Origin of the sequence: Streptomyces solicamelliae, assembly GCF_045348655.1 — a bacterium.
GTDB classification, from domain to species: Bacteria; Actinomycetota; Actinomycetes; order Streptomycetales; family Streptomycetaceae; genus Streptomyces; species Streptomyces solicamelliae.
Genome location: NZ_CP160404.1, coordinates 4,030,001 through 4,254,371, shown reverse-complemented (window position 1 = coordinate 4,254,371; position 224,371 = coordinate 4,030,001). Strand labels below are relative to the sequence as shown.

The following is a 224,371-nucleotide window of genomic DNA, read 5'->3' as shown; positions in this document are numbered from 1 at the left end:
GTCGCCGGGCCCGAAGAGCAGCGCCTCGGCGCCGGGAGCGACGTCGTCGTCGTCGAGATCCACGACGAACTGGTCCATGGCGACCCGGCCCGCGACGGTGCGGACCTTGCCGCCGACGAGGACGGGACCGCGGCCGGAGGCGTGCCGGGGGACGCCGTCGGCGTAGCCGAGGGGGACGAGGCCGAGGGTGGTCTCGCGCTCGGTCGTGTAGTGGTGCCCGTACGAGACGCCGTGCCCGGCGGGCGCGTGCTTGACGAGGGCGACGGAGGCGGCGAGGGACATCACCGGCCGGAGCCCGAAGTCGGCGGGGGTGCCCAGCTCGGGGCTGGGCGAGACGCCGTACATGGCGATGCCGGGCCGCACGAGGTCGAAGTGGGACTCGGGGAGGGTGAGCGTGGCGGGCGAGTTGGCGATGTGCCGCACCTCGGGGGTGACGCCGGCCTTCTCGGCGTGCTCCAGCATGGAACGGAAGAGGTCCAGTTGGGCGGCGATGGACGGGTGACCGGGCTCGTCCGCGCAGGCGAAGTGCGACCAGAGGCCGGTGACGCGCAGCAGCCCCTCCTCCTGCGCGCGCAGGGCCTCGCCGACGAGCTGGGGCCAGTCGGCGGGCTGGCAGCCGTTGCGCCCGAGGCCGGTGTCGGCCTTGAGCTGCACGCGGGCGGGCCGCCCGAGACGGCGCGCGGCGTCGACGACCTCCCGGAGCGCCCACATCCCGCTCACCGACATGTCGAGGTCCGCCTCGATGCCCTGGTCCCAGGGGTCGCCCGGCGTCCAGAGCCAGCACATGACGCGCGCGTCCGTGATCCCGGCGGCGCGCAGCGCGAGCGCCTCGTGCGGGGTGGCGGTGCCGAGCCAGGTGGCGCCTGCCTCGAGCGCGGCCCGCGCGCAGGGCACGGCCCCGTGCCCGTACGCGTCCGCCTTGACGACGCCCATGACCTGGACGTGGGGCGCGACGCGGGCGCGCAGCGTGCGCACGTTGGCACGCAGCGCCCCGAGATCGATCTCGGCGCGGGCTCGGCGGGGCGGCGGCGGTGTCTGGCTCATCGCGCCCAGTCTCTCAGGTGTCCCGCCCGGGACACTCGCAGCGGCGTGTAGTGGAGGTCACGTCGAGGTCAGATGGGCGAGGGCGCCGTCGGGGACGGGGTAGGGCCGCTCGTCGGGCAGCAGTTTCCGCGCCGCGTCGAGATCCCCGCTCCGTACGAGCTCGTGCACGTCGTGGGCGCGCTCGGTCACGTCCGTGATGGAGACGATCCACTCGTCGGCGTACCGGCCCGCCGCCTCGCCGGAGAGCCCGAGCTGGAGGGACCGGTACGGGAGGGCCTGGAGGTGCAGGTCCCGCTCGGGGTCCCACTGCACGCGCGTGGGAGCGCGGCGCAGCTCGCGCTGCCAGGAGGCGCGGTCGGGGTGCAGCCCGCGGACGTAGTGCGACAGGGAGGCGTGCTCCAGCGCCCAGGCGAACCCCTCACGGCTGATCTCGACGGCGAGGACGGTCTCCTGGCCCTCCTTCTTCCCCCAGCCGCAGCGGTACATCATCCACAGGAACGAGGGCTTGATCCACGTCATGCGGTCCCGCTTCCAGACGGCGGGAAACCGCCCGTCGCGGGCAGCGGGCAGGCCGATCTCGGGCCGGTAGGCCTGGTAGACGGTGACGGTGGAGTCGGTGAATCGGGCGCGGATGCGGTGCTTGGGCTCTGACACGGGTTCAGCGTGGCCCAGCGGGGCGGGACGCCGCGAGGCATTTTCGGCCGGGCCGCGGCGGCCCGCGCGAGGGCCCCCTACTCCGCCCCCACCACGTTCCCCCACGCCCGCGGCAGTCCGTCCGCCACGTCGCCCGCCGAGACCGGGGTGGTGCCGCCCGAGGTCAGGCGGGCCGAGAGGCCGTGGAGGTAGGCGGCGGACGACGCGGCGTCGCGGGGGCGCAGGCCCGCGGCCAGGAGGGAGCCGGACAGGCCGGACAGGACGTCGCCGCTGCCGGCCGTCGCGAGCCACGACGTGCCCGTGGGGTTCACGCGCACCGGCAGGGCGCCCTCCGCGTCGGCCACCAGCGTCGTCGAGCCCTTCAGCAGGACCGTCGCGCCGAACCGCGCCGCCAGCTCCCGCACCGCCCAGAGCCGCCGCGCCTCCACCTCGCCGCGCTCCACGCCCAGCAGCGCCGCCGCCTCGCCCGCGTGCGGGGTCAGCAGGGTGGGGGCGGGCCGGCGCCGGACCGCCTCCGGGGACAGCTCGCGCAGGCCGTCCGCGTCCACCAGGACCGGCACGTCCGACGCCAGGACCTCCGGTACGCCCGGGCCCTCGCCCAGCCCCGGGCCCACGACCCACGCCTGCACCCGCCCGGCCTTCGACGGCGGTCCGTCGTGCACCAGCGTCTCCGGGAAGCGCGCGATCACCGCGTTTGAGGCGGGCCCCACGTACCGCACCGCCCCCGCCCCGCCCCGCAGCGCGCCGGCCACCGCCAGCACCGCCGCGCCCGGGTAGCGGGCGGAGCCCGCGACGACGCCGACCACGCCCCGCCGGTACTTGTCGCTCTCCGCCCCCGGCCGCGGCAGCAGCCACGCCACGTCCTCGTGCTGCAGCGCCTCCATGTCCGGCACGGAGGGGAGTGTGGCGTCAAGGCCGATGTCGACCAGCCGCACCGCCCCCGCGTACTCCCGCGCCGGATCCACCAGCAGCCCCGGCTTGTACGTACCGAACGTCACCGTCGCGTCCGCCCGCAGCGCCTCCCCGGTGACCTCGCCGGTGTCCGCCGACACCCCGCTCGGCAGGTCGACTGCGACCACCACCGCGTCGGAGCCGCGCGCCGCCCGCGCGACCGGCACCGCGTCGGGCCGCAGCCCGCCCTGCCCGCCGATGCCGGTGATCCCGTCCAGGACCAGGTCCGCGACCGCCAGCGCCTCGAACGGGTCGTCGCTCACCCGCCCCCCGGCCGCCCGCAGCGCCGCCAGCCCCGCCTCGTGGACCCGCGCGCCGAGCAGCACCGCGGTGACCCCCGCGCCGCGCCGCGCCAGGCGGGCCCCCGCGTACAGCGTGTCGCCGCCGTTGTCGCCGCTGCCGACGAGCAGCACGACGCGCGCGCCGTAGACCCGCCCCTTGCCCAACAGCGAGCAGCACGCGGCCGCCAGCCCCGCCGCCGCGCGCTGCATCAGCGCGCCCTCCGGCAGCCGCGCCATCAGTTCGGCCTCCGCGGCCCGTACGGTCTCCACCCGGTGAGCGATGCGCATGGCATCAACCCTCCGCGATCACCACCGCCGACGCCACCCCGGCGTCGTGACTGAGCGACACGTGCCAGTTCTTGACGCCGAGTTCGGCGGCCCGCGCCGCGACCGTCCCGCGCACCCGCAGCCGCGGCTGCCCGCTCTCCTCGACGTACACCTCGGCGTCCGTCCAGTGCAGCCCCGCCGGCGCGCCGAGCGCCTTCGCGACCGCCTCCTTCGCGGCGAACCGCACCGCGAGGGAGGCCGTACCGCGCCGCTCCCCGCTGTCCAGATACAGCTCCCGCTGGACGAACAGCCGTTGCAGCAGCCCCGGCGTCCGCTCCAGCGACGCGCCGAACCGATCGATCTCGGCCACGTCGATCCCCACCCCGATGATCATCCGACTACGACTCCCACTCACTCCACCGTCACGGACTTCGCCAGATTCCGCGGCTGGTCCACCTCGTTGCCCCGCGCCGTCGCCAGCTCGCAGGCGAAGACCTGCAGCGGCACCGTCGCGACCAACGGCTGCAGCAGCGTAGGCGTCTCGGGGATGCGGATCAGATGGTCGGCGTACGGGACGACCGTCTCGTCGCCCTCCTCCGCGATCACGATCGTCCGTGCCCCCCTGGCCCGGATCTCCTGGATGTTCGACACGATCTTGTCGTGCAGCACCGACCGCCCGCGCGGCGACGGCGCGACGACGACCACCGGCAGATCCTGCTCGATCAGCGCGATCGGCCCGTGCTTCAGCTCGCCCGCCGCGAAGCCCTCCGCGTGCATGTACGCGAGCTCCTTCAGCTTCAGCGCGCCCTCCAGGGCCACCGGGTAGCCCACGTGCCGGCCGAGGAAGAGCACCGTGTTCTTGTCGGCGAGCGTCCGGGCCAGCGCCCGTACCGGCTCCATCGTCTCCAGGACCCGCTCGACCTTCTCCGCGCTGCGCGCCAGCTCCCGGATCACCGCGTGGATCTCGTCGCCCCACTTGGTACCGCGCACCTGCCCGAGGTACAGCGCGACCAGGTAGCAGGCGACGAGCTGCGTCAGGAACGCCTTCGTCGAGGCGACCGCGACCTCCGGCCCGGCGTGCGTGTACAGCACGGCGTCGGACTCGCGGGGGATCGTGGACCCGTTGGTGTTGCAGATGGCGAGCACCTTCGCGCCCTGTTCGCGGGCGTGCCGGAGCGCCATCAGCGTGTCCATGGTCTCGCCGGACTGCGAGATCGCCACGACGAGCGTCCGGGCGCCGAGGATCGGGTCCCGGTAGCGGAACTCGCTGGCCAGCTCCACCTCGCAGGGGATCCGGGTCCAGTGCTCGATGGCGTACTTGGCGATCAGCCCGGCGTGGAACGCCGTACCGCAGGCGACGATGACGACCTTGTCGGTCTCGCGCAGTTCGGCGTCGGGGATCCGCAGCTCGTCGAGGCTGAGGGCCCCGGCCGCGTCGATCCGGCCGAGGAGGGTGTCGGCGACCGCCTTCGGCTGCTCGGCGATCTCCTTGAGCATGAAGTAGTCGTAGCCGCCCTTCTCGGCGGCGGAGGCGTCCCAGTCGACGTGGTACGCGCGGACCTCGGCGGGGGCCCCGTCGAAGTCGGTGACGGTCACGCCCTCACGGCTGAGCTCCACGACCTGGTCCTGGCCGAGCTCGATCGCGGACCGGGTGTGCGCGATGAACGCGGCGACGTCGGAGGCGAGGAAGTACTCCCCCTCGCCGACCCCGACGACGAGCGGCGAGTTGCGCCGCGCCCCCACGACCACATCCGGCTGGTCGGCATGCACCGCGACGAGCGTGAACGCCCCGTCGAGCCGCCGGCACACCAGCCGCATGGCCTCGGCGAGGTCACCGCAGGAGGAGAAGGTCTCGGCGAGCAGATGCGAGACGACTTCCGTGTCGGTCTCGGAGGCGAGCGCATGCCCGCGCTCGGCCAACTCGGCCCTGAGCTGGGCGAAGTTCTCGATGATCCCGTTGTGGACGACGGCGACGCGGCCCGCGTTGTCGAGGTGCGGGTGCGCGTTCGCGTCGGTCGGGCCGCCGTGGGTGGCCCAGCGGGTGTGTCCGATGCCGGTGGGGCCGCTGGGCAGCGGCCGGTCCTTGAGTTCCTTCTCCAGATTGACGAGCTTGCCCGCCTTCTTGGCCGCGGCGAGCCCGCCGTCGGCGAGCACCGCGACCCCGGCCGAGTCGTATCCGCGGTACTCGAGCCGCTTGAGCCCCGCGATGACCACATCAAGCGCCGACTGCCCGCCGACGTACCCCACGATTCCGCACATAGCGGCAGCCTACGACCGACCCGGCCGGTGTGGGCGGCTCAGCGCTCCCACCAGTCGCGGTCGGGCAGCACGGCCCACACGTCCGGCGGACCCGTGACGGCCCTGGGCCCGTCGAGACGCAGCCCGGCGAAGGCGCAGGCGTAGGCGGGCGCGTGGTGGCGGTAGAGGTACGCCGCAAGGACGTCCTCGGGGCTGCTGTCCACGTCGGGCCCGCCGCCCGGGTGCAGGTCGGACCCCTCGTACCGCCCGTCCCGGACGATGCTGCCCTGGTCGCCGCTCTTGGGGTTGCAGTAGACCCCGTAGCCGTACGTCCCGGCGGTGAGCCGGACGAGGGCGCGCGGCGTCTGGGGCATGTAGCCCCACGGCTGGGTGACGACGCACCCGCCGGGGACGGTGGTGACGCCGACGTACGACAGGGTCTCGTCGAAGTCGTACTCGTACGCGAACTCGCCCGGTTCCTCGGGCAGTTCCGTCGGGGTCGCCTCCAGCCGGCGTACGGCCTCGTCGGCGTCGATCCCGGCCACGCAGGCGAGTCCGAGCCCCTCGGTCCAGAGGTCGCCGAGCGCGGCGACGAGCCGCCGCCCCTCGGTGGCGGTGGCGGCTTCGGCGGGGGTGAGCCCGGGCTCGGTCGCCGGCCTGGCGAACAGCCCGGGCGTCGGGCCGGCGAGGCTCAGCCGCCCGGGCGACCACCCGGCGAGCTGGGGCCGCCAGGGGTCGGCCCCGACGGCGGCGAGGGCACGGGCGTTGTCGGCGCGCCCGGCGAAGACGGCCTCCCAGAGCGCGGTCACGCCGTTCTCGGCCCCGTCCACGTCGGCGACCCGCACGGCGAGTTCGGCGACGACCTCGGGCGCTCCGAGGAGCGCGGCACGGTGCAACGCGCGCAGCCCGTCCCGCCACTCCTCCGGATCAGCCCCTTCGGCGAGCAGCCGCCGGACGAGGTCGAGGTCCTTCCACCCCTCCCAGCCGAGGCCGCCCCACCCGTGCTCCCGCCCGCTCACCGCACTCAGCCGAGCTTCTTGACCTGGGCGTCGACGACGTTCTTCGGGGTCTCGGGGAGCGCGCCGGAGAGGTTGATGGTGGAGAAGTTGGCGAGGGTGTTCGCCTTGCGCACGACCACGACGCCGTACACGGCCTTGTCGCCGCCGACCTCGGTGGTCACGGTGAGGCCGAGGTTCTCGTCCCCGCCCGAGGCGTCACTCTTCCCCGGCGCCACGGAGCTGATCTTGACCTTCTGGCCGCCCTGGGTCGCCGTGAAGCCCCCGGCGCACTTCTCGCCGGCGGTGCGCAGCGAGGCGAACGCCTCCTCGGCGCCCTTGCCGTCGTACGACCCGAGGGTGACGGCCGTGACGGGCTGGGTGAGCGCCTTCATCGCGTTCTCGGCGGGCGAGGCGTTCGGGTCCTTCTCCGGAAGGGCGATGACCTTGACCTTCGCGGTCGCCCCGGGCTTGCCGGTGGCGATGAAGGCGATGGCGTCGGCGACCGGCTTGCACTCGGCCTTGTCCGTGGTCACGGACTCGGGCGGCAGGTTCTCGGCCGCGGTGGCCTTCTTGAGCAGGTGGCCCGGCAGCTCGGCCTGCGTGACCAGCAGCTTCTCCAGCTCGGCGGCGGACAACGCCTTGGCGTCGGGCGCGGCGGGCGTGGCCGGTGCGGACTCCTTGCCCTTGTCGGCCCCCTTCCCCTCCCCACCACAAGCGGCGAGCAGCAGCGCGAGGGAGCCCACGGAGGCGGCGACGGCGGTACGACGGATGACGGAGGCGCGCATGAACCAGCTTTCTTCTTCACAGAACGACGCGCCCACGATGGCCGAAACCCGACCGACGATCAAGAAAATTACGACTTCACCACGATCGCTCCCCCAACTCCCCAGCCACGACGGCCACCAGGCCCCTTCGGCCGCCGCGGCAAACTCCTCTGGCGCGAACCGGCCCCACCCGCGAGGTCGTACGGGGCCGACTACGCTGACGCACCGTGAACGCACCCTTCGCAGCCCGGCCCATCGGCACCAGGCGGCTGGACCTGCTGCCGCTGCAGGTGGAGCACGCCGAGGAGATGGCCGAGGTGCTGTCCGACCCTGCTCTGCACACCTTCATCGGCGGCACCCCGGACACCCCACAAGCCCTGCGCTCACGCTACGAGCGCATGACGGCAGGCTCCCCCGATCCCGCCGTCTCCTGGCTGAACTGGGTGATCCGCCTCCGCGACGAGTCCCGCCTGACCGGCACCGTCCAGGCGACGATCCACCCTTCCGACCCCGGTCACACCGCCGAGATCGCCTGGGTCGTCGGCACCCCGTGGCAAGGCAAGGGCATCGCCACCGAAGCCGCCCGAGCCCTCGTCGACTGGCTCACCGAAAGGCCCGTCCACACCGTCATCGCCCACATCCACCCCGACCACCGAGCCTCGGCCACCGTCGCCACCACCGCCGGCCTCACGCCCACGGACACGCGGCACGACGGCGAGATCCGCTGGCACCTCGCCATCGACTGACGCCCCGCCAGGACGTTCGGCTCACGCTTCCGGAGCGTCGGTCGGTGCGGGCTCCGGCTTCGTGTGGAGGACGTCTCGGGCCTGTTCCGCCGCGCGGATGATGCTCTCGGCGACGAAGTCGAGGAAGCGGGCGATGTTCTCGAGGCGGGCGGCCGCGGGGGTGTCCGGGCCCAGGACCGTCACGCCCTGGCGGGCGACCTCCACCAGTTGGAGGTTCGAGCGGGCGCTGGCCAGCATCGACTGGTACCAGACGTCCGCGTCGACCAGGTAGCGGTCGCGGCGGCGTTCGTCGCGCTCGCGGCGGATCAGGTCCTGGCTCTCCAGGAACGCCACGGCCTTCGAGACGGACGCCGGGCTGACCTGGAGGCGCTGGACGAGTTCGGACGCGGTGAGGCTGCCCGCGTCGCTCGTGAGAATGCAGCCCAGCACCTGCGCCGGCATCTTCGTCATGCCCGAGCCCATCAGCACGGTGATGAAGTGCTCCTCGTACGCGCGCACCTCCTCCGGGTCGCGCCCGTACGGCTCCCGCGCCGTCGCCTCGCGGCTCCGCGGCGCGGGCTGCCGGCGGCGCTGCGCGCGGTGGCCCGTGGCGCGCTGCGCCAGGTCCGCGCGGTACGAGGCGGGGCCGCCGTTGCGCATGACCTCGCGCGTGACGGTCGACGTCGGGCGGTCCAGTCGCCGCGCGATCTCCGCGTACGCCAGACCGTCGGCCAGCCCCGACGCGATCTGCCGGCGCTCCTGCTCGCTGAGCCTGCCTCCTGGCATCCCGGCCTCCCCTTCCTGTTCGTGTACGGCCCCACCATAGCGTTCAGCCGCATTTCATTGCAACGGGCCTGGTTTCACGCGTTGCGTTCAACCGCAGAGTCATTGCATTGATTTCCCTCCCTCTACCTGCAGTTACCGGGTTCCAGTGCAATCCAGCTGTTGCCTCTTTCGTGAACGCAACGTAGCTTTTCCATCGTCAGAAACAACGCGGCACGGCAACCGGCCAGCCGACCAGCCCAGGAGCACACCATGCAGAAGTTCGACACCCCCTCCCCGATCTCCGTCGTCCTCGCCGTCCCCGCCGGACACCTGCGCTTCATCGCCGCCGACCGCACCGACACCACCGTCGAGGTCCTGCCCGAGAACGCCTCCAAGAGCCGGGACGCCAAGGCCGCCGAGCAGGTCGAGGTCGGTTACGCCGACGGCGTTCTGCGGATCTCGATGCCCGAGCCCAAGAACAAGCTGCTCGGCCACTCCGGCGCCGTCGAGATCACCGTCCAGCTGCCCGCCGGGTCCCGCGTCGAGGCCAAGGCCGCGGCGGCCGAGTTCCGCGGCGTCGGGCGGCTCGGGGACGTGGCCTTCGAGGGCGGGCACCGCTCCGTCAAGCTCGACGAGGCCGCGAGCGCCCGGCTCGCCGCGCACGACGGCGACGTCGTCGTCGGCCGACTCACCGGGCCCGCCGAACTCAGCACCCAGCGCGGCAACGTCACCGTCACCGAGGCCCACCGCGGCGACGTCACCCTCAGCACCCAGCAGGGCGACATCGCCGTCGGCGCCGCCCGCGGCGTCTCCGCCGCCCTCGACGCCGGCACCACCTACGGCCGGATCCACAACAGCCTCGCCAACGACGGCGACGCCGGCCTCCGCATCCGCGCCACCACCTCCTACGGCGACATCACCGCCCGCAGCCTCTGATCCCACACCCAAGGGGGGTACCGCTCATGAACACGCTCGCCATCTCCGCGCAGGGACTGCGCAAGTCCTACGGCGACAAGACCGTCCTCGACGGCGTCGACCTCGCCGTCCCGGAAGGGACGATCTTCGCCCTGCTCGGACCGAACGGGGCCGGCAAGACCACCGCCGTCAAGATCCTCTCCACGCTCGTCTCGGCCGGCCCGGACAGCGGCCCGATCCGTGTCGGCGGGCACGACCTCGCCACGCACCCCCAGGCCGTACGGCGCTCCATCGGCGTCACCGGGCAGTTCTCCGCCGTCGACGGGCTGATCACCGGCGAGGAGAACATGCTGCTCATGGCCGACCTGCACCACCTGTCCAAGCGCGAGGGGCGCCGCGTCGCCGCCGAGCTGCTCGAACGGTTCGACCTCACCGAGGCCGCCGGCAAGCCCGCGTCGACCTACTCCGGCGGCATGAAGCGCCGCCTCGACATCGCGATGACGCTGGTCGGCGACCCGCGGATCATCTTCCTCGACGAGCCGACCACCGGTCTCGACCCGCGCTCCCGCCACACCATGTGGCAGATCATCCGGGAGCTCGTCACCGGGGGCGTCACCGTCTTCCTCACCACCCAGTACCTGGAGGAGGCCGACGAGCTGGCCGACCGCATCGCTGTGCTCCACGGCGGAAAGATCGCGGCGGAGGGCACCGCAGAGGAGCTGAAGCGGCTCGTCCCCGGCGGGCACGTACGGCTCCGGTTCACCGACCCCGACGCGTACCGCGGCGCCGCCTCCGCCCTGACCGAGGCGGCCCGGGACGACGAGGGCCTCGTCCTGCAGCAGCCCAGCGACGGCAGTCAGCGCGCCCTGCGCGAGCTCCTCGACCGACTGCAGACCGCCGGCGTCGAGGCGGACGAGCTGACCGTGCACACGCCCGACCTCGACGACGTGTTCTTCGCCCTCACCAGCACCGTTCCCAGCCAGTCCGCGAGCCCGTCCAAGGAGGCCCTGCGATGAGTTCCCTGTCCCTCGCCGTGCGCGACTCGTCCACCATGCTGCGCCGCAACCTCCTGCACGCCCGGCGCTACCCGTCGCTCACGCTGAACCTGCTGCTCACGCCGATCATGCTGCTCCTGCTGTTCGTCTACATCTTCGGCGACACCATGAGCGCGGGCATCGGCGGCGGCGGGGCCGACCGCGCCGAGTACATCGCGTACCTCGTGCCCGGCCTGCTGCTCATGACGATCGGCAGCACCACCATCGGGACCGCCGTCTCCGTCTCCAACGACATGACCGAGGGCATCATCGCCCGCTTCCGCACCATGGCGATCCACCGCGGCTCGGTGCTCGTCGGGCACGTCGTCGGCAGCGTGCTGCAGTCCGTCGCCAGCGTGCTCCTCGTCGGCGCCGTCGGCGTGGCCATCGGCTTCCGGTCCCACGACGCCTCCGCCCTGGAATGGCTCGCCGCGTTCGGACTCCTCGTCCTCTTCGCCACGGCGCTCACCTGGATCGCCGTCGGCATGGGCCTGGTCAGCCCGAACGCGGAGGCCGCCAGCAACAACGCGATGCCGCTGATCTTCCTGCCGCTGATCTCCAGCACCTTCGTCCCGGTCGACGCGATGCCGGGCTGGTTCCAGCCGATCGCCGCGTACCAGCCCTTCACGCCGGCCATCGAGACCCTGCGGGGCCTGCTGCTGGGCCGCGAGATCGGCCACAACGGCTGGCTCGCCGTCGCCTGGTGCATCGGTCTCGCGGTCCTCGGCTACGTCTGGTCGACCAGGAGGTTCAACGACGATCCGAAGTGACCGCCATGACGAGAAGCGACGACAGGACCCCAGCGGGCCGCGCCCACAGCGCGGCCCGCTGCGCCACGTGACCCACCCCACCCCCCACTCCTCCCCCGCACCCCCGACAATGGCGGGGTGATCACAACGTCGACGCAGGGGTCGAACGGCAAGGGCAACGGCAACGGCGCCGGGGCTGCCAAGCCGCGCTCCGAGGCCACCCCGTACGTGGACCTGACCCGGACCGAATGGAGCGCGCTGCGGGACAAGACCCCACTGCCGCTGACCGCCGACGAGGTCGAGCGGCTGCAGGGTCTCGGCGACGTCATCGACCTGGACGAGGTCCGCGACATCTACCTGCCGCTGTCCCGGCTGCTCAACCTGTACGTCCAGGCCACCAGCGGACTGCGCGGCGCGCTGAACACCTTCCTCGGCGAGCGGGCCGAACAGCGCGGTACGCCCTTCGTCATAGGGGTCGCCGGTTCCGTGGCCGTCGGCAAGTCCACCGTGGCCCGTCTCCTCGAGGCCCTGCTCGCCCGCTGGCCCGAGCACCCGCGCGTCGAGCGGATCACCACCGACGGCTTCCTGTACCCGATGGAGGAGCTGAAGGCGCGCGGCCTGATGTCCCGCAAGGGCTTCCCCGAGTCGTACGACCGGCGGGCGCTCACCCGGTTCGTCGCCGACATCAAGGCCGGCAAGGACGAGGTCACCGCGCCCGTCTACTCGCACCTCATCTACGACCGGGTGCCCGGCGAGCAGCTCGTCGTACGCAGGCCCGACATCCTCATCGTCGAGGGCCTGAACGTGCTCCAGCCCGCCCTGCCCGGCAAGGACGGCCGCACCCGCGTCGGCCTCGCGGACTACTTCGACTTCTCGGTGTACGTGGACGCCCGCGCCGAGGACATCGAGGGGTGGTACCTCAACCGGTTCCGCAAGCTGCGCCAGACCGCGTTCCAGGACCCGTCCTCGTACTTCCGCCGCTGGACGCAGGTCTCCGAGGAGGAGGCCCTGGACTACGCGCGCACGATGTGGCGGACCGTCAACAAGGTGAACCTGCTGGAGAACGTGGCCCCCACCCGCGGCCGCGCGACTCTCGTCCTGCGCAAGGGACCTGATCACAAGGTGCAGCGGTTGAGCCTCCGCAAGCTCTAGCCTCCGTAAGCTCTGAGGATGCTGCATCTCAGGCTGATCGTCCCGCCCGACCGGACCGAGGCGGCGGTCCGGCTCATCGAGCGGACCGTGGGCACCACCCACCTCGTCGTGCTGCCGGGCGCCGCCCGCGACCCCGCCGGGGATCTGGTGCTGTGCGACGTGGCCCGCGAGGCGGGTGACGAACTCCTGCACGGGATACGGGAACTGAGGATCGACGAGGACGGCTCCATCGCCGTCGAGAACATCGACTTCTCGCTGTCGAAGCGCGCCGACGCGGCCGAGGAGGAGGCGCCGGGCGAGGCAGCGGACGCGGTCATCTGGGAGCAGCTCACCGAGGCGACCCACGAGGAGTCCACCCTCACCATCACCTACGCCGCGTTCATGATCCTGGCGACGATGATCGCGGCCTGCGGTGTGGTGCTCGACAACGCGGTGCTGATCGTGGGCGCGATGGCCGTCGGACCGGAGTTCGGTCCGCTCGCGGGCGTCTGCACCGCCGTCGTGCAGCGTCACGCCAAGCTGGCGGTGCGCTCGCTGTCCGCGCTCCTCATCGGCTTCGCCGCGGCGATCGTCGCGACGACCGTGTTCAGCCTCGGCATGGACGCCCTCGACCTGTTCAGCGTGGAGCAGTTGGACGCCGACCGGCCCAACACCAGCTTCATCTGGCAGCCCGACCCGTTCTCGTTCGTGGTCGCGGTACTGGCCGGCATCGCCGGCGTCCTGTCGCTGACCTCGTCGAAGTCGGGGGCGCTGGTGGGCGTGGCGATCTCGGTGACGACGGTGCCCGCGGGCGCGAACGCCGCCGTGGCGCTCAGCTACGGGCAGTTCAGTCAGATGTGGGGCTCCGTCGAGCAGTTGATGCTCAATCTGTTCGGCATCATGCTCGCGGGTGTGCTCACCCTGTACGCGCAGAAGCTCCTGTGGCGCACCCAGCGCGGACACTGGGTGCGCCCCACGAAGCGCTGACGGACGGGGACCGAAGGACCCGGACTAGCCGAGCGCGGACTTCACCACGTCCGCCAGCCGGCCGGCCACCGAGCGGGCCTGCTCGATGTCCGCGGCCTCGACCATGACCCGGACCAGCGGCTCGGTACCGGACGGGCGCAGCAGGACGCGGCCGGTGGTGCCCAGCTCGCGCTCGGCGTCGGCGACCGCGCTCGCCAGCTCGGCGGAGGTCTTCACGCGGGACTTGTCGACGTCCGGCACGTTGACGAGGACCTGCGGCAGCCGCTCCATCACGCCGGCCAGCTCGGCCAGCGATCGGCCGGTGGCGGCGATCCGGGCCGCCAGCATCAGACCGGTCAGGGTGCCGTCGCCGGTGGTGGCGTGGTCGAGGACGATGACGTGGCCGGACTGCTCGCCACCGAGGGCGTAGCCGTGCTCCTTCATCGACTCCAGGACGTACCGGTCTCCGACGGCGGTCTGGACGAGGGACAGGCCCTCGCGCTCCATCGCCAGCTTGAAGCCCAGGTTGGACATGACGGTCGCGACGACGGTGTCGCCGCGCAGGGTGCCCGCCTCGCGCATCGCGAGCGCGAGCACCGCGAGGATCTGGTCGCCGTCGACCTCGTTGCCCTCGGCGTCCACGGCGAGGCAGCGGTCGGCGTCGCCGTCGTGGGCGATGCCGAGGTGCGCGCCGTGCTCGACGACGGCGGCCTTGAGCAGACCGAGGTGGGTGGAGCCGCAGCCGTCGTTGATGTTGAGGCCGTCGGGCTCCGCGCCGATGGTGACGATCTGGGCGCCGGCCCGGGCGAAGGCCTCGGGCGAGACGCGGGCGGCGGCGCCGTGCGCCTCGTCCAGGACGATCTTCAGCCCGTCGAGGCGGTTCGGGAGGACGGCGATGAGGTGGGCGACGTACTTGTCGAAGCCCTCGTCGTAGTCGCGGACCCGGCCGACGCCGGCGCCGGTCGGACGGTCCCACGGGGCGCCGGTGCGGTGCTCCTCGTAGACAGTCTCGATCCGGTCCTCCAGCTCGTCGGCGAGCTTGTGGCCGCCGCGGGCGAAGAACTTGATGCCGTTGTCGGGCATGGCGTTGTGGCTGGCGGACAGCATGACGCCGAGGTCGGCGCCGAGCGCTCCGGTGAGATACGCCACGGCGGGCGTGGGCAGCACGCCGACGCGCAGCACGTCGACGCCCGCGCTCGCGAGACCGGCCACGACGGCGGCCTCCAGGAACTCTCCCGACGCGCGCGGGTCACGGCCGACCACGGCCGTCGGCCGATGGCCCTCGAAGGTGCCCGCTTCGGCGAGCACATGTGCCGCCGCGACCGACAGGCCGAGCGCCAGCTCCGCCGTCAGATCCGCGTTGGCCACACCGCGCACGCCGTCCGTGCCGAAGAGTCGTCCCACAGCTGTCCTCCGAAAATGCTCCGTCAGTGCAATCCCCTGAGCGTCCGTGTCCGTTGTACGGCCGAATCCGCCCAAAGTGAAGAAAAGACGTACGCCCCGGCAGCACGGGAGTGCCGCCGGGGCGTACGTACAAGCAGTCCGAGCAGGCGATATTAGCGCTTGCTGTACTGCGGGGCCTTGCGGGCCTTCTTGAGACCGGCCTTCTTCCGCTCGACCGCACGGTCGTCGCGGGAGAGGAAGCCGGCCTTCTTCAGCGGGCCGCGGTTGTTGTCCACGTCGGCCTCGTTGAGGGCGCGGGCCACGCCGAGGCGCAGGGCGCCGGCCTGGCCGGAGACGCCGCCACCCGAGATGCGGGCGATGACGTCGTAGCGGTTGTCGAGCTCGAGCACCTTGAAGGGCTCGTTGACTTCCTGCTGGTGGACCTTGTTCGGGAAGTAGTCCTCGAGCGTACGCCCGTTGATCTTCCACTTGCCGGTGCCCGGGACGATCCGGACGCGGGCGATGGCGTTCTTGCGACGGCCCAGGCCGGCGGCCGGCTGCGGGTCGCCGAAGCGCGACGCGAGGGACTCGGAGGTGTAGTCACCCTCGACAACCTCGGTCTCGGTGGTGTACTCCTCGACGCCCTCGAACTCGTCGACAGGGGTCTCAGGGGTGGTCTCGGCCACGATGCTCCTCAGATTTCTTTCGTTCTTAGGGGGTGGCCGGAACTACTGCGCGACCTGGGTGATCTCGAACGGGACCGGCTGCTGGGCAGCGTGCGGGTGGTTCTCGCCCGCGTAGACCTTCAGCTTCGAGAGCATCTGACGGCCCAGGGTGTTCTTCGGGAGCATGCCCTTGACGGCCTTCTCGACGGCCTTCTCGGGGTTCTTCGACAGCAGCTCGTCGTAACGGACGGAGCGCAGACCACCCGGGAAGCCGGAGTGGCGGTACGCCAGCTTCTGGGTCCGCTTGTTGCCGGACAGGTGCACCTTGTCGGCGTTGATGATGACGACGAAGTCGCCCATGTCCATGTGGGGCGCGTAGACGGGCTTGTGCTTGCCTCGCAGGAGGTTCGCAGCCGTCGTCGCCAGGCGGCCCAGGACGATGTCCTGCGCGTCGATGATGTGCCACTGGCGAGTGACATCGCCGGGCTTGGGGCTGTACGTACGCACTTCGTAGCCTTCGCTTCTTCAGTGGATGGAGTCCAGACACACCTGAAGCGATCATGCAGCTGGGGCCTGCACTGCCGGGTCACCGCCCGTATGCGAGCCACTGGTAACTGCTCCAGGGAACTTGCGTAAGGGCCCTTCGCGTGAGAACGACGAAGCCAATACGCATAACAAACGGCAACAGTACCCGCGCCACCCCGGACGGGTCAAAACGCGCCGCCCCTACCGAGCCCGCTCCACCCGCCGCTCGTCCCACACCGGCTCGGTCGTCTCCCGGACGACCCCGTCCGAGCCGAAGACCAGGAACCGGTCGAAGCTCTTCGCGAACCAGCGGTCGTGCGTCACCGCCAGAACCGTCCCCTCGTACGCCTCCAGCCCGTCCTGCAACGCCTCCGCCGACTCCAGGTCCAGGTTGTCCGTCGGCTCGTCCAGCAGCAGCGCCGTCGTACCGGCCAGCTCGAGCAGCAGGATCTGGAAGCGGGCCTGCTGGCCGCCGGAGAGCTTGTCGAAGGGCTGGTCGCCCTGCTGCTCCAGCTCGTAGCGGCGCAGGACCGACATCGCGCCGCCGCGGTCCTTGGCGTGCTCCGTCCACAGGGTGTCGACCAGCGACCGGCCGAAGAGCTCCGGGTGGGCGTGGGTCTGCGCGAAGTGGCCGGGGACGACGCGGGCGCCCAGCTTCCACGTACCCGTGTGGGCGACGCTCTCGTCGCCCGCGAGCAGCCGCAGGAAGTGGGACTTGCCTGAGCCGTTCGAGCCGAGGACCGCGACCCGCTCGCCGTAGAAGATCTCCAGCGAGAACGGCTTCATCAGGCCGGTGAGCTCCAGGTTCTCGGCCGTGACGGCCCGCACGCCGGTCCGGCCGCCGCGCAGCCGCATCCGGATGTCCTGCTCCCGCGGCGGCTCCGGCGGCGGGCCGGCCTCCTCGAACTTCCGCAGCCGGGTCTGCGCGGCCGCGTACCGCGACGCCATCTCATGGCTGACCGCGGCCGCCTGCCGCAGGTTGACCACCAGCTTCTTCAGCTGGGCGTGCTTCTCCTCCCAGCGCCGCTTCAGCTCCTCGAAGCGGGCGAACCGCTCCCGCCGCGCCTCGTGGAAGGTGGCGAAGCCGCCGCCGTGCACCCACACGTCGGAGCCGGCCGGGCCGGGCTCCACCGCGATGATCTTCTGCGCGGCGGTGGCGAGCAGCTCACGGTCGTGGGAGATGAAGAGGACCGTCTTACGGGTCTCCTTCAGCCGCTCCTCCAGCCACCGCTTGCCCGGCACGTCCAGGTAGTTGTCCGGCTCGTCGAGCAGCAGCACCTCGTCCTGACCGCGCAGCAGCGACTCCAGGACCAGCCGCTTCTGCTCGCCGCCGCTGAGCGTGCGGACCTGCCGGAACTGGGCCTTGTCGTACGGCACGCCCAGCGCGGCCATCGTGCACATGTCCCAGACGGTCTCGGCCTCGTACCCCTGCACCTCCGCCCAGTCGCTTAGCGCCTGCGCGTACGTCATCTGCGCGGCCTCGTCGTCGACGGTCATGATCAGGTGCTCGGCAGCGTCGACGGCCCGCGCGGCCTCGCGGATCCGCGGCGGCGCGACGGAGACCAGCAGGTCGCGCACGGTGGACTCGTCCCGCACCGAGCCGACGAACTGCGGCATCACACCGAGCCCGCCGCTGACGGTGACCGAGCCGCCGTGCGGCTGGAGCTCCCCGGAGATCAGCCGCAGCAGCGTGGTCTTGCCGGCGCCGTTCGCCCCGACCAGCGCGACGACCGCGCCCTCCCCGACCCGGAAGGAGGCGTCGCCGAGCAGCACCCTCCCGTCGGGCAGGTAGTACTCCAGATGCGCGGCCTCGACATGTCCCATGAGGGGCATTGTCACCGGCGGACCGGCCGTGGCCCAACCGGTTTAGGATGCGCGGCATGAGCTTTGGGGGACCGCAGTGGCCGCAGCAGCCGCAGCACGGCCAGCAGCAGGGTCAGCAGCCGTACGGCGGACAGCCGCAATTCGGCGCGCAGCAGCCGTTCGGGGGCGGCTCCGGCGGACAGACACCCGACTGGGGCGCCCTCGCCGACGCCTCGGCCGCCCGGGCCCGCCGCAAGCGCTGGCTGATGATCGGCGGCGGCGCACTGGCCACCCTGGTGGTCGGCGCCATCGTCGCCACGGCCATCGTGACCGGCGGCGGTGAGCCGGAGACCACCGGAAAGAACGGCGGCCCGGTGCCATCGCTCTCCCCCACGGACGATCCCGAGCCGCAGCCGTCGTTCTCCTCGATCGCGCCGCCGCCCCCGCCGAACCCGAAGGACTTCATCTCCAACGAGTCCAAGGACAAGGCGCCGATCAGCCCGGAGTCCCTGTTCCCCGGCAAGAAGCTCACGATGAGCGGCCGGGCGTACGCGAAGGGCCCCACGTCCTCCACCACGAACTGCGCCTCCGTCGGCCAGGGCGGACTGGGCGAGGTGCTGAAGCGGAACGGCTGCGACCGCGTGATCCGGGCGACGTACACCAAGGACGGCGTCGCGATCACCGTCGGCGTCGCGATCTTCTCCACCGAGGCGGAGGCCCTGAAGGCCAAGGCCCAGGCCAAGGGCGGTATCGCCCCGCTCGCGGGCGGCGGCGTCAAGGAGTTCTGCCGCGCCACCGTCTGCCTGCGCCGCGCGAACGCGGTCGGCCGCTACGCCTACTTCACCCAGGCCGGCTTCGCCGACGGCAAGAAGGTCACCACGAAGGACACCCCGATCTTCAAGGCCAGCGACGACCTGGGCAACTTCGTCTTCAACCAGATCTACGCCCGCGGCCGCATGCAGGCCTCAGCAGCAGCCACCGCCCCCGCCGGGCAGTGACCGCTTGTTCCTGGCCTCCCGGTTCCGGGCGGCCAGGAGCTCGTCCGCCGGGTAGCCGACCTCTTCGAGGGTGAGCCCGTGCGGGCGGACGACATGCACCGCGGAGTCCCGCACGCCGGCCGCGAGGACCTTGCCCGGCCAGTCCGCCGGCCGGTGGCCGTCGCCGACGAAGAGCAGCGCGCCGACGAGCGAGCGGACCATGTTGTGGCAGAAGGCGTCGGCCTTGACCGTGGCCTCCAGGATCCCGCCGGGGCGGCGCTCCCAGCGCAGCTCCTGCAGGGTGCGGATGGTGGTCGCGCCCTCGCGCTTCTTGCAGTACGCGGCGAAGTCGTGCTCGCCGATCAGCGCGGCGGCGGCCTCGTTCATGGCGTCCATGTCCAGCGGCCAGTCGTGCCACAGGACGTGCCCGCGCAGCAGCGGGTCGACGCCGCCGGGGTTGTCGGTGACGCGGTAGGCGTAGCGGCGCCAGATGGCCGAGAAACGCGCGTTGAAGCCGCTGGGGGCCTCGGCGACCCTCCAGATCCGTACGTCGTGCGAGAGGCGGCCGGCGAGCCGCCGCAGCAGCTTCTCGCGGTGCTCCTGCCACAGCTCGACGGGCAGGTCGACGTGGGCGACCTGGCCGCGCGCGTGCACGCCGGCGTCCGTGCGGCCGGCGACGGTCAGCTCGTACGTCTCCTTCGACCGGGTGACGGTCCGCAGGGCGTCCTCGATCTCGCCCTGGACGGTCCGCTGCCCGCGGGCCTGCTTGGCCCAGCCGGAGAAGTCCCTGCCGTCGTACGAAAGGTCGAGCCGTACGCGGACGAACCCGGGCTGCACGTCGTCGCTCACGCGGTGTTTCCTCTCAAAGCCTGTGCACAGAGCCGGTACATGCGGAACGGGCCCGCTCCCCGAGGGGTGCGGGCCCGCCCACGAGATCGTTCAGAACGCTCAGGCGTCCTTGGCGTCCTCGGTGGTCTCCTCGGCCTTGGCGGCCTCGTCGGCCTCCTTGACGGCGCGCTTGGCAGCGGCCTCGGCCTCGGCGACGGTCGCCTTCTTGGCGATCTCGCCCTCGACCAGCTCGATCACAGCCATCGGGGCGTTGTCGCCACGACGGTTGCCGATCTTGGTGATGCGGGTGTAGCCACCCGGGCGCTCGGAGTAGCGCGGGGCGATCTCGGTGAAGAGCGTGTGGACGACGCCCTTGTCCGTGATCGACTGCAGCACCAGGCGACGGTTGTGGATGTCGCCCTTCTTCGCCTTGGTGATCAGGCGCTCGGCGACCGGACGCAGGCGGCGGGCCTTGGCCTCGGTCGTGGTGATGCGGCCGTGCTCGAAGAGCGACTTCGCCAGGTTGGCGAGGAGCAGCTTCTCGTGCGCGGCGGAGCCGCCCAGACGGGCACCCTTGGCGGGACGCGGCATGGTGTTTCTCCTTGAGATCTGCCCCGGCCGTATCAGGTACCGGGGTCAGGGCCCCGCAGGCGGATGCCTGCGGGCAGCTATCAGTACTGCTCGGTCTCGACGAAGCCGGCGTCGGCGTCGTCGTCCGCACCGAACGCGTCGGCGGCGGCGGTCGGGTCGAACCCGGGCGGGCTGTCCTTCAGGGCCAGGCCCATGCCGGCCAGCTTCGCCTTGACCTCGTCGATCGACTTCGCACCGAAGTTGCGGATGTCGAGCAGGTCCGCCTCCGAGCGGGCGACGAGCTCACCCACGGAGTGGATGCCCTCGCGCTTGAGGCAGTTGTACGAACGAACGGTGAGCTCGAGCTCCTCGATCGGCAGCGCGAGGTCGGCGGCCAGGGCGGCGTCCGTGGGGGACGGGCCCATGTCGATGCCCTCGGCGTCGATGTTGAGCTCGCGCGCCAGACCGAACAGCTCGACCAGGGTCTTGCCGGCGGACGCCATGGCGTCGCGCGGGCGCATGGCCTGCTTGGTCTCGACGTCGACGATCAGCTTGTCGAAGTCGGTGCGCTGCTCGACACGGGTCGCCTCGACCTTGTAGGTGACCTTGAGCACCGGCGAGTAGATCGAGTCGACCGGGATGCGGCCGATCTCCTGGCCGACCTGCTTGTTCTGCACGGCGGAGACGTAGCCGCGACCGCGCTCGACGGTCAGCTCCATCTCCAGCTTGCCCTTGCCGTTGAGCGTGGCGAGGACGAGGTCGGGGTTGTGCACCTCGACACCGGCCGGGGGCGCGATGTCGGCGGCGGTGACCAGACCCGGGCCCTGCTTGCGCAGGTACATCACGACCGGCTCGTCGTGCTCCGAGGAGACGACCAGCTGCTTGATGTTCAGGATGAGGTCGGTGACGTCCTCCTTGACGCCCGGCACGGTGGTGAACTCGTGCAGCACGCCGTCGATCCGGATGGACGTGACAGCGGCGCCCGGGATCGAGGAGAGGAGGGTACGGCGGAGGCTGTTGCCGAGGGTGTAGCCGAAGCCCGGCTCCAGCGGCTCGATGACGAACCGCGAGCGGTACTCGTCGACAACCTCTTCGGTCAGCGAGGGACGCTGAGCGATCAGCATGTCTGTGATTCCTTCGTTTGTGGACGCCCACTATTTGACGTCCGACTCACCGGGCGGCAGCCCGATACAGGTACTGCAAGGGTACGGGCGGCACGGCCCAAAAGGGACCGTACCGCCCGAACACTCAAAGACGCACAGGCGTCGCTGCGTCAGACGCGGCGGCGCTTCGGCGGGCGGCAGCCGTTGTGCGGGGTGGGGGTGACGTCCTGGATCGAACCCACCTCGAGGCCGGTGGCCTGGAGGGAGCGGATCGCGGTCTCACGGCCGGAGCCGGGACCCTTGACGAAGACGTCGACCTTGCGCATGCCGTGCTCCTGCGCGCGACGCGCGGCCGACTCGGCGGCCATCTGCGCGGCGAACGGGGTGGACTTGCGCGAGCCCTTGAAGCCGACGTGGCCGGCGGAGGCCCAGGAGATCACGTTGCCGGACGGGTCCGTGATCGAGACGATCGTGTTGTTGAACGTGCTCTTGATGTGCGCGTGGCCGTGAGCGACGTTCTTCTTTTCCTTGCGGCGCACCTTCTTGACGGCGCCCTGACGTCCCTTGGGGGGCATCTCTTACTCCTACGGGAGGTGGTCGGTCCTACAGCGAAGACCGTGGACAGTCGTCCGCTGTGGACTACTTCTTGCCCGGCTTCTTCTTACCGGCGATGGCGCGACGCGGGCCCTTGCGGGTACGAGCGTTCGTGCTGGTGCGCTGACCGCGGACGGGCAGGCCACGGCGGTGACGCAGACCCTGGTAGCAGCCGATCTCGACCTTGCGGCGGATGTCGGCGGCGATCTCACGGCGGAGGTCACCCTCGGTCTGGAGGTTGGCGTCCACGTACTCGCGGATCTTGACGAGGTCTTCCTCGGCAAGGTCGCGGACACGGGTGGACGGGTTCACGCCGGTGGAGGCGAGGATCTCCTCGGACCGGGTGCGCCCGATACCGAAGACGTAGGTGAGTGCGACCACCACACGCTTGTCACGCGGGATGTCAACACCGGAAACGCGTGCCATTCAATGGCTCCTGTGTTCTCGGGGGTCTGCCGCAGAACCGGTCCCGACCGCCGTACGAGGTACGAATCGGGTCCCCGGCCCCCGCCGGAGGTGTCGCCGACCCTGTCGGGCTGGGCGGGTTCTGCGTATGTACGAATTGCTATGCGTCGCGCGAAGAACTGCGAGATGCAGGTCGGTCGGCGTGCGTCAGCCCTGGCGCTGCTTGTGGCGCAGGTTGTCGCAGATGACCATGACCCGGCCGTGGCGGCGGATCACCTTGCACTTGTCGCAGATCTTCTTGACGCTCGGCTTGACCTTCATGGGATGTGAGGTTCTCCGGGTCAGTGCCACCCCCCGCGCGGAGGCGGGGTGCGAGCAAGATCTACTTGTAGCGGTAGACGATCCGGCCACGCGTCAGGTCGTACGGAGACAGCTCCACGACGACCCGGTCGTCCGGGAGGATTCGGATGTAGTGCATCCGCATCTTGCCGGAGATGTGCGCGAGGACCTTGTGACCGTTCTGGAGCTCCACCTTGAACATGGCGTTCGGCAGGGACTCGATCACGGTGCCCTCGATTTCGATGGCACCTTGCTTCTTGGCCACGCTTCGCCCTTCGAATCGGCTACCTTGATCGACTCTCGCCTTCGTATGCGGACACACGGGTACACGAGAGCCGACGCATCAGTCTACGTCAGGCCCCTGGAAAAGACGAATCCGTTCAGTCTGCCCAACGCCGGAGATCGTTACGCGTTCGGGTCTCCCGGCCCTCAGGCCCTGGGGGAAGGGTCCGGGGCGGCCGTGACGCCCAGTTCCGCCAGCTTCGCCTTGCCGCCGTCGACGGCGGTGAGGACCAGGGGGCCCTCCTCCGTGAGGGCGACCGAGTGCTCCCAGTGGGAGGACCAGGTGCCGTCCGTGGTGATGACCGTCCAGTCGTCGGCGAGGACCTCGGTGCGCGGGGTGCCGAGGGAGACCATCGGCTCGATCGCCAGGCAGAAGCCGGGGACCAGCTTCGGGCCCTTGCCGCGCTTGCGGGAGACGTAGTTCAGCAGGTGCGGGTCCATGTGCATCTCGGTGCCGATGCCGTGGCCGCCGTAGTCCTCGATGATCCCGTACCGGCCGAGGCTGTGGTCGCCGACGGCCGGCCGCGGCTGACGCTTGATGTACGTCTCGATCGCCCTCGAGATGTCGACCAGCCGGTTGCCGAGCTTCATCGCCGCGATGCCGGCCCACATCGACTCCTCGGTCACCCGGGAGAGCTCGACCAGCTCCGGCGCGTGACCGGTGCCGACGAACGCGGTGTACGCGGCGTCGCCGTGCCAGCCGTCGACGATCGCGCCGCAGTCGATGGAGATGATGTCGCCGTCCTTGAGGACGGTCTTCTCGTCCGGGATGCCGTGGACCACGACCTCGTTCACCGAGGTGCAGATGGTCGCGGGGAAGCCGCCGTACCCGAGGAAGTTCGACTTCGCGCCGTGGTCCGCGATCACCTTGCGGGCGACCTCGTCCAGGTCCTTCGTCGTCGCCCCCGGCACGGCCGCCTCACGGGTCGCCGCGTGGATGGCCGCGACGACCAGCCCCGCCTCACGCATCTTCGCGATCTGCTCGGGGGTCTTGATCTGCACCATCGTGGCCGGGGCCTTTCCTTCTACGTGTACACGGGACAGAACAACGATACGGCCGTGGCGTCCCCGAAGGGTGCCACGGCCGTATCGAACGAGACGGGGTTACTTCTTGAGCGCGGCCATGGCCTTCGCCGTGACCTCGTCCACCTTGCCGAGCGCCGAGATCGTCACGACCAGGTTCTGCGCCCGGTAGTAGTCGATGATCGGCTCGGTCTGGGTGTGGTAGACCTCCAGCCGCTTGCGGACGGTCTCCTCGGAGTCGTCCGGGCGCTGGTAGAGCTCGCCGCCGCAGGCGTCGCAGACGCCCTCGGTCTTCGGCGCGTTGTACTGCACGTGGAACACGTGCGAAGAGTCGTTGCGGCAGATGCGGCGACCCGCGATCCGCTTCACGACCTCGTCCTCGGGGACCTCCAGGTCCAGGACCGCGTCCAGCTGCATGTCCTCGGCCTTCAGCACGACGTCCAGCGCCTCGGCCTGGGCCACGTTGCGCGGGAAGCCGTCGAGCAGGAAGCCGTTGACGGCGTCCGGCTGAGCCATGCGGTCCTTGGCCATCCCGATGGTGACCTCGTCGGGCACCAGGTCGCCGGCGTCCATGTACGCCTTGGCCTTGAGACCCAGCTCCGTGCCCTGCGAGATGTTGGCGCGGAACAGATCGCCGGTGGAGATGTGCGGGATGTCCAGGTTCTTGGCAAGGAACGCGGCCTGCGTTCCCTTGCCGGCCCCGGGCGGTCCGACGAGGACGATTCGCATCAGCGGAGGAACCCTTCGTAATTGCGCTGCTGGAGCTGGCTCTCGATCTGCTTCACGGTCTCCAGCCCGACACCCACGATGATGAGGATGCTCGTCCCGCCGAACGGGAAGTTGGCATTGGCGCCACCGAAGCCTGCCAACGCCATCGTCGGCACAAGAGCGATCAGACCCAGATACAGCGAGCCCGGCCAAGTGATCCGGTTGAGCACGTAGCTCAGATACTCAGCAGTAGGTCGACCAGCCCGGATACCCGGGATGAAGCCACCATACTTCTTCATGTTGTCGGCGACTTCCTCGGGGTTGAACGAGATCGCCACATAGAAGAACGCGAAGAACACGATCAGAACGAAGTACGTCGCGATGTAGTAGGGGTGGTCACCCTTGACGAAGTGCGCTTCGATCCAGGTTTTCCAGCCTGCCGTCGAGCTCGAGAACTGAGCGATCAAGGCCGGGATGTAGAGCAGCGACGAGGCGAAGATGACAGGAATCACACCTGCCTGGTTCACCTTGAGAGGGATGTAAGTGGACGTTCCGCCGTAGGACCTGCGGCCGATCATCCGCTTCGCGTACTGCACCGGAATGCGGCGCTGGGCCTGCTCGACGAAGACCACGAGCGCGACCATCGCGAATCCGACGAGGATCACGGTGCCGAATTCGATCCAGCCGTCGGCCAGGTCGCCCTCGACCTTGATCTTCCACAGCGCGGCGGGGAAGCCGGCGGCGATCGAGATGAACATCAGGATCGACATGCCGTTGCCGATGCCGCGGTCGGTGATGAGCTCGCCCAGCCACATGACGAGGGCGGTGCCCGCGGTCATGGTGATGACCATTGTCACAGTGACGAAGATCGACTGGTCCGGGACGACCTGCCCGGCGACCGTGCAGCCACTGAAGAGGGCGCCGGTGCGGGCCGTCGCGACCAGGCCGGTGCCCTGGAGGATCGCCAGCGCGACCGTCAGGTAACGCGTGTACTGCGTGATCTTCGCCGTGCCGGACTGACCCTCCTTTTTGAGGGCCTCGAGGCGCGGGATGACGACGGTCAGCAGCTGCAGGATGATGCTCGCCGTGATGTACGGCATGATGCCGAGCGCGAAGATGGTGATCTGCAGCAGCGCGCCGCCGCTGAACATGTTCACCAGGCCGAACAGGCTGTTGTTGCCCTGGCTCGCCTCGTCCACGCACTGCTGGACCGAGGTGTAGTCGACGCCGGGCACGGGGATGTGTGCTCCGAGTCGGTACAGCACGATGATGCCGAGCGTGAAGAGCAGCTTCTTGCGCAGGTCGGGCGTCTTGAACGCCCGGGCGAACGCGGTGAGCACGGTGCCTCCTGCGACCCCCGCGTGAGAGCGCGTGAGGTGACGGTTTGTAAGTGAGCGGGGTACTGAACACGGCAGCCGTACGCGGGTGAGCGCAGACTGCCGGGCAACCTAACAGCCGCTACCATACCCGCCCCCACAGCCAGCGGGAAACGTCTCCCGGGCACGTCAACGGCGGTTCAGCCAAGGGCAAACGCGTCCGCTGGGGGTATGCGCGTTTCGTCGGGTCCGCAGCCGTACGGCCGGACCGAGGAACACTCGGACGAGTGACCCCCGGGACAGACGTGAAAAAGCCCGGCCGGCTCCCCCGAGGGGGAACCGGCCGGGCTTCAGTGCCGGCGCACCGGAGCTCAGACGAGCTCGGTGACCGTACCGCCGGCAGCGGTGATCTTCTCCTTGGCGGAGCCGGAGACGGCGTCGACCGTCACCTGCAGCGCCACGGAGATCTCGCCCTGGCCCAGGACCTTGACGAGGCTGTTCTTGCGCACCGCGCCCTTGGCGACCAGGTCGGCCACCGTGACCTCTCCACCCTCGGGGTAGAGAGCGCCGAGCTTGTCCAGGTTCACGACCTGGTACTCGGTGCGGAACGGGTTCTTGAAGCCCTTGAGCTTCGGGAGGCGCATGTGGAGGGGCATCTGCCCACCCTCGAAGCGCTCCGGAACCTGGTAACGGGCCTTGGTGCCCTTGGTACCACGACCGGCCGTCTTACCCTTCGACGCCTCACCACGACCGACACGGGTCTTGGCGGTCTTGGCGCCCGGGGCGGGACGGAGGTTGTGGACCTTCAGCGGGTTCTGCTCCGCCATGTCAGTCGACCTCCTCGACCGTCACGAGGTGGCGGACGGTGTGCACCATTCCGCGGAACTCGGGGCGGTCCTCCTTGACGACCACGTCGTTCAGGCGCTTGAGCCCGAGCGAACGCAGGGTGTCGCGGTGGTTCTGCTTGCTGCCGATGTACGACTTCGTCTGCGTGATCTTGAGGCGGGCCATTACGCACCCGCTCCCGCACGCGCACGAAGCAGAGCCGCGGGGGCGACGTCCTCGAGCGGCAGACCACGGCGAGCCGCGATCTCCTCGGGACGCTGCAGGCCCTTCAGGGCCTCCACGGTCGCGTGCACGATGTTGATCGCGTTGTCGGAGCCGAGCGACTTCGACAGGATGTCGTGAACGCCGGCGCACTCGAGCACGGCGCGCACCGGGCCACCGGCGATAACACCGGTACCGGGGGAAGCCGGCTTGAGCAGGACGACGCCCGCGGCCTTCTCGCCCTGGATCGGGTGCGGGATGGTGCCCTGGATACGGGGGACCTTGAAGAAGTGCTTCTTGGCCTCCTCAACACCCTTGGCGATGGCGGCCGGCACCTCCTTGGCCTTGCCGTAACCGACACCCACGGTGCCGTCACCGTCGCCCACCACGACCAGCGCGGTGAAGCTGAAGCGACGACCACCCTTGACAACCTTGGCGACGCGGTTGATCGCGACTACGCGCTCAACGTACGCGGTCTTCTCGGCGGCAGCGGCGCCACCGTCGCGACCCTTCCGGTCCCGCCGCTCGCCGCCACCGGCACCGCTGCCGCGGCGCTGGGGTCCAGCCATTGGATTACCTCTCTCTGTTACGTCCGTTAGTCCCGGAACCGGGGCTTAGAACTTCAGCCCGGCTTCGCGGGCGGCGTCAGCCAGAGCGGCAATGCGCCCGGCGTACCTGTTGCCACCACGGTCGAACACGACGGCCTCGACGCCGGCGGCCTTGGCGCGCTCAGCGACCAGGGCACCGACCTGCTTGGCCTGCGCGGACTTGTCACCCTCGCCACCACGGACCGACGCGTCCAGGTGCGACGCCGACGCCAGGGTGTGACCCTTGAGGTCGTCGATGACCTGAGCGGTGATACCGCGGTTGGAACGCGTCACGACGAGGCGCGGACGCTCCGCCGTACCCGACACGTTCTTGCGGATGCGCAGGTGACGGCGCGCCTTGGCAGCGCGCTTGTAAGCGTCGCCCTTGGCGATCTTGACACCGTATGCCATGGCTTACTTACCAGCCTTTCCGACCTTGCGGCGGATGACTTCGCCCTCGTACTTGACGCCCTTGGCCTTGTACGGGTCGGGCTTCCGCAGCTTGCGGATGTTCGCGGCGACCTCGCCGACCTTCTGCTTGTCGATGCCCTCGACCGAGAACCTGGTCGGCGACTCGACCTTGAAGGAGATGCCCTCGGGCGCCTCCACCAGGATCGGGTGGCTGTAACCGAGCTGGAACTCCAGGTTGGAGCCCTTCGCGGCGACGCGGTAACCGACACCGCTGATCTCGAGCTTCTTCACGTAACCCGTGGTCACGCCGGTGATCATGTTGGCCACCAGCGTGCGGGACAGGCCGTGCAGGGCCTTGTTCTGACGCTCATCGTTCGGACGGGTGACGTTGAGAACGCCCTCCTCGCCCTTGACGATCTCGATCGGCGCGGCGACGGTGTGGGTCAGGGATCCCTTGGAACCCTTGACCGTGACCGTGCGGCCCTCGATGGTGACGTCCACGCCGGCGGGAACCGTGATGGGGAGCTTGCCGATACGCGACATTGGCTTTTCCTCCGTTCCCGACTACCAGACGTAGGCGAGGACTTCCCCACCCACGCCCTTCTTCTGCGCCTGCTGGCCGGTCAGGAGGCCGTGCGACGTGGAGATGATCGCCACGCCGAGACCGCCGAGAACCTTCGGCAGGTTCGTGGACTTCGCGTAAACCCGGAGGCCCGGCTTCGAGATCCGCTTGATGCCCGCGATGGAGCGCTCACGGTTCGGACCGAACTTCAGGTCGATGACGAGGTTCTTGCCGACCTCGGCGTCCTCGACCTTCCAGCCGGTGATGAAGCCCTCCTGCTGGAGGATTTCCGCGATGTTCGACTTGATCTTGCTGTGCGGCATCGTCACGGAGTCGTGGTACGCCGAGTTCGCGTTACGCAGACGCGTGAGCATGTCTGCGATCGGATCAGTCATGGTCATGAATTGGCCTTCGGCCTCTCTCGCCGGGGTTTCCTGGTGCACCATCCCTCTCCCCGATCCGAGACGGGGCGGGTGCGGTGCGGTGGACCTACGGCGTAGTAAGTCGTACGGGCGGCGGACGCCCAACCCCACAAGCCTACGACATGTGGGGAAGGGCCTCCGCCAGCCCAGTGCTTACCGAGAGACTCCGGTCATCCCTGAAAACAGGGATTACCAGGAGCTCTTGGTCACGCCCGGCAGCTCGCCACGGTGAGCCATCTCACGAAGGCACACGCGGCAGAGGCCGAACTTGCGGTACACGGAGTGGGGGCGGCCGCAGCGCTGGCAGCGGGTGTACGCACGCACACCGAACTTGGGCTTGCGGGCAGCCTTCGCGATGAGAGCCTTCTTCGCCATCTCGCTTACGCCTCCTTGAACGGGAAGCCGAGGTGACGCAGAAGGGCACGGCCCTCTTCGTCGTTGGTCGCCGTGGTGACCACGGTGATGTCCATACCCCGGACGCGGTCGATCTTGTCCTGGTCGATCTCGTGGAACATGACCTGCTCCGTGAGACCGAAGGTGTAGTTGCCACGGCCGTCGAACTGCTTGGGGGACAGGCCGCGGAAGTCGCGGATGCGCGGCAGCGCGAGCGACAGGGTGCGGTCCAGGAACTCCCACATGCGGTCGCCACGGAGCGTGACGTGGGCACCGATCGGCTGGCCCTCACGCAGCTTGAACTGCGCGATGGACTTGCGGGCCTTGGTGACGGCCGGCTTCTGACCGGTGATGGTGGTCAGGTCGCGGATGGCGCCGTCGATCAGCTTCGAGTCACGGGCGGCGTCGCCGACACCCATGTTGACCACGATCTTGACGAGGCCGGGAACCTGCATGACGTTCTCGTACTTGAACTCGTCACGCAGCTTGCCCGCGATCTCCTCGCGGTACTTCGTCTTGAGACGCGGAGTGGTGGTGGTAGCCATCAGATGTCCTCACCCGTCCGCTTGGCAACGCGGATCTTGTTGCCCTCGTCGTCGAAGCGGTAGCCGACACGCGTGACGACCTTCTTGCCGTCCTTCTCCACGACCAGCTGGACGTTGGAGACGTGGATCGGCGCCTCGGTGGTCACGATGCCGCCGGCCTGCGAGGGGCCGGCCTTCGTGTGCTTCTTGACCCGGTTGACACCCTCGACCAGGACGCGGTCCTCGCGGGGGAAGGCCGCGATGACCTTGCCCTGCTTGCCCTTGTCCTTGCCGGTGATGACCTGAACCAGGTCGCCCTTCTTGATCTTCATGCTTACAGCACCTCCGGCGCGAGCGAGATGATCTTCATGAACTTCTTCTCGCGCAGCTCACGGCCGACCGGGCCGAAGATGCGGGTGCCGCGAGGGTCGCCGTCGTTCTTCAGAATGACAGCGGCGTTCTCGTCAAAGCGGATGTACGAGCCGTCCTGGCGGCGGCGCTCCTTGACGGTGCGAACGATGACCGCCTTGACGACGTCACCCTTCTTCACGTTGCCACCGGGGATCGCGTCCTTGACGGTGGCGACGATGACGTCACCGATGCCCGCGTAGCGGCGGCCCGAACCACCGAGAACACGGATGCAAAGGATCTCCTTGGCACCAGTGTTGTCGGCGACGCGAAGCCGCGACTCCTGCTGGATCACGTCTATCTCCTGATTGTCTGCCGGTTCCCGGCCGGGACTTCACGAGGAAGCCCCGACCGAGCCTGGCGGAACTGTTCCTAGGGGGTCCCCCTAGGAGGGATTACTTGGCCTTCTCGAGGATCTCGACGACGCGCCAGCGCTTCGTCGCGGACAGCGGCCGGGTCTCCATGAGGAGGACGCGGTCGCCGACGCCCGCAGCGTTCTGCTCGTCGTGCGCCTTGAGCTTGTTCGTACGGCGGATGACCTTGCCGTACAGCGCGTGCTTCACGCGGTCCTCGACAGCGACGACGACGGTCTTGTCCATCTTGTCGCTGACGACCAGACCCTCACGGGTCTTGCGGAAACCGCGCTCGGTCTTGTTCTCAGTCACGTTGCTCTCGCTCATCAGGCGTTCTCCACCGTCTCGATGCCGAGCTCGCGCTCACGCATCAGGGTGTAGATCCGGGCGATGTCCTTACGGACCGCCTTCAGACGGCCGTGGTTCTCGAGCTGACCGGTCGCCGCCTGGAAGCGGAGGTTGAACAGCTCTTCCTTGGCCTCGCGGAGCTTCGCAACAAGCTCCTCGTTGCCCAGCTCGCGCAGCTCGGACGCCTTGGTACCGGCCGACATCACGCTTCACCTGCCTCGCGCTTGACGATCCGGCACTTCATCGGCAGCTTGTGGGCCGCGCGAGTCAGAGCCTCACGTGCGATCTTCTCGTTCGGGAAGGACAGCTCGAACATCACCCGACCGGGCTTGACGTTCGCGATCCACCACTCCGGGGAACCCTTACCGGAACCCATGCGGGTCTCGGCCGGCTTCTTGGTGAGGGGGCGGTCCGGGTAGATGTTGATCCAGACCTTGCCGCCACGCTTGATGTGGCGGGTCATCGCGATACGAGCGGCCTCGATCTGGCGGTTCGTCACGTAGGCCGGGGTGAGGGCCTGAATGCCGTACTCGCCGAACGCAACCTGCGTGCCACCCTTGGACATACCGCTGCGCTTCGGGTGGTGCTGCTTGCGGTGCTTGACCCTACGGGGGATCAGCATTTCGGTCAGGCCTCCGTTCCGGTGCTCTCAGCAGCCGGAGCGGCGGGAGCGTCGGCCTTGGGGGCCTCGGCAGCCTGAGCCTGCTGCGGCTTGCGACCGCGACCGCCACGCTCGCCACCGCGGCCACCACGGGCCGGGCGGTCAGCGCCGCCACGGGCCGGGCGGTTGCCGGCGCGGGCAGCGGCGTTCTCGGCGCGGACCTCGGCGATGTTCTTGACGTCGCCCTTGTAGATCCAGACCTTCACGCCGATACGGCCGAAGGTCGTCTTGGCCTCGAAGAAGCCGTACTCGACGTTCGCGCGCAGCGTGTGCAGCGGCACACGACCCTCGCGGTAGAACTCCGAGCGGGACATCTCGGCGCCGCCGAGACGGCCACCACACTGGATCTTGATGCCCTTGGCGCCGGCCTTCATGGCGGACTGCATGCTCTTGCGCATGGCCCGACGGAAGGAGACGCGGGAGGACAGCTGCTCGGCCACGGCCTGGGCCACGAGCTGAGCGTCGACCTCGGGGTTCTTGACCTCGAGGATGTTCAGCTGGACCTGCTTGCCGGTCAGCTTCTCCAGCTGGCCACGGATCTTGTCGGCCTCGGCGCCGCGGCGGCCGATGACGATGCCCGGGCGAGCGGTGTGGATGTCCACGCGGACACGGTCACGGGTGCGCTCGATCTCAACCTTCGAGATGCCGGCGCGCTCCATGCCGGACGTCAGCATCCGACGGATGGCGACGTCTTCCTTGACGTAGTCCTTGTACAGCTTGTCGGCGTACCAGCGCGACTTGAAGTCGGTGGTGATGCCGAGCCGGAACCCGTGCGGGTTTACCTTCTGGCCCATTACCGGGTTCCTTCCTTGCTGCTGACGACCACGGTGATGTGGCTGGTCCGCTTGCGGATCCGGTAGGCACGGCCCTGGGCGCGCGGACGGAACCGCTTCAGGGTCGGGCCCTCGTCGACGTACGCCTCGCTGATGAACAGCGAGGAGGCGTCCGTGTGGTCGTAGTTGTGCGCGGCGTTGGCGATGGCGCTGTCGAGCACCTTGCCGACCGGCACAGAGGCTGCCTGCGGAGCGAATCGCAGAACAGCCTGAGCCTCCGTGGCGTCCATGCCACGGATCAGGTCCACCACGCGGCGGGCCTTCATGGGCGTGACGCGGATGTACCGCGCCTGGGCCCTGGCTTCCATGGTTGTCCCTCTCAGTTACTTACGTGTCTGAATGCGATCCGCTACTAGCGGCGCTTCGACTTCCGGTCTTCCTTGACGTGACCCCGGAAGGTGCGCGTCGGCGAGAACTCGCCGAGCTTGTGGCCGACCATCGACTCGGTGACGAACACCGGGATGTGGGTCTTGCCGTTGTGCACCGCGAGCGTGTGGCCGAGCATGGCCGGCACGATCATGGAGCGACGGGACCAGGTCTTGATGACGTTCTTGGTGCCGGCTTCGTTCTGGGCGTCCACCTTCTTGATGAGGTGGTCGTCGACGAAGGGCCCCTTCTTGAGACTGCGCGGCATCTAAACCCGCTCCTAGCGCTTCTTGTTCGTCTTGCGGCGGCGGACGATGTACTTGTTCGAAGCCTTCTTCGGCGAACGAGTACGACCCTCCTTCTGACCCCACGGGGAGACCGGGTGACGACCACCGGAGGTCTTGCCCTCACCACCACCGTGCGGGTGGTCAACCGGGTTCATCGCCACACCGCGAACGGTCGGGCGGACGCCCAGCCAGCGCTTGCGGCCGGCCTTGCCCCAGTTGATGTTCGACTGCTCGGCGTTGCCGACCTCGCCGATCGTGGCGCGGCAGCGGGCGTCGACGAGACGGATCTCGCCGGACGGCATGCGGAGGTGGGCCATGGTGCCCTCCTTCGCCAGCAGCTGCACGGAGGCACCCGCGGAGCGGGCGAACTTGGCGCCACCGCCGGGACGGAGCTCGATCGCGTGGATCGTGGTACCGACCGGGATGTTGCGGAGGGCCAGGTTGTTGCCGGGCTTGATGTCGGCGCCGGGGCCGTTCTCGACCCGGTCGCCCTGCGAGAGGCCGCGCGGGGCGATGATGTAGCGCTTCTCGCCGTCTGCGTAGTGCAGGAGCGCGATGCGCGCGGTGCGGTTGGGGTCGTACTCGATGTGAGCGACCTTGGCCGGCACGCCGTCCTTGTCGTGACGACGGAAGTCGATCACGCGGTAGGCGCGCTTGTGGCCACCGCCCTGGTGACGGACGGTCACACGACCGGTGTTGTTACGGCCGCCCTTGCTGTGCAGGGGGCGGACCAGCGACTTCTCCGGCGTGGACCGCGTGATCTCGACGAAGTCGGCGACGGAGGAGCCACGGCGGCCCGGCGTCGTCGGCTTGTACTTGCGGATACCCATTTCTCAGTCCTCGTCCGATATCGGACGACTCGACCGCCGTCAGGCGGTCGGGCCGCCGAAGATGTCGATTCGGTTGCCCTCAGCAAGGGTCACGATGGCGCGCTTGGTGTTGGCACGCTTGCCGAAACCGGTGCGGGTGCGCTTGCGCTTGCCCTGGCGGTTGATCGTGTTGACCCCGGTGACCTTGACCGAGAAGACCGCCTCGACGGCCTGCTTGATCTGGGTCTTGTTGGCGCCGGGCGCGACGATGAACGTGTACTTGTTCTCGTCGAGCAGCGCGTAGCTCTTCTCGGAGACAACCGGCTTGACGAGGACGTCGCGCGGGTCCGTGAAGGTCTTGCTGGTGATCGTGGCCTCGGACATCAGGCCTCGCTCCCTTCGGTCTCAACGGCCTTGGGGCCAGACACGAAGGACTCGAGGGCGGCCTGGGTGAAGACCACGTCGTCGGATCGCATCACGTCGTACGTGTTCAGCTGGCCCGGCTCCAGGATGTGCACCTGGGGCAGGTTGCGGGCGGACAGCCACGCGGCCTCGTCCGAACGCTCGGCGACCAGGAGCAGGTTCTTGCGCTCCGAGATCTTGCCGAACAGCGTCTTGGCGGCCTTGGTGGAGATGCCACCCTCGACCACGCCGGTGACGACGTGGATGCGGGAGTGGATCGCCCGGTCGGAGAGGGCGCCACGCAGGGCGGCGGCCTTCATCTTCTTGGGGGTGCGCTGCGAGTAGTCACGCGGCACGGGACCGTGCACGACGCCACCACCGGCGAACTGGGGGGCGCGGGTCGAACCCTGGCGGGCGCGGCCGGTGCCCTTCTGGCGGTACGGCTTCCGGCCACCACCGCGGACCTCGCCACGCGTCTTGACCTTGTGCGTGCCCTGACGGGCAGCGGCCAGCTGCGCGACGACGACCTGGTGGATCAGCGGGATGCTGACCTTGGCGCCGAAGATCTCGGCCGGGAGCTCGAAGGTCCCGGTCTTGTCGCCGGAGGGCGACAGAATGTCAATGGTGCTCATATCCTCAGGCCCCCTTGGCCGCGGTGCGGACCAGGACGAGGCCGCCGTTCGGACCAGGAACCGCGCCCTTGATGAGCAGCAGGCCCTTCTCCGCGTCAACGGCGTGAACGGTCAGGTTCTGGGTGGTCACGCGCTCGTTGCCCATGCGGCCGGCCATGCGCATGCCCTTGAAGACGCGGCCCGGGGTGGCGCAGCCACCGATCGAACCCGGCTTGCGGTGCACGCGGTGGGCACCGTGGGAGGCCTTGCCACCACGGAAGTTGTGGCGCTTCATGACACCGGCGAAGCCCTTGCCCTTGCTCTTGCCGGTCACGTCGACCTTGATGCCGGCCTCGAACACCTCAGCGGTGATCTCCTGGCCGAGGGTGTACTCGCTGGCGTCAGCGGTACGGATCTCGACGAGGTGGCGGCGGGGGGTGACGTCGGCCTTCGCGAAGTGGCCCTTGAGGGGCTTGTTCACCTTGCGCGGGTCGATCTCGCCGAACGCGATCTGGACGGACTCGTAGCCGTCGACGTCGTTCGTACGGACCTGGGTGACGACGTTCGGACCGGCCTTGACGACGGTCACGGGAACAACACGGTTGTTCTCGTCCCAGACCTGCGTCATGCCGAGCTTCTCGCCCAGGATGCCCTTGATCTGCTTAGCCATTCTTCAGATCACCGGCCTTCAGAGCTTGATCTCGATGTCGACACCGGCCGGGAGGTCGAGTCGCATCAGGGAGTCAACGGTCTTCGGCGTCGGGTCGAGAATGTCGATCAGGCGCTTGTGCGTGCGCATCTCGAAGTGCTCGCGCGAGTCCTTGTACTTGTGCGGCGACTTGATGACGCAGTACACGTTCTTCTCAGTGGGCAGCGGCACCGGGCCCGCGACCGACGCACCAGTGCGGGTCACCGTCTCGACGATCTTCTTCGCCGAGGAGTCGATGACCTCGTGGTCGTAGGCCTTGAGCCGGATGCGGATCTTCTGTCCCGCCATGGCTACTCAGTAGTCCTTTGTCTCGTAACGCTCTGGAACCCGGGGGATCTGAAGACCCCGTCCTCCGACCCACGCGGTCGGGCGTGTCGCACTCCCTCTACGTAGAAATCCCTAAGGATTTCCCAACCAAGGGGGTACGGGCCCAGAAACCCGCGAAGCCGGGGGCGGACACCCACCGGGTGCCTGGTCGGCGCCCCGCTGACACTTCCCGGAAGATTCCCGTACGTCCGCTCCTGAACAGGAGCGACGAGTACTGTGGGACTCGCTTCCGGTCCTCCCGGCGGGAGGCGTGCAGCATCGGCACTCAACCGAGCAACCCCGACAGTCTGCCATACGCCCCCTGCGGGCCGCCAATCGGGGGCCCAAGACTGTACCCCACGTCACGTGCGGGTACGCATGGGGGCGCGCGGGCGCCCGCCGGGGCGGAAAACCGGGTGCCCGGGCGCGCCGGAGCGGATTTGCTGGGGCAGGTCAACGACCCCAGGAGGCGCCATGGCCCCGCTGATGACCCTGTCCGCGATCACCCTCGACTGCGCCGACCCCATGGCGTTGATGGCGTTCTACCAGCGGGCCACCGGGCTTCCGCCGCATCCGAAGTCGGACGGCGAGTTCGCCGGGCTCGGGGGGTTCGGGGAGTTGTTCGTCGGTTTCCAGCGGGTCGACGGGTACCGGCCGCCGACGTGGCCCGATCAGGTCGTCCCCCAGCAGCTGCACGTCTGCTGGGGCGTGGACGACCTGGACGCGGCGGAGGAGCGGCTGGTGGGGCTGGGGGCGGGGCGGCCCGGGCGGCAGCCGCAGCCGGAGCGGTGGCGGGTGCTGACGGACCCCGCGGGGCATCCGTTCTGCCTGGTGACCAAGGACTGAGCGGACCACGCTGGTGGTGAGGTGTTCGTCGTGCATACCAGTGACGAGATCTACCACCGGGTGCTGTGGGACCCGCGCTTCGATCCCGAGCGGTTCGTCATGGGGATCGCGGAGCGGGGGGCGCCGCCGAAGCGGGTCGCGCTGGAGGACTTCGTGCCCGGTGGGGAGATTCCCTGGCACCGGGTGGTGTTCTTCGAGGCCGACGGCCACGTCGTGTGGGACCGGGCCTCCGGCGTGGACCGGGTCGGGGAGGTCGTCGACGGGCTCGTCGGGCCCGAGCCCGGCGACGTGCTCGCCGTACCGGCCGGCCACCGGACCGCCGTCGCCTGGCTGCCGCCGGACCCGCTGTGGGCCCCCATCCAGCACATCCGCCGCGCCCACGACCGGCAGATCCGGCGCTGGCCGCCGCATGTGAACGTGCTGTTCGGCTTCGTGCCCGAGGGGGAGTTCCCGCGGGCGCTGCCGCTCGTCTCGGCGGCGCTCGCGGAGACCCCGCCGTTCACCGCCCGCCTGGCCGGCGTCCACTGGTTCGCGCACCGCGAGGGCACCACCGTCTGGCTGGACCCGGCTGCCGCCGGCCTCGAGCCCTGGGCCCGGCTCCGGGAGTCCCTGGAGCTGCGCTTCCCGCTGTGCGGCGGCCGTTCGCACGGCTTCACCCCGCACCTCTCGCTGGGCCGCAGCCCCGACCCGCACCCGCTGGTCCGCGAGGCCGAGGCGCTGCTCGCGCCGATGACCGCCCGGGTCACCGAGCTGGTCCTGCTGGCCCGCCGGGGCGACGAGCCGATGCGGGTACGGCACCGCGTGCACCTCGGCACGGGAGACGTACACCACGCCGCGGAACCACCGCCACCGGGCAACCCCGGACCGCCCCCGGCCGTCTAGTCAGTCGCGGCAGCGACATGACCATGACCTGCCCGCATTCACCGAGGTCATCAGTACGCAGTACGGGGGCAGGGGCACCGCCACGCGCCGCACCGCTGCGGGGGAAGCGGACGGAGCAGCCCAGTGCGCGCAGGCATACCCGAGCACATACCCGAGCCGGCGAGCACCCCCGAACCCGCTCCCGCTCCCGCCCCCGGACCCGCCCGCCTCCGGCGCCGCGGCGTGCTGGCCTCCGGAGCGGCTCTCGTGCTCGCCGGGCTCACCGCCTGTTCGGTGCCCGCGCCGCCGCGGCGCAAGGCCCCCGCCGCCGATCCCGCGCCCGGGCTCGCCATCGCCGGCTCGCGCCGGGCGCAGCTGATGCAGATCGCGGCGCACCCGGACGACGACCTGTACTTCATGAACCCCGACGCCCAGCGCCTGCTCGACGCGGGCGTCCCCACGGTCTGCGTGTACGTCTCCGCCGGCGAGCACGACGGGAAGAACCACGTGCCGGGGCAGGGCCGTACCCACACCCCCGCCGACCGTCCCGCCTACTCCTCCGCCCGCCACCAGGGGCTGCGCCAGTCGTACGCCGAGGCCATCGGGCTCGGGCGGTTCACGGCCTGGCAGAAGGACGTGGTCTCGCTCCGCGGCGGCCGCACCGCCGAGATCAACACGCTCGCCAACGGGGCCCGCCGGGTCGAGCTGATCTTCCTCAACCTGCCCATGCACACGCCCCGCCGCTGGATGGCGCTGCCCGCGCTGTGGAGCGACCGCGCGCTGGAGCTGCGGACCGTCCTCTCCGCCGACTCCCCCGTCGCCAAGTCCTCGACCTACGACTTCGACCAGCTCGTCGACGTCCTCGCCGGCCTGATGGAGACCTACCGGCCGACGGTGATCCACACCCTGGACCCGGACCCGGACATCCAGCACAGCGACGAGAAGAAGCGGAAGTTCGACAGCGAGCAGCCCGGCTACTCCGACCACGGCGACCACACCGCCGTCGCCTCCTTCAGCTGGGCCGCGATGATCCGCCGGGTCGCCGAGGCCGACGAGGCCGGCAGCCCGGTACCGGCCTTCGCCGCGACCGCGTTCCGCGGGTACTACAACCGGCACTGGCCCAAGAACCTCCCCACCCCGGTGCTCAGGGAGAAGGCCGCCCATCTCGTCCCGTACGGCGGCGACACCTCCTGGCAGTGCGGCAACCCCTCCGGCTGCGGCGACTACAGCGTCGGCGGCGACCGGCCGCTCAAGAACGTCAAGGGCTGGGTGCGGGCCACCCACCACCGCCACCCCGACGGGGGCCCCGTCGTCGTGACCGGCAAGGACGGCCGGCTCACCGCCTACGGCGTGCTCGGGCTGCGCGCGGTGCGGTGGCGCGAGACCGCACCGGGCAGCGGCCTGTTCGCCGAGCCGCAGGACCTCGGCGGCGGGCCGCTCGCGCCCGCACTGGGGTCGGCGACGCTGAAGGACGGCCGGCTGCTGCTGTTCGCGCTGCGGTTCTCCGCCCTCGGCGGCCACGGCGGCCCGAACCACCGCGAGCTCGTCGTCCTGGAGCAGCGCTCCCCCGGGGGCCCGTTCCTCGCCTGGAAGGGCCTGGACGGCCCGGAGCGCGGCGACGACCGCAGCCGCCGCGTCGGCGTCCCCGTCGCGGTCGCCGCGCCCGACGGCCGCGTCCACCTCTTCGTGCGCAACGCGGACAAGGGCGTGTCCACGCGGGTCCGCCGTACCGACGGCACCTGGGAGCGCTGGCGGGTCCTGCCCGGCGACGCGGAGGTCCAGGACGGGCTGCAGGCCCTGGCCGACGCGCGCGGCGCCGTCCATCTCTTCGCCGCGGGCCGCGACGCGATACGGCACTGGGTGGACGGCCGGGAGGAGAAGCCGCTGCCCGTGGCCGGCGACCCGGTGGCCGCCGTCGCGACGGCGGCCGCGGTGGACGTGTACTTCCGCGGCCCGGCCGCCGCGCAGCTGCTGAAGGCCCCGGCGGCCGGCGGCACGCCGCGTACCGCCTCGTTCGACGGGTACGGCACGGTGACCGCGGCCGCCGACGCCGGCGGGACCGTGCTGCTCGGGCGGGACCTGCGCGGCCGGCTCCAGCTGCGCCGCGGCGACGCGCTGCACACCCGTACCCAGGGCGTCGTCCCGGTCGGGAACGCCGCCCTGCGCCTGACCTCCCGCGGCGCGCTCGCGGTCGGCCTCGGGGCGGACGCCCACCCGTGGACCTGGCGGCCGGAGCACCCCACCACGGGCTGACCGCAGCCGGACAACGCGAAGGGCCCCGCACCTCTCGGTGCGGGGCCCTTGCGTGGAACTGGAGCTCAGCGAGCTACCAGGTCAGAACACGAATTACTTCGTGATCTTGACGACCTGGCCGGCGCCGACGGTCCGGCCACCCTCACGGATGGCGAACTTGAGGCCCTCCTCCATGGCGACGGGCTGGATCAGCTCGACGGACATGGTGGTGTTGTCGCCCGGCATGACCATCTCGGTGCCCTCGGGGAGGGTCACGACGCCGGTCACGTCCGTGGTACGGAAGTAGAACTGCGGGCGGTAGTTGTTGAAGAACGGGGTGTGACGGCCACCCTCGTCCTTCGACAGGATGTAGGCCTGGGCCTCGAAGTTGGTGTGCGGCGTGACCGAGCCCGGCTTGATGATGACCTGGCCGCGCTCGACGTCCTCGCGCTTGATGCCACGGAGGAGCAGACCGACGTTCTCACCGGCCTGGCCCTCGTCGAGCAGCTTGCGGAACATCTCGATGCCGGTGACCGTGGTGGTGGTCTTCTCGGTCTTGATGCCGATGATGTCGACGGTCTCGTTGACCTTCAGGACACCACGCTCGATACGGCCGGTGACGACCGTACCGCGACCGGTGATCGTGAAGACGTCCTCGATCGGCATGAGGAACGGCTTGTCGACGTCGCGCTCCGGCTGCGGGATCGACTCGTCGACGGCGTTCATCAGGTTGAGGACCGACTCGGCCCACTCCGGGTCGCCCTCGAGCGCCTTCAGAGCGGAGACCTTGACGACCGGAACGTCGTCGCCCGGGAACTCGTACTCGGAGAGGAGCTCACGGACCTCGAGCTCGACGAGCTCCAGGATCTCCTCGTCGTCCACCATGTCGGCCTTGTTCAGGGCGACGACGATGTACGGAACGCCGACCTGGCGGGCCAGGAGCACGTGCTCCTTGGTCTGCGGCATCGGGCCGTCGGTGGCGGCGACCACGAGGATGGCGCCGTCCATCTGCGCGGCACCGGTGATCATGTTCTTGATGTAGTCCGCGTGACCCGGGCAGTCGACGTGCGCGTAGTGACGCGACTCCGTCTGGTACTCGACGTGCGCGATGGAGATGGTGATACCGCGCTGGCGCTCCTCGGGAGCCTTGTCGATCTGGTCGAAGGCCGAGGCCTCGTTCAGGTCCGGGTACTTGTCGTGCAGCACCTTGGTAATGGCGGCCGTGAGGGTCGTCTTACCGTGGTCGATGTGACCGATGGTGCCGATGTTGACGTGCGGCTTAGTCCGCTCGAACTTCGCCTTCGCCACTGGGGTCCTCCTGGGGAGTGGTTCTGTACGCCTTACTCATCGGCGCCAGGTGATCTTTGCTGGGATGCCGGCCGCCGGGGTCCGGTGCTCCGGGTTCGGGGTCGTCACCCCGGCGGTCGGGTCAAGCCTAAAGCGTGGAACGCGGTGCGTTACTCGCCCTTGGCCTTCGCGATGATCTCCTCGGCGACGTTCCGCGGAACCTCGGCGTAGGAGTCGAACTGCATCGAGTAGCTTGCGCGACCCGAGGTCTTGCTGCGGAGGTCTCCGACGTAGCCGAACATCTCCGAGAGGGGCACGAGGCCCTTCACGATGCGAGCACCGTGACGCTCCTCCATGGCCTGGATCTGGCCACGGCGGGAGTTGATGTCGCCGATGACCTCACCCATGTAGTCCTCGGGCGTGGTGACCTCGACGGCCATCATCGGCTCGAGCAGCACGGGCGAAGCCTTGCGCGCGGCCTCCTTGAAGGCCTGCGAACCGGCGATCTTGAAGGCGAGCTCGGAGGAGTCGACCTCGTGGTACGCACCGTCGTGCAGGATCACGCGCACACCGGTCATCTCGTAACCGGCGAGGATGCCGAACTGCATGGCCTCCTGCGCACCGGCGTCGACCGAAGGGATGTACTCCTTCGGGATGCGACCACCGGTCACCTTGTTCACGAACTCGTACGAGGACTCGCCGCCCTCGATCGGCTCGATGCCGATCTGGACCTTGGCGAACTGACCCGTACCACCGGTCTGCTTCTTGTGCGTGAAGTCCACGCGCTCGACGGCCTTGCGGATCGTCTCGCGGTAGGCGACCTGCGGCTTGCCGACGTTGGCCTCGACCTTGAACTCACGGCGCATACGGTCGACCAGCACCTCGAGGTGCAGCTCGCCCATGCCACCGATGATGGTCTGGCCGGTCTCCTCGTCCGAGTGGACCTGGAAGGAGGGGTCCTCCTCCGCGAGACGCTGGATGGCGACACCCAGCTTCTCCTGGTCGCCCTTGGACTTCGGCTCGATGGCGACCTGGATGACCGGGGCCGGGAAGTCCATGGACTCCAGGATGACCGGGCTCTTGTCGTCACAGAGCGTCTCACCGGTGGTGGTCTGCTTGAGACCCATCACGGCGATGATGTCGCCGGCGCCCACCGAGTCGATCTCCTCACGCTTGTTCGCGTGCATGCGGTAGATCTTGCCGATGCGCTCCTTCTTGCCCTTCACGGAGTTCAGGACAGAAGAACCGGACTCGAGGCGGCCGGAGTACACGCGGACGAAGGTGAGCTTGCCCAGGTGCGGGTCGCTCATGATCTTGAACGCGAGGGCCGACAGCGGCTCGTCGTCGGACGGCTTGCGCTTCACGACGACCTCGGGGTCCTTCACGTCGTGGCCTTCGATGGCCTCGACGTCGAGGGGCGAGGGGAGGTAGCGCACGACCGCGTCGAGCAGGGGCTGGACGCCCTTGTTCTTGAACGCGGTGCCACAGAACACCGGGGTGACCGTGGTGTCCGAGGACTTGCCGGAAGCGATCGTGATGCGGCGCACGGCCGCGTACAGCTGCTCCTCGGTGGGCTCGACGCCCTCGAGGAAGAGCTCCATGATCTCTTCGTCGTTCTCGGCGACGGCCTCGACCAGCTTGCCGCGGTACTCCTCGGCGAGCTCGGCGTGGGAGGCCGGGATGTCGACGACGTCGTACATCTCGCCCTTGGTGGCCTCGGCGGACCAGACAAGAGCCTTCATGCGGACGAGGTCGACGACGCCCTGGAAGTCGGCCTCGGCACCGATCGGGAGCTGCATGACGATCGGCGTCGCACCCAGGCGGTCGCTGATCATGTCCACGCAGCGGAAGAACTCGGCACCGGTGCGGTCGAGCTTGTTGACGAAGCAGATACGCGGAACGCCGTAACGGTCCGCCTGACGCCAGACAGTCTCGGACTGGGGCTCGACGCCGGCCACGCCGTCGAACACGGTGACAGCACCGTCGAGCACGCGCAGCGAACGCTCCACCTCGACGGTGAAGTCGACGTGGCCCGGCGTGTCGATGATGTTGATCGTGTGATCGACGTCCTCGAGCGGCCAGTGACAGGTGGTGGCAGCAGAGGTGATCGTGATGCCACGCTCCTGCTCCTGCTCCATCCAGTCCATCGTGGCAGCGCCGTCGTGGACCTCACCGATCTTGTACGAGACGCCGGTGTAGAACAGGATCCGCTCGGTGGTGGTCGTCTTGCCCGCGTCGATGTGGGCCATGATGCCGATGTTGCGCACCTTGGCCAGGTCAAGCGAAGTGGTAGCCATAAGGCTTCAGTCTTCTCTCGGTCTCGATGTGGGTTGCGACTACCAGCGGTAGTGCGCGAAGGCCTTGTTGGACTCGGCCATCTTGTGCGTGTCCTCACGCTTCTTGACCGAAGCGCCGAGGCCGTTCGAGGCGTCGAGCAGCTCGTTCATGAGGCGCTCGGTCATGGTCTTCTCGCGACGGGCGCGGGAGTAGCCGACCAGCCAGCGCAGCGCGAGGGTGGAGGCGCGACCGGGCTTGACCTCGATCGGCACCTGGTAGGTGGCGCCACCGACACGGCGGGACTTGACCTCGAGAGACGGCTTGACGTTCTCGAGGGCGCGCTTCAGCGTGATGACCGGGTCCTGCCCGGTCTTGTCGCGAAGGCCTTCCATGGCGCCGTACACGATCCGCTCGGCAGTGGAACGCTTGCCGTTGAGCAGGATCTTGTTGATCAGCGAGGTGACAAGAGGAGAACCGTAGACCGGGTCGATGATGACCGGGCGCTTCGGGGCGGGGCCCTTACGAGGCATTCTTACTTCTCCTTCTTGGCGCCGTAGCGGCTGCGGGCCTGCTTGCGGTTCTTGACACCCTGGGTGTCGAGCGAGCCGCGGATGATCTTGTAACGAACACCCGGCAGGTCCTTCACACGGCCACCACGCACGAGCACGATGGAGTGCTCCTGCAGGTTGTGTCCCTCACCCGGGATGTAGGCCGTGACCTCGATACCCGAGGTCAGACGCACACGCGCGACCTTACGGAGGGCCGAGTTCGGCTTCTTCGGGGTGGTCGTGAACACACGCGTGCAGACGCCGCGGCGCTGAGGGGAACCCTCGAGGGCGGGCGTCTTGTTCTTCTCGACCTTGTCCTGCCGGCCCTTACGGACCAGCTGCTGGATCGTAGGCACTACTTCTCCGGTTTCTGTGTGCCGTCAGTAAAGCTAACCTGGAACGTTGCCGACCCACGCGGTCGGGTGTGTCGAACCCCGTAGCCCTTCACCGAAAGCGAAGGAGTCGTGGGTCGCGGTGACCTGTGAGAACTCCGTGCGGCTGTCGACACGCACAAGAGCCCAGGCACACCCCAGGCACAAGGTATGAGCGTACCTACCGTACGGACTTCGGTCAAAACAAATGCCGCAGGGCGGCCACCCCGAGTGGGGTGGCCGCCCTGCGGTTCGTGCGGGGGCCTTACTGGTTGTACGGACCGTAGTCGTAGTCCTCCAGCGGGACGGCCTGGCCGGAGCCGGTGCCGAACGGCGAGTAGTCGATGTCGTCGTAGCCGACGGCCGAGTACATCGCGGCCTTGGCCTCCTCGGTCGGCTCGACCCGGATGTTGCGGTAGCGGGACAGGCCCGTACCGGCCGGGATGAGCTTACCGATGATGACGTTCTCCTTGAGGCCGATGAGGCTGTCGGACTTGGCGTTGATCGCCGCATCCGTCAGGACTCGGGTCGTCTCCTGGAAGGAGGCGGCCGACAGCCAGGACTCCGTCGCCAGCGAGGCCTTGGTGATACCCATCAGCTGCGGACGGCCGGAGGCGGGGTGACCGCCCTCGGTGACCACACGACGGTTCTCGGTCTCGAACTTCGAGCGCTCGACGAGCTCGCCCGGCAGCAGCTCCGCGTCGCCGGACTCGATGATCGTCACGCGGCGCAGCATCTGCCGGATGATGATCTCGATGTGCTTGTCGTGGATCGACACGCCCTGCGAGTTGTAGACCTTCTGGACCTCGCCGACCAGGTGGACCTGGACGGCACGCTGGCCGAGGATGCGCAGCACGTCGTGCGGGTTGGTGGCACCCACGGTGAGCTTCTGGCCCACCTCGACGTGGTCGCCCTCGCCCACCAGCAGACGGGCACGCTTCGAGATCGGGAACGCCGTCTCGTCGCTGCCGTCGTCCGGGGTGACGACGATCTTCTTGGTCTTCTCGGTCTCCTCGATACGGACGCGGCCGGCCGCCTCCGAGATCGGGGCGACACCCTTGGGCTGACGGGCCTCGAAGAGCTCGACGACACGCGGCAGACCCTGGGTGATGTCGTCACCGGCCACACCACCGGTGTGGAAGGTACGCATCGTCAGCTGGGTACCGGGCTCACCGATGGACTGGGCGGCGATGATGCCGACCGCCTCACCGATGTCGACCAGCTTGCCGGTGGCCAGCGAGCGGCCGTAGCAGAAGGCACAGGTGCCGACGGCGGACTCACAGGTCAGGACCGAGCGGGTCTTGACCTCCTCGACGCCCGCGTTGACGAGGGCGTCGATGAGCACGTCACCGAGGTCGACGTTGGCCGGCGCGATGACCTTGCCGTCCACGACGACGTCCTCGGCCAGCATCCGCGCGTACACGGACGTCTCGACGTCGTCCGCCTTGCGGAGCACGCCCGCCTCGTCCTTGGCCGCGATCCGCAGCTTCAGACCGCGGTCGGTGCCACAGTCCTCCTCGCGGATGATCACGTCCTGCGAGACGTCCACCAGACGACGGGTCAGGTAACCCGAGTCGGCGGTACGCAGGGCGGTGTCGGCGAGACCCTTACGGGCACCGTGCGTCGAGATGAAGTACTCGAGCACGGAGAGGCCCTCGCGGAAGGACGCCTTGATGGGACGCGGGATCGTCTCGTTCTTGGCGTTCGACACCAGACCACGCATACCGGCGATCTGCCGCATCTGCATCATGTTTCCTCGGGCACCCGAGTCAACCATCATGAAGATGGGGTTCGTCTTGGGGAAGTTCTCGTTCATGGCCTCGGCAACCTCGTTGGTCGCCTTGGTCCAGATCGCGATGAGCTCCTGAGTGCGCTCTTCCTTGGTGATCAGACCGCGCTCGTACTGCTTCTGGACCTTCTCGTCCTGCGCCTCGTACCCGGCGACGATCTCCTTCTTCGCCTCGGGAACGACGACGTCGGAGATGGCCACGGTGACACCGGAACGGGTCGCCCAGTAGAAGCCCGCCGCCTTCAGGTTGTCGAGCGTCGCCGCCACGATGACCTTGGGGTAGCGCTCGGCGAGGTCGTTGACGATCTCGGAGAGCTGCTTCTTGCCGACGGAGTAGTCGACGAACGGGTAGTCCTCGGGCAGCAGCTCGTTGAAGAGCGCACGGCCGAGCGTGGTCTTCAGACGGAACGAGTCACCCTGCTGCCACTCCGGCTCGCCCTCCTCGGCGACCGGGGGAACCCAGCCGCGCGGCGGAACGGTGCCGATCGGGAAGCGGATGTCGATCTGCGACTGCAGCGACAGCTCGCCGGCGTCGAACGCCATGATCGCCTCGGCCGTGGAGCCGAACGCGCGGCCCTCGCCCTTGACGTCACGCAGCTCGCCGTCGGTGGTGAGGAAGAACAGACCGAGGACCATGTCCTGGGTCGGCATCGTCACCGGACGGCCGTCGGCGGGCTTGAGGATGTTGTTCGAGGACAGCATCAGGATGCGGGCCTCGGCCTGCGCCTCCGCGGAGAGCGGCAGGTGCACGGCCATCTGGTCACCGTCGAAGTCCGCGTTGAAGGCGGTGCAGACGAGCGGGTGGATCTGGATGGCCTTGCCCTCGACCAGCTGCGGCTCGAAGGCCTGGATGCCGAGGCGGTGCAGCGTGGGCGCACGGTTCAGCAGAACCGGGTGCTCGGCGATGACCTCTTCGAGGACGTCGTACACGACCGTGCGGCCGCGCTCGACCATCCGCTTGGCGCTCTTGATGTTCTGCGCGTGGTTCAGGTCGACCAGGCGCTTCATCACGAACGGCTTGAAGAGCTCCAGTGCCATGGCCTTCGGCAGACCGCACTGGTGCAGCTTCAGCTGCGGACCGACGACGATGACGGAACGCGCCGAGTAGTCGACACGCTTGCCGAGCAGGTTCTGACGGAATCGACCCTGCTTGCCCTTCAGCATGTCGCTGAGGGACTTCAGCGGACGGTTGCCGGGGCCCGTGACCGGGCGACCACGACGGCCGTTGTCGAAGAGGGCGTCGACCGCCTCCTGGAGCATCCGCTTCTCGTTGTTCACGATGATCTCGGGGGCACCGAGGTCGAGCAGACGCTTCAGACGGTTGTTGCGGTTGATCACACGGCGGTACAGGTCGTTCAGGTCGGAGGTCGCGAAGCGGCCACCGTCCAGCTGCACCATCGGACGCAGGTCCGGCGGGATGACCGGCACGCAGTCGAGAACCATGCCCTTGGGGCTGTTCGCGGTCTGCAGGAACGCGGAGACGACCTTGAGGCGCTTGAGCGCACGGGTCTTCTTCTGGCCCTTGCCGGTACGGATGATCTCGCGGAGGCGCTCGGCCTCCTCCTCCAGGTCGAAGGACTCCAGGCGCTTCTGCAGCGCCGCGGCGCCCATCGAGCCGTCGAAGTACGTGCCGAAGCGGTCACGCAGCTCGCGGTAGAGGAGCTCGTCGCCCTCGAGGTCCTGGACCTTGAGGTTCTTGAAGCGGTTCCACACCTCGTCGAGACGGTCGATCTCGCGCTGCGCACGGTCGCGCAGCTGCTTCATCTCACGCTCGGCGCCCTCGCGCACCTTGCGGCGCACGTCGGCCTTGGCACCCTCGGCCTCGAGCTCGGCCAGGTCGGTCTCGAGCTTCTTGGCGCGGGCCTCCAGGTCGGCGTCGCGACGGTTCTCGATCTGCTGACGCTCGACGGAGACGTGGGCCTCCAGGGACGGCAGGTCGCGGGTACGACGCTCCTCGTCCACGAACGTGATCATGTACGCGGCGAAGTAGATGACCTTCTCGAGGTCCTTCGGCGCGAGGTCGAGCAGGTAGCCCAGGCGCGACGGGACGCCCTTGAAGTACCAGATGTGGGTGACGGGAGCGGCCAGCTCGATGTGGCCCATCCGCTCACGGCGCACCTTGGCGCGGGTGACCTCGACGCCACACCGCTCACAGATGATGCCCTTGAAGCGGACGCGCTTGTACTTGCCGCAGTAGCACTCCCAGTCCCGGGTCGGGCCGAAGATCTTCTCGCAGAAGAGGCCGTCCTTCTCGGGCTTCAGGGTGCGGTAGTTGATGGTCTCCGGCTTCTTGACCTCGCCGTGGCTCCACTGGCGGATGTCGTCAGCGGTGGCCAGACCGATCCGGAGCTCGTCGAAGAAGTTGACGTCGAGCACTATGCGTCAATCCCTCTCAGGGTTGTAAGTCTTGGGGTCTGAAACGGGGGTCCTGGGGCCGGCGGGGGACTCAGCGGTGAGGCCGAGTCCCCGCACCGGACTCCCGTCAGACCTCTTCGACGCTGCTCGGCTCGCGCCGGGACAGGTCGATACCGAGCTCCTCCGCAGCGCGGAAGACGTCCTCGTCGGTGTCGCGCATCTCGATGGACATGCCGTCCGAGGACAGCACCTCCACGTTGAGGCACAGGGACTGCATCTCCTTGATGAGCACCTTGAAGGACTCGGGGATGCCGGGCTCAGGGATGTTCTCGCCCTTGACGATGGCCTCGTAGACCTTCACGCGGCCGGTGACGTCGTCGGACTTGATCGTCAGCAGCTCCTGGAGGGCGTACGCGGCGCCGTATGCCTCCAGCGCCCACACCTCCATCTCACCGAAGCGCTGACCACCGAACTGGGCCTTACCACCCAGCGGCTGCTGGGTGATCATCGAGTACGGACCGGTCGACCGGGCGTGCAGCTTGTCGTCGACCAGGTGGTGGAGCTTGAGGATGTACATGTACCCGACCGAGATCGGGTCCGGGAACGGCTCGCCGGAGCGGCCGTCGAACAGGCGCGCCTTGCCGGACGGGAGCACCATGCGCTCGCCGTCGCGGTTCGGGATGGTGTGCTGGAGCAGACCCGCGAGCTCGTCCTCACGCGCACCGTCGAACACCGGGGTGGCGACGTTGGTGCCGGGGGCGACCTGGTCGGCGCCGATCGCCTGGAGGCGCTGCGCCCACTCGTCCGCGAGGCCGGAGACGTCCCAGCCGCGGCTGGCGAGCCAGCCGAGGTGGATCTCCAGGACCTGTCCCGGGTTCATTCGGGACGGGACACCCAGCGGGTTGAGGATGATGTCGACCGGGGTGCCGTCCTCCAGGAACGGCATGTCCTCGATCGGCAGGATCTTGGAGATGACGCCCTTGTTGCCGTGACGGCCGGCGAGCTTGTCACCATCGGTGATCTTGCGCTTCTGGGCCACGTACACGCGGACCAGCTGGTTGACGCCCGGAGGAAGCTCGTCGCCCTCCTCGCGGTCGAAGACGCGGACGCCGATGACCTTGCCGGTCTCGCCGTGCGGGACCTTCAGCGAGGTGTCACGGACCTCACGGGCCTTCTCACCGAAGATCGCGCGGAGCAGACGCTCCTCCGGGGTCAGCTCGGTCTCACCCTTGGGCGTGACCTTGCCGACCAGGATGTCGCCGGCGACGACCTCGGCACCGATCCGGATGATGCCGCGCTCGTCGAGGTCGGCGAGGACCTCCTCGGAGACGTTCGGGATGTCCCGGGTGATCTCCTCGGGGCCGAGCTTGGTGTCACGGGCGTCGACCTCGTGCTCCTCGATGTGGATCGAGGAGAGGACATCGTCCTGCACGAGGCGCTGCGACAGGATGATCGCGTCCTCGTAGTTGTGGCCCTCCCACGGCATGAACGCCACGAGCAGGTTCTTGCCCAGCGCCATCTCGCCGTCCTCGGTCGCGGGACCGTCGGCGAGGACCTGGCCCTCGATCACCCGGTCGCCCTCGTCGACGACGACCTTCTGGTTGACCGAGGTGCCCTGGTTCGAGCGGGAGAACTTGTGCAGGCGGTACGTGTTGTACGTGCCGTCGTCGTTGGCGACCGTGATGTAGTCCGCGGACAGCTCCTGGACCACACCGGCCTTCTCGGCCTTGAGCACGTCGCCGGCGTCGGTGGCGCAGCGGTACTCCATGCCGGTGCCGACGAGCGGGGCCTCCGACTTAATCAGCGGAACGGCCTGACGCATCATGTTCGCGCCCATGAGGGCACGGTTGGCGTCGTCGTGCTCGAGGAACGGGATCATGGCGGTCGCGACCGACACCATCTGGCGCGGCGAGACGTCCATGTAGTCCACGTCGGTCGGCGGGACGTAGTCGACCTCGCCGCCACGACGGCGGACCAGCACGCGGGCCTCGGTGAACTGCAGCTCGTCGTTGAGCGCGGCGTTGGCCTGCGCGATGACGAAGCGGTCCTCCTCGTCGGCGGTCAGGTAGTCGACCTCGTCGGTGACCTGGCCCTCGACGACCTTGCGGTACGGCGTCTCGATGAAGCCGAACGCGTTGACCCGGCCGTACGAGGCCAGCGAACCGATCAGACCGATGTTCGGGCCTTCGGGGGTCTCGATCGGGCACATGCGTCCGTAGTGGGACGGGTGCACGTCTCGGACCTCGAAGCCGGCCCGCTCACGGGACAGACCACCCGGGCCGAGCGCGGACAGACGACGCTTGTGCGTCAGCCCGGACAGCGGGTTGTTCTGGTCCATGAACTGCGACAGCTGGCTGGTGCCGAAGAACTCCTTGATGGAGGCGACGACCGGCCGGATGTTGATCAGGGTCTGCGGCGTGATCGCCTCGACGTCCTGGGTGGTCATGCGCTCGCGCACGACGCGCTCCATACGGGCGAGACCCGTACGGACCTGGTTCTGGATCAGCTCGCCGACGTTGCGCAGACGACGGTTGCCGAAGTGGTCGATGTCGTCGGTCTCGACGACGATCTCGGTGCCGTTCTCGCCGACCGCCTCGGTCTCGCCGGCGTGCAGCTTGACCAGGTAGCGGATGGTGGCGATGACGTCGTCGGTGGTGAGGACGCCCGCGTCCAGCGGCTCGTCGGCGCCCAGCTTCTTGTTGACCTTGTAGCGGCCGACCTTGGCCAGGTCGTAGCGCTTGGGGTTGAAGTACAGGTTCTCGAGCAGCGTCTGCGCGGCCTCGCGCGTCGGGGGCTCGCCCGGACGCAGCTTGCGGTAGATGTCGAGCAGCGCGTCGTCCTGGCCCTGGGTGTGGTCCTTCTCCAGGGTGGCGCGCATGGACTCGTACTCGCCGAACTCCTGCAGGATCTGCTCGGTGGTCCAGCCGAGCGCCTTGAGCAGGACGGTGACGGACTGCTTGCGCTTGCGGTCGATACGCACGCCGACCATGTCGCGCTTGTCGATCTCCATCTCCAGCCAGGCACCCCGGGACGGGATGATCTTGGCGGAGAAGATGTCCTTGTCGGACGTCTTGTCGATGGAGGAGTCGAAGTACACGCCCGGCGAGCGGACGAGCTGCGAGACGACGACACGCTCGGTGCCGTTGATGACGAAGGTGCCCTTGTTGGTCATGAGCGGGAAGTCGCCCATGAAGACCGTCTGGGACTTGATCTCGCCGGTCTCGTTGTTGGTGAACTCGGCGGTGACGAAGAGCGGGGCGCCGTAGGTGAAGTCCCGGTCCTTGCACTCGTCGATCGAGTTCTTCGGCGGCTCGAAGCGGTGGTCGCGGAAGGTCAGCGACATCGACCCGGAGAAGTCCTCGATCGGCGAGATCTCCTCGAAGATCTCCTCCAGACCGGACTTCGTGGGGACGTCCTGTCCCGACTCAAGGGCTGCCTCGACGCGAGCCTTCCACGCCGCGTTGCCGAGCAGCCAGTCAAAGCTCTCGGTCTGCAGCGCGAGCAGGTTCGGAACCTCGAGGGGCTCCTTGATCTTTGCAAAGGAGATGCGCAGCGGGGCGGTGCTGGCACCGGTGTTCATATTGGTCGAGGCGTTGCGCGAGGCGGCCAAGAGGGGGTCCTTCCGAGGGCTCGGACTCACTGCGCGCGTACCGGTCCCAAGCAATGATCAGAGACAGAAACCCCAGGTCAGGGTTATTCCGGCCAGTGATTCTCTTGCGAGGTCATGCCCCTGGTGACGGGCAGGGGGCAGCTAACAGGCAGCGCAAAGGGACAGTGTAGCCACTTGGCCCACTGATGTCCAGGGCGAGTAATTCACGACCCTCGTTGTTCTCAACTCCGCGGTACCTCGCGCCCTGCGGCGCACCTCGATACTGCCCACTCGGTCGTCGATCCATGCCTCGGATACGGATCGTGCGACGACGCGTCCTGAGAATTGCGCGCCGGGTGCGGTTCGTCAAGGCCCCCGGCCTGCGGGGCGCACGGCGAAGATCACCATACTCTGCCCCGGACCCCGTACAGGACCGCCGCCACGCGCCCCCCGGGAACGCCGAAAGGCGACCACCCGCATGGGTGATCGCCCTTCAGTGCTCCCGCGTTACACGCGGCAGAGAGGAGTCAGCAGACTCGCAGAGGTCTTACTTGACCTCGACGGAGGCGCCGGCGCCCTTGAGGGCCTCGGCGGCCTTCTCCGCGGCGTCCTTCGCGACCTTCTCGAGGACCGGCTTCGGGGTGCCGTCGACGAGGTCCTTGGCCTCCTTCAGACCCAGGGAGGTCAGCTCACGCACGACCTTGATGACCTGGATCTTCTTGTCGCCGGCGCCGGTGAGGATGACGTCGAACTCGTCCTTCTCCTCAGCCTGCTCGACCGGGGCGCCCGGGGCACCCGGGGCGGCAACGGCGACGGCCGCGGCGGCGGTGACGTCGAACTTCTCCTCGAAGGCCTTCACGAACTCGGAGAGCTCGATGAGGGTCATCTCCTCGAACTGGGCGAGGAGGTCGTCCTGAGAGAGCTTCGCCATGATGGGCGATCCTTCCACTAATTCGGCAGGTGCCGGATGTACATAGAGGCGGGCGTATCGGCCCGCTACGACCCACGCACTAGGCGGCGCGGATCAATGCGCGAGCCGAATTACTCGGCACCGCCCTGCTCGGCCTGCTTGGCGCGCAGCGCGTCCACGGTGCGGACGAGCTTCGACGGCAGCGCCTGGAAGAGCTGAGCAGCCTGAGACTGCTTGCCCTTGAAGGCACCGGCCAGCTTGCTGAGCAGAACCTCGCGGGACTCGAGGTCCGCAAGCTTCTTGATGTCGTCGGCGGAGAGAGCCTTACCGTCAAGGACACCGGCCTTGATGATGAGGTTCGGGTTCTCCTTGGCGAAGTCACGCAGAGCCTTCGCCGACTCCACCGGGTCACCGGTGACGAAGGCGACCGCGGTCGGACCAGCGAAGTGCTCGTCCAGTGCGGTGATCCCGGCCTCGTTGGCCGCGATCTTGGTCAGCGTGTTCTTCACCACGGCGTACTGGGCGTTCTCACCGAGCGAACGGCGCAGCGTCTTGAGCTGCGCGACGGTGAGACCCCGGTACTCGGTCAGCACGGCGGCGTTGGAGCTCTGGAACGCGTCCTTGAGCTCGGCCACCGATGCAGCCTTGTTGGGCGTCGGCATAGCGCGTCGGCCTCCTTCCGGGTGATGAGGACCGCTCAGAAGGGGCTGAACAAAACAAAACGCCCCGGGCGCAGGCGCACGGGGCTCAGCTCGACCGAGTCGTACGAGGACGATCCGGGAACTCTTCCACGATCACCTGCGCGGGTCGTTCGCATCAATCAGCGAATCCTTCGGCCACCGCACCCTCACGGGCACAGCAACGACCAGCGGTCTTTGGCTTCTGGAAGACCATACGCGAACCGGTACGCGGCAAGCAAATCGGGCCCCGCTCCTCCGGAGAGGTGCGGGGCCCGAGGCGCTTCAGAGCCGGCCCAGGGGACCTTCAGAGGCTCAGACCGCGGCCGGGTCCTCCTCGACGAGGAGGTTGCGGGTGCGGTTGGAGTCCAGCGGGATGCCGGGGCCCATCGTCGTCGTCAGGGTCGCCTTCTTGATGTAGCGGCCCTTGGCGGCGGACGGCTTCAGACGGAGGATCTCCTCCAGAGCCGCGGCGTAGTTCTCGACCAGCTTCGTCTCGTCGAAGGAGACCTTGCCGATGATGAAGTGCAGGTTCGAGTGCTTGTCGACGCGGAACTCGATCTTGCCGCCCTTGATGTCGTTGACAGCCTTCGCGACATCGGGGGTGACGGTGCCGGTCTTCGGGTTCGGCATGAGACCACGCGGGCCGAGGACGCGGCCGAGGCGGCCGACCTTGCCCATGAGGTCCGGGGTGGCCACCACGGCGTCGAACTCGTTCAGGCGCTGGCCCTTGGAGATCTCGTCGATGAGCTCGTCGGAGCCGACGATGTCGGCGCCCGCGGCAACCGCGGCCTCGGCACGCTCACCGGTCGCGAAGACCAGGACCCGGGCGGTCTTGCCGGTGCCGTGCGGGAGGTTCACGGTGCCACGGACCATCTGGTCGGCCTTGCGCGGGTCGACACCCAGGCGGAAGGCGACCTCGACGGTGCCGTCGAACTTCGTGGTGGCGGTGTCCTTCGCGAGGCGGACGGCCTCGAGGGGAGCGTAGTTCCGCTCGCGGTCCACCTTGGCGTCCGCGGAGCGGAGAGCCTTGCTGCGCTTCACTGCTTCTCCTGTTGGTTCAGGTATGGAGTCGTGGTGCGGGCCGCGCCGGCCCTACCACTGAGGTCACGAGGGGGGTGATCAGCCCTCGACCGTGATGCCCATGGAGCGGGCGGTGCCGGCGATGATCTTCGACGCGGCGTCCAGGTCGTTGGCGTTCAGGTCGGGCAGCTTGACCGTGGCGATCTCGCGGACCTGGTCGGCCGTGAGCTTCGCGACCTTGGTCTTGTGCGGCTCGCCGGAGCCCTTGTCCACACCCGCGGCCTTGAGGATCAGCTTCGCGGCCGGCGGAGTCTTCGTGACGAAGGTGAAGGAACGGTCCTCGTAGACCGTGATCTCCACCGGCACGACCATGCCACGCTGCGACTCGGTCGCGGCGTTGTAGGCCTTGCAGAACTCCATGATGTTGACGCCGTGCTGGCCGAGCGCGGGGCCGACCGGCGGGGCCGGGTTGGCCGCACCGGCGTTGATCTGGAGCTTGATAAGCCCCGTGACCTTCTTCTTCTTGGGAGGCATAGCTCTCTCCGGGTCCTAGTGAGAGTTTTCAGCCGATCCATCCGGTCGTCCGGACGGAGGCATACCGCACAACGATAACGGGTATGGCTGCGCGGCCAAAAACCGAGCAGGTCAGAGCGGCTGTAGCAGCCACTCTGACCTGGTCGGAAACCTTTGGGGTCAGTTCTTCTGGATCTGGTCGAAGCTGAGCTCGACCGGGGTCTCGCGACCGAAGATCTCGACGAGGCCCTTGACCTTCTTCGAGTCGGCGTTGATCTCGTTGATCGTGGCCTGGAGGGTGGCGAAGGGGCCGTCGGTGACGGTGACCGAGTCGCCGACCTCGAAGTCCAGCACCTCGACCGTGACCTTGCGGGCCGGCGCCGGCTTGCCCTCGGCCTCGGCGGCCTCGCGGGCGGCCTTCTCCTCGGCCTCCGGGGCGAGCATCTTGACGATCTCGTCCAGGGTCAGCGGGTACGGGTCGTAGGCGTTGCCCACGAAGCCGGTGACGCCGGGGGTGTTACGGACGACGCCCCAGGACTCGTTCGTCAGGTCCATGCGGACGAGCACGTAGCCGGGCAGCTTGTTCTGCCGGACGTTCTTGCGCTCGCCGTTCTTGATCTGGACGATCTCTTCCTCGGGGACCTCGGCCTGGTAGATGAAGTCCTCGACGTTCAGCGAGACGGCACGCTGCTCCAGGTTGGCCTTCACGCGCTTCTCGTAGCCCGCGTAGGTGTGGATCACGTACCACTCGCCCGGCAGACCGCGGAGCTCGTCGCGCAGCGCCTGGACCGGGTCGACCGGAGCGGCCGGCTCCTCCTCGACGACCTCGACCTCGGCCTCGACGGCCTCCGTCTCGTCGGCGGCCTCTGCCTCGTCGGCGGACTCGTCGACCTCGTCCTCGTCGGTCTCGACCTCGCCGGCCTCGTCCTCGACGTGGACAGCGGTCTCCTCGGCGGCCTCGCCCGCAGCGGCGTCAGCAGCCTCGGCCTGGTCCTCGTCGGCGGCCTCGACGATGTCGAGCTCGTCCTCAACGTTCAGGTTCGGGTCAGACACGGTGGCTGCTTCTTCCTGCGATACAGATGGGGTGGAACATGCGAAAAGGGGCGCCGCGGGGGCGCCCTCCGCGGGAATCAGCCGAAGACGTACTTGACTGCTTCCTGGAAGCCCAAGTCAATCACGGTGACAAGGCCGATCATGACGACGACGAAGATGATGACCACCGTGGTGTAACTCGACAGCTGGCTGCGAGTGGGCCAGACGACCTTGCGCAGCTCCGCGATGATCTGGCGGTAGAAGACCGCGAGACGGCCCAGAGGGCCCTTCTTCCCGCGCTTGCCGCCCTTGCGCGGCTTCTTCTTCGAGTCCTGCGCCTCATCCTGGGCATCAGGCATGTCGATGGAGCCTACGGCGTCCGTCACGATCTCTCACCTGATTCCGGGTCGTGGCCGTGCCGCGCCCGGATGGAGCCGCACGGCGGTGCAATGAAGACGTACATGCGCACAGCACCTGGCGGTGTGTGTAGCAGGGCCGGAGGGACTTGAACCCCCAACCGCCGGTTTTGGAGACCGGTGCTCTACCAATTGAGCTACGACCCTTTGTGGTGTCCCCAACCTACCGCATCGTGAGACGTGGTCGGTGAGGGCCAACGAGCAGTGAGTGTACGTGTTCATGAGCGTCGCGTCGAACAGAAAGCACGTCGGGGCGCTGCCGAGCGCCGTGCGTGACCGGTAATGACCGATCCTGTCCGCCCCTCGAAACCTGTGTGCCCGGCCCGAAAGCAGTCTGGGACCATGGCCGCATGAGCGCTGCCACTTCTCCCACCGAGCGCCGGGTCTCCGCCCGAGTCGGCGCGATCTCCGAGTCCGCCACCCTCGCCGTCGACGCCAAGGCCAAGGCCCTCAAGGCCGCCGGCCGTCCGGTGATCGGCTTCGGCGCCGGTGAGCCCGACTTCCCGACCCCGGACTACATCGTCGAGGCGGCCGTCGAGGCCTGCAAGAACCCCAAGTACCACCGCTACACGCCCGCCGGCGGTCTGCCCGAGCTGAAGAAGGCGATCGCCGAGAAGACCCTGCGGGACTCCGGTCTCGAGGTCGACCCGGCCGAGGTGCTGGTGACCAACGGCGGCAAGCAGGCCATCTACGAGGCCTTCGCCGCGATCCTCGACCCGGGCGACGAGGTCATCGTCCCGGCGCCGTACTGGACCACCTACCCGGAGTCGATCCGGCTGGCCGGCGGCGTCCCGGTGGAGGTCGTGGCCGACGAGACCACGGGCTACCGGGTCTCCGTCGAGCAGCTGGAGGCGGCGCGCACCGAGAACACCAAGGTCCTCCTCTTCGTCTCGCCCTCCAACCCGACGGGCGCGGTGTACAGCGAGGAGGACGCGCGCGCGATCGGCGAGTGGGCCGCCGAGCACGGCCTGTGGGTGCTGACCGACGAGATCTACGAGCACCTGGTCTACGGCGACGCGACGTTCACCTCGCTGCCGAAGCTGGTCCCGGCGCTGCGCGACAAGTGCATCATCGTCAACGGCGTCGCCAAGACGTACGCGATGACCGGCTGGCGCGTCGGGTGGATCATCGGCCCGAAGGACGTGGTCAAGGCCGCGACCAACCTGCAGTCGCACGCCACGTCCAACGTGAGCAACGTGGCGCAGGTGGCCGCGCTGGCCGCCGTCTCCGGTGACCTGGACGCGGTCGCGGAGATGCGCAAGGCGTTCGACCGCCGCCGCCAGACGATCGTCAAGATGCTCAACGAGATCGACGGCGTGGTCTGCCCGACCCCCGAGGGCGCGTTCTACGCGTACCCGTCGGTGAAGGGCCTGCTGGGCAAGGAGATCCGCGGCAAGCGCCCGCAGGACTCCGTGGAGCTCGCGGCGCTGATCCTGGACGAGGTCGAGGTCGCGGTCGTCCCCGGTGAGGCCTTCGGCACCCCGGGCTACCTGCGGCTCTCGTACGCGCTGGGCGACGAGGACCTGGTCGAGGGCGTCTCCCGGATCCAGAAGCTGCTGGCGGAAGCGCGCGACTGACGCACCTCCGTGACGGGCCCCCGGCGAGACACCGCCGGGGGCCCGTTCTCACGTTCGGGCAAGGTCCCGATCGTGGAAAGGGACTCCCGTAGTCCATTCGAGTGGGGCAAGATCGGGCGATGGAGCACGTACGCGATCTCACGCTTCTGCCGAAGGCCCACCTGCATCTGCACTTCACCGGCTCGATGCGGCCCACGACGCTGATCGAGCTGGCCGACAAGTACGGAGTGCACCTCCCCGAGGCCCTGACCGGCGGCGAACCGCCGAAACTGCGCGCCACGGACGAGCGGGGCTGGTTCCGGTTCCAGCGGCTGTACGACATCGCCCGCTCCTGCCTGCGCGCCCCGGAGGACATCCAGCGCCTGGTCCGGGAGACCGCGCAGGAGGACGTCCGGGACGGCTCGGGCTGGCTGGAGATCCAGGTGGACCCCACCTCGTACGCCCCGAGGCTCGGCGGCCTGATCCCGGCGATGGAGATCATCCTCGACGCGGTGGAGACCGCCTCCCGCGACACCGGCCTCGGTATCAGGGTCCTGGTGGCCGCCAACCGTATGAAGCACCCGCTGGACGCCCGTACGCTCGCGCGGCTCGCGGTCCGCTACGCCGACCGGGGCGTGGTCGGCTTCGGCCTCTCGAACGACGAGCGGCGCGGGATGGCCCGCGACTTCGACCGGGCCTTCGCCATCGCCCGCGAGGGCGGCCTGCTGGCGGCGCCGCACGGCGGAGAGCTGACCGGCCCGGCGTCGGTCCGGGACTGCCTCGACGACCTGCACGCGGCGCGCATCGGCCACGGCGTCCGCGCCGCGGAGGACCCGCGGCTGCTGCGCCGCCTGGCCGAGCGGGGCGTGACCTGCGAGGTCTGCCCCGCGTCCAACGTGGCCCTCGGCGTGTACGAGAAGCACGAGGACGTCCCCCTGCGCACGCTGTACGAGGCCGGTGTCCCCATGGCCCTCGGCGCCGACGACCCGCTCCTCTTCGGCTCCCGCCTGGCCGCCCAGTACGAGATCGCGCGCCGGCACCACGGCTTCACGGACGCCGAACTGGCGGAGCTGGCACGGCAGTCGGTGCGGGGATCGGCGGTGCCGGAGGACGTCCGGCGGAAGCTGCTGTCCGGGATCGACGACTGGCTGGCCGCTCCGGCGGCCTGAGGCGGCCGTCAGCCCGCCGGGGCGATTCCGGCCATGAGGGTGCGGGCGAGACCGGCGGCGAACTCGTCGAGCGGGCGGGGCGGGCGGCCCTCGGGGGTCATCTCGTAGGCGAAGGCGCGGTGCACGCAGGCGCCCAGGAGCAGGGACGCGGCGGCGTGGGTGTCGGCGTCGGCGGCGATGCGGCCGTGCTGCTGCTCGGCGCGGAGGTAGGCGTCGAGCCCTTCGACGGGCTTGTGGGGGCCCTCGCCGAGCTCCCGCATGACCTCCTCGTGACGGCGCTTGAGCTGCGGCTCGGCGTAGAGGGAGGCGGCCATCGGGAAGGTCTGCTCGTAGAACAGTGCCGCGCTGCGGGCGATCTCGGTGAGGTTCTCCTCGACCGAGCGGCCGCCGGGGTCGGCGGCGAGGGTGTCGAGCAGCGAGCCGAGCCCGGGCAGCCGCTCGTCGAGCACCGTCACGAACAGCTCTTCCTTGCTGCTGAAGTACTTGTAGAGCGCGGCCTCGGAGCAGCCCGCGGCCTTCGCGATCTCCTTGGTGGTGGTGCGGGCGAGGCCGGCGGTCAGCATCAGGTGGCGGGCCGCGTCGACGATGCGGACGCGCGTCGGCTTCTGTTCCACGGAGGCTCCAGTCGGGTTCGCCGGTTGCGCGGACGGGTGAGCGGGTGGGTGAGTGGGTGCTCACCCACCTACTTGACGGGTGGGTGAGTGCCCACCCACCCTAGGGGGTGAGTGAATACTTACCCACCCCGAGGAGGGTGCGACATGAGGCTCACAGTCTTCGGCGCGACCGGCGGCATCGGCCGCGAGGTCGCCGGCCAGGCACTCGCCGCCGGTCATCAGGTGACGGCCGTGGTGCGGGACCCCGCGCGGTTCGCCCTCACCGGCGAACGCCTCGAGGTCGTCCGCGCGGACCTCTCCGACCCCGAGTCGCTGCGCCCCGCCGTCGCCGGCCGGGACGCGGTCCTCTCCGGCCTGGGCGCCCGCAACCGGGCGGACGCGGCCACGGGCGTCGCCGCGCGTCTCACGCGCTCGGTGCTCGCGGCGATGGAGGCGGAGGGAACCCGGCGGCTCCTCGTGGTCAGCGCCGCCCCGCTGGCCGCCACTCCCCCGGACGAGCCGCTGCTCGACCGGATCGCCGTCATGGCGGTCCGGGCCGCTCTGAAGGACGTCTACGCGGATCTGCGGGTGATGGAGGAGGAGCTCGCGCGCAGCGCGACGGACTGGACGTCCGTACGGCCGCCCAAGCTCGGCGACAAGCCGCTCACGGGCACGTACCGGACGGTCGTCGGCGCGAATCCGCGCTCGGGCCGCTCGATCGGCCGGGCGGACGTGGCCCACGCGATGCTCGCGATGGTGTCCGACCCGGCCACGGTGAAGCAGCCGGTGGGCGTGGCGTACTGAGCCGCGTACGGGCCGGCCGCGTACTGCGCCGCGTACCGCGCCGCCCCGGGATCAGGGGCCGTCAGAGCTCGACGCCGACCGTCACCGGCTCGTTGACCAGGGTGACGCCGAAGGCGGCGTGGACCCCGTCGACGACCTCGCGGGCGAGGGCGAGGAGATCCTCGGTGGTGGCCTCGCCGCGGTTGGTGAGGGCGAGGGTGTGCTTGGTGGAGATGCGGGCGGGGCCGCTGCCGTAGCCCTTGGTGAAGCCCGCCTTGTCGATCAGCCAGGCGGCGGAGGTCTTGGTGAAGGCGTCCCCGACGGGGAAGGCGGGCGCCTGGGCCTCGGCGCCGAGGCGCTCGGCGACGCGGCCGCGGAAGGCGTCGAACTCCTCGTTGGTGAGGATCGGGTTCGTGAAGAACGATCCGGCGGACCAGGTGTCGTGGTCCTCGGGGTCCAGCACCATGCCCTTGCTCGCCCTCAGCTTCAGGACGGTCTCCCGCGCGTGCGCCAGCGGCACCCGCTCGCCCATCCCGACGCCGAGGGCGCGGGCGGTCTGCTCGTACGCGATCGGCGCGGACATGCCGCCGGCGTCCTCCAGCTCGAAGCGGACGCGCAGCACGACGTAGTCGTCCGGGCGCTTCTTGAAGAGGCTGTGGCGGTAGGAGAAGTCGCACTGCTCGTTGGTGAGCGTGACGATCCCGTGGTCGACCATGTCGTACGCGACCACCTCGGTGATCACCGCCGCGACGTCCTGCCCGTACGCGCCGACGTTCTGGATCGGCGTCGCGCCGGCCGAGCCGGGGATGCCGGCCAGGCACTCGATGCCCGCCAGCCCCGCGTCGACCGTGCGGGAGACCGCGTCCGACCACACCTCGCCGGCCGCGAGCTCGAGCCGCGTCCCGTCGAGCTCGAAGCCCTTGGTGGCGATGCGCAGCACGGTGCCGTCGAAGCCCTTGTCCCCGATGACGAGGTTGGAGCCGCCGCCGACGATCAGCAACGGCTCGCGGGCCGGGATCTCGCGGATCGCGGCGATCACCTCGGCGTCGGTCGTCGCCGTGATGAGCCGCCGGGCCGGCCCACCGAGCCGGAAGGTGGTCAGGGGCGCGAGGGGGGCGTCGTGGAGTACGTGCACGCGCACAAGGGTACGGGGCGGCCGCGCGGGGCCCCGCTCCCCGGCCCGGAGACGCGTACGGCCCCGGGCCGCCCATGGGGCCCGGGGCCGTACCGCAAGTCCGCCCGGTGTCAGGCGGGTGTCCGCCGGTGTCAGGCGAGCCGGACCACCGCGCGGGACATGCCGAGAACCTTCTGGCCGGCCGACATCGCCGTCAGGTCGACGCGGACCAGGCCGTCGTCCAGCTTGGCCGCGACCTTCGCGCTGACCTCGATCAGCGCGCCGGTCCCGTCGTTCGGCACGACGACCGGCTTGGTGAAGCGGGTGCCGTAGTCGACGACCGCGCCCGGGTCGCCGACCCAGTCGGTCACGACGCGGATCGCCTCGGCCATGGTGAACATGCCGTGCGCGATGACGTCCGGCAGACCGACCTCGACCGCGAACTTCTCGTTCCAGTGGATCGGGTTGAAGTCCCCGGAGGCACCCGCGTACTGGACCAGCGTGGCGCGGGTCACAGGGAAGGACTGCGCCGGCAGCTCGGTACCGACCTCGACCTCGTCGTAAGCGATCTTCGCCGCCATCGTCAGCCCTCCTCGGCCGCGCGCGCCACGAGCTTGGTCCACGCCGTCACGACGTGCTCGCCGCTCTCGTCGTGGACCTCGCCGCGGATGTCCAGGATGTCGTTGCCCGCGAGGGACTTGATCGCCTCGATGGTGGAGACGACGGAGAGCCGGTCGCCGGCCCGGACCGGGCGGGCGTACGCGAACTTCTGGTCGCCGTGCACCACACGGCTGTAGTCGAGCCCGAGCTGCGGGTCCGCGACGACCTGTCCGGCCGCCTTGAACGTGATCGCGAACACAAAAGTCGGCGGGGCGATCACATCGGGGTGCCCGAGCTCTTTCGCGGCCTCCGGATCGGTGTACGCGGGATTCGCGTCGCCGACCGCCTCGGCGAACTCGCGGATCTTTTCCCGGCCGACCTCGTACGGCGCGGTGGGCGGATAGGTCCGCCCCACGAAGGACTGGTCGAGCGCCATGAACTCGTTCCCTCCTGGCTGCTGGTTTTCTGTCGCGGTGCCGACAAACGCCGCGAGGCCGCCCCCGGAAGTGGGGACGGCCTCGTGGTCGAGCCTGTTTAGCGCGTCTCGCGGTGCGCAGTGTGCGCGTTGCAGCGCGGGCAGTGCTTCTTCATCTCAAGACGGTCCGGGTTGTTGCGCCGGTTCTTCTTGGTGATGTAGTTCCGCTCCTTGCACTCCACGCAGGCCAGCGTGATCTTCGGGCGGACGTCGGTGGCAGCCACGTGAGTGCTCCTTGACGGACGGATGGACGGATGAACGCATAAAAGAGTAGCCGATCGAAGGACCGACCCCACAATCGGCTACCGTGTGTAGCGGTGACCGGACTTGAACCGGTGACACAGCGATTATGAGCCGCTTGCTCTACCGACTGAGCTACACCGCTTTGATGATCGGGATCCCACCCGAGGGTGGGGGACCTTCTCACCAGAGCCCCAATACGGAATCGAACCGTAGACCTTCTCCTTACCATGGAGACGCTCTGCCGACTGAGCTATTGGGGCGAGCGATGAAGACATTACACGCTCGGTACCCGTTCGCCCAAATCCGTTTCCCGCCCCCGCCCGGAGGGCAACGCGGCACCCCCTCACGGCCCCCTCACGCCCGCCTCATAGGCCACACGTGCGCTCGTCGGTACGACTATTGCGCTCCTCCTCCACGTCCGGCCGGACCGCCCCTAGGCTCGGGCCCACGCTGCGTCATCTTGATCTTGAGGAGCCTCGAGGAGCCCCATGTCAGCCGACAGCAAGCAGCCCCAGCCCCCGTCTCCCGACGACTGGGGCGCCGCCACCGCCGACACCACCTCGCTGCTGCTGTCGGGCGCCCGGCTCACCGACGGCCGGACCGTCGACGTACGGCTCGGGGGCGGCCGGATCGAGGCGGTCGGCACGGCCGGCAGCCTCACCGCCGCGGGCGCCCGGGTCGACCTCGCCGGTTACCTGCTGCTGCCCGCCCCCGCCGAACCGCACGCGCACTCCGACACGGCGCTCAGCGCGGACGTGCCGGGACCCGTCTCGTACGCCCCCGACGACGTGCAGCGGCGCGCCACGGAGGCGGCGCTGCTCCAGCTCGGGCACGGCGCGACGGCGCTGCGCGCGCACGTGCGGATCGGGGACGTGCACGGGCTCGGCCCCCTGGAGGCGGTGCTGCAGGCCCGTCGCTCGCTGCGCGGCCTGGCCGACCTGACGGCGGTGGCGGTGCCGCGGCTGCTGACGGGGGTGGCCGGGGCGGACGGGCTGGCGATGCTGCGGGACGCGCTGAAGATGGGCGCGGGCGTGGTGGGCGGCTGCCCGGACCTGGACCCGGACCCGACGGGGTACGTGGAGGCGGTCCTGGAGGTGGCGGCGGAGCACGGCGCGCCGGTGGACCTGCACACGGACGGTGACGATCCGGCACGGCTGGCCCGGCTGGCGGCGATGGCGGGCGGGCTGCGGGCCGGGGTGACGATCGGCCCGTGCGCGGGGCTCGGGCGGCTGCCGGCCGACGTGGCGCGGCGCACGGCGGACCGGCTGGCCGCGGCCGGGGTGACGGTGGTGGCGCTGCCGCAGGGCGGCTGCGCGGCCGCGGAGGCCCGCGGCACGGCGCCGGCGCGGCTGCTGCGCGCGGCGGGGGTGCGGCTGGCGGCGGGCGGCGGGGCGCTGCGGGACGTGGCGAACCCGGTGGGGCGCGGCGATCCGCTGGAGCCCGCGTACCTGCTGGCCTCGCAGGGCGGGCTGCGGCCCCAGGACGCGTACGACACGGTGAGCGCGGCGGCGCGGGCGGCGATGGGGCTGCCGGAGGTGCGGGTCGAGGCCGGCTTTCCTGCGGAGCTGCTGGCCGTACGCGGCGACCGCCTGTCGGGGGTCCTGTCCCTCGCCTACAGCCGCATCGTGATCCACCGGGGCCGGGTCGTGGCCCGCACGAGCGCGGTCCGCGAGTACTGCGACTCGGCGGCGGCCCTCGACCTGCCCCGCCAGGCCCGGCCGGACACGGGAAGCCCTCCGGGCGGGGGCGACGTACGGTCGTGAGTATGCGCATTGTCATCGCAGGAGGACACGGTCAGATCGCGCTGCGCCTGGAGCGGCTGCTCTCGGCTGGCGGACACGAGGTCGCGGGGATCATCCGCAAGCCGGAACAGGCGGACGACCTGCGCGAGGCGGGCGCCGAACCCGTCGTGCTGGACCTGGAGTCGGCGTCGGTGGAGATGGTCGCGGCGGCGCTGCAGGGCGCCGACGGAGCCGTCTTCGCGGCCGGCGCGGGCCCGGGCAGCGGCGCGGGCCGCAAGGACACGGTGGACCGCGGCGCGGCCGTCCTGTTCGCCGACGCGGCGGAACGCGCGGGCGTGCGCCGCCACATCGTCGTCTCCTCGATGGGCGCCGACCCGGACCACCAGGGCCAGGACGTCTTCGACGTCTACCAGCGTGCGAAGGGCGAGGCGGACGCGTACGTCACCTCGCGGGAGAACCTCGACTGGACCATCCTCCGCCCCGGCCTCCTCACCAACGACGCCGGCACGGGCGAGGTCCGCCTCGCCGCCCACACGGGCCGCGGCCCCGTCCCCCGCGACGACGTGGCCGCCGTCCTCGCCGAACTCCTCGAAACCCCCGCCACCGCCGGCCTCACCCTCGAACTCGTCTCCGGCTCCGTCCCGGTGGCGGTCGCGGTACGCGACGTGGCGGGCAACTGACGCCGCTTCGGCTCGTCGACCGCAACGCAAGAAGACCCCCGGTGCGAACACCGGGGGTCTCTCTCGCGTGGCGGCGCCAGGATTCGAACCTGGGTAGGCTAAGCCGACGGATTTACAGACTCCTCATGTTCGGGTCGCTTCACCACGGTTGACCTGCAGCAACGACAAAGCCGGACCTCACACGCCCGATGCTCGTCCACGCATCGTCCACAGGCGCGGTCCCTGCCCACTCCACACGACACACTGAGGCGTGTCGGCTGCGCCGACGGGCTGTAACACCCCGTGTTACAGCGGCCTGCAGCGGCGGACACCCCGGACTACCTGAGTGGAGCCTGTCCAAGAAGCCTGCGCTGGTAAGGAGCCTGACCGGACAGCCGGACAGGTGCGACACCAAGGTTCTCGTTGTCATTCGAGGATGAGACGATTGCTACGTTCCTCGCTCGACATGGGAATCAGATCTGGGCGATCCAGCACCAGAGAACGAAGAGCTCTTTTCGCGATTCGAATGGCGTCACGGCTCGCGGAAGCAACCTTGTCGGATCGTACATCGACACCGTGAACAATCTGACTTCGAAGCCTGTAGATGTCAGTAGCCCGCTTACGGAACTCCGAACGCTCTTCAAACCCCGCATAAAGCAATTTAGAGAGAGCCGCGCTGACGCGATAGGTGATCTCTCGATCTGCACCCAAGAGGGACTCCCAAACGATTACTGCATCGATCAACGCATCGAGATGATCCCTTCTCTCTGCGGATGCACGCAAGAGTCGTTGCGGCGCAATCCCCAATCGCCGAAAGTTGACGGAGCTCAGCCTAGCAATCCATTCCTGCCAATCAGCCATTTGCTCCCGAGAGACCGCGGTCGGCCTCAGCATGGCATAGCGGTCAGGGTTACTCGATTGCCAGCCTTCCCCTTGCCTCACAGGGACCACAAACTTGCTCCACCCGGGAATGACGACTGGCACATCCTCCCCCTCCCAGGAAAGCAGGAATGCCAGACGGGCAAGATTTACTCGCTCACTGAGAATATGCTGGCATCGCATATCCAACGAAGGAATGGAATCCTCCGATATATCTGCAACCGGAGCATACTTCGCGCTGCACTTCACTTCGGTTTCGAGAATTACGTCTCCGGAGTATCTGATGGTGACCGCATTCTCGTCGTCGCCCCCCTGAATCGTCCGATCGCCGCCGTCTCTGACCCGGGGTACCCGAGGCCGATCGGAGCCATGCGCGGATCGAAGGACGCCCCAAGGGAGCTCAAGGCGTACATCCACCGGTCCCACCACCCCGCTAAGCGAAGCAACTCCGATAGCGGTGAAGTGCCTACGCGAGTATCCACTTCGCGCTTCACGCAGCATCCACTTGACAGATTCCCTCAGACCAGTGAGGTCGGGCACGCAGTCTCGCAGTTTCGCCCTACTCCAGGCGGCATAGATGATGGAGGAAGGAACGGCAACCAGTTGTACTCCACCAGAGAAACCAATTCCCTGAGAAAGCTGGACCGCCTCAAGTAGGTCACTCGATGCATCGAAAGGTAGATCGGGATCCCGGCGAACCGCTTCAACAGCCGCCTCCTCCAAAGGAGTCTGCACTGGAGCAGCAAAGGGGAGAGAGATTTTCCCTTCCAGCAGGAAGGCTCCGTACATTTCCGCCGCGAGAGCGTTTAGAGCATCTAGGGTCACATCTCCACTGGAGGGGGCATTGTCACCCTCAGCAGCACCGATCAACCGCCTCATATGAGCTATCGGAGAAGTCTCTCCGTTTCGAGGCGCACAGAACATAGGGCCCCACCCAAAGAACACGCCATCCGCCGTGCCGAATGGAGCCTTTTCGGCAATTAGTTTAGCCATCTCCTCCTGCTCTGGAGACACCTCGGAAATGTCTCCTAGCAGCCACTCAACGAAGGGCTTTCCGAAAGCCTCAATCATTCCGCGGAGCTCTGCGCCTGCACCATTCGCACACTGATCCTCGGCCACATCGCGAACGATAGTGGCTCCGGGAGCGCGGGACACCCCCTTAAGGGCGTCCCGCGAAGAACGTGCTAGCCAACCACGCCTGGCCCTCGGTCATGCGAGGCTATGGAGGAGCACAGTACTCAGAGGGGAGAGGGAGTGTCGCAACAGGTCAGTCCCCGGGGGACGTTCCTGAAGATTGCGGACGCCCTGCGGGTGGACATCGAGTCCGATCCGGCGGCGACTGAGTTGCCGACCCTTGCCGAGGTCATGGAGCGGTTCGGGGTCTCGCGGGGGCTCGCGCTTCGAGCCTTTCGGGTTCTGCGTGATGCCGGGGTGGCCGAACCCGTGCCCGGGGGGCGGTGGCGTGTCGCCAGGAGCGGCGAGGGCGGCGGCCGGCGGTCGCTTGCGGAACGGATCTGCGAGGTGATGCTCGCGGATGAGAGCGTCGCTGTGGGGAAGCCCTTCCTGAGCGCTTCCAAGCTCGCCGAACGCCTCGGAGTCGCCCGCCCGACTGTGGCGAAGGCTCTGGCCGAGCTGGAGGCCGCCGGGCTGCTCTCGGAGAGCCGCCAGGGGAAGGCACGGACTGTACTCGCCCTGCCGGGCGGAGAGGAGCGTTCGTAGCGTGGCCACCACAGGATTGGCGGAGTGGGCCTACCCGCTCGCGGAGTCATTGCTCGCCGAGCCGCTGCCGCGGCGGTGGGCGCACTCGCTCGGCGTCGCCGAGCGAGCCCGGCTGCTCGCTCCGATCCTCGGCGAAGACGCCGAGCTGCTGGAGGCCGCGGCCGTCCTCCACGACATCGGGTACTCCCCGGACCTCGCCAAGACCGGCTTTCACCCCCTGGACGGCGCCCGGTACCTGCGAGATGTAGCCGACGCCGACGTACGCGTCATCCGGCTCGTCGGACACCACTCCTGTGCATGGATGGAGGCGGAAGCCCGAGGCCTGCGCGAGGAGTTGGAGAGCGAGTTCCCGCGGGAGGAACCGCACCTAGCCGACGCCCTCTGCTTCTGCGACATGAACACGACGCCGGACGGGACGCCCACGAATCCGGTGGACCGAGTCAACGAGATCGCGGGGCGGTACGGCGCGGACAGCCTGATCGGGATGTTCATCCGGCGGGCCGAGCCGGAGATCCTGGGCTGTACGGCCCGCGTCCTAGAGCGGCTCGCCGCGGTGAAGCGTCAGCCGATGTAGGGAGCCGTTCTGCCCCGGTCCATGGCGTGCTCGATGCGCATGCGCATGGTCGGGTGAACATCGAGTTCGGACAGGTCCGCTGGGGCAACCCAGCGGACCTGTGTCGTCTCACTGCTCGTACGGAGGTCGCCTCCGACCGGCCGCGCACGGAAGCAGATGGAGAACTGCTGCCTGGCCTCGCCGTCGTCGTACAGCATCACGTGCCCCGGGTCGGTGTAGATCCCCGCCATGTCGACGACTTCGGCCTTGATGCCGGTCTCTTCCCACACCTCGCGCACGACGGTGTCACTGATGGACTCGCCGACGTCGTGGCCGCCGCCGGGAAGGGCCCACCGGCCGTTGTCGGACCGCTGGATCATCAGCACCCGCCCGGCGTCGTCCTGGACGAACGCCACGACGGAAGGCACGACGGAGTTGGCCGGCGGTGCGGCAGGGTCGTGCAGGTAGTCGATGCGTCCCATGGTCAGGCTCCCGTCAGGTCGTGATCTATCACCTGGCGCGCGCCTCCCCAGGTCTGCTCGATGCTATTCGCGTACGTGTCGAAGAGGCCGCCGCCCGGCAGCCGCCGCAGGTGGAGGACCGGAGCCATGTACGCGCCGATGCCGTACACATGGGTGTTCACCAGCATCTCGTCATCAGCCCGGTACAGGCTGTTGTAGAGCGTCGCGTCGTGCAGCCGGAAGCCGATGTCCGGGTGGCTCGTAAAGAGCGGGCGGTAGTTCATCAGTGCGTTGCGGATCTTCCCGTCCATGACGCGGTGACCTTCGTCTATGCCGCGCTGCTTCACGGCCTCGCAGCCAGGGTCACCCAGGAGCACGCGCACCTGCGCGGCCCCCTGCACCTTCGCCTTGAGGATATCCAGGAAGACTGGGTCCTCCGAGAGCCACAGGCCGGCGTAGACGAGCACATCGAGGTGTCGCTCCGCCCGCTCGTACATGTCCCGCCAGAGGTTCGCGGGGACCATATGCCGGTGCGGGTAGACCGTGACGATCTCCGCCTTGCTCAGGTCGGCCGCGCTCTCCACCCCACGCGAGTCGACCCACAGCGTCGTCGCGTCGACCTTCAGGAAGGCTGCGGTCGCGTACTGGTGACGCCGGTACGGCACCTTCCCCTGCGTGATCCAGCGCTCCACCGTCTTCGGGTTGACCTCGATCGCCTCGGCAAGGTCGTGAATCGACTTGCCCTGAGCAAGCAGTGCCGACCGTAAGCGCTCGTTGGACATGTCCACCCCCGGTGGGACGTCTTGGGAGCTCTTGACGGTAGCCAGAAGTCCCCGAGCTGTCCACGGACGGGGTAACCAACGCCCCTCACCTGCACCGATTCTGATGGTGCGCCAAGAAGTCCCGGCGCAAAGCCAGGAGGGTCCGCCAGCACGCTTGACGGAACTCGATGCGGTACCTGTAATGGAGGTACCGCATCGAGTTCGCGGCCAGTCGGCTGCGGACTCGATCGGCCGGAGTGCCCGTGAGGGCTGTTCCGTCGCCCCGAGGGCCCCGTGAAACGGGCTCGAAGGAAGCGCCAGTTCTTTGACAACTGAATGGGGATCACGCCGCCTCTCCTCGGCCAAGTAGGCGGCCACGCGGTCTCCGCGTGATGAACAGCGCAACGCCTCGATGGTCGTAGGCCGGGTTCGACTCCTGGCCGGGGCACTGGCCCGTCCGGCACTCGCCGCACGGGCCCCTTGCTGGGCCGGTCGCCTCTCTCCAAAGACCGCGACGGTCCGGCTTCCCTTCGACACAGAAGAGAGCTCCCATGCAGCGCATGTACGTGGGCGGCCATCAGGCCGTCAGCAGCACCGATTTCGTGGAACTGGCCCTCGGAACGCCGGTTGAGCTGTGGCTCGGGGTGGAGGGCGAGACCGAGGAGGAGCGCGCGGCCCGTCTGGACGCGGCGCGCGACATCCTCGCGGACAACCCGAGCCTGCCGGATGACGTGTCGCGGGTCGCCGCTGAGGCGATCGAGGCGTACGCGCCGGAGCTGTTCAACGTCGTCCCGCTGGTCCGGCCGGCGGCCTCGCGGAACCGGCCCCGGAAGGGAGCCGCGGCGTGAGCGCCCCGGTAGCCGTCGAGCGGCCGACGGTGCCGCCGCTGACGCGTCCGGAGATGGGGCTCGCCGGGGTCGGTGCGCTCGCCGCGGCCGGTGTCGGCGCCCTCGGACTGATCTCCTCCTTTGACGCGGTCTCGGCCGCTGCGCTGCGGTGGGGGTTCGGTGAGCCGTGGATGCTGCCGGTCGGTATCGACGTGGCGATCCCGGTGTTCACCGTGGCCAACCTGCTACTGATCCGGATGGACATGGCCCTGGCCTGGGTCCGGTTCGTGCCCTGGGTTCTGACCCTGGTGACCTGCGGCCTGAACGTCGCTGCCGGACACGGAGTGTGGGCGAAGGTGGCGCACGGGACGATGCCGCTGCTGTGGGTGGTGTTCTCCGAGATCGGGGCGCACATCTACGCGGTGCGGATCGGGGCGGCGACGGGCCGGCGGATGGACAAGATCCGGGCGTCGCGGTGGCTGCTGGCGTTCCCGTCCACGTTCTCGCTGTGGCGGCGGATGACGCTGTGGGAGATCACCTCCTACGCCGACGCGCTCGCCCGCGAGAAGGAGCGCCAGCTCGCCCGCGCCGAGCTGCGCGAGACCTACGGGTGGCGGTGGCGGTCCAAGACCCCGCGCCGCGAACGCGTCCTGCTCCGGCTCGGCGAGCTCGCCGCCGAGGCTGCTGAGGACGCCGCGCCCGAGCCTTCGGCGCCACCCGTGCCGCCGAAGGAGTCGAGCGCGCCGGAGCCGCGCAAGCGGACCACGCGCCCGAGGAAGCCCGCAGCCAAGCCCGTACGCACAGCGGCGGAGCTGCTGGCCGCGGCACGGGAGCTCACCGCCGACTGGGCCGACGCAGCGATCAACGCGGAGGCGATCCGGACCGAGCTGCACTGCTCCGCGGCGAACTCCCGCACCCTGCGGGACGCGCTGCTCGCCGAGCGGGCTGACCGTCTGCCCCTGCACTCCATCGACGCGCACGCCGGCGCGACGGCCGAGGAGGTCGCGGCATGAACACGCTCTTAACCGCCCTCGCCGCCGCCGCGCCGCTCGCCGCGGGCTGGTCCGGGCACGTGCTGTGGCTGCGCAAGCGACTCCACACCGCCCGCCGCGACCCGCTCACCGGACTGCGGACCCGCGAAGGCTTCACCAGGCGCGCCACTGCACTGCTTCGCGACGATCGAGCGGTCGTGATCCTCGCGGACGTCGACCGGTTCAAGCAGATCAACGACCGCCACGGCCACGCCGCGGGCGACGCGCTGCTCAAGGCAACCGCCGAGCGTCTCGCGCACTACGTCGGCCGGCACGGTGTTGCCGGACGCCTCGGGGGCGATGAGTTCGCCGCCGTCGTCCTCGACACCCACGGCACCGTCGGCGACCTGCTCACGGTTCTCCACGGGGTGCTCGCCCGCCCCGCGGACCCCGCCGCCCCGGACATCCAGACCACGGTGTCCCTCGGCTGGGTTCGCGCGGCCGACCACCCCGGCGACGACCTGTCCGCGCTCCTGGGCCGCGCCGATGAGGCGATGTACGCGGCCAAGCAGGGCCGCGCGGGCATCAAGCGGGCTGGGCTGGGGCGGCTGTTCGCCACCGTGGCCGGCCGACGTTCCGGCCGCCGCGGCGCCCGCACCGACGCCCCGGCGATCGTGGCGGCCGCCTGATGTCCCCTGCGTTCGGCAAGTGCTTCGACCCGACCGGGGCGCAGTTCGGGATACCGACGTACCCGTGGCGCTACGCCCCCGACGGCTACGCCACCCGCCGCCAGCTCCGCGCCCGCGGACTGCGCCCCGGAGGGCAGCCGGTCGCCGCTCAGGTCATGCGCCGCAGCCGCGGCCGCAAGTCCGGCGTCCAGGTCGGCTACCTCTACCGCGTCGACCTCGCCAAGCCCGTCCGGCCGATGACCTCCCGCAAGTGGGGCGCGCTCGCCCTGGCGATGCTCGCCCGCCGTACCTGTCCGCAGTGCCGGATCACCTACGGCTACTGCATCCCGACCTCGCTCGGGATGTGCGTTCTCTGCGCCCACTCCGACGAACAGCGCGCCGCCTGAATCCAACCGCTACGGGCCCGACCGCTCACCTCTCACAGCGTCGGCCGGGCCCACCCTCCCTTGGAAGGACTGTCAGTGAAGCACCCCGATGACGAGAACGAACTCTTCAACCGACTCGAAGCCGACATGGCCGCCGACCGGTCGGCCGACGCCGGGGCCGACGTGGTCGACCTCGACAAGGCCCGATCTGCCCGGACCGAGTCGGCCGACCCGAGCGCCGACGGGTCGCCCGACGCGTCCGCCGACTCCCAGCCCCTCGCGTCGGGCAACCCGTTGACCGATGCGTCGGTCGACTCGGAGGCGGTCCGGGTCGATGTGATGGTGCCGACGCAGTCGGGTCCGGGTCTGCTGGACCGGATCAAGGGATCCAAGCGGCTGGACGTCATCCCGGTGTGGATGAAGTCGGGCGCGGAGTTCAAGGACGCGGCCGGTTGGATCGCCGGGCACGTCGGCCACACCGTCGCCTTCCACGCGGTGCGGGTGCCGTTCCTCTACGCGCCCAAGCTCGTGGTGCGCGCCCCGCGCGGCGTGGTGAACACCCTCGGCAAGGTCGGTCGCTGGGCCGTGGACGCGGAGGGCGAACCGTTGCGCCAGGCGGAGGCCCGCCGCGAGAACTCCGAGCTGTACCTCAAGCTGTCCAAGCAGCGGGACCGCCGGGTGCGGCTGCGGATGCTCCTCACGGCTGTGGGTGGGCTCGGCTCGCTGGTCGCCGTGCTCTACCTCGTCTACGGCGCCCAGCCGTTGACGCAGATCATCGCCGCCGCGGCGGCCGTGCTCGGGTTCGGCTGGGTCGGTGCGCCGGCGGATGCGCCGCTGTCGACTCGGGCGGTCATCAAGACCGAGGTGCAGAAGCTCACCAGCGACATCGTGGTCAAGGCCATGGCGTCGATCGGGATCGGGCAGATCGCCTCCGCGGTCGCCAAGGGGCAGGACGGCATCAAGTTCGCCGCCCCGATCACCCGCGAAGGGCCCGGCTGGCGGGCGGACATCGACCTCCCGCTCGGTGTCACCGTGGCCGACGTCGCCGACCGCCGCGCGCGGCTCGCGTCGGGTCTGCGTCGCCCGCTCGGGTGCGTGTGGCCGGACGCCGACCCGAACGAGCACGAGGGACGACTCATCCTGTGGGTCGGGGACCGGGACCTGTCCAAGACCGGCAACGTCAAGTGGCAGCTCGTAAACGCCGCGCGGCACGACATCTTCAAGCGGATCCCGTTCGGGATCGACCCGCGCGGCCGCGCCCAGTCGGTGCCGATGATCCAGCACAACGCGCTCATCGGCTCCCTGCCCGGCCAGGGCAAGACCAGCTCCGTGCGCGTGCTTGCCTGCGGGGCCGCGCTGGACCCGTCGGTGGAGCTGTGGCTGCACGAGAACAAGGGCACCGGTGACCTGGACTCCCTCGAATGCGTCTCGCACCGGTTCGTCTCCGGCATCGACGACGAGTCGGTGAAGTACGCGGCCGACTCCCTCGCGCTGCTGCGCGAGGAGGTCATGCGCAGGGCTGCGGCCATCAAGAAGCTGCCGCGTGACCTGTGCCCGGACAAGCGGGTCACCCGGCAGATCGCCGACAAGCGCTCACTGAAGTTGTGGCCGCTGCTCGCCGTCTTCGACGAGTGCCAGAACGTCTTCGCCCACCCCAAGTACGGCCGACAGGCCGGCGAGGATGCGGAGTTCATCATCAAGCTCGGACGGGCCCTGGGAGTCATGCTCGTTCTCGCCACGCAGCGGCCCGACAAGGACTCACTGCCCACGGGCATCTCCGGCAACGTGTCCATCCGGTTCTGCCTCAAAGTCGCAGGTCAGGTCGAGAACGACATGATCCTCGGCACCAGCTCGTACAAGAACGGTGTCCGCGCCACGCAGTTCCGACCCGAGATCGACGCCGGTAACGGCTACCTCAAGGGCGCCACCACCCTCCCCGTCGTGGTGCGAACCGCCTACCTGGACGACCCGGCCACCAACGCCATCGCCCAGCGCGCCCTCGCACTGCGCAAGGCCGAAGGCACCCTGTCCGGCCACGCGCTCGGAGAGGACACCGAGCAGGCCAAGGGCCCGTCCTACGACCTGCTCGCAGACATCGCCGCCGTCGTGCCCGAGAGCGAGGAGCGGGTGTGGAACGAGCGGATCGCGCTGCGGCTCGCGGAGCTGCGGCCGGAGGTCTACGGCGGCTGGAAGGGCGAGAACGTCACCTCCGCGCTCAAGCCGCACAGCATCAAGACCCGCGACGTCGCCGGAACTTCGGACGACGGAGCCCGCACCACCCGGCGCGGCATCGTCCGCGCCGACCTCACCAAGACGATTGCGGAGCGTGACAAGAACCGGGGCGCCGCATAGCCCTATCGGGCCGCTACCGGTAGCAGGGGCACCTGCTACCGGTAGCACCCCCGCTAGCGACCCAAAAGCGCTCTCATCAGCGATCTAGTGCATAGCACCCCACCTGCGAAAACCCTGGAAACCGCCCCGGGAGGGCTCTGATGACCCCCATCGCCCTTGCTATCGCCTGCCTGCTCGCCGTCACGCTTGGTTACGCGTCTCTGTGTGCGGCCAGCCCGTTCGGCACCTGCCGCAAGTGCACCGGGCTCGGCTTCGCCCTGAAGCACGACCGCAAGGGCAAGCCCAAGCGCGGCAAGACGTGCCGCCGCTGCAAGGGCAACGGCATCCGCATACGCGCCGGCCGCTGGCTCTACAACCGCGCCGCCCGCATCCACCGCGACGGCACCCGCTGACCCAACTCAGGAGCCCTGCCATGAACTTCGAGATTTCCGCCGTCCTCCTCTTCGCCGTCGCCTCCGCCTTCGCGGTCAAGACCAAGGCCGCCGGAGGCGCGGCCGCCACGGTGCTGTTCCTCTTCGGCTTCTTCGCCGCCGGGACCGGCGCGTACGAGCCCATCACGAACCTCGTGAAGTCCACCGCCACGTTCGTCTCCGACATCGCCGACTAGGAGGACCCGGCCATGAACGAACCCCTCATCCACCGCCACTGGCTCGCCCACGCGCTGCCCAAGGCCGCCCCGGCGGTCGCCACGTCCACGGTGCTGATCCTCGGCCGGATCTGGAACGCCAACGGCGCCGAGCACTCCATCGGCAACGCCGCCCTGATGACCGTCCTCGCCGCGGGCGCGGCGACGGCCGGCGCGTTCGCCTCCGCCGGACGCAACGGAGACGGAGTCCTCGCCGGAACCGCGTTCGCCGCCTCCGGCGGCCTCGCCCTCGCCGGGGTCGCCGGATACGCCGACGACCTCTCCCTCCCGCTGTTGCTCTGGGCGCTCGCCACTGCCATTGCCTACGGGCTCGCCGCCCGCTACTGGCGCACCGACCGCCGCGAGACGGTCGCCTACGCACGGCGCACTATCGAGCGCCGCGAGGACCACGCGCACACCGAGCGCCTTGAGGCGCTGAGGGCCCGGACCCAGGTCGAAGTGGCCCGCGAGACCAGCGCGTACGCCACCGCGCTCGCCGAGGCCATGACCGCCCGCGCGGCGCTCCCCGGCTTCGACCCCCACGTCCTCACCCGCGCCGGACTGCCCGAACTCCCCGCCATCGAGACCGCAAAGGAGAACTGACGTGGACATCGACCCGAACGAGATCGTCACCGTCGAAATGCGCTGGGACAACGGCGGATGGCTGCCGGAGACCTACAGCCGCGACATCACCCGCCGCCAGCTCGGCGAACTGCTCATCCAGATCGACGACATGGCCGCCGACGCCGAAGACGCCAAGGAGAACTGAATGTTCGAGATCCGCATCATCTGCGACCCCGCCGACACCGACCGCGTCACCGCCGCTCTCCGCAGCGTCTTCATGACCGGTGCCGTACGCAAGCACCCCACCCGCGACGGCCAGCGGACCCGGCTCTACGTGACCGCTGACCACCGCCCGCCGTCCGAGACCTGGCCGACGCCGGAGCGTGCGTATGCCAAGGCCCCGAGCATCGTCAGCGAGATCGGCTGGACCGCCAGCGAAGCCGTGGGCCGTCCCACCTTCGCGCTGCTCGGACGGGAGTTCTGGCTCCGAAAGGCCGCCGTCCTCGATCGCATCGCGCTGGACGACAACAACGCCAGCGTGCACACCGACGCCGACGAGATCGCCCTCACGGCCGCCCTCAGGCTCCTGGACATCGATCGCGACGGCGACGGCGACTACCACGGTGCCCCGTACTGGCCCGAGCACCCCAGGGCCCTCGCGGACCCCCGCGGCTACGTCCGCCAGGAATACGCCCACTGGATCACCCGGCAGTAGCTACGCCCGAGGCGGCCGCCTCTCTCCAAAGACCGCGGCCGCCTCGGCTCTCCGTCCCTTCGACAGAAACAGGAGAACACCAGCATGACAGCCTTGCCCGTAGATGGGCAGTACGCCCCCGTGGTGCCGCTGCACAGCGGCCCCGGCGGTGTGGAGAGCATGGCCCCGCACGACCGTGAGGCGGAACAGGCCGTCGTCGGCGCGCTCATGCTCGCCCCCAGCGTCATCGTGGACGTTAACGGCGCGATGGACCCGGGCGACCACTACGTGCCCGCACACGAGACGATCCACCGCGCGATCCTCGCCCTGCACGCCCAAGGGCAGCCCGTGGACCCGATCACCCTCGGGCACTATCTGGAGCAGACCGGAGAACTGACCCGGGCGGGTGGCCGGCCCTACCTCCACACCCTCATCCAGGCCGTACCGTCCGCGGCCAATGCCACCTACTACGCCGAGATCGTGCGTGACCTCGCCAGGCGCCGCCGGAGCATCGAGGTCGGTACGCGCATCGTCCAGGCGGGCATGTCGCCCGAGGCGACCGAGGACGACCTCCGCGACGCTCTCGCCCTCGGTGCCGGCACAGTCCCGGCCGCGTGGCCGGAGCCGATCCCGCTCGCCCGGCAGCCGAAGCTGCCGCCGTTCCCCGTCCACAAGCTTCCCGGCTGGGTCTCAGAATTCGTGGTCGCGGTCGCCGAAGAGACCCAGACCCCCGTGGATCTCGCGGGAGTCCTCGCTCTCTCCGTCCTCGCCACGGCGGCCGGCGGCCGGGCCGTTGTCCACGTCCGCGGCCGGTGGCGCGAGCCCACGAACCTGTTCGTCGTCGCCGCCCTCGGCCCGGCCAACCGGAAGTCCGCCGTCTTCGCCGCCATGACCGCACCGCTGTACGAGGCGGAGAACTCCCTCGTGGAGGGCTCGAACCTCACGATCGTGGAGGCAGAAGTCACCGCCCGCATGGCCCGCGAGGCAGCAGACAAGGCCGCCGCCCAGGCGGCCAAGGCCGAGGGACCCGAGCGGGACAACCTGGTGGCCGAGGCCATCGGCCTCGCCCAGACCGCCGAGTCCCTGACCGTGCCGCCGCGCCCCCGGCTCCTCGCCGACGACGCCACCCCCGAGACCGTCACCACGCTGCTCGCCGAGCAGGGCGGCAGGCTCGCGGTCATGTCCGCCGAGGGCGGCATCTTCGACATCATCGCCGGGCGCTACTCCGGCACGGCGAACATGGAGGTCTTCCTCAAGGGGCATGCCGGCGACCGGCTGCGCGTCGACCGCCGGAGCCGTCAGGAGTTCATCGAGGCCCCCGCGCTCACCATGGGGCTCGCCGTCCAGCCGAGCGTCCTGGAAGACATCGGCAAGAACCGCGGCTTCGACGGCCGCGGCCTGCTCGCCCGCTTCCTGTACTGCCTGCCCGAATCGCTGGTCGGCTTCCGGAAGATCAACCCAGACCCCGTCCCCGCCGCAGTCGCGGCGACGTACGAGCGCAACGTCTACGCCCTCACGCTCAAACTCGCGGACTGGACCGACCCCTTGGTGGTCCAGGTCGGCCCCGAAGCGGACGCCGCGCTGATGGCCTACGCCGAACGACTGGAGCCCCAGCTTCGGACCAAGGGCGGACGTCTCGGGCACATCGGGAAGTGGGCCGGGAAGCTTGTCGGAGCCACGGCCCGGATCGCCGGTCTGCTCCACCTCGCCGAGCACATCGACGGCGGCACCAACACCCCCATCACCGCAGCCACGATGAACGCCGCGATCGAACTGGCCGACTACTTCGCCGCCCACGCCCTGACCGTCTTCGACCTCATGGGCGCCGACGCCACGTTGGCGCGGGCACGCACTCTGCTGTCCGTCCTGGAGGACAACGGTTGGGAGAGCGTCAGCCGTCGCGACCTCTTCGCCAAGCTCTCTCGCTCCGAGTTCCCCACTATCGCCGAACTGGAGCCGGTCGCCGCCGTCCTGGAGGAACACGGCTACCTCCGCAGCGAGACCCCGCCCCGCACGGGCAAGCGGGGCCGCCCGCCGGCCCCCCCGGTACCTCATCCACCCCCGCGTGCGTGAGGCCAAGACGTGAGCGTGTACGCCCGCCCGCGCACGGGCCCCCCGCCGCGCAAACCGCAGAATCCGCAGAAAACCCCGTGCACACGTGCTCACCTGCGGAAACGGCCGGTCGGCCCGGCTGCCGCAAAAATCCGCGAAACCACCGCACAAATCCCGGCCCTGCCCCGGCAGGGCCGGGCCCCGGGCCCCGCCGCCTATTTCTGCGGCGATTCCCGCGATTTTTGCGGCAACCACCCCAGCACCCCCAATGCCGCAGGTCAGACCCCGGATTCGCAGGTTTCTGCGGATTCTGCGGTTTCTGCGGCACCCCGCCCCGGCGGCCGGTACGCCCCGGACACCCAAAGCCGGGCGCAGGCCGCCGGAGGGGCATCCAACTGTCCCAGCACCACTCCTGACCAGCACGAAAACTCCGGACAGTCCGCGCTCGAACTGTCCGAGCTGTCCGGCTCCGCATCGGACCAGAAGGAGGCCACCCGATGACGTCCCGCACCCGCCGCCGTCGGCCGCCGGCTGACGAGTGGCTGCCCCTGACCGACGTTCTCGACGAGATCGGCATCACCCGGGCCACTTGGTACCGCTGGCGGAACCGCGGCTACGGCCCCGAGGTGAAGCGCCTCCCCAACGGACACCTGCGCGTGCGCCGCAGCACCCTGGACAACTTTCTGAACGAGTTGGAGACCGCGTGACCGAGTGGAGCTACACCGTGCGGATCTGGAGCATCCGCAAGCGGCCGTACCGCAAGCCGTTCCAGCTCCGCTGGCAGGTGGGCACCCGACCCCACTCCGAGTCCTTCCTGACCCGCGGGCTCGCCGAGAGCCGGCGCGCCCAGTTCGTCACGGCCGCTCGTGAGGGTGAGCCGTGGGACGTCGACAGCGGGCTGCCGAAGTCGATGGTGCAGAGGGCGAAGGACATCACCTGGTACCAGCACGCCAGGAACTATGTGCAACTGAAGTGGGACCACTCCCCCGCCTCCACTCGCCGGAACCTCGCCGAGGCCATGGCCACAGTGACCCTCGCCCTGGTGAAGGACACCAAGGGCATGGCCGACCACAAGGCCGTGCGTCGCGCGCTCTACACCTGGGGCTTCAACGTGCACCGCTGGAAGGAGGAGCCGCCGGCCGACGTGGCCGCGCTGCTCGCCTGGGTGGAACGGAAGTCCGTGGCCACCTCGGCTCTCTCGGATCGGATGCTCGTACGGAGGGCTCTGGACGCGTGCTCGCGCCGCCTGGACGGCAAGACGTCGTCCGGGTCGGTCATCGCCCGGAAGCGTGCCATCTTCCACCAGGCCCTCGGCTTCGCCGTAGACGCCGAGCTGCTGGCGGAGAACCCTCTCCCCGCGGTGAAGTGGAAGGCACCCGAGCGCGTGGAGGAACAGGTGGACCCGGAGTGCGTACCGGACCCCCAGCGGGCCGCCGCGCTCCTGGCCGCCGTACGGAAGCAGGGCAGCCGCGGTAAGCACCTGGAAGCGTTCTTCGGGTGCATCTACTACTCGGCCGCTCGACCCGGCGAGCTCGTGGGGCTCCGTCTCCAGGACTGCGACCTTCCCCGCCGGGGCTGGGGCCTGCTCCGGCTCCGAGAGAGCCGAGCACGCTCCGGGAGCTCCTGGACGGACACTGGCGAGGCGCACGACCGGCGCGGCCTCAAGCACCGGACGCGGAAGACGGTCCGGTACGTGCCGATCCCGCCCGAGCTGGTGGCGATGCTCCGGTGGCACGTCACGCTGTACGGCACGCACGCGGACGGCCGGCTGTTCCGTACGGCTCGCGGCGGCATGGTGCAGGAGAGCGGCTACGGCGAAGTCTGGGCGCACGCCCGTGAGGACGCGCTGACGCCCTCCGAGCGGGCGACGAAGCTGGCCAAGCGGCCTTATGACCTTCGTCACGCGGCCGTCTCGACGTGGCTCAGCTCGGGTGTGGAGCCACAGCTCGTGGCGCAGCGCGCCGGCCACAGCACCGGGGTTCTCTTCCGGGTGTACGCGAAGTTCCTGAAGGGTGGGGATGAGGCGGCCAACGCCAAGATCTCCGCCCGGCTCAACCAGCACCACGCGGCCGGGTCCGGCTCCTCCTGAGTCACCCCTCCGGCCGTCCGTGCAGGTGAGCCCCGGACCGCCGTCCACGCTCCGTCCAGACACGCTGAGAGAGAGCGTGATCGAGCGAGACAGCGTGAGACAGTCCTGCCCTGCGCCACTTGCACAGCAGAACGGCCCCTGATCGCGTTTCCGCAGATCAGGGGCCGTTTCTATCGCGTGGCGGCGCCAGGATTCGAACCTGGGTAGGCTAAGCCGACGGATTTACAGTCCGCTCCCATTGGCCACTCGGGCACACCGCCATGGGATGTCGCCGGTCGGAGCCGCTTTTCGGCGGTGTTCCGTGGCAACGACGTAAACGATACCCGATGCCCGGGGGTGCTTCGCCACCGGATTGATCAGCGGTTCGGGGCGGGGCGGGTGGCTAGGCTTTGGGGTGTAACCACACGTACCCCCGCGCACGCGCGATGGCATCGACGCAAGGAGCCACACGTCATGGCCGACTCCAGTTTCGACATCGTCTCCAAGGTCGAGCGGCAGGAGGTCGACAACGCCCTCAACCAGACCGGCAAGGAGATCTCCCAGCGCTACGACTTCAAGGGGACCAACGCCTCGATCGAGTGGTCGGGCGAGAAGATCGTCATGCAGGCGAACGGCGAGGACCGGGTCAAGGCCATCCTCGACGTCTTCCAGTCCAAGCTGATCAAGCGGGGGATCTCGCTGAAGGCGCTGGAGACCGGCGAGCCGCAGCTGTCGGGCAAGGAGTACAAGATCTTCGCGACGATCCAGGAGGGCATCTCCCAGGACAACGCGAAGAAGGTCGCCAAGGTCATCCGCGACGAGGGCCCGAAGGGCGTCAAGGCGCAGGTGCAGGGCGACGAGCTGCGGGTCAGCTCGAAGAGCCGGGACGATCTGCAGACCGTGATCTCGCTGCTCAAGGGCAAGGACTTCGACTTCGCGCTGCAGTTCGTGAACTATCGGTAGGACGGCAGGTCCCGCGCTTCCGCGTCTGAAAACCGCCGGTTTCGTCGGTCTCGGCCGCACAGACTGGGTGCCTGGAGAGGAGGAGCCATGAGTGGTGTCGATGCTCTTTACGCTCGTGTCGACTCGCCCCTCGGGGTGCTGCTGCTCGTCGGGCGGGGCGGTGTCGACGGGCGGACCGTGCTCGACTCGGTGTCGCTGCCGGGGCAGAAGGGCGGCGCCGAGGTGCGGGACGGGTGGCGGCTCGCGCCGGAGGCGTTCACGGAGGTCGCCGGGCAGCTCGACGAGTACTTCGCCGGGCGGCGGACACGGTTCGACGTCCCGTTCGCGCAGAGCGGGACGGAGTTCCAACGGCGGGTCTGGAAGGCGCTGGAGGACATTCCGTACGGGACCACCGTCTCGTACGGGGACATCGCCCGGCAGGTCGGCTCCTCCGGGGCCGGCGTGCGGGCGGTCGGTACCGCGATCGGGCGCAATCCGCTGCTCGTCGTACGGCCCTGCCACCGGGTGATCGGCGCGGACGGGGCCCTGCGCGGGTACGCGGCCGGGCTGGAGCGCAAGGAGCGGCTGCTGGCGCTCGAAGGCGGCTCGCTCTAGCCGTGGACGGCCTCTTCCCGCGCGAGCGGGCCGTCGTCGCGCCCGGGGCCGTGCACGTGCCCGGGTGGCTTCCGGCCGCGCGACAGCGGGAGTTGGTCGCCGCCTGCCGGGAGTGGGGGCGGGGGCCCGTGCCGTATCGGCACATCGTGCTGCCGGGCGGCGGCGTGATGTCGGTGCAGTCGCTCGGGCTCGGGCGGCGCTGGGAGCCGTATCGGTACGGGCGGGATGTCGACGTCGAACTGCCCGACTGGCTCGTCGCGTTGGGGCGTCGTGCCGTTGCCGAGGCGTACGGGGAACATTCCGGTTACGCGCCTGACGCCGCCTTCGTGAACTACTACGACGCCGGCGCCGGTGCCTCCATGGGCATGCATCAGGACAAGGACGAGCGCACCGACGCGCCCGTCGTGTCGCTCAGTCTGGGCGACACCTGCGTGTTCCGCTTCGGGAACACCGAGACGCGCGGAAAGCCTTACACCGACGTGGAGTTGGTCTCCGGTGATCTGTTCGTCTTCGGCGGCGCGTCGAGGTTTGCGTACCACGGCGTGCCCAAGGTGCACGCCGGGACCGCGCCGCCCGGACTGGGGCTGCGCGGGCGGCTCAACATCACTCTGCGGGAGACGGGGATGTAAACCCCCGGACCCCTCCGGTCAGCGCCCGCGCGAGTGGCCGAAGAAGACGCGGTACGCGATCAGCAGCACCAGCGAGCCGCCGATGGCCGATATCCACGTCGCGCCGTCGTAGAAGTCCGCGTCGATCGGGCGGTCCAGGAAGCGGGCCGAGAGCCAGCCGCCGACGAACGCGCCGACGATGCCGATGACGGTCGTGCCGATGAGGCCGCCCGGGTCACGGCCGGGCATGAGGATCTTGGCGATGACGCCGGCGAGCAGGCCCAGGACGATCCAGCCGATGATGGTCATGACCTGAATGACGCCCCCGGCCCCGGCCGTGGTTGCCGAGGCCGTTGTCGGGTGTTCGTCAGAGGCCCGTACTCTGCCCCGCATGGCACAGGAACTGCGTCGCACGCTCGGGGTCTTCGACGCCGTCGTCATCGGGCTCGGGTCGATGGTCGGCGCGGGCATCTTCGTGGCGCTCGGCCCGGCGGCCGGGGCGGCCGGCTCGGCCCTGCTGCCCGCGCTCGCCGTCGCGGGCCTCGTCGCCTACTGCAACGCCATGGCCTCGGCGCGGCTCGCGGCGCGGTACCCGGCGTCGGGCGGCACGTACGTGTACGGGCGCGAGCGGCTGGGGCCGTTCTGGGGGTACCTGGCGGGCTGGGCGTTCGTCGTCGGCAAGACGGCCTCCTGCGCGGCGATGGCGCTGACGGTCGGCGCGTACGTCTGGCCGGAGCAGGCGCATGCGGTGGCCGTCGCGGCGGTGGTCGCGCTGACCGCCCTGAACTACACCGGCGTCCAGAAGTCCGCGCTGCTCACCCGGGCGATCGTGGCGGCGGTCCTCGCAGTCCTCGCGGCGGTCGTCGCCGTGTCCTTCGGGGCCGGGGACGCCGGACGGCTGGCGGTGGGCGCGGACGCCTCGGCGGGCGGCGTGCTCCAGGCGGCCGGGCTGCTGTTCTTCGCCTTCGCCGGGTACGCGCGGATCACGACCCTCGGCGAGGAGGTGCGCGACCCGGCGCGGACGATCCCGCGCGCGGTGCCGCTCGCGCTGGGCATCGCGCTGGTGGTGTACGCGGCGGTCGCCGCGGCCGTCCTCGCGGTCCTCGGGCCGGAGGGCCTGGCCGCCTCCGGGGCGCCGCTCTCGGACGCGGCACGGGCGGCGGGCGCGGACTGGCTGGTGCCGGTCGTCCGGGTGGGCGCGGCGGTCGCCGCGCTGGGCTCGCTGCTGGCGCTGATCCTCGGCGTGTCCCGTACGACCCTGGCGATGGCCCGCGACGGCCATCTGCCGGCCGTCCTGGCGGCCGTCCACCCCCGCTTCCAGGTGCCGCACCGGGCGGAACTGGCGGTGGGCGCGGTGGTGGCCGTGGTGGCGGCGACGGCGGACGTACGCGGCGCGATCGGCTTCTCGTCCTTCGGCGTGCTGCTCTACTACGGCATCGCCAACGCCTCGGCCTGGACCCTGGACGTCCGCGCCCGCTACCTGGCGGCCGTCGGCCTCGCCGGCTGCGCCGCTCTGGCCTTCTCCCTGCCCTGGACGTCGGTGGCGGCGGGATCGGCCGTGGTGGCGGCCGGGGCGGTCGCGTACGGGGTGACCGGGGGCCGCCGGCAGGAGCGCTGAGGCCCGGGGCGCCCCAGCAGGCCGGGGGCGGCCCAGCAGGCCGATCAGCCGGCCGCCGGTCCGCCGGTCAGCTCCAGCTGCCGCCGAAGGGCTCGTCCGTTCGCACGATCTCCTTGCCCAGCGGCAGCAGCGAGACCGGGATCAGCTTGAAGTTCGCGATGCCCAGCGGAATGCCGATGATCGTCAGGCAGAGCGCGATACCGGTCGTGATGTGGCCGAGCGTCAGCCACCAGCCCGCCAGGACCAGCCAGAGCACGTTGCCGACGCAGGACGGGGCACCCGCGCCGGGCTGCTCCACGACCCTGCGCCCGAAGGGCCACAGGGCGAAGAGGCCGATCCGGAAGGCCGCCACGCCGAAGGGGATGCCGATGATCGTGATGCAGAGCAGGAGGCCCGCCAGCAGGTAGGCGAGGAACATCCAGAAGCCGCAGAGCACGAGCCAGATGATGTTCAGGAGGGTCTTCATGAGCGGCGACCTGCCATCTCCTCGAGTCGGGCGATGCGCTCCGCCATCGGCGGATGCGTCGAGAACAGCCGGGAGAAGCCCTGGCCGGGGCGGAACGGGTTCGCGATCATCATGTGGCTGGCCGTCTCGATCCGCGGCTCGGGCGGCAGCGGCAGCTGCTTCGTGCCCGCCTCCAGCTTGCGCAGGGCGCTCGCCAGTGCCAGCGGATCGCCGGTGAGCTGGGCTCCCGCGGCGTCCGCCTCGTACTCCCGGGAGCGGCTGATCGCGAGCTGGATGACCGACGCGGCGACCGGCCCGAGGATCATCACCAGCAGCATGCCGAGCAGGCCGGGGCCCTCGTCGTCGTTCGAGCGGCCGACCGGGATGAGCCAGGCGAAGTTGACCAGGAACATGATCACGGAGGCGAGCGCGCCGGCCACGGACGAGATCAGGATGTCCCGGTTGTAGACATGGCTGAGCTCGTGGCCGATCACGCCGCGCAGCTCGCGCTCGTCGAGTATCTGCAGGATGCCCTCGGTGCAGCAGACCGCCGCGTTCCGCGGGTTCCGGCCGGTCGCGAAGGCGTTGGGGGCCTGGGTGGGCGAGATGTACAGCCGGGGCATCGGCTGCCGCGCCTGCGTGGAGAGGTCCCGCACCATCCGGTACAGGGCCGGGGCCTCGAACTCGCTGACCGGGCGGGCCCGCATGGCCCGCAGCGCCAGCTTGTCGCTGTTCCAGTACGCGTACGCGTTCGTGCCGAGGGCCACGACGACGGCGATGATCAGACCCGTACGGCCGAAGAGGCCGCCGATGACGATGATGAGGGCGGAGAGCCCTCCGAGGAGGACGGCGGTCCTCAGCCCGTTGTGCCGGCGGTGCACGGTACGCCCTCCAGGTGGTGCGGCAGGGGAACCCTTTGCTGGATGCGGATCCACTCTCCAGTGGACCCTCCCGTACTGGTCAACGCCAGGCGGGAGGTCCGGGTTCCCCGGGCCGTACGGGGCGCGGGCGGGGCGTCTGTGGGCCGAGCGGGTGACGGAGACCAGGGCCTGTCCGGCCCTGGTCCGCCGGTCGGGCCCTAGCGCTGGGCCGGGACCGGGGTCTTGTCCAGGTCGGCGCTCGCCGGCGCCGGGCCGACCGGCTCGACCACGCTGGTGCAGTGGGCGCAGCGGGTGGCGATCGCCCGGATCTCGCTGAAGCAGGACGGGCAGTCGCGCTTCTCGTGCTCGGCGACCTGCGCCTCCTCCTTCGCGAACCGCTCCTGGACCTTGGTCATGGGGACCACGATGCAGAAGTAGAGGACGGCGGCGGTGATCACGAAGGCGATGGCGGCGGAGATGGCCAGGCCGTACGGGAAGATCGTCTTGCCGATGGTGAACTTCGCCTCGCTGAAGTCGCCGACGGAGCCCGTGGCCAGACCGATGAGCGGGGTGATGAACGCCTTGCTGAAGCCGGTGACGACGGCCGTGAACGCCGAGCCGACGGCCAGACCGATGGCCATCGAGACGACGTTGCCGCGAAGTATGAAGTCCTTGAAACCGTTCAGCACGGCACTGCTCCTTGGTGCGTTTCCCTGTGGGGGGTGTGGGGGGTGTGGGGGTCAGAAGAGGCTGGTCGCCGCGAAGCGGAGCGCGAACTGGGGCCAGCCCGAGAGCACGACGCCCGCGACGGCAGCCAGCACGATCGCCGCGGTCACGGGGGCCGGGACCCGGTGCCGGACCGGCTCGCCCTCGGGCGCGCGGAACAGGACGGCCGTCCACCGGAGGTAGTAGTACAGGCCGATCACGACGTTCACGCCCATGACGACGGCCAGCCAGCCGAGGCCCGCGTCCACCGCCGCGGAGAACACCGTGACCTTGGCGAAGAGGCCGATGATACCGGGCGGCAGTCCGGCCAGATTGAGCAGGAAGAAGCCGAGGAGCAGCGCGGTGACCGGCCGGGTGGCGTACAGGCCGCGGTAGTCCGCGATGCGGTTCTGCGGGTGCGTACGCCCCACCAGGACGACCACCGCGAACGCGCCCAGGTTCACGACGGCGTACATCAGCGCGTACGCGACGGTCGCGCCGATCTGGTCGTCGCTGGAGTACGCGGCCGACGCGATCGGCACCAGCAGGTAGCCGGCCTGCGCGACGGACGACCAGGCGAGCAGCCGGACCGCGCTCCAGGGCCGGTCCGCGGCCTGGCGCACCGCGGCCACGTTGCCGACGGTCATGGTCAGGGCGGCCAGCACCGCCAGGGCCGGGCCCCACACGTCCGCGTACGTGGGGAACGCCACGACCGTCACCAGGATCAGGCCGGTGAAACCCACCGCCTTGCCGACGACGGAGAGGTACGCGGCGACCGGCAGCGGCGCGCCGACGTAGGTGTCCGGCACCCAGAAGTGGAACGGCACCGCGGCCGTCTTGAAGGCGAAGCCGACCAGGGTGAGCACGACGCCGGTCTGGGCGAGGACGTCCAGCTGCGCCGGGACGTCGTCGAGCAGGTGCGCCAGTTCGGTCAGGTGGAGGGTCCCGGTCGCGGCGTACACGAAGCTGACGCCGAGCAGGGTGACGGCGGTGGCGGTGACCGAGGAGAGGAAGAACTTCAGCGCCGCCTCGCTCGACATGCGGTCCCCGCGGCGCAGGCCGACCAGCGCGAACGCGGGCAGCGAGGCCACTTCGAGGGCGACGACGAGGGTGGCGAGGTCGCGGGAGGCGGGCAGCAGCGCCGCGCCGGCGGCCGAGGAGAGCAGCAGGAACCAGTACTCGCCGGCCGGCAGGCGCTCCTCGGTCTCGGTGAGGGAGAGCAGCGCGGTCAGCAGGGCGCCGCCGAGCACCAGGAGCTGGATGACCAGGGTGAAGCGGTCGGCGGTGTAGCTGCAGGCCTGGACGTCGGTGGTGAGACAGAAGGTCGAGCGGTCGCCCTTGCGCAGCGGGACCAGGAGGGCGATCGAGGCGACCAGGCCGGCGATCGCGGTCCAGCCGAGCAGCTGCTTGCGCCGCGGCGGCAGGAACAGGTCGGCGACGAGGACCACGAGGCCGACGACGGCGACGAGGGTGGGCGGCGCGATCGCGAGCCAGTCGACGGACTGGACGAGGCTCGCGTCGGCGGCGGTCACGCCGCTCGTGTCGGCTCCCGCGAGGGGGGTGAGGGTCACTGCTTGCCTCCGGCGAGGAGCTGCTGCACGGCCGGGTCGGTGAGGCCGAGGAGGACCGCGGGCCAGAGCCCGGCGACGACGGTGAGGACGGCGAGCGGGGTCCAGGCGGCGAACTCGTACCCCTGGACGTCGGCGAGCTCCGGTTCGCCCGCGGGCCGCGCGGCGCCCATGCAGACGCGGCGGACGACCATGAGCAGGTACGCGGCGGTGAGCAGGGTGCCGAAGCCGCCGATGGCCATGAACGTGAGGAACGCGGGGCGGCTGAGGCCCTCGGCGGGCTCGAACGCGCCGAACAGCGCCAGCATCTCGCCCCAGAAGCCGGCCAGTCCGGGCAGGCCGAGGGAGGCGACGGCGGCGAAGGCGAGCAGTCCGCCGAGGCGCGGGGCGCGGCCGTAGAGGGCGGCGCCGGTGGCTCCGGCGAGGGTGTCGAGGTCGGCGGTGCCGTACCGGTCCTTCACCGCGCCGACCAGGAAGAACAGCAGGCCGGTGATGAGGCCGTGGGCGATGTTGGCGAACAGCGCGCCGTTGACGCCGGTGGGCGTCATGGTGGCGATGCCGAGCAGCACGAAGCCCATGTGGCCGACGGACGAGTACGCGATGAGGCGCTTGAGGTCGCCCTTGTTGCCGGGGCGTGCGAGGGCGAGGCAGGCCAGCGAACCGTAGACGATGCCGGCGACGGCGAAGGCGGCGAGGTACGGGGCGAAGATCCGCATCCCGTCGGGGGCGACGGGGAGCAGGATCCGCACGAACCCGTACGTGCCCATCTTCAGCAGCACGCCGGCGAGGAGGACGGAGCCGACCGTCGGGGCGGCGGTGTGGGCGTCGGGGAGCCAGCTGTGCAGCGGCCACATCGGGGTCTTCACGGCGAGGCCGAGTCCGATCGCCAGAACGGCGATGACCTGCACGGCTGTGGTCAGTCCGCGGCCGTTGTCAGCGGCGAGTGCCACCATGTCGAACGTGCCCGCCTTCAGCCCGATGAGGAGCAGGCCGAGCAGCATGACCACGGAACCGAGCAGCGTGTAGAGGATGAACTTCCAGGCGGCGGCCTGCCGGCCCTCGCCGCCCCAGCGGGCGATCAGGAAGTACATCGGCACGAGCACCATCTCGAACGCCAGGAAGAACAGCACGAGATCGAGGACGGCGAAGGTCGCCAGCGTGCCGGACTCGAGGACGAGGAGCAGCGCGACGAAGCCCCTGGGGGACGGCCCCGCGGGCATCTTGAAGTAGCTGTACAGCGCGCAGAGGAACGTCAGCAGCGCCGTCATGACCAGAAGGGGGAGGGAGATGCCGTCGACACCCAGGTGGATCCGCACGTCGATCGCGGGGATCCACTTGATGTCCGTCGTGGCCTGCATCCTCGACGGCTGGTCGTGGTCGAAGCCGAGTGCCAGGACGACGGCGGCGATGAGGATCACGCCGGTGACCGTCACGCCGTGGCGGAGCACCGCCTGGTCCGGCGACTTCCCCCTCAGTCCGGGCGGGGCCGGCAGGAGGGCCGCGGCGGCGCCGATGAGCGGGCCGGCGACGATCAACGCCAGAAGGAACTGCATCACGGATGCGCTGATATCGATCACGGCTCGGCTCACGACCCCGCGTTGACGTTGGCAAGGACGACGGCGGCGACCGCCAGGACCACGGAACCGGCGAGCAGCACGCTCAGATAGGTCTGCACGTTGCCGGTCTGGGCCTTGCGGGCCAGCCACCCCAGGCCCTTCGTGCCGCTGCCGGCGCCGTTCACGTACGTGTCGACGACCTCGCGGTCGAGGAAGCGGACCAGGCCCGCGGCCGCGACGACGGGGCGGACGAACAGGCGGTCGTAGACGGCGTCGAGGTGGAAGCCGACGGCCGCGTGGCGGTGCAGCGGGCCGAGGAGCAGCCGGCCGGGGTCGGCGGGGTCCTCGGAGGGGTGCGGCAGGTGCAGCGCCTCCGCCTCGACCTGGCCGGCCTCCGCGTCGGGGTGGGCGACGGTCGGCGCGTACGCGGCGGGGGCCCCGGCCGGTACCGGCGGGTGGGTGCGCAGGGTGCGCCAGACCGCGTACGTGATCACCGCGCCCACGAGGGCGACGCCGGTGCCGAGGACGGCCGTGGTGACGGTCGGAGTGAGCGCGTTGCCGTCGAACCAGTCGTCGAGGTACGCGACGGTGAGCCCGAAGCCGAGGGAGGGCACGGCGAGCACCCACAGGACGGCGTTCATGGCGATCGGCTGGCGAGCGGGGGTCCCCCCTGCTCGAACGGAGTCGAGAGCTTGGGGGAGGTCCGGGGCCTCGGCGCTGCGGCCGTGGAAGGCGAGCAGCCAGAGGCGCATCGCGTACGCGGCGGTGCCGAGGGCGGTGAGGAGGGCGGCGATCAGGACGATCCAGCCGGCTCCGGCGGGGGCGACGGTGCGGTCGCCGAGCGCGGTGTGCTCGGCGGCGACCAGGACGGCCTCCTTGGAGAAGAAGCCGGCGAACGGCGGGATCGCGGCGAGCGCGAGGAGGGCGACGGTCATCGTCCAGTACGCGTCCGGGACCCGCTTGGCCAGGCCGGTCATGCGGGACATCGCGGCGAGCGAGTTGGTGCCCGCGGCGTGGATGACGACGCCGGCGGCGAGGAACAGCAGGGCCTTGAACGCGCCGTGCGAGAGGAGGTGGAACACGGCCGCGCCGCGGTCGCCGACGGCGAGCGCGCCCGCCATGTAGCCGAGCTGACCGATGGTCGAGTAGGCGAGGACGCGCTTGATGTCGTCCTGGGCGAGCGCGGCGAGCGCCGAACCGACCATCGTCACCGCGGCCATCACGGCGAGCACGGTCATCGCGGCGGCGGAGGCGGCGAAGACCGGGAGGAGCCGGGCCACGAAGTAGATACCGGCGGCGACCATCGTCGCGGCGTGGATGAGCGCCGAGACGGGGGTGGGGCCGGCCATGGCGTCGGGGAGCCAGGTGTGCAGCGGGAACTGCGCGGACTTCCCGGCGACGCCGGCGAGCAGCAGCAGCGCGATCAGGGTCGGGTGGTCGAGGCCGCCCGCGGCGACGGCGCCGAGGATCCCGGTGATCCGGAAGGTGCCGGCGTCGACGGCGAGCGCGAACAGACCGAACAGGAAGGGGACGTCGCCCAGCTTGGTGACCAGGAAGGCCTTCAGCGAGGCGGAGCGGGCCTCCGGGGTCTCCCAGTAGTGGCCGACCAGGAAGTACGAGCAGATGCCCATGATCTCCCAGCCGACCAGGAGGACCATCAGGTCGCCGGAGTAGACGACCAGCAGCATCGCGGAGGTGAAGAGCGAGACGAGCGCCGCGTACGAGGGGTAGCGCGGGTCGTGGCGCAGGTAGCCGGTCGAGTAGACCTGCACGCAGGACGCGACGACGCCGACGACGACGGCGACCAGGGCGGCGAAGCCGTCGATGTACAGGGCCAGGTCGATCGGTACCGAGCCGGTCGGGGTGAGTTCGGTGGCCGCCTGGACGGCCTTCCCGCCGCCCTGGCGGGCCGCGACCAGCACCGCGAGCACGGCGGCGCCGAGGGTCGGCAGGACGGCCAGCGGGCGGACGAGTCCGGGCACGGTCCGGCCGAGGAGCAGGCCGGCGAGCGAGCCGAGGAAGGGGAGGACGGGGACGAGGACGGCGAGGGTCGTGGTGGTCACGCGGTGGCCTCCGCCTTGTCGTCGCCGGCCGTGGGGGCCTGGGCCTGGTCGGGCTCCTTGGTGTCGCGCAGTCGGTCGACGTCCGAGGTGCCGCGGTTGCGGTACACCATCAGGACGATCGCGAGACCGATGCCGATCTCCGCGGCGGCGATGGCGATGGTGAACAGGGTCAGGGCCTGGCCGGCGTGCAGGGTGTCGCGGAGCCAGACGTCGAAGGCGACCAGGTTGAGGTTGACCGCGTTGAGCATCAGCTCGACGGACATCAGCACCAGGATCGCGTTGCGCCGGGCGAGGACGCCGTACAGGCCGACGGAGAAGAGGAGGGCGGCGAGGACGGCGGGATAGGCGAGGTGCATCAGCGCGCGTCCTCCTTGTCGCCCTTGCGGGACAGCACGATCGCGCCGACCAGGGCGGCGAGGAGCAGGACGGAGAGCGCCTCGAAGGGCAGCACCCAGTGGCGGAAGAGCATCTCGCCGGTCACCTTCGTGGAGCCGTGGACGGGTCCGTCCAGGTCGATCCAGGTGGTGCGGAAGGCGTCGACGACCACCCACACGAGGGCGGCCGCCGCGACGACGGCGACCGCGAGGGCGGCCGGGCGGTTGCCCGAATCGGCGTCCGGGGAGCGGCCGATGGGCGCCCTGGTGAGCATCAGCCCGAAGAGGAGGAGCACGACGACGGAGCCGACGTAGATCAGCACCTGCACCCAGGCGATGAACTCCGCGGTGAGCAGCAGGTACTCGACGGCGAGCCCGCCGAGGGCGACGACCAGCCAGAGGGCGGCGTGCACCAGTTGGCGGGTGGTGACGGTGACGACGGCCGCGCCGAGGGTGGCGAGTCCGACGAGGACGAAGGCGATCTCGACGCCGGTGGGCGAGAGGAAGCCGGGGTGGGCGGCGGCGAGGTTCACTGCGCGTCTCCCCCTTCTGCCGTACCGGAGTCCGCCCGCGCCGCGGCTTCCGCGGCGGCCTGCTTCTCGACGGCCTTGCGGGCGGCCGCGAGTTCCTTGGGCTCCTCCGCGCGCGGGTCGAGCGCGGGGGGCTCCGGGACGGTCCACATCCACTCGCGCAGCTTGTCGCGCTCGTGGGTGAGCTCGTGGATGTCGGTCTCCGCGTACTCGAACTCCGGCGACCAGAACAGCGCGTCGAAGGGGCAGACCTCGATGCAGATCCCGCAGTACATGCAGAGGGAGAAGTCGATGGCGAAGCGGTCGAGCACGTTGCGGCTGCGCTCGCGGCCGCCGGGGGCGGCGGCGGGGACCGTCTCCTTGTGGGAGTCGATGTAGATGCACCAGTCCGGGCACTCGCGGGCGCAGAGCATGCAGACCGTGCAGTTCTCCTCGAACAGCCCGATCACGCCGCGGCTGCGCGGCGGGAGTTCGGGCTGGACCTCCGGGTACTGCGCGGTGTGGGACCTGCGCGTCATGGTGCGGAGGGTGACGGCCAGGCCCTTGGCGAGGCCGGAGCCGGGGATGCGGGGACGGGAGGGCGGGAGAGACGCAGTCATGACTGGATCGCCACCTTCACGATGCCGGTGAGCGCGATCTGCGCGAGGGCGAGCGGGACGAGGGTCGTCCAGGCGAGCTTCTGCAGCTGGTCCTCGCGCAGCCGCGGGTACGAGACGCGGAGCCAGATCACGACGAAGGCGAGGACGGCGGTCTTGAGCAGCGTCCACAGCCAGCCGAGGCCCTCGCCGCCGAACGGGCTGTGCCAGCCGCCGAGGAACAGGACGGTGGTGAGGGCGCAGAGGACGACGATGCCGGCGTACTCGGCGAGCAGGAACAGCGCGAAGCGCAGTCCGGTGTACTCCGTGTACGCGCCGAAGATGATCTCGGAGTCGGCGACGGGCATGTCGAACGGCGGCCGCTGGAGTTCGGCGAGACCGGCGACGAAGAACACGAGCGCGCCGGTGATCTGCCAGGGCAGCCACCACCACTCGAAGGCGTCCAGGATGCCGGTCAGCGAGACCGTGCCGGCGGCCATCGCGACGGACGCGGCGGCGAGCAGCATCGGCAGCTCGTACGCGAGCAGCTGGGCGGCCGTGCGCAGGCCGCCGAGCAGCGAGAACTTGTTGGCGGAGGCCCAGCCGGCCATCAGGCTGCCGAGCACGCCGACGCCCATGACGGCGAGCACGAAGAAGACGCCCGCGTCGACGACCTGCCCGACCGCGTCACCGGGGCCGACCGGGATCGCGACCAGCACGAGGAGGTACGGCAGGAGAGCGACGGCCGGCGCGAGCTGGAAGATGCGGCGGTCGGCGTCGGCCGGGACCACGTCCTCCTTCTGCGCGAACTTCACCCCGTCGGCGACGAGCTGCGCCCAGCCGTGGAACCCGCCGGCGTACATGGGACCGAGCCGGCCCTGCATGTGCGCCATCACCTTGTGCTCGGTCTGCCCGACGACGAGCGGCAGGAGAAGGAAGGCGACGAAGACGGCGAGCAGCCGGAGGACGACGTCGAGTGCGTCATTCACGCGGAATCGCCTCCGGGGGGTGGGGTGGGGGACGGGGGGTCGTCGGGGTTGAGGGGCGGGTCGGCGGGGCCGGCGCCGTCGCTGGGGCCGGGGTCGGTGCCGCCGGTGACAGGTTCGGCGCCGGTGCCGTCCGCGGGCGCGGGGGCGTCGGCAGGCTTCGCGTCGGCGGTGGGCTCGGGGCCGGGCTCGGGGCCGGGCTCGGTGCCGCCGGTGACGGGTTGGGTGCCGGCGCCGTCCGCGGGCGCGGGGGCGTCGGCGGGCTTCGCGTCGGCGGTGGGCTCGGGGCCGGTGTCGGTGCCGCCGGTGGCGGGTTCGGTGCCGGCGCCGTCCGCAGGCGCGGGGGCGTCGGCAGGCTTCGCGTCGGCGGTGGGCTCGGGGCCGGTGTCGGTGCCGCCGGTGGCGGGTTGGGTGCCGGCGCCGTCTCCGGACGGCTCGTCCGCGGCGGGCTCGGGCTTCGGCTGGGCCTCGGCCTGCAGCTCAGGCTGGGCCCCGGCCTGCGGCTCCGGCTTGGCCTCTGCCTCGGGCTCCGGCTGGGCTTCGGGCTCCGACTCCGGCTCGTCGAAGGCCGGGCGGGCGTGGTGCCAGGGGGCGTCGGAGCTGCGGGGGCGGGGGGGGCGCTCGTCCGTGGCGGGGGCCTCGGCGGGGGTGTCCGCCTCCGCGCGCTGGCTCGCCGAGCCCGCGCTTGCCGTGCGGTTGCGGCGCGGGGGCGCGCCGGGGGCCTGGCTCGCCGATCCCTCCGCGGCCGTACGGGCGCGGCGCGGCGGACGCGCGACAGGGGTACCGGCCTCCGGCGTACCCGGCGCGGCCGCCTCGGGGGCCGCCTGGCTCGCCGATCCCTCCGCGGCCGTACGGGTACGGCGCGGCGGACGCGCGGCGGAGGCGCCCGCCTCGGTCGCGGGCTCGGGGGCCGCCTGGCCGGCCGAGCCCTCGCTCGCCGTGCGGGTACGGCGGACCGGGCGGTCGCCGGCCGCGGCCGCGCGGGCGCCGCGGGCCGGGCGTTCCGGGGCGGGCGGGAGCTGGCCCTTGAGCGGACCCCACTCGTTCGGGTCGGGGACGCCGGGCGGGAGCATCTGGCGCCGCTTCGGCCCTCCGTGCTCGGACTCCCCCGGCTCCTTCGCACCCGGCCACGCCTTCGCGACCCGCGCCGCGAGGACGAAGTCCTTGCGCAGCGGGTGGCCCTCAAAGGTCTCGGGGAGCAGCAGGTGCACCAGGTTGGGGTGGCCCGTGAAGGTCACGCCGAACATCTCGTACGTCTCGCGCTCGTGCCAGGCCGCCCCCGCGTACACGTCCACCGCGGTCGGCAGCGTCGCCGCGTCGTGCGGCACGGTCGTCCGCAGCAGGAGCCTGCGCACCCGGCCGCCCTCCAGGGCGGCGACGTGCGCGCAGACCCGGAAACCGGCGCCGGGCTCGTCGACGGCGCTCAGCCAGTCGAAGAACGTGCAGCCCAGCTCGTCCCGCGCGGTCGTCAGCGCGGCGATCCAGGCGTCGGCGGGGACGTCGACGGTCAACAGGTCGTACGCCCGCTCGGCCGTCGCCCCGGGGCCGAAGACGTCGGTGACGGTCTCCGGGAGGCCGTCGTACCGCTCCGGGTCGGCGCTCACGCGTCACCACCGCCCGGCTTCGGCGGGGCCACGAGGTCGCTGGTCAGCTGCGCCACGGACGGCGTGCTGTACCGCTCCCCCAGGCTCTCGCGGGCGATCTTCTCCTGGAGCTTGAGGATGCCCTGGAGCAGCGCCTCGGGCCGCGGCGGGCAGCCGGGCACGTACACGTCGACGGGGATGATCTGGTCGACGCCCTTGGTGACGGAGTACGAGTCCCAGTACGGGCCGCCGCAGTTCGAGCAGGCGCCGAACGAGATCACGTACTTCGGCTCCGGCATCTGCTCGTAGAGCCGCTTGACGGCCGGCGCCATCTTGTCCGTCACCGTGCCGGAGACGATCATCAGGTCGGCCTGGCGGGGGCCCGGCGCGAACGGGATCACACCGAGCCGGATGAAGTCGTGCCGGGCCATCGACGCGGCGATGAACTCGATCGCGCAGCAGGCCAGGCCGAAGTTGAACACCCAGAGGCTGTAGCGGCGGCCCCAGTTCAGGACCACCTTCATCGGCTCCGGCGCGAGGCGGGAGAGGACGCCGAGCCGCTTCGGCTCCGGCAGGTCCACGGGGGCGGGGCTCACGTCCATGTCAGGACCCCCTTCTTGTACGCGTAGAGCAGTCCCACGGCCAGGAAGCCGAGGAAGATGAACATCTCGACGAGCGTCGTCGCGCCGTATCCGTCCGCGGCGAACACCGTCGCCCAGGGGAACAGGAAGATCGAGTCCACGGCGAAGATCACATAGAGGAAGGCGTACACGTAGTAGCGGACCTGGGTGTGGGCCCAGCCCTCGCCGACGGGGTCGACGCCGCATTCGTACGTGAGCAGCTTCTCCGGCGTCGGTACGACCGGCCGCAGCAGTCGGCCCGCGCCGAAGGCGATCGCGACGAACAGCACGCCGATGACGGCGAGCAGTCCCACGACCGAGTAACCCTCGAAGTAGTCCGCCGCGGCAAGTCCGGTCGACGCGGTCGACACTGTCGTCGTCTCCGGCACGTCCGCCCCTCGCTCCCTGCCCGATCTGCCCGTTCGACGATCTGTACGCACGGGAGTCTAGGCCCTGATAAGGCCACGGTAAGCAGTCGTGCCGGATGCCGGACGCCGGTGATCCGTCGGGCCGGGACGCGGGCGCGGTGGGGCGGGTGGGGTTCGGGTGGGGTTTTCCCCAGGGAAGGTGTGCGAGGAACCCCATGGCATCGGGATCTGCGGCCCGGCAGGCTGTTCGACATGAGCACCCGTACTTCTGTCGAGACCGCCGGCGCCCCTGTTGACGCCGGCGTCCCGCCGCGCCCCGCGCGGATCGCCGCCGTGGACGGCGGCACCTGGCGCGAGGTCGCGCATCTGCTGGCGAACCTGCCGATGGCGCTGGCGGGTTTCGTGTACGTGGTGGTCACGGTCGTCCTGGGCATAGGCCTGTCGGTGACCGTGATCGGGCTGCCCTGGCTGGCCGTGGGCCTGGCGGGTGCGCGCGGGCTCGGCCGCTTCGAGCGGCGGCGGGCGCGGACGCTGCTCGGGGTGCGGGTCGACGAGCCGAGCCCGCTGCCGGCGAGCCGGGGCGGACTGTTCGGCTGGGCGTGGTCGCGGCTGAAGGACCCGGTGGCGTGGCGGACGGTGCTGTACGACTTCGTCCGGCTGCCGTGGGGGGTGCTGACGTTCGCCTTGACGCTGGTGTCGCTGCTGGTGCTGTGGCCGCTGCTGCCGCTGGTGACGCGCGGGCTGTCGAACGCGGACCGGGCGATGGTGCGCGGGCTGCTGTCCCCGTCGGACGAGCTGGAGCGGCGGATCGCCGAGCTGGAGTCGGACCGGGGGGTCGTCGTCGACACGGCGGCGGCGGACCTGCGCCGAATAGAACGCGACCTGCACGACGGGGCGCAGGCGCGGCTGGTCGCGCTGGCGATGGGGTTGGGGCTCGCGAAGGAGAAGCTCCTGGAGGACCCGGAGGCCGCCGCGGCGATGGTCGAGGAGGCGCACGGCGAGGTGAAGCTGGCGCTGCAGGAGCTGCGGGACCTGGCGCGCGGCATCCACCCGGCGGTGCTGACGGACCGGGGGCTGGACGCGGCGCTGTCGTCGGTCGCCGCGCGGTGCACGGTGCCGGTGACGGTGAACGTGGACCTGGCCGAGCGGCCGGCGGAGGCGATCGAGGGGATCGCGTACTTCACGGTCTCGGAGCTGCTGCAGAACGTCTCCAAGCACGCGGCGGCCCGCAGCGCCACGGTCGAGGTCTGGCGCACGGCGGACCGTCTGCTGCTCCAGGTCGGCGACGACGGCCGGGGCGGCGCCCGCCTGGACGCCGGTACGGGGCTCAAGGGCCTGGCCGAGCGTCTGAACGCCGTGGACGGTCTCTTCGTCGTCACCTCCCCGAAGGGCGAGGGCACCACGGTCACGGCGGAACTGCCGTGGCGCGCCAGGACGGCGACCGGCGCGAAGGACGCCAAGAGCGCGACGAGCGCGAAGAAGCAGTAGCGGGACGTGTCTCTCCGCCGTCGCTCCCCCTGGTGGGGTTAACCCCCCTCTCAAGAGGCCCACCGGCCTCATGGTCCGGGGGGCCGCGGGCCGGGAGGCTGGGGGTACGAGGTCGGAACCGGGAGAAACGGAAGCGAGAGATGGCTCTTCATCGCCTGCCCGCCGCGCTGCGGGCCCCGATCGAGGCACGGACCTGGCGCGAGTTCGGGTATCTGCTGCTCAGTCTGCCGCTGAGCGTCCTCGCCTTCGGGCTCTCGGTCACCACGCTCTCCCTGGGCGCAGGGCTGCTGATCACCTTCCTCGGCATCCCGGTCCTGGCCGGCGGGCTCGCCGTGTGCCGGGGGTTCGGGATGCTGGAGCGGGCCCGGGCGCGGTCGCTGCTGCGGTTCCATGTGCCGGACCCCGAGCCGGCGCGGGCCGCGGGCGGCGGGGCGATGGCGCGGATCGGGGCGGTGCTGAAGAGCGGCGCGTCCTGGCGGCACCTGCTGTACGGGATCGTGCACCTGCCGTGGGCGATCTTCGCGTTCACGGTCGCGGTGACCTTCTGGACGTACGGCTGGGCCGCGCTCACCTACCCGCTGTGGCGGTGGGCGCTCCCCGTCCACGTCGGGGTGAACGGCATCCAGCTCTACGGCGACGCCACGCACAGCGTCGTGCTGGACTCGTCCGCGGAGCTGGCCCTGACCAGCCTGGTCGGTCTGGCCCTGGTGCTGGTCACGCCCTGGATCCTGCGCGGCCTGACGTTCGTCGACCGGCTGATGGTCTCCGGGCTGCTCGGCCCGTCGCGGCTGGCCTCGCGGGTCTCGGAGCTGGAGACGGACCGCGGCGTGGTCGTCGACACCGCGGCGGCGGACCTGCGCCGAATAGAGCGCGACCTGCACGACGGGGCGCAGGCCCGGCTCGTCGCGCTCGCGATGGACCTGGGCGCGGCCAAGGAGAAGCTCGCCGACGATCCGCGAGGAGCGGCCCAGCTGGTCGAGGAGGCGCACGGCGAGGTGAAGACCGCGCTGCAGGAGCTGCGCGACCTCGCCCGGGGCATCCATCCGGCGGTCCTCACCGACCGGGGGCTGGACGCCGCGCTGTCCGCCGTGGCGGCCCGCTGCACCGTGCCCGTCTCCGTGGAGGTGGACCTGCCGTCCCGGCCGGCGGCGGCGATCGAGGGCATCGCGTACTTCACGGTGTCCGAGCTGCTGCAGAACGTGTCCAAGCACGCGCGGGCCCGGCGGGCCTGGGTGGACGTGTGGCGGACCGGCGACAAGCTGCTGCTGCAGGTGCGGGACGACGGGCGCGGCGGAGCGGAGCCGGGCGCGGGCGGCGGACTGCGGGGGCTGGCGGAGCGGCTGGACGCGGTCGACGGCATCCTCGCGGTGGACTCGCCGACCGGCGGCCCGACGACCGTGACCGCCGAGCTCCCCTGGCGCGCCTGAGCCGCGGCGGCGGGCGGACCTTCGGCCGGCCGGTCGCCCCGTCGACAAGAACGACGCGGGGCGGCCCGGGGAGGCACGCGGCCTGCGCGGGGCGGCGTGGGCTGAAACTGATCGATGACTGACCGACTCTGATCACTCTCGTCTCTGACTCCGGCGCAAGCTGCGATGCTGGATAGGCAACGCGCAACGACGCATCGAGCCAGAGAGCCATGGGGGGCGGCAGGTCGTGGAAGACAGGGTGCGGGTGGTCATCGCCGAGGACTCGGTGCTGCTGCGGGAGGGCCTGACCCGGTTGCTCACCGACCGGGGACACGAGGTCGTCGCGGGTGTCGGCGACGGGGAGGCGCTCGTGGAGACGGTGGCGAAACTCGCCGCCGAGGGAGCCGCCCCTGACGTGGTCGTCGCCGACGTACGGATGCCTCCCAGCCATACGGACGAGGGGGTCCGCGCGGCCGTCACGCTCCGGAAGGACCATCCGGGGATAGGCGTGCTCGTCCTGTCACAGTACGTGGAGGAGCGCTACGCCACCGAACTGCTGGCCGGTTCCAGTACCGGCGTCGGCTACCTGCTGAAGGACCGCGTCGCCGAGGTGCGGGAGTTCGTGGACGCCGTCGTCCGGGTCGCCCGGGGCGGCACCGCGCTGGACCCGGAGGTCGTCGCGCAGCTGCTCGGCCGGAGCCGCAAGCAGGACGTGCTCGCGGGTCTGACCCCGCGCGAGCGGGAAGTCCTGGGCCTCATGGCGGAAGGCCGGACGAACTCCGCGATCGCACGCCAGCTGGTGGTGAGCGACGGCGCGGTGGAGAAGCACGTCAGCAACATCTTCCTGAAGCTGGGGCTCTCCCCCAGCGACGGCGACCACCGTCGGGTTCTGGCCGTGCTGACCTATCTCGAATCATAGATTCCTGGAATCCTCAACATCTGACGGACTGTCAGCCCACTCCGGGCGACTCAGCGGCCGGAGACGGGCGGACAACGAAGAACCGCGCCCCTCATCGACGTAGGGTTGGCGTTGGGAGGACCGGTGATCCGGTCGCGACCAGCCGCCTCGAAGGAGGTCCAGTTCAGTGACCAGCCAGGTCAGTAGCCCGGCCGAGCAGGCCGACGAGGCCGAAGAGGCCAATGAGGCAGTCGTCGGGGAGCAGCGCAGCGCCCCGGCGACGAACGGCGCCGCGAAGGAAGTACGCCGTCTGGACCGAGTGATCATCCGCTTCGCGGGTGACTCCGGCGACGGTATGCAGCTCACGGGCGACCGGTTCACCTCGGAGACCGCGTCCTTCGGGAACGACCTCTCGACGCTGCCGAACTTCCCCGCCGAGATCCGGGCCCCCGCCGGGACCCTGCCCGGCGTCTCCTCGTTCCAGCTGCATTTCGCGGACCACGACATCCTCACCCCGGGCGACGCGCCGAACGTGCTGGTCGCGATGAACCCGGCCGCCCTGAAGGCCAACATCGGGGACGTGCCGCGGGGCGGCGAGATCATCGTCAACACGGACGAGTTCGCCAAGCGGGCCATGGCCAAGGTCGGCTACGAGACCTCCCCGCTGGAGGACGGCTCGCTGTCCGGCTACCGGGTCCACCCGGTGCCGCTGACGACGCTGACGATCGAGGCGCTGAAGGACTTCGGGCTCTCCCGCAAGGAGGCCGAGCGCAGCAAGAACATGTTCGCCCTCGGCCTGCTGTCCTGGATGTACCACCGGCCCACCGAGGGCACGGAGAACTTCCTGCGGGCCAAGTTCGCGAAGAAGCCGCAGATCGCCGAGGCGAACGTGGCCGCGTTCCGGGCCGGCTGGAACTTCGGCGAGACGACCGAGGACTTCGCGGTCAGCTACGAGGTGGCCCCGGCCACGAAGGCGTTCCCCACGGGCACGTACCGCAACATCTCCGGGAACCTGGCCCTGTCGTACGGCCTGATCGCCGCCTCCCGCCAGGCGGACCTGCCGCTGTACCTGGGCTCGTACCCGATCACCCCGGCCTCGGACATCCTGCACGAGCTGAGCAAGCACAAGAACTTCGGCGTGCGGACCTTCCAGGCCGAGGACGAGATCGCGGGCATCGGCGCCGCGCTCGGCGCGGCCTTCGGCGGGGCGCTCGGCGTCACCACCACCTCCGGGCCCGGTGTGGCGCTGAAGTCCGAGACGATCGGCCTGGCGGTCTCCCTGGAGCTTCCGCTGCTGATCGTGGACATCCAGCGCGGCGGCCCGTCCACGGGCCTGCCGACCAAGACCGAGCAGGCCGACCTGCTGCAGGCCATGTACGGCCGCAACGGCGAGGCGCCCGTCCCGGTCGTGGCCCCGAGGACCCCGGCCGACTGCTTCGACGCGGCCCTGGAGGCGGCCCGGATCGCGCTGACCTACCGGACGCCGGTCTTCCTGCTGTCCGACGGCTATCTGGCCAACGGCTCCGAGCCCTGGCGGATCCCCGACGTGGAGACGCTGCCCGACCTGCGCGTCCGCTTCGCCACCGGCCCGAACCACACCCTCGACGACGGCACCGAGGTCTTCTGGCCGTACAAGCGCGACCCGGAGACCCTGGCCCGCCCGTGGGCCCCGCCGGGCACACCCGGCCTGGAGCACCGGATCGGCGGCATCGAGAAGCAGGACGGCACGGGCAACATCTCGTACGACCCGGCCAACCACGAGTTCATGGTCCGCACCCGGCAGGCCAAGATCGACGGCATCGACGTCCCGGACATCGAGGTCGACGACCCGGACGGCGCGCAGACGCTGGTACTGGGCTGGGGCTCCACGTACGGGCCGATCACGGCCGCGGTACGCCGGCTGCGGCTCGCCGGCCACCCGATCGCGCAGGCGCACCTGCGCCACCTCAACCCCTTCCCGAAGAACCTCGGGGAGGTCCTGAAGCGATACGAGAAGGTCGTCGTCCCGGAGATGAACCTGGGACAGCTCGCCACCCTCGTCCGCGCGCGCTACCTCGTCGACGCGCGCAGCCACACCCAGGTGAACGGGATGCCGTTCAAGGCCGAGCAGCTCGCCGCGGCGCTCAAGGAGGTCATCGATGTCTGAGTCGCTCCTGAATCTGGTGCCGAAGGCCGAGGCCAAGCAGTCCATGAAGGACTTCAAGTCGGACCAGGAGGTCCGCTGGTGCCCGGGCTGCGGCGACTACGCGGTCCTCGCGGCCGTGCAGGGCTTCATGCCGGAGCTGGGGCTGGCGAAGGAGAACATCGTCTTCGTCTCCGGCATCGGCTGCTCGTCCCGCTTCCCGTACTACATGAACACCTACGGGATGCACTCCATCCACGGCCGCGCCCCGGCCATCGCGACCGGTCTGGCCACCTCGCGCCGCGACCTGTCGGTGTGGGTGGTGACCGGCGACGGCGACGCGCTGTCGATCGGCGGCAACCATCTGATCCACGCGCTGCGGCGCAATGTGAACCTGAAGATCCTGCTGTTCAACAACCGGATCTACGGGCTCACCAAGGGCCAGTACAGCCCGACCAGCGAGCTCGGCAAGATCACCAAGTCGACGCCGATGGGGTCGCTCGACGCGCCCTTCAACCCCGTGTCGCTGGCGCTCGGCGCGGAGGCGAGCTTCGTGGCCCGGACGGTCGACTCCGACCGCAAGCACCTCACCGAGGTACTGCGCCAGGCCGCCGACCACCCGGGCACGGCGCTGGTGGAGATCTACCAGAACTGCAACATCTTCAACGACGGCGCGTTCGAGGTCCTCAAGGACAAGGACCAGGCCCAGGAGGCGGTGATCCGTCTGGAGCACGGGCAGCCGGTCCGCTTCGGCACGGACGGCCACAAGGGCGTCGTCCGCGACCCGCGCACCGGTGACCTGAAGGTCGTCGAGGTGACCCCGGACAACGAGGCGGAGCTGCTGGTGCACGACGCGCACGCCGCGACGCCGACCACGGCCTTCGCGCTCAGCCGGCTCGCCGACCCGGACACGCTGCACCAGACGCCGATCGGGGTGTTCCGGTCGGTGGAGCGGCCGGTGTACGACACGCTGATGGCGGAGCAGCTGGACGAGGCCATCGAGCAGAACGGCAAGGGCGATCTGGGCACACTGCTGACCGGCAACGACACCTGGACGGTCGTGGGCTAGCCCGCGACCATCACGACGGGCGTCCTTCGCTTCCGGCGAGGGGCGCCCGTCGGCGCTTCCTCACGCCGTCGTCGCGCGCCTCGCGTCGTACGCGGTCCGCGCCGCCTCGACCGCCGGCAGCCGCTGCTCGGTCCAGCGGGCCAGCTCCCAGATCTGCCGGGCTGCCTCCTCGCCGAGCGCGGTGAGGCTGTAGTCGACCCGCGGCGGGATGACCGGCTTGGCGTCGCGGTGCACGAAGCCGTCCCGTTCCAGGGTCTGCAGGGTCTGCGTGAGCATCTTCTCGCTGACGCCGCCGACGTGCCGGCGCAGTTCGCTGAAGCGGTACGAGCGCTCGCGCAGCGCGATCAGGATCAGCACACCCCAGCGGCTGGTCACATGCTCCAGGACCAGCCGCTCGGGGCACAGGCCCCCGTCCGCGACGGTCAGCGGACTCCGGCGACGGTCCGACGCACCTGCCGACGTACTCACTGACGCACTCACGGACGTACTTGCGGACGTACTCACCGAGGGACTTACTTCCATACCTGTACCTTACTTCAAAGTGGGCACTTCCGAATGGTTAGTGTCATCCGTACGGTGAGTGGCAGACCCCCTCCCCCCACCGGATCTGGAGCACACCATGAGCATCGTCGTCACCGGAGCCACCGGACAGCTGGGCCGTCTCGTCGTCGACGAGCTGCTCGCCACCGTCCCCGCCGGCTCCGTCGCCGCGGTCGTCCGCGACAAGGGCAAGGCAGCCGACCTCGCCGAGCGCGGCGTCGAGCTGCGGATCGCCGACTACGACCGGCCGGAGACGCTGGCCGGGGCGTTCCGGGCGGGCGACCGGGTGCTGCTGATCTCCGGCAGCGACGTCGGCCGCCGCGTCCCGCAGCACGCCGCGGTGATCGACGCCGCCAAGGCCGCGGGCGTCGCCCAGCTCGCGTACACCGGCGTCCTCGGCGGGCCCGAGGCCGACTTCCGGCTCGCCGACGAGCACCAGGAGACCGAGCGGCTGATCCTCGGCTCCGGTCTGCCGTACACGCTGCTGCGCAACGGCTGGTACTCCGAGAACTACACCGCCAACCTCGCCCCCGTCCTCGCGCACGGCACGGTCGTCGGCAACGCCGCCGACGGCCGGATCGCCTCCGCCGCGCGCGCCGACTACGCCGCCGCCGCGGCCGCCGTACTGACCGGCCCGGCCGAGGAGCACCTGAACCGCGCGTACGAGCTGAGCGGCGACACGGCCTGGTCCCTGGAGGAGTACGCGGCCGAGGTCGCGCGCCGGACGGGCCGGGAGATCGCGTACCGGAACGTCCCCGCCGCCGCGCACCTGGAGATCCTCACCGGTGCCGGCGTCCCGGCGCTCTTCGCCGAGATCCTCGTGGACGTCGACGAGGCCATCGGGCGCGGCGCCCTGGCCGCGACCAGCGGCGATCTGTCCCGGCTGATCGGCCGGCCGACCACCCCGATCGGCGAGACGATCGCCGCCGCCCTGCCCTCCGCATGAAGTCATGACCGTATGGCGGTACGGACATGACAGCCTGCCCCTCGCGGCGCTACCGTTCATCAGAACGGCGTAACGCGAGGCAGGCGGGCAGGAGGTTCGGTGAAGACGGAGAACGAGGGTCGGGCAGGGCTCCTGTACGGGATCGGCGCCTACGGCATGTGGGGTCTGGTCCCGCTCTTCTGGCCGCTGCTCAAGCCGGCCGGGGCGATCGAGATCCTCGCCCACCGCATGGTCTGGTCACTGGCCGTCGTCGGCCTCGCGCTGCTCGTCCTGCGCCGCTGGGGCTGGGTGCGCGAGCTCCTCGCCGCGCCGAAGAAGCTGGGCCTGCTGGCCCTGGCCGCCACCGTCATCACCGTCAACTGGGGCCTGTACATCTGGGCGGTCAACTCCGGCCAGGTCGTCGAGGCATCCCTCGGATACTTCATCAACCCCCTGGTCACCATCGCCATGGGCGTGCTGCTCCTCAACGAGCGGCTGCGGCCCGCACAGTGGGCGGCCGTCGGCATCGGCTTCGCCGCGGTGCTCGTGCTCTCCGTCGGGTACGGGCGGCTGCCGTGGATCTCGCTGACCCTCGCGTTCTCGTTCGCGATCTACGGCCTGATCAAGAAGAAGGTCAACATCGGCGGCCTGGAGTCGCTGGCCGCCGAGACCGCGATCCAGTTCCTGCCCGCCCTCGCCTATCTGCTCTGGCTGGGCTCGACCGGCGGGACCGCCTTCGGCGCGCACGGCGGCGGCCACGCGGCGCTGCTCGCCGCGACCGGCATCGTCACCGCCGCCCCGCTGGTCTGCTTCGGCGCGGCCGCGATCCGGGTGCCCCTGTCGACGCTGGGGCTGCTGCAGTACCTCGCCCCGGTCTTCCAGTTCTCCCTCGGCGTCCTGTACTTCCACGAGGCCATGCCGCCCGAGCGGTGGGCCGGCTTCTCGCTGGTCTGGCTGGCGCTGACCCTGCTCACCTGGGACGCGCTGCGCACCGCGCGCAGGACGCGGGCGGAGGCCGCCCGGCTGGCCGCGGCGGCCGCGGAGACCGTCGCGGCGGAGGCGGAAGCGGAAGCGGCGGCCAAGGCACGTGCGGCACATCCGATGTGACCCGGACGTACGACGAAGGGGGCGGGCCCGCGGGCCCGCCCCCTTCGTCATGCGCCCGCGTCCCCCAGCAAGTCGTGCTCGCGGATCAGCCAGCAGATCGCCGTGAGCCGCAGGGTCGCGAAGTCGTGGCCGACCGGCTCGACCCAGTCGGCCTCCGAGAGCCAGTCGGTGAAGCCCAGCACGTAGTCGGAGAGATCCTCGCCGTGCAGCGAACGCCGCTCCGGGCTGTCGGTGGCCCGCCGCTGCGCGGGGACGAGAGCGTCGCACACGGCCGCCGCATGCTGGTCGATCGCCGCCACCAGCCCCGGCTCGAAGCCGAACTCCGCGAGGCGGGGCATGTAGGCGGCGGCGACGCCCACCAGCGGCGAGCCGGGCGTTTCGTTCATGCCTCCACATTAGGCGCGTACCGGCACGATCAGACCGTGAGCTTGGTCGCAGCCCCGGCAGGGTCCGCGCGCTCGGTCCGCGCCATCCGGGCCCGGACCCCCACCGCGCTGACCACGGCGCCGAGCGCGACCATCGCGACCGGGACGACGAGGGCCGCGCGGAAGCCGTCGAGGCCGCCACCGCTCATCCCGTACACCGCGGTGACCAAGGAGACGCCGACGGCGGAGCCGAACTGGGTGGCCGTGGTGAGCAGTCCGCTCGCCAGGCCCTGCTCCTCCTCGGCGACGCCGTCGGTGCCGGCGATGGTGAGCGGGCCGTAGGCAAGGGCGAAGGCGAGACCGCTGAGCAGGAGGGTGGGGAACATCGCCGCGTACGACCAGTCCGCGCCGACCGGCAGGAACAAGGCGTACGAGGCGATCGCGAGCACGAATCCGCCGAGGATCACCCGGGCGTTGCCGAAGCGGGCGACCAGGCGCGGGGTGAGCGTGGGGGCGAGGATCGCGTCGACGCCCATGACGAGCAGCGCGAACGCGGTCTGCGAGGAGGACCAGCCGCGCAGCTCCTGCAGGTAGAGCGTGGCGACGAACTGGAAGCCGAAGAACGCGCCGACGAAGAGCAGCGCGCCGAGGTCGGCGCGGATCACGGAGCCCTGGCGCAGCAGCCCGAGCCGGACGAGGGGGGCCGCGGCCCGCCGCTCCACGGCGACGAACACCCCGACGAGGAGGAGACCTGCCGCGAGCACCACGAGAGTCGACGGCAGGCCGTCGAGCCCGTGCTCGAAGCGGACGATGCCGTACGCGAGCAGCAGCATCGCCCCGGCGGCTATGAGCGCGCCGGGCAGGTCGAAGCCCTGACCTGTGCGGTCCGGGCGGGGCTCCTTCGGGATCAGCTTCAGTGCGGCGAGCAGCACCGCGGCGGCGAGCAGCACCGGCGCGAAGAACACCCAGCGCCAGCCGAGTTGGGTGAGCAGTCCGCCGATGACCAGGCCCAGCGAGAAGCCGCCCGCGGCGGTGCCGGCGAAGACCAGCAGCGCCTGGTTGCGCTGCGGTCCCTCCTCGTACGAGGTGGTGATGATCGACAGCGCGGCCGGGGTCATGAACGCGGCGGCGACGCCGGTCACGAACCGGGCGAGGATCAGCATCCAGCCCTCGGTCGCGAAGCCGCCGAGGCCGGAGAAGAGCAGGAAGACGGTCAGCCAGCCGAGGAACATCCGGCGGCGGCCGAGGAGGTCGGCGGCCCGGCCGCCGAGCAGGGTGAAGCCGGCGTAGCCGAGGACGTACGCGGACATCACCCAGGCCGCGGTGCCGGTCGACAGGCCGAGATCAGAACGGATGGCGGGGACGGCAACGGCGAGCATGGCGACGTCGATGCCTTCGAGGAAGATCGTCCCGCAGAGGACGAGGAGCAGGCTCCAGGCGCGTAAGGACACAGCTGTCTCCAGGGCAGGGGGCAGGAAGGGTCGGAAGGCAGGAAGTGGCAAGGGTGGTTACGCATGTGAGGGTCGGTTCCCTCTTGTAACCACCTGCATCCTGGGACAGGATCACGAGCTGTGGAAGAAGGCACTTCGAAGTCACCGAGTTACTGCGCAGTGACCCACACGGCCGCCGACGGCGGGGACGCCGACCCGTTCCAGTGGGACGTCCGGGAGGACTGCGAGGTACGGCAGATCCTCGACCGGATCGCCGACAAGTGGTCGCTGCTCGTCATCGCCCTGCTCGACCGCCGGAAGCTGCGCTTCTCCGAGCTGCGGCGGGAGATCGACGGCATCAGCCAGCGGATGCTGACCGTCACCCTGCGCCAGCTGGAGCGGGACGGCCTGGTGAAGCGGACCGTGCACCCGGAAGTGCCGCCGCGCGTCGAGTACGAGCTGACGCCGCTGGGAGGCACGCTGCACACGACGATCCGCTCCCTGGTGACCTGGACCGAGCGGCACCAGAACGAGATCGCGGCGGCGCGGGAGGAGTACGACGCGCGCGCGGCGGCGGAGACGGCCCTGCCGGCCGCGCGCTGACGCGAACCCCCGTCACGAACCTTCCGCTTGGGCGCGGGCCCGGTGCGCCCGCGCCTTGTGGCGGTTGCCGCACCGCTCCATCGAGCACCAGCGACGGCGGCCCGGGCGGGAGGTGTCGGCGAAGAGCAGCGCGCAGTCGTCCGCGCCGCAGACGCGGACGCGGTCGGCATAGGGCCCGGTGAACAGCTCCACCGCATCGCGCGCGACGGTCCCGAGCAGCGCCGAGCCGGTGGCCCCGGGGGCCCACACACGCGTCCCGTCCGGCGCGATCCGCGTGACGAGCGGGACGCGGGCGGCGGCCGCGTTGAGCACGTCGACGTCGCCGGCGGGCAGCGGCTCGCCCTGCGCCCGCGCGAGCGCGAGCCGCGAGAGCGCGTCCCGCGCCTCCCGTACGGCCACGAGCTCCTCCGGGGAGACGGTCACGTCGAGCCCCGGCGCGAGCCGGGAGTCGCGTACCCACTCCTGAAGCCCTTCGGGCCGGTCCAGGACCTCGTACTGCGCCGCCACGGGCCCGGGTCCGCCGGTGAGCAGCAGCTCCAGGCACAGCGCCCCGGCGTCGAAGCGGAACACCTGCCCGTCGCGGGGTCGCAGGGTCATGGCGTGTGCGGTTGCCGTCTCACTCACGTAACCACTATAAGTGGTTACCATGACGACTCTGCACTGGAAGCTAGTGATCGACGCGAACGACCCGCACGCCGAGGCCGAGTTCTGGGCCGGGACCCTGGGCTATCTGGTCGAGGACCACAGCGCGCTCATCGAGCGGCTGCTCTCCGTCGGCGCGGTCCCGCCCGAGGCGACGCTCACCCGCGCCGGCCGCCCCGCCTGGCGCGAACTCGCCGCCGTCCGGCATCCGGACGACCCGCACGAGCCCGAGTCCGGCACCGGTCTGGGCCGCCGCATCCTCTTCCAGGGCGTCCCGGAGAAGAAGAGCGGCAAGAACCGGCTCCACATCGACGTCCACACCGCCCCCGGCACCCGCGACACCGAAGTGGCCCGCCTGGAGGGCCTGGGCGCGACGGTACTCCGCGAGGTGGCGGAACAGGGCAGCGCATGGACGGTCATGGCGGACCCGGAGGGCAACGAGTTCTGCGTGCACTGAAGGCGCGCGCCGGGGGCGCACAGGGATGAGGCGGCCGTGCCCTGGGCGGGCACCGGTCGTTCACCCGGTCATGAACAAGATCGCCTCGGCCGCCGCACTCGCCCTCGCGGGCGCCGCCGCCCTCGCCTCCCCCGCCCACGCCGACAACGACAGCAACTTCGGCGGCGGCGTCAACGCCGCCAACAACTGGAACTTCACGGCCGCGGCCGTGTGCCTGCAGGAAGTCGCGGTGGAGCCCGTCCTGGGCGACTGGGTCGGGGACCACGTCAACAACTGCTCCAACGGGAACGTCATCGACCACTCGAAGTAGCCGGAACGGTCCTACGCGACCGGGCGGCGCACCTCGAACTGGAAGCAGCCGTACTCGACGGCCCGGACGTGCACGAGAACGACGTCCGGTTCGGCGAACGCCTCCGCGAGCGCCTTGTCGAAGCCCTCGCCCGGCTCCTGGGGAATCTCCAGGAGCCGGCCGCCGACGATCCGGCCGCCGGCGTCGTAGCGCCGCAGGGTGCGCAGCGCGCCGGACCGGTCGAAGGGGTACGAGTCGGGCCGGGCGGCCGGCCCGGCGCATCCCTCGGCGTGGACGAAGACCGGCCCCTGCTCGTCGTACGCCCCGGGCCGGGCCCCCGTCTCGGCGGCCCAGCGCCGCAGCGGGGCGTACGAGACGAGCGCGATCCGCTCCCCCGCCCGCGCACCGCGCAGGCAGCACCGCAGCGGGCTCCCGGCGGTTTCCTCGCCCGCCGCGAACGGCACACAGGGCCGCCCCGCGTCATCGGTACGGCGCAGCTCGGCGAGGGTGGCAGGCGGAATGGGCAGTGCGGTGTAGGTGGTCACCCGCCCAGCCTCACGGGCGGGCGCGGCCGGCACCGGCGGTATTCGGACGCCGCGTTCGCGCTGCTCGCCGGAGGCGCACGCAAGGGCCCCCGGGCCGGTCCGTAGCATCGGGCCCCATGGCCACCTTCGTGCATCTCACACCCGCCGCCAACAGCGCCCGAGTGCGGCGCGGCGGACTCCGGGCCCAGGGGCGGGGGGAGCGGCGGGGCGTGTTCCTGTTTCCCGTGCTGCCCTCGTACACGCTCACCCATCAGTGGCTGCGCGAACTGTCCCGCCGCCCCGGACCACGGCAACTCGTCGCCGTGCACGTGCGGTTGGCGGACTCCGAGACGGTGAGGGTGGGACGGTACAACGACCGCGAGCCGGTCACGGCGACCGCGGCCGACGCGGTGCGGCGGATCGCCGCGCTGGAGGACCCGCGGGGCTGGGAGGTGTTCCTGCCGCGGCCCGTCGCCGCGCGGGAGGTCCGGGCGATCCGGCCCGTCCGACAGGTCAACGGATGGCGGTACTTCCCCGACGCACACCGCGTCACCCCCTGCACCTGTTACGGCTGCCGGGTCCGCGGCGAGTACGGATCCCAGCGGCTGCGCCGCCGCCGGCCGCACCCGTTCGACGGTCCGCCACCCCCGCCCCGCGTGCTGCTCGCCCGCCTCGACGCCGCCGAGGCGCGCGGCGACGCGGCCGCGCTCCGCGAGGCGCTGAGCTGGTACGGCATGCGCCGCCGGGGACCGCTCCCCCGCCTCGCCACCCTCGCCGGCCACACCGACCCGGCCGTCCGCACCGCGCTCGTCGAGGCCGTGGCGTACTGGTCGACACCCGGAGTGCAGGAGCTGCTGCGACAGCTGACGGGCGATCCGCACCCGGACGTGCGCGAGGCGGTCGCCGACGCACTGGAGACCCTCGCCGACCTCGCCGCCGACGACGAGGACTCGGACGACGAGGACGACCGGGGTCAGTCCTGAGGTCCCTGCCCCCTGCCGCCCGAAGGGACCAACGGCCTGCCGCCCCGCCTCCCCCGTACGGCCGTCCGCTCACCGAACACCCCTGACCGGTTTCCGCTCTTGACGGTGAATCAAACTCTCGTCGAACATTCACCCGCACCACGCACAGCTCTCGCACGTTTCCGTTCCATCCCCGTTCGGAATCCGGAGCCCCCACATGAACCTCTCCGTTCCCAGACGTGTCGGCGCGCTCGCGGCGGTCGCCGCTCTCGCCGCCACCGCTCTCGCCGGAAGCACCGCGAACGCGGCGCCCACCCTCGCGGCGCCCGACATCCCCGTCGCCAACGTCAAGCAGCACCTCGCCGATCTGCAGTCGATCGCCGCCGCCAACGGCGGCAACCGGGCCCACGGGCGCACCGGTTACAAGGCGTCCATCGACTTCGTGAAGGCCAAGCTGGACGCGGCCGGGTACACGACCAGCATTCAGCAGTTCACGTACAACGGGTCCACCGGGTACAACCTCATCGCCGACTGGCCTGGCGGCGATCCCAATCAGGTTGTCATGGCCGGGTCACATCTGGACTCGGTGAGTTCCGGGGCCGGGATCAACGACAACGGTTCGGGTTCGGCTGCCGTTCTGGAGACCGCGCTCGCCGTGTCGCGGGCCGACCTCCAGCCCACCAAGCACCTGCGGTTCGGGTGGTGGGGGGCCGAGGAGCTCGGGCTCGTCGGGTCGAAGTACTACGTGAACCAGCTGCCGACCGCCGAGCGGGCGAAGGTGAGTGCCTATCTGAACTTCGACATGATCGGGTCGCCCAACCCGGGCTACTTCGTCTACGACGACGATCCGGTCATCGAGCAGACCTTCAAGGACTACTTCGCGGGGCTCGGTGTGCCGACCGAGATCGAGACCGAGGGCGACGGGCGCTCGGACCACGCCTCGTTCAAGAACGTCGGCATACCCGTCGGCGGTCTGTTCACCGGCGCCAGCCGGACCAAGACCAGCGCCCAGGTGCAGAAGTGGGGCGGGACGACCACCGCGTTCGACCGGTGCTACCACTCGTCCTGCGACACCACGTCCAACATCAACGACACCGCGCTGGACCGGAACAGTGACGCCGTCGCCCATGCGATCTGGACGCTGAGTGCCGGGTCCACGACGCCGCCCGGGCCGGTCTTCGAGAACACCGCCGACGTCACCGTCCCGGACAACGGGGCCGCGGTGACCTCGACGGTCAACGTCACCGGCATCACCGGCAACGCGCCGAGCACCCTCAAGGTGGACGTGGACATCGTCCACACCTGGATCGGCGACCTGGTCGTCGACCTGGTGGCCCCGGACGGCTCGGTCTACAACCTGCACAACCGGTCCGGCGGCAGCGCCGACAACATCAAGCAGACGTACACCGTCAACGCCTCCAGCGAGGTCGCGAACGGCGCGTGGAAGCTGCGGGTGCAGGACAAGGCCACGTACGACACCGGCTACATCAACGGCTTCAAGCTCACGTTCTGACAGAACTCCCGGGTGGGACGGAGACGCGCGGTCCTGTCCCACCCGGGGTCCCACCTACTTGGCCGCGTTCGCCGCCTTCACCAGGGCGTCCGGGGTGACCGCGCCCACGTACACCTTGCCGTCGTCGGTCATCAGGGCGTTGACCAGCTTGGTCTTGAAGACCGTGCCGGAGCCGAACTTCCCGCTCACCGGGTCGCCGAGCGAGTCCAGGAAGCCCTGGAACTCCTTCGGCGCGTCCTTGGTCTTCGGGGCCGGCTGACCGCTGTCGAAGGCCGCGACGGCCGTCCAGCCCTCGCCGATGACCTCCGGGCCCTTGCCGTTCTTGCCGGCCATGTCGCCGAACAGGCCCTTGGGGAGCTTGTCGGCCTGCGGCTCGTCCTTCTTCGACTCGCCTTCCGTCACCTTCGCGCCCTCGGGGACCTTGAAGGTGTCGGCGGCGGGCTTCGCGAAGTCCACCTTGGTGAAGCCCGCGTCCAGGACCGCCTTGCCGCCGGAGGTGGAGGCGAGGGTGAACTTCAGCGGCACGCCGTTCTGCGCGTCCACCGCGATCTTCACCGACTCGACGGTCGAGCCGCTCTGCTTCGGCTTGATCACCAGCTGGTACGCGTCGCGGCCGGCCACCCGGGCGGTGCCGTCGACGGTGATCGAGGTGGTCGTGCCGGCCGCCTTCAGGACCTCGTCCGCGAGTTCCTTGGGGGTGCCCGGAAGGTCTTCCTTCCGCTGCTTCTCGTGCGGGGTCGCGTCCTTCTCGTGGACCGCCTCGCCGGACGTGCTGTCGTAGGCCCACACGTCGGCGCCGTTGTGGATCAGGCTGTACTCGTCCTTGCCGTCCAGGACGGTCAGGCGCTGCTTCTCCGGGCCGTCGGCGGCCACCCTCAGGGTGTGCGTGCCGGAGGCCAGCTCGGTCAGCTTCTCGGTCGGATCGGTCGACGGGGTACCGGACTTGGCGTCCGAGCCGCCGATGCCGGCGAGGCCCGCGAAGGACGGCAGGCCCAGGTCGGTCTCGACCTTGACCGTGCCGGAGAGGGTCTGGGTCTCCGAGGCGGCGATCTTCTCGATGAGCTGCTGGGCGGTGATCTCGGGCAGCTCGGGGTCCCCGGACGCCGCCAGGGCCGGGACGAGCCCGATGGTCGCCGCGGCCACTCCGGCCACCGCGACCGGCACGAGGTAACGGCTCGCCTTACGAGTTGTTGCCATGGTCTGTCCTACCTCCGTGGTCGATGACTCCATCTGACCAAAACGGCGGCGCGGAATCGTCAGACTGCGGAAGCAACCTGGCGTACTGCTCCGGGATGACCCGACCCTGAGAGGCCCTAGCCCGCGCGGTGGACCACCGCATCGCAGAGCTCGGCGAGCGCCGACTTCGCGTACCCCTCGGGCAACGGCGACAGCATGGCGCGAGCCTCCTCGGCGAACCGGACGGTGTCCCGGCGGGCCTGCTCCAGCGACGGGTGGACCCGCAGCCGGCGGAGCAGCTCCGCGTGCCGGGCGTCGTCCGTGAGGTCGCCGTCGACCATGGCGACGAGCTCCAGGTCCTCCGGGCGGCCGTGGGCCGCGGCGGCGGCACGCAGGTGCAGCACCGGGAGCGTGGGGATGCCCTCGCGCAGGTCGGTGCCCGGGGTCTTGCCGGACTCGTGCGAGTCGGAGGCGATGTCGAGCACGTCGTCGGCGAGCTGGAAGGCGACGCCGAGCCGCTCGCCGTACTGGGTGAGGATGTCGATGACCCTCTCGTCCGCACCGGACTCTATGGCGCCGAGGCGGCAGGAGACCGCCACCAGCGAGCCGGTCTTGCCGCCGAGGACGTCGAGGTAGTGCTCGATCGGGTCGCGGCCGTCACGGGGGCCGGCGGTCTCCAGGATCTGGCCGGTCACCAGGCGTTCGAACGCCTCCGCCTGGATGCGGACGGCGTCGGGGCCGAGGTCCGCCAGGATGTGCGAGGCGCGGGCGAAGAGGAAGTCGCCCGTGAGGACGGCGACCGAGTTGTCCCAGCGGCTGTTGGCGCTGGGCACGCCGCGCCGCACGTCCGCCTCGTCCATGACGTCGTCGTGGTACAGCGTGGCCAGGTGGGTGAGCTCGACGACGACGGCGGCGGGGACGACGCCCGGCGCGTACGGGTCGCCGAACTGCGCCGCGAGCATCACGAGCAGCGGCCGGAAGCGCTTCCCGCCGGCCCTGACCAGGTGCTGCGCGGCCTCCGTGATGAACGGCACCTCGCTCTTGGTGGCTTCGAGGAGGCCGGCCTCCACCGCTGCCAATCCGGTCTGGACATCGGCCTCAAGAGCCTGGTCCCGCACGCTCAGCCCGAACGGCCCGACGACGGTCACGAGGGGGTCTCCTGTCTGCTGACGCCTGGTGTGGATCACACGGATTGTCGACGTGTCGCTGGATTCACTCAAGTCAGCGTATCCGGTCGCGTTTCGATCACCGTGAGCGCCTGCCCAGCACCGCCGGTATGTTCGTGATCGACTTAATCGACCAGGAGCGTCCCGCTATGACCGGAAGCATCAGCATCCGCCGCGACTTCCCGTACGAGACGGTCCACGACGACGTCCGCGTCCCCCTGCCGGACGGCACCCTGTTGTACGCACGCGTCTGGCGGCCGGTCACGGACGAGCCCGTCCCCGCCCTCCTGGAGTATCTCCCGTACCGGCTCACCGACTGGACGGCGCCCCGCGACGCGCAGCGGCATCCCTGGTACGCGGGACACGGCTACGCCTCCGTACGGGTCGACCTGCGCGGACACGGCAACAGCGAGGGTCTGCCCGGCGCGCCGCACGACGCGACCGAGCTGGCCGACGCCGTCGCGGTGGTGGAGTGGCTCGCCGGGCAGCCGTGGTGCACCGGCCGGGTCGGCATGTTCGGCGGCGCCTGGGGCGGCCTGGCCGCGCTCCGGGTCGCCGCGCTCGCCCCGGAGGCGCTGCGGGCCGTGGTCGCCGTCTGCGCCGGCGACGACCCCTACGAGGACGGCGTCCACTACAAGGGCGGCTCCGTGCTGGCCGCCGGGTTGCCCGCGCACTCCGCGGCCCTGCTGGCCTGCGTCTGCCGGCCGCCGGACCCGGTGTACGCGGGCGAGGGCTGGCGCGAGCTGTGGCTGCGCCGCCTGGAGGCGGTACGGCCCTGCGCGCACCTCTGGCTGGCCCACCAGACGCGCGACGACCACTGGCGGGCCGCGGCGGTCCGGGAGGACCTGGGCGACGTACGGGCGGCCGTGCTGGCCGTCGGCGGCACGCAGGACCCGTACCGCAACGCCGTGCTGCGGCTGGTGGAGGCGCTGCCGCAGGACCGGGTGCGCGGGATCCTCGGCCCCTGGTCGCACCAGTACCCGGACCGGGGGCTGCCGCCCGGCCCGTCGATCGGCTTCCTGCAGGAGACGCTGCGCTGGTGGGACCGGCATCTGAAGGGCATCACGGCATCCGATGGCGCCTCCGGCGCGGGCGACGTGATGGCGGAGCCCCTGCTGCGGTCCTGGATCACCTCCTCGCACCCGCCGGCCACGGTGTACGAGGAGCTGCCGGGGCGCTGGGCGGCGGACCCGTCGTGGCCGTCGCCGTACGTCGCGCCGGTCCGGTACGCGCTGGGCGGGGCGCCGGTGCCGGTGCGCTCGCCGCAGCACACCGGCCTGGACGCGGGGCGGCTGCTGCCGCGCGGCCAGGACGCCGATCTGCCGCCGGACCAGCGGGACGAGGACGCCGGCTCGGCCTGCTTCGACGTCCCGGTCCCGGCGGAGGGCCCCGCCCTGGAGATCCTGGGCCGGCCGCGGGCCGTGCTCGTGCTGCGTTGCGCCGCGCCGACCGGTCAGGTGGCCGTCCGGCTCTGCGACGTGGCCCCGGACGGGGCGTCGACCCTGGTCACCCGGGGCGTGCTCAACCTGGCCGCGCGGTCCGGGACCGACCGCACGGTGGAGGTGCGGCCCGGCGAGACCGTGGAGGCGGTGATCGACCTGGACGCCGCCGGGCACGCCTTCGCCCCCGGCCACCGGGTCCGGCTCGCGGTCTCCTCCGCGTACTGGCCCTGGATCTGGCCACAGCCGGACGCCGCGGGGTTCACCCTCGACCCGGCCGGCTCCTCGCTGACCCTGCCGGTCCGCTCGCACACCGGGGACGCGGTGGAGTTCGAGCCCCCGGAACACGCCGAACCGCTGGAGGTGGTGATCCCGGCGACCCTGGAGGAGGCCCGCCCGGAGCGCCTGGTGGTCCGCGACGTGGCGAAGGACGAGTGGCGTCTGGAGGCCGTACCGCCCGAGGCGGGCACCCGCGTGCACCCGGACGGTCTGGAGGTGACCGAGGAGGCCCTGGAGACCGCCGTGATCACCGCCGACGACCCGCTGTCCGCCCGCACCCGCTCCGACTGGACCGTCCGCCTCCACCGCCCCGACACCGCCTGGGACGTCCGCGTCACCACGCACTCGACCCTCACCTGCGACGCGGACACGTTCACCGCGACGGACGAGGTGATCTGCACGGAGGGCCGGGAGGTGGTCTTCCACCGCACCTGGGAGAAACGCATTCCGCGCACGGCGGGGTGAACGGCGAAGGGCCCGCATCCCCGAGGGAATGCGGGCCCCGCGTCACTCAGCCGGATCAGGCGTCCGAGCCGGCCTTGCGGCGGCGGACGACGACCATCGCGCCGACGCCGAGGGCGACGGCCGCCGCACCCGCCATGGCGATCTGCGGGACGACGTCGCTGGAGCCGGTCTTCGCCAGCGCACCGTTCGTGGTGCCGTTGGTCACCGGGGTGTTGGACGTGCCGCCCTGGGCGGTGTTGCCGTTCGGCTTGCCCGGCTTGCCCTTGGAGTCCTCGACCTTGCCGGGGTTGCTGCCCTTGGCGAGGATCTCGAACTCGTAGTAGTCCAGGTCGGGCGTGCCGCCGCAGGACTCGTCGTTGTTCCAGTAGTCACCGGCGACGAACGCGGCGCCCTGGCCGGCCGGGATCTTCGCGTCGACCTTCAGGCGGAGCTTGACGGTCAGCGAGGACTTGGCCTTCAGCGGGCCGACGTTGCCGATGCCGAACTCGGTCTCGGTCTCGTCGTCGGCGTCCTTCCAGTTCCCGCCGGAGTAGTACTCCAGGTCCAGGTACTTGTCGAGCTCCTTGAGGCCCTTGGTGTCGAAGGCGTGGACGAAGGCGTACGGGTACACCTCGTCCATCTTCTTGTCGGTGCCGTTGGTGACCTTCATGGTGAAGTTCACCGTGGTGCCGCCGACGACCTTGGTGGGCAGACCGTTCACGACGGTGGTGAACTTCGGCTCGGGGACGCACTCCTCGCCCTCGTCCTCACCGCCGTCCTCCTCGGCCTTGGCCTTCTCCAGCTCCGCCTTCGCGGCCTCGAGGGCCTTGAACGCGTCCTCCTTGGCCTTCTTGGCGAGGGACTCGGCACGGACCGCGTTGACGCGCTCGTCGTCGCGGGCGGTCTGCGCGTTCGCCAGCTTGGTGGCGGCGGCCGCGGCCTCGCCGGCGAGCTTCGCGGTGAGGGCCTTGGCCTCCTCCAGCGTCTTCTCGGCGGCGGTCCGGTCCTCGGCCGGCGCGTCGGCCGGGAGGGCGTCCAGCGCGGCCTGGGCCTCGGCCTGCTTGGTCTCGGCGTCCTTCAGGGCGGCGTTGGCCGTGTCGGCCGCCGTCTTCGCCTCGGCGGCGGCCTTGGCGAGGGCGGTGTCGTCCTTCAGGGCCGCCTCGCGGTCGGCGGTGGCCTTGGTGAGGGCGGCGACGGCGGCGTCGTACGCCTTCTGCGCCGCGGCGACGCGGCGCTCCAGCTCTTCGATGGTCGGCTTCTGCTGCTCCTGCTGCGTGGCGGCCGGCTTGGTGTCGGCGAACGCGGGAGCGGCGGAGAGCAGCACGACGGGGGTGGTGACGGCGGCGGCGACCGCCGTGGCGAGCATGCGGCGAATCTTCAAAATCGGAACCTTTTCCTGCTCGGGAAAGGACATACGGCGAAAAGCAGAGGTGTGGGGGTCGCGGTTCGCCGCTGCGGATGATCGGCACGCAGCGGCGACGCGTGATCGTGATGCTATGGCCCCGAGGTGACGTCGAGTCGGGGGTTTTCCGGGGCCCGCGGACCGTCCGGCGGCCGGACCGGGCAGCGAAGCGGAAGAACCCGGACAGTTGCCCACGATCACGCAGGTTTTTCTGTGACGCATGTCATGTTCCCGTCGGGCCGACGAACACGGCGTCCGGCTCATCGGACACTGCCGCCCCGCCCGGCCCTCGTCGTAACGTGTCCCCCACACCCGTGGAAAGCGAGGCAGGGACCGATGACCGAGCAGAGCCCGCTCGATCTGGCCGAGGGCGACCCCTTCGGCCCGCACAACCTTCCGTACGGCGTCTTCAGCACCGCCGACGAGCCCGGCCGGCGCCGGCTCGGCGTCCGCATCGGCGGCCATGTGCTCGACGCGGGGGCCGCGGCGCACGCCCTGGGCTCCCCGTACGCGACCCTGCTCGCGCAGCCGAGCCTCACCCCGCTGCTCGCCGCCGGCCGCACCGCCTGGCGCGACGTGCGCCGGGCGCTGACCGCGTGGGTCACCGTGCCCGCGCACCGCGCCGACATCGAGCCGCTGCTGCACCCGCTGGACGCGGTCACGATGCACCTGCCGTACGAGGTCGCCGACTACGTCGACTTCTACGCCAGCGAGCACCACGCCACGAACGTGGGCCACATGTTCCGGCCCGACGGCGACCCGCTCACGCCCAACTGGAAGCACCTGCCGATCGGGTACCACGGGCGCGCCGGCACCGTCGTGGTCTCCGGCACCGACGTCGTGCGCCCCTGCGGGCAGCGCAAGGCCCCGACCGACCCGGCACCGGTCTTCGGCCCCTCCGTCAAGCTGGACATCGAGGCCGAGGTCGGCTTCGTCGTCGGCGTCCCGTCCGAGCTGGGCACGCCGGTCGCGCTCGGCGACTTCCGGGAGCACGTCTTCGGGCTGAGCCTGCTCAACGACTGGTCGGCCCGCGACGTGCAGGCGTGGGAGTACGTGCCGCTCGGCCCGTTCCTCGGCAAGTCCTTCGCCACCTCTGTCTCCGCCTGGGTGACCCCTCTGGAGGCCCTGGACGCCGCCCGGACCGCCCCGCCGGCCCGCGACTTCCCCCTGCTGCCGTACCTGGACGACTCCGCGGAGGAGGAGCCCGGCGGCTACGACGTGCGGATCACCGTCACCATCAACGGCGAGGTGGTCTCCGAGCCGCCGTTCTCGACGATGTACTGGACGGCCGCCCAGCAGCTCGCCCACATGACGGTCAACGGCGCCTCGCTGCGCACCGGCGACCTGTACGGCTCGGGCACCGTCTCCGGGCCCGAGGTGCACCAGCGCGGCTCGCTCCTGGAGCTGACCTGGAACGGGCGGGACGCCATCGAGCTGCCCACCGGCAAGCGGACGTTCCTCGAGGACGGCGACGAGGTCACCCTGACCGCCTGGGCGCCCGGCCCGGACGGCACCAAGGTCGGCCTCGGCGAGGTCACCGGCCGGATCGCGCCCGCGCGCGAGGTCTGACGGCACGACGAAGGGCCCGGCCCCCGAGGGGGCCGGGCCCTTCGTCGTCCGTACGCCGGCTACCGGACGAACACGCCCGCCTGGCCGGCCAGGTCGAGGAAGTACTGCGGCGCGAGGCCGAGCACCAGCGTGACCGCCACGCCGACCCCGATCGTGGTCATCGTCAGCGGCGAGGGCACGGCGACCGTCGGGCCGTCCGCCTTCGGCTCGCTGAAGAACATCAGCACGATCACCCGGATGTAGAAGAACGCGGCGATCGCCGAGGACACCACGCCGACCACGACCAGCGCGCCCGCGCCGCCCTCCGCGGCCGCCTTGAACACCGCGAACTTGCCGGAGAACCCGGAGGTCAGCGGGATGCCGGCGAAGGCGAGCAGGAAGACCGCGAAGACCGCCGCGACCAGCGGCGAACGGCGGCCCAGACCGGCCCACTTGGACAGGTGGGTGGCCTCGCCGCCGGCGTCCCGGACCAGCGTGACGACCGCGAACGCGCCGATCGTCACGAAGGAGTAGGCCAGCAGGTAGAACAGCACCGACGAGACGCCCGCCGGGGTGGCCGCGATGACACCGGCCAGGATGAACCCGGCGTGCGCGATCGAGGAGTAGGCGAGCAGCCGCTTGATGTCGGTCTGGGTGATCGCGACGATCGCGCCGCCCAGCATCGTGACGATGGCGACGCCCCACATGACGGGTCGCCAGTCCCAGGTGAGACCGGGCAGCACGACGTACAGGACGCGCAGCATCGCGCCGAACGCGGCGACCTTGGTGGCCGCGGCCATGAAGCCGGTGACCGGGGTCGGCGCGCCCTGGTAGACGTCCGGGGTCCACATGTGGAACGGCACCGCGCCCACCTTGAACAGCAGGCCCGTCAGCACCATCGCGAAGCCGATGAGCAGCAGCGCGTCGTTGCCCATCGTGGTGGCGAGGGCCGGGTCGACGGAGCCGACGGTGCCGTCGACGACGTTCGCGATGGTGGCGTACGAGACGGAGCCCGCGTAGCCGTACAGCAGGGCGATGCCGAACAGCAGGAAGGCCGAGGAGAAGGCGCCGAGCAGGAAGTACTTCACCGCGGCCTCCTGCGACATCAGCCGCTTGCGGCGGGCGACGGCGCAGAGCAGGTACAGCGGCAGGGAGAAGACCTCCAGGGCGACGAACAGCGTCAGCAGGTCGTTGGCCGCCGGGAAGACCAGCATGCCGGAGACCGCGAACAGCACCAGCGGGAAGACCTCGGTGGTGGTGAACCCGGCCTTCACGGCCGCCTTCTCCTGGTCACTGCCGGGGACGGCGGCGGCCTCGGCGGCGAACGAGTCGACCCGGTGGCCGTGGTCGGCCGGGTCGAGCCGGCGCTCGGCGAAGGTGAACACCGCGACGATCGACGCCAGCAGGATCGTGCCCTGCAGGAACAGCGCCGGTCCGTCGACGGCGATCGCGCCCATGGCGGCGATGCCCGACTTCGTCGTGGCGTTGCCGGTGGCCGCGAGGCCGACGACCGCGGCGAAGGCGGACGCCAGGGCGACCACGCTCAGGAACACCTGGGTGTGGTAGCGGCCCCGGCGTGGCACGAACGCCTCGACGAGGATGCCGACGACCGCCGCGCCGACGACGATGAGGACGGGCGCGAGCTGCCCGTACTCGATCTCGGGGGACGGGATCCGGCCGATGGGCTCGGCCGCCGTCGTCCACAGGCTGTGGACAGCCGTTGTGCTCACTGGGCCGCCTCCACGTTCTGGACCGGCACCTCGGGGCGCGGGTCGGTCTGCTGCACGTCGGACATGGTGTGCTGGACCGCGGGGTTGACGATGTCGGTCAGCGGCTTCGGGAACACCCCGAGGAAGATCAGCAGGGCGATCAGCGGAGCGACCACCGCCAGCTCACGCACCCGCAGGTCGGGCATGGTCCGCACCTCCTCCTTCACCGGGCCCGTCATCGTCCGCTGGTACAGGACGAGGGTGTAGAGCGCGGCGAGGACGATGCCGGTGGTGGCGACGATGCCGGCCACCGGGTACCGGGCGAAGGTGCCGACCAGGACCAGGAACTCGCTGACGAACGGGGCGAGTCCGGGCAGCGACAGGGTGGCCAGACCGCCGATCAGGAAGGTGCCGGCGAGCACCGGGGCGACCTTCTGCACGCCGCCGTAGTCGGCGATGAGCCGGGAGCCGCGGCGCGAGATCAGGAAGCCGGCCACCAGCATCAGCGCGGCCGTCGAGATCCCGTGGTTGACCATGTACAGCGTCGCGCCGGACTGGCCCTGGCTGGTCATCGCGAAGATGCCCATGATGATGAAGCCGAAGTGGGAGATCGAGGCGTAGGCGACCAGGCGCTTGATGTCCCGCTGGCCGACCGCCACCAGGGCCCCGTACACGATGCTGATCAGCGCGAGCACGATGATCGCCGGGGTGGCCCACGTGCTGGCCTCGGGGAACAGGCCGAGGCAGAAGCGGAGCATCGCGAAGGTGCCGACCTTGTCGACCACCGCGGTGATGAGCACGGCGACCGGGGCGGTCGACTCCCCCATCGCGTTGGGCAGCCAGGTGTGCAGCGGCCACAGCGGCGCCTTCACCGCGAAGGCGAAGAAGAAGCCGAGGAACAGCAGCCGTTCGGTGTTGGTCGCCATCTCCAGCGAGCCCTCGGCACGGGCGGCGGCGATCTCGGTGAGCGAGAAGTTCCCCGCGACCACGTACAGCCCGATGACCGCGGCCAGCATGATCAGGCCGCCGACCAGGTTGTAGAGCAGGAACTTGACCGCCGCGTACGAGCGCTGGGCCGCCGCGTTCTCGTCCGTGCCGGTGTGGGCCCGGTCCCCGAAGCCGCCGATGAGGAAGTACATCGGGATGAGCATGGCCTCGAAGAGGATGTAGAAGAGGAAGACGTCGGTGGCCTCGAAGGAGAGGATCACCATCGCCTCGACGGCCAGGATCAGGGCGAAGAAGCCCTGCGTCGGCCGCCAGCGGCTGGACTTCCACGCGGCGGAGCCGCTATTCGATACAGCCAGGGGGTCGGCGTCGTGCCAGCCGGCCAGGATGACGAAGGGGATGAGCACGGCGGTGAGCAGGATCAGCGCCACGGCGATGCCGTCCACGCCGAGTTCGTAGCGGACTCCGAAGTCCTTGATCCAGGAGTACGACTCGACGAACTGGTACCGGTCGCCGCCGGGTTCGAAGTCGAAGGCCACGATCCCGGCGAGCACGAGGGTGACGAGCGAGACGATCAGCGCCAGCCACTTGGCTGCGGTGCGCCGGGCGGCGGGGACGGCGGCGGTGAGCACCGCGCCGGCCGCCGGCACCGCCGCCGTCGCCGTCAGGATCGGGAACCCCACATTGACCATTTCGGACATGGCCGTCACACCGCCCTCATCAGCAGGGTCGCGGCGATCAGCACCGCCGTACCTCCGAACATGGAGACCGCGTACGTCCGCGCATAGCCGTTCTGGAGCTTGCGCAGCCGGCCGGAGAGCCCGCCGACCGAGGCCGCGGTGCCGTTGACCACGCCGTCGACGAGGCTGTGGTCGACGTACACCAGGGACCGGGTCAGATGGGTGCCGCCGCGGACGAACACCACGTGGTTGAAGTCGTCCTGGAGCAGGTCGCGGCGGGCGGCCCGGGTGAGCAGCGAGCCGCGCGGCGCGGTGACCGGGACAGGCTTGCGGCCGTACTGGAGCCAGGCCAGGCCGACGCCGAGCAGCATCACCGCGATCGTGGCACCGGTGATGGCCGCGGCGCCGATCGGCGGGTGGCCGTGCTCGAAGCCGGTGACCGGCTCCAGCCAGGTGACGAACCGGTCGCCGATCCCGAAGATGCCGCCCGCGAACACGGACCCGAAGGCCAGCAGGATCATCGGCACCGTCATGGTCTTGGGCGACTCGTGCGGGTGCGGCAGCTCGCCCTTCTCGTCGGGCTGCCAGCGCTTCTCGCCGAAGAAGGTCATCAGCATCACGCGCGTCATGTAGAACGCGGTGATCGCCGCGCCGAGCAGGGCGCAGCCGCCGAGGATCCAGCCCTCGGTGCCGCCCTTGGCGAAGGCCGCCTCGATGATCTTGTCCTTGGAGAAGAAGCCGGACAGGCCCGGGAAGCCGATGATCGCGAGGTAGCCGAGGCCGAAGGTGGCGAAGGTGATCGGCATGTACTTCCGCAGACCGCCGTAACGGCGCATGTCCACCTCGTCGTTCATGCCGTGCATGACCGAGCCGGCCCCGAGGAACAGCCCGGCCTTGAAGAAGCCGTGCGTCACCAGGTGCATGATCGCGAAGGCGTAGCCGATCGGGCCGAGGCCGGCCGCGAGGACCATGTAGCCGATCTGCGACATCGTCGAACCGGCCAGCGCCTTCTTGATGTCGTCCTTCGCGCAACCGACGATCGCACCGAAGAGGAGCGTGACCGCGCCGACCACGGTGACGACGAGCTGCGCGTCCGGGGCGGCGTTGAAGATGTCGGCGGAGCGGACGATCAGGTAGACGCCGGCGGTGACCATGGTGGCCGCGTGGATCAGGGCCGAGACCGGGGTCGGGCCCTCCATCGCGTCCCCGAGCCAGGACTGCAGCGGCACCTGGGCCGACTTGCCGCAGGCGGCGAGGAGCAGCATCAGCGCGATCGCGGTCAGCTTGCCCTCGGACGTCGCCTCCGTCGCACCCAGCACCGGGCCGAAGGCGAAGGTGCCGAAGGTGGTGAACATCAGCATGATCGCGATCGACAGGCCCATGTCGCCGACCCGGTTGACCAGGAATGCCTTCTTGGCGGCGGTGGCCGCGCTGGGCTTGTGCTGCCAGAAGCCGATCAGGAGGTACGAGGCGAGGCCCACGCCCTCCCAGCCGACGTACAGCAGCAGGTAGTTGTCGGCCAGCACCAGGATCAGCATGGCCGCGAGGAACAGATTCAGATAGCCGAAGAAGCGGCGGCGGCGCTCGTCGTGCTCCATGTACCCGACCGAGTACAGATGGATGAGCGAGCCGACACCGGTGATCAGCAGGACGAAGGTCATCGACAGCTGGTCGAGCTGGAAGCCGACGTCGGCCTGGAAGCCCTCGACCGGGATCCAGCTGTACAGGGTGGTCTGCAGCGTCCGGTCGTCGGCCGGCTTGCCGAGCATGTCGGCGAAGAGCACCAGGCCGAGGACGAAGGACGTGGCCGCGAGCAGCGTGCCGAGCCAGTGCCCGGCCCGGTCGAGCCGCCGTCCCCCGCAGAGCAGCACCACCGCTCCGATCAGGGGCGCCGCGACGAGCAGCGCAATCAGGTTCTCCACGATTCAGCCCCTCACAGCTTCATCAGGCTGGCGTCGTCGACCGAGGCCGAGTGGCGGGAACGGAACAGCGACACGATGATCGCGAGGCCGACCACGACCTCGGCGGCGGCGACGACCATCGTGAAGAACGCGATGACCTGGCCGTCGAGGTTGCCGTGCATCCGGGAGAAGGTCACGAACGCGAGGTTGCAGGCGTTGAGCATGAGCTCGACGCACATGAAGACCACGATCGCGTTCCGCCGGATCAGCACGCCTGCCGCGCCGATGGTGAACAACAGGGCGGCGAGATAGAGATAGTTGACCGGATTCACCGGGTGGCCTCCTCTTCGTCCCGGTCGCGGCCGAGCCGCTCCTCGGAGCGCTGTTCCAGCGCCTTGAGATCGGCCAGCGCCTCGCCGGACACGTCCCGGACCTGGCCCCGCCTGCGCAGGGTCTGCATCACGGTCAGCTCGGACGGGGTGCCGTCGGGCAGCAGACCGGCGACGTCCACGGCGTTGTGCCGGGCGTAGACGCCGGGGGCGGGCAGCGGCGGCACCTGCGTGCCGCGCCGTACGCGCTGCTCGGCCAGCTCGCGCTGGGTGCGGGCCTTCTCGGTGCGCTCCCGGTGGGTGAGCACCATCGCGCCGACGGCCGCGGTGATGAGCAGCGCGCCGGTGATCTCGAAGGCGAAGACGTACTTGGTGAAGATCAGGGCGGCGAGGCCCTCGACGTTGCCGCCCTGGGCGGCGTTGGCCGCGCCGAGTCCGGCGAACTCCTGCAGCGAGGCGTTGCCGATGCCGGCGGCGAGCAGGATGCCGAAGCCGAGGCCGCAGAGAGCGGCCCACCAGCGCTGGCCCCTGAGGGTCTCCTTCAGCGAGTCGGCGGCCGTGACGCCGACCAGCATGACCACGAAGAGGAACAGCATCATGATCGCGCCGGTGTAGACGACGATCTGCACGATGCCGAGGAAGTACGCGCCGTTGGCCAGGTAGAACACGGCCAGGACGATCATGGTTCCGGCGAGGCAGAGGGCACTGTGCACGGCCCTGCGCATCAGGATCGTGCCCAGGGCGCCGAGCACCGCGACGGTGCCGAGGACCCAGAACTGGAACGCCTCGCCCGTGGAGGTCGTGGCGGCGGCGAGCGCGGCGCTCATGCGTCCACCTCTTCCGCTTCGCCCTGCTCCCCCTTGGACACGGCGACCTGACGGACCGTCCCCGGCGCGGCGCCGGTGACGAGGCCCCGGTAGTAGTCCTGCTCGTCCATGCCCGGGAAGATGGCGTGGGGGGTGTCGACCATCTCCTCCTCCAGGCCGGCGAGCAGCTGCTCCTTGGTGAAGATCAGGTTGGCCCGGGAGGAGTCGGCCAGTTCGAACTCGTTGGTCATCGTCAGCGCCCGCGTCGGGCAGGCCTCGATGCACAGCCCGCAGAAGATGCAGCGGGCGTAGTTGATCTGGTAGACGCGGCCGTACCGCTCGCCGGGCGAGTAGCGCTCCTCGTCCGTGTTGTCCGCGCCCTCCACGTAGATGGCGTCGGCCGGACAGGCCCAGGCGCACAGCTCGCAGCCGATGCACTTCTCGAGCCCGTCCGGGTGCCGGTTGAGCTGGTGCCGGCCGTGGAAGCGCGGGGCGGTGGTCTTCCGCTGCTCCGGGTACTGCTCCGTCAGCCGCTTCTTGAACATGGCCTTGAAGGTCACGCCGAAGCCGGCCACCGGATTCTGGAAATCAGACACCGTCCGTCTCCTTTCCGTCACTCTCGGCAGCAGTATCGGGGCCACCACTGACAATCAGTTCCCGCTCGGCGCGGGGCCGCCTGCGCGGCACCGGCGGGAGGGTCTGTCCGGGCAGCGGCGGTACGGGGTAGCCGCCGGCCATCGGGTCGAACGGGCGGGCGTCCTGGGGCTCGGCCCGGTCCGCCTTCCCCTTGCGGTCGCGGAACATGTCCGCGACGAAGGACAGCAGCAGCACCGCGAGCACGGCCCCGGCCACGTACAGCACGATCGTCTGGAAGTCGTAGTTCTCGTTGCGCAGCGCCCGGACGGTGGCGACCAGCATCAGCCAGACCACGGAGACCGGGATGAGGACCTTCCAGCCGAGCTTCATCAGCTGGTCGTAGCGGACGCGGGGCAGCGTGCCGCGCAGCCAGATGAAGAAGAACAGCAGCAGCTGCACCTTGAGGACGAACCAGAGGAGCGGCCACCAGCCGTGGTTGGCGCCCTCCCAGAACGTGGAGATCGGCCAGGGGGCGCGCCAGCCGCCCAGGAAGAGCGTCACCGACACCGCGGAGACCGTCACCATGTTCACGTACTCGGCGAGCATGAACATCGCGAACTTGATGGACGAGTACTCGGTGTTGAAGCCGCCGACGAGGTCGCCCTCGGACTCCGGCATGTCGAACGGGGCGCGGTTGGTCTCGCCGACCATCGTGACGATGTAGATGATGAACGACACCGGCAGCAGGACGATGAACCAGCGGTCGGCCTGGGCCTCGACGATCGCCGAGGTCGACATCGACCCGGAGTAGAGGAAGACCGAGGCGAACGCGGCGCCCATGGCGATCTCGTACGAGATCATCTGCGCGCAGGAGCGGAGGCCGCCGAGCAGCGGGTACGTGGAGCCGGAGGACCAGCCGGCGAGCACGATGCCGTAGATGCCGACCGAGGCGATGGCGAGCACGTACAGCATCGCGATCGGCAGGTCGGTCAGCTGCATCGCGGTCCGGTGGCCGAAGATCGACACCTCGTTGCCGGACGGCCCGAACGGGATCACGGCGATCGCCATGAAGGCGGGGATCGCGGCGATGACCGGCGCGAGGACGTACACGACCTTGTCCGCGCGGCGGACGATCACGTCCTCCTTGAGCATCAGCTTCACGCCGTCCGCGAGGGACTGCAGGAAGCCCCAGGGGCCGTGGCGGTTGGGGCCGATGCGCAGCTGCATCCAGGCGACGACCTTGCGCTCCCACACGATGGAGAACAGCACGGTCACCATCAGGAAGGCGAAGCAGAACACCGCCTTGATCAGGACGAGCCACCAGGGGTCCGTCCCGAACATGGACAGGTCTTCCGCGGCGAGCGGCGTGTTCATGCCTGCACCTCCTTCGACGTCGCCGGGGTCGCCGGGCCGATGCGGACCGGGGCGCCGGGGCGGGCGCCCAGGGTGTCCAGGACCGCGGAGCCGGGCGAGTTGAGTGGGAGCCAGACCACGCGGTCGGGCATCTCGGTGACCTGGAGCGGGAGTGCGACCGTGCCGGACGGGCCGGTCACCGCGAGGACGTCGCCGTCCTTCACGCCCGCGTCGCCGGCCGTCGCCTCCGACAGCCGCGCGACCGCCGCGTGGCGGGTGCCCGCCAGGGCCGCGTCGCCCTCCTGGAGCCGCCCCAGGTCGAGCAGCAGCCGGTGGCCGGCCAGGACGGCCTCGCCGTCGCCGGGCCGGGCCGCGGGTACGGCGGGCTCGGCGGGCGCGGAGGCCCGCTCGCCGTCCCAGCCGCCGAGCCGGTCCAGCTCGCGCCGGGCGGAGCGCAGGTCGGGCAGGCCCAGGTGCGCGTCGAGCGCGTCCGCGAGCATGTGCAGCACGCGCAGATCGGTCGGCGCGAGCGGCCGGGTCATCTGCTCGGGCTTCAGCGCGGCCTCGAACAGCCGGGCCCTGCCCTCCCAGTTGAGGTACGTGCCGGCCTTCTCCGCGGCCGCGGCGACCGGCAGCACCACGTCGGCCCGCTCGGTCACCTCGCCCGGCCGCAGTTCGAGCGACACCACGAACGCGGCCTCGAGCGCCTCGCGCGCCCGCGCCGGGTCCGGCAGGTCGCCGACCTCGACGCCGCCGACGAGCAGCGCGCCGAGCTCTCCGGTGGCCGCGGCCTCCACGATCTGGCCGGTGCTCCGGCCGTAGCCGTGCGGGAGTTCGCGGACGCCCCACGCGCCCGCGACCTCCTCCCGGGCCCGCGGATCGGTCGCCGGACGGCCGCCGGGCAGCAGCGACGGGATCGCGCCCGCCTCCAGCGCGCCCCGCTCGCCTGCCCGGCGCGGGATCCACACCAGGCGTGCCCCGGTGGCCGTGGCCAGCCGGACCGCCGCGGTCAGCGCGCCGGGCACTCCGGCGAGCCGCTCGCCGACGGCGATCACGGCGCCTTCCGTGCGCAGCGCCTCGGCCGCCTCGACGCCCGGGCCCTCCAGGCCGGTACCGGCCGCGAGCGCGTCCAGCCACTCGGCCTCGGTGCCGGGCGCGGCGGGCAGCAGCGTGCCGCCGGCCTTCGTCAGGCCGCGCGTGGCGAACGCCGCGAGCCCGTACGTCTTCTGGCCCTTCTTCCGCCAGGCCTTCCGCAGCCGCAGGAAGACCCCGGGGGCCTCCTCCTCGGCCTCCAGTCCGGCGAGCAGCACGGCCGGTGCGGCCTCCAGCGAGGTGTACGTGACGCCCGTACCGTCCAGGTCCCGGCCCCGCCCCGCGACGGCCGAGGCCAGGAAGTCGGCCTCCTCGCTGGAGTGGATCCGGGCCCGGAAGTCGACGTCGTTGGTGTCGAGCGCGACCCGGGCGAACTTGGCGTACGCGTACGCGTCCTCGACCGTGAGCCGCCCGCCGGCCAGCACGCCGGTCCGTCCGCGGACCAGCCCGCGGGCCGCCGCCTCCAGGGCCTCCGGCCAGGAAGCGGACTCCAGGTGGCCGGACTCCGGGTTGCGCACCAGGGGCGTGGTCAGCCGGTCGCGCTGCTGCGCGTACCGGAACGCGAACCGCCCCTTGTCGCAGATCCACTCCTCGTTGACCTCGAGGTCCTCGGCGGCGAGCCGGCGCATCACCTTGCCGCGGCGGTGGTCGGTCCGGGTCGCGCAGCCGCCCGCGCAGTGCTCGCAGACGCTCGGCGAGGACACCAGGTCGAAGGGGCGGGAGCGGAACCGGTACGCCGCCGAGGTCAGCGCGCCGACCGGGCAGATCTGGATGGTGTTGCCGGAGAAGTACGACTCGAACGGGTCGCCCTCGCCGGTGCCGACCTGCTGCAGCGCACCGCGCTCGATCAGCTCGATCATCGGGTCGCCGGCGACCTGGTTGGAGAACCGGGTGCAGCGGGCGCACAGGACGCACCGCTCGCGGTCGAGCAGCACCTGCGTGGAGATCGGCACCGGCTTCTCGTACGTCCGCTTCTTCCCCTCAAAGCGGGACTCGGCCTGGCCGTGCGACATCGCCTGGTTCTGCAGCGGGCACTCGCCGCCCTTGTCGCAGACCGGGCAGTCCAGCGGGTGGTTGATGAGCAGCAGCTCCATCACGCCGTGCTGTGCCTTCTCCGCGACCGGCGACGTCAGCTGCGACTTGACCACCATGCCGTCGGTGCAGGTGATCGTGCAGGACGCCATCGGCTTGCGCTGGCCCTCGACCTCGACGATGCACTGGCGGCAGGCGCCGGCCGGGTCGAGGAGCGGGTGGTCGCAGAACCGCGGGATCTCGATGCCGAGCTGCTCGGCGGCGCGGATGACCAGGGTCCCCTTGGGGACGGAGATCTCGATGCCGTCGATGGTCAGCGAGACGAGGTCCTCCGTCATGCGGTCACCTCCTTGTGGTTGTCCGCCCAGGCGGTCGACTTGGCCGGGTCGAAGGGGCAGCCCCGGCCGGTGATGTGCTGCTCGTACTCCTCGCGGAAGTACTTCAGCGAGGAGAAGATCGGGGAGGCGGCGCCGTCTCCGAGCGCACAGAACGACTTGCCGTTGATGTTGTCGGCGATGTCGTTCAGCTTGTCGAGGTCGGACATCACGCCCTTGCCGGCCTCGATGTCGCGCAGCAGCTGGACCAGCCAGTACGTGCCCTCGCGGCACGGCGTGCACTTGCCGCAGGACTCGTGCGCGTAGAACTCGGTCCACCGGGTGACCGCGCGGACCACGCAGGTGGTCTCGTCGAAGCACTGCAGGGCCTTGGTGCCGAGCATGGAACCGGCCGCGCCGACGCCCTCGTAGTCCAGCGGGACGTCGAGGTGCTCGTCGGTGAACATCGGGGTCGAGGAGCCGCCCGGGGTCCAGAACTTGAGCCGGTGCCCGGGCCGCATCCCGCCGCTCATGTCGAGCAGCTGACGGAGCGTGATGCCGAGCGGGGCCTCGTACTGGCCGGGCGAGGCGACGTGGCCGCTGAGCGAGTAGAGCGTGAAGCCGGGGGACTTCTCGCTGCCCATCGACCTGAACCAGTCCTTGCCCTTGTTCAGGATCGCGGGAACGGAGGCGATGGACTCGACGTTGTTCACCACGGTGGGGCAGGCGTACAGACCGGCGACCGCGGGGAAGGGGGGACGCAGCCGGGGCTGGCCGCGGCGCCCTTCCAGCGAGTCGAGCAGCGCGGTCTCCTCGCCGCAGATGTACGCGCCCGCGCCCGCGTGCACGGTGAGTTCGAGGTCGAGTCCGCTGCCGAGGACGTCGCGGCCGAGGTACCCGGCCTCGTACGCCTCGCGGACCGCCTCGTGCAGCCGCCGCAGCACGGGGACGACCTCGCCGCGCAGATAGATGAAGGCATGGTTCGAGCGGATCGCGTAGCAGGCGATCACGATGCCCTCGATGAGGGAGTGCGGGTTGGCGAAGAGCAGCGGGATGTCCTTGCAGGTCCCGGGCTCGGACTCGTCCGCGTTGACGACGAGGTAGTGGGGCTTGCCGTCGCCCTGCGGGATGAACTGCCACTTCATCCCGGTGGGGAAGCCGGCGCCGCCGCGGCCGCGCAGACCGGAGTCCTTGACGTACGCGATGACGTCGTCCGGCGACATGGCGAGCGCCTTCTTCAGGCCCTCGTAGCCCTCGTGCCGCTTGTACGTCTCCAGCGTCCAGGCGTTCGGCTGGTCCCAGAACGCCGAGAGCACGGGCGCGAGCAGCTTCTCGGGGCTGCTGTTGTCGATCTCGGGTGCCAAGGTCATCACTCCCCCTCCCCACTGGCTGCTTCGCCGCGGGGGTGGCCGATCTTGCGGTGCGGGGATTCGCCCTTGGCCAGGCGCAGCCCGACGAGCGAGGCGGGTCCGGCGCCTCCGGTGGCCTCGACCGCGCCCTCGCGCGTGTCGGGGAAGCCGGCCAGGATGCGCGCGGTCTCCTTGAAGGTGCACAGCGGGGCGCCGCGGGTGGGCTCGACGGTCCGGCCGGCCCGCAGATCATCCACCAGCTGCTTCGCCGACTGGGGGGTCTGGTTGTCGAAGAACTCCCAGTTGACCATCACCACCGGCGCGAAGTCGCAGGCCGCGTTGCACTCGATGTGCTCCAGCGTCACCTTGCCGTCCTCGGTGGTGTCGCCGGCGCCGTGGCCGCCGACGCCGAGGTGCTCCTGCAGGGCCTCGTAGATGGCGTCGCCGCCCATGACCGCGCAGAGCGTGTTGGTGCAGACGCCCACCTGGTAGTCGCCCGAGGGCTTGCGCCGGTACATGGTGTAAAAGGTGGCGACGGCGGTGACCTCGGCCGTCGTCAGGTCCAGCATCTCGGCGCAGAACTGCATGCCGGTACGCGTGACGTGCCCCTCCTCGGACTGCACCAGGTGCAGCATCGGCAGCAGCGCGGAGCGGGACCCCGGGTAGCGCGCGATGATCTCGCGGGCGTCCGCCTCCAGCCGGGCCCGGACGTCGTCCGGGTACGCGGGGGCGGGCAGCTGGGGCATCCCGAGACTGGTGTGTCCGTCCGTCATCGGTCGACGCCTCCCATCACGGGGTCGATGGACGCGACCGCGACGATGACGTCGGCGACCTGGCCGCCTTCGCACATCGCGGCCATGGCCTGGAGGTTGGTGAACGAGGGGTCGCGGAAGTGGACCCGGTAGGGGCGGGTCCCGCCGTCGGAGACGACGTGCGCGCCGAGTTCGCCCTTGGGCGACTCGACGGCCGCGTACGCCTGGCCGGGCGGGACCCGGAAGCCCTCGGTCACCAGCTTGAAGTGGTGGATCAGGGCCTCCATGGAGGTGCCCATGATCTTCTTGATGTGGTCGAGGGAGTTGCCGAGGCCGTCCACGCCGAGCGCGAGCTGGGCGGGCCAGGCGATCTTCTTGTCCGCGACCATGACCGCGCCGGGCTCCAGCCGGTCGAGGCACTGCTCGACGATCCGCAGCGACTGGCGCATCTCCTCGAGGCGGACGAGGAAGCGGCCGTAGGCGTCGCAGGTGTCGGCGGTCGGCACGTCGAACTCGTAGTTCTCGTAGCCGCAGTACGGGTCGGTCTTGCGCAGGTCGTGCGGGAGGCCCGCGGAGCGCAGGATCGGTCCGGTGGCGCCCAGCGCCATGCAGCCGGTGAGGTCGAGGTAGCCGACGTCCTGCATGCGGGCCTTGAAGATGGGGTTGCCGGTGGCGAGCTTGTCGTACTCCGGCAGGTTCTTCTTCATGGTCTTCACGAATTCGCGCACCGCGTCGACCGCACCGGGCGGGAGGTCCTGGGCGAGGCCGCCGGGTCGGATGAACGCGTGGTTCATGCGCAGGCCGGTGATCAGCTCGTACAGGTCCAGGATCAGCTCGCGGTCCCGGAAGCCGTAGATCATGATCGTGGTGGCGCCGAGCTCCATGCCGCCGGTGGCGATGCAGACCAGGTGCGAGGAGAGCCGGTTGAGCTCCATCAGCAGGACGCGGATGATGCTCGCCCGGTCCGGGATCTGGTCGGTGATGCCGAGCAGCTTCTCGACGCCCAGGCAGTACGCCGTCTCGTTGTAGAACGAGGTGAGGTAGTCCATGCGGGTGACGAAGGTGGTGCCCTGCGTCCAGGTCCGGTACTCGAGGTTCTTCTCGATGCCGGTGTGCAGGTAGCCGATGCCGCAGCGGGCCTCGGTGACGGTCTCGCCGTCGATCTCCAGGATCAGCCGGAGCACGCCGTGGGTGGACGGGTGCTGGGGACCCATGTTGACGATGATGCGCTCGTCGTCGGCCTTGGCGGCGGACTCGACGACCTCTTCCCAGTCGCCGCCGGTGACCGTGTAGACGGTCCCCTCGGTGGTGTCGCGTGCTGACGATGCGTTGGGGCTGGTCACGAGTACGACCTCCGCTGGTCCGGAGCCGGGATCTGGGCGCCCTTGTACTCGACGGCGATGCCGCCGAGGGGGTAGTCCTTGCGCTGCGGGTGGCCCTGCCAGTCGTCCGGCATCATGATCCGGGTGAGGGCGGGGTGGCCGTCGAAGACGATGCCGAAGAAGTCGTACGTCTCGCGCTCGTGCCAGTCGTTGGTCGGATAGACCGCGACCAGCGAGGGGATGTGCGGGTCGGCGTCGGGGGCCGAGACCTCCAGGCGGATCAGCCGGCCGTGGGTGAGTGAGCGCAGGTGGTAGACGGCGTGCAGCTCGCGGCCCTTGTCGCCGAGGTAGTGGACGCCGGAGACGCCGGTGCAGAGCTCGAAGCGGAGCGCCGGGTCGTCACGCAGGGTGCGGGCCACGCGGACGAGGTGCTCGCGCTCGATGTGGAAGGTCAGCTCGCCGCGGTCGACGACGGTCTTCTCGATCGCGTTGCCGGGGACCAGTCCCTGTTCTTCGAGCGCGCCCTCTAGTTCGTCCGCGACCTCGTCGAAGTATCCGCCGTACGGGCGGGTGGCCGGTCCCGGCAGGCGCACGGAGCGGACCAGGCCGCCGTACCCGGAGGTGTCGCCGCCGTTGTTCGCGCCGAACATGCCGCGCTGGCGGCGGACCTCCTCACCGTGCTCGCCGCGCTGCCCGGGCAGGTTCTGCGCGCTGAGGTCCTTCTCGGGGTTGGGGGTCTCGTCACTCACCGCATGAGGCCCTTCAGCTCGATGGTCGGCAGGGCCTTGAGCGCCGCCTCCTCCGCCTCGCGGGCCGCCTCCTCGGCGTTCACGCCCAGCTTGGAGTTCTGGATCTTCTGGTGGAGCTTGAGGATCGCGTCCATCAGCATCTCCGGGCGGGGCGGACAACCCGGCAGATAGATGTCAACCGGCACAATGTGATCCACACCCTGCACAATCGCGTAATTGTTGAACATTCCGCCCGACGATGCGCAAACCCCCATGGAGATCACCCACTTGGGATTGGGCATCTGGTCGTAGACCTGCCGCAGGACCGGCGCCATCTTCTGGCTGACCCGGCCGGCCACGATCATCAGATCGGCCTGGCGCGGGGAGCCGCGGAAGACCTCCATGCCGAAGCGCGCCAGGTCGTAACGGCCGGCGCCGGTGGTCATCATCTCGATGGCGCAGCAGGCGAGGCCGAAGGTCGCGGGGAAGACGGAGGCCTTCCGGACCCAGCCCGCGGCCTGTTCGACGGTGGTCAGCAGGAAGCCGCTCGGCAGTTTCTCTTCGAGTCCCATGGGTGCTCCTCAGCCCCTCAGTCCCATTCCAGGCCGCCGCGCCGCCACACGTAGGCGTAGGCGACGAAGACGGTGAGCACGAAGAGCAGCATCTCCACGAGCCCGAAAAGCCCCAGGGCGTCGAAGGTGACGGCCCAGGGGTAGAGGAAGACGATCTCGATGTCGAAGACGATGAAGAGCATCGCCGTCAGGTAGTACTTGATCGGGAAGCGGCCGCCGCCGGCCGGAGTGGGCGTCGGCTCGATACCGCACTCATAGGCCTCAAGCTTGGCCCGGTTGTACCGTTTTGGGCCGATCAGCGTGGCCATGACCACGGAGAAGATCGCAAACCCTGCGCCGAGGGCGCCGAGCACGAGGATGGGCGCGTACGCATTCACGCTCCTCGCTCCTTCCAGTCGTCCTTGACCGTTGGACCGCGGGCTTCCCGTCTCGCCGCCTCGCGAAGATCGTGCACATGTGAGGCAGTTCACAAGCCCGACGCCCCGCATCTTATGCCCGCCCCTCTGTGATCTGCGACACGGGGTACGGGAAGGAGTTTGTGATCTCCACCACCTGACGAAGGATCATGAAGTCGGATGAGCGGTGATCTTGACACCCGAAGCACGCAGGTGATCACCAGATGTGACATCCGGACCGGAAATCGCTGGTCGGAGAGGTGTCGCACTATCAAGCGATGGGCATTACAAGCAAATTGGCGATGGACGAGAACCGGGTGATATAGCGACCCGCCGTCGCCCGGTCGGGGGGTCCGCGGTACAGAAGTGGACGCACGCACTCCTTCGCGAGCCGGGAGCCACCCCTCACGGCCCCTAGGTGTGACCTGCCTCACACATTCCGACCCCGAAAAGAACAGGGCTTGGCCATCGGCGTGAAGGAGTGGTAAGTGCGGGTCAATTCGGACGTTTCGCGGATAACCCTTGTTCAAGGCCCTGATGACACGCGCCCGTATTGTCCGTTGTGCCGTCAATAAGGCCGAGAGAGAAGCGGATTATGGGGTTCCGAACGTAACTGTGGCGCAACACACGTTTCTTGAAGGGAACCCGCAGAGGCTGATAGCGGTTGTCCTCATGTCCCGTACCGCTCACATACCCAGCCACCGGAAGCCCCGCCAGAGCACCTCGAAGCTCGCGCTCCGGGCCGGAGTTGCCGGTGGCGTCCTCAGCACCATCGCGGTGGCCGCCGCTGCCGGTCCGGCGAACGCCGAGCCGGTGACCGAGACCATCGAGATGCCCACCATCGGCTCCCTCGACACCGAGCTGTCGAGCGCCGTCGCGGCCGCCGCAGAGGCCTCCCAGCAGGAGGCCCTGGACCTGGACCTCGCCGTCCAGGAGAACGCCGCCAACGTGCAGGCCGTGAAGGCCGCCAAGAAGGCCAAGGCCGAGGCCGAGCGCAAGGCCGACGCCGAGCGCGCCGAGAAGGCCCGTGAGGCCAAGGAGCGCGCCTCGCGCACCTCCGAGCGCACCGACCTCTCCTCGTACTCCGCGAGCGACTCCTCGACGCCGCAGGCGACCGGCTCCGCCGCCGCGATCGTGGCCTTCGCCCGCGCCCAGGTCGGCGACTCGTACGTCATGGGCAGCACCGGCCCCAACTCCTGGGACTGCTCCGGCCTCGTCCAGGCCGCCTACCGCCAGGCCGGCATCGACCTGCCGCGCATCTCCAGCGACCAGTCGAGCATGGGCCGCTCCGTCTCCCTCGACAACCTGCAGCCCGGCGACATCCTCTACTGGGGCAGCCGCAGCGGCTCGTACCACGTGGCGATCTACGTCGGCGGCGGCAAGTTCGTCGGCGCGCAGAACCCGTCCACCGGTGTCGTCGAGCGCTCCCTGGACTGGGACCAGCCCTCCGGCGCCGTCCGGATCCTCTGATCCTCCCCCAAGCTCTCGGCTTCGCTCGAGCAGGGGGGACCCCCATCCCGCACACCACGACGAAGGGCCTCACTCCTCGGGGGAGTGAGGCCCTTCGCCGTACCCGGTCCCGTCGGTCACTCCGTGCGCAGCGCCGTGGCCGTACGGGCCCTGGCGGCCCAGCCCGCCGGGAGCAGCGCGCCGAGGACGGCGATGACGATGCCGGCGAGCCCCAGCAGGACGAGCTCCGGGGCCTCGTACACCCGGAGGACCGACTGCGGCAGTTCGGTGTCCGAGGCGTGCCCCATCACCGGCAGCACGAAGCCGTGCAAGGCGACCCCGGCCGGCACCCCGAGCAGTCCGCCGAGCACGCCGATGCCCGCCACCGAGGCGAGCACGAGGCTCACGGTCTGCCGCGGCGTCATGCCGATCGCCTTGCAGACGCCGAGGTCGTGAACGCGTTCCCGAGTGTCGAGGACGACGGAGTTGAGCACCCCGAGGCCCGCCACGGAGACCAGCATGAGGGTGAGCAGCGCCGCCATGGCCTGCAGCAGCAGGATCATGTTCTCCCCCTCCGAGGAGGAGTTGGCCATGACGTCGCCGCCCAGCGGCCGCACCGCGGCGGCGAGCTTCTCGGCGTACTCGGCGGGCACGACGCCCGGCTTCACGTCGATGAGGAAGATGTCGGGCCGGAGCGCCGGGAAGTCGGCCAGGTCCATGTGGATCTCCAGCCGGTCGTCCGAGGTGTCGAAGGACTCGCCGACGATCCGCAGGGACGCCGTGTGCTGCCGGACGGTCACCCGCACCGTGTCGCCGACCTCGGCGCCGGTCTTGTCCAGGAAGCGCGAGGGCACCACGACCTGGCCGGCTCCGGTGATCCAGCGTCCGGAGATCATCGCGTAGGCGCCGGAACGCGTGTCGCCCTGGTAGAGGGCGGCCCTGATCGGCAGGGAGGCCCCGGCGACCGTGGCGTCCGCGAGGGTCTTGCCGTAGTACGAAGCGGTGCCCGGCTGCGCCTCGACGGCGGCCCGCATCTTCGCCGGGTCGACCGGGGTGGGCGTCTGCCCGCCCGCCGGTTGCGGGCCCTGCCCCGGTGGCGGAGGCCCGCCGTGGGCGGTGGGTGCGGCGCCGATGGCGGTGACGGCGGCGCGCTCCTCGGGGTCCTGCGCCTCGCCGACCGCGTTCAGGGACCCGGTCAGCCCCAGCGCGAAGGTCGCCGCGACCGTGCCGAACGCCACCGCGAGCAGGATCGCGAGCGTACGGACCGGGTGCGCGAAGGGACTCGCGAGGCCGTACGTCACCGCCCTCGGCAGCGGCAGCCGCCCCGCCGCCCGGTGCGCCCACCGGCCGCGTCCGGTGCGGGGCGCCCGGCCGACCGCGATGGCCTCGACCGTACGCAGCCGCCCGGCCCGCAACGCGGGAACGAGCGCCGCGACCCCGACGACGAGCAGCGCGGCGGCCGGCACCACGAGGTTCACCCACCAGGCCACCGTGAGCGAGGCGGTGCCGTACACCGACTCGGTGTCCTGGAGCAGCGGCAGCGCCAGGACGTTGCCGAGGACGACGCCCAGCGCGATGCCGACGCCGGCCGGGATGAGCGCCTGCGCGACGTAGGCCCGGACGACCTCGCGCGGGGTGAAGCCGATGGCCTTGAGGACGCCGATCCTGCGCAGACTCGTGCCGACGGCGCCGCTGATCACACTCCCGACGATGATCACGGACATGACGATGCCCAGCACGCCGAACGCGAGGAGGAACGGGATGGTCGGCGCCGCGCCCTTGTCGGCGGCGCGCTTGGCGTCCAGCCAGGACTCGCTGCCCAGCAGCGCTCCGGAGGGCACGGCGGCGGCGAGCCGCTTCCGCTGGGCGGTGATCTGCGCCTTGGTCTCCGCGGAGTCGAAGCGGTAGAGCATCTGGCTGGTGACCGGGCTGCTCTTCGACGCCAGCGCGTCGACCTGTGCGACGGTGGCCCAGGCCTGGGCGGACCGGCCGGCCGACACCGCGAATCCGACGACGGTCAGGGTCTGCCCGTCCGCGGCGTCCGAGGACTTCAGGGTGGAGCCGAGCTGGAGGAACGGGCCGCTGAACGACGCGGAGAGCACGATCTCGCCGGTCTTCGCAGGCCACCGTCCGGACTTCAGGTCCAGATCGTCCACGTCGCCGTGCGGCTCGGCCCGGCCGACCACGGTCACCCCCGGCATGTGCCCGCCGTTCGCGTCCACCGGGTTGACGGTCGCGGTCGGGAACGGACCCGCACTCGCGGTGACACCGGGCAGCCGCCCGGTGGCTTCGAGCTGCGCCGTGCTCGCCTTCGCCGGGTCGTACTGCGCGGTGACATGCGCCCCGCGCTGGGCCGCGAAGGCGTGGTCGAACGGCGCGTCCGCGGCGACCATGAGCGAGCCGGCGACCACGGACGCGGCGACGGCCATCATCGTGGCCAGGGCGACGACCACCGTCTGCACCCGCCGCCGGCCCACGCCGGAGCGGACGACCCGGCCGAGTGCGCCGGTGCCCCGGCGGCTCATCGGACGGCCTGCGCACGGGTGTCGCCGGCGAGCTGACCGTCGACCAGATGGATCGTGCGGCTCGCGCACGCCTCGGCGAGGGCCAGGTCGTGCGTGACGAGGACGACGGTCTGCCCGCCGCGGTGCAGGTCGGTCAGCAGCTCCCGTACGTCGTGGCCGGAAGCGGTGTCCAGCGCGCCGGTGGGCTCGTCGGCGAGCAGCAGCGCGGGCCGGTTGACCAGCGCGCGGGCCACCGCGACCCGCTGGCGCTCGCCGCCGGACAGCCGGCCGGGGTAGGCACGGGCGTGCTTGGAGATGCCGAGGAGGTCCATGAGTTCACCGGCCCGGGTCGCCGCCTTGCGCCGCGGGACGCCGGTCAGCTGGGCGGGGAGCTGGATGTTGTCCTCGACGGTGAGATCGTCGAGCAGGTTGAAGAACTGGAAGACCATGCCGATCTGTTCGCGCCGGAACCGGGCCCCCTCGTGCTCGCTGAGCCGGTCGATCCGCCGTCCGGCCACGGTCACGACGCCCTCGGTCGGCTTGTCGAGCCCGGCGACGAGGTTCAGCAGCGTGGACTTGCCGCTGCCGGACGGGCCGGTCACGGCGAGCGCCTCGCCCTGTTCGACGGTGAGGGTGAGCGGTCCGAGCGCGGGCGCGCCGGCGCTGTCGTACCGCTTGGCGACGCCCTCCAGTTGGATCACCTGGGTCATGGGAATGTCCGTCCTTCGCGTCTGGGAGGTCTCGGGTTCGCTGCCGGCTCCGGCGAACGTAGGCGCGGCCGGCCGGCGTTCGCGTCGGCCGCGGCACCGACATCGGGCCCTCCCCGCGGACGATCGGGCCGCGGGGTCCTCCCTGCGGCGTACTCCTCCCGGACGGGTGCCCGGTCGCGCAGGCTGATGCGGTCCTGAGCGGACGGGTCGCACAATGAGCCGGTGAACCCGGTGAACACGGACGGACGGCGCGGATGGCGCCGGTACCTGCCCGAAGCCCTGCGCCCGGAGGCGAGGCCCGCACCGCTGTCGCGCCGGGCGTTCCGCTTCGACGTGGTGCTGGCGGTCGTGCTGACCGCCGTCTCGCTGGTCGTCGCGGTGCGCTACCCCGACAGCGGCCCCGTCCACATCAAGGGGGACGTGCCGTTCCCGAGCCCTCCGGACCCGCCACCGGTCCTCCCGCTGCGGGAGGGGGAGCCCCCGCCCACGATCTGGCCGCTCGTCGTGCTGTCGGCGCTGCCGCTGGCGTGCCGGCGGCGGTATCCGCTCACCGTGTTCGCGGTGGTGATGGGCGCGACGCTGGTCATGGTCGACGACGCCACCTGGATGAGCGTGCTGACCTGCGTCATCGGCGCGTTCAGCGCGGTCGTCCACAGCCGCCACCGGACGGGGGCGCTGGCCGGACTGGTCGTCGCCGCCGTGCTGGCGGGCTTCGCCTTCCGGGAGACGGAGCCCGTCCTCCCGGGCTGGACGAGCCCGGGGGTGGTCCTGCTGGTCGCCGGGACGCTGGCGGGTCTGGTCCGGTTCTGGCAACGGCAGTTGATCGCGAGCAGGGACCGGTACGCACGCCTCCGGGAGACCCAGGACGAGGCCATGCGACGCGCCGTCGAGGAGGAGAGATCCCGGATCGCCGCCGAACTGCACGACGTGGTGACCCACAATGTGAGCGTGATGGTGATCCAGGCGGGTGCGGCGCGCAAGGTGATGGACACCGCGCCCGAGCGGTCGAAGGCGGCGCTGCTCGCCGTGGAGGCGGGAGGACGGGCCGCCATGGCCGAACTGCGTCATGTCATGGGCCTGTTGGCGGCCCCGGACCACGAGCGCCCGGACGGCCTTGAGCCCCAGCCGGGGCTCGGAGGGCTGGACGACCTGATCGACCGGGTGCGCGCCGCGGGGACGCCGGTGCGCGTGACGGTGTCGCTGCCGCCGGAACCGCTGCCGCCCGGGGTGGACCTCGCGGCGTACCGGGTCGTCCAGGAGGCGCTGACCAACGCGATCAAGCACGCGCCGGGCACCGACGCCGCCGTCGTGATCGGCCACGCGGGCGACTGGCTGGAGATCGAGGTCACCGACACCGGTGGTGCGCGGGACGACGGGCCGGCGGACGGCAACGGCCGGGGGCTCATCGGCCTGCGCGAGCGACTGGCGCTCTACAAGGGCGATCTGACGTCCGGTCCGACGCTCGCCGGGGGATGGCGGACCGCGGCGCGCGTCCCGTGGCGGACCGTATGAGCCGGCCGCCGCTGCGCGCCGTCATCGCCGACGACCAGGCCCTGGTGCGCACCGGCTTCGGGATGATCCTCGCCGCGGACGGCATCGAGGTGACGGCCGAGGCCGCCGACGGGGCCGAGGCGGTCGCCGCGGTCCGGAGGACCCGGCCCGACGTCGTCCTCATGGACATCCGGATGCCGCGGATGGACGGCATCGAGGCGACCCGGCGCATCCTCGCCGATGCTCCGGAGGGCGTCCGGGTCGTCATCCTGACCACGTACGACCTCGACCACTACGTGTACGCCGCGATGACCGCCGGCGCCAGCGGCTTCCTGCTCAAGGACGTCAGCCCGGAGCATCTGGTGGCCGCCGTACGCCTGGTGCAGTCGGGTGACGCCCTGCTCGCGCCGGCGATCACCCGCCGGCTGATCGAGCGCTTCGCCCACCGCGACGAGGCGCCGGCCGCCGCCCCGCACCGGGACCTGTCCGGCCTGACCCCCCGTGAACTCGAGGTGCTCCGCCTGCTCGCCACCGGCCTCAGCAACGCCGAGCTCGCGGAGCGCCTGTTCCTCAGCCCGACCACGGTCAAGACGCACATCGGCCGCATCCTGTCGAAGCTGGAGCTGCGCGACCGCGTCCAGGCCGTGATCCTGGCGTACGAGACGGGACTGATCGCCCCGGGAGACGGGGGCCGGGACCGGACCGGGCCCTCGGGGCCGCCTTCGGCGGCCCGTTGACGGTGCGGTCCTAGCCGGCGCGCCACAGGGCCGGGACGTTGGGCGGCTCCCAGCCGGCCTGGGCGGTGTGCGCCTGGAGGCAGGTGTAGCCCGCTCCGCCGTACGTGACCTTGTCCCCCGCCGCGTACACCCGCCCGGCCGTCCAGGTGCCGCCGGGTGCGGTGGCCGTCGGCGTGGGCGTGGGGCCCGGCCCCGGGTCCTGCGGCACGTCGAGCACGAAGTCGAAGGCGGCCTCCCGGGCGCCGCCCGCGTCCCGCACGGTCATCAGCAGCCGCGGGTCGAAGAGTGCGTCGGTGTTGTTGCGGGGCTCGTTCGGGAAGTACAGCTGGGTGGTGAGCACCGGGCGGCCGGGGGCCTGGACCTTGACGTGGAGGTGCCGGGTGCGGCCCGGGTAGAGGCCGGGCACGATCGTGGTGAGCGCGAAGGCGCCGCGGGAGTCGGTGAACTGGTGGCCGCGGAAGCGGAACCCGGTGTTGTCGTACGCGCCGTTGACGTCCGCCTGCCAGAAGTCGAGCAGGACGCCGGAGATCGGCCGGCAGGCGCGCCCGAAGACGTACCCGCTGACGGTGAGCCGCGTCCCGGGGGTGCCGGGTTCGAGCAGGCTCGTCCGCAGCGGCGAGTTCGGCTTGAAGTACGGGCCCTCCATCTGCGGCGGGGTGGGGTCGTCGCCGTCGTCGCACGCGGGTGTGAGCTCGGGGGCCGGGGCGTCCGGCCCGCCGAGGGTGCGGGCGAGGGCGGGGACGCCGACGAGGACCGCGGGAGCGGCCATGCCGGCGGCGAGCGCGACGCGCAGGACGGCCTTGCGGGTGACGTGTCCGGTGCTGGTCTCACGGTGCTGGTCCATGCCTGCTCCTCGGTGGGGGCTGAGGGATCGGCATCGAACCTAGGCAGGCGGCGCGCCGGGTTCGATGGACGGAGCCCGGCGGTCGTGGTGTTTTCGGAAGTCCCCGGGGCTGCGGCCGGTCTCGCGGCGGAAGAAGCGGCAGAAGTAGGCGGGGTCGCCGAAGCCGACCCGGGCCGCGACCTGACGGATCGACAGTCCGGTGCTGACCAGCAGCCGCTGGGCCTCGCGGGTGCGGGCCTCGCGCAGCAGCGCCGCGGGAGGCCGGCCGGTGGCGGCGCGGACCGCCTCCGCGAGGTGGCCGGGGGTGACCCCGAGCCGCTCGGCGCACTCCCGCACCGTCGGCGCCTCGCAGGCGGTACCGGCGGCGAGCCGGGCGAACTCCTCGGCGAGCCCGGCGGCGGCCCGGCCGTGCCGTCCGGGGCGGTCCCCGGCGGGGCCCGGTGCGTCGGCGGGGCCGGGGAGCCGCGCCGTACGGACGAGGAGGACGTGCAGCAGCGAGCGCAGCACGCTCGCGAAGCCGGCCGCGCCGTGCCGGTACTCCTCGGCGAGCTCGGCCATCAGCCGGGCGGTGCGGGCGTGCGCGGGGGCGTCGAGGGCGAGCCAGGGGCGCTCGCCGAGGCGGCGCAGCAGCTCCTGGTCGCCGGGGTGGTCGAGGAGGAACTCGGGGGTGAACAGGACGACGGAGCCGTCGAGTCCGCGGGCGTCCTCCCAGTGGTGCACCTGTCCGGGCAGGATCACCCCGAGGTGCGGCGGGCCCAGCGGATGCCGGTCCAGGTCCACGACGTGGGCGCCCGCGCCGGCGGTGACGTGGACGATCTCGTAGAAGGTGTGCCGGTGCGGGAAGTCGGCCCTGGCCATGGGGCCGATGCTGTCGAACGTCCCGATGGCGAACGGGACCTCGTCGGGGAGCCGGACCTCCAGCCGGTGCACGGGGGGCTCGCCGGTTCTCGGGGCGGTGCAGGGAGTCCCGGGTAAGACCGTGGTGCCGCGCATCAGCCGCCGCCCTCTCCATGCGTGGTACAGACCATTTTGGTCTTCCACGATGGCACGGGGCGGGCCCGGGATCACCCCGTACGGGCGATCCCGGGCCCTGCGGGGTGCCTACGCCTTCGGGGCCACCTTCGACAGGCCGTTGATGATGCGGTCCATCGCGTCGCCGCCGGTCGGGTCGGTGAGGTTGGCCAGCATCTTCTGGACGAACTTCATCAGGACCGGGTGGCTCAGACCGTGCTGGGTCGCGATCTTCATGACCTTCGGGTTGCCGATGAGCTTCACGAAGGCACGGCCCAGCGTGTAGTACCCGCCGTAGGTGTCCTTGAGGATCTTCGGGTAGTTGTGCAGGGCCAGTTCGCGCTGCGCCGGGGTCGAGCGGGCGTGCGCCTGCACGATCACGTCGGCCGCGATCTGGCCGGACTCCATCGCGTACGCGATGCCCTCGCCGTTGAACGGGTTGACCAGGCCGCCCGCGTCACCGACGAGGAGCAGGCCCTTGGTGTAGTGCGGCTGCCGGTTGAAGGCCATCGGCAGCGCCGCGCCGCGGATCGGCTGGGTCATGTTCTCCGGCGTGAAGCCCCACTCCTCCGGCATGGAGGCGCACCAGGCCTTCATCACCTCGCGCCAGTCCAGCTCGCGGAACGCGGAGGACGAGTTGAGGATGCCCAGGCCCACGTTGGAGGTGCCGTCGCCCATGCCGAAGATCCAGCCGTAGCCGGGCAGCAGCCGGTCCTGCGGACCGCGCCGGTCCCACAGCTCCAGCCAGGCCTCCAGGTACTCGTCGTCGTGCCGCGGCGAGGTGAAGTACGAGCGGACCGCCACGCCCATCGGCCGGTCCTCGCGCCGGTGCAGGCCCATCCCGAGCGACAGCCGCGTGGAGTTGCCGTCGGCGGCGACGACCAGCGGAGCGTGGAACGTGACCTCGCGCTTCTCGTCGCCCAGCTTGGCGTGCACGCCGGTGATCCGGCCGGTGCGCTCGTCGGTGATCGGCGCGCCCACGTTGCACTGCTCGTACAGCCGGGCGCCGGCCTTCTGGGCCTGCCGGGCCAGCTGCTCGTCGAAGTCGTCGCGCTTGCGGACCAGTCCGTAGTTCGGGTACGCGGCGAGATCCGGCCAGTCGAGCTCGAGCCGCATCCCGCCGCCGATGATCCGCAGGCCCTTGTTGCGCAGCCAGCCGGCCTCCTCGGAGATGTCGATCCCCATGGCGACGAGCTGCTTGGTGGCGCGCGGGGTCAGACCGTCTCCGCAGACCTTCTCGCGCGGGAACGCGGTCTTCTCCAGGAGCAGGACGTCGAGTCCCGCCTTCGCCAGGTAGTACGCGGTGGTGGAGCCCGCCGGGCCCGCCCCGACGACGATCACATCTGCGCTGTGCTCGGAGAGCGGCTCGGTCACGGCGGGGTCCTCCGAAGAGTCGGCGTCAGGTCGGTGGGAAGTCTATTGCGCGGCCCGTGCGGAAAGGGCTCAGGCCTCCGGCTTGAAGCCGCGGTGCATGGCCACGACGCCGCCGGACAGATTGCGCCAGGCGACCTTCTGCCAGCCCGCCTTCTGCAGCATCCCGGCGAGCTCCGGCTGGTCCGGCCAGCTCTGGATGGACTCGGCGAGGTAGACGTACGCGTCCGGGTTCGAGGAGACCGCGCGCGCGATCGGGGGCAGCGCCCGGATCAGGTACTCCTCGTAGACCTTGCGGAACGGCGCCCAGGTGGCGTGCGAGAACTCGCAGATCACCACGCGGCCGCCGGGCTTGGTGACCCGGAACAGCTCGCGCAGCGCGGCGTCGGTGTCCTGGATGTTGCGCAGCCCGAAGGAGATCGTGACCGCGTCGAAGACCTCGTCGCGGAACGGCAGCTTCGTGCCGTCGCCGGCCGTCAGCGGCAGCCAGCCGTGCTTCTTCTTGCCCTCGCGGAGCATGCCGAGCGAGAAGTCGCAGGGCACGACGTACGCGCCGGTCGCCGCGAAGGGCAGCGAGGACGTGCCGGTACCGGCGGCGAGGTCGAGGATCCGCTGCGCGGGGCGGGCGTCGACCGCCTTGGCGACCTCCTTGCGCCAGCGCCGGTCCTGGCCCATCGACAGCACGTCGTTGGTCAGGTCGTAGTTCGCCGCCACGTCGTCGAACATCGTGGCGACTTCGTGCGGCTGCTTGTCCAGGTTGGCTCGCGTCACCCGGCCATTGTCGCAGCCGCTCCCCCGCCGGGTGTCGGCGGCTCAGCGGCTGCGGTGCACCAGACGGCCGCCGAGGACCGTGGCCACGCAGGTGGACGGGCCGAGGCGGACGAGCGCGGCACGGTCCGGCACGTCGAAGACGGCGAACCGGGCCGGTGCGCCGGGCGCGAGCGCGGGCAGCAGTACCAGGGGGCGGGGCGACAGGGACGGCTCGCCCGGCAGGACCGGGGGCCGCTGTCCGACCGCGAGCCCGGCCCGCCGTACCGCGTCGATCACGGCGCGGGCGCGCAGTTCGCCGGCGATCGCGACCGTGCCGTGGGCCAGCAGCCGCTGCACCCCGCGCCGGGCGCTCGCGCCCAGGCGGGCCGGCTCGGCGCGGAACAGCGCCCGTGCCCGCTCGCCGCCGAACGGCTCGGTGCCGAGGGCGTCGGCCTCGCGCGGGTCCGGGAAGTAGGTCTGTTCGAGGAGTTCGGGCCCGTACGGGTTGAGCAGCCCGGGCGTCAGGATGCCGGGCCACCGCCGCACCCGCGCCTGGGTCGTGGCGGCCAGCTCCTCGTACGGGCCGACGGCGGCGACCTGCGCGCCGTCGACCAGGACCGCGGTCTCCGGCGACGCCTCGGCGACGTGGATCGTCAGCACGGCGGGCTCAGTTGGCGTCGAGCAGCTTCAGCTCGGGATGCGCCGTGCCGCCCTTGATCGCGATGGACGAGATGTGCGAGACGACGCGCTCGTCGACCGGGTCGTTCGCCGGGTCGTCGTGCACGACGAGGTGCTCGTACGTGGTGGCGCGCTGCGCCGGGACGCGGCCCGCCTTGCGGATCAGGTCGATGATCTCCTGGCGGTTCGAGCGGTGCTTCGCGCCCGCCGAGGAGACCACGTTCTCCTCCAGCATGATCGAGCCCAGGTCGTCGGCCCCGTAGTGCAGCGACAGCTGGCCGATCTCCTTGCCGGTGGTCAGCCAGGAGCCCTGGATGTGCGCGATGTTGTCCATGAACAGCCGGGCCACCGCGATCATCCGCAGGTACTCGAAGATCGTGGCCTGCGTACGGCCCTTCAGGTGGTTGTTCTCCGGCTGGTACGTGTACGGGATGAAGGCCCGGAAGCCGCCCGTCCGGTCCTGCACGTCACGGATCATCCGCAGGTGCTCGATGCGCTCGGCGTTGGTCTCGCCGGTGCCCATCAGCATCGTGGAGGTCGACTCGACGCCCAGGTTGTGGGCGATCTCCATGATCTCCAGCCAGCGCTCGCCGCTCTCCTTCAGCGGGGCGATGGCCTTGCGCGGCCGGGCCGGCAGCAGCTCCGCGCCGGCGCCCGCGAAGGAGTCGAGACCGGCCGCGTGGATCCGCTGGATGGCCTCCTCCACGGAGACCTTGGAGATCCGCGCCATGTGCTCGACCTCGGACGCGCCGAGGGAGTGGATGACGAGCTGCGGGAAGTCCTCCTTGATGGCCGCGAAGTGCTGCTCGTAGTACTCGACACCGAAGTCCGGGTGGTGCCCGCCCTGGAACATGATCTGCGTGCCGCCCAGCTCCACGGTCTCCGCGCAGCGGCGCAGGATGTCGTCGAGGTCGCGGGTCCAGCCGTTCTTCGTGTCCTTCGGCGGCGCGTAGAAGGCGCAGAACTTGCAGGCCGTCACGCAGACGTTGGTGTAGTTGATGTTCCGCTCGATGATGTACGTCGCGATGTGCTCGGTACCCGCGTAGCGGCGGCGGCGCACGGCGTCGGCGGCCGCGCCCAGCGCGTGCAGCGGCGCGGAGCGGTACAGCTCCAGCGCCTCCTCCGGGGTGATCCGGCCACCGGCGGCGGCGCGGTCGAGAACGGACTGCAGTTCGGCCTTCTCGGTCACCGGGTGTGTCCTTTTCGGAGGGGTAATGGCACTGGCCCGGCCAGCCTACGCCAGGGGCTCAGCAACCGATCCGGTCCCCCGTCCCTCTTCCCTGGCGTGAACCACCGCACCCGGACCTTCGTCGCCGCACTCGCCCTCGCCTCGGTCACCCTGGTGGCCGGCTGCTCCGACGAGGGGGACCCGGTCTCCTTCGGCGGCCCGAGCGCCGCGCCCTCCGACCGCACGCCCTCCCGCCCGGCCGCCACCGGCTCCCCGACGGCCCCGGCAGGCCCCAGAACGCTGATGCCGACGGGCCCCAAGGCCGACTTCACCGTCGCGAACACGCTCGACGACGACACGAAGATCGCCGTCACCACGCTGCGGGGCGAGAAGTCCGGTTTCACGGGCAAGGTGTGGGTGTGGGCCCCCAAGCAGTATTTCGACCCGAAGTACGCGAACAGCGGCTTCCCCGTACTGATCGCCCTGCCCGGCGGAAACGGCTACCCCAACAACTATTGGATGGGCACCGACCTCAAACTGCAGAGCAGCATCAGCACGTGGTCGCGGGAAGGGAAAAGCCTTCCGTTCATCGTCGTGATGCCCGTGCTCAACCCGGACGACAGGTACTACTACGACGGCAGCGATATACCCGGGCAGCCGAAAATGGGCACATGGATGACGGAGGACGTGCCGGATTTCGTCCGGGCGAATTTCCGCACCTTCGACTCCCGTGACGGCTGGGCGTTCATGGGCTCCTCGTCCGGTGCCTTCGTCGGCCTCAAGTCCGTGCTGCAGCACCCCGACAAGTTCAAGGCGGTCATCGCCTCCGGCCCCGACACCGTGCCCGACTCCCCGCTGTGGTCCGGACACGCGTCCGAACGGCAGGCCAACAACCCCGAACACCTTGCCCGGTTGCTCGCGGCGAAGCCGGGCGGGAAGGCGAGCGACGTCTATCTCGCCTTCCAGATCGGCACCCGGGAGTCCGGCATGAAGAACCTGAAGTCCTTCATGCGGAACTACACCAAGGGTCCGGTCAAGACCCGCCTCCAGGTCATCGAGGACGGCGGCCACAACGCCCGTTCGTACATACGGGGGATGGGCGACGGCTCGATCGCCTGGATCAGCGCGCAGATGCAGGGCCCGATACCGGCGCCGTAGCGGGCCCCCGGCCGGCGGTCAGGGCCGGGGCCGGTACAGCTCCACCTTCACGTCCGCCGGGAACCCGGTCGTCGGGCCGGTCCGGCGGGCGAACTCGTGCACACCGGCCTGCTGTTCGGGGCCGAAGCGGAAGTCCAGGGTGGTGAAGTACCGCTCCAGGAGCGCCGCGTCGAACGCCTCCCAGCGAGCCGCCTGCTCGGCGACCTTGGTGACCTCCGCCAGGGACAGGTCACGGGAGTCCAGGAACGCCTGGTGCACCTCGCGCACCGTCTCCGGCTCGCGGGCCAGGTAGTCCTTGCGGACCGCCCACACCGCGAAGACGAACGGCAGACCCGTCCAGTCCTTCCACATCGTCCCCAGGTCGTGGACCTGCAGCCCGAGCCGCGGCGCGTCGTGCAGCGAGGCGCGCAGCGCCGCGTCGCCGATCAGCACCGCCGCCTCCGCCTCCTGCATCATCAGGCCGAGGTCGGGCGGGCAGGTGTAGTACTCCGGCGACACGCCGAACTGCTCCGCGAGCAGCAACTGGGCCAGCCGCACCGAGGTGCGGGAGGTGGAACCCAGCGCGACCCGGGCCCCGTCCAGCTCGCCCAGCGGCCGCTGCGAGACGATCACGCAGGACATCACCGGGCCGTCGCAGCCGACGGCGATGTCCGGCAGCGCGACGAGATCGCCGGCGTTCCGGAGATATTCGACGAGGGTGACGGGACCGATATCCAGGTCGCCGCGGACCAGCTGTTCGCTGAGCTTCTCCGGGGTGTCCTTGGTGAGCTCGAGATCGAGGAGCGTTCCGGTCCGCGCAAGGCCCCAGTAGAGCGGCAGACAGTTCAGAAACTGGATGTGACCGACCCGGGGCCGGTTGCGCTGGCAGTCGTCGGTTGCATTGTCCACATCGCGAGGCTAGACCCGTCTCGATCGGTGGACATCGGCGGGTGGGCCGTCAGCGCGCGGGGATCATGTCAAACATGAGGGTGACGTGATCTTTCCCTCTACCCTCACGAGCACAGTGCGTGCTACGCTCGACGCAAGTTGCAGTTTGGTTTCCCTTGCAGTACAGAGCCTGCGGAGCATGTGACCCGCAGGCTTTTGTAGTTTTCAGATCTTGTATGGCAGGTTCTGGAGCAGGGCGACCCTTTGGCCCATAGGAGGGCTCATGGCTACCGGAACCGTGAAGTGGTTCAACGCTGAAAAGGGCTTCGGCTTCATCGCCCAGGAAGGCGGCGGCCCGGACGTGTTCGTCCACTACTCCGCGATCAACGCCAACGGTTTCCGCTCCCTCGAGGAGAACCAGCAGGTGACCTTCGACGTCACGCAGGGCCCGAAGGGCCCGCAGGCGGAGAACGTCACCCCGGCCTAAGTGCCCGGGTCCGCGTTCCAGAGCGGCTGAGAGCAGTACCCAAGGAGCCTCGCTCCCGTGCCTTCACCGGCACGGCAGCGGGGCTCCTGCCTTTGTGGCGGGTTGTGCCTACGCTGGAAGGCATGACGGAGCGCAAACCGCCGGGAGTCGACTTCGAGTCCTTCGTGGACAAGCAGATCCGGGACGCCGAGCGTCGCGGAGAGTTCCGCGATCTGGCCGGCTTCGGCAAGCCACTGGCGAACGACACCGCGCCGTACGACGAGCTGTGGTGGGTCAAGGGCAAGATGCACCGCGAGGGCCTGACCGTGCTGCCGCCCTCCCTGGCGCTGCGCAAGGAGGCCGAGGACGCGGCGGGAAAGGCGGCCGCCGCGGCGACGGAACAGCAGGTCAGACGCATCCTCACCGAGATCAACGAGAAGATCGCGGAGGCGCTGCGGAGGCCCCCCGAGGGCCCGCCGCTGAACCTGCGGCCGTTCGACGTCGAGGCCGAGGTCGCCGCCTGGCGGGAGGCCCGCGCATGAGAAGCCCCGAACTGCTCGCCGACGCGTTCGACCGCGTCCGGGAGGCCGTCCACGAGGCCGTGGAGGGCCTGCTCGACGAGGAGCTGGCGTACCGGCCGGACGCGGACGCCAACTCGATCGCCTGGCTCGTCTGGCACCTCACCCGCATCCAGGACGACCACATCACCGACGCCTTCGGCCTGGACGGCCAGCTGTGGACGCGCGACGGCTGGGCGGACCGCTTCGCCCTCCCCTTCGGCCCGGGCGCGACGGGCTTCGGCCACACCAGCGCCCAGGTCGCGGCGGTCCGCGTCTCCGGTGACCTGCTGCTCGGCTACTACGACGCGGTCCACGCCCGGACGCTGGAGCAGGTCAAGGGCGTGACGAACGCGGAGCTGGAGCGCGTCGTCGACACCTCGTGGAACCCCCCGGTCACCCTCGGCGTCCGCCTGATCAGCGTCATCGCCGACGACCTCCAGCACGCGGGCCAGGCGGCGTACGTGCGGGGGCTGGCGGAGCGGCGGGGGTAGGGGGAGGCGGCGCGGGCGGACGGGCGGTCGTACCGGGCCGGCGCGGGCCGGAGCCGCCCAGGCGTTGACGGCCCGGCGTCAGTCGTCCAGTTCGACGATCGGCTCGCTCGACACGACGGCGGCGACGATCATCGGGGCGTCGCCGTCGGTCTGGTTGAGCGAGACGCCGACGTACCGCCCGTCGTCACCGACCGGCCCCCAGACGGAGAGGTCGCCCAGATAGTCGTGGTCGACGAGGGTCCGGAAGAGCGGCGGCATGGGCGTGCCGTCGATCTTGCGGGCCATGGGGACGCGCATGCCGACGCTGCGGTGCGGGCCCCACCGGGCGTCGAGACCGTCCTCGACGGCGGCGAGGTGGGCCTGGGCCGTCGTGGAGGCCGCGGTCCACTCCTGCTCGTACACGCCCTGCAGCCAGGGCCCCTCCCACAACACGGCCGTCGCGCCCGCCTCGGCCTCAGGGACCGGCCCTGCGAGCAGCGCGTCCACCTCCGCCACGGCCCGCACGGTGTCGGCGGGGAACGCGTCCAGCCGCGCGCGCTCCATCGGGCGCGGCAGCGACTCAAGGACGCCTGCCTCGCGAAGCGCCACATTGGCCCGGACCACGGTGCCGGTGTCCCCGCGGGGAGCGAGGGTGAGCACCTGCCCCCCGTCGCGCATCAGCAGGCCCCCCGCCTCCAGGTCGGCGGGCAGCAGGGCCGCCCGGCCCGGGGAGAGGTAGCCGATCCGGCCGAGGAACGGCTCGCCGGCCTCGAAGCCGGCCTCGTCCAAGGCATCGGACACGTCGGCGTCGAGGACATCGCCGAAGTCCGGCGCCCACACGGCGGCCACGGCGGCGAGGAGTCGGGCTTCGGGGACCTCCGCGTCGTCCGGCGACTCGACGGCGATCACGATCGCCTGCAGCAGATCCTCGGAGAGCCCGCCGGCCCGGCCGGAGACGTCGACGCCCCAGCCCGGCTCGCCCTCGGTCGTGAGCGACAGCTCGTACGGGGTACCGACCGCCCGGTCACCCTCTCCCTTCGCGCGCAGCTCCGCGACGAGTACCGCCTCGTCCGCACGCGGTTCCGTCGTCCCGGCACCGGCCTGCGGAAGCAGTTCGGCGAGGCGCTCCAATGTCCGCCTCCACCGCCCCGCCACCGCCTCGACGGACTCCTCCCGCGGGCCCCAGAAGCCCCGCACCACACGGCGCGTCACAGGCGCGGCCGGTCCATCGGGCGGGGCAGGGGCTGGAGGGCGCCCGCGTCGCGGAGGAGGAGGTTGGCTCGGAGGACCGCCGCCGTGTCGTCGGGGGCGGCGACGTCCAGCAGGGTGCCGCCGGTCGGCAGGGGGTCGGTGCCTGCCGGGAAGTCGCGCGGGACCAGCGCCGCGCGGGCGGGCGAGAGGTAGCCCGCCCAGCCGATCGCCGGGTCGCTCGGGGCGAAGTCGCCGTCGTCCTCCAGGGTGTCCAGGACGTCGTCGTCCACCACGCCGCCGAAGTCCGGAGCCCACGCCTCCGCCAGCCCGGCGAGAAGCTCCGTGCCGGGGAGCTCCTCGTCCCCGGGGGTCCGTACGGTCAGGAGCATCGCCATCAGCACGAACTCCGATGCCGCGCCCGCCCGTCCGCCGAGCTCCAGCGTCCGGCCCGTGCCGTCCTCCGCCAGTACGCGGAGGTCCGTGCCCGACGTCGACGACCAGTCGTCCGCCGCCTGCACGGCGCGGAGCGCGGCCGCGAGGGACTCCTCGTCGGGCGTCACCACCGCCGCCGCGCCGGACGCGCCCACCCGGCGCAGCGACCAGCCGTCGCCCTGCGGCGGCAGCAGTCGCGTCACCCGCTCCAGGGTCAGGGCCCAGCGGGCGGCGAGTTCCTCGACGGTCTCTTCCCTGGGGCCCCAGAAGGCCCGCACCACTACACGTCCCATGGGCCCGCAGCCTACTTGGGGTCGAACTGTTCCGGCCGCCTCTCGCCGCCGGCCGGTTTCTGCGGGGTGTAGGAGCACTTGATGTCCAGGCCCTCCTCGCGGAACGCCTTCCTCGCCGCCTTCATCACCTCTTCGTTCGAGAAGTGCCACTCCACCGGCTTGCCCCTGGCCGCCTCCACCTGCCGCTTCGCCTCCGTGACGAAGGTGTTCTTGCCGGACGGCGTCAACTCCGTCTTCCCCGGCTTGGACAGGAAGCTGTCGTAGCCGTTCTTCGCCTCCAGATACGTGTTCCGCGACGAGTCCCAGCCGTCGTAGTCGACCGGGTTCTCGCCCTCCTTCGGGTGCGGAACCGTGTACTCCTGGCCGCGCGTCGTGCCGGTGATCTGCTCCTGGTAGCGCAGCCACGACTCGTTCACCCAGTTCGGCGCGGGATTCCGGTTGCGGCTCGACCAGAAGCCGTCGCCGCCGTCCGTGTCGCCGAGGGTGCGGGTCGTGAGGTTCTCCGCCCACTCCGGCGGCTGGTAGTTGCGCGGGTCGGACGTGTCGTTCCGCTCCGGTTCCGGGTACTGCTTGTACTCCTCGGCGGCCTTGCGGGCCCGCTCCGGCTCCTCCGCGCGCTTCTGCTCCACCCACGCCTTGTTGGCCTCCTCGCGGGCCTTGCGGGCGTTCTCCTTGGCCTCCTCGTCGCAGCCGTCGTCGGCGAGGATCACACGGCCGGACGACGCGTCCGCCGCGAGGATGCCCGTGCCCGTACCGGGAACTCCCCTGTACGGACGGGGGGTCAGGGGGCCGAAGGCGATCGTGCAGCCCGTCCGGCGGGCCTTGTCCTCGGCCTCGTCGGCCGCCTCGTCCGCCTCCCGGGCCGCGGTCCGCGCGCCGTCCACGTCGCCCGCGTCGGCGGCCTTCCTCGCGCGCGCCGCGGCGTCGCCCGCGTCGTCCGCGTGCTCGGCGATCTCGGCGGCGATGCGGCCCAGCTTGCCGAGCTTGCCGCCCTTGCTGACGACCTTCGCGACGTTGTAGCCGGGGATGAACATCGAGCCGACGTTCCAGACCACGTCCGTCACGGCACGGGTCTTCTCCCCGTTGTTCCAGCGGTCGCGGACCTCGTCGCCGACGAACATGTCGTCGCCGAAGGAGATGACCGTGTTCACCGACGCGCCGCCCCAGTCGGTCAGCGCGTCGAAGTAGTCCCCGTCCTTCCACTTCTGGCCGGCGTCCTTGGAGTCCTGGACCCACTGGTCGCCGAGTCCGGTGAAGTAGTCGCCCATGCCGGACCAGGTCGACGGCTTGAACAGGTCGATGATGCCGGTGACATCGCCCCACACGCCGTCGACGAGCAGGCCCGCGCCGACCTGGTACGTGCGGTCCCAGGCGCAGCCGAAGAAGCCCCAGCCGCTGCAGTCCTCCTCCTCGCCCTTGTCGTCGCCGCCGTCCTGGTCCTCGCCGGAGACGTCGATGGCGTCGTACTTGGCCTCCGGCTCCTGGCTGTCCTCGGGGTACGTGTCCGGGCGGTCGGTGGGCCTGCCGTCGGGGCCGGTGCCGTTGTTGTTCTGGCCGGGGAGGGTGGGGCCGTCCGTGCCGCCGGTGCCGCCGTTACCTCCGGTGCCACCCGTACCGCCGTTCCCGCCCGTCGCCCCGGAGCTGTCACCGCCCTGGCCGTCCTCGCCCCCCTGGCCGCCCGGATCGCCCTGCTCCCCCGCCTGCGTCCCGCTGCCGGACGGAGCCGGGCAGGCCGTGCCGGTGATCGAGCAGAGCGCCGAGCGGAAGCCGTCGGCGAGCGTCCCGCCGACGTTCGTCATCAGCAGCGCCGCGATGATGGCGGCGACCAGGACGATCAGGCCGGTGTACTCCAGCGCGCCCTGGCCCCGGTCCCGGTTCGGGCGGAACAACGGGTCCGGCGCGAGCTGCCGCTCGTCCACGGGGAGCCGGAACCACTCCGTGCTCTCCGGCCGCGTCAGGAAGTAGACGATCAGCGCCGGGACGAACAGCGCGGTGAAGCCGTGGACCGAGCCGGCCGCGATGTTCGAGATCGCGCCGAGGACCAGCCACGCCTGGACGCCGAACAGCCCGTACCGGACGCGCTCCCCGCCCGTCCATATTCGGCGGCCCAGCCACCAGCCCACGACGCCCGGGACCGCGCCCCAGGCGAGCAGGCCGAGCAGCTGCCCGCCCACCGCGTCCGCGGCGAGCGCGGACGCGAACATCCCCAGACCGCCGAGGATCGTCGCCACGAGCAGGACGTGCAGGAGCACCCGCGTGACCACCAGGCCCCGGGGCAGGCTCCGGCGCCTGCCCGGTCCCGGAGCCGGCGCGTACGTCCCGCCGAAGCCCCCGGCTCCCCCACCGGCGTACACGCCACCGCCGAACGCCGACACGTTGCCCCCAACAGTCCGTCACCGCACAACAGTTCAAGCCTGCCCACGTTACGGGCCGCGGCCGCGCACGTCTTGGGCCCGTGGGCCCAAATCCTGAACCGTGCTACGGACATGGGGACTTCAGATGCGTCCCGCCGCCCCCTCCTCCCGGTACATCGCCTCGATCTCCCGCGAGAAGTCGCGGACGATCGCCCGCCGCTTCAGCTTCTTCGACGGGGTGAGGTGGCCGCTGCGCTCCGAGAACTCCCGGGTCAGCACGTGGAATCGGCGGATCTCCTCGGACCTCGAGACCAGCTGGTTCGCGTCGTCCACCGCGCGCTGCAGGGCCGCCAGCAGGTCCGGGTCGGCCGCGAGGTCGCGCAGCGAGACATGGTCCAGCTGCCTCATACGCCGCCAGTGCGCCAGCCCGTCGTGGTCGAGCACGAGCAGCGCGGTCACGAACGGGCGGCGGTCGCCGACCACGACGGCCTGGCCGATCAGCGGATGGGCGCGCAGCCAGTCCTCCAGCGGGGCCGGCGCGACGTTCTTGCCGGCCGAGGTGACGATGATCTCCTTCTTCCGGCCGGTGATCCGCAGATAGCCCTCCGCGTCGAGGTCACCGAGGTCCCCGGTGGGGAACCAGCCGTCCGCCGTGTACGGCAGCGCCGCGCCCTGCTGCGCGTCCCAGTAGCCGGCGAACACCACCCCGCCCTTCAGCCAGATCTCGCCGTCGTCGGCGATCCGCACCGCCGTGCCCGGCACCGGCCAGCCGACCGTGCCGGTCCGCGCGGCCATCGGCGGGGTGATGGTGGCAGCCGCGGTGGACTCCGTGAGGCCGTATCCCTGGTACACCTCGATGCCCGCGCCCGCGTAGAAGGCCGCGAGCCGCTCCCCGAGCGGCGAGCCGCCGCAGATGACGTGCCGTACCTGCCCGCCGAGCGCGGCCCGGATGCGGCGGTAGACCAGCTGGTCGTACACGGCCCGCGCGGCCTTCAGGGAGAGCGAGGGCCGGTCGGCCTCGCGCGCCTCGCCGTACTTCCGCGCCACGCTCGACGCGCGGTCGAACGAGGCGGCGCGGCCCATGCGTTCGGCACTCGCGCGGGCCGAGTTGAAGACCTTCTCCAGGAGATACGGGATCGCCATCAGGAACGTCGGCCGGAACGCGGCCAGGTCGTCGATGAGGTCGGCGTCGTCGATCGAGGGCGCGTGTCCGATCCGGACCCGGGCGCGCAGACAGCCGATCGCGACCATCCGCCCGAAGACGTGCGCCAGCGGCAGGAACAGCAGCGTGGACGGCGGCTCCTTGCCGATCAGCTCACGGAAGACGGGGTGCAGCAGCTCGACCGCGTTGTCGACCTCGGCGTAGAAGTTGGCGTGCGTCAGCGCGCAGCCCTTGGGGCGGCCGGTGGTGCCGGAGGTGTAGATGAGGGTGGCGATGGTGTCGGGGGTGAGCAGGCCCCGGCGGGCGGTGACGGCCTCGTCGGGGACGTGCGCGCCGGCCCGCCGCAGTTTGTCGATCACGCCGGTGTCGAAGACCCACAGGTGGCTCAGCCCGGGTATCTGGCGGCGCTCGGCGGAGACCACGCGCGCCTGCTCCATGCCCTCCACGGCACAGGCGACGGCCCCGGAGTCCCGCAGGATCCAGCGGGTCTGGAAGGCCGAGGACGAGGGGTAGACCGGGACGGTGACCAGGCCGGCGGCCCAGGCGGCGAAGTCGAGCAGGGTCCACTCGTACGTCGTCCGCGCCATGATCGCGATGCGGTCGCCGGGCTGCAGCCCCTCCGCGATCAGGCCCTTGGCGACGGAGTGCACCTCGGCGGCGAAGCGGCCCGCGGTGAGGTCCTCCCACGTGCCGTCGGGGCGCTTGCGGGTGATGACGACGGCGTCGTGCGCGTCGCGGGCGTTGTCGTACGGCAGATCGGCGAGCGAGCCTCGCCGGGGGCGGGCGACGAGCGGGGGGACGTACGCCTCTCGGACGCGGCCGTCGACGACGAGCGTGCGGGGCGGGACGGGGGCGACGGCGGACACGAGCGGCTCCTCGGTTCGTCGGAGGTGGGCGGGGTGGGGTCGTGCGGGACTCCTGAGCGGGGAGGGTGGTGCGTGCGGGAGGTGCGTGAGGGGTGACGGTGCACGTCCGGGTCCGGGCCCGTGGGGTGCAGGCGGGCACGGCGCGCTGGTTCCGTGGTGCTGGGTTAGGGGCGTTCGAGGATCGCTGTCACGCCCTGGCCGCCCGCCGCGCAGACCGAGATCAGGCCGCGGCCGGGAGCGTCCCGCTCCGACAGCAGCTTGGCGAGCGTTGCCACGATACGGGCACCGGTGGCCGCAAAGGGATGCCCCGTCGCAAGTGAGGAGCCGGCGACGTTGAGCCTGTGCCGCGGCACACCGCCCAAACCCCGCTTCTCCCAGGCCGCCAGGGTGGCCAGGACCTGGGAGGCGAACGCCTCGTGGACCTCGAACAGGTCGAAGTCCTCGAAGCCGAGCCCCGCCCGCTGCAGCATCCGCGGCACGGCGTGCGCCGGGGCCATGAGCAGGCCGTCCTCGCCGTCGGCGACATCGCCGTGGACGTGGTCGACGGCCGCGGTCTCGTACAGGCTGAGATACGCCAGCGGGCGCAGTCCGCGCGCCTCGGCCCACTCGTCGCTCGCGAGCAGCACGGTCGCGGCCCCGTCGGTGAGCGGGGTGGAGTTGCCCGCGGTCATCGTCGCCTCGTCCGGGTGGTCGGTGCCGAACACCGGCTTGAGGGTGGCGAGTTTCTCGACGGTCGAGCCGGGGCGGAGGTTCTGGTCGCGGGTCAGGCCGCGGAAGGGGACGACGAGGTCGTCGAGGAAGCCGCGCTCGTACGCGGCGGCGAGCCACTGGTGGCTGGTGGCGGCGAGCCGGTCCTGGTCGGCGCGGGAGACACCCCACTTCCGGGCGGTGATCGCGGCGTGCTCGCCCATCGACAGGCCGGTACGGGGCTCCGCGTTGCGCGGGATGTCGGGGACGAGGTGCCCGGGGCGGATCCGGGCGAGGGCCTTGAGGCGGGCGGCCGTGCTCTTCGCGCGGCGGGCCTCCAGGAGGATGCGGCGGAGGCGGTCGTTGACGCCGAGCGGGGCGTCGCTGGCGGTGTCCGCGCCGCCGGCGACGGCGGAGTCCAGCGCGCCGAGGGCGATCTTGTTCGCGGCGGCGATCACGGCCTGGAGGCCGGTGCCGCAGGCCTGCTGGAGGTCGTACGCGGGGGTGCGCGGGTCCAGCTTCGAGCCGAGGACGGTCTCGCGGGCGAGGTTGAAGTCACGGGCGTGCTTGAGGACGGCGCCGGCCGCGAACTCGCCCACGGCGCCCGGCTCGTGGAGCCCGTACCGCTCGACCAGGCCGTCGAGCGCGGCGGTGAGCATCTCCTGGTTGGAGGCGGTGGCGTACGGGCCGTCGGAGCGGGCGAAGGGGATGCGGCTGCCGCCGATGACGGCGACGCGGCGGACGGGGCGGGGGGTGAGGGGAGTGAACGGCGCGGACGCGGCGGGCGCTGCGGCCGGCGCGGACGCCCCGGTCGGCGCCTCGGGCGCGTGCGGTGTGCGGTGTGCTTCCGGCATCTCGCTCTTCGACGGCATCTCGACCAGCTCCTGACCCATGAGTAACCTTACTCCACGGTAAATCTACGACCGCGCAGGGAGTCTGGACAATGGCCGACCGCTATCTGCACGTCACCGGCACCTCCGCCGGCCGCTTCCTCACCCGCAGGCTCGGCCTGCCGCAGCCGGTGGCGCTGCACCGCTGGTCGGCGGAACGGCCGTGCCTCGACGGGACGTTGCTGCACCTGACGGCGGGCCGGTCGACGCGTACGGAGGAGCTGGCCGCGGTCCTCGCCCACACCGGCCTGCCGGCCGGCGGGGGGCCGGTGGCCGCCGTGGTGCTCGACGCGACCGGCGTCGCCGACCCGGCCGGGCTCGCCGAGGTGCACGCGGCGCTGCACCCGGTCGTACGCCAGGTCGCGACCGGCGGACGGATCGTCGCCCTCGGTACGACGCCGTCCATGACCGACCATCACCAGGCAGCCGTGCAACAGGCGTTGGAGGGCTTCGTCCGCTCCCTCGGCAAGGAGGCCGGGAAGGGGATCACGGTCAACCTCGTCCGCGTCGAGGACGGCGCGGGCGCGGCGGCGGCGGAGTCCACGCTCCGCTTCCTCCTCTCGCCGAAGTCCGCGTACGTGAGCGGCCAGGTCGTGACCGTCACGGCCGCCGATCCCGGGGCCGTGGCCGACTGGGACCGGCCGCTCGCCGGCCACACCGCGCTGGTCACCGGCGCCGCCCGCGGCATCGGCGCGTCCGTCGCCGAGACCCTCGCGCGGGACGGGGCGCACGTCGTCTGCCTGGACGTCCCGCAGGCGGGCGAGGACCTGGAGCGCACGGCGGCGCGGGTGGGCGGCGCGGCACTGGCCCTGGACATCACCGCGGCGGACGCGGCGGACCGGATCGCGGCGGAGGTCCCCGACGGCCTGGACGTCCTCGTCCACAACGCGGGCATCACCCGCGACCGCCGCCTCGCCAACATGCCCGCGGACCGCTGGGCCGCGGTCATCACGGTCAACCTCTCCTCGGTCCTGGACACCACGGACGCCCTCCTGAAGGGCGGCACGCTGCGCCGCGGCGGCCGGATCGTGGCGACCGCGTCCATCGCGGGCCTCGCCGGCAACAACGGCCAGACGAACTACGCGGCGAGCAAGGCCGGCGTCGTCGGCCTGGTGCGCTCGCTCGCGCCGCGCGCGTACGCGGAGCACGAGGTGACGGTGAACGCGGTCGCGCCGGGCTTCATCGAGACGAAGATGACGGCGGCGGTCCCGTTCCTCATCCGGGAGGCGGGCCGGCGCATGAACTCCCTGGCCCAGGGCGGCCTCCCGGTCGACGTCGCCGAGACGACGGCCTGGCTGGCCCACCCGGCCTCCGCCCCGGTCAACGGCGAGACGGTCCGCGTCTGCGGCCAGAGCCTGCTGGGCGCGTGACCCGATGCGTACCCTTCTCGCCCTCGCCGGCGCCGTCGCCGCCGGCCCCCTGAAGCGCCCCCACCCGGAGGCCCGGCTCCCCCAGGTCCGCCTGACCCGCGAGGTCACGGTGGACGAGCGCCGCCTCGCGCGGTACGCGGACGTCTGCGGCTTCTCCGGGCACGGAGACGCAACGGTCCCTCTCCCCTACCCCCACGTCCTGGCCTTCCCCCTGGCCATGCGCCTCATGAGCCGCCGCGACTTCCCGCTCCCGCTGCTCGGCCTCGTCCACACCTGGATCGCCGTCGAACGGCACGGGCCCGTCACCACGGCCGACCGCCTGCACCTCACCGTCCACGCCGAGTCGCTGGCCCCGCACCGCCGCGGCACCGAGATCACGATGACGACCGAGGCACGGGTCGCGGGCGAACTGGTCTGGGAGTCCCGCAGCGGCTACCTGGCGAGACACACCACCCGGCACGACGGAGCGGACCCGGCGCCCGCCGCACCACGACTCCCGGATGTCACCGAATGGCGCCTCCCGGCCGACCTGGGGCGCCGATACGGGTCGGTTTCCGGCGACCGCAACCCCATCCACCTGCACCCGCTCACCGCCCGTGCGTTCGGGTTCCCGAGGGCCATCGCGCACGGCATGTGGACGTTCGCGCGATGTCTGGCGGAGCACGACGGGGAACTCACCCGTGCACAGGCACAGTTCCGGGCCCCGGTCCTGCTGCCCGCCACGGTGACCTACGCGGCCGACGGCAGCGGCGCGTTCCGGCTGCGCTCGGGCGAGCGCGTACACCTCAGCGGGGAGACCAGCGCTCGCTCTGCATGAGATTGCCCAGGCCCGCCCAGGCGAAGTTCATCAGCGTCGCCGCCGACTCCCAGGCCGTCATCCCGGGCGTCTCGTTGGCCCAGATCGCCAGCGACTCCGCCGCGCCGACGAGGGCCTGGGACAGCCCGGCCACGTCCCGCTCGGCGAGCTCGGGGTCGCGGTCGGTCTGCCGGTGCGTCTCCTCGGCCGCGGCCCCGATGAGCGTGGCGACGTACGCCACGATCTCGTCCCGCAGCAGCGCCGCCTCCGCCGCGAACGGCTCCGTACGGGCCTGCCGGCTCAGCACCGCCCACCCGTCGGGGTTCTCCGCGGTGTGCGTGAAGAAGGCGAGCAGCCCGGCCCACAGCTGCTGGTCCGCCGGCAGCCCCGGCTCCACCGCGGACCGCACCGCGTCGAGCAGCGACTTCGTCTCGCGCCGGATACAGGCGACGAAGAGCTCTTCCTTGGAGTTCAGATAGAGGTACACCAGCGGCTTGGACACCCCCGCCAGCTCGGCAATCTCGTCCATGGACGCGGCCTGATACCCCCGCTGCCCGAACGTCTGCACGGCGGCGTCCATCATCTGCTGCTCGCGCACCGCCCGCGGCATCCGCTTGGCCCTCGCGCCGCCCACCTCGGACATCCTTCCGCCCCCACCTGCTCGTTCCCACTACGCCCAGAAGCGTACGTGCCCCCCGGCCGAATCAGGCCAGGGGGCACTCAGCGGATTTCAGCGGGTCAGGCCGCGACCGCGACCTTCTCCTCCGCGCCGACCGCGACCGGCTCGCGGTCGTCGATCGGGGAGGCGGAGGCGGAGGCGTACTTGTCCAGGTCCAGGATCTTCTCGCGGGCCGAGACGACCACCGGGACCAGCGCCTGACCGGCCACGTTCGTGGCGGTGCGGATCATGTCCAGGATCGGGTCGATGGCCATCAGGAGGCCGACGCCCTCCAGGGGGAGGCCCAGGGTGGAGAGGGTCAGGGTGAGCATGACCGTCGCGCCGGTGAGGCCGGCGGTGGCCGCCGAGCCGATGACCGAGACGAAGGCGATGAGCAGGTACTCCTTGATGCCCAGCTGCACGTCGAAGATCTGCGCGATGAAGATCGCGGCGAGGGCCGGGTAGATCGCGGCGCAGCCGTCCATCTTCGTGGTCGCGCCGAACGGCACGGCGAAGGAGGCGTACTCCTTCGGGACGCCGAGGCGCTCGGTGACGCGCTGGGTGACCGGCATGGTGCCGACGGAGGAGCGGGAGACGAAGGCCAGCTGGATGGCCGGCCAGGCGCCCTTGAAGAACTGCAGCGGGTTGACCTTGGCCACGAGCGCGAGCAGCAGCGGGTACACGCCGAACAGGACGAGCGCGCAGCCGATGTAGACGTCGGCGGTGAAGGTCGCGTACTTGCCGACGAGGTCCCAGCCGTACGTCACGATCGCCTTGCCGATGAGGCCGGCGGTGCCGATCGGGGCGAGGCGGATGACCCACCACAGGGCCTTCTGCAGCAGCTCCAGGACCGACTCGGAGAGGTTCAGGATCGGCTGGGCCTTCTCGCCGAGCTTCAGTGCGGCGATGCCGGCGACGGCGGCCATGAAGACGATCTGCAGGACGTTCAGCTCGGTGAACGGGGTGATGACGTCCGTCGGCACGATGCCGGTCAGGAAGTCGATCCAGCTGCCCTGGCTCTCGGGCGCCTTGCCGTCGGCGGGGGTGAGGCCGGTGCCGGCGCCGGGGTTGGTGATCAGGCCGATGCCCAGGCCGATCGCGACCGCGATCAGCGAGGTGATCATGAACCAGACGAGGGTCTGCGCGGCGAGGCGGGCCGCGTTGTTGACCTTCCGCAGGTTGGTGATCGACACCAGGATCGCGAAGAAGACGAGCGGTGCGACGGCGAGCTTGAGCAGCTGGACGAAGATGCCGCCGACCTGGGTCAGGGTCTCCTTCAGCCAGCCGATGTCCTGGCTGCGGGCGAGCCAGCCGAGCAGGACGCCGAGGACCAGACCGGCGACGATCTGGGCCCAGAACGGGATCTTCGGTATGCGCTTGGACGCGGACAACGGACACACTCCACAGGTGCGTTCAGGGGGAACGGAAGGCGGCGCCCGCGCACAGGGGGCGGCGCCGCTGCATGGCTGCCGGGGTCAGAGCTCGCGGCAACAGACCGCGGACATACAGCGGCACAGGTCGACGTGCAGGCGCGCCACGAGCGGGGTGCTCATGGCATCGGGGAGGCGCACTGCGGTCGTCATGCTCGTACGTTAACACTTGAACTTTGAGATCCTCAAAGCTGTTCTTTGAGAGGCGAGACGCCTCCAGCGCCTGCGAAACGCAGAACACCCCGGTCAGGGGCCTTCGAGGCTTTTGACCGGGGTGGGTGGGTGTGAGCTAACTTACGCGAGCTTTATGCCGCGTCCTCCTGCGAACGGGCCGCCTCCAGGCGTCCCTTCGCGCGGTCGACCTTGGCCACGATCTGCTCGGACATCGCGTCGCGCTGGCCGCGCAGCAGCACGAAGCTCAGCGGCGCGGAGATCACGATGGCGAGCAGCAGCACCCACAGCAGGTTGGAGTCGCCGAGGCCGCGCGGCAGCAGGCCGGCGTAGACCAGGCCCCACAGCGCGAAGAAGCAGCCGGCGAAGATGCCGAGCCGCATGAGGGTGTACCGGAGGGTCGCGGCGCCCGTGCCCTTGGCGGACATGACGGCCCCTTTCATTCGCTCGCTGGTCGTGGGCTCACTGGTCGTGCGCTCACTGTCTGCCCGACCAGTGAAGCACGTCCTGTTTTCGATCAATTGAGGGGGAGGAGCATGATGATGTCGTCCCGTTCGTCGCCCTCGGCCACCCGGATCGCGGCCGGGACGCGCCCGACCTCCTTGTAGCCGCAGGCCGCGTAGAACGTGTCCGCGCCCGTTCCGCCGCGACAGGTGAGGCGGATCGCGTCGATCCCCCCGAAGCCGCGGACCTCCCGCTCGACCGCGGCCATCAGGTCGCGCCCGTACCCCTTGCCCTGGTGGGAGGGGTGCACCATCACGGTGTACAGCCAGACCCAGTGGGTCATCAGCCGGTGGGTGTTGTACGTGACGAAGGCCGTCGCGGCGACCTCGCCGCCGGCGTCGTACCCGACGACCAGCCGGGTCCGCCCCTCCGCCATGGCCACGAGGTGGCTGACCAGGGAGGGGCGTATCTCCTCGGGCGTCACGGGCGGGACGAACCCGACCGCGCCGCCCGCGTTCGACACGTCGGCCCACAGCCGCAGGACGCCGTCCTTGAGGGCGGCGTCCACGGCGGGGTCCCGTTCGAAGCGCAGTGTCATGGACCGTCAGACCCGCATCGGCTGGGGCGACTCGCGCCGGTCGGCGTCCGAGCCCGGGTACTCGCGGATGACCTCGTACCGGGTGTTTCGCTCGACCGGACGGAAGCCGGCGTCCCTGATCAGCTCCAGGAGGTCGTCCCGGGTGAGCTTGTTCGGGGTGCCGTAGTTGTCGGCGTCGTGCGTGATCTTGTACTCGACGACCGAGCCGTCCATGTCGTCCGCGCCGTGCTGCAGGGCCAGCTGGGCGGTCTGCACGCCGTGCATGACCCAGAAGACCTTGACGTGCGGCACGTTGTCGAAGAGGAGACGGGAGACCGCGAAGGTCTTCAGGGCCTCGGCGCCGGTGGCCATCTGCGTCCGCGCCTGCAGGCGGTTGCGGACCTTGCCGTCCTGCATGTCGACGAAGTCGTGCTGGTACCGCAGCGGGATGAAGACCTGGAAGCCGCCGGTCTCGTCCTGGAGCTCGCGCAGCCGCAGCACGTGGTCCACGCGGTGGCGCGGCTCCTCGATGTGGCCGTAGAGCATGGTGCACGGGGTCTTCAGACCCTTCTCGTGCGCCAGGCGGTGGATCCGGGACCAGTCCTCCCAGTGGGTGCGGTGGTCCACGATGTGCTGGCGGACCTCCCAGTCGAAGATCTCGGCGCCGCCGCCGGTCAGCGACTCCAGGCCGGCGTCGATGAGCTCGTCGAGGATCTCGGAGGCCGACAGGCCGGAGATCGTCTCGAAGTGGTGGATCTCCGTGGCCGTGAACGCCTTGAGGGACACGTCCGGCAGGGCGGCCTTCAGCTCCCGCAGCGAGCGCGGGTAGTAGCGCCACGGGAGGTTCGGGTGCAGGCCGTTGACGATGTGCAGCTCGGTGAGGTTCTCGCTCTCCATCGACTTGGCGAGCTTGACCGCCTCCTCGATGCGCATCGTGTACGCGTCCTTCTCGCCCGGCTTGCGCTGGAACGAGCAGTACGCGCAGGAGGCGGTGCAGACGTTCGTCATGTTGAGGTGGCGGTTGACGTTGAAGTGGACCACGTCGCCGTTCTTGCGGGTCCGCACCTCGTGGGCCAGCCCGCCGAGCCAGGCGAGGTCGTCGGACGCGTAGAGCGCGATGCCGTCCTCGCGGCTCAGCCGCTCACCGGCGAGCACCTTCTGCTCCAGCTCCCGCTTGAGCCCAGCGTCCATGCGGCCGCCTCCCATTTCTCCGTTTTCAGGCCTCACCACCGTACTCTCCGGACCCTCACTCCTCCGGCGGCAGGTCCCCGACCCGGTTCTCCCACTTGGTGGAGAGCACGATCGTGGTGCGGGTGCGCGAGACGCCCTTGGTGCCGCTGAGGCGGCGGATCGTCTTCTCCAGGCCGTCGACGTCGTTGACGCGGACCTTGAGCATGAACGAGTCGTCGCCGGCGATGAACCAGCAGTCCTCGATCTCGGCGAGGTCCTTCAGCCGGCGGGCCACGTCCTCGTGGTCGGCGGCGTCGGAGAGCGAGATGCCGATCAGCGCCGTGACGCCGAGGCCGAGCGAGGCGGCGTCGACGGTGGCGCGGTAGCCGGTGATGACTCCCGCGGCCTCGAGGCGGTTGATGCGGTCGGTGACGGAGGGGCCGGAGAGCCCGACGAGCCGTCCGAGCTCGGCGTACGAGGCCCGGCCGTTCTCCCGGAGGGCCTGGATGAGCTGCCTGTCCACGGCGTCCATAGGTCTGAAGCCTTCCATTGTCCAGCGATACCGCGAGTTTAGGTATAGAATCTAAGGTACACAGGGGTCGACGCCCTGTGAATCTTTCATCCGATCAAAGACGATCTTTCAGGAGTGGTGTTCACCGTGTACACGATCGAGATGGCCTACGCCCGTATGCGCGAGCTGCAGGACCTGGCCAACCGCTCGCGTGCCCACCAGCCGACCGCCTTCCGCCGCACGCTGAAGAAGCGCGCGGCCAAGAAGCGCTAGTCCGTACGGGAGCCTCCCCCCAGCTCCCCCTTCCACCGGCGGTACAGCTCGTGCGGCACCCCTGCCGCGTCGAGCGCCCGCCCGGCGACGAAGTCCACCAGATCCTGGATGTGCGTCGCCCCCGCGTAGAACGCCGGAGAGGCGGGCAGCACCACGGCGCCCGCCTCGTCCAGCGTCACCAGGTGCTTCAGCGTCTGCCCGTTCAACGGGGTCTCCCGCACCGCGACCACCAGCGGCCGCCGCTCCTTCAGCATCACGCTCGCCGCCCGCTGCAGCAGGTCCTTCGACAGGCCGAGCGCCACGCCCGCCACCGCGGCCGTCGACGCGGGCACGATCAGCATCCCCTTCACCGGGTACGAGCCCGAGGACGGCCCCGCGGCCAGGTCCCCGGCCGCCCAGTACCGCACCCCCGACACGTCCGTGTGGAAGGTGTCCGGCTTCCCGTCCGCGCCCCGCGCCAGCCAGGTCGCGAGGTCCTCGCGCCAGTGCGCGTCCCGGAACGCGATCCCGGTCTCGTCGAGCAGCGTCAGCCGCGAGGCCCGTGAGACCACCAGGTCCACGCTCTCCCCCGCCGCCAGCAGCCCGCGCAGCACGGCGGCGGCGTACGGCGTCCCGGACGCCCCGGACACTCCGACCACCCAGGGCCGACGCTTCTCCCCCGCCTGCTGATCCACTTCCCGCTCCACGCCGACGAGCCTATCCGGCACGACTACAGGGTGAGCCCGCGCACCAGCAGGTCCAGCAGGGCGCACACGAAGAGAGTGATGCCGATGAAGCCGTTCGTGGTGAAGAACGCCCGGTCGAGCTTCGACAGGTCGTGCGGCTTCACGATCGTGTGCTCGTAGCAGAAGGCCACCACGACGATCACCAGGCCGATCCAGAAGAACAGCCCCGCGTCCGTCGCCAGCGCGTACCAGACCAGCAGCGCCGTGGTCACCGCCGCCGAGGCCCGCGCGCCCCACAGCGCCGCCGGGACGCCGAAGCGGGCCGGCACCGACATGACGCCCTGCGCGCGGTCCGCCTGCACGTCCTGGCAGGCGAAGATCAGGTCGAAGCCGCCGATCCAGATGCCGACCGCGAGCCCCAGGATCACCGCGTCCCACGACCACGAGCCGGTCACCGCCAGCCAGGCCCCGACCGGGCCCATCGCCTGGGCGAGGCCCAGGATCGCGTGCGGGAAGTTCGTGAACCGCTTCCCGTACGGGTAGACCACCATCGGCACCACGGCCAGCGGCGCGAGCGCCAGGCACAGCGGGTTCAGCAGCGCCGCCGCGCCCAGGAAGACGACGACCGCGATGCCCGCCCCGGTCCACGCCGAGCGCACCGACACCGCGCCGGTCACCAGCTCGCGGTTCGCGGTGCGCGGGTTCCGGGCGTCGATCTCCCGGTCGATGATCCGGTTGCAGGCCATCGCGAAGGTCCGCAGGCCCACCATGCACACGGTGACCAGGAACAGCGTCCACCAGTGGATCTTCCGGTCCAGCTGGAACATCGCGGTGAGCGAGGCGATGTAGGCGAAGGGCAGCGCGAAGACCGAGTGCTCGATCATCACCAGGCGCAGGAACGCCTTCGTACGCCCCGGCTGCGCGCCGGGTACGGCCGCGGTGGTCACAGGCCGTACTCCTTCCAGCGACGGTCCACGAGCGCGGCCGTCGCCGGGTCCGACTCCACCATGTCCGGCCAGCCGCCGTCCCGGGTGTAGCCCTCCTCGGGCAGCTTCCTCGTCGCGTCGACGCCCATCTTGCCGCCCCAGAACTGCTGGTACGAGGCGTGGTCGAGGTGGTCGACCGGGCCCTCGGTGATCAGCACGTCGCGCGCGTAGTCGACGTTGCCGAAGGCCCGCCAGGACACCTCGTGGTAGTCGTGCACGTTGCAGTCCGCGTCGACGACCACGATCAGCTTCTCCAGGGAGAGCATGTGGGCGCCCCAGATCGCGTTCATGACCTTCTGCGCGTGCTTGGGGTACTTCTTGTCGATCGAGACGATGATGCAGTTGTGGAAGCCGCCGGACTCGGGCAGGTGGTAGTCCACGATGTCCGGGACGATGATCTTCAGCAGCGGCAGGAAGAACCGCTCCGTGGCCCGGCCCAGCGGACCGTCCTCGGTCGGCGGCCGGCCGACCACGATCGACTGCAGCAGCGGGCGCTTCCGCATCGTGACGCAGTCGATCTTCAGCGCGGGGAACGGCTCCTGCGGCGTGTAGAAGCCGGTGTGGTCGCCGAACGGGCCCTCCGGCAGCATCTCGCCGGGATCCAGCCAGCCCTCGAGCACGACCTCGGCGTCGGCCGGCACCTGCAGCGGCACGGTCTTGCAGTCGACCATCTCGACCCGCTTGCCCTGCAGGAAGCCCGCGAACAGGTACTCGTCGATGTCCTCCGGCAGCGGCGCCGTGGACGCGTACGTGACCGCCGGCGGCGCGCCGAAGGCGATGGCGATCGGCAGCTTCTCGCCGCGCCGGGCGGCCACCTGGTAGTGGTTGCGGCTGTCCTTGTGGATCTGCCAGTGCATGCCGATGGTGCGCTTGTCGTGGCGCTGCAGGCGGTAGAGGCCGAGGTTGCGGATGCCGTTCTCGGGGTGCTTGGTGTGCGTCAGGCCCAGGTTGAAGAACGAGCCGCCGTCCTTAGGCCAGGTGAAGAGGGCCGGCAGCCTGTCCAGGTCCACGTCGTCGCCGGTGAGCACGACCTCCTGCACGGGGGCGTTCTCGGACTTCACCTTCTTCGGCGGTACGTGCGCCATCGCGCCGAGCTTGCCGAAGGCCTCGCGCACCCCGATGAAGCCCTTGGGCAGTTCGGGCTTGAGCAGTCCGGCGACCTTGTCGCTGATCTCGTCGTACGACTTCAGGCCGAGCGCCTTCAGCAGCCGGCGGTCGGTGCCGAACACGTTCATGGCCAGGGGCATCGAGGAGCCCTTGACGTTCTCGAAGAGCAGGGCCGGTCCCCCGGACTTCTGGACCCGGTCGACGATCTCCCCTACTTCCAGGTAGGGGTCGACTTCGGCCTTGATGCGCTTGAGGTCGCCTTCGCGCTCCAGCGCCCGGAGCAGCGAGCGGAGATCGTCGTAAGCCATAGGGGCAAGTATCGGTCACGGGCTAGTCTGGAGCTGTCACCGGGGCCGTACGAACACGTCCCGCCATCGCTTCCAGGGGGCTGTCCCGCATGCTCAGGGCGTTGATGTACATCCTGCCGATCGCACTGACGATCTACGCCGTGATCGACTGCCTCAACACCCCCGAGGACGAGGCCCGGCACCTGCCGAAGATCGCCTGGATCTTCATCATCCTGCTCTTCTGGATCGTCGGCCCGATCGCCTGGTTCGCCGCCGGCAAGATGCGCCGCGCGCCCGCCGGGGGCCGTACGCCGTCGGAGTGGCACCGCAACCACCGGAACGAGTGGGTCGCGCCCGACGACAATCCCGAGTTCCTGAAGTCCCTGCGCGACGAGAACAAGAAGGACGAGTCGCTCCTCAAGGACTGGGAGGCGGACCTGCGCCGCCGCGAGGAGGAGCTGAAGAAGCGGGACCAGGGCGAGGACGGCGAGAAGTCCTGACATGGAGTTGCGGCTCCTGGTGACCTTCGAGAAGGTCGCCGCCGTCCTGTCCTTCACCCGTGCCGCCGCGGAGCTGAAGTACGCGCAGTCCAGCGTGACCGGCCAGATCCGTTCGCTGGAGTCCTCGCTCGGCGTGGAACTGTTCGAACGGCTCGGCAGCCGGATCCGGCTCACCGAGGCCGGGGAGCGGCTGCTGCCGTACGCCCGGCGGATCATCGAGCTGAACGAGGAGGCGCGCGCCGCGGTCGCCGGACCCGACGAGCCGGCCGGGACGATCGCCGTCGGCACGATGGAGTCGCTGACCTCGTACCGGCTGCCGCCGCTGCTGGAGCTGTTCCACCACCGCTACCCGAAGGTGCGGCTGACGCTGCGGCCCACGCTGGGCGACGAGACCCGGCAGGCGCTGCTCCAGGGCACGTACGACCTGGGCTTCCTGATGGAACGGGAGACGGAGCATCCGGGCCTGGAGGTGGAGGTCCTCGCAAAGGAGCCGCTGGTGCTGGTGGCGGCGCCGGGGCATCCGCTGGCGGGGCGGGCCGGGCTGACGGACGCGGACGTGGCCGGGGCGACGCTGGTGGGTCCGGAGCCGGGCTGCGCGTACCGGGACGGGTTCGAGGGGGCGCTGGCCGGGCTGGGGCCGCAGTTCATGGAGTTCGGCACGATCGAGGCGTCGAAGCGGGCCGTGGCGAGCGGTCTCGGGCTCGCGCTGCTGCCCCGGATCACCGTCTCCGAGGAGCTGGCGTCCGGGGCGCTGGCGGCGCTCGACTGGGCGGCGCCGTTCACGCTGTTCACGCAGATCGCGTGGCGGCGGGGGAAGCAGCTGCCGGAGCACGTCCGGCTGTTCGTGGAGCAGACCCGGCGACTGCTGCGGGAGCAGGCTTCGCCGCGAGGGTGACCTTGAGGCCGGCCAGGACGATCAGCGGGACGCCGAGGGCCTGGACGAGGCCGATGTGGTGTCCGTACACGGCCCAGTCGGCGAACATCGCGACGGCCGGGTAGGTGAAGGCCAGGACGGCGATCTTGGCGGTGGGCAGCTTGGCGTAGGCCGAGTACATCAGCACGTACATGAGGCCGGTGTGGATCAACCCGAGGCCGGCGAGCCAGCCCCAGCCGGCGCCGAGCCGAGCCGCCGCGCCGAAGTCGGCGAAGGGCAGGAGCAGCGGGAGGCCGACGAGGACCTGCACGAGGGCGATCAGATGCGGCTTGACGCCGGTGATCCGCTTGGTGACGACGGTGGACAGGGCGTAGAGGACGGCGGCGGCGAGGGCGAGCCCGAGGCCCTTCAGCGAGGCGGTGTCGCCGGGCCGGACGCCCGACACGAGGACCAGCCCGGCGAAGGCGACGGCGAGCCAGCCGAACTTGGCGGCGGTGATCCTCTCCCGGAACAGCACCGCGCCGAGCAGCACCAGGAAGAACGGCTGGGTGTGGTAGACGACGGTGGCGAGGGAGATCGAGGCCGCCTCGTACGCCTCGAAGAGGAACACCCAGTTGAAGACGATGAACACGCCTCCGAGCGCGGCGAGTCCGAGCTTCTTCGGGGTGAAGCCGTGCCCGGTGAAATAGCCGCGGGCGAGGCTGTACGCGCCGAGGGCCGCGGCCCCGAAGAGGCACCGGAAGAACACGACGTCGAAGGCGTTCGCGCCGGACTCGACGACGAAGATGCCGAGGGTGCCGGAGAGCACCATGGCGAGGGTCAGTTCGAGGGTTCCCCTGGTCTCGTTTGTCATGCCGACGACGTTACGAACGGGCGGCCCGGCCGGTCCACGGGCCAGTGGGGCGTCCTCCCGATGGGGTCATCGGCCGGGCCGATGGGGTGCGGACGGCCGGGTCGATGGGCTGTCGGCGGCCGGGGCGGGGAAGGCTGATCGGGACCGCCACCGAGGGAAGGACACGGCGATGGGCGAGGCGACTCTTCCGCTGATCGATCTGGGCCGGGAGCCCGTGGGGCAGCTGGCCGCGGTCGACCGGGGACTGAGGGAGGCCGGGTTCCTGCTGGTCGCCGGGCACGGCGTGGATCCGGGGCTGGGGGCGGCGATCCGGGAGGCGGCGCGGGAGTTCTTCCTGCTGCCGGCCGAGGTGAAGGAGCCGTACGCGGTGAAGGTCGGCGGCCGGGGCTGGCTGGGTCCGGGCGCTGAGGCCAACGGGTACGCGGAGGGCACCGTGACCCCGCCCGATCTGAAGGAGTCGCTGTCCTTCGCGGCCGACAAGCCGACCGGGAACCCGGTGGTGGACGCCGAGTGGTTCCTGCCGAACGCCTGGCCTTGCGAGGTGCCGGAGCTGCGGCCCCTGGTGGAGACGTATCTGCGGCAGATGCGGGAACTGTCCGACCGGATCCTGGACCTGCTCGGCACCGCGCTCGGTGAGGACGCCGACTTCTTCACCCGTCACACCCACCACCCCACCTTCGGTTTCAACGTGAACTGGTACCCGGGCCGGGAGCGGCTCGGCGAACCGGAGCCGGGACAGTTCCGGATCGGCCCGCACACCGACTTCGGCACCGTGACCGTGCTCGACCGGCAGGCCGGCAAGGGCGGACTGCAGGTGTACACGGACGCCGGCGGCTGGCAGGACGCGCCGTACGACCCGGCCGCGTTCACCGTCAACATCGGGGATCTGATGGCGCGCTGGACGGGCGGGCGGTGGCGCTCGGGCCGGCACCGGGTGCTGCCGCCGCCGGCCGACGCGCCGGAGGAGGAGCTGATGTCGCTGGTGTACTTCTACGAGTGCGATCCCGGCACCACCATCCACGGCCTCGAGTCGCACGGCTATCTGCGCGCGCAGCTCGACGCGATCACAACCGGGTGACAAGTCGTGCACGCTCTGTGCGAAACCTTGGCGTGTTCCCAACACCCGGTCGATAAAGTGGACTTGACGCTGTGGCGGGGGATGTTCGCAGGACACCGGGGGTCGGTTGGTGGACAGAGAGCTGTACGGCCGCGAGGCAATACTGGCGGAATCCGGGCTCGCCGCCCGGCTGATCGGCCTCAGCCCGTACGGTTTCGCCCGCGTGCCGTTCGAGCACGGCGACGACCCACCGGTCACCGTCTTCACCGGCGGCCGCGGCATGGGCAAGACCGCGCTGCTCAAACAGCTCCGCAACGCCTACCGGGAGGCCACCCCGCTCGCGCTGCTCGACTGCGCGCGCCTGGAGCCGCCCGCGGACCACGGCCCCGGCTGGAACCCGCTCACCGGCGCGCTCGGCGAACTGGCCGTCCAGCTGTCGCCGAGGGTGCACGCGGCGAAGCCGGTGCAGTTCCCGCGGCTGTCCCTCGGGCTCGTCGCCGTCGCCTCGATCAGCTGGGCGCAGGACGACGACGAGCGGGCCCGGCGTGATCTGCAGCGGCTCGGGCCGGTGCTGGCCACCGTCGACGCCACCAAGGGCGCGGCGACGACCTGGGTCACCAAGGTCCTGTCGAAGCTGGCCGCCCGCGCCGCCGAGACCAGCAGCGTGCCGATGGCCGGACTGCTCGCCGAGGCGACCGTGGAGACCGTCCTGGAGGAGGTGTTCGGCCGCTTCCAGCAACGCGCCGACTCCTTCTACGGCGCCTACCGCAACGCCGGCGGCCGCGGCCGCGCCGGGCTGCAGCAGCTCGCCGTGGACTTCGAGCAGGGCGGCCGGCGCCGCCGCGAGGCCGAGGACTTCCTCGTCGGCGCGCTGGTCGAGGACCTGGGCCGCGCGTACACCGGGCTCACCCAGGTCGGCACCCGTCGCGGCCGGCCCGTCCTGCTGCTCGACAACGCGCACGACCCGCTCGGCCGCCGGCTGCTCGAACCGCTGCTGCGGGCCCGCGCCGACGGCCGCCGCGACAAGGTCGTCGTCCTCGCCGCCTCCCGCGTCCACGAGCACGAGACGCTGCGGCACGCCACCCGGCTGCGGCTGCCGGAGACGGCGCACCGCGCGCCCTGCCCGCGCGGCACGGACGTCACCTCCGGCATCCTCGCCGTCGGCCTCACCCCGCTCTCCCCCGCCCAGACGCAGTCCGCGTTCGACCGGCTCGACCCGGCCGGCCGCACCCCCGCCGACCTGGCCCGCGGCGTCCACCGGCTCACCGGCGGCCGCCCCCTCGGCGTCGCGCTGCTCGGCCGGGCCGCCGCCGAGGCCCCCGCCGCGCAGCGGGCCGCGCTCACCCCCGCCGCCCTGCTCGACCTGACCGTCGAACTGCGCGAGGACAGCGCGCCCGTGCCCGTCGCCGCGACGCTGCTCAAGGCGCTCCTTCCGCAGGTCCGGCGCGGCCCGCTCGCGGTGCTCGCCGCCGCCCACGACGAGGACTCGGCCCGGATGCTGGCCCGCACCCGGCTGCGCGCCGAGGCCCCGGACGGCGACCTCGTCCTCGCGGTCCGCGACCGGCTGCGCGCCGAGGACTGGCCCGAGGGCCGGGAGCACTTCGTGGCCGACCCGCTGCTGCGGGCCCTGCTGCTGCACCGGCTGCGCTTCCACGACGGCGACGCGCCCGCGTACGCGACCTGGCGGGCCGTCCACGAGACCCTGCGCCAGTACTACGGGCCGGCGCCGGACCCGTACCGGCTCCACCACGACCTGGCGCTCGGCCGCACCGAGGAGGCCGTGACCCACCTGCGGGTCACGTTCCCCGCGCCGGACGTGCACGGCTGGCTGCGGCGGCTGCGGTTCCTCGCCGACGCGCCGTACCCGCGCGAGCAGCAGCGCCCCGGTCCCGACCCGCGCCGGGCGATCGCGCTGGGCCGCGAACCGGCCGGGCCGCTGCCGGGCGGCCTCGACGACGAGGACGTCGAACTGCACCTGTGCCTCGGGCGGCTGCTGCACGCACTGTGGCTGCTGGCCGACCCGCTCGCGCTGCCCGACGACGACGTGGCCGACAAGCTGGCGCACGAGCTGCGCCAGCTGTCCGGGCGGCACCTCACCGGCAACAGTCCGCTCTGGGACGCGGCCACCCACTGGCCGAGGGACATCCGCGCCTGGCGGACGGTCGCCGTCCCGCCCGGCCGGGAGGACGGAGTCTGACGACCATGCCCCACCGTCTGCGCTACCGCGTCTTCTACACCACGCGTCAGAAGATCGTCACGTCCGCGCTCGCGCTGATCGTGCTGACCGCGGCCGTCGTCTGGGCCGTCGACCGGGCCACCACTCCGGAGGACCGTTCCTGCGCCCCGGGCGTCGAGCGGCCCGCCGGCAGCACCGAGTGCATCGGCGTCAACGGCGACGGCCACACCTTCGGCGTCCCCACGCTCGCGAAGGCCGCGGCCGCGATCGCCCGCGAGAACAAGACCCTCAGGCCCGACACGTACGCCACGGTCGCGCTGCTGCTGCCGCTGAGCTCGCCGGACCCCGGCACTCGGATCAAGGTGCTGCACGAGATACAGGGCGCGTACGCCTACCAGTGGCGCGCCAACCACGCCTCCAACGACCAGACCCCGAAGATCCGCCTGGTCCTCGCCAACACCGGCAGGAACAACGCGCAGTGGAAGCCCGTCGTCGAGAGGCTGAAGGCGATGACCGGCGCCCCCGACCGGCTGCGCGCCGTCTCCGGCGTGGCGACCAGCTCCACCCCCGTACGGGAGGCGGTGACCGCGCTGACCAAGGCGGGCATCGCCGTCGTCGGCACCACCATCACCGCCGACGACCTCGCCAACGGCCCCGGCCGCACCCCCTTCCCCGGACTCGCCCGGGTCTCCCCCACCAACGGCGACGAGGCCAGGGCGCTGGCCCACTTCGGGAAGGTCGACGCGGCCAAGGCGCTGCTCGTCCAGGACACCCGCTCCGGCGACCACTACACCGACACCCTGAAGGCCGCGTTCGCCACGTCCCTCAAGGGCGCCCCGTACGAGCCGCAGCTGTTCACCTCGCCGCCGGACCCGACCGACGAGGGCACCACCGCCAACACCTTCCGCCAGATCACCCATCTGATCTGCGACACCCGCGCCGAGACGGTGTTCTTCGCCGGCCGTCACACCCAGCTGCGGCAGTTCATCAACGCGCTCGGCCACCGCGGCTGCGCCGAGCGCCGCTTCACCGTGCTGACCGGCGACGAGGGCTCGTACCTGGGCGCGGACGGGCGGCTCGACCGGGACGCCCTGAAGGCCCGGCTGACGGTGCGGTTCGCGTCCCTCGCCCACCCGGACGCCTGGACGCCGGCGCCCGGCCGGCCGGTCCCGGCGGCGGGCGGCTCGACGACGGACTACAACCGGTTCCTGGCGGACCTGACGGCCGCGGAGGCGGAGCCGGCGCTGCAGGACGGGCAGGCGATCGTCGCGTACGACGCGATGGCGACGGCCGTGCACGCGATCCGGCAGGCCACCGGCGAGGGGCGGCACTACCCGGCGCTCGCCGACGTGCCGACGCAGTGGCCGCAGGTGAAGGGCTCGCTGCGGGTGCGCGGGGCGAGCGGCTGGATCTGCCTGGACAACCACGGCAACCCGTACGACAAGGCGGTGCCGATCGTGGAACTCGCCCCGGACGGCTCGCAGCGCTTCGTGCAGCTCGCCTGGCCGGAGGGGCGTCCGCCGGCCGCGGACTGCCTGCCGCCGAAGCGGGACTGACAGGCCCTACGGCTCCCACTTCGGCCAGGGCGCCTCGTCCCGCTCGTACAGGTCGCGCAGCTGCTGCCAGCGCTCGGCGGTCCACAGCCGCCAGTCCGTCGGCTGCCCGTCCAGGGCCCGCGCGAGCCGTTCGAAGTGGTCGTGCCAGCCGGCCAGCGTGTCCAGCTTCTCGTCGTGGGTGCCGTGGAACGCGTTGGTGAAACGCAGCACGGTCGACGCGCCGCGGGGACCCTGTTCCAGATGGAACCGGATCCGGCCGTGCGGCGGGTCGACCGTGTACTCGGCCACCACCTCCGGGTCCCAGGCGGTCACCCGCCCCGAGACGACGGTGGGCCCGTTGAGCCAGCGCAGCGTCACCGCCCCGCCCAGCCGTGGCTCCAGCGGGTCCGCCGCGCAGAGCCACTGCGGCAGGCCCTCCGGTGTGGCGACGGCCGCCCAGACCGCGATCCGCGGGTGCGGCAGGTCCAGGGTGAACCTCAGGGTGTGCTCGTCGCCGTGCTGCGTCGTGCCGATGCCGTGAGAGATCGCCTGGGTGGTCATACCTCCAGCGTCGCGCGGCGGCCCGGGGAACGCGAGCGCGACGTCAGACGCCCGCGTACGAGTGCTTCGAGCTGACGAAGATGTTGACGCCGTAGTAGTTGAAGAGGAAGCAGGCGAAAGCGATCAGCGCGATGTACGCGGCCTTGCGGCCCTTCCACCCGGCGGTGGCGCGGGCGTGCAGGTACGCCGCGTAGCCGACCCAGGTGATGAAGGACCAGACCTCCTTGGCGTCCCAGCCCCAGTACCGGCCCCAGGCGTCTCCCGCCCAGATCGCGCCCGCGATGATCGTGAACGTCCACAGCGGGAAGACGGCCGCGTTGACCCGGTACGCGAACTTGTCCAGGGAGGCCGCGGCGGGCAGCCGCTCCAGGACGGAGCGGGCGAAGGAGCCCGGGTTCCCGCCGGTCGCCAGCTTGTTCTCGTACGAGTCGCGGAACAGGTACAGCAGCGTGGCGACCGCGCCCAGGTAGAACACGGCGCCGCAGAAGATCGCGGTGGAGACGTGGATCCACAGCCAGTACGAGTGCAGCGCCGGCACCAGCTGGTCGCTCTCGGTGTACAGCCAGGTGGTGGCGATGCCCAGGTCGAGCAGGACGGTGGTGACCAGCGCCAGGCCCATCCAGCGGACGTTCTTCCGCGCGGCGAGGAAGCCCAGGTACGCGCCGACGGCCACCGTGGAGAAGGTGATCGAGAACTCGTACATGTTGCCCCAGGGGGCCCGCTGCACGGACAGCGCGCGGGTGACGACGCCGCCCGCCTCGATCAGGAACGCCAGCGCGGTCAGCGAGACCGCGATCCGGCCGTACAGGTCGCCCTTGGCGGTGCCGCCGGCCGCGCCGGGGCCGTCCGGTACGTCACGGGCACCGGCGACGGCCCGGGTGACCACCTTCGGCCTGGCCAGGACGGCCGTGCCGCCTCCGGTGCTAGCACCGGCTCCACTGGAGCTTCGCGCCCCCTTGTGCTGCACGGTCACCGCGGGCGCCGTGGCGGCCTCGGCGGGCTGCTCCGTCAGCGCGGCGGCCGTGCGGCCGACCTTGCTGCGGCTGCCGAAGACCCACTCCGCGATGTGCGCGAGGAAGGCCAGCGTGTAGACGGCCATGGAGGAGTAGATGAGCACATTGCTCATCTCCGCCAGGCTCTCGTTCGTGGCGGCGGCGATGATCACTGCTGCTCAGCCCCTTCGGTGACGGTTTCCGGCGCGGTCGGCGCCTTCGCGTTGAGCGTGACCGCCAGATCGGCCAGCTCCTCGGGGAGCTTGGCCGACTCGCTCCGGCCAAGACCCGCCATCTCGACGACGGTGATGCCGTCGTCCCCCCGTACGGCCCGGACCCAGACCCGGCGCCGCTGGATGAACAGGGACGCCGACAGTCCGGCGATCGCGGCCAGCGCACCGGTCAGCGCGAGCCCGTTGCCGGGCTGCTGGGTGACGCTGAAGCTGGCCCACTCCTTGATCTCCTTCTCGAAGGTGATCGAACCGCCGGCCGGCAGCTGCATCGTCTCGCCGGGCAGCAGGCGCTGGGCGAGCTTGTTGCCGTCCTTGTCCGTGAACTGCTTCATCTTCGACGTGTCCAGCTGGTACACGTTCTGCGGCAGGCCGCTGTCGACCCGCAGATCGCCGATGTAGCCGGTGAGTGCCATGACGGGGAAGTCCAGAGCGGGGAACTGGGAGAACATGTCCCCCTTGCCGGCGCCCGCGAACGTCGGCACGAAGAAGGCCTGGAAGCCGAGCTGCTCCTTCTTGCCGTTCTTGTCCCGGTAGCCGTCCATGACCTTGATCGCGCCGGTCGAGGTGATGTTGTTGTCGATCGGCAGCACCGGCACGGCGCCCTTGAAGACCTCGTTGCCGCGGGCGTCCTTGACGGTGACGACGGGCGCGTACCCGTGGGCGATCAGGTAGACCTTCGAGTCGCCGACCTTCAGCGGCTCGTTGACCCGGACGATCGCCTTCTTCTCCTTGCCGCCGGCCTCGAAGTACGAGACGGCCGCCTCGAAGGTGCGGGGCGTGCCGCGCTGCGGGCCGCCCTTCTCGTACGTGCCCGTGAACGAGTCGAGCGTGAAGCCGAACGGCTCCAGGTCGTGGGTGCTGAACTGGGAGCCGGACTTGAAGTCGTCGTACTGGGTGAGCGTGTTGGAGAAGCCGTCGCCCTCGACGATCAGCTTGCCGCCCTCGGACTTGAACAGCTGGCCCCAGGCGAAGGCCACCAGCATCACGATCAGCGCCAGGTGGAAGACCAGGTTGCCGACCTCGCGCAGAAAACCCTTCTCCGACGCGACCGCGTCGCCGGCCGCATGGACGCGGAAGCGGCGCGACTTCAGCAGTTCCAGGGCGGCCGCGCGGACCTGCTCGGGCTCGGCCTCGGTGCGCCAGGTGGTGTACGCGGGCAGTCGGGTGAGCTGCTTCGGCGCGCCCGGCGGGCGGCTGCGGAGCTGGCCGACGAACTGCCAGGAGCGCGGCACGATGCAGCCGATGAGGGAGACGAACAGCAGGATGTAGATGGCGGAGAACCACACCGAGCTGTACACGTCGAACAGCTGGAGCTTCTCGTAGATCGGCGTCAGCGTCGGGTGGGCGTCCTTGAACTGGGCGACCTTCAGCTCGTCCGCAGCGGTCTGCGGGATGAGCGAGCCGGGCACGGCACCGAGCGACAGCATGAACAGCAGGATCAGGGCGACCCGCATCGAGGTCAGCTGCCGCCAGAACCAGCGCACCCAGCCGACGACGCCGAGCGTGGGGCCGCCGATGCCCGTGTCCTCCCGGGGCGCGGTCGACAGCCGGTCCGCGGCCGCGCCGAGCTCCTGCTGCTCGCCGGCGTCGGTCGCGCCGGTCGGCTCTGTCTTGCTCATGGACTAGATCCCCACCGTGAAGCCGTTGGTCCAGGTCTGCATCGCGGAGACCATGCTGTCCCACACGCCGGTGAGCAGCAGCAGGCCGGTCGCGATCATCATCACTCCGCCGATCCGCATCACCCACACGTAGTGCCGCTTCACCCAGCCGAACGCGCCGAGTGCCTTGCGGAAGGCGATGGCGGCGACGATGAACGGCAGGCCGAGGCCGAGGCAGTACGCGAACGTCAGTATCGCGCCGCGGCCGGCGCTGGCCTGGTCGAAGGCGAGCATGTTCACCGAGGTGAGCGTGGGCCCGAAGCACGGTGTCCAGCCGATGCCGAACAGCGCGCCGAGCACGGGCGCGCCGAGCAGCCCGGTCGTGGGCCTGCGGTGGAAGCGGAACTCGCGCTGGGTGAGCCAGGGCATGAGCCCCATGAAGAAGACGCCCATGAGGATCATGAGCACGCCGAGCACCTTGGAGAGGACGCTCTGGTAGCTCTGCAGGGTCTGCCCGAAGAACCCGAAGAGGGCGCCGCCGGAGATGAAGACGGCGGTGAAGCCGAGCACGAACAGCGAGGCGCCGGCGACCATGCGGCCGCGGCGGGCCTCGGCGAGGTCGGTGCCGCTGACGCCGGTGACGTAGCTGAGGTAGCCGGGGACGAGGGGCAGCACGCAGGGCGAGAAGAACGAGACGAGTCCGCCGAGCAGGGCGATGGGCAGCGCGAGCATCAGGGCTCCGCTGTAGACCATCTCGTTGCGGCCGAGTTCGGCGGCGAGGTGGAGCACGGGGTCACTTCTCCGCGATCAGCGGAGCGATCATCGAGCGGAGCTTTTCCTCGTTGAGGGCCATGAGGGAGCGCGCGGCGATCTTCCCGTCCTTGTCGAGGACGACGGTGGACGGAATCGCCTGCGGGTTGAGCGTGCCCTTGGGGAAACCGTTGAGGATGATCTTGCCGGCCGGGTCATGGAGGCTCGGGTAGCGGACCGCGTACGCCTTCTCGAATTCGAGGGCGGGCTTGATGTTGGCGTCCCGGGTGTTGATGCCGACGAATTCGACGCCCTTGGCCTTGAGCTCCTCGGACACCTTCGCGAAGTGCGGGGCCTCGGCGCGGCAGGGCGGGCACCACGAGCCCCAGACGTTGAGGACGACGACCTTGCCCTTGAGGTCGGTGACGTCGAGCTGCTTGCCGTCGAGCGTCTCGCCCTTGATCGCGTTCGGGGCCTTGCGCTCGCCCTTGGCGACGGTGGCGATACCGCCGGTGTTGGTGACGAAGTTGGTGTCGCCGCCTCCGCCGGACCTGCCCTTGTCGTCCGAGGAGCAGGCCGAGAGCGCGAGTGCCGCCGTCAGGGTCCCGACGGCGAGCAGGGTGCGACGAGGTGCACGGCGGTAGCTCATGTGAAAAGTTTCGCATGGGTGTTTCGCCGATCTTGGGCACCCCCCTACGTGCCCGGAAAGACCCTTGTCAAGGGGGCTTAAGCGGGCGCGTCAGGCAGCCGTGAGGAAGGCGTTCCACCCGCCCGCGGGCTTCTGCCCGACGTCCAGCGTGCGCAGCCTGGCGAGGACCTTCGGGTCCTGCGCGTCGAGCCAGTCGGTGAACTGACGGAACGAGACGAGCCGGACGTCCTTCTTGCCGGCCATCTGCTTCAGCGCGGCCTCGACGGCGTCCATGTAGATGCCGCCGTTCCACTGCTCGAAGTGGTTGCCGACGAAGAACGGCGCGCGGTTGGACTCGTACGCCCGGTCGAAGCCGGCCATCAGGGCCCCGGTGGCCTGCTTGCGCCAGCCCGGGTAGCGCGAGGGCATGCCCTGGGTGGAGTTCCGGGACTGGTTGGCGAGGATGTTGTAGTCCATCGACAGCACCTCGAAGGAGTGCCCGGGGAACGGCACGGCCTGCAGCGGCAGGTCCCAGATGCCCTGGCGCTTCGTGGGCCACGTCTGGCGGCCGCCGGGCGAGCTGGCGTCGTAGCGCCAGCCGAGCCGCTTGGCGGTGGGCAGCAGGTTGTCCTGGCCGAGCAGGCAGGGGGTGCGGGCGCCGACGAGCTCCTTCGTGTAGTCGAAGGGCAGCGGGTCGAGGTCGGTCCAGCCGCTGTTGGTCTTCCACTCGGTGACGAAGCCGACGGCCTGCTCGATCTCGTTCTGCCACTGGGCGGGGGTCCAGTTCCCGACCGAGCCGTGGCCGCCGCAGAAGTGGCCGTTGAAGTGGGTGCCGATCTCGTGGCCGTCGAGCCAGGCCTGGCGGACGTACTTCAGCGTGTCCTTGATGTGGTCGTCGGTGAGGTAGCCGATGTCGGAGGCGCCGACGCGGTTGTTCGGTGGCCGGTACAGGTCCTTCTTGGACTCGGGCAGCAGATAGATGCCCGACAGGAAGAACGTCATGGCGGCGTCGTGGCTCTTGGCGAGCTCCAGGAAGCGCGGGAACAGCCCGTTGCCGACCTCGCCGGCCCCGTCCCAGGAGAAGACCACGAACTGCGGCGGCGTCTGTCCCGGCTCCAGCGGCACCGGCTTGGGGGGCTGGTGGGGCTGCGGGCCGGTGTCGGCGGTGGAGCCGTCGCCGATGAGCTTGACCGGCGGCTTGCCGGGAGTCTCGGACGCCTGCCCGCCCTTGCCGGGCGCGGAACGCCTCGGCCTGTCCGGGCCGGAGCTGCACCCGGCGGCACCGAGGGCGGCGGCGCCGACCCCGGCTCCCAGCAGACCCCTTCGCGTGATCCCGCTCATCGCGCCCCCATCCCACACCCCGGTATGACCAAAAGATCATCCAAACGACATTGAGTGAGATGCAGGGAGGAAGTCGGCGGTTCCGTCCATTAGCGCAAAAATTTCGGGGCGACCAGATGACTTTCACGTCATCCGATCGCCCCGATCATCGCCCGGGAAGGTCAGGCTCCGAACGCTTTTGCCTTTCCCTTCACAGGTTTCGCACCCGCCAGCAAGTGCGCGGGCACCAAGTCACGGGCCGGCTCGCTGTATCCGACCGAAACGATCCGGTCGCCCTGGTACGTGAACGAGGTCAGCGAGGCCAGCGTGCACTGCCGGCGCCGCGGGTCGTGCCACAGCCGCCGCTTCTCCACGAAACTGCGCACGATCCAGATCGGCAGCTGATGGCTCACCAGCACCGCCTCATGACCGCGCGCCGCTTCCTTCGCCGCGTCCAGCGCGCCCATCATCCGCACCACCTGCTCCAGATACGGCTCGCCCCAGGACGGCCGGAAAGGATTGGTCAGGTGCTTCCAGTTCCCCGGCTTGCGCAGCGCCCCGTCGCCCACGCCGAAGGTCTTGCCCTCGAAGACGTTCGCCGCCTCGATCAGCCGCTCGTCGGTCTCCAGGGTCAGCCCGTGCGACTTCGCGATGGGCGCCGCGGTCTCCTGCGCGCGCTCCAGCGGCGAGGCGACCACATGGGTGATGTCCCGGTCCGCCAGGTGCTCGGCGACCCGGTCGGCCATCTGCCGGCCCAGCTCCGACAGGTGGTACCCGGCGCGGCGGCCGTAGAGCACGCCGTCCGGGTTGTGCACCTCGCCGTGCCGCATCACGTGAACAACGGTGATCTCGCTCATGCCGTGGCCTCCGCAGCCGCCCGGGCCGCCGCCGGCAGCGCGGCCGCGATCCGCTCCACGGCCCGCTCGTCATGGGCGGTCGACACGAACCAGGACTCGAAAGCGGACGGCGGCAGGTACACGCCACCCGCCAGCATCGAGTGGAAGAAGGCGTTGAACCGGAACGCCTCCTGCCCCTTGGCGTCCTCGTAGTCCCGCACCTCCGCCTCCGTGAAGAACACGGAGAACATGTTGGAGGCGGTCTGCACCCGGTGCGCCACGCCCTCCTTGCTCAGCGCGTCGCTCACCAGCCCGCGAATCTCCTCCGACACGGCATCGACCTTGTCATAGGCGGCCTGGTCGAGCAGCCGCAGCTGGGCCACACCGGCGGCGGTGGCCACCGGGTTACCCGACAGGGTGCCGGCCTGGTAGACGGGGCCCGCAGGCGCGAGGTGCCCCATGACGTCCGCCCGCCCGCCGAAGGCGGCCGCGGGGAAGCCGCCGCCCATGACCTTGCCGAAGGTCATCAGATCGGGCTTCACGCCGTCGATCCCGTACCAGCCGGCCCGGCTGGTACGGAACCCGGTCATCACCTCGTCCGAGATGAACAGCGCCCCGTTCTCCCGGCAGAGATCGGCAAGCCCCTGGTTGAAACCGGCCACCGGCGGCACGACGCCCATGTTGCCCGGCGAGGCCTCGGTGATCACACAGGCGATCTCCCCCGGATGGGCGGCGAAAGCAGCCCGTACGGCCTGCAGGTCGTTGTACGGCAGCACGATGGTGTCACCGGCCTGCGCACCGGTCACGCCGGGCGTGTCGGGCAGCGCGAAGGTGGCGAGACCGGAGCCCGCCGCGGCGAGCAGCGCGTCCACGTGGCCGTGGTAGCAGCCGGCGAACTTGACCACCTTGGCGCGCCCGGTGAACCCGCGGGCGAGCCGGATGGCCGACATCGTGGCCTCGGTCCCGCTGGAAACCAGCCGAACCTGCTCGACGGGCTCGATGCGGGCGACGATCTCCTCACCGAGCTCGACCTCCCCCTCGCCGGGGGTGCCGAACGAGGTGCCCCGGGCCACCGCGGCCTGCACCGCGGCGACCACCTCGGGGTGCGCGTGGCCCAGGATCATGGGCCCCCAGGAGCAGACCAGGTCGACGTACTCGCGACCGTCCGCGTCCGTGAGGTACGGGCCCGTGCCCGACACCATGAACCGGGGCGTGCCGCCCACGGCGCGGAAGGCGCGGACCGGTGAGTTCACGCCGCCGGGCGTCACGGCGGACGCGCGGTCGAAAAGCGTCTGTGAGACTGGGGCTTCGTATGAATACGGCACTGTGGTCCTGACCTGCGAGTAAGAAAAGCGGGCTGACGAACTGGGCTGAAGGACTTGATCGACGAACGGGATCCGGCGAACGTGGCGTGATGAAGTTGGGCGCGAGTCATCCGGAATGCTCCCCGAATTACCCCGGGGCGTCCGCGCGCCGCGTCTGCGAAACTGGGACGTCATAGGGATGGCTCACGGAAACCATGGTGTCAGAGGCCCGGACGTTCTTGCGGAACAGGTGTTTCACCGCACGCGGGTGGGGGAGGTCACTGGCACGATGATCGGGTTGCGCGGCGGGGTCGTGTCGCCTGTAACAGGCAGTCGGGTGGAGATATGCATCGCGGTGGCGGACTGGGCGAGGGGACGGACGACCTGGGTCCGGAGCCTGCCCGTCAGGGGAGACACCGGCGCCGACGGAAGACGGACGAGCCGACGGCGAACAGGAGCGGCCGCTTGGGGGTGACGTACAAGTACTTCGGCGCGCCCGACGGGGCGACGGCAGCCCGCGTCCCGATCTCGATGCGCCCCGAGGAACTGGGCGGGGACGAGCTCGGCATGGGCGGCATGTTCACCAAGATCAAGCCGGAGACCATAGCCGCGATGGTGCTGACGGGCATCCAGGGCATGCCCCTGCACAAGGTCCCGCCGCTGGAGCTGGTGGTCCTGCACCCCGACTACGCCGTGGTGAAGCTGCCCACGACCGTGGTCGACCCGCTGCGGGGCATCGGCGAGGAGTCGGTCGGCGCGGCGGCGTTCATCTGGTCCACGGTCCCGGACCGCGGCGGCCCGCGCGACGCGTTCAACGTGTACCAGCTGCTCCACGAGTGGCAGGACTTCTCCGTACGACTCCACGAGGCGGGCCACCAGCCGTACTGCCTGGTCTGGCCATAAGAGAACACCCTCCGAATATCACCGGAAATTGGGACAAAATCCCCTAAGCTACCCGGTGATCCGACGGAGAGGACAAGCCCCGTGGAACACCTGCAGATCGGCGAGGTGGCCGCGCGGACGGAGCTGCCGCTGCGCACCATCCGCTCCTACGAGGACGCCGGCCTGGTCGTCCCGTCCGCCTGCTCGCAGGGCGGCTTCCCGCTCTACACGGACGCGGACGTGGCCCGCCTCATGGTCATCCGCAGGATGAAGCCGCTGGGCTTCAGCCTCGACGAGACCCGCGACCTGCTGAACGCGGTGGACCGCCTGGAGGCCTCGGAGGAGGACCCGGACTTCCCCGCCCCGGAACGCTCCCGCCTCATCGCCCGGGTCCGCCGCTACGAGAGGGCGGCGGAGGCCCGCATGGACGAACTGCGAGCGGGCCTGGCAAGAGCAGAGGACTTCGCCGCCTCCCTCCGCACCCGAAGGCAACGAGCAGAGTCCCGAAAGTAAGCCCCGTCGAGCACGGCCCGCACCCGACGACGAGCAGAGGGGCGGACGGCGCCGCACTCGCCCACGGACGGGAGTGGGGGACGTGGAGGGGGTCGCATTCGGGACGTAAAGCGTGATTTGTGGCGCACAAGAAACGCCCGGAACACGAGCAACCCGCACGCGCCGTAAATCATGCAGTCCCGAATGCGACCCCCGGAACGTCCCCCACGCCACACACGACGGACGTCACGGCATGGCACCGCGCAAGCGACGGGCCGCCCCCGTCACGCGAGCGCCGCAGCAACCTCCCGGAAGAACCCCGCAAAGGCCCCCGCACTAGGCGGCGTCTCCGGATTCCACGCCACGACCCGAGCGGACCGCACCGCCTCCCGCCACACCGCAGGACACCCCTCCCACCCCTCCCCCACCCGCACCGCATTCGCCCGACTGTCGACCAGCACCACATCCGCCCCGAGCAGCGCCGCGCTCTCCCAGTCCGTCGTGAGCCACCCGGTCCCCACCCCCGGCCCCGGCTCGACGAGACGTACCCCGAGCTCCCGCAGCCGCGCGAGCTCCGGCCAGGCCTGCGGCCGCGCCACATGCACCTGCTCGCCCCCGGCAGGCGACAACGCGACAACAGCGGCCCCACCCGCAACCGTCCGCACCGCATCCTCCGCAGCACCGACATCCGCGGCACCGAGCTCCGCACCACCGGCACCCACCGAACCACCGGCACGCGCAGACGCCCCCGCCCCGTCCCGCAACGTCTCCGCCACCCCCGCGAACCGCTCAAGAATCCGCGGCAGCGCCACCTCGCTCCCCACCGACAACGCCACCAGCGGCACGCCGAGCCCGTCCACGACCGCCTCGTCGATCGCGTACGCGGACTTCCCGTCGTACGTCACGTCCACCACGAGATCGGCCCGCACCGCCCCGAGCGCCCCGCCCGCCCCGCCCGTCAGCAGCCGGCCAGGACCGAGGTACGGCACCCCCGCCTCCGCCAGCCCGCCCGCCTTGACGGGGTCGAGCCCCGCGTCGTCGTGCCCGGAGCCGTACACCGCGACCGGCACGACCCCGAGGTCGAGCAGCGCCGCCCCGGCCCGTACATAGGCCGCAACCCGCCGCGGCCGCCGGGCGAGCCGTAAGACCGCGCCCCGGTCGTCGATGAACTCCCACCCACTCGCGTCCGCACCCATGCCGCCGCTCTCCCTCCCGGCCGGAAATCCGCTACCGGCCACCTTGAGACGGCGCTACGACGCGCACAAGAGGGCACCGAACAGACCGGTACCCCCTACCGCACGACACCCTTGCGGGTATTAACTGACCAAACAGGGAGGATCCACAGATTCCCGGAGGCCGCCATGACCACCCCAGGCCCCCACGCCCCCACCCCCCACACGCCCACCCGCACCAGACTCGCCGCACTGGCCCTGCTGGCCGCAGCGGTCGCGGCAGCCGCGGCGGCAGTCACCGCCACAGCCGCAGCCCGCCGACGCCGCGAAAAGACCCCCCACCCCCTGGACCGGATCTGGCACCCCCAGGAGTCGGTCGCCCTGACCCCCGCGGAGGAGGAGGCGTTCGACAACGTGGTGGCCCACCTGACACACAAGGCGAAGCACTAGGCACAAGGCACAAAGCGAAACGCCAGGCACACAAGGCGAAGCTCCGGCACAACGTGCAGCGCGCGGCACAAGGCGCCAAGCACCAGCCACCCGGCGCTACGGCAGCCGCCCCGTCATCGCCAGCATCCGCTCGAAGTCCGTGGCGCTCTCCCCCACCTCGACGGCCTCCCCGAACACCTTCATCTCCCGCGCCATGGGCGCGAGCTTCTCGACCACCGGCACCAGCCCCTCCACCGCCTCGGGCGCGGGCTCGAACGCCATCCCGGTGGCCCGCGCCAGGTCCCAGGCATGCACGGTGAGGTCGAGCAGCGCCATCGCCCCGACGGTCCGCGCCGGGAGCCCCATCGCGCCGGACGTACCCTCCTCCGCGCCGGGCGCGCCCCAGGCCGCGACGAGCCTGCGGGTCTCGGCCTCGAAGCGGTCCGCCCAGTCGGCGCCCTCGCCGACGTAGTCGGGCTCGGCGGAGAAGTCCGCGTCGCGCTTGGCGGCCAGCGCCTGGAACTGCACGACCACCTGGAACAGGTGGTTCACCAGCGCCCGTACGTCGTACTCGGCGCACGGCGTCCGCACTGTGAGGAGCTGCTCGTCGCCGGCGATCCCGCGCAGCACGGGTACGGCGCGCGCCGCGGCGACGTCGAGGAGGTCACTGATCCGATTCGCGCTCTCAGTCATGCACCCGAAGTTAAACGCGCTCCCACCCGGGGTCTTGAACAAACGCGACACCGGCGCCCAGCACCGACCCACGCCCCACCCACGACCTGCCCACGCCACTTAGCATCGGCGCATGCCGCGCAAGGACACCCGGGGGATCGTCGACGCCGAGGAGCTGTTCCGCCGTGTGCGGTTCCGCCGGCACGACCCGGCCGCGCCGGAGCTCCGCCGGTACGTGGAGCACTACTGGCTCATCGACTGGGAGCTGGACGAACCGTATGTGTCGCACGTCGTCCCACACCCCTCCGTGAACGTGGTCTTCCAGCGGGACGGCGACATCACCGCGGCGGAGGTCTCCGGCATCGGCCTGGAGCTGTTCGAACGGAAGCTGACGGGTGCGGGCCGGGTCTGCGGCATCCAGTTCCGGCCGGGCGGCTTCCGCCCGTTCGCCCCGGAGCAGCCGGTCTCGGCCTGGACGGGCCGGCGGGCGGAGCTGACGGAGGCGTTCCCCGCCACGGCCCCGGCGACCGCGACGACCGTTCTGGACCCCCCGACGGACGCCGAACGGGTCGCCGCCCTGGACGCCTTCCTCCTGGCCCGCACCCCCCGCCCGGACCCGGCGGCGGACAAGGCGATGGACCTGGTCGACCTGATCCGCACGGGCGGCGGCGGCCGCCCGGTCCGCCGGGTGTCGGAACTGGCCGACCGCTCCGGCCTGTCCGTCCGCTCGCTGCAGCGCCTGTTCGCCGGGTACGTCGGCGTCGGCCCGAAGTGGGTGGTCCTCCGCTACCGCATCCACGAGGCCCTGGAACGCGCGGAGGCGGACCGCACCGACGGACCGGACTGGGCCGCGCTGGCCGCGGAGCTCGGGTACAGCGACCAGGCCCACCTCGTACGGGACTTCACGGCGACGGTCGGGGTGCCGCCCACGGCCTACGCCCGCACGCCCTGAGGGGGCGCCGAATTCCCTGGCCGCCCGCGCCGCCCCGGTGACATCCTGTCCCCGTGAACGGACCGGAGATCTTCGTCAGCTTCGCCCCCGCCCTGCGCCTGTTCGTCGGCGCCGAGCGCCGCTCGGGCCGTACGTCCGTGGCCACGGACGGCGTGTCCACGCTCGGCCATGTCGTCGAGTCGCTGGGCGTGCCGCTCACCGAGGCGGGGCGGCTGCTGGTGGACGGCCGTCCGGTCGGCGTCTCCCACATCCCGACCGCCGGCGAGCACGTCGAGGTGGAGGGTGTGATCCGCCCGCAGCAGGTACCGGGCGCGCCGCTGCGGTTCCTCCTGGACGTTCATCTGGGCACGCTGGCACGGCGGTTGCGGCTGCTCGGCGTGGACGCGGCGTACGAGAGCGAGGACTTGGGCGACCCGGCGCTGGCCGCGCTGTCCGCGAAGGAGCAGCGGGTGATGCTGTCCCGGGACCGCGGGCTGCTGCGCCGGCGCGAGCTGTGGGCGGGCGCGTACATCTACAGCGACCGGCCGGACGAGCAACTGCGCGACGTCCTGGAGCGGTTCGCGCCGCCGCTGGCGCCGTGGTCCCGCTGCACCGCGTGCAACGGGGTGCTGACCGAGGCCGACAAGGACTCGGTGCGGGAGCAGCTGGAGCAGGGCACGGAGCGCACGTACGACGTGTTCGCCCAGTGCACCGCGTGCGAGCGGGTGTACTGGCGGGGCGCCCACCACGCCCGACTGGACGCGATCGTCTCGGAGGCGATGCGCGAGTTCGGCGGCGCCGCGGCGTAAGGCACCGCAGCGCCCCGCGGCCACGACGCAGGCGCCGCGCGCACAACGCGACCGCCGCGCCCCGGCACACCCCCCGCGACGTCACCCCACCGCCCCGGCATCGCCCCACCCTCACCCCACAGCCGTCACCCCGCCGACGGCTCCGTCAGATACCGCTGCACGGTCGGCCCCAGCCAGGCCACGACCTCCTCCCGGGACATGTCCACCGCGCGCGGCAGCCGCAGCACGTAGCGGGCGAGCGCCATGCCCAGGATCTGGGAGGCGACGAGCGCCGCGCGGTCGGCGGCCTCGGCCGGGTCGGGGCAGACGCCGGCCGCGATCGGCCCCAGCTGCTCCTTGAAGATCGTCCGCATCCGCTCCGCGCCGGCCTCGTTGGTGACGCCGACGCGCAGCAGCGCGGTGAGCACCTCGTCCTGCTCCCAGCGGTCGAGGAAGTGGGTGACGAGCACGGCCCCGATGTGCCGCGAGGGCAGCGCGCCGACCTCGGGCAGCCGCAGGTCGAACTCGGAGGCGGCGGCGAACAGCCCCTCTTTGTTGCCGTAGTAGCGCATGACCATCGACGGGTCGATCCCGGCGTCGCGGGCGATGGCCCGGATGGTGGCGCGTTCGTAGCCGTCGGCGGCGAAGCGCTCGCGGGCGGCGTCCAGGATCGCGGCGCGGGTGGCGTCGGAGCGACGTGGTGCGGTCATCATGCCAACGACTGTAGGCCAACAGGTGTTGACATGCCAGCCGAGGCGCGCCATGATTGCCAACAAGCGTTGACCAACAGATGTTGGCAAACCACCAGCGCGAGCCGGCCACCGCCGGCCGCACACCGGGGAGGCAGTCGTGCAGCACACGAAGACCGACACGGACGTCCTGGTCGTGGGTTCGGGTCCCACCGGCCTCCTGCTCGCCGGCGACCTCGCCGCCGCCGGACAGGGGGTCACCCTCGTCGAGCGCCGCCCGCACGGCATCAGCAACATGACCCGCGCGTTCGGCGTCCACGCCCGCACCCTCGAGCTCCTCGACGCCAGAGGCCTCGCCGACGAGCTCGTCGAGACCGGCATGAAGCTCACCGGCCTGCGGCTCTTCCGCCGCCTCTCCCTCGACCTCGGCCGGCTCGCCAGCCGCTACCCGTTCCTCCTGATCACCCCGCAGTACCAGGTCGAACGCCTCCTGGAGCGTCGCGCCCTGGCCGCCGGCGTGGAGTTCCGGCACTCCACCGAACTGCGCGGACTGCGCCAGGACGGCGACACCGTCACCGCCGAGCTCACCGACCCGGACGGCAAGGAGATCGCGCTCACCGCCCGGTACCTGGTCGGCGCGGACGGCCACCGCAGCGGCGTCCGGGGCGCGCTCGGACTCCCCTTCCCCGGCGTCTCCGTCATCCGCTCCATCGTGCTCGCCGACGTGCGGCTCACCGAGGAGCCGGAGGGCCTGCTGACCGTCAACGGCGCGGAGGACTCCTTCGCCTTCATCGCCCCGTTCGGCGACGGCTGGTACCGGGTGATGGGCTGGAACCGCAACCGCCAGGTACCCGACAGCGAGCCCGTCGACCTCGACGAGGTCCGCGAGATCGCCCGGCAGGCGCTCGGCACGGACTACGGCATGCACGACGCCCGCTGGATCTCCCGCTTCCACAGCGACGAGCGTCAGGCCCCCGCGTACCGGGCCGGCCGGGTCTTCCTCGCCGGCGACGCCGCCCACGTCCATTCCCCGGCCGGCGGCCAGGGCATGAACACCGGCCTGCAGGACGCGGCCAACCTCTCCTGGAAGCTCGTCTCCGTCCTCCGCGGCGACGCCCCCGACCCCGAGGCGCTCCTCGACAGCTACCAGGGCGAGCGCCACCCCGTCGGCAAGACGGTGCTGCGCAGCAGCGGGACCATCGTCCGCCTGGCCATGGCCCACACGATCCCGAAGCGGGCCGTCCGCGCCCTGGCGACCGGCGTGCTCAACGCCGTCCACCCCGCCCAGGACAAGGCCATGGGCCAGCTCAGCGGCATCGGTATCGCCTACGCCGCCGACAGCGCCGCGGCCCGGCACTCCGGCGGCGGGCGGGCCCCCGACGCGGCGCTCGACCGCGGCCGGCTCTACGAGCTCCTGCGCGACGGCGACTTCGTCCTGGTCACCCCGCAGGCGGCGGACGCCGCCGCGGCGTCGATACCGCAGGCCCCCGGCCGGCTCGCCAAGGCCACCTGGGCCGACCCGTCGCGCCGCACGACGATGCTGGTCCGCCCCGACGGCTACGTGTACTGGGAGGGCTAGAAGACGTACGGGTCCCCGGTCGCCGGCACGAGCACGTCGTGCCGGTGATTGCCCGGGTTCCGGTCGGTGGCGCCGCCGTTCCAGACGGTGTCCACGGTGACCGTCAGCTCCTCCGGCTCACCGGCCGTCCGCAGCTCCAGGTCCAGCTGATGGGCCGTGCCCGCGGCCCGCAGCGCACCGGTGCCGCAGAACACGACCCGGTCGCCGCCCCACAGACAGGCGGCCGGCAGGACCTGGCCCGTTGCGAGCGGCGCCGAGAACTCGAGCCGGACCGTCGCCCCCGGCAGAGAGGAAGGACCGTGGTTCTCGCTCATCAGCCAGACCCCGACTCGCCCCTGCCAGAGCGACACGTGCCCGTGATGGGCCACATCGGCCTCGGGCGCGACGGCGACGGCACCACTCCCCGCGCCGAGCACGGAGAACGCCGCGATGACGACCAACAGCCCCTTGCGCAACAAGCTCATGCCCAGAAGATACCGATGACGACCCATATATTCTGATTACTCGCCGGTCCGGCGCGTCTATCCTGAGCGGGCATCGCCCCCACGTACGAGGAGCCCGCATGACCGCCCCCGGCAACCGGATCGCCGTCGTCACCGGAGCGAGCAGCGGCATCGGTGCCGCCACCGCCCGCCGGCTCGCCGAGGCCGGCTACCGCGTGGTCCTCACCGCCCGCCGCAAGGACCGCATCGAGGCCCTGGCCGAAGAGCTCGTCGACGCCGGCCACCAGGCCACGGCCTACGCCCTCGACGTCACCGACCGCGCGGCGGTCGACGAGTTCGCCACCGCCTTCCGCAGCCTCGCGGTCCTGGTCAACAACGCCGGCGGCGCGCTCGGCGCCGACCCGGTCGCCACCGGCGACCCGGCGGACTGGCGCCAGATGTACGAGACCAACGTCATCGGCACCCTCAACATCACCCAGGCGCTGCTCCCCGCGCTCACCGCGAGCGGCGACGGCACGGTGGTCGTCGTCTCCTCCACCGCCGGTCACGGCACGTACGAGGGCGGCGCGGGCTACGTGGCCGCCAAGCACGGCGAGCACGTCCTCGCCGAGACGCTCCGCCTGGAGATCGTCGGCACCCCGGTCCGCGTCATCGAGATCGCCCCCGGCATGGTGAAGACCGACGAGTTCGCCACCACCCGCTTCCGCGGCGACACGGACAAGGCCGCCAAGGTCTACGCCGGCGTGTCCGCCCCGCTGACCGCCGACGACGTGGCCGACACCATCACCTGGACGGTCACCCGCCCGCCGCACGTCAACATCGACCTTCTGGTGGTCCGCCCCCGGGCCCAGGCCTCCAACACCAAGATCCACCGCGACCTCTGACCGCGGCCGCGCCCGGAGACGACGAAGGACCGCCCCACCAGGGGCGGTCCCCGCGCACCGGCGCTCGGGCCGGTGTCAGCCCTTCACGCAGATGACCTGCTTCAGCTTGGCGACGACCGCGACGAGGTCGCGCTGCTGGTCGATGACCTTCTCGATCGGCTTGTAGGCGCCCGGGATCTCGTCGACCACGCCGGAGTCCTTGCGGCACTCCACGCCCCGCGTCTGGTCCTCCAGGTCCTTCGTCGAGAAGCGGCGCTTCGCCGCGCTGCGGCTCATGCGCCGGCCCGCGCCGTGGGAGGCCGAGTTGAACGCCGACTCGTTGCCGAGGCCCTTCACGATGTACGAGCCGGTGCCCATCGAGCCCGGGATGATCCCGTACTCGCCGGAGCCCGCGCGGATCGCGCCCTTGCGGGTGACCAGCAGGTCCATGCCCTCGTACCGCTCCTCCGCCACGTAGTTGTGGTGGCAGGAGATCACCGGGTCGAAGCTCACCTTCGCCTTCTTGAACTCCCGGCGGATCACGTCCTGGAACAGCGCCATCATGATCGCGCGGTTGTACTTCGCGTACTCCTGCGCCCAGAAGAGGTCGTTCCGGTACGACGCCATCTGCGGGGTGTCCGCGACGAACACCGCCAGGTCGCGGTCGATCAGCCCCTGGTTGTGCGGCAGCTTCTGCGCCTGGCCGATGTGGTACTCGGCGAGCTCCTTGCCGATGTTCCGGGAGCCCGAGTGCAGCATCAGCCAGACCGCGCCCGTCTCGTCGAGACAGAACTCGACGAAGTGGTTGCCGGATCCAAGGGTTCCCATCTGCTTCTCGGCCCGCTCATGGCGGAACTTGACCGCTTCCGAGAGCCCCTCGAACCGCGACCAGAGGTCGTCCCACCCCGACGTCGAGAACCCGTGCATCCGCCCCGGATCCACCATCTCCCGGTGCATCCCCCGGCCCACCGGGATCGCCTGCTCGATCTTGGAGCGGAGCCGGGACAGATCGCCCGGGAGGTCGTTGGCCGTGAGCGACGTCCGGACCGCGGACATGCCGCAGCCGATGTCCACCCCGACCGCCGCCGGGCAGACCGCACCCTGCATCGCGATCACCGAGCCGACCGTCGCGCCCTTGCCGTAATGCACGTCCGGCATGACCGCGAGGCCCTTGATCCACGGCAGCGTCGCCACGTTCTGGAGCTGTCGCATGGCCCCGTCCTCCACCGAGGACGGGTCCGTCCACATGCGGATGGGCACCTGCGCGCCCGGTACCTCTACGTACGACATACTTCCTCGATTCCCCCGGAATGGCAGATAACGCAAAAACCGGCATCAAGGCCCGTACAAGTGGCAACGGACCGGCATCAACGGCTGCGCGTGCGATAGACATTGTGTCCACCGGCCCCATCAGGGCGGCAAACAGTTTTCGGCAGTACGGGAGAAGGGAGCCTGCGCTCGTGCAGCGAAAGGCGTACGACCCCGGTCGCGCGGAGCGCTCCGCCCGCCCCCGCCCCACGCTCACCAAGGCCGCCCTCGCCGCCGCCGTCGTCACCGCGCTCGGCGCGGGCCTCGCCGGCTGCTCGTCGGGGAACGACGCCGACGGCGTCGCCGCCGACGCCAAGGCCGGCGCGGCGGCCCCGCGCTCCGTGCCGCCCGGCCGCTACAGCACCCTCTTCGAGCCCTGCGGCTCCGTCGACCAGGCCCTCCTCAAGGACCTGCTCCCCGGCGCCGCCGAGCTCCCCGACGAACAGCGCGAGCAGGTCTACGCCGGCCGCCCCGCCGTCACGTACGACAACGGCCGCCGGGTCGGCTGCAGCTGGAAGGCCGACGGCCCGGACTCCTCCCACCAGCTGACCCTCGACCTCGAACGCGTCGTCTCCTACGACCCCGCCGTCAGCGACGACGACCGCGCCCAGCAGGTGTACTCCGGCAAGCAGATCGCCGCCGCCCTGCCCGCGCCCCCGCAGACCGCGACCACCCCCGCCCCCACGACGACGGCGAGCCCCACCGCCCCGGCGTCCCCCTCCGGCACCGCGGGCTCCCCGCCCGCGACCGGCGGCACGGGCACCGGCGCCGCCTCCGGGACCGCCGCCGGCACCGGCCTCGAACCCCGCGTCCTGGAGGGCCTCGGTCACGCCGCGTTCCTCAACGATGTACTCACCGAAGCCGGCTCGGCCTCCCGCCAGCGCACGATCAGCGTGGTGTTCCGCACATCCAACGTGATCGTGAGCGTCGAGTACACCGAGCAGGTCACGGCGACCGCCGAGCTGCCCGACAGCAAGGAACTGCAGGACAAGGCACAGAGTCTGGCCCGTCAGCTGGCGGAGCGGCTGGAGGACTAGCGTCCCGCCGGGCCGGCCCCGGCCCGGCGGCCCGGCCGCCCACGGACGCCCCGCCCGCTTCCCCCGCCGCGTAACGTGTCGCCAGACCCGTCAGCGAACCGACTGAAGGAACCATGCACCGATCAGCCCCGCGACTCACCCGCATACTCGCCTGCGCCGCCGTCCCGGTGATGCTCGTCGTCGCCGGTTGCTCCTCGGACTCCGACGGCAAGACGCCGGACAAGGGCGCCCCGCAGTCCTCCGGCGGTACGTCGAAGGAGGCGCCGAAGGACACCACCCCGTCCGTGGCGCCCGCGAAGTACGCCGAGCTGCCCGAGCCGTGCAAGGCGGTCACCGTCAAGACGATCGACGAGCTGGTGCCGAAGGCCAAGTCGAAGGCCGGCACGCCGTCCACGTCCACCGACACCGACGCCCGCGGCGGCTGCTCCTGGAACGGGCTCGTCGACAAGGGCCTGAAGGGCTCGCAGTACCGCTGGCTGGACGTGGCCTTCCTGCGCTACGAGTCCGTGGACACCCTGGGCAGCGGCGAGAAGCGCGCCACGGAGAGCCAGGCCAAGGAGATCGCCAAGCTGAAGGCGACCGAGGGCGCGAAGAACGTCCGCGACTCGGTGGCCTCGGGCGTCGGCGACCAGACGACGACGGTCGCGTACACGCTGCGCAAGACGGGCGAGGACTTCGTGTACGCCACGACGGTCGCCCGCACCGGCAACGTGCTGGTCATCCTGAACTACAACGGCACCGGCTACGCGGGCGCCGAGACGCCGAACGACCAGAAGATGATGGACGGCGCCGTGAAGGCGACCAAGGACGCGGTCGCGGCGATCACCGCGGCCAACAAGTAGCCGACCGCACCGCGGAGGAACGCCGGGGCGAGTAGCCCCTGTTCGCGCGGTTTGGCAGGTGTTCAGGCGGAGTCCGGCCCTCCCCCGAGGGCCGGACTCCGCCCGCGTGTGCCAGGCTGTGCCCCCGAGTTGTCGTAGAACGGGAGGGGATCGCGGGATGGCCGCGATGCAGCTGACACGCACGCACCGGATACTCATCGGTGTCGTGGTCGCCGGTGCGGTGATCATCGCCGGCATCGGTTTCGCGGGTTCGTACGCCGCCGTGCGCGAGCTCGCCCTGCAGAAGGGCTTCGGCACCTTCTCCTGGTTCTTCCCGATCGGCATCGACGCGGGCATCTGTGTGCTGCTCGCGCTCGACCTGTTGCTGACCTGGATCCGGATCCCGTTCCCGCTGCTGAGGCAGACCGCCTGGCTGCTGACGGCGGCGACGATCGCGTTCAACGGCGCGGCCGCGTGGCCGGACCCGCTGGGCGTGGGCATGCACGCGGTCATCCCGGTGCTGTTCGTGGTGGCGGTGGAGGCGGCCCGGCACGCGGTGGGCCGGATCGCCGACATCACGGCGGACAAGCACATGGAGGGCGTGCGGCTGACCCGCTGGCTGCTGTCGCCGATCCCGACGTTCCGGCTGTGGCGGCGGATGAAGCTGTGGGAGCTGCGGTCGTACGAGCAGGTGATCAAGCTGGAGCAGGACCGGCTGATCTACCAGGCGCGGCTGCAGGCTCGGTACGGCCGCGCGTGGCGGCGCAAGGCACCGGTGGAGGCGCTGATGCCGCTGCGGCTGGCGCATCTGGGCGTGCCGCTGTCGGAGACGGCGGCGTCCGGGCTGGCGGCGGCGGGCATCGAGCCCGTCCTGCTGCCTCCGCAGCCGGTGGCCGCGGTGCCGGCGGCCGTGCCCGCGGCGGTACCTGCGGCTCCGCAGACGCCGGAGCTGGAGCAGGGCCGCCCGGTCCCGCAGCAGCAGGTGCGGCAGCAGGCCGTGGACCAGGCGCAGGAGGCGGTCCCGCAGGGCGACGTCCCGCAGCAGGCCGTCCCCCAGCAGGCCGTCCCGCAGGGTCCCGCTCCCGAGGGGGATTCCGACGCCGGGAACCACTGGTTCTACAACCAGCAGCAGCAACTCCCGCCCGAGGCGTACCAGGGCGGCTACGACCCGGAGTTCGTCGACGGTCTGGAGCCGACCCCGGTCGCGGTGCCGCAGGGCCCGGAGGAGCTGGCGATCCCCGCTCCCCGCGAGGAGGAGCCCGTGCCGGCGTACGAGGAGCCCGGCATGGAGGAGTTCGCGGAGGCCGCGTACAAGGCGATGTGGGACTTCGTCGACGAGCAGCAGGACTTCCCGACGGTGGAGCAGCTCGACATAAGGCTGAGCGACATGTACGGGGTCCAGCACCCGCGGAGCGCGTCGATGCTGCGTGAGCTGCACCCGAGGATCCGGCACCGGATCGAGCAGGAGATGGCGGAGTACAACACCCCCTGACCTGCGCGGGGCACGACAGCAGAACGTCGGCACGACGGCGAAGGGCCGCCACCGGGAAACCGGTGGCGGCCCTTCGCCGTACGTGGGTCCTGCGCCTACGCGCCGAGCAGCTTGCGCACCCGGTCCGCGCCGACCGCGAGGAGCAGCGTGGGCAGGCGGGGGCCGGTCTCGCGGCTGACGAGGAGCTTGTAGAGCAGGGCGAAGAAGGCGCGCTGGGCCAGCTTCAGCTCCGGGGTCGGCTTGGCCTCGGGGTCGAGGCCGGCCATCACCTTCGGGACGCCGTAGACGAGCGTGGTGAGCCCGTCCAGCGACCAGTGGGTGTCCAGGCCCTCCAGGAGGAGCCGGAGGGACTCGCGGCCCTCGTCGTCGAGCGAGCCGAGCAGTTCGGCGTCGGGCTCGGCGCGGACGATGGTGCGCTGGTCGGCCGGGACCTGGGTGGTGATCCAGTTCTCGGCGCGGTCGAGCCGGGGCCGGGCCTCGTCGAGGGAGGTGACCGGGTTCTCCGGGTCGAGCTCGCCGAGGATCCGCAGGGTCTGCTCGTCGTGGCCGGCGGTGATGTCCATGACCGAGGCGAGCGTGCGGTACGGCAGCGGGCGCGGGGTCCGCGGCAGCTCGCCGGCGGCCGTGCGGGCGGCCCGGGTGTACGCGGCGGCGTCGGCGGGGAGCACCGAGCCGTCGGCGACCTTGGCCTCCAGCTTGTCCCACTCGTCGTAGAGCCGCTGGATCTCCTGGTCGAAGGCGATCTTGAAGGACTGGTTGGGCCGGCGGCGGGCGTAGAGCCAGCGCAGCAGCTGCGGCTCCATGATCTTCAGCGCGTCGGCCGGGGTCGGCACACCGCCGCGCGAGGACGACATCTTGGCCATGCCGCTGATGCCGACGAACGCGTACATCGGGCCGATCGGCTGGACGCCGTCGAAGATGCCGACGATCTGGCCGCCGACCTGGAACGACGAGCCGGGCGAGGAGTGGTCGACGCCGGAGGGCTCGAAGATCACGCCCTCGTACGCCCAGCGCATCGGCCAGTCGACCTTCCACACCAGCTTGCCGCGGTTGAACTCGGTGAGCTTCACGCTCTCGCCGAAGCCGCAGGAGGTGCAGGTGTAGGAGAGCGCGGTGGTCTCGTCGTCGTACGAGGTGACCGTGGTGAGGTCCTTCTCGCACTGCCCGCAGTACGGCTTGTACGGGAAGTAGCCCACGCCGCTGCCGGAGCCGTCGTCCTCGCCGGCCGCGCCGGAGCCCTCGGCGGCCTCCAGCTCGGCCTCGTCGACCGGCTTCTGCGACTGCTTCTTCGGCGCCTTCTTCGTCCGGTACTGGTCGAGGATGGCGTCGATGTCGCCGCGGTGGCGCACGGCGTGCAGGATCTGCTCCCGGTACACGCCCGAGGTGTACTGCTCGGTCTGGCTGATCGGGTCGTACTCGACGCCCAGCTCGGCCAGCGACTCGACCATGGCGGCCTTGAAGTGCGCGGCCCAGTTCGGGTGCGGGGAGCCGGCCGGGGCGGGGACGGAGGTCAGCGGCTTGCCGATGTGCTCGGCCCACGACTCGTCGACGCCCTCGACGCCGTTCGGCACCTTGCGGTAGCGGTCGTAGTCGTCCCAGGAGATCAGGTGCCGGACCTCGTACCCACGGCGGCGGACCTCGTCGGCGACCAGGTGCGGGGTCATGACCTCGCGCAGGTTGCCCAGGTGGATCGGGCCGGACGGGGAGAGACCGGAGGCGACGACGACCGGTTTGCCAGGCGCACGTCGCTCCGACTCGGCGATGACCTCGTCCGCGAAACGGGAGACCCAGTCGGTCTCGGTGCTGCTCTGAGCCACGGTCGGTTCGTCCTTCTTCCCTTGATTGCTTCGGAGCCAGGCGGCCCTGTGCGCTCCTGTACGAGCCATTCTCCCAGACGGACGGAGACTCTCCGAGGTTGTCCACAGGCTCTGTTTTGTCCACAGGCGGAGAAAACACGTTGCCCACCCATGGGACACTTGCACAAGCGAAATAGCTCTTCAGACACCCGTCAGAGTCCCCTCACAGGAACGGAAGCTCATGGCCTCGGTCCCTTCCCTCGCTTCGACCGTGCAGCAGCGCCTCGCGGAAGGTCTCTCGGCAGCCCTGCCGGAGGCCGGTTCCGCTGACCCGCTGCTGCGACGAAGCGACCGGGCGGACTTCCAGGCCAACGGCATCCTGGCGCTGGCCAAGCAGCTCAAGGGCAACCCGCGTGAGCTGGCCGCGAAGGTCGTCGACGCGATCCCGGCGAACGACGTGCTGAAGGAGATCGAGGTCTCCGGCCCCGGCTTCCTCAACATCACGATCACCGACGAGGCGATCGTGCGGACGCTCGCGGCGCGTGCCGCGGACGACCGGCTCGGCGTGCCGCTGAACGAGGCCGCGGGCACGACGGTGATCGACTACGCCCAGCCGAACGTGGCGAAGGAGATGCACGTCGGCCACCTGCGGTCCGCGGTGATCGGCGCGGCGATGGTAGAGATCCTGGAGTTCACCGGCGAGACGGTGGTCCGGCGTCACCACATCGGCGACTGGGGCACCCAGTTCGGCATGCTCATCCAGTACCTGATCGAGCACCCGCACGAGCTGGACCACAAGGCCGGGGGCGCGGACGCGGAGACGTCCGGCGCGGAGGCCATGTCGAACCTGAACCGGCTGTACAAGGCGTCGCGGGCGCTGTTCGACTCCGACGAGGAGTTCAAGACCCGGGCGCGGGCGCGGGTCGTCGACCTGCAGGCGGGCGACGAGCAGACGCTGGCGCTGTGGCAGCGGTTCGTGGACGAGTCGAAGATCTACTTCTACTCGGTCTTCGAGAAGCTCGGCATGGACGTCCGGGACCCCGACATCGTCGGCGAGTCGGGCTACAACGACATGCTGCAGGAGACCTGCCGGATCCTCGAGGAGTCGGGCGTCGCGGTCCGCTCCGAGGGCGCGCTGTGCGTGTTCTTCGACGACATCAAGGGCCCGGACGGCAACCCCGTCCCGCTGATCGTGCAGAAGTCCGACGGCGGCTTCGGCTACGCGGCGACGGACCTGTCGGCGATCCGGGACCGGGTGCAGAACCTGAAGGCGTCCGCGCTGCTGTACGTGGTGGACGTGCGGCAGTCGCTGCACTTCAAGATGGTCTTCGAGACGGCCCGCCGGGCGGGCTGGCTGAACGACGAGGTGAAGGCGCACCAGCTGGCCTTCGGCACGGTCCTCGGCAAGGACGGCAAGCCGTTCAAGACCCGTGAGGGCGAGACGGTCCGGCTGCAGGACCTGCTGGACGAGGCGATCGACCGGGCGACGGCGGTCGTCGAGGAGAAGAAGGAGAAGGCCGGCCTCAGCGACGAGGAGGTCGTGGAGAACGGCCGGTACGTCGGCATCGGCGCGGTGAAGTACGCCGACCTGTCGACGTCGGCGGTCCGCGACTACAAGTTCGACCTGGACCAGATGGTCTCGCTCAACGGCGACACCTCGGTGTACCTGCAGTACGCGTACGCACGGATCCGGTCGATCCTGCGGAAGGCCGGCGACGCGAAGCCGGTCGCCCACCCGGAGCTGGAGCTGGCCCCGGCCGAGCGGGCCATGGGTCTGCACCTGGACCAGTTCGGCGCGACGCTGGCGGAGGTGGCGGAGGAGTACGCGCCGCACAAGCTGACGGCGTACCTGTACCAGCTGTCCACGCACCTGACCACGTTCTACGACCAGTGCCCGGTGCTGAAGGCGGACACGGACGAGCAGCGGGAGAACCGCCTCTTCCTGATCGACCTCACCGCCCGGACGCTGCACCAGGGCATGGCGCTGCTGGGCATCCGGACGCCCGAGCGCCTCTGACGCGTACGGCGAAGGCCCCGGCTCGGATCGTGCGATCCGAGCCGGGGCCTTCGCCCGTTCTCCCTTGCCCTGGCTTGTTCCGGCGGCTCAGCCGCGGATCGGGTGAGACGTCCGGCCGGACATCTGGTCGATCTCGGCGTGGGCCTTCTGGAGCATCTGCGACGCGAGGTCCATCATCGCCCGGGCCCCGGCGATCTCCTCGCCCACGCGCAACTGCTCAGGGTCGGAGGGGTGACGGTTCGCGGTGCCGTGGGCGCGCATCTCGGTACCGTCCCCGAGCCGCACCATGGCCGCGCATCGCGTCCGGTCGCCTTCCTCCACGAATTCCATCTCGACATGCCATCCGACGAGTGTCTGCATGAGGACCACCTCCAGCGCTACCCCTCCAGAGTGCGCCGCTGAGGCGTTTTAGGCATTCCGAATCATGTGGGCGGCCTCGGTGGCCCAGTAGGTGAGGATCATCTGCGCGCCGGCCCGGCGGATGCCGGTGAGGGTCTCCAGGATCGCCTTGTCGCGCTCGATCCAGCCCTTCTCGGCGGCGGCCTCGACCATCGCGTACTCGCCGCTGATCTGGTACGCGGCGACGGGGACGTCCACGGCGTCGGCGACCTTGGCGAGGATGTCGAGGTACGGGCCCGCGGGCTTGACCATGACCATGTCCGCGCCCTCCTCGAGGTCGAGGGCGAGCTCGCGCATCGACTCGCGGACGTTGGCCGGGTCCTGCTGGTAGGTCTTGCGGTCGCCCTTGAGGGAGGAGCCGACGGCCTCGCGGAAGGGGCCGTAGAAGGCGGAGGAGTACTTCGCGGTGTACGCGAGGATCGACACGTCCTCCTTGCCGATGGTGTCGAGGGCGTCGCGGATCACGCCGACCTGACCGTCCATCATGCCGCTGGGACCGACGACGTGGACGCCGGCGTCGGCCTGGACCTGGGCCATCTCGGCGTAGCGTTCCAGCGTGGCGTCGTTGTCGACGCGGCCCTCGGCGTCGAGGACGCCGCAGTGGCCGTGGTCGGTGTACTCGTCCAGGCACAGGTCGGACATGATCACGAGGTCGTCGCCGACCTCGGAGCGGACGTCCCGGATGGCCAGCTGCAGGATCCCGTCGGGGTCCGTGCCGGCGGTCCCGGCGCCGTCCTTCTTCTCGTCCAGGGGCACGCCGAAGAGCATGATCCCGGAGACTCCGGCCTCGACCGCCTGCACGGCGGCCTTGCGGAGCGTGTCGCGGGTGTGCTGCACGACGCCCGGCATCGCGGAGATCGGCACCGGCTCGGAGACGCCCTCCCGCACGAACGCGGGCAGGATCAGATCGGCGGGATGCAGCCGCGTCTCGGCCACCATCCGGCGCAGCGCGGGCGTCGTCCGCAGCCGCCGCGGGCGCGCCCCGGGAAAGGATCCGTACGAGTTCATAGCCCGAGGCTACGCCTGCGGGGGCAGTGCCTTTGCCGACGAGTTGTGGGCATACGTTCCGCAGAGCGGGACCATTGCCCACACGGGGTGGGGCGGGGGCCCAGTACGGGCCCCCGCCCCCCACCGCTACGTCGTCCGACGCCTGCGCGCGCCCGGGCGGCGCTCCGACGGGCGCGTCACCGGGTCGCCCGCCTCCAGGGCCGTCTCGCGGCGCCGCGTGCCGAAGTCGGCCAGCGCCTCCGCGAGCTTGTGGACGGACGGCTCGGGCGACAGGACGTCGACCCTGAGGCCGTGCTCCTCCGCCGTCTTCGCCGTCGCCGGGCCGATGCACGCGATGACCGTGACGTTGTGCGGCTTGCCGGCGATGCCGACGAGGTTCCGGACCGTGGACGACGAGGTGAAGAGGACAGCGTCGAAGCCGCCGCCCTTGATCGCCTCACGCGTCTCCGCCGGCGGCGGCGACGCGCGCACGGTGCGGTACGCCGTGACGTCGTCGACCTCCCAGCCCAGCTCGATGAGCCCCGCGACCAGCGTCTCCGTCGCGATGTCGGCCCGCGGCAGGAAGACGCGGTCGATCGGGTCGAAGACCGGGTCGTACGGCGGCCAGTCCTCCAGGAGACCGGCCGCGGACTGCTCGCCGCTCGGCACCAGGTCCGGCTTCACACCGAAGTCGACCAGCGCGGCGGCGGTCTGCTCGCCCACCGCCGCGACCTTGATCCCGGCGAAGGCGCGGGCGTCGAGCCCGTACTCCTCGAACTTCTCCCGCACCGCCTTGACCGCGTTGACGGAGGTGAAGGCGATCCACTCGTAGCGGCCCGTCACCAGGCCCTTCACCGCCCGCTCCATCTGCTGCGGGGTGCGCGGCGGCTCGACGGCGATGGTCGGCACCTCGTGCGGCACCGCGCCGTACGAACGCAGCTGGTCGGAGAGCGAGGCGGCCTGCTCCTTCGTGCGCGGCACGAGGACCTTCCAGCCGAACAGCGGCTTGGACTCGAACCAGGCCAGCTGGTCCCGCTGGGCCGGCGCGCATCGCTCGCCGACCACGGCTATGACGGGCTGGTGCCCGTCCGGGGACGGCAGCACCTTCCCCTGCTTGAAGACCTGCGCGATCGTGCCCAGCGTCGCCGTCCACGTCCGCTGCCGCGTCGTGGTGCCGGCGACGGTCACGGTGAGCGGGGTGTCCGGCTTACGGCCTGCCGCCACCAGCTCGCCCGCGGCCGCCGCGACGGCGTCGAGGGACGTGGAGACCACGACGGTCCCGTCGGAGGAGCCCACCTCGGTCCAGCACCGGTCGTCCGCGGTGCGCGCGTCGACGAAGCGCACGTCCGTGCCCTGCGCGTCGCGCAGCGGGACACCCGCGTACGCCGGCACGCCGACCGCGGTCGCGATGCCGGGGACGACCTCGAAGGGGATGCCCGCCGAGGCGCAGGCGAGCATCTCCGCCGCGGCGTCGCCGTCGAGGCCGGGGTCGCCGGTCACCGCGCGGACGACCCGCTTGCCGCCCCTCGCGGCCTCCATGACAAGATTGGCCGCATCCCTCAACACGGGGACGTCGGCGGTTGTTGACGCCTTGTCAACAACCGTCAGCTCAGGCGTGCTCACGCCCGCGCGCGCATGGCCGCGGACGACCTCGAGCACGTCCGGCTCGGCGATCAGGACGTCCGCTCCCGCGAGGGCCTCGACGGCTCTCAGGGTCAGGAGTCCCGGATCACCGGGGCCGGCTCCGAGGAAGGTGACGTGTCCCTGTCCGAACGGGAGGGACGACGCGTGGCTGGCATTGGGGCTGGTGGGGCTCAAAGTGCTCGCTCCCCCATCAGACCGGCCGCACCCTTGGCGAGCATCTCGTGCGCGAGTTCACGCCCGAGGGCCGTCGCCGCGTCGATCGACGTGGGTACAGGACCGGTGGTGGACAGCTGCACCAGCGTGGAACCGTCGGTGGTGCCGACGACGCCCCGCAGGCGCATTTCGGTGAACATCTGCCCGCGGCCGGAATCTTCGGCCAGCAGGTCGGCCAGCGCACCCACGGGTGCGGAGCAGCCGGCCTCCAGGGCGGCGAGCAGGGATCGCTCGGCGGTGACGGCGGCCCGGGTGTGCGGGTCGTCGAGCGCGCCGAGCGTGGCGACGAGCTCCGTGGCGGACGCCACGCACTCGATCGCCAGTGCCCCCTGGCCGGGGGCGGGCAGGACGGTGTCGAACGACAGGAAGTCGAGCGACAGGGAGCCGGTGAGCTCCTCGGTCCCGCCGATGCGGTTGAGGCCGGCCGCGGCGAGTACCACCGCGTCCAGCTCGCCCTTGTGCACGTATCCGACGCGGGTGTCGATGTTCCCGCGGATCGGCACGGTCTCGATGCGCAGCCCGTGGGACCGCGCGAAGGCGTTCAGCTGCGCCATCCGGCGCGGCGAGCCGGTGCCCACGCGGGCGCCGTCGGGCAGCGTCTCCAGCGTGAGGCCGTCACGCGCGATCAGCACGTCGCGCGGGTCCTCGCGCTTCGGGATCGCGGCCAGCGCCAGGTCGGGGTGCTGGGTGGTCGGCAGGTCCTTGAGCGAGTGGACCGCGAAGTCGACCTCGCCCGCGAGCAGCGCGTCGCGCAGAGCGGCGACGAACACGCCGGTGCCGCCGATCTGCGCCAGGTGCTCACGGGACACGTCTCCGTACGTCGTGATCTCCACGAGCTCGACGGGCCGGCCGGTCAGCTGCCGGACCGCGTCGGCCACGTGCCCGGACTGAGCCATGGCGAGCTTGCTGCGCCTGGTCCCGAGCCTCAGTGCCCTCTCGGTCATACTCGCCCTCGGTTCTTGACGTCGGCGTCATTCAGGTCGGCCCGGGAGACGGAGGCGACCGTCTCCGGGTCGAGGTCGAAGAGGGTCCGCAGCGCGTCCGCGTACCCGGCGCCGCCCGGTTCGGCGGCGAGCTGCTTGACCCGCACGGTCGGCGCGTGCAGGAGCTTGTCCACCACACGGCGGACGGTCTGGGTGATCTCGGCGCGGGTCTTGTCGTCGAGACCCGGCAGCCGGCCCTCGAGCCGGGCGACCTCGCCGGCGACCACGTCGGCGGCCATGGCGCGCAGGGCGACCACGGTCGGCGTGATGTGGGCGGCGCGCTGGGCGGCGCCGAAGGCGGCGACCTCGTCGGAGACGATGCCGCGCACCTGGTCGACGTCGCCGGCCATCGGCGCGTCCGCGGAGGCCTCGGCGAGCGACTCGATGTCGACGAGCCGGACGCCGTCCAGGCGGTGCACGGCCGCGTCGATGTCGCGGGGCATGGCGAGGTCGAGCAGTGCGAGCGGGGCCGTACGGCCCTTCAGGGCGCTCTCCACGGCCTCGCCGGTCAGGACGAGCCCGGTGGCGCCGGTGCAGGAGACGACGACGTCGGCACGTGTCAGTTCGTCGCCGACGGCAACCATCTCGACCGCGCGCGCGGCGACGCCCGTGCCTCCGGGCTCGGTGAGGATCTCCACCAGCCGCTCGGCACGGGCCATGGTGCGGTTGGCGACCACGATCTCCGTCACTCCGGCGCGCGCCAGCGTCGCCGCGGCCAGCGAGGACATCGAGCCGGCGCCTATCACCAGGGCGCGCTTGCCGGCGGCCCAGGCGCCCACCGGGACGCCGTCGGCCAGCTGCTCGAGCCCGAAGGTGACGAGCGACTGCCCGGCACGGTCGATCCCGGTCTCGCTGTGGGCCCGCTTGCCGACCCGCAGCGCCTGCTGGAACAGGTCGTTCAGGAGCCGGCCGGCGGTGTGCTGGTCCTGGCCGAGCGCGAGGGCGTCCTTGATCTGGCCGAGGATCTGGCCCTCGCCGACGACCATGGAGTCCAGGCCGCAGGCCACCGAGAAGAGGTGGTGGACGGCCCGGTCCTCGTAGTGCACATAGAGATACGGAGTGAGCTCCTCCAGGCCGACGCCGCTGTGCTGGGCGAGCAGCGTGGACAGCTCGGCGACACCCGCGTGGAACTTGTCCACGTCGGCGTAGAGCTCGATGCGGTTGCAGGTGGCCAGGACGGCGCCCTCGACGGCCGGTTCGGCGGCGAGGGTGTCGTGCAGCAGCTTGATCTGGGTGTCACCGGACAGCGCGGCCCGTTCGAGGACGCTGACCGGGGCGCTGCGGTGGCTCAGCCCGACGACGAGAAGGCTCATGCCGGCATCACGGCGGGGACGTCCCCGTCAGGTCCCTTGCGGCCGCCCTTGCCGCCGGCCGCGGAGCCGCCGCCGGACGGGGCGGAGTCGCCGGAGGCGGCGGGCTCGCCGGCCTGGTACGCGGCCGGGGGCGCGGTGCCGGAGTCGGCGCCCGCCTCCTCGCCGGCCTTGCGCTGCTCGTGGAAGGCGAGGATCTGCAGCTCGATCGAGAGGTCGACCTTGCGCACGTCCACGCCGTCCGGCACGGACAGCACGGTCGGGGCGAAGTTCAGGATGGAGGTGACGCCGGCGGCCACGAGCCGGTCGCAGACCTGCTGGGCCACGCCCGCCGGGGTCGCGATGACGCCGATGGAGACGCCGTCCTCCTCGATGATCTTCTCGAGGTCGTCGCTGTGCTGGACGGGGATCCCGGCCACCGGCTTGCCGGTCATGGCGGGGTCGGCGTCGATCAGCGCGGCGACGCGGAAGCCGCGGGAGGCGAAGCCGCCGTAGCCGGCGAGCGCGGCGCCGAGGTTACCGATACCGACGATCACAACGGGCCAGTCCTGGGTCAGACCGAGCTCGCGGGAGATCTGGTAGACGAGGTACTCGACGTCGTAGCCGACACCGCGGGTGCCGTACGAGCCGAGGTAGCTGAAGTCCTTGCGCAGCTTCGCGGAGTTGACCCCCGCCGCGGCCGCGAGCTCCTCGGACGAGACCGTGGGCACGGAGCGCTCCGACAGCGCGGTGAGCGCGCGCAGATACAGCGGAAGCCGGGCGACGGTGGCCTCGGGGATTCCTCGGCTGCGGGTCGCCGGTCGGTGAGTTCGGCCAGTTGCCACGGTGCTCCTGCGGGATGAGCGGGGCTGTAGGCGGCCATGCGTCCCAGGACCGCCCCGTCGACAGCAGGCTATGTCTTTGTGAACGCGTGCACAAAGATGGTGTCCGTTTTGTCTGGCCAAAGTGACCGGGGTCACGCGACAGGTTCGCGCCAGAACGGAACCGCGGATCACGTCAATACGTTGGGGACCCGAAGGGGGCAAAACCGCACACTCTCCTCACGGCCACGCCCCCGAAAGCCAACAAAACGTCCACGATGGTAACCCCTTTCGGTCAGCCACCCAGTTCACGCCGGAGCCGCCCGGCGTCCACCCGCCAGAACGTGTGCTGTTCACCGTCGACCAGTACGACCGGAATCTGCTCCCAGTAGGCGCGGTGCAGCTCCTCGTCCTGGGTGATGTCCTTCTCCTCCCAGAGTGCTCCTGTTTCCGCGCAGACGGCCTCGATCACGGCCCGCGCGTCGTCGCACAGGTGACACCCCGGCTTGCCGATCAGCGTGACCGTGCGCGGGCCGGTCTTCTTCTTGGTACGTCCGAACATGGCGTCCATTGTTCACATGCCGGGAACACGACGGGTCGGGAGCGACCGAACACACTGGCTATGCTCACCACATGGCCTCATTGGGATGGCTCACCCCTCGTAAGCGCTCCGCCACCGCACGCAGCGTCCTGGCCGGCGAGGCCGCCGCCGAGGCCGCGCGCAAGAACTCTCAGGAACTGCAGGCGCTGGAGCCGCTGGAGCCGCTGGAGCCGGAAGCGGCGGAGAAGCCCGAGGAGCCCGAGTTCCCCGTCGTCGGGGACGAGCAGGCGGCCGCGTTCTTCGACCTCGACAACACCGTCATGCAGGGCGCCGCGATCTTCCACTTCGGCCGCGGCCTGTACAAGCGGAAGTTCTTCAACAGCCAGGACCTGGCCCGCTTCGCCTGGGCGCAGGCCTGGTTCCGGCTCGCCGGGGTCGAGGACCCGGAGCACATGCAGGAGGCCCGCGACAGCGCCCTGTCCATCGTCAAGGGCCACCGCGTCTCCGAGCTGATGTCGATCGGCGAGGAGATCTACGACGAGTACATGGCCGACCGCATCTGGCCCGGCACCCGCGCGCTGGCCCAGGCGCACCTCGACGCGGGCCAGAAGGTCTGGCTGGTCACCGCCGCCCCCGTCGAGACGGCCACGATCATCGCCCGCCGGCTCGGCCTGACCGGCGCGCTCGGCACCGTCGCGGAGTCCGTCGACGGCGTCTACACCGGCAAGCTGGTCGGCGAGCTGCTGCACGGCCCCGCGAAGGCCGAGGCGGTGCGCGCGCTGGCCGCGGCCGAGGGCCTGGAGCTCGAGCGCTGCGCGGCGTACAGCGACTCGCACAACGACATCCCGATGCTCTCGCTGGTCGGGCATCCGTACGCGGTCAACCCGGACACCAAGCTGCGCCGGCACGCCCGGGACCGCGAGTGGCGGCTGCGGGACTACCGGACGGGCCGCAAGGCGGCCAAGGTCGGCATCCCGGCGGCCGTGGGCGTCGGGGCACTGGTCGGCGGCGCGGCCGCCGCGGCGGCCCTGCACCGGCGGGCCATCCGGGACTGAGCGGATGCGAACGGGCGTGCCCGTCCGCGACCGCAAGTGACAACCTGGGACAACCCCCGGTCACCCGTCCGTGGTCGAACACCGCCGCGCCCGGCCCGATCCGGCCAATCTGCGTTTCCTGCCCGGCACAGGGGTCTGCCAGCCGCATTGTCTCCGACCGGGCACAACGGCTCACGGGGAACGACAGAACACGAAGCAAAACGATCAACTAGCGCACATGAAGTGCTACTTGATCCGCCCATGAGCGGTAACAGTTGCGACCCATTCGGTGATTTCAGCAACTGGGTGTAGCGCCGCCTGTACGAAGCGTTATTCTCCTCAGACGCATACCGGAACCCACACGTCGCCACGACGGGTGAACGGTCCCGCACTGCACGTGATGGAAGCTCTGCCTCTGGGAGTCCCGTGTACCCACACGTCGGGGTTGACGCCTCGGGCCTGGCTACGCTGCGCGCAACGGTCCTCGACCACTTGCGCGGCTTCGTCCCCACCGCGTACGCCGGCCTCGCACCCGCCTTCGGCGGACCCGTCCTCGCCGGACCGGCCCCCGCCGGTCCCTGCTACGCCCTGGCCGAAAGCGTTGAGGGGGTGTCGGCGCGGAGCGCCGTCCGTGAGGGGTGGGGGTCGGGAGACGGGCGGGCGGTCGGCAGACGCGGCAACCGGGGCGGCGCCGGCACGTCGACCGCCGCCCGCAGGCCCACCGCCGACAGCGACAGCGCGCGCATGATGGACCTCGTCGAGCGCGCCCAGGCCGGTGAGGCCGAGGCCTTCGGCCGGCTCTACGACCAGTACTCCGACACCGTGTACCGCTACATCTACTACCGCGTCGGCGGGAAGGCCACGGCCGAGGACCTCACCAGCGAGACCTTCCTGCGCGCCCTGCGCCGTATCTCCACCTTCACCTGGCAGGGCCGCGACTTCGGCGCCTGGCTGGTCACCATCGCGCGCAACCTGGTCGCGGACCACTTCAAGTCGAGCAGGTTCCGGCTCGAAGTGACCACCGGCGAAATGCTCGACGCCAACGAGGTGGAGCGCAGCCCGGAGGACTCGGTCCTGGAGTCCCTCTCCAACGCCGCGCTCCTCGACGCCGTCCGCCGGCTCAATCCCCAGCAGCAGGAGTGCGTCACCCTGCGCTTCCTCCAGGGCCTCTCGGTCGCCGAGACCGCCCGGGTCATGGGCAAGAACGAGGGTGCGATCAAGACCCTCCAGTACCGCGCCGTGCGCACGCTCGCGCGGCTGCTCCCGGACGACGCCCGCTGACCCGTCCCGCCCCGCCTCCCCCACGCCGAGTTCCCCACCCGCCCCCCGCACGCCCCTGCCACTTCAACTCACCGTCGGTGACGCCCCGATGACGCACTGGTCCGATCATCTTTCGCGCGTAACCCAAGTGCCGCGCCGCTCGTTGTGCGGGATGCAGGCTCCCTGTGGTCACGCCTTGTCCGTTCCGGCTCACTCTTTCGTGTGGATCGGCTCAAGGTGTGCAACCTTCCGGACCCCCAAGGGAGTCGACCGTCATGACGAGAGGAGGTGCCGCCAGTGATCGCGAACGTTTCGGCGCACCGGCGGGCGAACGCCTTCGCCCAGGCCCTGGAGGATCGGACGCTCCAGGGCACGGCGGCCGAGCAGCCCGAGGAGTCGGCCGAACCGGCCGAACAGGGAACGCTGCTGGCCCTGGCGCACGGTCTGGGCGAGCTGCCGAAGCCCGCAATGGATCCCGAGACCAAGGTGGTGCAACGAGCCCAGCTCGTCGCCGCCATGGAAGCGATGTTCGCGGAGGGAACCGCGGCCGCGGGCCCTACCGTGCCGGAGCAACGGGCCCCCAGCGGCCGGGGAGCCCACCGCGCCTCCCCGCTCCGGAAATTGCGCCCCCGCTCCCGCTGGTCCAAGGGCCTGGCGGCGGGCGGTCTCACGGTCGGTGTGGCCGCGGGTGCGTTCAGCGGAGTGGCCGCTGCGAGTTCCGACGCCCTCCCCGGTGACTCGCTCTACGGCCTCAAGCGCGGCATGGAGGACCTCAAGCTCGGGATGGCGGACGACGACGCGGACCGCGGCGGCATCTATCTCGACCAGGCCTCCACGCGGCTCAGCGAGGCCCGCCGGCTGATGGAGCGCACCCGCGCCGGAGACCTCGACCACGAGGCCCTCGGCGAGATCCGCCGGGCGCTGGGCGGTATGCAGCACGACGCCACCGAGGGCCACCGGCTGCTGCGCGCCGCCTACGACCGGGACGGCGAGATCGCCCCGATGGCCCGCCTCGACGCGTTCGCCCAGTCCCACCGGTCCACCTGGCAGGGGCTGCGCAACCGGCTCCCCGCCCAGCTGACCGACGTCGGCAACCGGGTCAACGACGTCTTCGACGCCATAGACAAGGACGTGAAGCCGCTCCGGTCGGTGCTCCCCCGCACCATGGACAAGGGCCCCGGCGGCACCACCCTCCCCGGCGACGGAGCGGACCGGCCCAGTACGAGCGCCGACCCGCGCACCCCGTCCAGGCCCGCCGCCCCCGGCGCGTCCGGCGACCCCGCCCGGCCGCACCCCTCGGGCAGCGGCGCCGGCACGACGGACCCGGAGGACGACGGCCTGCTCGGCGGCGGCGGCCTGCTCGACCCGCCGCAGTCGGGCACCAGCCCGGCCCCGTCCGGCGGCACGACCACGGCCCCCGGGCCCGACGTCACCCTCCCGCCCCTCCTGCCGGGCCTCCTCCCGGGCCTCGGCATCGACAGCGAACAGGCGGACTAGCGGTACGTGAAAGGGGCGCCCCTCATGGCGAGGGGCGCCCCTTTCACGTACGCCCAACCGTCACCCCGTCAGAAGAACACCGACCGCCGCTGCACCAACAGCTTGTACAGCGTGTGCTGGATCTGTTCCCGGACCTGGTCGGTCAGGTTGAACATCAGCATCGGGTCCTCCGCCGCCTCCGGCGGGTAGCCGTCCGTCTCGATCGGTTCGCCGAACTGGATCGTCCACTTCGTCGGCAGCGGCACCGCGCCCAGCGGGCCCAGCCACGGGAAGGTCGGCGTGAGCGGGAAGTACGGGAGGCCCAGGATCCGGGCCAGCGTCTTCGCGTTGCCGATCATCGGGTAGATCTCCTCCGCCCCGACGATCGAGCACGGCACGATCGGCACCCCGGCCCGCAGCGCCGTCGACACGAACCCGCCCCGCCCGAACCGCTGCAGCTTGTACCGCTCCCCGAACGGCTTCCCGATGCCCTTGAACCCCTCCGGCATCACGCCCACGATCTCGCCCCGGCTCAGCAGCCGCTCCGCGTCCTCCGCGCACGCCAGCGTGTGCCCCGCCTTGCGGGCGAGCTCGTTGACCACCGGCAGCATGAACACCAGATCCGCCGCCAGCAGCCGCAGATGACGGCCCGCCGGATGGCTGTCGTGCACCGCCGCCTGCATCATCAGCCCGTCCAGCGGCAGCGTCCCCGAATGGTTCGCCACCACCAGCGCCCCGCCCTTCGAGGGGATGTTCTCGACGCCCTTCACCTCGACCCGGAAGTACTTCTCGTACAGCGGCCGCAGCAGCGACATCAGGACCTGGTCGGTGAGCTCCTCGTCGTACCCGAAGTCGTCGACCTCGTACTCGCCCGTCACCCGGCGGCGCAGGAACGCCAGCCCGCCCGCCAGCCGCCGCTCCCAGGAGCTCCGGGGCGACGCGGCGGCCTCCGCGGCCTCCTCCTCCGCCCCGGGCGCCCCGGACGCCTCCTGCGGCTCCTGGGCGACCTCCAGCGGCGGCCGCGCCTGCGGCGGCAGCCTCCGCCGCCGGGCGCGCGAACGGTCGTCGTCGAACGGAATGACCTTGGCGTCCGCCATCGTTTACGCGCGCTCCCTCGAACTCGTCCCCGTGCTCGTCGTCAACCGGGCCGCGACCCGGTCCACCGCTCCCGCCAGTGCCTCCGGCGGCAGCAGCCCAGGCCCGCGGCTGCGCGCGAAGTCCGCGAACGTCTCCGCCGTGGTGAACCGCGGAGTGAACCCGAGCGTCTCGCGCAGCTGCACCGTCGAGACCACCCGGCCGTGCGTCAGCAGCCGGATCTGCTCCGGCGAGAAGTCCGTCACCCCCACCGTCCGCAGCGCCTGGCCCACCCACGTCACCGCCGGCAGCAGCACCGGCACCGTCGGCCGGCCGAGCCGCCGCGCACACTGCGACAGCAGCAGCACGCCGTCCCCCGCCACGTTGAACGTGCCGCTGTTGAGCGTCGCCCGGCGCGGCTCGCGCGAGGCGATCCGCAGCACGTCGATCACATCGTCCTCGTGCACGAACTGCAGCCGCGGGTCGTAGCCGAACACGGTCGGAAGCACGGGCAGTGACAGGTACTCGGCAAGGGGGGAATCGGCGGAAGGCCCGAGGATGTTCGCGAACCGCAGCACGCACACCGCCACGTCCGGGCGGCGCCGGGCGAAGCCCCGTACGTACCCCTCGACCTCGACCGCGTCCTTCGCGAAACCGCCGCTCGGCAGCGACTTCGGCGGCGTCGTCTCGGTGAACACGGCGGGGTCGCGGGGCGCGGAGCCATACACGCCGGTACTGGACTTCACCACCAGCCGCTTGATCCGCGGCGACTTCTGGCAGGCGCCGAGCAACTGCATCGTGCCGATGACGTTGGTCTCCTTGACGACCGTCCGGCCGCCCGCGCCCAGCGGCGTCCCGGTGACGTCCATGTGCACGACGGTGTCGACGTCGTACTCGGCGAGCACCTTCGCGATCGCCGGCTGGCGGATGTCCGCCCGGACGAAGTCCGCACCGCCCAGACCGTGCTCCGGCGCCACGGCGTCGACCGCGATCACCCGCTCCACGTCGGGGTCGCGCTGGATGCGGCGGACGAACCGCCCGCCCAGCTGCCGGGCCACACCGGTGACGAGCACGACCTTGCCCAAGATCAGCGCCTTCCCTTCGCGTCCACCCCTGGTCCCCTGAGCGTCACCGTAGCGGTTGGCTGTTGCGCTGTGATGTCCGCAGGGTGCAACCGGGCCGAAAACGGCGTGGCCCCTCCACCGGATCGGTGAAGGGGCCACGCCAGACGCGCATGAAGCCCGTCGCGCAACAGCTGTCGCTTACTTCTTGTTGCGACGCTGCACGCGGGTGCGCTTGAGCAGCTTGCGGTGCTTCTTCTTAGCCATCCGCTTGCGCCGCTTCTTGATAACAGAGCCCACGACTACCCTCGCTCACTACTCGGAACATCCCCGCGCCAGCGGGGATCGGTGCGGGGCGTCTGGGCCCACACGACCTACGAGGGGCTAGCCTACCCGCCCGAGCGCCGACCTAGTAATCCGAGGGCGACGAGAACCCCCGGGGACCCGCCGGAAACCTCCCGGGGATCTTCCGGGGAACTCCCGACTACGCGGTCTCGACCCCCACGAAGGACTCCCGGAGGTACTCGTGCACCGCCTGCTCCGGCACCCGGAACGACCTGCCCACCCGGATGGCCGGCAGATGACCGCTGTGCACCAAGCGGTACACGGTCATCTTCGACACACGCATCACCGCGGCGACTTCCGCCACGGTCAGAAACTTGACCTCGTTGAGAGGCCTCTCGCCTGCAGCCATGACCCACCTGTACCTTCCGCACACGACGCCCACCGGCTTCCCCTCCGGTGACTTTGCGTCGCTGTGCGCTCACTCCCCAGATTAGGGGCGGGTGATGCAAGTGGGGAAGAGGAGTTGCCATCGGCCGCCTACTGTGACAGACATGCTCGATTGAGTACATAGCGCGTCAGCGGACGGTAGTAGGCGGACCGAACGGCGTCATCCAGCGGCACCGCGACGGACACCCGCCCCTCCGCCTCCCCGACGAACAGCGCCGGATCGTCCGTGTCCGCCAGGCCGATCGCCTCAATGCCCAGCTGACCAGCCCCGCAGACCCAGCCGTGATCCCCGACCACGAGCTCCGGCAACGGCAGCCCGGCGTCCGCCACCCCCTCCAGGGCGGCCCTGACCGGCAGCGGCGAATGCGTGTGCGCCCCCGTTTCGCGCCCGGCGGCGGACGCCCCGGGTTCGCGCACGAACGCGACGCCCCGTACGTAGTCGAGGTTGTACGTGCGTAGACCGAACCGGGTCGTTATGTCGACACATCGCCCCTGCGACGGTGTGAGAACAAGACAGCCGGCCGCCGACATCGCGTCCGCGATCCCGGCGTAGAAGCCCAGAAGACGGTGCGGATGCCCCGTCCCGAACAGCACCGGAACCCGCCGCACCGCCGCCGACCGCAACCGCGCCGCGAACGCCTCGAGGCCGCCCAGCGTCCGCTCCGGATCGATGACGTCGGGCCCCGTACGATGCAGCGGATCGTCCGACACCCCGCACTTGGCCACCATCAGCCGCAGCAGTGCCGCCTCGTCCCAGCCCCGCTCGGGGTGCAGCCCCAGTGTCACCCGCGGATCGCGCGCCGCGAAGAGCCGGTAGCTGCGCAGACTCTCCTCCCGCGAGGTCGACACCCGGCCGGCCAGCCCCGCCGCCAACAGATGCGCACGCAACGCCCCGGTACTCAGCATCACTCGATGCTGCCGCAGACCCCGCCACCGGGCGTCAAAACCCGCCACGGACACCACAGTTGGCGTAACGACGCGGCACAGCGGCCGAATACCGCCGTCGCCGCGTGCTGCCTCGGGCCGTGTGTACGGCCGTGGCTCAGGCCAGCAGCCCCCGCAGCGGGAACACCGACCGCCGCGTCGCGAGCACCGCCTGGTCCAGCCGGTCCGCCGGGTCGTACCCCTCCGACCAGTCCCGCCACCGCACCGGCCACCGGCCGTCCGTCATCCGCCCCGGCCCCAGCGTCCGCGTCCGCGCGTACACCAGGTCCTTCCACTCCTCCGGGATCACCGACTCCGGCTCCACCGGGGCATGCGCCGCGATCCCCACCAGATGCGTCCACGACCGCGGCACCACGTCCACCACCGCGTACCCGCCACCGCCCAGCGCCACCCAGCGCCCGTCCGCGTACGCGTGCGCCAGCTCGTGACACGCCTCCTGCACCGCGCGCTGCGCGTCCAGCGACACCGCCAGATGCGCCAGCGGATCCTCGAAGTGCGTGTCCGCGCCGTGCTGCGTCACCAGAACCTGCGGCCGGAACTCGGCCAGCAGCTCCGGCACCACGGCGTGGAACGCCCGCAGCCAGCCCTCGTCCCCGGTCCCCGGCGGCAGCGCCACGTTCACCGCCCCGCCCTCGGCGGCGCCCGGCGCACCCGTCTCCTCCGGCCAGCCGGTCTGCGGGAAGAGATGCCGCGGATGCTCGTGCAGCGAGATCGTCAGGACCCGCGGGTCCTCCCAGAACGCCGCCTGCACCCCGTCCCCGTGATGCACGTCCACGTCCACGTACGCGACGCGCTCCGCGCCCAGTTCGAGCAGCCGGGCGATCGCCAGCGACGCGTCGTTGTAGATGCAGAAGCCGGACGCCGACCCCGGCATCGCGTGGTGCAGCCCGCCCGCGAAGTTCACCGCGTGCGCGGCCTCACCGCGCCACACCGCCTCCGCGGCGCCCACCGACTGCCCGGCGATCAGCGCCGACGCCTCGTGCATCCCCGCGAACGCCGGATCGTCGGCCGTGCCCAGGCCGTACGCCTGGTCCGCCGCCTTCGGGTCCGCGGACGCCGCCCGCACCGCCGCCACGTAGTCCTCGCGGTGCACCAGCCGCAGCGTCGAGTCCCCGGCCGGCTTCGCCGCCACCACGTCGACCCGGCGATCGAGCCCGTACGCCCGCACCAGCCCCATGGTCAGCGCGAGGCGGACGGGATCCATCGGGTGATCGGGTCCGAAGTCGTACCCCGTGACAGCTTCATCCCACATCAACAGTGCGCGGCCGCTCATGCCCGCCACCGTATCGGGCCGGTCGGACGCCGAACGACGTGGCGTACACCACCGTCACCAGGACCAACACCATCGGCACAAGCATCGCCCCGCGATAGCTCCACGCATCGCCCAGCGCACCCACCAGCGGGGAACCGATCAGGAAGCCCACATAGTTGAACACGTTGAGCCGCGCGACGGCGGCGTCGCTGGCGCCGGGACCGTGACTCTCGAAAGCGCGCCGCCCGGCCGCGGCAAAGGTCTGCGGCACGATCACGCTCAGCCCCAGGCCGAGGACGGTGAACCCGGCCATCCCCACCCAGGCCCCCTGCGCCCCCGCCACGACGGCGAACCCGACCGCCGCGAGCACGGCGCCGGCCCGCACCACGGCCGGGGCACCGAACCGCCGCACCCCCAGGTCGCCGACCGCCCGGCCGAGCAGGGTGGTCACCATGTACGCGTTGTACGGCACCGTCGCCAGCTCCTCCGAGCTGTGCAGCACGTCCTGCAGATACTTCGCCGACCAGTTGGAGACCGTCGAGTCCCCGATGTACGCGAACGTCATCACCAGGCACAGCGGCAGCAGCAGCTTGAACGCCGGCCCGCCGCCGCCGACGGCGGCCTCCGTGTCGCTCGGGCCGGACTCCCCGTCCACGTACCACCGGCTCCCAGCGAACGCCACAGGCAACAGCAGCGCCACGACCGGCAGATACGACACGAACAGCGGCAGGTCCCAGTGCGCCCCGGCCCACGCCAGCGAGGCGCCCGCGATGCCGCCGAGACTGTACGCGGCGTGGAAGCCGAGCATGATGCTCCGCCCGTACGCCCGCTGGAGACTCACGCCCAGCATGTTCATCGAGGCGTCCAGCGCACCGACCGCGAGCCCGAACACCCCGAGCGCCACGCCCACATGCCACAGCTGCGACCCGGCGCCCACACCCAGCAGCGCCAGCAGCACGAGGGGCTGCGCCCACCGCAGTACGACGGACGGGGCGACGCGGGTGACGACCTTCTCCGTCGCCACGCTGCCGACGCCGGCGAGGATCGGCACGGCGGCCAGGAAGGCGGGCAGCAGGGCGTCGGAGATCCCGTACCGGTCCTGGATCGCCGGAATCCGGGTCACCAGCAGGGCGAAGGTCACGCCCTGCACGAAGAAACTGACCGCGAGGGACCCGCGCCCACGCCGCAACCGCGCATCTGTCATGGCGGCACAGCGTAGGGCCGGACCTTACCGATGGGTAGATGGATCACAGACCCAATGTGGGCAGCAGTTCGTCCATGCGCGCGTAGTACCCCGTGGCCCCAACCAGCCGCTCGCGCGGCGTCATGGCGGTGTACCCGTACACGTCCATCCCGGCCGCCAGGGCCGCCTCGACACCGAGCCGGCTGTCCTCGACGACGACGCACCGCTCGGGCGCGACGCCCATCCGCGCGGCCGCGTGCAGGAAGAGATCGGGCGCCGGCTTCCCCCGCCCGACGTCCTGCGCGCTGAAGATGTTCTCGTCCCGGAACCACGCGTCGAGCCCGGTCTTCCGATGCCCGACCCGGATCCGCTCATGACTCCCGGAGGACGCGACACAGTACGGAACCTCCTCCGCCACAAGTCGCTTGAGCACATCGAACACCCCGGCGACCGGCTCCAGTTGGCGCTCGAAGGCGGCGAAGGTGCGCGCGTGGAGCGTCTCGTCGAAGTCCTCCGGCAACCGCTGCCCGGTCCGCTCCAGAATCAGATCGTGCACCCGGTGCACGGCGGCCCCCATGTAGTCGCGGAGCGAGTCCTCGTACGAGGTGGGGTGCCCGAGCTCGGTCAGATAGCCAGCCAGGATGGTGTTCGCCAGCGGCTCGCTGTCGACGAGCACACCGTCATTGTCGAAGACGATCAGTTCATAGCCCATGCCCCTCAGCCTAGGGAGCGCCACAGGCAACCGCGTCGGGCGGCGATCAGGTCAGAGGTACGTCACATGGCGGATATAGACACACTCGTTGCGAGGGACAGCGAGATGGACGAACATGCCGGCACCATGATGTCGGCCGGCCAAGCCAGCCCATCCAATCAACGCAAAAATGCCTCAACCCCCGGACCAGGTCCAGGGGTTGAGGCTAAAAATTGTTCGGCGGCGTCCTACTCTCCCACAGGGTCCCCCCTGCAGTACCATCGGCGCTGAAAGGCTTAGCTTCCGGGTTCGGAATGTAACCGGGCGTTTCCCTAACGCTATGACCACCGAAACACTATGAAGTTGAACCGCCGCACCACCCGTAGGGGGGCGTGTTCGTTACTTCAGAACTAACACAGTGGACGCGAGCAACTGAGGACAAGCCCTCGGCCTATTAGTACCGGTCAGCTCCACCCATTACTGGGCTTCCACATCCGGCCTATCAACCCAGTCGTCTACTGGGAGCCTTACCCTCTCAAGGAGGTGGGAATACTCATCTCGAAGCAGGCTTCCCGCTTAGATGCTTTCAGCGGTTATCCCTCCCGAACGTAGCCAACCAGCCATGCCCTTGGCAGAACAACTGGCACACCAGAGGTTCGTCCGTCCCGGTCCTCTCGTACTAGGGACAGCCCTTCTCAATATTCCTGCGCGCACAGAGGATAGGGACCGAACTGTCTCACGACGTTCTAAACCCAGCTCGCGTACCGCTTTAATGGGCGAACAGCCCAACCCTTGGGACCGACTCCAGCCCCAGGATGCGACGAGCCGACATCGAGGTGCCAAACCATCCCGTCGATATGGACTCTTGGGGAAGATCAGCCTGTTATCCCCGGGGTACCTTTTATCCGTTGAGCGACGGCGCTTCCACAAGCCACCGCCGGATCACTAGTCCCGACTTTCGTCCCTGCTCGACCCGTCGGTCTCACAGTCAAGCTCCCTTGTGCACTTACACTCAACACCTGATTGCCAACCAGGCTGAGGGAACCTTTGGGCGCCTCCGTTACCCTTTGGGAGGCAACCGCCCCAGTTAAACTACCCATCAGACACTGTCCCTGATCCGGATCACGGACCGAGGTTAGACATCCAGCACGACCAGAGTGGTATTTCAACGGCGACTCCACAACCACTGGCGTGGCCGCTTCAAAGTCTCCCACCTATCCTACACAAGCCGAACCGAACACCAATATCAAACTGTAGTAAAGGTCCCGGGGTCTTTCCGTCCTTCTGCGCGAAACGAGCATCTTTACTCGTAGTGCAATTTCACCGGGCCTATGGTTGAGACAGTCGAGAAGTCGTTACGCCATTCGTGCAGGTCGGAACTTACCCGACAAGGAATTTCGCTACCTTAGGATGGTTATAGTTACCACCGCCGTTTACTGGCGCTTAAGTTCTCAGCTTCGCCCTGTCGAAACAGAGCTAACCGGTCCCCTTAACGTTCCAGCACCGGGCAGGCGTCAGTCCGTATACATCGCCTTACGGCTTCGCACGGACCTGTGTTTTTAGTAAACAGTCGCTTCTCGCTGGTCTCTGCGGCCACCCCCAGCTCAGAGTGCAAGACTCATCACCGGTGATGGCCCCCTTCTCCCGAAGTTACGGGGGCATTTTGCCGAGTTCCTTAACCATAGTTCACCCGAACGCCTCGGTATTCTCTACCTGACCACCTGAGTCGGTTTAGGGTACGGGCCGCCATGAAACTCGCTAGAGGCTTTTCTCGACAGCATAGGATCATCCACTTCACCACAATCGGCTCGGCATCAGGTCTCAGGCTATGTGCTGTCCGGATTTGCCTAGACAGCGCCCTACACCCTTACCCCGGGACAACCACCGCCCGGGCTGGACTACCTTCCTGCGTCACCCCATCGCTTACCTACTACCACCTTGGGTCGGCGGCTCCACCACTCCCCTTTGCCCGAAGGCTCCGGGGCGGCTTCACGGCCTTAGCATTAATGGGCTCGATATTGGGCGTTTCAAAGCGGGTACCGGAATATCAACCGGTTGTCCATCGACTACGCCTGTCGGCCTCGCCTTAGGTCCCGACTTACCCTGGGCAGATCAGCTTGACCCAGGAACCCTTAGTCAATCGGCGCACACGTTTCTCACGTGTGTATCGCTACTCATGCCTGCATTCTCACTCGTGAACCGTCCACAACTCGCTTCCGCGGCTGCTTCACCCGGCACACGACGCTCCCCTACCCATCACAGTCCCCGTTGGGGGTATGTACTGCAATGACACGACTTCGGCGGTACGCTTGAGCCCCGCTACATTGTCGGCGCGGAATCACTTGACCAGTGAGCTATTACGCACTCTTTCAAGGGTGGCTGCTTCTAAGCCAACCTCCTGGTTGTCTCTGCGACTCCACATCCTTTCCCACTTAGCGTACGCTTAGGGGCCTTAGTCGATGCTCTGGGCTGTTTCCCTCTCGACCATGGAGCTTATCCCCCACAGTCTCACTGCCGTGCTCTCACTTACCGGCATTCGGAGTTTGGCTAAGGTCAGTAACCCGGTAGGGCCCATCGCCTATCCAGTGCTCTACCTCCGGCAAGAAACACACGACGCTGCACCTAAATGCATTTCGGGGAGAACCAGCTATCACGGA

General features: G+C 70.7%; 229 protein-coding genes, 4 tRNA genes and 2 rRNA genes (2 of these 235 cut by a window edge). 77 read left to right on the top strand and 158 right to left on the bottom strand.

All coding sequences use genetic code 11. The annotated features are described in order from the left end of the window. From alr to ABZO31_RS19895, 7 genes are all read right to left on the bottom strand, one after another. A protein-coding gene (gene alr / locus ABZO31_RS19925; RefSeq protein ID WP_406862573.1) for an alanine racemase crosses the window boundary here: on the bottom strand, nt 1–1,044 show its 5' portion. Its footprint begins 117 nt before the window's first position; 1,044 of the gene's 1,161 nt are visible here — the first part of the coding sequence; the start codon lies at nt 1,042–1,044; its stop codon lies off the left edge, out of view. 57 nt (nt 1,045–1,101) lie between these two features. Continuing rightward, nucleotides 1,102–1,698, bottom strand: coding sequence for a DUF4291 domain-containing protein (locus ABZO31_RS19920; protein ID WP_406862572.1), 597 nt, complete (start codon nt 1,696–1,698; stop codon nt 1,102–1,104). Between the two features lie 77 nt (nt 1,699–1,775). After that, nucleotides 1,776–3,218, bottom strand: coding sequence for an NAD(P)H-hydrate dehydratase (locus ABZO31_RS19915; protein WP_406862571.1), 1,443 nt, complete (start codon nt 3,216–3,218; stop codon nt 1,776–1,778). 4 nt (nt 3,219–3,222) lie between these two features. Continuing rightward, nucleotides 3,223–3,591, bottom strand: a complete 369-nt coding sequence (locus tag ABZO31_RS19910; protein WP_406862570.1) for a holo-ACP synthase — start codon at nt 3,589–3,591, stop codon at nt 3,223–3,225. A 17-nt stretch (nt 3,592–3,608) separates the two neighbouring features. Continuing rightward, the gene (gene glmS / locus ABZO31_RS19905; RefSeq protein WP_406862569.1) at nt 3,609–5,456 is read right to left on the bottom strand and encodes a glutamine--fructose-6-phosphate transaminase (isomerizing); all 1,848 of its coding nucleotides are present in this window, start codon (nt 5,454–5,456) and stop codon (nt 3,609–3,611) included. Nucleotides 5,457–5,494: 38 nt separating this feature from the next. Further along, the gene (locus ABZO31_RS19900; protein WP_406862568.1) at nt 5,495–6,454 is read right to left on the bottom strand and encodes an ankyrin repeat domain-containing protein; all 960 of its coding nucleotides are present in this window, start codon (nt 6,452–6,454) and stop codon (nt 5,495–5,497) included. 5 nt (nt 6,455–6,459) lie between these two features. Continuing rightward, a complete protein-coding gene (locus ABZO31_RS19895; protein ID WP_406862567.1) occupies nt 6,460–7,218 on the bottom strand; it encodes a hypothetical protein in 759 nt (252 codons plus the stop codon). A gap of 206 nt (nt 7,219–7,424) precedes the next feature. Between ABZO31_RS19895 and ABZO31_RS19890 the strand changes: the two genes are divergently transcribed. Next, nucleotides 7,425–7,943 carry a GNAT family N-acetyltransferase gene (locus tag ABZO31_RS19890; RefSeq protein WP_406862566.1) on the top strand — a complete coding sequence of 173 codons (519 nt, stop codon included), beginning with the start codon at nt 7,425–7,427 and terminating at the stop codon, nt 7,941–7,943. A 21-nt stretch (nt 7,944–7,964) separates the two neighbouring features. On the opposite strand, the gene ABZO31_RS19885 is transcribed toward ABZO31_RS19890, so the two are convergent. Further along, on the bottom strand, nt 7,965–8,708 hold the full coding sequence (locus tag ABZO31_RS19885; protein WP_406862565.1) for a helix-turn-helix domain-containing protein: 744 nt from the start codon (nt 8,706–8,708) through the stop codon (nt 7,965–7,967). Between the two features lie 249 nt (nt 8,709–8,957). Here ABZO31_RS19885 and ABZO31_RS19880 point away from each other — a divergent pair, with 249 nt between their 5' ends. The 5 genes from ABZO31_RS19880 (at nt 8,958) to ABZO31_RS19860 (ending at nt 13,503) form a co-directional block, all read left to right on the top strand. Next, a complete protein-coding gene (locus ABZO31_RS19880; protein ID WP_406862564.1) occupies nt 8,958–9,623 on the top strand; it encodes a DUF4097 family beta strand repeat-containing protein in 666 nt (221 codons plus the stop codon). A gap of 26 nt (nt 9,624–9,649) precedes the next feature. Next, a complete protein-coding gene (locus ABZO31_RS19875) occupies nt 9,650–10,618 on the top strand; it encodes an ATP-binding cassette domain-containing protein (protein ID WP_406862563.1) in 969 nt (322 codons plus the stop codon). Further along, complete coding sequence (locus ABZO31_RS19870) at nt 10,615–11,406, top strand: ABC transporter permease (protein WP_406862562.1); 792 nt, start codon at nt 10,615–10,617, stop codon at nt 11,404–11,406. Before ABZO31_RS19875 ends, ABZO31_RS19870 begins: the two co-directional genes overlap by 4 nt. A 207-nt stretch (nt 11,407–11,613) precedes the next feature. Further along, nucleotides 11,614–12,537, top strand: coding sequence for a type I pantothenate kinase (gene coaA, locus ABZO31_RS19865; RefSeq protein ID WP_406865411.1), 924 nt, complete (start codon nt 11,614–11,616; stop codon nt 12,535–12,537). Between the two features lie 18 nt (nt 12,538–12,555). Then, a complete protein-coding gene (locus tag ABZO31_RS19860; RefSeq protein WP_406862561.1) occupies nt 12,556–13,503 on the top strand; it encodes a TIGR00341 family protein in 948 nt (315 codons plus the stop codon). A gap of 24 nt (nt 13,504–13,527) precedes the next feature. On the opposite strand, the gene glmM is transcribed toward ABZO31_RS19860, so the two are convergent. From glmM to ABZO31_RS19840, 4 genes are all read right to left on the bottom strand, one after another. Further along, nucleotides 13,528–14,886, bottom strand: coding sequence for a phosphoglucosamine mutase (gene glmM / locus ABZO31_RS19855; protein WP_406862560.1), 1,359 nt, complete (start codon nt 14,884–14,886; stop codon nt 13,528–13,530). A 152-nt stretch (nt 14,887–15,038) separates the two neighbouring features. Next, on the bottom strand, nt 15,039–15,551 hold the full coding sequence (gene rpsI, locus ABZO31_RS19850) for a 30S ribosomal protein S9 (RefSeq protein ID WP_406862559.1): 513 nt from the start codon (nt 15,549–15,551) through the stop codon (nt 15,039–15,041). Between the two features lie 42 nt (nt 15,552–15,593). Next, nucleotides 15,594–16,037: a 50S ribosomal protein L13 gene (gene rplM / locus ABZO31_RS19845; RefSeq protein WP_406862558.1), complete on the bottom strand. Its 444-nt coding sequence runs from the start codon at nt 16,035–16,037 to the stop codon at nt 15,594–15,596. Nucleotides 16,038–16,256: 219 nt separating this feature from the next. Then, complete coding sequence (locus ABZO31_RS19840; RefSeq protein WP_406862557.1) at nt 16,257–17,879, bottom strand: ABC-F family ATP-binding cassette domain-containing protein; 1,623 nt, start codon at nt 17,877–17,879, stop codon at nt 16,257–16,259. A 56-nt stretch (nt 17,880–17,935) separates the two neighbouring features. On the opposite strand from ABZO31_RS19840, the gene ABZO31_RS19835 reads away from it, so the two are divergent. Then, nucleotides 17,936–18,856 (top strand): hypothetical protein, encoded by a 921-nt coding sequence (locus tag ABZO31_RS19835; RefSeq protein ID WP_406862556.1) that lies wholly within the window; start codon nt 17,936–17,938, stop codon nt 18,854–18,856. On the opposite strand, the gene truA is transcribed toward ABZO31_RS19835, so the two are convergent. The 31 genes from truA to rpsJ all read right to left on the bottom strand — a co-directional run bounded on the left by truA (nt 18,824) and on the right by rpsJ (nt 36,024). Further along, nucleotides 18,824–19,684, bottom strand: coding sequence for a tRNA pseudouridine(38-40) synthase TruA (truA, locus tag ABZO31_RS19830; RefSeq protein WP_406862555.1), 861 nt, complete (start codon nt 19,682–19,684; stop codon nt 18,824–18,826). The genes ABZO31_RS19835 and truA overlap by 33 nt on opposite strands. A gap of 99 nt (nt 19,685–19,783) precedes the next feature. Beyond that, nucleotides 19,784–20,254: a 50S ribosomal protein L17 gene (gene rplQ, locus ABZO31_RS19825; RefSeq protein WP_406862554.1), complete on the bottom strand. Its 471-nt coding sequence runs from the start codon at nt 20,252–20,254 to the stop codon at nt 19,784–19,786. An 80-nt stretch (nt 20,255–20,334) separates the two neighbouring features. Next, nucleotides 20,335–21,357, bottom strand: coding sequence for a DNA-directed RNA polymerase subunit alpha (locus tag ABZO31_RS19820; protein WP_003956430.1), 1,023 nt, complete (start codon nt 21,355–21,357; stop codon nt 20,335–20,337). 149 nt (nt 21,358–21,506) lie between these two features. Then, nucleotides 21,507–21,911 carry a 30S ribosomal protein S11 gene (gene rpsK / locus ABZO31_RS19815; RefSeq protein WP_017949643.1) on the bottom strand — a complete coding sequence of 135 codons (405 nt, stop codon included), beginning with the start codon at nt 21,909–21,911 and terminating at the stop codon, nt 21,507–21,509. Between the two features lie 64 nt (nt 21,912–21,975). Beyond that, the gene (gene rpsM / locus ABZO31_RS19810) at nt 21,976–22,356 is read right to left on the bottom strand and encodes a 30S ribosomal protein S13 (RefSeq protein ID WP_384421354.1); all 381 of its coding nucleotides are present in this window, start codon (nt 22,354–22,356) and stop codon (nt 21,976–21,978) included. 186 nt (nt 22,357–22,542) lie between these two features. Further along, entirely contained in the window at nt 22,543–22,656 is a 114-nt protein-coding gene (gene rpmJ / locus ABZO31_RS19805) for a 50S ribosomal protein L36 (RefSeq protein WP_003956441.1), read from the bottom strand. Between the two features lie 61 nt (nt 22,657–22,717). Beyond that, nucleotides 22,718–22,939 (bottom strand): translation initiation factor IF-1, encoded by a 222-nt coding sequence (gene infA, locus ABZO31_RS19800; RefSeq protein WP_003956442.1) that lies wholly within the window; start codon nt 22,937–22,939, stop codon nt 22,718–22,720. A 164-nt stretch (nt 22,940–23,103) separates the two neighbouring features. Next, complete coding sequence (map, locus tag ABZO31_RS19795; protein ID WP_406862553.1) at nt 23,104–23,961, bottom strand: type I methionyl aminopeptidase; 858 nt, start codon at nt 23,959–23,961, stop codon at nt 23,104–23,106. 99 nt (nt 23,962–24,060) lie between these two features. Further along, nucleotides 24,061–24,708: an adenylate kinase gene (locus ABZO31_RS19790; RefSeq protein WP_406862552.1), complete on the bottom strand. Its 648-nt coding sequence runs from the start codon at nt 24,706–24,708 to the stop codon at nt 24,061–24,063. Further along, nucleotides 24,708–26,027 carry a preprotein translocase subunit SecY gene (gene secY / locus ABZO31_RS19785; RefSeq protein ID WP_406862551.1) on the bottom strand — a complete coding sequence of 440 codons (1,320 nt, stop codon included), beginning with the start codon at nt 26,025–26,027 and terminating at the stop codon, nt 24,708–24,710. The genes ABZO31_RS19790 and secY overlap by 1 nt, the downstream gene beginning before the upstream one ends. Nucleotides 26,028–26,374: 347 nt before the next feature. Then, nucleotides 26,375–26,830, bottom strand: coding sequence for a 50S ribosomal protein L15 (rplO, locus tag ABZO31_RS19780; RefSeq protein ID WP_406862550.1), 456 nt, complete (start codon nt 26,828–26,830; stop codon nt 26,375–26,377). A gap of 1 nt (nt 26,831) precedes the next feature. Further along, nucleotides 26,832–27,014 carry a 50S ribosomal protein L30 gene (gene rpmD / locus ABZO31_RS19775; protein ID WP_005313525.1) on the bottom strand — a complete coding sequence of 61 codons (183 nt, stop codon included), beginning with the start codon at nt 27,012–27,014 and terminating at the stop codon, nt 26,832–26,834. Beyond that, nucleotides 27,014–27,619 (bottom strand): 30S ribosomal protein S5, encoded by a 606-nt coding sequence (gene rpsE, locus ABZO31_RS19770; RefSeq protein WP_030201551.1) that lies wholly within the window; start codon nt 27,617–27,619, stop codon nt 27,014–27,016. Before rpsE ends, rpmD begins: the two co-directional genes overlap by 1 nt. A gap of 45 nt (nt 27,620–27,664) precedes the next feature. Continuing rightward, on the bottom strand, nt 27,665–28,048 hold the full coding sequence (gene rplR, locus ABZO31_RS19765; RefSeq protein WP_362523678.1) for a 50S ribosomal protein L18: 384 nt from the start codon (nt 28,046–28,048) through the stop codon (nt 27,665–27,667). Nucleotides 28,049–28,051: 3 nt separating this feature from the next. Further along, nucleotides 28,052–28,591 (bottom strand): 50S ribosomal protein L6, encoded by a 540-nt coding sequence (gene rplF, locus ABZO31_RS19760; RefSeq protein ID WP_406862549.1) that lies wholly within the window; start codon nt 28,589–28,591, stop codon nt 28,052–28,054. Between the two features lie 21 nt (nt 28,592–28,612). Continuing rightward, the gene (gene rpsH / locus ABZO31_RS19755; RefSeq protein ID WP_406865410.1) at nt 28,613–29,011 is read right to left on the bottom strand and encodes a 30S ribosomal protein S8; all 399 of its coding nucleotides are present in this window, start codon (nt 29,009–29,011) and stop codon (nt 28,613–28,615) included. A gap of 210 nt (nt 29,012–29,221) precedes the next feature. Beyond that, nucleotides 29,222–29,407 (bottom strand): type Z 30S ribosomal protein S14, encoded by a 186-nt coding sequence (locus tag ABZO31_RS19750; RefSeq protein WP_003956452.1) that lies wholly within the window; start codon nt 29,405–29,407, stop codon nt 29,222–29,224. A gap of 5 nt (nt 29,408–29,412) precedes the next feature. Next, nucleotides 29,413–29,970: a 50S ribosomal protein L5 gene (gene rplE / locus ABZO31_RS19745; RefSeq protein WP_392817838.1), complete on the bottom strand. Its 558-nt coding sequence runs from the start codon at nt 29,968–29,970 to the stop codon at nt 29,413–29,415. After that, the gene (gene rplX / locus ABZO31_RS19740; protein WP_406862548.1) at nt 29,970–30,281 is read right to left on the bottom strand and encodes a 50S ribosomal protein L24; all 312 of its coding nucleotides are present in this window, start codon (nt 30,279–30,281) and stop codon (nt 29,970–29,972) included. The genes rplE and rplX overlap by 1 nt, the downstream gene beginning before the upstream one ends. 2 nt (nt 30,282–30,283) lie before the next feature. After that, nucleotides 30,284–30,652 (bottom strand): 50S ribosomal protein L14, encoded by a 369-nt coding sequence (rplN, locus tag ABZO31_RS19735; RefSeq protein WP_003956455.1) that lies wholly within the window; start codon nt 30,650–30,652, stop codon nt 30,284–30,286. Nucleotides 30,653–30,752: 100 nt separating this feature from the next. Then, the gene (gene rpsQ / locus ABZO31_RS19730; RefSeq protein WP_093656384.1) at nt 30,753–31,037 is read right to left on the bottom strand and encodes a 30S ribosomal protein S17; all 285 of its coding nucleotides are present in this window, start codon (nt 31,035–31,037) and stop codon (nt 30,753–30,755) included. Then, entirely contained in the window at nt 31,037–31,261 is a 225-nt protein-coding gene (gene rpmC, locus ABZO31_RS19725) for a 50S ribosomal protein L29 (protein WP_030759371.1), read from the bottom strand. The genes rpsQ and rpmC overlap by 1 nt, the downstream gene beginning before the upstream one ends. After that, on the bottom strand, nt 31,261–31,680 hold the full coding sequence (rplP, locus tag ABZO31_RS19720; RefSeq protein WP_393645947.1) for a 50S ribosomal protein L16: 420 nt from the start codon (nt 31,678–31,680) through the stop codon (nt 31,261–31,263). The genes rpmC and rplP overlap by 1 nt, the downstream gene beginning before the upstream one ends. Before the next feature lie 5 nt (nt 31,681–31,685). Beyond that, nucleotides 31,686–32,513 (bottom strand): 30S ribosomal protein S3, encoded by an 828-nt coding sequence (gene rpsC / locus ABZO31_RS19715; RefSeq protein ID WP_406862547.1) that lies wholly within the window; start codon nt 32,511–32,513, stop codon nt 31,686–31,688. Continuing rightward, a complete protein-coding gene (gene rplV, locus ABZO31_RS19710; protein ID WP_009327087.1) occupies nt 32,513–32,860 on the bottom strand; it encodes a 50S ribosomal protein L22 in 348 nt (115 codons plus the stop codon). Before rplV ends, rpsC begins: the two co-directional genes overlap by 1 nt. A 44-nt stretch (nt 32,861–32,904) precedes the next feature. Beyond that, nucleotides 32,905–33,186 (bottom strand): 30S ribosomal protein S19, encoded by a 282-nt coding sequence (gene rpsS, locus ABZO31_RS19705; RefSeq protein ID WP_023547380.1) that lies wholly within the window; start codon nt 33,184–33,186, stop codon nt 32,905–32,907. Between the two features lie 12 nt (nt 33,187–33,198). Further along, on the bottom strand, nt 33,199–34,035 hold the full coding sequence (gene rplB / locus ABZO31_RS19700; RefSeq protein WP_406862546.1) for a 50S ribosomal protein L2: 837 nt from the start codon (nt 34,033–34,035) through the stop codon (nt 33,199–33,201). Between the two features lie 39 nt (nt 34,036–34,074). Next, nucleotides 34,075–34,398, bottom strand: a complete 324-nt coding sequence (gene rplW / locus ABZO31_RS19695; protein ID WP_265864044.1) for a 50S ribosomal protein L23 — start codon at nt 34,396–34,398, stop codon at nt 34,075–34,077. Beyond that, complete coding sequence (gene rplD / locus ABZO31_RS19690; protein ID WP_406862545.1) at nt 34,398–35,048, bottom strand: 50S ribosomal protein L4; 651 nt, start codon at nt 35,046–35,048, stop codon at nt 34,398–34,400. Before rplD ends, rplW begins: the two co-directional genes overlap by 1 nt. A gap of 4 nt (nt 35,049–35,052) precedes the next feature. Continuing rightward, nucleotides 35,053–35,697, bottom strand: a complete 645-nt coding sequence (gene rplC / locus ABZO31_RS19685; RefSeq protein ID WP_393645957.1) for a 50S ribosomal protein L3 — start codon at nt 35,695–35,697, stop codon at nt 35,053–35,055. 18 nt (nt 35,698–35,715) lie between these two features. After that, on the bottom strand, nt 35,716–36,024 hold the full coding sequence (gene rpsJ, locus ABZO31_RS19680) for a 30S ribosomal protein S10 (protein WP_003948644.1): 309 nt from the start codon (nt 36,022–36,024) through the stop codon (nt 35,716–35,718). Nucleotides 36,025–36,516: 492 nt separating this feature from the next. On the opposite strand from rpsJ, the gene ABZO31_RS19675 reads away from it, so the two are divergent. From ABZO31_RS19675 to ABZO31_RS19665, 3 genes are all read left to right on the top strand, one after another. Next, complete coding sequence (locus tag ABZO31_RS19675) at nt 36,517–36,888, top strand: VOC family protein (RefSeq protein ID WP_406862543.1); 372 nt, start codon at nt 36,517–36,519, stop codon at nt 36,886–36,888. Nucleotides 36,889–36,918: 30 nt separating this feature from the next. Then, nucleotides 36,919–37,770, top strand: coding sequence for an RNA repair domain-containing protein (locus ABZO31_RS19670; protein WP_406862542.1), 852 nt, complete (start codon nt 36,919–36,921; stop codon nt 37,768–37,770). A 222-nt stretch (nt 37,771–37,992) separates the two neighbouring features. Then, the gene (locus tag ABZO31_RS19665; protein WP_406865409.1) at nt 37,993–40,002 is read left to right on the top strand and encodes a PIG-L family deacetylase; all 2,010 of its coding nucleotides are present in this window, start codon (nt 37,993–37,995) and stop codon (nt 40,000–40,002) included. A gap of 93 nt (nt 40,003–40,095) precedes the next feature. On the opposite strand, the gene tuf is transcribed toward ABZO31_RS19665, so the two are convergent. The 13 genes from tuf to ABZO31_RS19600 all read right to left on the bottom strand — a co-directional run bounded on the left by tuf (nt 40,096) and on the right by ABZO31_RS19600 (nt 56,915). Continuing rightward, the gene (tuf, locus tag ABZO31_RS19660) at nt 40,096–41,289 is read right to left on the bottom strand and encodes an elongation factor Tu (RefSeq protein WP_406862541.1); all 1,194 of its coding nucleotides are present in this window, start codon (nt 41,287–41,289) and stop codon (nt 40,096–40,098) included. A 149-nt stretch (nt 41,290–41,438) separates the two neighbouring features. Then, nucleotides 41,439–43,565 (bottom strand): elongation factor G, encoded by a 2,127-nt coding sequence (gene fusA, locus ABZO31_RS19655; protein WP_406862540.1) that lies wholly within the window; start codon nt 43,563–43,565, stop codon nt 41,439–41,441. A gap of 39 nt (nt 43,566–43,604) precedes the next feature. After that, entirely contained in the window at nt 43,605–44,075 is a 471-nt protein-coding gene (rpsG, locus tag ABZO31_RS19650) for a 30S ribosomal protein S7 (RefSeq protein WP_393645965.1), read from the bottom strand. A 2-nt stretch (nt 44,076–44,077) separates the two neighbouring features. After that, nucleotides 44,078–44,449 carry a 30S ribosomal protein S12 gene (gene rpsL, locus ABZO31_RS19645; RefSeq protein ID WP_003948652.1) on the bottom strand — a complete coding sequence of 124 codons (372 nt, stop codon included), beginning with the start codon at nt 44,447–44,449 and terminating at the stop codon, nt 44,078–44,080. A 280-nt stretch (nt 44,450–44,729) separates the two neighbouring features. After that, on the bottom strand, nt 44,730–48,629 hold the full coding sequence (locus ABZO31_RS19640; RefSeq protein WP_406862539.1) for a DNA-directed RNA polymerase subunit beta': 3,900 nt from the start codon (nt 48,627–48,629) through the stop codon (nt 44,730–44,732). Between the two features lie 106 nt (nt 48,630–48,735). Continuing rightward, nucleotides 48,736–52,218, bottom strand: a complete 3,483-nt coding sequence (gene rpoB, locus ABZO31_RS19635; protein WP_406862538.1) for a DNA-directed RNA polymerase subunit beta — start codon at nt 52,216–52,218, stop codon at nt 48,736–48,738. A 526-nt stretch (nt 52,219–52,744) separates the two neighbouring features. After that, nucleotides 52,745–53,128 carry a 50S ribosomal protein L7/L12 gene (gene rplL / locus ABZO31_RS19630; RefSeq protein ID WP_406862537.1) on the bottom strand — a complete coding sequence of 128 codons (384 nt, stop codon included), beginning with the start codon at nt 53,126–53,128 and terminating at the stop codon, nt 52,745–52,747. 110 nt (nt 53,129–53,238) lie between these two features. Continuing rightward, nucleotides 53,239–53,769, bottom strand: a complete 531-nt coding sequence (gene rplJ / locus ABZO31_RS19625; RefSeq protein WP_030757401.1) for a 50S ribosomal protein L10 — start codon at nt 53,767–53,769, stop codon at nt 53,239–53,241. 330 nt (nt 53,770–54,099) lie between these two features. Further along, entirely contained in the window at nt 54,100–54,828 is a 729-nt protein-coding gene (rplA, locus tag ABZO31_RS19620) for a 50S ribosomal protein L1 (protein ID WP_406862536.1), read from the bottom strand. Nucleotides 54,829–54,906: 78 nt separating this feature from the next. After that, entirely contained in the window at nt 54,907–55,341 is a 435-nt protein-coding gene (gene rplK, locus ABZO31_RS19615) for a 50S ribosomal protein L11 (protein ID WP_019888706.1), read from the bottom strand. 159 nt (nt 55,342–55,500) lie between these two features. Next, complete coding sequence (gene nusG, locus ABZO31_RS19610; protein ID WP_406862535.1) at nt 55,501–56,373, bottom strand: transcription termination/antitermination protein NusG; 873 nt, start codon at nt 56,371–56,373, stop codon at nt 55,501–55,503. A gap of 77 nt (nt 56,374–56,450) precedes the next feature. Continuing rightward, nucleotides 56,451–56,738 (bottom strand): preprotein translocase subunit SecE, encoded by a 288-nt coding sequence (gene secE / locus ABZO31_RS19605; RefSeq protein ID WP_406862534.1) that lies wholly within the window; start codon nt 56,736–56,738, stop codon nt 56,451–56,453. A 104-nt stretch (nt 56,739–56,842) separates the two neighbouring features. After that, nucleotides 56,843–56,915 (bottom strand) — tRNA-Trp (locus ABZO31_RS19600). A gap of 203 nt (nt 56,916–57,118) precedes the next feature. Between ABZO31_RS19600 and ABZO31_RS19595 the strand changes: the two genes are divergently transcribed. Together ABZO31_RS19595 and ABZO31_RS19590 are read left to right on the top strand one after the other, a co-directional pair. Next, nucleotides 57,119–58,345 (top strand): pyridoxal phosphate-dependent aminotransferase, encoded by a 1,227-nt coding sequence (locus ABZO31_RS19595; RefSeq protein WP_406862533.1) that lies wholly within the window; start codon nt 57,119–57,121, stop codon nt 58,343–58,345. 119 nt (nt 58,346–58,464) lie between these two features. Further along, on the top strand, nt 58,465–59,493 hold the full coding sequence (locus ABZO31_RS19590) for an adenosine deaminase (RefSeq protein ID WP_406862532.1): 1,029 nt from the start codon (nt 58,465–58,467) through the stop codon (nt 59,491–59,493). Nucleotides 59,494–59,501: 8 nt separating this feature from the next. On the opposite strand, the gene ABZO31_RS19585 is transcribed toward ABZO31_RS19590, so the two are convergent. Then, on the bottom strand, nt 59,502–60,107 hold the full coding sequence (locus tag ABZO31_RS19585; RefSeq protein ID WP_406862531.1) for a TetR/AcrR family transcriptional regulator: 606 nt from the start codon (nt 60,105–60,107) through the stop codon (nt 59,502–59,504). Nucleotides 60,108–60,251: 144 nt separating this feature from the next. Between ABZO31_RS19585 and ABZO31_RS19580 the strand changes: the two genes are divergently transcribed. Beyond that, nucleotides 60,252–60,890 (top strand): NAD(P)-dependent oxidoreductase, encoded by a 639-nt coding sequence (locus ABZO31_RS19580; protein WP_406862530.1) that lies wholly within the window; start codon nt 60,252–60,254, stop codon nt 60,888–60,890. Nucleotides 60,891–60,951: 61 nt separating this feature from the next. On the opposite strand, the gene ABZO31_RS19575 is transcribed toward ABZO31_RS19580, so the two are convergent. The 6 genes from ABZO31_RS19575 to ABZO31_RS19550 form a co-directional block, all read right to left on the bottom strand. Next, nucleotides 60,952–62,010, bottom strand: a complete 1,059-nt coding sequence (locus ABZO31_RS19575) for a UDP-N-acetylmuramate dehydrogenase (RefSeq protein WP_406862529.1) — start codon at nt 62,008–62,010, stop codon at nt 60,952–60,954. 125 nt (nt 62,011–62,135) lie between these two features. Continuing rightward, nucleotides 62,136–62,564: a MaoC family dehydratase gene (locus ABZO31_RS19570; protein WP_406862528.1), complete on the bottom strand. Its 429-nt coding sequence runs from the start codon at nt 62,562–62,564 to the stop codon at nt 62,136–62,138. 2 nt (nt 62,565–62,566) lie between these two features. Next, on the bottom strand, nt 62,567–63,019 hold the full coding sequence (locus ABZO31_RS19565) for an FAS1-like dehydratase domain-containing protein (RefSeq protein WP_406862527.1): 453 nt from the start codon (nt 63,017–63,019) through the stop codon (nt 62,567–62,569). A gap of 98 nt (nt 63,020–63,117) precedes the next feature. Then, on the bottom strand, nt 63,118–63,282 hold the full coding sequence (rpmG, locus tag ABZO31_RS19560) for a 50S ribosomal protein L33 (RefSeq protein WP_003948671.1): 165 nt from the start codon (nt 63,280–63,282) through the stop codon (nt 63,118–63,120). An 88-nt stretch (nt 63,283–63,370) separates the two neighbouring features. Continuing rightward, nucleotides 63,371–63,443 (bottom strand) — tRNA-Met (locus ABZO31_RS19555). Between the two features lie 45 nt (nt 63,444–63,488). Continuing rightward, nucleotides 63,489–63,561: transfer RNA gene (locus tag ABZO31_RS19550), tRNA-Thr, on the bottom strand. 228 nt (nt 63,562–63,789) lie between these two features. Between ABZO31_RS19550 and ABZO31_RS19545 the strand changes: the two genes are divergently transcribed. Together ABZO31_RS19545 and ABZO31_RS19540 are read left to right on the top strand one after the other, a co-directional pair. Further along, nucleotides 63,790–65,064: an amidohydrolase family protein gene (locus tag ABZO31_RS19545; RefSeq protein WP_406862526.1), complete on the top strand. Its 1,275-nt coding sequence runs from the start codon at nt 63,790–63,792 to the stop codon at nt 65,062–65,064. Nucleotides 65,065–65,066: 2 nt separating this feature from the next. Beyond that, complete coding sequence (locus ABZO31_RS19540; protein ID WP_406862525.1) at nt 65,067–65,723, top strand: SDR family oxidoreductase; 657 nt, start codon at nt 65,067–65,069, stop codon at nt 65,721–65,723. A gap of 405 nt (nt 65,724–66,128) precedes the next feature. Here ABZO31_RS19540 and ABZO31_RS19535 read toward each other — a convergent pair whose 3' ends face one another. Further along, on the bottom strand, nt 66,129–67,700 hold the full coding sequence (locus tag ABZO31_RS19535; RefSeq protein WP_406862524.1) for a hypothetical protein: 1,572 nt from the start codon (nt 67,698–67,700) through the stop codon (nt 66,129–66,131). A 102-nt stretch (nt 67,701–67,802) separates the two neighbouring features. Here ABZO31_RS19535 and ABZO31_RS19530 point away from each other — a divergent pair, with 102 nt between their 5' ends. Together ABZO31_RS19530 and ABZO31_RS19525 are read left to right on the top strand one after the other, a co-directional pair. Beyond that, the gene (locus tag ABZO31_RS19530; RefSeq protein ID WP_406862523.1) at nt 67,803–68,300 is read left to right on the top strand and encodes a GntR family transcriptional regulator; all 498 of its coding nucleotides are present in this window, start codon (nt 67,803–67,805) and stop codon (nt 68,298–68,300) included. Between the two features lies 1 nt (nt 68,301). After that, on the top strand, nt 68,302–68,874 hold the full coding sequence (locus tag ABZO31_RS19525; RefSeq protein ID WP_406862522.1) for an HD domain-containing protein: 573 nt from the start codon (nt 68,302–68,304) through the stop codon (nt 68,872–68,874). Here the strand turns inward: ABZO31_RS19525 and ABZO31_RS19520 are convergent. Further along, nucleotides 68,862–69,335, bottom strand: coding sequence for an NUDIX domain-containing protein (locus tag ABZO31_RS19520; protein WP_406862521.1), 474 nt, complete (start codon nt 69,333–69,335; stop codon nt 68,862–68,864). The two genes, ABZO31_RS19525 and ABZO31_RS19520, sit on opposite strands and share 13 nt — an antisense overlap. Nucleotides 69,336–69,337: 2 nt before the next feature. Further along, entirely contained in the window at nt 69,338–70,096 is a 759-nt protein-coding gene (locus ABZO31_RS19515) for a helix-turn-helix domain-containing protein (protein ID WP_406862520.1), read from the bottom strand. A gap of 530 nt (nt 70,097–70,626) precedes the next feature. Here ABZO31_RS19515 and ABZO31_RS19510 point away from each other — a divergent pair. From ABZO31_RS19510 to ABZO31_RS19450, 13 genes are all read left to right on the top strand, one after another. Continuing rightward, nucleotides 70,627–70,923 (top strand): hypothetical protein, encoded by a 297-nt coding sequence (locus ABZO31_RS19510; RefSeq protein WP_406862519.1) that lies wholly within the window; start codon nt 70,627–70,629, stop codon nt 70,921–70,923. Further along, nucleotides 70,920–71,915, top strand: a complete 996-nt coding sequence (locus ABZO31_RS19505; RefSeq protein WP_406862518.1) for a DUF2637 domain-containing protein — start codon at nt 70,920–70,922, stop codon at nt 71,913–71,915. Before ABZO31_RS19510 ends, ABZO31_RS19505 begins: the two co-directional genes overlap by 4 nt. Next, nucleotides 71,912–72,562 carry a GGDEF domain-containing protein gene (locus tag ABZO31_RS19500; protein ID WP_406862517.1) on the top strand — a complete coding sequence of 217 codons (651 nt, stop codon included), beginning with the start codon at nt 71,912–71,914 and terminating at the stop codon, nt 72,560–72,562. The genes ABZO31_RS19505 and ABZO31_RS19500 overlap by 4 nt, the downstream gene beginning before the upstream one ends. Next, the gene (locus tag ABZO31_RS19495) at nt 72,562–72,948 is read left to right on the top strand and encodes an RRQRL motif-containing zinc-binding protein (RefSeq protein ID WP_406862516.1); all 387 of its coding nucleotides are present in this window, start codon (nt 72,562–72,564) and stop codon (nt 72,946–72,948) included. The genes ABZO31_RS19500 and ABZO31_RS19495 overlap by 1 nt, the downstream gene beginning before the upstream one ends. Nucleotides 72,949–73,023: 75 nt before the next feature. Beyond that, a complete protein-coding gene (locus ABZO31_RS19490; RefSeq protein ID WP_406862515.1) occupies nt 73,024–75,279 on the top strand; it encodes a cell division protein FtsK in 2,256 nt (751 codons plus the stop codon). Nucleotides 75,280–75,419: 140 nt separating this feature from the next. Continuing rightward, nucleotides 75,420–75,671, top strand: coding sequence for a hypothetical protein (locus ABZO31_RS19485; protein WP_406862514.1), 252 nt, complete (start codon nt 75,420–75,422; stop codon nt 75,669–75,671). A 20-nt stretch (nt 75,672–75,691) separates the two neighbouring features. Next, a complete protein-coding gene (locus tag ABZO31_RS19480) occupies nt 75,692–75,886 on the top strand; it encodes a hypothetical protein (RefSeq protein ID WP_406862513.1) in 195 nt (64 codons plus the stop codon). A 12-nt stretch (nt 75,887–75,898) separates the two neighbouring features. After that, on the top strand, nt 75,899–76,507 hold the full coding sequence (locus tag ABZO31_RS19475; protein WP_406862512.1) for a hypothetical protein: 609 nt from the start codon (nt 75,899–75,901) through the stop codon (nt 76,505–76,507). A gap of 1 nt (nt 76,508) precedes the next feature. Continuing rightward, nucleotides 76,509–76,673: a hypothetical protein gene (locus ABZO31_RS19470; protein ID WP_406862511.1), complete on the top strand. Its 165-nt coding sequence runs from the start codon at nt 76,509–76,511 to the stop codon at nt 76,671–76,673. Continuing rightward, the gene (locus ABZO31_RS19465; RefSeq protein ID WP_406862510.1) at nt 76,674–77,183 is read left to right on the top strand and encodes a hypothetical protein; all 510 of its coding nucleotides are present in this window, start codon (nt 76,674–76,676) and stop codon (nt 77,181–77,183) included. An 84-nt stretch (nt 77,184–77,267) separates the two neighbouring features. Further along, a complete protein-coding gene (locus tag ABZO31_RS19460; protein ID WP_406862509.1) occupies nt 77,268–79,235 on the top strand; it encodes a DUF3987 domain-containing protein in 1,968 nt (655 codons plus the stop codon). A 476-nt stretch (nt 79,236–79,711) separates the two neighbouring features. After that, the gene (locus tag ABZO31_RS19455; protein ID WP_406862508.1) at nt 79,712–79,921 is read left to right on the top strand and encodes a helix-turn-helix transcriptional regulator; all 210 of its coding nucleotides are present in this window, start codon (nt 79,712–79,714) and stop codon (nt 79,919–79,921) included. After that, on the top strand, nt 79,918–81,303 hold the full coding sequence (locus tag ABZO31_RS19450) for a tyrosine-type recombinase/integrase (protein WP_406862507.1): 1,386 nt from the start codon (nt 79,918–79,920) through the stop codon (nt 81,301–81,303). The genes ABZO31_RS19455 and ABZO31_RS19450 overlap by 4 nt, the downstream gene beginning before the upstream one ends. 178 nt (nt 81,304–81,481) lie before the next feature. Here the strand turns inward: ABZO31_RS19450 and ABZO31_RS19445 are convergent. Beyond that, nucleotides 81,482–81,563 (bottom strand) — tRNA-Tyr (locus tag ABZO31_RS19445). A gap of 193 nt (nt 81,564–81,756) precedes the next feature. On the opposite strand from ABZO31_RS19445, the gene ABZO31_RS19440 reads away from it, so the two are divergent. The 3 genes from ABZO31_RS19440 (at nt 81,757) to ABZO31_RS19430 (ending at nt 83,468) form a co-directional block, all read left to right on the top strand. Further along, nucleotides 81,757–82,245: a YajQ family cyclic di-GMP-binding protein gene (locus tag ABZO31_RS19440; protein ID WP_406862506.1), complete on the top strand. Its 489-nt coding sequence runs from the start codon at nt 81,757–81,759 to the stop codon at nt 82,243–82,245. Nucleotides 82,246–82,332: 87 nt separating this feature from the next. After that, entirely contained in the window at nt 82,333–82,839 is a 507-nt protein-coding gene (locus tag ABZO31_RS19435) for a methylated-DNA--[protein]-cysteine S-methyltransferase (protein ID WP_406862505.1), read from the top strand. A gap of 2 nt (nt 82,840–82,841) precedes the next feature. Then, nucleotides 82,842–83,468, top strand: coding sequence for an alpha-ketoglutarate-dependent dioxygenase AlkB family protein (locus ABZO31_RS19430; RefSeq protein ID WP_406862504.1), 627 nt, complete (start codon nt 82,842–82,844; stop codon nt 83,466–83,468). Nucleotides 83,469–83,486: 18 nt separating this feature from the next. Here the strand turns inward: ABZO31_RS19430 and ABZO31_RS19425 are convergent, their stop codons facing one another. Then, a complete protein-coding gene (locus tag ABZO31_RS19425) occupies nt 83,487–83,756 on the bottom strand; it encodes a GlsB/YeaQ/YmgE family stress response membrane protein (RefSeq protein WP_406862503.1) in 270 nt (89 codons plus the stop codon). An 82-nt stretch (nt 83,757–83,838) separates the two neighbouring features. Here ABZO31_RS19425 and ABZO31_RS19420 point away from each other — a divergent pair, with 82 nt between their 5' ends. Then, entirely contained in the window at nt 83,839–85,065 is a 1,227-nt protein-coding gene (locus ABZO31_RS19420) for an APC family permease (RefSeq protein WP_406862502.1), read from the top strand. A gap of 67 nt (nt 85,066–85,132) precedes the next feature. Here the strand turns inward: ABZO31_RS19420 and ABZO31_RS19415 are convergent, their stop codons facing one another. From ABZO31_RS19415 to ABZO31_RS19355, 13 genes are all read right to left on the bottom strand, one after another. Continuing rightward, nucleotides 85,133–85,531 (bottom strand): YccF domain-containing protein, encoded by a 399-nt coding sequence (locus ABZO31_RS19415; protein ID WP_406862501.1) that lies wholly within the window; start codon nt 85,529–85,531, stop codon nt 85,133–85,135. Next, nucleotides 85,528–86,391, bottom strand: coding sequence for a zinc metalloprotease HtpX (gene htpX, locus ABZO31_RS19410; protein ID WP_406862500.1), 864 nt, complete (start codon nt 86,389–86,391; stop codon nt 85,528–85,530). Before htpX ends, ABZO31_RS19415 begins: the two co-directional genes overlap by 4 nt. Nucleotides 86,392–86,588: 197 nt before the next feature. Next, the gene (mscL, locus tag ABZO31_RS19405; RefSeq protein WP_406862499.1) at nt 86,589–87,059 is read right to left on the bottom strand and encodes a large conductance mechanosensitive channel protein MscL; all 471 of its coding nucleotides are present in this window, start codon (nt 87,057–87,059) and stop codon (nt 86,589–86,591) included. A 51-nt stretch (nt 87,060–87,110) separates the two neighbouring features. Beyond that, the gene (locus ABZO31_RS19400) at nt 87,111–88,646 is read right to left on the bottom strand and encodes an NADH-quinone oxidoreductase subunit N (protein WP_406862498.1); all 1,536 of its coding nucleotides are present in this window, start codon (nt 88,644–88,646) and stop codon (nt 87,111–87,113) included. Next, entirely contained in the window at nt 88,643–90,196 is a 1,554-nt protein-coding gene (locus ABZO31_RS19395; RefSeq protein ID WP_406865408.1) for a complex I subunit 4 family protein, read from the bottom strand. Before ABZO31_RS19395 ends, ABZO31_RS19400 begins: the two co-directional genes overlap by 4 nt. A 32-nt stretch (nt 90,197–90,228) precedes the next feature. Then, entirely contained in the window at nt 90,229–92,262 is a 2,034-nt protein-coding gene (locus tag ABZO31_RS19390; RefSeq protein ID WP_406862497.1) for an NADH-quinone oxidoreductase subunit L, read from the bottom strand. Beyond that, nucleotides 92,259–92,618: an NADH-quinone oxidoreductase subunit NuoK gene (gene nuoK, locus ABZO31_RS19385; RefSeq protein WP_406862496.1), complete on the bottom strand. Its 360-nt coding sequence runs from the start codon at nt 92,616–92,618 to the stop codon at nt 92,259–92,261. The genes ABZO31_RS19390 and nuoK (ABZO31_RS19385) overlap by 4 nt, the downstream gene beginning before the upstream one ends. Further along, nucleotides 92,618–93,169: an NADH-quinone oxidoreductase subunit J gene (locus ABZO31_RS19380; protein ID WP_406862495.1), complete on the bottom strand. Its 552-nt coding sequence runs from the start codon at nt 93,167–93,169 to the stop codon at nt 92,618–92,620. The genes nuoK (ABZO31_RS19385) and ABZO31_RS19380 overlap by 1 nt, the downstream gene beginning before the upstream one ends. Further along, the gene (locus tag ABZO31_RS19375) at nt 93,166–93,765 is read right to left on the bottom strand and encodes a NuoI/complex I 23 kDa subunit family protein (RefSeq protein WP_406862494.1); all 600 of its coding nucleotides are present in this window, start codon (nt 93,763–93,765) and stop codon (nt 93,166–93,168) included. The genes ABZO31_RS19380 and ABZO31_RS19375 overlap by 4 nt, the downstream gene beginning before the upstream one ends. Beyond that, nucleotides 93,762–94,730 (bottom strand): complex I subunit 1/NuoH family protein, encoded by a 969-nt coding sequence (locus ABZO31_RS19370; protein WP_406862493.1) that lies wholly within the window; start codon nt 94,728–94,730, stop codon nt 93,762–93,764. The genes ABZO31_RS19375 and ABZO31_RS19370 overlap by 4 nt, the downstream gene beginning before the upstream one ends. Next, nucleotides 94,727–96,331 carry an NADH-quinone oxidoreductase subunit C gene (locus ABZO31_RS19365; RefSeq protein WP_406862492.1) on the bottom strand — a complete coding sequence of 535 codons (1,605 nt, stop codon included), beginning with the start codon at nt 96,329–96,331 and terminating at the stop codon, nt 94,727–94,729. Before ABZO31_RS19365 ends, ABZO31_RS19370 begins: the two co-directional genes overlap by 4 nt. Then, nucleotides 96,328–96,912 (bottom strand): NADH-quinone oxidoreductase subunit B, encoded by a 585-nt coding sequence (locus tag ABZO31_RS19360; RefSeq protein ID WP_406862491.1) that lies wholly within the window; start codon nt 96,910–96,912, stop codon nt 96,328–96,330. Before ABZO31_RS19360 ends, ABZO31_RS19365 begins: the two co-directional genes overlap by 4 nt. Beyond that, complete coding sequence (locus ABZO31_RS19355; RefSeq protein ID WP_406862490.1) at nt 96,903–97,319, bottom strand: NADH-quinone oxidoreductase subunit A; 417 nt, start codon at nt 97,317–97,319, stop codon at nt 96,903–96,905. Before ABZO31_RS19355 ends, ABZO31_RS19360 begins: the two co-directional genes overlap by 10 nt. Before the next feature lie 231 nt (nt 97,320–97,550). Here ABZO31_RS19355 and ABZO31_RS19350 point away from each other — a divergent pair, with 231 nt between their 5' ends. The 5 genes from ABZO31_RS19350 to ABZO31_RS19330 all read left to right on the top strand — a co-directional run bounded on the left by ABZO31_RS19350 (nt 97,551) and on the right by ABZO31_RS19330 (nt 104,281). After that, nucleotides 97,551–98,786 (top strand): sensor histidine kinase, encoded by a 1,236-nt coding sequence (locus tag ABZO31_RS19350; protein WP_406862489.1) that lies wholly within the window; start codon nt 97,551–97,553, stop codon nt 98,784–98,786. Nucleotides 98,787–98,926: 140 nt separating this feature from the next. Next, nucleotides 98,927–100,213 carry a sensor histidine kinase gene (locus tag ABZO31_RS19345; RefSeq protein WP_406862488.1) on the top strand — a complete coding sequence of 429 codons (1,287 nt, stop codon included), beginning with the start codon at nt 98,927–98,929 and terminating at the stop codon, nt 100,211–100,213. Between the two features lie 226 nt (nt 100,214–100,439). Further along, nucleotides 100,440–101,111, top strand: coding sequence for a LuxR C-terminal-related transcriptional regulator (locus tag ABZO31_RS19340; protein ID WP_406862487.1), 672 nt, complete (start codon nt 100,440–100,442; stop codon nt 101,109–101,111). Nucleotides 101,112–101,277: 166 nt separating this feature from the next. After that, nucleotides 101,278–103,236: a 2-oxoacid:acceptor oxidoreductase subunit alpha gene (locus ABZO31_RS19335; protein ID WP_406862486.1), complete on the top strand. Its 1,959-nt coding sequence runs from the start codon at nt 101,278–101,280 to the stop codon at nt 103,234–103,236. Next, nucleotides 103,229–104,281 (top strand): 2-oxoacid:ferredoxin oxidoreductase subunit beta, encoded by a 1,053-nt coding sequence (locus tag ABZO31_RS19330; protein WP_406862485.1) that lies wholly within the window; start codon nt 103,229–103,231, stop codon nt 104,279–104,281. The genes ABZO31_RS19335 and ABZO31_RS19330 overlap by 8 nt, the downstream gene beginning before the upstream one ends. Before the next feature lie 60 nt (nt 104,282–104,341). Here the strand turns inward: ABZO31_RS19330 and ABZO31_RS19325 are convergent, their stop codons facing one another. Next, a complete protein-coding gene (locus ABZO31_RS19325) occupies nt 104,342–104,707 on the bottom strand; it encodes a winged helix-turn-helix transcriptional regulator (protein WP_406865407.1) in 366 nt (121 codons plus the stop codon). A gap of 193 nt (nt 104,708–104,900) precedes the next feature. Between ABZO31_RS19325 and ABZO31_RS19320 the strand changes: the two genes are divergently transcribed. Both ABZO31_RS19320 and rarD read left to right on the top strand, forming a co-directional pair. Beyond that, nucleotides 104,901–105,767: an NmrA family NAD(P)-binding protein gene (locus ABZO31_RS19320; protein WP_406862484.1), complete on the top strand. Its 867-nt coding sequence runs from the start codon at nt 104,901–104,903 to the stop codon at nt 105,765–105,767. Between the two features lie 99 nt (nt 105,768–105,866). Next, on the top strand, nt 105,867–106,853 hold the full coding sequence (gene rarD, locus ABZO31_RS19315) for an EamA family transporter RarD (RefSeq protein WP_406862483.1): 987 nt from the start codon (nt 105,867–105,869) through the stop codon (nt 106,851–106,853). Between the two features lie 47 nt (nt 106,854–106,900). Here the strand turns inward: rarD and ABZO31_RS19310 are convergent, their stop codons facing one another. Both ABZO31_RS19310 and ABZO31_RS19305 read right to left on the bottom strand, forming a co-directional pair. Then, nucleotides 106,901–107,239: a DUF6401 family natural product biosynthesis protein gene (locus ABZO31_RS19310; protein ID WP_406862482.1), complete on the bottom strand. Its 339-nt coding sequence runs from the start codon at nt 107,237–107,239 to the stop codon at nt 106,901–106,903. A 29-nt stretch (nt 107,240–107,268) separates the two neighbouring features. Beyond that, complete coding sequence (locus ABZO31_RS19305) at nt 107,269–108,669, bottom strand: MFS transporter (RefSeq protein WP_406862481.1); 1,401 nt, start codon at nt 108,667–108,669, stop codon at nt 107,269–107,271. 120 nt (nt 108,670–108,789) lie between these two features. On the opposite strand from ABZO31_RS19305, the gene ABZO31_RS19300 reads away from it, so the two are divergent. Next, nucleotides 108,790–109,251 (top strand): winged helix-turn-helix transcriptional regulator, encoded by a 462-nt coding sequence (locus ABZO31_RS19300; RefSeq protein ID WP_406862480.1) that lies wholly within the window; start codon nt 108,790–108,792, stop codon nt 109,249–109,251. 12 nt (nt 109,252–109,263) lie between these two features. Here the strand turns inward: ABZO31_RS19300 and ABZO31_RS19295 are convergent, their stop codons facing one another. Beyond that, nucleotides 109,264–109,848, bottom strand: a complete 585-nt coding sequence (locus ABZO31_RS19295) for a CGNR zinc finger domain-containing protein (RefSeq protein WP_406865406.1) — start codon at nt 109,846–109,848, stop codon at nt 109,264–109,266. Between the two features lie 49 nt (nt 109,849–109,897). On the opposite strand from ABZO31_RS19295, the gene ABZO31_RS19290 reads away from it, so the two are divergent. Continuing rightward, nucleotides 109,898–110,350 (top strand): VOC family protein, encoded by a 453-nt coding sequence (locus ABZO31_RS19290; RefSeq protein ID WP_406862479.1) that lies wholly within the window; start codon nt 109,898–109,900, stop codon nt 110,348–110,350. A 70-nt stretch (nt 110,351–110,420) separates the two neighbouring features. Next, nucleotides 110,421–110,660 carry a hypothetical protein gene (locus tag ABZO31_RS19285; protein ID WP_406862478.1) on the top strand — a complete coding sequence of 80 codons (240 nt, stop codon included), beginning with the start codon at nt 110,421–110,423 and terminating at the stop codon, nt 110,658–110,660. Between the two features lie 11 nt (nt 110,661–110,671). On the opposite strand, the gene ABZO31_RS19280 is transcribed toward ABZO31_RS19285, so the two are convergent. After that, the gene (locus ABZO31_RS19280) at nt 110,672–111,184 is read right to left on the bottom strand and encodes a DUF1203 domain-containing protein (protein WP_406862477.1); all 513 of its coding nucleotides are present in this window, start codon (nt 111,182–111,184) and stop codon (nt 110,672–110,674) included. Nucleotides 111,185–111,300: 116 nt separating this feature from the next. On the opposite strand from ABZO31_RS19280, the gene ABZO31_RS19275 reads away from it, so the two are divergent. Together ABZO31_RS19275 and ABZO31_RS19270 are read left to right on the top strand one after the other, a co-directional pair. Continuing rightward, nucleotides 111,301–112,146, top strand: coding sequence for a HEAT repeat domain-containing protein (locus ABZO31_RS19275; protein WP_406862476.1), 846 nt, complete (start codon nt 111,301–111,303; stop codon nt 112,144–112,146). Nucleotides 112,147–112,342: 196 nt separating this feature from the next. Beyond that, on the top strand, nt 112,343–113,638 hold the full coding sequence (locus ABZO31_RS19270) for a M28 family metallopeptidase (protein ID WP_406862475.1): 1,296 nt from the start codon (nt 112,343–112,345) through the stop codon (nt 113,636–113,638). Between the two features lie 54 nt (nt 113,639–113,692). Here the strand turns inward: ABZO31_RS19270 and ABZO31_RS19265 are convergent, their stop codons facing one another. Together ABZO31_RS19265 and ABZO31_RS19260 are read right to left on the bottom strand one after the other, a co-directional pair. Then, the gene (locus tag ABZO31_RS19265; RefSeq protein ID WP_406862474.1) at nt 113,693–114,835 is read right to left on the bottom strand and encodes a LolA family protein; all 1,143 of its coding nucleotides are present in this window, start codon (nt 114,833–114,835) and stop codon (nt 113,693–113,695) included. A 116-nt stretch (nt 114,836–114,951) separates the two neighbouring features. Continuing rightward, nucleotides 114,952–115,962 (bottom strand): polyprenyl synthetase family protein, encoded by a 1,011-nt coding sequence (locus ABZO31_RS19260; protein ID WP_406862473.1) that lies wholly within the window; start codon nt 115,960–115,962, stop codon nt 114,952–114,954. Between the two features lie 179 nt (nt 115,963–116,141). Here ABZO31_RS19260 and ABZO31_RS19255 point away from each other — a divergent pair, with 179 nt between their 5' ends. Continuing rightward, nucleotides 116,142–118,163: a CocE/NonD family hydrolase gene (locus tag ABZO31_RS19255; RefSeq protein WP_406865405.1), complete on the top strand. Its 2,022-nt coding sequence runs from the start codon at nt 116,142–116,144 to the stop codon at nt 118,161–118,163. A 55-nt stretch (nt 118,164–118,218) separates the two neighbouring features. Here ABZO31_RS19255 and ABZO31_RS19250 read toward each other — a convergent pair whose 3' ends face one another. Continuing rightward, complete coding sequence (locus ABZO31_RS19250) at nt 118,219–119,508, bottom strand: peptidase (protein ID WP_406862472.1); 1,290 nt, start codon at nt 119,506–119,508, stop codon at nt 118,219–118,221. Between the two features lie 372 nt (nt 119,509–119,880). Here ABZO31_RS19250 and fahA point away from each other — a divergent pair, with 372 nt between their 5' ends. Beyond that, the gene (gene fahA, locus ABZO31_RS19245) at nt 119,881–121,113 is read left to right on the top strand and encodes a fumarylacetoacetase (RefSeq protein ID WP_406862471.1); all 1,233 of its coding nucleotides are present in this window, start codon (nt 119,881–119,883) and stop codon (nt 121,111–121,113) included. A gap of 59 nt (nt 121,114–121,172) precedes the next feature. On the opposite strand, the gene nuoN is transcribed toward fahA, so the two are convergent. Genes nuoN through ABZO31_RS19175 form a run of 14 tightly spaced genes read right to left on the bottom strand, consistent with a single transcriptional unit; the run spans nt 121,173 to nt 136,929 of the window. Then, on the bottom strand, nt 121,173–122,822 hold the full coding sequence (nuoN, locus tag ABZO31_RS19240) for an NADH-quinone oxidoreductase subunit NuoN (RefSeq protein ID WP_406862470.1): 1,650 nt from the start codon (nt 122,820–122,822) through the stop codon (nt 121,173–121,175). Continuing rightward, the gene (locus ABZO31_RS19235) at nt 122,819–124,429 is read right to left on the bottom strand and encodes an NADH-quinone oxidoreductase subunit M (RefSeq protein ID WP_406865404.1); all 1,611 of its coding nucleotides are present in this window, start codon (nt 124,427–124,429) and stop codon (nt 122,819–122,821) included. The genes nuoN and ABZO31_RS19235 overlap by 4 nt, the downstream gene beginning before the upstream one ends. Before the next feature lie 23 nt (nt 124,430–124,452). Further along, nucleotides 124,453–126,348 (bottom strand): NADH-quinone oxidoreductase subunit L, encoded by a 1,896-nt coding sequence (gene nuoL, locus ABZO31_RS19230; protein ID WP_406862469.1) that lies wholly within the window; start codon nt 126,346–126,348, stop codon nt 124,453–124,455. Nucleotides 126,349–126,359: 11 nt separating this feature from the next. Beyond that, nucleotides 126,360–126,659, bottom strand: a complete 300-nt coding sequence (nuoK, locus tag ABZO31_RS19225) for an NADH-quinone oxidoreductase subunit NuoK (RefSeq protein WP_393646107.1) — start codon at nt 126,657–126,659, stop codon at nt 126,360–126,362. Beyond that, nucleotides 126,656–127,483: an NADH-quinone oxidoreductase subunit J gene (locus ABZO31_RS19220; RefSeq protein WP_406862468.1), complete on the bottom strand. Its 828-nt coding sequence runs from the start codon at nt 127,481–127,483 to the stop codon at nt 126,656–126,658. The genes nuoK (ABZO31_RS19225) and ABZO31_RS19220 overlap by 4 nt, the downstream gene beginning before the upstream one ends. Continuing rightward, nucleotides 127,480–128,058: an NADH-quinone oxidoreductase subunit NuoI gene (nuoI, locus tag ABZO31_RS19215; protein ID WP_406862467.1), complete on the bottom strand. Its 579-nt coding sequence runs from the start codon at nt 128,056–128,058 to the stop codon at nt 127,480–127,482. The genes ABZO31_RS19220 and nuoI overlap by 4 nt, the downstream gene beginning before the upstream one ends. After that, complete coding sequence (gene nuoH / locus ABZO31_RS19210) at nt 128,051–129,412, bottom strand: NADH-quinone oxidoreductase subunit NuoH (RefSeq protein WP_406862466.1); 1,362 nt, start codon at nt 129,410–129,412, stop codon at nt 128,051–128,053. Before nuoH ends, nuoI begins: the two co-directional genes overlap by 8 nt. After that, on the bottom strand, nt 129,409–131,853 hold the full coding sequence (locus ABZO31_RS19205; RefSeq protein WP_406862465.1) for an NADH-quinone oxidoreductase subunit G: 2,445 nt from the start codon (nt 131,851–131,853) through the stop codon (nt 129,409–129,411). The genes nuoH and ABZO31_RS19205 overlap by 4 nt, the downstream gene beginning before the upstream one ends. After that, nucleotides 131,850–133,199 carry an NADH-quinone oxidoreductase subunit NuoF gene (gene nuoF, locus ABZO31_RS19200; RefSeq protein WP_406862464.1) on the bottom strand — a complete coding sequence of 450 codons (1,350 nt, stop codon included), beginning with the start codon at nt 133,197–133,199 and terminating at the stop codon, nt 131,850–131,852. Before nuoF ends, ABZO31_RS19205 begins: the two co-directional genes overlap by 4 nt. Next, complete coding sequence (nuoE, locus tag ABZO31_RS19195; RefSeq protein ID WP_406862463.1) at nt 133,199–133,951, bottom strand: NADH-quinone oxidoreductase subunit NuoE; 753 nt, start codon at nt 133,949–133,951, stop codon at nt 133,199–133,201. Before nuoE ends, nuoF begins: the two co-directional genes overlap by 1 nt. Then, entirely contained in the window at nt 133,948–135,273 is a 1,326-nt protein-coding gene (locus ABZO31_RS19190) for an NADH-quinone oxidoreductase subunit D (protein ID WP_406862462.1), read from the bottom strand. The genes nuoE and ABZO31_RS19190 overlap by 4 nt, the downstream gene beginning before the upstream one ends. Next, complete coding sequence (locus ABZO31_RS19185) at nt 135,270–136,001, bottom strand: NADH-quinone oxidoreductase subunit C (RefSeq protein WP_406862461.1); 732 nt, start codon at nt 135,999–136,001, stop codon at nt 135,270–135,272. Before ABZO31_RS19185 ends, ABZO31_RS19190 begins: the two co-directional genes overlap by 4 nt. Further along, nucleotides 135,998–136,552, bottom strand: coding sequence for a NuoB/complex I 20 kDa subunit family protein (locus tag ABZO31_RS19180; RefSeq protein ID WP_406862460.1), 555 nt, complete (start codon nt 136,550–136,552; stop codon nt 135,998–136,000). Before ABZO31_RS19180 ends, ABZO31_RS19185 begins: the two co-directional genes overlap by 4 nt. Before the next feature lie 17 nt (nt 136,553–136,569). Further along, a complete protein-coding gene (locus ABZO31_RS19175) occupies nt 136,570–136,929 on the bottom strand; it encodes an NADH-quinone oxidoreductase subunit A (RefSeq protein WP_030494815.1) in 360 nt (119 codons plus the stop codon). 690 nt (nt 136,930–137,619) lie between these two features. Between ABZO31_RS19175 and ABZO31_RS19170 the strand changes: the two genes are divergently transcribed. After that, the gene (locus ABZO31_RS19170; RefSeq protein ID WP_406862459.1) at nt 137,620–138,417 is read left to right on the top strand and encodes a C40 family peptidase; all 798 of its coding nucleotides are present in this window, start codon (nt 137,620–137,622) and stop codon (nt 138,415–138,417) included. 116 nt (nt 138,418–138,533) lie between these two features. Here the strand turns inward: ABZO31_RS19170 and ABZO31_RS19165 are convergent, their stop codons facing one another. Further along, complete coding sequence (locus tag ABZO31_RS19165) at nt 138,534–140,921, bottom strand: ABC transporter permease (RefSeq protein WP_406862458.1); 2,388 nt, start codon at nt 140,919–140,921, stop codon at nt 138,534–138,536. Then, entirely contained in the window at nt 140,918–141,610 is a 693-nt protein-coding gene (locus ABZO31_RS19160; protein ID WP_406862457.1) for an ABC transporter ATP-binding protein, read from the bottom strand. Before ABZO31_RS19160 ends, ABZO31_RS19165 begins: the two co-directional genes overlap by 4 nt. 222 nt (nt 141,611–141,832) lie before the next feature. Between ABZO31_RS19160 and ABZO31_RS19155 the strand changes: the two genes are divergently transcribed. Then, nucleotides 141,833–143,122: a sensor histidine kinase gene (locus tag ABZO31_RS19155; protein ID WP_406862456.1), complete on the top strand. Its 1,290-nt coding sequence runs from the start codon at nt 141,833–141,835 to the stop codon at nt 143,120–143,122. Next, nucleotides 143,119–143,838: a response regulator gene (locus ABZO31_RS19150; RefSeq protein ID WP_406862455.1), complete on the top strand. Its 720-nt coding sequence runs from the start codon at nt 143,119–143,121 to the stop codon at nt 143,836–143,838. The genes ABZO31_RS19155 and ABZO31_RS19150 overlap by 4 nt, the downstream gene beginning before the upstream one ends. A 10-nt stretch (nt 143,839–143,848) precedes the next feature. On the opposite strand, the gene ABZO31_RS19145 is transcribed toward ABZO31_RS19150, so the two are convergent. The 6 genes from ABZO31_RS19145 to mqnC form a co-directional block, all read right to left on the bottom strand. Beyond that, nucleotides 143,849–144,682, bottom strand: coding sequence for a carbohydrate-binding protein (locus ABZO31_RS19145; protein ID WP_406862454.1), 834 nt, complete (start codon nt 144,680–144,682; stop codon nt 143,849–143,851). Nucleotides 144,683–144,721: 39 nt separating this feature from the next. Beyond that, entirely contained in the window at nt 144,722–145,675 is a 954-nt protein-coding gene (locus tag ABZO31_RS19140; RefSeq protein WP_406862453.1) for a helix-turn-helix domain-containing protein, read from the bottom strand. 108 nt (nt 145,676–145,783) lie between these two features. Then, complete coding sequence (locus ABZO31_RS19135) at nt 145,784–147,067, bottom strand: geranylgeranyl reductase family protein (RefSeq protein WP_406862452.1); 1,284 nt, start codon at nt 147,065–147,067, stop codon at nt 145,784–145,786. A gap of 69 nt (nt 147,068–147,136) precedes the next feature. Next, nucleotides 147,137–147,835 carry a demethylmenaquinone methyltransferase gene (locus ABZO31_RS19130; protein ID WP_406862451.1) on the bottom strand — a complete coding sequence of 233 codons (699 nt, stop codon included), beginning with the start codon at nt 147,833–147,835 and terminating at the stop codon, nt 147,137–147,139. 42 nt (nt 147,836–147,877) lie between these two features. After that, the gene (locus ABZO31_RS19125; protein WP_406862450.1) at nt 147,878–148,474 is read right to left on the bottom strand and encodes a hypothetical protein; all 597 of its coding nucleotides are present in this window, start codon (nt 148,472–148,474) and stop codon (nt 147,878–147,880) included. Nucleotides 148,475–148,481: 7 nt separating this feature from the next. Then, entirely contained in the window at nt 148,482–149,681 is a 1,200-nt protein-coding gene (gene mqnC, locus ABZO31_RS19120) for a cyclic dehypoxanthinyl futalosine synthase (RefSeq protein WP_406862449.1), read from the bottom strand. 96 nt (nt 149,682–149,777) lie between these two features. On the opposite strand from mqnC, the gene ABZO31_RS19115 reads away from it, so the two are divergent. Next, nucleotides 149,778–150,818, top strand: coding sequence for an alpha/beta hydrolase (locus ABZO31_RS19115; protein WP_406862448.1), 1,041 nt, complete (start codon nt 149,778–149,780; stop codon nt 150,816–150,818). 18 nt (nt 150,819–150,836) lie between these two features. Here the strand turns inward: ABZO31_RS19115 and ABZO31_RS19110 are convergent, their stop codons facing one another. Further along, nucleotides 150,837–151,706 carry a menaquinone biosynthetic enzyme MqnA/MqnD family protein gene (locus ABZO31_RS19110; RefSeq protein ID WP_406862447.1) on the bottom strand — a complete coding sequence of 290 codons (870 nt, stop codon included), beginning with the start codon at nt 151,704–151,706 and terminating at the stop codon, nt 150,837–150,839. A gap of 262 nt (nt 151,707–151,968) precedes the next feature. Here ABZO31_RS19110 and ABZO31_RS19105 point away from each other — a divergent pair, with 262 nt between their 5' ends. From ABZO31_RS19105 to ABZO31_RS19095, 3 genes are all read left to right on the top strand, one after another. Then, nucleotides 151,969–152,172 carry a cold-shock protein gene (locus tag ABZO31_RS19105; RefSeq protein WP_023547521.1) on the top strand — a complete coding sequence of 68 codons (204 nt, stop codon included), beginning with the start codon at nt 151,969–151,971 and terminating at the stop codon, nt 152,170–152,172. A gap of 122 nt (nt 152,173–152,294) precedes the next feature. Beyond that, nucleotides 152,295–152,693 (top strand): DUF1992 domain-containing protein, encoded by a 399-nt coding sequence (locus ABZO31_RS19100; RefSeq protein WP_406862446.1) that lies wholly within the window; start codon nt 152,295–152,297, stop codon nt 152,691–152,693. Then, nucleotides 152,690–153,202, top strand: coding sequence for a mycothiol transferase (locus tag ABZO31_RS19095; protein WP_406862445.1), 513 nt, complete (start codon nt 152,690–152,692; stop codon nt 153,200–153,202). The genes ABZO31_RS19100 and ABZO31_RS19095 overlap by 4 nt, the downstream gene beginning before the upstream one ends. Before the next feature lie 78 nt (nt 153,203–153,280). Here ABZO31_RS19095 and ABZO31_RS19090 read toward each other — a convergent pair whose 3' ends face one another. The 5 genes from ABZO31_RS19090 to ABZO31_RS19070 all read right to left on the bottom strand — a co-directional run bounded on the left by ABZO31_RS19090 (nt 153,281) and on the right by ABZO31_RS19070 (nt 161,059). Then, on the bottom strand, nt 153,281–154,393 hold the full coding sequence (locus tag ABZO31_RS19090; protein ID WP_406862444.1) for a hypothetical protein: 1,113 nt from the start codon (nt 154,391–154,393) through the stop codon (nt 153,281–153,283). Continuing rightward, the gene (locus tag ABZO31_RS19085) at nt 154,390–155,097 is read right to left on the bottom strand and encodes an Imm52 family immunity protein (RefSeq protein ID WP_406862443.1); all 708 of its coding nucleotides are present in this window, start codon (nt 155,095–155,097) and stop codon (nt 154,390–154,392) included. The genes ABZO31_RS19090 and ABZO31_RS19085 overlap by 4 nt, the downstream gene beginning before the upstream one ends. An 11-nt stretch (nt 155,098–155,108) precedes the next feature. Further along, nucleotides 155,109–157,472 carry a Tox-REase-5 domain-containing protein gene (locus ABZO31_RS19080; RefSeq protein WP_406862442.1) on the bottom strand — a complete coding sequence of 788 codons (2,364 nt, stop codon included), beginning with the start codon at nt 157,470–157,472 and terminating at the stop codon, nt 155,109–155,111. A gap of 120 nt (nt 157,473–157,592) precedes the next feature. Then, nucleotides 157,593–159,479 (bottom strand): AMP-dependent synthetase/ligase, encoded by a 1,887-nt coding sequence (locus ABZO31_RS19075; RefSeq protein ID WP_406862441.1) that lies wholly within the window; start codon nt 159,477–159,479, stop codon nt 157,593–157,595. A gap of 164 nt (nt 159,480–159,643) precedes the next feature. Continuing rightward, the gene (locus ABZO31_RS19070) at nt 159,644–161,059 is read right to left on the bottom strand and encodes an acetyl-CoA C-acetyltransferase (RefSeq protein ID WP_406862440.1); all 1,416 of its coding nucleotides are present in this window, start codon (nt 161,057–161,059) and stop codon (nt 159,644–159,646) included. Nucleotides 161,060–161,109: 50 nt separating this feature from the next. Between ABZO31_RS19070 and ABZO31_RS19065 the strand changes: the two genes are divergently transcribed. Then, on the top strand, nt 161,110–162,426 hold the full coding sequence (locus tag ABZO31_RS19065) for a 3-oxoacyl-ACP reductase (protein ID WP_406862439.1): 1,317 nt from the start codon (nt 161,110–161,112) through the stop codon (nt 162,424–162,426). Between the two features lie 4 nt (nt 162,427–162,430). Beyond that, nucleotides 162,431–163,243, top strand: a complete 813-nt coding sequence (locus tag ABZO31_RS19060) for a MaoC family dehydratase (RefSeq protein ID WP_406862438.1) — start codon at nt 162,431–162,433, stop codon at nt 163,241–163,243. Here the strand turns inward: ABZO31_RS19060 and ABZO31_RS19055 are convergent. From ABZO31_RS19055 to ABZO31_RS19030, 6 genes are all read right to left on the bottom strand, one after another. Next, nucleotides 163,212–163,865: a TetR/AcrR family transcriptional regulator gene (locus ABZO31_RS19055; protein ID WP_406862437.1), complete on the bottom strand. Its 654-nt coding sequence runs from the start codon at nt 163,863–163,865 to the stop codon at nt 163,212–163,214. The two genes, ABZO31_RS19060 and ABZO31_RS19055, sit on opposite strands and share 32 nt — an antisense overlap. A gap of 95 nt (nt 163,866–163,960) precedes the next feature. After that, nucleotides 163,961–165,280, bottom strand: coding sequence for a dicarboxylate/amino acid:cation symporter (locus tag ABZO31_RS19050; RefSeq protein ID WP_406862436.1), 1,320 nt, complete (start codon nt 165,278–165,280; stop codon nt 163,961–163,963). A gap of 335 nt (nt 165,281–165,615) precedes the next feature. Continuing rightward, the gene (locus ABZO31_RS19045) at nt 165,616–165,909 is read right to left on the bottom strand and encodes a DUF4229 domain-containing protein (protein ID WP_406862435.1); all 294 of its coding nucleotides are present in this window, start codon (nt 165,907–165,909) and stop codon (nt 165,616–165,618) included. Nucleotides 165,910–165,998: 89 nt separating this feature from the next. Next, the gene (locus ABZO31_RS19040) at nt 165,999–166,523 is read right to left on the bottom strand and encodes a GNAT family N-acetyltransferase (RefSeq protein WP_406862434.1); all 525 of its coding nucleotides are present in this window, start codon (nt 166,521–166,523) and stop codon (nt 165,999–166,001) included. A gap of 6 nt (nt 166,524–166,529) precedes the next feature. Beyond that, entirely contained in the window at nt 166,530–167,693 is a 1,164-nt protein-coding gene (gene mqnE, locus ABZO31_RS19035; protein ID WP_406862433.1) for an aminofutalosine synthase MqnE, read from the bottom strand. A 55-nt stretch (nt 167,694–167,748) separates the two neighbouring features. Next, nucleotides 167,749–168,204, bottom strand: coding sequence for an Lrp/AsnC family transcriptional regulator (locus tag ABZO31_RS19030; protein ID WP_406862432.1), 456 nt, complete (start codon nt 168,202–168,204; stop codon nt 167,749–167,751). Nucleotides 168,205–168,318: 114 nt separating this feature from the next. Here ABZO31_RS19030 and ABZO31_RS19025 point away from each other — a divergent pair, with 114 nt between their 5' ends. Next, entirely contained in the window at nt 168,319–168,456 is a 138-nt protein-coding gene (locus tag ABZO31_RS19025; protein ID WP_406862431.1) for a hypothetical protein, read from the top strand. Here the strand turns inward: ABZO31_RS19025 and ABZO31_RS19020 are convergent. The 3 genes from ABZO31_RS19020 to ABZO31_RS19010 are packed head-to-tail and all read right to left on the bottom strand — an operon-like array spanning nt 168,453 to nt 171,522. Continuing rightward, a complete protein-coding gene (locus tag ABZO31_RS19020) occupies nt 168,453–169,142 on the bottom strand; it encodes a UbiX family flavin prenyltransferase (RefSeq protein WP_406862430.1) in 690 nt (229 codons plus the stop codon). The two genes, ABZO31_RS19025 and ABZO31_RS19020, sit on opposite strands and share 4 nt — an antisense overlap. A 23-nt stretch (nt 169,143–169,165) precedes the next feature. Beyond that, a complete protein-coding gene (gene mqnP / locus ABZO31_RS19015; RefSeq protein WP_406862429.1) occupies nt 169,166–170,068 on the bottom strand; it encodes a menaquinone biosynthesis prenyltransferase MqnP in 903 nt (300 codons plus the stop codon). Continuing rightward, nucleotides 170,065–171,522 (bottom strand): menaquinone biosynthesis decarboxylase, encoded by a 1,458-nt coding sequence (locus ABZO31_RS19010; protein ID WP_406862428.1) that lies wholly within the window; start codon nt 171,520–171,522, stop codon nt 170,065–170,067. The genes mqnP and ABZO31_RS19010 overlap by 4 nt, the downstream gene beginning before the upstream one ends. An 89-nt stretch (nt 171,523–171,611) precedes the next feature. On the opposite strand from ABZO31_RS19010, the gene ABZO31_RS19005 reads away from it, so the two are divergent. Beyond that, nucleotides 171,612–172,001, top strand: coding sequence for a PLD nuclease N-terminal domain-containing protein (locus ABZO31_RS19005; RefSeq protein ID WP_406862427.1), 390 nt, complete (start codon nt 171,612–171,614; stop codon nt 171,999–172,001). Nucleotide 172,002: 1 nt separating this feature from the next. Beyond that, a complete protein-coding gene (locus tag ABZO31_RS19000; protein WP_406862426.1) occupies nt 172,003–172,896 on the top strand; it encodes a LysR family transcriptional regulator in 894 nt (297 codons plus the stop codon). On the opposite strand, the gene ABZO31_RS18995 is transcribed toward ABZO31_RS19000, so the two are convergent. Next, complete coding sequence (locus ABZO31_RS18995) at nt 172,790–173,728, bottom strand: DMT family transporter (RefSeq protein ID WP_406862425.1); 939 nt, start codon at nt 173,726–173,728, stop codon at nt 172,790–172,792. The genes ABZO31_RS19000 and ABZO31_RS18995 overlap by 107 nt on opposite strands. 169 nt (nt 173,729–173,897) lie before the next feature. Between ABZO31_RS18995 and ABZO31_RS18990 the strand changes: the two genes are divergently transcribed. The 3 genes from ABZO31_RS18990 to ABZO31_RS18980 all read left to right on the top strand — a co-directional run bounded on the left by ABZO31_RS18990 (nt 173,898) and on the right by ABZO31_RS18980 (nt 178,517). Further along, nucleotides 173,898–174,806 carry an isopenicillin N synthase family dioxygenase gene (locus ABZO31_RS18990; protein ID WP_406862424.1) on the top strand — a complete coding sequence of 303 codons (909 nt, stop codon included), beginning with the start codon at nt 173,898–173,900 and terminating at the stop codon, nt 174,804–174,806. A gap of 109 nt (nt 174,807–174,915) precedes the next feature. Beyond that, the gene (locus ABZO31_RS18985) at nt 174,916–176,982 is read left to right on the top strand and encodes a hypothetical protein (protein WP_406862423.1); all 2,067 of its coding nucleotides are present in this window, start codon (nt 174,916–174,918) and stop codon (nt 176,980–176,982) included. A gap of 5 nt (nt 176,983–176,987) precedes the next feature. After that, complete coding sequence (locus tag ABZO31_RS18980) at nt 176,988–178,517, top strand: hypothetical protein (protein WP_406862422.1); 1,530 nt, start codon at nt 176,988–176,990, stop codon at nt 178,515–178,517. A 6-nt stretch (nt 178,518–178,523) separates the two neighbouring features. On the opposite strand, the gene ABZO31_RS18975 is transcribed toward ABZO31_RS18980, so the two are convergent. The 8 genes from ABZO31_RS18975 to hemL all read right to left on the bottom strand — a co-directional run bounded on the left by ABZO31_RS18975 (nt 178,524) and on the right by hemL (nt 186,739). Continuing rightward, nucleotides 178,524–179,057 carry an SRPBCC domain-containing protein gene (locus tag ABZO31_RS18975; protein ID WP_406862421.1) on the bottom strand — a complete coding sequence of 178 codons (534 nt, stop codon included), beginning with the start codon at nt 179,055–179,057 and terminating at the stop codon, nt 178,524–178,526. A gap of 43 nt (nt 179,058–179,100) precedes the next feature. Then, nucleotides 179,101–180,222 carry a c-type cytochrome biogenesis protein CcsB gene (gene ccsB / locus ABZO31_RS18970; RefSeq protein ID WP_406862420.1) on the bottom strand — a complete coding sequence of 374 codons (1,122 nt, stop codon included), beginning with the start codon at nt 180,220–180,222 and terminating at the stop codon, nt 179,101–179,103. Beyond that, complete coding sequence (gene resB, locus ABZO31_RS18965; protein ID WP_406862419.1) at nt 180,219–181,901, bottom strand: cytochrome c biogenesis protein ResB; 1,683 nt, start codon at nt 181,899–181,901, stop codon at nt 180,219–180,221. Before resB ends, ccsB begins: the two co-directional genes overlap by 4 nt. Before the next feature lie 3 nt (nt 181,902–181,904). Continuing rightward, entirely contained in the window at nt 181,905–182,633 is a 729-nt protein-coding gene (locus ABZO31_RS18960) for a cytochrome c biogenesis CcdA family protein (protein WP_406865403.1), read from the bottom strand. A gap of 40 nt (nt 182,634–182,673) precedes the next feature. Next, entirely contained in the window at nt 182,674–183,279 is a 606-nt protein-coding gene (locus tag ABZO31_RS18955; RefSeq protein ID WP_406862418.1) for a TlpA family protein disulfide reductase, read from the bottom strand. A gap of 90 nt (nt 183,280–183,369) precedes the next feature. After that, the gene (locus ABZO31_RS18950; RefSeq protein WP_406862417.1) at nt 183,370–184,599 is read right to left on the bottom strand and encodes a hypothetical protein; all 1,230 of its coding nucleotides are present in this window, start codon (nt 184,597–184,599) and stop codon (nt 183,370–183,372) included. Nucleotides 184,600–184,760: 161 nt separating this feature from the next. Beyond that, nucleotides 184,761–185,435: a histidine phosphatase family protein gene (locus ABZO31_RS18945; protein WP_406862416.1), complete on the bottom strand. Its 675-nt coding sequence runs from the start codon at nt 185,433–185,435 to the stop codon at nt 184,761–184,763. After that, entirely contained in the window at nt 185,432–186,739 is a 1,308-nt protein-coding gene (gene hemL / locus ABZO31_RS18940) for a glutamate-1-semialdehyde 2,1-aminomutase (RefSeq protein WP_406862415.1), read from the bottom strand. Before hemL ends, ABZO31_RS18945 begins: the two co-directional genes overlap by 4 nt. 324 nt (nt 186,740–187,063) lie before the next feature. Here hemL and ABZO31_RS18935 point away from each other — a divergent pair, with 324 nt between their 5' ends. Beyond that, nucleotides 187,064–187,621 carry a hypothetical protein gene (locus tag ABZO31_RS18935; RefSeq protein ID WP_406862414.1) on the top strand — a complete coding sequence of 186 codons (558 nt, stop codon included), beginning with the start codon at nt 187,064–187,066 and terminating at the stop codon, nt 187,619–187,621. 90 nt (nt 187,622–187,711) lie between these two features. Continuing rightward, nucleotides 187,712–188,113, top strand: coding sequence for a MerR family transcriptional regulator (locus tag ABZO31_RS18930; protein ID WP_406865402.1), 402 nt, complete (start codon nt 187,712–187,714; stop codon nt 188,111–188,113). A gap of 263 nt (nt 188,114–188,376) precedes the next feature. Here the strand turns inward: ABZO31_RS18930 and ABZO31_RS18925 are convergent, their stop codons facing one another. Further along, on the bottom strand, nt 188,377–189,288 hold the full coding sequence (locus ABZO31_RS18925; RefSeq protein WP_406862413.1) for an ABC transporter substrate-binding protein: 912 nt from the start codon (nt 189,286–189,288) through the stop codon (nt 188,377–188,379). 165 nt (nt 189,289–189,453) lie between these two features. Here ABZO31_RS18925 and ABZO31_RS18920 point away from each other — a divergent pair, with 165 nt between their 5' ends. Further along, nucleotides 189,454–189,714, top strand: a complete 261-nt coding sequence (locus tag ABZO31_RS18920) for a hypothetical protein (RefSeq protein WP_406862412.1) — start codon at nt 189,454–189,456, stop codon at nt 189,712–189,714. Nucleotides 189,715–189,810: 96 nt separating this feature from the next. Here the strand turns inward: ABZO31_RS18920 and ABZO31_RS18915 are convergent, their stop codons facing one another. Then, nucleotides 189,811–190,386 carry a TIGR03086 family metal-binding protein gene (locus ABZO31_RS18915; protein ID WP_406862411.1) on the bottom strand — a complete coding sequence of 192 codons (576 nt, stop codon included), beginning with the start codon at nt 190,384–190,386 and terminating at the stop codon, nt 189,811–189,813. Nucleotides 190,387–190,498: 112 nt separating this feature from the next. On the opposite strand from ABZO31_RS18915, the gene ABZO31_RS18910 reads away from it, so the two are divergent. Both ABZO31_RS18910 and ABZO31_RS18905 read left to right on the top strand, forming a co-directional pair. Further along, a complete protein-coding gene (locus ABZO31_RS18910) occupies nt 190,499–191,317 on the top strand; it encodes a DUF6597 domain-containing transcriptional factor (protein ID WP_406862410.1) in 819 nt (272 codons plus the stop codon). Nucleotides 191,318–191,370: 53 nt separating this feature from the next. Next, nucleotides 191,371–192,105: a Mut7-C RNAse domain-containing protein gene (locus ABZO31_RS18905; protein WP_406862409.1), complete on the top strand. Its 735-nt coding sequence runs from the start codon at nt 191,371–191,373 to the stop codon at nt 192,103–192,105. A gap of 125 nt (nt 192,106–192,230) precedes the next feature. Here the strand turns inward: ABZO31_RS18905 and ABZO31_RS18900 are convergent, their stop codons facing one another. Beyond that, the gene (locus ABZO31_RS18900) at nt 192,231–192,794 is read right to left on the bottom strand and encodes a TetR/AcrR family transcriptional regulator (protein WP_406865401.1); all 564 of its coding nucleotides are present in this window, start codon (nt 192,792–192,794) and stop codon (nt 192,231–192,233) included. Between the two features lie 139 nt (nt 192,795–192,933). On the opposite strand from ABZO31_RS18900, the gene ABZO31_RS18895 reads away from it, so the two are divergent. After that, on the top strand, nt 192,934–194,352 hold the full coding sequence (locus ABZO31_RS18895; RefSeq protein ID WP_406862408.1) for an FAD-dependent monooxygenase: 1,419 nt from the start codon (nt 192,934–192,936) through the stop codon (nt 194,350–194,352). Here ABZO31_RS18895 and ABZO31_RS18890 read toward each other — a convergent pair. Further along, nucleotides 194,349–194,816 carry a hypothetical protein gene (locus ABZO31_RS18890; protein ID WP_406862407.1) on the bottom strand — a complete coding sequence of 156 codons (468 nt, stop codon included), beginning with the start codon at nt 194,814–194,816 and terminating at the stop codon, nt 194,349–194,351. The genes ABZO31_RS18895 and ABZO31_RS18890 overlap by 4 nt on opposite strands. A gap of 98 nt (nt 194,817–194,914) precedes the next feature. Here ABZO31_RS18890 and ABZO31_RS18885 point away from each other — a divergent pair, with 98 nt between their 5' ends. Further along, nucleotides 194,915–195,679, top strand: a complete 765-nt coding sequence (locus tag ABZO31_RS18885; RefSeq protein WP_406862406.1) for an SDR family NAD(P)-dependent oxidoreductase — start codon at nt 194,915–194,917, stop codon at nt 195,677–195,679. Between the two features lie 75 nt (nt 195,680–195,754). Here the strand turns inward: ABZO31_RS18885 and ABZO31_RS18880 are convergent, their stop codons facing one another. Beyond that, nucleotides 195,755–196,948: an RtcB family protein gene (locus ABZO31_RS18880; RefSeq protein WP_406862405.1), complete on the bottom strand. Its 1,194-nt coding sequence runs from the start codon at nt 196,946–196,948 to the stop codon at nt 195,755–195,757. A gap of 170 nt (nt 196,949–197,118) precedes the next feature. Here ABZO31_RS18880 and ABZO31_RS18875 point away from each other — a divergent pair, with 170 nt between their 5' ends. The 3 genes from ABZO31_RS18875 to ABZO31_RS18865 all read left to right on the top strand — a co-directional run bounded on the left by ABZO31_RS18875 (nt 197,119) and on the right by ABZO31_RS18865 (nt 200,316). After that, nucleotides 197,119–198,003, top strand: a complete 885-nt coding sequence (locus ABZO31_RS18875) for a DUF3558 domain-containing protein (RefSeq protein WP_406862404.1) — start codon at nt 197,119–197,121, stop codon at nt 198,001–198,003. A 113-nt stretch (nt 198,004–198,116) separates the two neighbouring features. Next, nucleotides 198,117–198,845 (top strand): DUF3558 family protein, encoded by a 729-nt coding sequence (locus ABZO31_RS18870; RefSeq protein WP_406862403.1) that lies wholly within the window; start codon nt 198,117–198,119, stop codon nt 198,843–198,845. Nucleotides 198,846–199,002: 157 nt separating this feature from the next. Continuing rightward, nucleotides 199,003–200,316, top strand: a complete 1,314-nt coding sequence (locus ABZO31_RS18865; protein ID WP_406862402.1) for a DUF2637 domain-containing protein — start codon at nt 199,003–199,005, stop codon at nt 200,314–200,316. Between the two features lie 95 nt (nt 200,317–200,411). On the opposite strand, the gene lysS is transcribed toward ABZO31_RS18865, so the two are convergent. Further along, nucleotides 200,412–202,133: a lysine--tRNA ligase gene (gene lysS / locus ABZO31_RS18860; protein WP_406862401.1), complete on the bottom strand. Its 1,722-nt coding sequence runs from the start codon at nt 202,131–202,133 to the stop codon at nt 200,412–200,414. A gap of 220 nt (nt 202,134–202,353) precedes the next feature. On the opposite strand from lysS, the gene argS reads away from it, so the two are divergent. Then, a complete protein-coding gene (gene argS, locus ABZO31_RS18855; RefSeq protein WP_406862400.1) occupies nt 202,354–204,129 on the top strand; it encodes an arginine--tRNA ligase in 1,776 nt (591 codons plus the stop codon). An 87-nt stretch (nt 204,130–204,216) separates the two neighbouring features. On the opposite strand, the gene ABZO31_RS18850 is transcribed toward argS, so the two are convergent. From ABZO31_RS18850 to ABZO31_RS18820, 7 genes are all read right to left on the bottom strand, one after another. After that, a complete protein-coding gene (locus tag ABZO31_RS18850; protein WP_406862399.1) occupies nt 204,217–204,489 on the bottom strand; it encodes a DUF1876 domain-containing protein in 273 nt (90 codons plus the stop codon). A gap of 48 nt (nt 204,490–204,537) precedes the next feature. After that, complete coding sequence (gene hemB, locus ABZO31_RS18845; protein ID WP_406862398.1) at nt 204,538–205,536, bottom strand: porphobilinogen synthase; 999 nt, start codon at nt 205,534–205,536, stop codon at nt 204,538–204,540. Between the two features lie 126 nt (nt 205,537–205,662). Further along, nucleotides 205,663–207,333 (bottom strand): uroporphyrinogen-III synthase, encoded by a 1,671-nt coding sequence (locus ABZO31_RS18840; RefSeq protein ID WP_406862397.1) that lies wholly within the window; start codon nt 207,331–207,333, stop codon nt 205,663–205,665. Then, nucleotides 207,330–208,316 carry a hydroxymethylbilane synthase gene (hemC, locus tag ABZO31_RS18835; RefSeq protein ID WP_406862396.1) on the bottom strand — a complete coding sequence of 329 codons (987 nt, stop codon included), beginning with the start codon at nt 208,314–208,316 and terminating at the stop codon, nt 207,330–207,332. The genes ABZO31_RS18840 and hemC overlap by 4 nt, the downstream gene beginning before the upstream one ends. Then, nucleotides 208,313–209,668: a glutamyl-tRNA reductase gene (locus tag ABZO31_RS18830; RefSeq protein ID WP_406862395.1), complete on the bottom strand. Its 1,356-nt coding sequence runs from the start codon at nt 209,666–209,668 to the stop codon at nt 208,313–208,315. The genes hemC and ABZO31_RS18830 overlap by 4 nt, the downstream gene beginning before the upstream one ends. Next, entirely contained in the window at nt 209,665–210,489 is an 825-nt protein-coding gene (locus ABZO31_RS18825) for a redox-sensing transcriptional repressor Rex (RefSeq protein ID WP_406862394.1), read from the bottom strand. Before ABZO31_RS18825 ends, ABZO31_RS18830 begins: the two co-directional genes overlap by 4 nt. A 271-nt stretch (nt 210,490–210,760) precedes the next feature. After that, nucleotides 210,761–211,036, bottom strand: a complete 276-nt coding sequence (locus ABZO31_RS18820) for a glutaredoxin family protein (protein ID WP_406862393.1) — start codon at nt 211,034–211,036, stop codon at nt 210,761–210,763. A gap of 62 nt (nt 211,037–211,098) precedes the next feature. Here ABZO31_RS18820 and ABZO31_RS18815 point away from each other — a divergent pair, with 62 nt between their 5' ends. From ABZO31_RS18815 to ABZO31_RS18805, 3 genes are all read left to right on the top strand, one after another. Next, nucleotides 211,099–212,061 (top strand): HAD family hydrolase, encoded by a 963-nt coding sequence (locus tag ABZO31_RS18815; protein ID WP_406862392.1) that lies wholly within the window; start codon nt 211,099–211,101, stop codon nt 212,059–212,061. A gap of 405 nt (nt 212,062–212,466) precedes the next feature. Beyond that, complete coding sequence (locus tag ABZO31_RS18810; protein ID WP_406862391.1) at nt 212,467–213,321, top strand: ECF subfamily RNA polymerase sigma factor, BldN family; 855 nt, start codon at nt 212,467–212,469, stop codon at nt 213,319–213,321. Nucleotides 213,322–213,597: 276 nt separating this feature from the next. Then, nucleotides 213,598–214,797 carry a DUF5667 domain-containing protein gene (locus tag ABZO31_RS18805; protein WP_406862390.1) on the top strand — a complete coding sequence of 400 codons (1,200 nt, stop codon included), beginning with the start codon at nt 213,598–213,600 and terminating at the stop codon, nt 214,795–214,797. 68 nt (nt 214,798–214,865) lie between these two features. Here the strand turns inward: ABZO31_RS18805 and ABZO31_RS18800 are convergent, their stop codons facing one another. From ABZO31_RS18800 to ABZO31_RS18755, 10 genes are all read right to left on the bottom strand, one after another. After that, complete coding sequence (locus ABZO31_RS18800) at nt 214,866–215,873, bottom strand: lysophospholipid acyltransferase family protein (RefSeq protein WP_406862389.1); 1,008 nt, start codon at nt 215,871–215,873, stop codon at nt 214,866–214,868. A gap of 3 nt (nt 215,874–215,876) precedes the next feature. Further along, a complete protein-coding gene (locus ABZO31_RS18795; RefSeq protein ID WP_406862388.1) occupies nt 215,877–216,935 on the bottom strand; it encodes an NAD-dependent epimerase/dehydratase family protein in 1,059 nt (352 codons plus the stop codon). Nucleotides 216,936–217,112: 177 nt separating this feature from the next. After that, a complete protein-coding gene (locus tag ABZO31_RS18790) occupies nt 217,113–217,211 on the bottom strand; it encodes a 30S ribosomal protein bS22 (RefSeq protein ID WP_003948845.1) in 99 nt (32 codons plus the stop codon). 184 nt (nt 217,212–217,395) lie between these two features. Beyond that, nucleotides 217,396–217,605 (bottom strand): helix-turn-helix domain-containing protein, encoded by a 210-nt coding sequence (locus tag ABZO31_RS18785; RefSeq protein WP_393646267.1) that lies wholly within the window; start codon nt 217,603–217,605, stop codon nt 217,396–217,398. Between the two features lie 128 nt (nt 217,606–217,733). Beyond that, the gene (locus tag ABZO31_RS18780) at nt 217,734–218,549 is read right to left on the bottom strand and encodes a phosphatase (protein ID WP_406865400.1); all 816 of its coding nucleotides are present in this window, start codon (nt 218,547–218,549) and stop codon (nt 217,734–217,736) included. A gap of 136 nt (nt 218,550–218,685) precedes the next feature. After that, nucleotides 218,686–219,861, bottom strand: coding sequence for an acetoin utilization protein AcuC (locus ABZO31_RS18775; RefSeq protein ID WP_406862387.1), 1,176 nt, complete (start codon nt 219,859–219,861; stop codon nt 218,686–218,688). Beyond that, entirely contained in the window at nt 219,830–221,044 is a 1,215-nt protein-coding gene (locus ABZO31_RS18770) for an MFS transporter (protein ID WP_406862386.1), read from the bottom strand. The genes ABZO31_RS18775 and ABZO31_RS18770 overlap by 32 nt, the downstream gene beginning before the upstream one ends. 43 nt (nt 221,045–221,087) lie before the next feature. After that, the gene (locus ABZO31_RS18765; RefSeq protein WP_406862385.1) at nt 221,088–221,735 is read right to left on the bottom strand and encodes an HAD family hydrolase; all 648 of its coding nucleotides are present in this window, start codon (nt 221,733–221,735) and stop codon (nt 221,088–221,090) included. Between the two features lie 214 nt (nt 221,736–221,949). After that, nucleotides 221,950–222,066, bottom strand: a 5S ribosomal RNA gene (gene rrf / locus ABZO31_RS18760). A gap of 82 nt (nt 222,067–222,148) precedes the next feature. Beyond that, nucleotides 222,149–224,371 (bottom strand): 23S ribosomal RNA (locus ABZO31_RS18755); it runs 894 nt beyond the window's last position.

Coding starts and splice junctions, on each gene's coding strand:
- ABZO31_RS19460 (WP_406862509.1), top strand. CDS start 77,268: ATGACAGCCTTGCCCGTAGATGGGCAGTACGCCCCCGTGGTGCCGCTG.
- ABZO31_RS18785 (WP_393646267.1), bottom strand. CDS start 217,605: ATGGCTGCAGGCGAGAGGCCTCTCAACGAGGTCAAGTTTCTGACCGTG.
- ABZO31_RS19320 (WP_406862484.1), top strand. CDS start 104,901: ATGAGCATCGTCGTCACCGGAGCCACCGGACAGCTGGGCCGTCTCGTC.
- rplX (WP_406862548.1), bottom strand. CDS start 30,281: ATGAAGATCAAGAAGGGCGACCTGGTTCAGGTCATCACCGGCAAGGAC.
- ABZO31_RS18945 (WP_406862416.1), bottom strand. CDS start 185,435: ATGAGCGAGATCACCGTTGTTCACGTGATGCGGCACGGCGAGGTGCAC.
- rpsK (WP_017949643.1), bottom strand. CDS start 21,911: ATGCCCCCCAAGGGACGTCAGGGCGCCGTCAAGAAGGTGCGCCGCAAG.
- ABZO31_RS19150 (WP_406862455.1), top strand. CDS start 143,119: ATGAGCCGGCCGCCGCTGCGCGCCGTCATCGCCGACGACCAGGCCCTG.
- ABZO31_RS19160 (WP_406862457.1), bottom strand. CDS start 141,610: ATGACCCAGGTGATCCAACTGGAGGGCGTCGCCAAGCGGTACGACAGC.
- ABZO31_RS19005 (WP_406862427.1), top strand. CDS start 171,612: ATGCTCAGGGCGTTGATGTACATCCTGCCGATCGCACTGACGATCTAC.
- ABZO31_RS19065 (WP_406862439.1), top strand. CDS start 161,110: ATGGCCGACCGCTATCTGCACGTCACCGGCACCTCCGCCGGCCGCTTC.
- ABZO31_RS19840 (WP_406862557.1), bottom strand. CDS start 17,879: ATGGGACATGTCGAGGCCGCGCATCTGGAGTACTACCTGCCCGACGGG.
- glmS (WP_406862569.1), bottom strand. CDS start 5,456: ATGTGCGGAATCGTGGGGTACGTCGGCGGGCAGTCGGCGCTTGATGTG.
- ABZO31_RS19250 (WP_406862472.1), bottom strand. CDS start 119,508: ATGCTCGCCACGGCGGTCGCCGCCGCCGTCACCACCCCCGTCGTGCTG.
- ABZO31_RS19285 (WP_406862478.1), top strand. CDS start 110,421: ATGAACAAGATCGCCTCGGCCGCCGCACTCGCCCTCGCGGGCGCCGCC.
- ABZO31_RS19910 (WP_406862570.1), bottom strand. CDS start 3,591: ATGATCATCGGGGTGGGGATCGACGTGGCCGAGATCGATCGGTTCGGC.
- ABZO31_RS19480 (WP_406862513.1), top strand. CDS start 75,692: ATGAACTTCGAGATTTCCGCCGTCCTCCTCTTCGCCGTCGCCTCCGCC.
- ABZO31_RS19205 (WP_406862465.1), bottom strand. CDS start 131,853: ATGACGGAGGACCTCGTCTCGCTGACCATCGACGGCATCGAGATCTCC.
- ABZO31_RS18950 (WP_406862417.1), bottom strand. CDS start 184,599: ATGAGCGGGATCACGCGAAGGGGTCTGCTGGGAGCCGGGGTCGGCGCC.
- ABZO31_RS19265 (WP_406862474.1), bottom strand. CDS start 114,835: ATGGCAACAACTCGTAAGGCGAGCCGTTACCTCGTGCCGGTCGCGGTG.
- ABZO31_RS19055 (WP_406862437.1), bottom strand. CDS start 163,865: ATGTCCGAGGTGGGCGGCGCGAGGGCCAAGCGGATGCCGCGGGCGGTG.
- ABZO31_RS19000 (WP_406862426.1), top strand. CDS start 172,003: ATGGAGTTGCGGCTCCTGGTGACCTTCGAGAAGGTCGCCGCCGTCCTG.
- ABZO31_RS19595 (WP_406862533.1), top strand. CDS start 57,119: ATGAGCGCTGCCACTTCTCCCACCGAGCGCCGGGTCTCCGCCCGAGTC.
- ABZO31_RS18800 (WP_406862389.1), bottom strand. CDS start 215,873: ATGGCGGACGCCAAGGTCATTCCGTTCGACGACGACCGTTCGCGCGCC.
- ABZO31_RS18815 (WP_406862392.1), top strand. CDS start 211,099: ATGGCCTCATTGGGATGGCTCACCCCTCGTAAGCGCTCCGCCACCGCA.
- ABZO31_RS19485 (WP_406862514.1), top strand. CDS start 75,420: ATGACCCCCATCGCCCTTGCTATCGCCTGCCTGCTCGCCGTCACGCTT.
- ABZO31_RS18880 (WP_406862405.1), bottom strand. CDS start 196,948: ATGTCGTACGTAGAGGTACCGGGCGCGCAGGTGCCCATCCGCATGTGG.
- ABZO31_RS19440 (WP_406862506.1), top strand. CDS start 81,757: ATGGCCGACTCCAGTTTCGACATCGTCTCCAAGGTCGAGCGGCAGGAG.
- rplP (WP_393645947.1), bottom strand. CDS start 31,680: ATGCTGATCCCCCGTAGGGTCAAGCACCGCAAGCAGCACCACCCGAAG.
- ABZO31_RS18850 (WP_406862399.1), bottom strand. CDS start 204,489: ATGCAGACACTCGTCGGATGGCATGTCGAGATGGAATTCGTGGAGGAA.
- rpmJ (WP_003956441.1), bottom strand. CDS start 22,656: ATGAAGGTCAAGCCGAGCGTCAAGAAGATCTGCGACAAGTGCAAGGTG.
- ABZO31_RS18995 (WP_406862425.1), bottom strand. CDS start 173,728: ATGACAAACGAGACCAGGGGAACCCTCGAACTGACCCTCGCCATGGTG.
- ABZO31_RS18780 (WP_406865400.1), bottom strand. CDS start 218,549: ATGCTGAGTACCGGGGCGTTGCGTGCGCATCTGTTGGCGGCGGGGCTG.
- ABZO31_RS18990 (WP_406862424.1), top strand. CDS start 173,898: ATGGGCGAGGCGACTCTTCCGCTGATCGATCTGGGCCGGGAGCCCGTG.
- nuoE (WP_406862463.1), bottom strand. CDS start 133,951: ATGACGGACGGACACACCAGTCTCGGGATGCCCCAGCTGCCCGCCCCC.
- rpsJ (WP_003948644.1), bottom strand. CDS start 36,024: ATGGCGGGACAGAAGATCCGCATCCGGCTCAAGGCCTACGACCACGAG.
- rplW (WP_265864044.1), bottom strand. CDS start 34,398: ATGTCCGAGGCCACGATCACCAGCAAGACCTTCACGGACCCGCGCGAC.
- rpsC (WP_406862547.1), bottom strand. CDS start 32,513: ATGGGCCAGAAGGTAAACCCGCACGGGTTCCGGCTCGGCATCACCACC.
- rpsM (WP_384421354.1), bottom strand. CDS start 22,356: ATGGCACGCGTTTCCGGTGTTGACATCCCGCGTGACAAGCGTGTGGTG.
- ABZO31_RS18915 (WP_406862411.1), bottom strand. CDS start 190,386: ATGACTGAGAGCGCGAATCGGATCAGTGACCTCCTCGACGTCGCCGCG.
- ABZO31_RS19415 (WP_406862501.1), bottom strand. CDS start 85,531: ATGAAGACCCTCCTGAACATCATCTGGCTCGTGCTCTGCGGCTTCTGG.
- rplJ (WP_030757401.1), bottom strand. CDS start 53,769: ATGCCGACGCCCAACAAGGCTGCATCGGTGGCCGAGCTCAAGGACGCG.
- ABZO31_RS18975 (WP_406862421.1), bottom strand. CDS start 179,057: ATGACCACCCAGGCGATCTCTCACGGCATCGGCACGACGCAGCACGGC.
- ABZO31_RS19040 (WP_406862434.1), bottom strand. CDS start 166,523: ATGACACTGCGCTTCGAACGGGACCCCGCCGTGGACGCCGCCCTCAAG.
- ABZO31_RS18870 (WP_406862403.1), top strand. CDS start 198,117: ATGCACCGATCAGCCCCGCGACTCACCCGCATACTCGCCTGCGCCGCC.
- rplQ (WP_406862554.1), bottom strand. CDS start 20,254: ATGCCGCGTCCCGCCAAGGGTGCCCGTCTGGGCGGCTCCGCCGCGCAC.
- ABZO31_RS19435 (WP_406862505.1), top strand. CDS start 82,333: ATGAGTGGTGTCGATGCTCTTTACGCTCGTGTCGACTCGCCCCTCGGG.
- ABZO31_RS19820 (WP_003956430.1), bottom strand. CDS start 21,357: ATGCTGATCGCTCAGCGTCCCTCGCTGACCGAAGAGGTTGTCGACGAG.
- ABZO31_RS19310 (WP_406862482.1), bottom strand. CDS start 107,239: ATGAACGAAACGCCCGGCTCGCCGCTGGTGGGCGTCGCCGCCGCCTAC.
- rpsG (WP_393645965.1), bottom strand. CDS start 44,075: ATGCCTCGTAAGGGCCCCGCCCCGAAGCGCCCGGTCATCATCGACCCG.
- rplL (WP_406862537.1), bottom strand. CDS start 53,128: ATGGCGAAGCTCTCTCAGGACGACCTCCTCGCCCAGTTCGAGGAGATG.
- ABZO31_RS19895 (WP_406862567.1), bottom strand. CDS start 7,218: ATGCGCGCCTCCGTCATCCGTCGTACCGCCGTCGCCGCCTCCGTGGGC.
- rplR (WP_362523678.1), bottom strand. CDS start 28,048: ATGGCATACGGTGTCAAGATCGCCAAGGGCGACGCTTACAAGCGCGCT.
- ABZO31_RS19860 (WP_406862561.1), top strand. CDS start 12,556: ATGCTGCATCTCAGGCTGATCGTCCCGCCCGACCGGACCGAGGCGGCG.
- ABZO31_RS19350 (WP_406862489.1), top strand. CDS start 97,551: ATGAGCACCCGTACTTCTGTCGAGACCGCCGGCGCCCCTGTTGACGCC.
- fahA (WP_406862471.1), top strand. CDS start 119,881: ATGACCGAGCAGAGCCCGCTCGATCTGGCCGAGGGCGACCCCTTCGGC.
- ABZO31_RS19500 (WP_406862517.1), top strand. CDS start 71,912: ATGAACACGCTCTTAACCGCCCTCGCCGCCGCCGCGCCGCTCGCCGCG.
- ABZO31_RS19750 (WP_003956452.1), bottom strand. CDS start 29,407: ATGGCGAAGAAGGCTCTCATCGCGAAGGCTGCCCGCAAGCCCAAGTTC.
- argS (WP_406862400.1), top strand. CDS start 202,354: ATGGCCTCGGTCCCTTCCCTCGCTTCGACCGTGCAGCAGCGCCTCGCG.
- ABZO31_RS19495 (WP_406862516.1), top strand. CDS start 72,562: ATGTCCCCTGCGTTCGGCAAGTGCTTCGACCCGACCGGGGCGCAGTTC.
- ABZO31_RS19030 (WP_406862432.1), bottom strand. CDS start 168,204: ATGGACGCCGTGGACAGGCAGCTCATCCAGGCCCTCCGGGAGAACGGC.
- rplD (WP_406862545.1), bottom strand. CDS start 35,048: ATGAGCACCATTGACATTCTGTCGCCCTCCGGCGACAAGACCGGGACC.
- ABZO31_RS18910 (WP_406862410.1), top strand. CDS start 190,499: ATGCCGCGCAAGGACACCCGGGGGATCGTCGACGCCGAGGAGCTGTTC.
- ABZO31_RS19270 (WP_406862475.1), top strand. CDS start 112,343: ATGAACCTCTCCGTTCCCAGACGTGTCGGCGCGCTCGCGGCGGTCGCC.
- rplC (WP_393645957.1), bottom strand. CDS start 35,697: ATGGCTAAGCAGATCAAGGGCATCCTGGGCGAGAAGCTCGGCATGACG.
- ABZO31_RS18935 (WP_406862414.1), top strand. CDS start 187,064: ATGCATCGCGGTGGCGGACTGGGCGAGGGGACGGACGACCTGGGTCCG.
- ABZO31_RS19455 (WP_406862508.1), top strand. CDS start 79,712: ATGACGTCCCGCACCCGCCGCCGTCGGCCGCCGGCTGACGAGTGGCTG.
- ABZO31_RS19070 (WP_406862440.1), bottom strand. CDS start 161,059: ATGGGTCAGGAGCTGGTCGAGATGCCGTCGAAGAGCGAGATGCCGGAA.
- rpmC (WP_030759371.1), bottom strand. CDS start 31,261: ATGTCGGCCGGTACCAAGGCGTCCGAGCTGCGCGAGCTGGGCAACGAG.
- ABZO31_RS19330 (WP_406862485.1), top strand. CDS start 103,229: ATGTCTGAGTCGCTCCTGAATCTGGTGCCGAAGGCCGAGGCCAAGCAG.
- ABZO31_RS19465 (WP_406862510.1), top strand. CDS start 76,674: ATGTTCGAGATCCGCATCATCTGCGACCCCGCCGACACCGACCGCGTC.
- ABZO31_RS18980 (WP_406862422.1), top strand. CDS start 176,988: ATGCCCCACCGTCTGCGCTACCGCGTCTTCTACACCACGCGTCAGAAG.
- fusA (WP_406862540.1), bottom strand. CDS start 43,565: ATGGCTACCACTTCGCTTGACCTGGCCAAGGTGCGCAACATCGGCATC.
- ABZO31_RS19360 (WP_406862491.1), bottom strand. CDS start 96,912: ATGGACGTGAGCCCCGCCCCCGTGGACCTGCCGGAGCCGAAGCGGCTC.
- mqnE (WP_406862433.1), bottom strand. CDS start 167,693: ATGGACGCTGGGCTCAAGCGGGAGCTGGAGCAGAAGGTGCTCGCCGGT.
- ABZO31_RS19875 (WP_406862563.1), top strand. CDS start 9,650: ATGAACACGCTCGCCATCTCCGCGCAGGGACTGCGCAAGTCCTACGGC.
- ABZO31_RS19395 (WP_406865408.1), bottom strand. CDS start 90,196: ATGCAGTTCCTTCTGGCGTTGATCGTCGCCGGCCCGCTCATCGGCGCC.
- ABZO31_RS18920 (WP_406862412.1), top strand. CDS start 189,454: ATGACCACCCCAGGCCCCCACGCCCCCACCCCCCACACGCCCACCCGC.
- ABZO31_RS19295 (WP_406865406.1), bottom strand. CDS start 109,848: ATGACCCTGCGACCCCGCGACGGGCAGGTGTTCCGCTTCGACGCCGGG.
- ABZO31_RS19145 (WP_406862454.1), bottom strand. CDS start 144,682: ATGGACCAGCACCGTGAGACCAGCACCGGACACGTCACCCGCAAGGCC.
- rpsQ (WP_093656384.1), bottom strand. CDS start 31,037: ATGAGCGAGAGCAACGTGACTGAGAACAAGACCGAGCGCGGTTTCCGC.
- rpsS (WP_023547380.1), bottom strand. CDS start 33,186: ATGCCGCGCAGTCTCAAGAAGGGGCCCTTCGTCGACGACCACCTCATC.
- nuoF (WP_406862464.1), bottom strand. CDS start 133,199: ATGACCTTGGCACCCGAGATCGACAACAGCAGCCCCGAGAAGCTGCTC.
- ABZO31_RS19540 (WP_406862525.1), top strand. CDS start 65,067: ATGCGCATTGTCATCGCAGGAGGACACGGTCAGATCGCGCTGCGCCTG.
- ABZO31_RS19570 (WP_406862528.1), bottom strand. CDS start 62,564: ATGGCGGCGAAGATCGCTTACGACGAGGTCGAGGTCGGTACCGAGCTG.
- ABZO31_RS19580 (WP_406862530.1), top strand. CDS start 60,252: ATGAGGCTCACAGTCTTCGGCGCGACCGGCGGCATCGGCCGCGAGGTC.
- ABZO31_RS18765 (WP_406862385.1), bottom strand. CDS start 221,735: ATGGGCTATGAACTGATCGTCTTCGACAATGACGGTGTGCTCGTCGAC.
- ABZO31_RS19180 (WP_406862460.1), bottom strand. CDS start 136,552: ATGGGACTCGAAGAGAAACTGCCGAGCGGCTTCCTGCTGACCACCGTC.
- ABZO31_RS18890 (WP_406862407.1), bottom strand. CDS start 194,816: ATGAGCTTGTTGCGCAAGGGGCTGTTGGTCGTCATCGCGGCGTTCTCC.
- ABZO31_RS18885 (WP_406862406.1), top strand. CDS start 194,915: ATGACCGCCCCCGGCAACCGGATCGCCGTCGTCACCGGAGCGAGCAGC.
- ABZO31_RS19885 (WP_406862565.1), bottom strand. CDS start 8,708: ATGCCAGGAGGCAGGCTCAGCGAGCAGGAGCGCCGGCAGATCGCGTCG.
- rplO (WP_406862550.1), bottom strand. CDS start 26,830: ATGGCGGAGCAGAACCCGCTGAAGGTCCACAACCTCCGTCCCGCCCCG.
- rplB (WP_406862546.1), bottom strand. CDS start 34,035: ATGGGTATCCGCAAGTACAAGCCGACGACGCCGGGCCGCCGTGGCTCC.
- ABZO31_RS19290 (WP_406862479.1), top strand. CDS start 109,898: ATGACGACTCTGCACTGGAAGCTAGTGATCGACGCGAACGACCCGCAC.
- rpmD (WP_005313525.1), bottom strand. CDS start 27,014: ATGGCCCGCCTCAAGATCACGCAGACGAAGTCGTACATCGGCAGCAAG.
- ABZO31_RS19045 (WP_406862435.1), bottom strand. CDS start 165,909: ATGTCCGCCAAGGGCACGGGCGCCGCGACCCTCCGGTACACCCTCATG.
- ABZO31_RS18960 (WP_406865403.1), bottom strand. CDS start 182,633: ATGGTCTACAGCGGAGCCCTGATGCTCGCGCTGCCCATCGCCCTGCTC.
- ABZO31_RS19085 (WP_406862443.1), bottom strand. CDS start 155,097: ATGGGACGTGTAGTGGTGCGGGCCTTCTGGGGCCCCAGGGAAGAGACC.
- ABZO31_RS19275 (WP_406862476.1), top strand. CDS start 111,301: ATGGCCACCTTCGTGCATCTCACACCCGCCGCCAACAGCGCCCGAGTG.
- ABZO31_RS18955 (WP_406862418.1), bottom strand. CDS start 183,279: ATGAGCTACCGCCGTGCACCTCGTCGCACCCTGCTCGCCGTCGGGACC.
- ABZO31_RS19675 (WP_406862543.1), top strand. CDS start 36,517: ATGGCCCCGCTGATGACCCTGTCCGCGATCACCCTCGACTGCGCCGAC.
- ABZO31_RS19565 (WP_406862527.1), bottom strand. CDS start 63,019: ATGGCGCTCGACCAGTCCTTCGTGGGGCGGACCTATCCGCCCACCGCG.
- nuoK (WP_406862496.1), bottom strand. CDS start 92,618: ATGCACCTCGCCTATCCCGCCGTCCTCGCCGCCCTCCTCTTCTCCGTC.
- ABZO31_RS19170 (WP_406862459.1), top strand. CDS start 137,620: ATGTCCCGTACCGCTCACATACCCAGCCACCGGAAGCCCCGCCAGAGC.
- hemB (WP_406862398.1), bottom strand. CDS start 205,536: ATGAACTCGTACGGATCCTTTCCCGGGGCGCGCCCGCGGCGGCTGCGG.
- ABZO31_RS19095 (WP_406862445.1), top strand. CDS start 152,690: ATGAGAAGCCCCGAACTGCTCGCCGACGCGTTCGACCGCGTCCGGGAG.
- ABZO31_RS19880 (WP_406862564.1), top strand. CDS start 8,958: ATGCAGAAGTTCGACACCCCCTCCCCGATCTCCGTCGTCCTCGCCGTC.
- ABZO31_RS19105 (WP_023547521.1), top strand. CDS start 151,969: ATGGCTACCGGAACCGTGAAGTGGTTCAACGCTGAAAAGGGCTTCGGC.
- ABZO31_RS18925 (WP_406862413.1), bottom strand. CDS start 189,288: ATGGGTGCGGACGCGAGTGGGTGGGAGTTCATCGACGACCGGGGCGCG.
- ABZO31_RS19375 (WP_406862494.1), bottom strand. CDS start 93,765: ATGACTGCGTCTCTCCCGCCCTCCCGTCCCCGCATCCCCGGCTCCGGC.
- rplF (WP_406862549.1), bottom strand. CDS start 28,591: ATGTCGCGTATCGGCAAGCTCCCCATCACGGTTCCCGCCGGCGTGGAC.
- ABZO31_RS19140 (WP_406862453.1), bottom strand. CDS start 145,675: ATGCGCGGCACCACGGTCTTACCCGGGACTCCCTGCACCGCCCCGAGA.
- ABZO31_RS19590 (WP_406862532.1), top strand. CDS start 58,465: ATGGAGCACGTACGCGATCTCACGCTTCTGCCGAAGGCCCACCTGCAT.
- ABZO31_RS19790 (WP_406862552.1), bottom strand. CDS start 24,708: ATGCGAATCGTCCTCGTCGGACCGCCCGGGGCCGGCAAGGGAACGCAG.
- ABZO31_RS19345 (WP_406862488.1), top strand. CDS start 98,927: ATGGCTCTTCATCGCCTGCCCGCCGCGCTGCGGGCCCCGATCGAGGCA.
- rplK (WP_019888706.1), bottom strand. CDS start 55,341: ATGCCTCCCAAGAAGAAGAAGGTCACGGGGCTTATCAAGCTCCAGATC.
- ABZO31_RS19835 (WP_406862556.1), top strand. CDS start 17,936: ATGAGCTTTGGGGGACCGCAGTGGCCGCAGCAGCCGCAGCACGGCCAG.
- rpsH (WP_406865410.1), bottom strand. CDS start 29,011: ATGACCATGACTGATCCGATCGCAGACATGCTCACGCGTCTGCGTAAC.
- ABZO31_RS19545 (WP_406862526.1), top strand. CDS start 63,790: ATGTCAGCCGACAGCAAGCAGCCCCAGCCCCCGTCTCCCGACGACTGG.
- hemC (WP_406862396.1), bottom strand. CDS start 208,316: ATGACCGAGAGGGCACTGAGGCTCGGGACCAGGCGCAGCAAGCTCGCC.
- ABZO31_RS18830 (WP_406862395.1), bottom strand. CDS start 209,668: ATGAGCCTTCTCGTCGTCGGGCTGAGCCACCGCAGCGCCCCGGTCAGC.
- ABZO31_RS19010 (WP_406862428.1), bottom strand. CDS start 171,522: ATGGCTTACGACGATCTCCGCTCGCTGCTCCGGGCGCTGGAGCGCGAA.
- ABZO31_RS19510 (WP_406862519.1), top strand. CDS start 70,627: ATGCAGCGCATGTACGTGGGCGGCCATCAGGCCGTCAGCAGCACCGAT.
- map (WP_406862553.1), bottom strand. CDS start 23,961: ATGGTGCAGATCAAGACCCCCGAGCAGATCGCGAAGATGCGTGAGGCG.
- ABZO31_RS19520 (WP_406862521.1), bottom strand. CDS start 69,335: ATGGGACGCATCGACTACCTGCACGACCCTGCCGCACCGCCGGCCAAC.
- ABZO31_RS19530 (WP_406862523.1), top strand. CDS start 67,803: ATGGAGGAGCACAGTACTCAGAGGGGAGAGGGAGTGTCGCAACAGGTC.
- resB (WP_406862419.1), bottom strand. CDS start 181,901: ATGAGCAAGACAGAGCCGACCGGCGCGACCGACGCCGGCGAGCAGCAG.
- rpsE (WP_030201551.1), bottom strand. CDS start 27,619: ATGGCTGGACCCCAGCGCCGCGGCAGCGGTGCCGGTGGCGGCGAGCGG.
- ABZO31_RS19420 (WP_406862502.1), top strand. CDS start 83,839: ATGGCACAGGAACTGCGTCGCACGCTCGGGGTCTTCGACGCCGTCGTC.
- ABZO31_RS19915 (WP_406862571.1), bottom strand. CDS start 3,218: ATGCGCATCGCTCACCGGGTGGAGACCGTACGGGCCGCGGAGGCCGAA.
- ABZO31_RS18775 (WP_406862387.1), bottom strand. CDS start 219,861: ATGAGCGGCCGCGCACTGTTGATGTGGGATGAAGCTGTCACGGGGTAC.
- ABZO31_RS18865 (WP_406862402.1), top strand. CDS start 199,003: ATGGCCGCGATGCAGCTGACACGCACGCACCGGATACTCATCGGTGTC.
- ABZO31_RS18770 (WP_406862386.1), bottom strand. CDS start 221,044: ATGACAGATGCGCGGTTGCGGCGTGGGCGCGGGTCCCTCGCGGTCAGT.
- ABZO31_RS19220 (WP_406862468.1), bottom strand. CDS start 127,483: ATGAGCGCCGCGCTCGCCGCCGCCACGACCTCCACGGGCGAGGCGTTC.
- rplE (WP_392817838.1), bottom strand. CDS start 29,970: ATGGCTACCACCACCACTCCGCGTCTCAAGACGAAGTACCGCGAGGAG.
- ABZO31_RS19425 (WP_406862503.1), bottom strand. CDS start 83,756: ATGACCATCATCGGCTGGATCGTCCTGGGCCTGCTCGCCGGCGTCATC.
- ABZO31_RS18900 (WP_406865401.1), bottom strand. CDS start 192,794: ATGACCGCACCACGTCGCTCCGACGCCACCCGCGCCGCGATCCTGGAC.
- ABZO31_RS19515 (WP_406862520.1), bottom strand. CDS start 70,096: ATGTCCAACGAGCGCTTACGGTCGGCACTGCTTGCTCAGGGCAAGTCG.
- nuoH (WP_406862466.1), bottom strand. CDS start 129,412: ATGAACACGCCGCTCGCCGCGGAAGACCTGTCCATGTTCGGGACGGAC.
- ABZO31_RS19870 (WP_406862562.1), top strand. CDS start 10,615: ATGAGTTCCCTGTCCCTCGCCGTGCGCGACTCGTCCACCATGCTGCGC.
- ABZO31_RS18820 (WP_406862393.1), bottom strand. CDS start 211,036: ATGGACGCCATGTTCGGACGTACCAAGAAGAAGACCGGCCCGCGCACG.
- ABZO31_RS19165 (WP_406862458.1), bottom strand. CDS start 140,921: ATGAGCCGCCGGGGCACCGGCGCACTCGGCCGGGTCGTCCGCTCCGGC.
- ABZO31_RS19100 (WP_406862446.1), top strand. CDS start 152,295: ATGACGGAGCGCAAACCGCCGGGAGTCGACTTCGAGTCCTTCGTGGAC.
- ABZO31_RS19475 (WP_406862512.1), top strand. CDS start 75,899: ATGAACGAACCCCTCATCCACCGCCACTGGCTCGCCCACGCGCTGCCC.
- rplV (WP_009327087.1), bottom strand. CDS start 32,860: ATGGAAGCCAGGGCCCAGGCGCGGTACATCCGCGTCACGCCCATGAAG.
- ABZO31_RS19060 (WP_406862438.1), top strand. CDS start 162,431: ATGCGTACCCTTCTCGCCCTCGCCGGCGCCGTCGCCGCCGGCCCCCTG.